Annotated in this window: 181 protein-coding genes, 11 pseudogenes and 2 other annotated features (2 of these 194 running past the window's edge); of the genes and pseudogenes, 102 read left to right on the forward strand and 90 right to left on the reverse strand. The window is 67.8% G+C overall.

What is annotated here, in order from left to right:
* The 6 genes in view from ACWPXE_RS23770 to ACWPXE_RS23795 are tightly spaced (at most 44 nt apart) and all read left to right on the forward strand, a layout consistent with a single transcriptional unit that may run on beyond the window.
* Positions 1 to 544 carry the 3' portion of an NAD-dependent epimerase/dehydratase family protein gene (locus ACWPXE_RS23770; RefSeq protein ID WP_454019797.1) on the forward strand. The gene continues 569 nt to the left of window position 1, outside the view, so the window shows 544 of its 1,113 coding nt (coding positions 570-1,113); its start codon lies off the left edge, out of view; its stop codon occupies positions 542 to 544.
* A gap of 37 nt (positions 545 to 581) precedes the next feature.
* Positions 582 to 1,889 (forward strand): TIGR04295 family B12-binding domain-containing radical SAM protein, encoded by a 1,308-nt coding sequence (locus ACWPXE_RS23775; RefSeq protein WP_454019798.1) that lies wholly within the window; start codon positions 582 to 584, stop codon positions 1,887 to 1,889.
* Positions 1,890 to 1,933: 44 nt separating this feature from the next.
* Positions 1,934 to 3,028 carry a glycosyltransferase family 4 protein gene (locus ACWPXE_RS23780; protein WP_454019799.1) on the forward strand — a complete coding sequence of 365 codons (1,095 nt, stop codon included), beginning with the start codon at positions 1,934 to 1,936 and terminating at the stop codon, positions 3,026 to 3,028.
* Positions 3,025 to 4,149 (forward strand): CgeB family protein, encoded by a 1,125-nt coding sequence (locus tag ACWPXE_RS23785; RefSeq protein WP_454019800.1) that lies wholly within the window; start codon positions 3,025 to 3,027, stop codon positions 4,147 to 4,149. The genes ACWPXE_RS23780 and ACWPXE_RS23785 overlap by 4 nt, the downstream gene beginning before the upstream one ends.
* The gene (locus ACWPXE_RS23790) at positions 4,146 to 5,240 is read left to right on the forward strand and encodes a CgeB family protein (protein ID WP_454019801.1); all 1,095 of its coding nucleotides are present in this window, start codon (positions 4,146 to 4,148) and stop codon (positions 5,238 to 5,240) included. The genes ACWPXE_RS23785 and ACWPXE_RS23790 overlap by 4 nt, the downstream gene beginning before the upstream one ends.
* Positions 5,237 to 6,334 carry a CgeB family protein gene (locus ACWPXE_RS23795; RefSeq protein ID WP_454019802.1) on the forward strand — a complete coding sequence of 366 codons (1,098 nt, stop codon included), beginning with the start codon at positions 5,237 to 5,239 and terminating at the stop codon, positions 6,332 to 6,334. The genes ACWPXE_RS23790 and ACWPXE_RS23795 overlap by 4 nt, the downstream gene beginning before the upstream one ends.
* An 18-nt stretch (positions 6,335 to 6,352) precedes the next feature.
* Here ACWPXE_RS23795 and ACWPXE_RS23800 read toward each other — a convergent pair whose 3' ends face one another.
* Entirely contained in the window at positions 6,353 to 6,955 is a 603-nt protein-coding gene (locus ACWPXE_RS23800; RefSeq protein WP_454019803.1) for a DUF1003 domain-containing protein, read from the reverse strand.
* An 827-nt stretch (positions 6,956 to 7,782) separates the two neighbouring features.
* Here ACWPXE_RS23800 and ACWPXE_RS23805 point away from each other — a divergent pair.
* Both ACWPXE_RS23805 and ACWPXE_RS23810 read left to right on the forward strand, forming a co-directional pair.
* A complete protein-coding gene (locus tag ACWPXE_RS23805) occupies positions 7,783 to 7,980 on the forward strand; it encodes a type II toxin-antitoxin system ParD family antitoxin (RefSeq protein WP_237906652.1) in 198 nt (65 codons plus the stop codon).
* 43 nt (positions 7,981 to 8,023) lie between these two features.
* Positions 8,024 to 10,735, forward strand: coding sequence for a PAS domain S-box protein (locus ACWPXE_RS23810; RefSeq protein ID WP_454019804.1), 2,712 nt, complete (start codon positions 8,024 to 8,026; stop codon positions 10,733 to 10,735).
* A gap of 191 nt (positions 10,736 to 10,926) precedes the next feature.
* Here the strand turns inward: ACWPXE_RS23810 and ACWPXE_RS23815 are convergent, their stop codons facing one another.
* Both ACWPXE_RS23815 and ACWPXE_RS23820 read right to left on the reverse strand, forming a co-directional pair.
* A complete protein-coding gene (locus ACWPXE_RS23815; RefSeq protein ID WP_454020054.1) occupies positions 10,927 to 11,598 on the reverse strand; it encodes an IS6 family transposase in 672 nt (223 codons plus the stop codon).
* A 168-nt stretch (positions 11,599 to 11,766) separates the two neighbouring features.
* Positions 11,767 to 11,946 (reverse strand): annotated as a pseudogene (locus tag ACWPXE_RS23820) (transposase); the annotation flags it as partial.
* 235 nt (positions 11,947 to 12,181) lie between these two features.
* On the opposite strand from ACWPXE_RS23820, the gene ACWPXE_RS23825 reads away from it, so the two are divergent.
* The 7 genes from ACWPXE_RS23825 to ACWPXE_RS23855 all read left to right on the forward strand — a co-directional run bounded on the left by ACWPXE_RS23825 (position 12,182) and on the right by ACWPXE_RS23855 (position 19,893).
* Entirely contained in the window at positions 12,182 to 12,874 is a 693-nt protein-coding gene (locus ACWPXE_RS23825; RefSeq protein WP_237906654.1) for a FadR/GntR family transcriptional regulator, read from the forward strand.
* 32 nt (positions 12,875 to 12,906) lie between these two features.
* Entirely contained in the window at positions 12,907 to 13,923 is a 1,017-nt protein-coding gene (locus tag ACWPXE_RS23830) for a zinc-binding alcohol dehydrogenase family protein (RefSeq protein WP_307832782.1), read from the forward strand.
* Between the two features lie 151 nt (positions 13,924 to 14,074).
* A complete protein-coding gene (locus ACWPXE_RS23835) occupies positions 14,075 to 15,049 on the forward strand; it encodes a C4-dicarboxylate TRAP transporter substrate-binding protein (RefSeq protein WP_035677013.1) in 975 nt (324 codons plus the stop codon).
* 58 nt (positions 15,050 to 15,107) lie between these two features.
* Entirely contained in the window at positions 15,108 to 15,578 is a 471-nt protein-coding gene (locus tag ACWPXE_RS23840; protein WP_454019805.1) for a TRAP transporter small permease, read from the forward strand.
* A gap of 23 nt (positions 15,579 to 15,601) precedes the next feature.
* A complete protein-coding gene (locus ACWPXE_RS23845; protein ID WP_454020055.1) occupies positions 15,602 to 16,849 on the forward strand; it encodes a TRAP transporter large permease in 1,248 nt (415 codons plus the stop codon).
* 51 nt (positions 16,850 to 16,900) lie between these two features.
* Entirely contained in the window at positions 16,901 to 18,388 is a 1,488-nt protein-coding gene (locus tag ACWPXE_RS23850; RefSeq protein WP_454019806.1) for a UxaA family hydrolase, read from the forward strand.
* Between the two features lie 35 nt (positions 18,389 to 18,423).
* Positions 18,424 to 19,893, forward strand: a complete 1,470-nt coding sequence (locus ACWPXE_RS23855) for a tagaturonate reductase (protein WP_454019807.1) — start codon at positions 18,424 to 18,426, stop codon at positions 19,891 to 19,893.
* Positions 19,894 to 20,153: 260 nt separating this feature from the next.
* On the opposite strand, the gene ACWPXE_RS23860 is transcribed toward ACWPXE_RS23855, so the two are convergent.
* Positions 20,154 to 20,591 carry a transposase gene (locus tag ACWPXE_RS23860; RefSeq protein WP_454019808.1) on the reverse strand — a complete coding sequence of 146 codons (438 nt, stop codon included), beginning with the start codon at positions 20,589 to 20,591 and terminating at the stop codon, positions 20,154 to 20,156.
* Here ACWPXE_RS23860 and ACWPXE_RS23865 point away from each other — a divergent pair.
* From ACWPXE_RS23865 to ACWPXE_RS23875, 3 genes are all read left to right on the forward strand, one after another.
* Entirely contained in the window at positions 20,499 to 21,557 is a 1,059-nt protein-coding gene (locus tag ACWPXE_RS23865; protein WP_454018128.1) for an IS630 family transposase, read from the forward strand. The two genes, ACWPXE_RS23860 and ACWPXE_RS23865, sit on opposite strands and share 93 nt — an antisense overlap.
* A 454-nt stretch (positions 21,558 to 22,011) precedes the next feature.
* Positions 22,012 to 22,644: a nucleotide-binding protein gene (locus tag ACWPXE_RS23870; protein ID WP_454019809.1), complete on the forward strand. Its 633-nt coding sequence runs from the start codon at positions 22,012 to 22,014 to the stop codon at positions 22,642 to 22,644.
* Complete coding sequence (locus tag ACWPXE_RS23875) at positions 22,641 to 23,240, forward strand: hypothetical protein (protein WP_454019810.1); 600 nt, start codon at positions 22,641 to 22,643, stop codon at positions 23,238 to 23,240. The genes ACWPXE_RS23870 and ACWPXE_RS23875 overlap by 4 nt, the downstream gene beginning before the upstream one ends.
* Before the next feature lie 498 nt (positions 23,241 to 23,738).
* Here ACWPXE_RS23875 and ACWPXE_RS23880 read toward each other — a convergent pair whose 3' ends face one another.
* The 21 genes from ACWPXE_RS23880 to ACWPXE_RS23980 all read right to left on the reverse strand — a co-directional run bounded on the left by ACWPXE_RS23880 (position 23,739) and on the right by ACWPXE_RS23980 (position 66,068).
* Positions 23,739 to 29,108, reverse strand: a complete 5,370-nt coding sequence (locus ACWPXE_RS23880; protein ID WP_454019811.1) for a beta-ketoacyl synthase N-terminal-like domain-containing protein — start codon at positions 29,106 to 29,108, stop codon at positions 23,739 to 23,741.
* Between the two features lie 8 nt (positions 29,109 to 29,116).
* The gene (locus ACWPXE_RS23885) at positions 29,117 to 34,006 is read right to left on the reverse strand and encodes an RHS repeat-associated core domain-containing protein (protein ID WP_454019812.1); all 4,890 of its coding nucleotides are present in this window, start codon (positions 34,004 to 34,006) and stop codon (positions 29,117 to 29,119) included.
* Between the two features lie 149 nt (positions 34,007 to 34,155).
* Positions 34,156 to 35,148, reverse strand: coding sequence for a hypothetical protein (locus tag ACWPXE_RS23890; RefSeq protein WP_454019813.1), 993 nt, complete (start codon positions 35,146 to 35,148; stop codon positions 34,156 to 34,158).
* Positions 35,149 to 35,165: 17 nt separating this feature from the next.
* Positions 35,166 to 35,708, reverse strand: coding sequence for a hypothetical protein (locus ACWPXE_RS23895; protein WP_454019814.1), 543 nt, complete (start codon positions 35,706 to 35,708; stop codon positions 35,166 to 35,168).
* 446 nt (positions 35,709 to 36,154) lie between these two features.
* On the reverse strand, positions 36,155 to 37,717 hold the full coding sequence (locus ACWPXE_RS23900) for an alpha/beta hydrolase-fold protein (RefSeq protein WP_454019815.1): 1,563 nt from the start codon (positions 37,715 to 37,717) through the stop codon (positions 36,155 to 36,157).
* 95 nt (positions 37,718 to 37,812) lie between these two features.
* The gene (locus ACWPXE_RS23905; RefSeq protein WP_454019816.1) at positions 37,813 to 44,979 is read right to left on the reverse strand and encodes an amino acid adenylation domain-containing protein; all 7,167 of its coding nucleotides are present in this window, start codon (positions 44,977 to 44,979) and stop codon (positions 37,813 to 37,815) included.
* 33 nt (positions 44,980 to 45,012) lie between these two features.
* Positions 45,013 to 45,219, reverse strand: coding sequence for an MbtH family protein (locus tag ACWPXE_RS23910; protein WP_454019817.1), 207 nt, complete (start codon positions 45,217 to 45,219; stop codon positions 45,013 to 45,015).
* 25 nt (positions 45,220 to 45,244) lie between these two features.
* Positions 45,245 to 46,000 (reverse strand): 2,3-dihydro-2,3-dihydroxybenzoate dehydrogenase, encoded by a 756-nt coding sequence (dhbA, locus tag ACWPXE_RS23915; RefSeq protein WP_454019818.1) that lies wholly within the window; start codon positions 45,998 to 46,000, stop codon positions 45,245 to 45,247.
* On the reverse strand, positions 45,997 to 46,872 hold the full coding sequence (locus ACWPXE_RS23920) for an isochorismatase family protein (RefSeq protein WP_454019819.1): 876 nt from the start codon (positions 46,870 to 46,872) through the stop codon (positions 45,997 to 45,999). The genes dhbA and ACWPXE_RS23920 overlap by 4 nt, the downstream gene beginning before the upstream one ends.
* A complete protein-coding gene (locus ACWPXE_RS23925; RefSeq protein ID WP_454019820.1) occupies positions 46,869 to 48,494 on the reverse strand; it encodes a (2,3-dihydroxybenzoyl)adenylate synthase in 1,626 nt (541 codons plus the stop codon). Before ACWPXE_RS23925 ends, ACWPXE_RS23920 begins: the two co-directional genes overlap by 4 nt.
* Positions 48,491 to 49,696, reverse strand: coding sequence for an isochorismate synthase (locus ACWPXE_RS23930; RefSeq protein WP_454019821.1), 1,206 nt, complete (start codon positions 49,694 to 49,696; stop codon positions 48,491 to 48,493). Before ACWPXE_RS23930 ends, ACWPXE_RS23925 begins: the two co-directional genes overlap by 4 nt.
* 230 nt (positions 49,697 to 49,926) lie before the next feature.
* Entirely contained in the window at positions 49,927 to 53,079 is a 3,153-nt protein-coding gene (locus ACWPXE_RS23935; RefSeq protein WP_454019822.1) for an efflux RND transporter permease subunit, read from the reverse strand.
* 87 nt (positions 53,080 to 53,166) lie between these two features.
* A complete protein-coding gene (locus tag ACWPXE_RS23940; protein WP_454019823.1) occupies positions 53,167 to 54,252 on the reverse strand; it encodes an efflux RND transporter periplasmic adaptor subunit in 1,086 nt (361 codons plus the stop codon).
* Positions 54,249 to 55,499: an enterobactin transporter EntS gene (gene entS / locus ACWPXE_RS23945; RefSeq protein WP_454019824.1), complete on the reverse strand. Its 1,251-nt coding sequence runs from the start codon at positions 55,497 to 55,499 to the stop codon at positions 54,249 to 54,251. Before entS ends, ACWPXE_RS23940 begins: the two co-directional genes overlap by 4 nt.
* Before the next feature lie 106 nt (positions 55,500 to 55,605).
* A complete protein-coding gene (locus ACWPXE_RS23950; RefSeq protein WP_454019825.1) occupies positions 55,606 to 57,543 on the reverse strand; it encodes a TonB-dependent receptor domain-containing protein in 1,938 nt (645 codons plus the stop codon).
* A gap of 217 nt (positions 57,544 to 57,760) precedes the next feature.
* Complete coding sequence (locus ACWPXE_RS23955; RefSeq protein WP_454019826.1) at positions 57,761 to 59,401, reverse strand: PepSY-associated TM helix domain-containing protein; 1,641 nt, start codon at positions 59,399 to 59,401, stop codon at positions 57,761 to 57,763.
* 43 nt (positions 59,402 to 59,444) lie between these two features.
* Positions 59,445 to 59,765, reverse strand: coding sequence for a hypothetical protein (locus ACWPXE_RS23960; RefSeq protein ID WP_454019827.1), 321 nt, complete (start codon positions 59,763 to 59,765; stop codon positions 59,445 to 59,447).
* A gap of 3 nt (positions 59,766 to 59,768) precedes the next feature.
* A complete protein-coding gene (locus tag ACWPXE_RS23965) occupies positions 59,769 to 60,056 on the reverse strand; it encodes a hypothetical protein (protein WP_454019828.1) in 288 nt (95 codons plus the stop codon).
* Between the two features lie 310 nt (positions 60,057 to 60,366).
* Positions 60,367 to 60,786 carry a response regulator gene (locus tag ACWPXE_RS23970; protein WP_237906676.1) on the reverse strand — a complete coding sequence of 140 codons (420 nt, stop codon included), beginning with the start codon at positions 60,784 to 60,786 and terminating at the stop codon, positions 60,367 to 60,369.
* 16 nt (positions 60,787 to 60,802) lie between these two features.
* Positions 60,803 to 64,453: an ATP-binding protein gene (locus ACWPXE_RS23975; RefSeq protein WP_454019829.1), complete on the reverse strand. Its 3,651-nt coding sequence runs from the start codon at positions 64,451 to 64,453 to the stop codon at positions 60,803 to 60,805.
* Positions 64,454 to 64,469: 16 nt separating this feature from the next.
* Complete coding sequence (locus ACWPXE_RS23980; RefSeq protein ID WP_454019830.1) at positions 64,470 to 66,068, reverse strand: ABC transporter substrate-binding protein; 1,599 nt, start codon at positions 66,066 to 66,068, stop codon at positions 64,470 to 64,472.
* A gap of 489 nt (positions 66,069 to 66,557) precedes the next feature.
* Between ACWPXE_RS23980 and ACWPXE_RS23985 the strand changes: the two genes are divergently transcribed.
* Both ACWPXE_RS23985 and ACWPXE_RS23990 read left to right on the forward strand, forming a co-directional pair.
* Positions 66,558 to 67,553, forward strand: coding sequence for an AAA family ATPase (locus ACWPXE_RS23985; RefSeq protein ID WP_454019831.1), 996 nt, complete (start codon positions 66,558 to 66,560; stop codon positions 67,551 to 67,553).
* Positions 67,543 to 68,391 carry a ParB/RepB/Spo0J family partition protein gene (locus ACWPXE_RS23990; protein ID WP_454019832.1) on the forward strand — a complete coding sequence of 283 codons (849 nt, stop codon included), beginning with the start codon at positions 67,543 to 67,545 and terminating at the stop codon, positions 68,389 to 68,391. The genes ACWPXE_RS23985 and ACWPXE_RS23990 overlap by 11 nt, the downstream gene beginning before the upstream one ends.
* Positions 68,392 to 68,473: 82 nt before the next feature.
* On the opposite strand, the gene ACWPXE_RS23995 is transcribed toward ACWPXE_RS23990, so the two are convergent.
* Entirely contained in the window at positions 68,474 to 69,772 is a 1,299-nt protein-coding gene (locus ACWPXE_RS23995; RefSeq protein WP_454019833.1) for a plasmid replication protein, read from the reverse strand.
* A 741-nt stretch (positions 69,773 to 70,513) separates the two neighbouring features.
* On the opposite strand from ACWPXE_RS23995, the gene ACWPXE_RS24000 reads away from it, so the two are divergent.
* The 4 genes from ACWPXE_RS24000 to ACWPXE_RS24015 all read left to right on the forward strand — a co-directional run bounded on the left by ACWPXE_RS24000 (position 70,514) and on the right by ACWPXE_RS24015 (position 72,832).
* Positions 70,514 to 71,323: a helix-turn-helix domain-containing protein gene (locus tag ACWPXE_RS24000; RefSeq protein ID WP_454019834.1), complete on the forward strand. Its 810-nt coding sequence runs from the start codon at positions 70,514 to 70,516 to the stop codon at positions 71,321 to 71,323.
* A gap of 11 nt (positions 71,324 to 71,334) precedes the next feature.
* A complete protein-coding gene (locus ACWPXE_RS24005) occupies positions 71,335 to 71,934 on the forward strand; it encodes a hypothetical protein (RefSeq protein WP_454019835.1) in 600 nt (199 codons plus the stop codon).
* A gap of 74 nt (positions 71,935 to 72,008) precedes the next feature.
* Positions 72,009 to 72,299 (forward strand): transposase, encoded by a 291-nt coding sequence (locus ACWPXE_RS24010; RefSeq protein WP_454019836.1) that lies wholly within the window; start codon positions 72,009 to 72,011, stop codon positions 72,297 to 72,299.
* Positions 72,299 to 72,832 (forward strand): transposase, encoded by a 534-nt coding sequence (locus tag ACWPXE_RS24015; protein ID WP_454020056.1) that lies wholly within the window; start codon positions 72,299 to 72,301, stop codon positions 72,830 to 72,832. The genes ACWPXE_RS24010 and ACWPXE_RS24015 overlap by 1 nt, the downstream gene beginning before the upstream one ends.
* Positions 72,833 to 73,121: 289 nt before the next feature.
* Here ACWPXE_RS24015 and ACWPXE_RS24020 read toward each other — a convergent pair whose 3' ends face one another.
* The gene (locus tag ACWPXE_RS24020; protein WP_454019837.1) at positions 73,122 to 73,955 is read right to left on the reverse strand and encodes a helicase-related protein; all 834 of its coding nucleotides are present in this window, start codon (positions 73,953 to 73,955) and stop codon (positions 73,122 to 73,124) included.
* Between ACWPXE_RS24020 and ACWPXE_RS24025 the strand changes: the two genes are divergently transcribed.
* Positions 73,954 to 74,181 (forward strand): hypothetical protein, encoded by a 228-nt coding sequence (locus ACWPXE_RS24025; protein ID WP_454019838.1) that lies wholly within the window; start codon positions 73,954 to 73,956, stop codon positions 74,179 to 74,181. The two genes, ACWPXE_RS24020 and ACWPXE_RS24025, sit on opposite strands and share 2 nt — an antisense overlap.
* Positions 74,174 to 74,524 carry a hypothetical protein gene (locus ACWPXE_RS24030; protein WP_454019839.1) on the forward strand — a complete coding sequence of 117 codons (351 nt, stop codon included), beginning with the start codon at positions 74,174 to 74,176 and terminating at the stop codon, positions 74,522 to 74,524. The genes ACWPXE_RS24025 and ACWPXE_RS24030 overlap by 8 nt, the downstream gene beginning before the upstream one ends.
* A gap of 195 nt (positions 74,525 to 74,719) precedes the next feature.
* Here ACWPXE_RS24030 and ACWPXE_RS24035 read toward each other — a convergent pair whose 3' ends face one another.
* Complete coding sequence (locus tag ACWPXE_RS24035) at positions 74,720 to 75,676, reverse strand: ankyrin repeat domain-containing protein (RefSeq protein ID WP_454019840.1); 957 nt, start codon at positions 75,674 to 75,676, stop codon at positions 74,720 to 74,722.
* Positions 75,677 to 76,236: 560 nt separating this feature from the next.
* On the reverse strand, positions 76,237 to 77,235 hold the full coding sequence (locus tag ACWPXE_RS24040) for a hypothetical protein (protein ID WP_454019841.1): 999 nt from the start codon (positions 77,233 to 77,235) through the stop codon (positions 76,237 to 76,239).
* Positions 77,236 to 77,678: 443 nt separating this feature from the next.
* Between ACWPXE_RS24040 and ACWPXE_RS24045 the strand changes: the two genes are divergently transcribed.
* Positions 77,679 to 77,966, forward strand: a complete 288-nt coding sequence (locus ACWPXE_RS24045; protein ID WP_454019842.1) for a hypothetical protein — start codon at positions 77,679 to 77,681, stop codon at positions 77,964 to 77,966.
* Between the two features lie 26 nt (positions 77,967 to 77,992).
* Here ACWPXE_RS24045 and ACWPXE_RS24050 read toward each other — a convergent pair whose 3' ends face one another.
* On the reverse strand, positions 77,993 to 80,485 hold the full coding sequence (locus tag ACWPXE_RS24050) for a strawberry notch C-terminal domain-containing protein (RefSeq protein ID WP_454019843.1): 2,493 nt from the start codon (positions 80,483 to 80,485) through the stop codon (positions 77,993 to 77,995).
* On the opposite strand from ACWPXE_RS24050, the gene ACWPXE_RS24055 reads away from it, so the two are divergent.
* The 6 genes from ACWPXE_RS24055 to ACWPXE_RS24080 all read left to right on the forward strand — a co-directional run bounded on the left by ACWPXE_RS24055 (position 80,414) and on the right by ACWPXE_RS24080 (position 84,751).
* Positions 80,414 to 80,935, forward strand: a complete 522-nt coding sequence (locus ACWPXE_RS24055) for a site-specific integrase (RefSeq protein ID WP_454019844.1) — start codon at positions 80,414 to 80,416, stop codon at positions 80,933 to 80,935. The genes ACWPXE_RS24050 and ACWPXE_RS24055 overlap by 72 nt on opposite strands.
* On the forward strand, positions 80,916 to 81,560 hold the full coding sequence (locus tag ACWPXE_RS24060; RefSeq protein ID WP_454019845.1) for a hypothetical protein: 645 nt from the start codon (positions 80,916 to 80,918) through the stop codon (positions 81,558 to 81,560). Before ACWPXE_RS24055 ends, ACWPXE_RS24060 begins: the two co-directional genes overlap by 20 nt.
* A 113-nt stretch (positions 81,561 to 81,673) precedes the next feature.
* On the forward strand, positions 81,674 to 81,934 hold the full coding sequence (locus ACWPXE_RS24065) for a helix-turn-helix transcriptional regulator (protein ID WP_454019846.1): 261 nt from the start codon (positions 81,674 to 81,676) through the stop codon (positions 81,932 to 81,934).
* 43 nt (positions 81,935 to 81,977) lie between these two features.
* Positions 81,978 to 82,106, forward strand: coding sequence for a hypothetical protein (locus ACWPXE_RS24070; RefSeq protein WP_454019847.1), 129 nt, complete (start codon positions 81,978 to 81,980; stop codon positions 82,104 to 82,106).
* Position 82,107: 1 nt separating this feature from the next.
* Positions 82,108 to 83,469, forward strand: coding sequence for a bifunctional DNA primase/polymerase (locus tag ACWPXE_RS24075; RefSeq protein WP_454019848.1), 1,362 nt, complete (start codon positions 82,108 to 82,110; stop codon positions 83,467 to 83,469).
* 50 nt (positions 83,470 to 83,519) lie between these two features.
* Positions 83,520 to 84,751, forward strand: a protein-coding gene (locus ACWPXE_RS24080) for an IS3 family transposase (protein ID WP_454018120.1) whose coding sequence is annotated in 2 segments (ribosomal slippage) — positions 83,520 to 83,814 and positions 83,814 to 84,751 — 1,233 coding nt in all. Because the reading frame shifts where the segments join, the coding sequence is not laid out codon by codon here.
* Positions 83,804 to 83,920 (forward strand) — a sequence feature (AL1L pseudoknot). Its footprint overlaps the gene before it by 117 nt.
* Positions 84,752 to 85,036: 285 nt before the next feature.
* Here ACWPXE_RS24080 and ACWPXE_RS24085 read toward each other — a convergent pair.
* Both ACWPXE_RS24085 and ACWPXE_RS24090 read right to left on the reverse strand, forming a co-directional pair.
* A pseudogene (locus ACWPXE_RS24085) lies at positions 85,037 to 85,471 on the reverse strand (transposase); the annotation flags it as partial.
* 156 nt (positions 85,472 to 85,627) lie between these two features.
* Positions 85,628 to 85,843: pseudogene (locus tag ACWPXE_RS24090) on the reverse strand (IS6 family transposase); the annotation flags it as partial.
* Positions 85,844 to 86,492: 649 nt separating this feature from the next.
* Between ACWPXE_RS24090 and ACWPXE_RS24095 the strand changes: the two are divergent.
* Entirely contained in the window at positions 86,493 to 87,602 is a 1,110-nt protein-coding gene (locus tag ACWPXE_RS24095) for a Fic family protein (RefSeq protein ID WP_454019849.1), read from the forward strand.
* Between the two features lie 252 nt (positions 87,603 to 87,854).
* Here ACWPXE_RS24095 and ACWPXE_RS24100 read toward each other — a convergent pair.
* The 4 genes and pseudogenes from ACWPXE_RS24100 to ACWPXE_RS24115 all read right to left on the reverse strand — a co-directional run.
* Positions 87,855 to 88,112, reverse strand: a pseudogene (locus tag ACWPXE_RS24100) (transposase); the annotation flags it as partial.
* 18 nt (positions 88,113 to 88,130) lie between these two features.
* The gene (locus tag ACWPXE_RS24105) at positions 88,131 to 88,631 is read right to left on the reverse strand and encodes a hypothetical protein (protein ID WP_454019850.1); all 501 of its coding nucleotides are present in this window, start codon (positions 88,629 to 88,631) and stop codon (positions 88,131 to 88,133) included.
* Positions 88,628 to 89,482 carry an IS5 family transposase gene (locus ACWPXE_RS24110; protein WP_454019851.1) on the reverse strand — a complete coding sequence of 285 codons (855 nt, stop codon included), beginning with the start codon at positions 89,480 to 89,482 and terminating at the stop codon, positions 88,628 to 88,630. Before ACWPXE_RS24110 ends, ACWPXE_RS24105 begins: the two co-directional genes overlap by 4 nt.
* 100 nt (positions 89,483 to 89,582) lie before the next feature.
* Positions 89,583 to 93,446 (reverse strand): PAS domain-containing protein, encoded by a 3,864-nt coding sequence (locus ACWPXE_RS24115; RefSeq protein ID WP_454019852.1) that lies wholly within the window; start codon positions 93,444 to 93,446, stop codon positions 89,583 to 89,585.
* A gap of 527 nt (positions 93,447 to 93,973) precedes the next feature.
* On the opposite strand from ACWPXE_RS24115, the gene ACWPXE_RS24120 reads away from it, so the two are divergent.
* Positions 93,974 to 95,205, forward strand: a protein-coding gene (locus tag ACWPXE_RS24120) for an IS3 family transposase (protein ID WP_454018120.1) whose coding sequence is annotated in 2 segments (ribosomal slippage) — positions 93,974 to 94,268 and positions 94,268 to 95,205 — 1,233 coding nt in all. Because the reading frame shifts where the segments join, the coding sequence is not laid out codon by codon here.
* Positions 94,258 to 94,374, forward strand: a sequence feature (AL1L pseudoknot). (Overlaps the previous gene by 117 nt.)
* A 206-nt stretch (positions 95,206 to 95,411) precedes the next feature.
* Here the strand turns inward: ACWPXE_RS24120 and ACWPXE_RS24125 are convergent.
* Positions 95,412 to 95,585: pseudogene (locus tag ACWPXE_RS24125) on the reverse strand (IS5/IS1182 family transposase); the annotation flags it as partial.
* Positions 95,586 to 95,850: 265 nt separating this feature from the next.
* On the opposite strand from ACWPXE_RS24125, the gene ACWPXE_RS24130 reads away from it, so the two are divergent.
* Together ACWPXE_RS24130 and ACWPXE_RS24135 are read left to right on the forward strand one after the other, a co-directional pair.
* On the forward strand, positions 95,851 to 96,447 hold the full coding sequence (locus ACWPXE_RS24130) for a calcium-binding protein (protein WP_454019853.1): 597 nt from the start codon (positions 95,851 to 95,853) through the stop codon (positions 96,445 to 96,447).
* Between the two features lie 246 nt (positions 96,448 to 96,693).
* On the forward strand, positions 96,694 to 97,386 hold the full coding sequence (locus ACWPXE_RS24135; RefSeq protein ID WP_454019854.1) for a trypsin-like serine peptidase: 693 nt from the start codon (positions 96,694 to 96,696) through the stop codon (positions 97,384 to 97,386).
* 19 nt (positions 97,387 to 97,405) lie between these two features.
* Here the strand turns inward: ACWPXE_RS24135 and ACWPXE_RS24140 are convergent, their stop codons facing one another.
* Both ACWPXE_RS24140 and ACWPXE_RS24145 read right to left on the reverse strand, forming a co-directional pair.
* Positions 97,406 to 101,020: a two-partner secretion domain-containing protein gene (locus tag ACWPXE_RS24140; RefSeq protein WP_454019855.1), complete on the reverse strand. Its 3,615-nt coding sequence runs from the start codon at positions 101,018 to 101,020 to the stop codon at positions 97,406 to 97,408.
* Between the two features lie 194 nt (positions 101,021 to 101,214).
* A complete protein-coding gene (locus tag ACWPXE_RS24145; protein ID WP_454019856.1) occupies positions 101,215 to 101,799 on the reverse strand; it encodes a calcium-binding protein in 585 nt (194 codons plus the stop codon).
* A gap of 274 nt (positions 101,800 to 102,073) precedes the next feature.
* Between ACWPXE_RS24145 and ACWPXE_RS24150 the strand changes: the two genes are divergently transcribed.
* The 4 genes from ACWPXE_RS24150 (at position 102,074) to ACWPXE_RS24165 (ending at position 107,724) form a co-directional block, all read left to right on the forward strand.
* Entirely contained in the window at positions 102,074 to 103,762 is a 1,689-nt protein-coding gene (locus ACWPXE_RS24150; RefSeq protein WP_454019857.1) for a type I secretion system permease/ATPase, read from the forward strand.
* Positions 103,763 to 103,791: 29 nt separating this feature from the next.
* Positions 103,792 to 105,132 (forward strand): HlyD family type I secretion periplasmic adaptor subunit, encoded by a 1,341-nt coding sequence (locus tag ACWPXE_RS24155; RefSeq protein WP_454019858.1) that lies wholly within the window; start codon positions 103,792 to 103,794, stop codon positions 105,130 to 105,132.
* Positions 105,133 to 105,292: 160 nt separating this feature from the next.
* A complete protein-coding gene (locus ACWPXE_RS24160) occupies positions 105,293 to 106,000 on the forward strand; it encodes a Crp/Fnr family transcriptional regulator (protein WP_454019859.1) in 708 nt (235 codons plus the stop codon).
* Positions 105,997 to 107,724: a ShlB/FhaC/HecB family hemolysin secretion/activation protein gene (locus ACWPXE_RS24165; protein WP_454019860.1), complete on the forward strand. Its 1,728-nt coding sequence runs from the start codon at positions 105,997 to 105,999 to the stop codon at positions 107,722 to 107,724. Before ACWPXE_RS24160 ends, ACWPXE_RS24165 begins: the two co-directional genes overlap by 4 nt.
* 37 nt (positions 107,725 to 107,761) lie before the next feature.
* Here the strand turns inward: ACWPXE_RS24165 and ACWPXE_RS24170 are convergent, their stop codons facing one another.
* The 8 genes from ACWPXE_RS24170 to ACWPXE_RS24205 all read right to left on the reverse strand — a co-directional run bounded on the left by ACWPXE_RS24170 (position 107,762) and on the right by ACWPXE_RS24205 (position 116,686).
* Positions 107,762 to 108,502, reverse strand: coding sequence for a DUF928 domain-containing protein (locus ACWPXE_RS24170; protein WP_454019861.1), 741 nt, complete (start codon positions 108,500 to 108,502; stop codon positions 107,762 to 107,764).
* A complete protein-coding gene (locus ACWPXE_RS24175; protein ID WP_454019862.1) occupies positions 108,499 to 110,526 on the reverse strand; it encodes a CHASE2 domain-containing protein in 2,028 nt (675 codons plus the stop codon). The genes ACWPXE_RS24170 and ACWPXE_RS24175 overlap by 4 nt, the downstream gene beginning before the upstream one ends.
* On the reverse strand, positions 110,523 to 112,697 hold the full coding sequence (locus ACWPXE_RS24180) for a CHAT domain-containing protein (RefSeq protein ID WP_454019863.1): 2,175 nt from the start codon (positions 112,695 to 112,697) through the stop codon (positions 110,523 to 110,525). The genes ACWPXE_RS24175 and ACWPXE_RS24180 overlap by 4 nt, the downstream gene beginning before the upstream one ends.
* A gap of 214 nt (positions 112,698 to 112,911) precedes the next feature.
* Positions 112,912 to 113,496, reverse strand: a complete 585-nt coding sequence (locus ACWPXE_RS24185; protein ID WP_454019864.1) for a calcium-binding protein — start codon at positions 113,494 to 113,496, stop codon at positions 112,912 to 112,914.
* A gap of 103 nt (positions 113,497 to 113,599) precedes the next feature.
* On the reverse strand, positions 113,600 to 114,004 hold the full coding sequence (locus ACWPXE_RS24190; RefSeq protein ID WP_454020057.1) for a DDE-type integrase/transposase/recombinase: 405 nt from the start codon (positions 114,002 to 114,004) through the stop codon (positions 113,600 to 113,602).
* Positions 114,005 to 114,128: 124 nt separating this feature from the next.
* Positions 114,129 to 115,220: an IS1595 family transposase gene (locus ACWPXE_RS24195; protein ID WP_454019550.1), complete on the reverse strand. Its 1,092-nt coding sequence runs from the start codon at positions 115,218 to 115,220 to the stop codon at positions 114,129 to 114,131.
* Positions 115,126 to 115,620, reverse strand: coding sequence for a DUF1127 domain-containing protein (locus ACWPXE_RS24200; protein ID WP_454019865.1), 495 nt, complete (start codon positions 115,618 to 115,620; stop codon positions 115,126 to 115,128). The genes ACWPXE_RS24195 and ACWPXE_RS24200 overlap by 95 nt, the downstream gene beginning before the upstream one ends.
* Positions 115,577 to 116,686 carry a class I SAM-dependent methyltransferase gene (locus ACWPXE_RS24205; RefSeq protein ID WP_454019866.1) on the reverse strand — a complete coding sequence of 370 codons (1,110 nt, stop codon included), beginning with the start codon at positions 116,684 to 116,686 and terminating at the stop codon, positions 115,577 to 115,579. Before ACWPXE_RS24205 ends, ACWPXE_RS24200 begins: the two co-directional genes overlap by 44 nt.
* Before the next feature lie 1,090 nt (positions 116,687 to 117,776).
* On the opposite strand from ACWPXE_RS24205, the gene ACWPXE_RS24210 reads away from it, so the two are divergent.
* Positions 117,777 to 118,079, forward strand: a complete 303-nt coding sequence (locus tag ACWPXE_RS24210) for a hypothetical protein (RefSeq protein WP_454019867.1) — start codon at positions 117,777 to 117,779, stop codon at positions 118,077 to 118,079.
* Between the two features lie 87 nt (positions 118,080 to 118,166).
* On the forward strand, positions 118,167 to 118,658 hold the full coding sequence (locus ACWPXE_RS24215; RefSeq protein ID WP_454019868.1) for a tetratricopeptide repeat protein: 492 nt from the start codon (positions 118,167 to 118,169) through the stop codon (positions 118,656 to 118,658).
* A 5-nt stretch (positions 118,659 to 118,663) separates the two neighbouring features.
* Here the strand turns inward: ACWPXE_RS24215 and ACWPXE_RS24220 are convergent, their stop codons facing one another.
* The 3 genes and pseudogenes from ACWPXE_RS24220 to ACWPXE_RS24230 all read right to left on the reverse strand — a co-directional run.
* Positions 118,664 to 122,560: a BTAD domain-containing putative transcriptional regulator gene (locus ACWPXE_RS24220; RefSeq protein WP_454019869.1), complete on the reverse strand. Its 3,897-nt coding sequence runs from the start codon at positions 122,558 to 122,560 to the stop codon at positions 118,664 to 118,666.
* Between the two features lie 273 nt (positions 122,561 to 122,833).
* A pseudogene (locus ACWPXE_RS24225) lies at positions 122,834 to 123,058 on the reverse strand (transposase); the annotation flags it as partial.
* A 131-nt stretch (positions 123,059 to 123,189) separates the two neighbouring features.
* Positions 123,190 to 123,531: pseudogene (locus ACWPXE_RS24230) on the reverse strand (transposase); the annotation flags it as partial.
* Positions 123,532 to 123,674: 143 nt separating this feature from the next.
* Here ACWPXE_RS24230 and ACWPXE_RS24235 point away from each other — a divergent pair.
* Positions 123,675 to 124,091 carry a plasmid pRiA4b ORF-3 family protein gene (locus tag ACWPXE_RS24235; RefSeq protein WP_454019870.1) on the forward strand — a complete coding sequence of 139 codons (417 nt, stop codon included), beginning with the start codon at positions 123,675 to 123,677 and terminating at the stop codon, positions 124,089 to 124,091.
* Between the two features lie 82 nt (positions 124,092 to 124,173).
* Here the strand turns inward: ACWPXE_RS24235 and ACWPXE_RS24240 are convergent.
* Positions 124,174 to 124,608: pseudogene (locus ACWPXE_RS24240) on the reverse strand (plasmid pRiA4b ORF-3 family protein); the annotation flags it as partial.
* A 114-nt stretch (positions 124,609 to 124,722) separates the two neighbouring features.
* Positions 124,723 to 125,781 (reverse strand): IS630 family transposase, encoded by a 1,059-nt coding sequence (locus ACWPXE_RS24245; protein ID WP_454019871.1) that lies wholly within the window; start codon positions 125,779 to 125,781, stop codon positions 124,723 to 124,725.
* A gap of 41 nt (positions 125,782 to 125,822) precedes the next feature.
* Between ACWPXE_RS24245 and ACWPXE_RS24250 the strand changes: the two are divergent.
* Positions 125,823 to 126,998: pseudogene (locus ACWPXE_RS24250) on the forward strand (ISKra4 family transposase); the annotation flags it as partial.
* A 93-nt stretch (positions 126,999 to 127,091) separates the two neighbouring features.
* Here the strand turns inward: ACWPXE_RS24250 and ACWPXE_RS24255 are convergent.
* Positions 127,092 to 127,763 carry a plasmid pRiA4b ORF-3 family protein gene (locus ACWPXE_RS24255; protein ID WP_454019872.1) on the reverse strand — a complete coding sequence of 224 codons (672 nt, stop codon included), beginning with the start codon at positions 127,761 to 127,763 and terminating at the stop codon, positions 127,092 to 127,094.
* 30 nt (positions 127,764 to 127,793) lie between these two features.
* Between ACWPXE_RS24255 and ACWPXE_RS24260 the strand changes: the two genes are divergently transcribed.
* The gene (locus ACWPXE_RS24260) at positions 127,794 to 128,387 is read left to right on the forward strand and encodes a site-specific integrase (RefSeq protein ID WP_454019873.1); all 594 of its coding nucleotides are present in this window, start codon (positions 127,794 to 127,796) and stop codon (positions 128,385 to 128,387) included.
* A gap of 88 nt (positions 128,388 to 128,475) precedes the next feature.
* Here the strand turns inward: ACWPXE_RS24260 and ACWPXE_RS24265 are convergent, their stop codons facing one another.
* Positions 128,476 to 131,337, reverse strand: coding sequence for an ATP-binding protein (locus tag ACWPXE_RS24265; RefSeq protein WP_454019874.1), 2,862 nt, complete (start codon positions 131,335 to 131,337; stop codon positions 128,476 to 128,478).
* A gap of 448 nt (positions 131,338 to 131,785) precedes the next feature.
* Between ACWPXE_RS24265 and ACWPXE_RS24270 the strand changes: the two genes are divergently transcribed.
* From ACWPXE_RS24270 to ACWPXE_RS24280, 3 genes are read left to right on the forward strand one after another with little or no spacing between them, the layout of a single operon-like run.
* Positions 131,786 to 132,262 carry a (2Fe-2S)-binding protein gene (locus tag ACWPXE_RS24270; protein WP_149162896.1) on the forward strand — a complete coding sequence of 159 codons (477 nt, stop codon included), beginning with the start codon at positions 131,786 to 131,788 and terminating at the stop codon, positions 132,260 to 132,262.
* A 7-nt stretch (positions 132,263 to 132,269) separates the two neighbouring features.
* Complete coding sequence (locus ACWPXE_RS24275) at positions 132,270 to 134,468, forward strand: molybdopterin cofactor-binding domain-containing protein (RefSeq protein WP_454020058.1); 2,199 nt, start codon at positions 132,270 to 132,272, stop codon at positions 134,466 to 134,468.
* Positions 134,469 to 134,470: 2 nt separating this feature from the next.
* Entirely contained in the window at positions 134,471 to 135,109 is a 639-nt protein-coding gene (locus ACWPXE_RS24280) for a hypothetical protein (protein WP_454019875.1), read from the forward strand.
* A 147-nt stretch (positions 135,110 to 135,256) separates the two neighbouring features.
* On the opposite strand, the gene ACWPXE_RS24285 is transcribed toward ACWPXE_RS24280, so the two are convergent.
* Positions 135,257 to 135,862 (reverse strand): FMN-dependent NADH-azoreductase, encoded by a 606-nt coding sequence (locus tag ACWPXE_RS24285; protein WP_454019876.1) that lies wholly within the window; start codon positions 135,860 to 135,862, stop codon positions 135,257 to 135,259.
* A gap of 116 nt (positions 135,863 to 135,978) precedes the next feature.
* Between ACWPXE_RS24285 and ACWPXE_RS24290 the strand changes: the two genes are divergently transcribed.
* Positions 135,979 to 136,917: a LysR family transcriptional regulator gene (locus ACWPXE_RS24290; protein ID WP_454019877.1), complete on the forward strand. Its 939-nt coding sequence runs from the start codon at positions 135,979 to 135,981 to the stop codon at positions 136,915 to 136,917.
* 36 nt (positions 136,918 to 136,953) lie between these two features.
* Here ACWPXE_RS24290 and ACWPXE_RS24295 read toward each other — a convergent pair whose 3' ends face one another.
* From ACWPXE_RS24295 to ACWPXE_RS24325, 7 genes are all read right to left on the reverse strand, one after another.
* Positions 136,954 to 137,487, reverse strand: coding sequence for a nuclear transport factor 2 family protein (locus ACWPXE_RS24295; RefSeq protein ID WP_454019878.1), 534 nt, complete (start codon positions 137,485 to 137,487; stop codon positions 136,954 to 136,956).
* A 127-nt stretch (positions 137,488 to 137,614) separates the two neighbouring features.
* On the reverse strand, positions 137,615 to 138,034 hold the full coding sequence (locus tag ACWPXE_RS24300) for a hypothetical protein (RefSeq protein WP_454019879.1): 420 nt from the start codon (positions 138,032 to 138,034) through the stop codon (positions 137,615 to 137,617).
* A 223-nt stretch (positions 138,035 to 138,257) separates the two neighbouring features.
* A complete protein-coding gene (locus ACWPXE_RS24305; protein WP_454019880.1) occupies positions 138,258 to 139,136 on the reverse strand; it encodes a LysR family transcriptional regulator in 879 nt (292 codons plus the stop codon).
* 81 nt (positions 139,137 to 139,217) lie between these two features.
* The gene (locus ACWPXE_RS24310; RefSeq protein ID WP_454019881.1) at positions 139,218 to 139,625 is read right to left on the reverse strand and encodes a PaaI family thioesterase; all 408 of its coding nucleotides are present in this window, start codon (positions 139,623 to 139,625) and stop codon (positions 139,218 to 139,220) included.
* A 22-nt stretch (positions 139,626 to 139,647) separates the two neighbouring features.
* Complete coding sequence (locus ACWPXE_RS24315) at positions 139,648 to 141,084, reverse strand: aldehyde dehydrogenase family protein (protein WP_454019882.1); 1,437 nt, start codon at positions 141,082 to 141,084, stop codon at positions 139,648 to 139,650.
* Between the two features lie 29 nt (positions 141,085 to 141,113).
* Positions 141,114 to 142,328, reverse strand: a complete 1,215-nt coding sequence (locus ACWPXE_RS24320) for a CaiB/BaiF CoA transferase family protein (RefSeq protein ID WP_454019883.1) — start codon at positions 142,326 to 142,328, stop codon at positions 141,114 to 141,116.
* Between the two features lie 46 nt (positions 142,329 to 142,374).
* Positions 142,375 to 143,265 (reverse strand): NAD(P)-dependent oxidoreductase, encoded by an 891-nt coding sequence (locus ACWPXE_RS24325; RefSeq protein WP_454019884.1) that lies wholly within the window; start codon positions 143,263 to 143,265, stop codon positions 142,375 to 142,377.
* Positions 143,266 to 143,557: 292 nt separating this feature from the next.
* On the opposite strand from ACWPXE_RS24325, the gene ACWPXE_RS24330 reads away from it, so the two are divergent.
* Positions 143,558 to 144,931, forward strand: a complete 1,374-nt coding sequence (locus ACWPXE_RS24330; RefSeq protein WP_454019885.1) for an MFS transporter — start codon at positions 143,558 to 143,560, stop codon at positions 144,929 to 144,931.
* A gap of 69 nt (positions 144,932 to 145,000) precedes the next feature.
* Here ACWPXE_RS24330 and gcvA read toward each other — a convergent pair whose 3' ends face one another.
* The gene (gene gcvA / locus ACWPXE_RS24335; protein ID WP_454019886.1) at positions 145,001 to 145,885 is read right to left on the reverse strand and encodes a transcriptional regulator GcvA; all 885 of its coding nucleotides are present in this window, start codon (positions 145,883 to 145,885) and stop codon (positions 145,001 to 145,003) included.
* Between the two features lie 261 nt (positions 145,886 to 146,146).
* On the opposite strand from gcvA, the gene ACWPXE_RS24340 reads away from it, so the two are divergent.
* The 6 genes and pseudogenes from ACWPXE_RS24340 to ACWPXE_RS24365 form a co-directional block, all read left to right on the forward strand.
* Positions 146,147 to 146,983, forward strand: coding sequence for an oxidoreductase (locus ACWPXE_RS24340; RefSeq protein WP_059399760.1), 837 nt, complete (start codon positions 146,147 to 146,149; stop codon positions 146,981 to 146,983).
* Positions 146,984 to 147,216: 233 nt separating this feature from the next.
* Positions 147,217 to 147,621, forward strand: a complete 405-nt coding sequence (locus ACWPXE_RS24345) for a Zn-ribbon domain-containing OB-fold protein (RefSeq protein ID WP_454019887.1) — start codon at positions 147,217 to 147,219, stop codon at positions 147,619 to 147,621.
* Positions 147,618 to 148,769, forward strand: a complete 1,152-nt coding sequence (locus ACWPXE_RS24350) for a thiolase family protein (protein WP_454019888.1) — start codon at positions 147,618 to 147,620, stop codon at positions 148,767 to 148,769. Before ACWPXE_RS24345 ends, ACWPXE_RS24350 begins: the two co-directional genes overlap by 4 nt.
* A gap of 3 nt (positions 148,770 to 148,772) precedes the next feature.
* Positions 148,773 to 149,525 (forward strand): SDR family oxidoreductase, encoded by a 753-nt coding sequence (locus ACWPXE_RS24355; RefSeq protein WP_454019889.1) that lies wholly within the window; start codon positions 148,773 to 148,775, stop codon positions 149,523 to 149,525.
* 14 nt (positions 149,526 to 149,539) lie between these two features.
* Positions 149,540 to 150,343, forward strand: a complete 804-nt coding sequence (locus tag ACWPXE_RS24360) for an enoyl-CoA hydratase/isomerase family protein (RefSeq protein ID WP_454019890.1) — start codon at positions 149,540 to 149,542, stop codon at positions 150,341 to 150,343.
* Positions 150,344 to 150,450: 107 nt separating this feature from the next.
* A pseudogene (locus ACWPXE_RS24365) lies at positions 150,451 to 150,792 on the forward strand (IS6 family transposase); the annotation flags it as partial.
* Between the two features lie 32 nt (positions 150,793 to 150,824).
* Here ACWPXE_RS24365 and ACWPXE_RS24370 read toward each other — a convergent pair.
* Positions 150,825 to 151,883, reverse strand: coding sequence for an IS630 family transposase (locus ACWPXE_RS24370; protein ID WP_454018128.1), 1,059 nt, complete (start codon positions 151,881 to 151,883; stop codon positions 150,825 to 150,827).
* 103 nt (positions 151,884 to 151,986) lie between these two features.
* On the opposite strand from ACWPXE_RS24370, the gene ACWPXE_RS24375 reads away from it, so the two are divergent.
* The 6 genes from ACWPXE_RS24375 (at position 151,987) to ACWPXE_RS24400 (ending at position 156,966) form a co-directional block, all read left to right on the forward strand.
* Complete coding sequence (locus tag ACWPXE_RS24375; protein WP_454019891.1) at positions 151,987 to 152,169, forward strand: hypothetical protein; 183 nt, start codon at positions 151,987 to 151,989, stop codon at positions 152,167 to 152,169.
* A 276-nt stretch (positions 152,170 to 152,445) separates the two neighbouring features.
* Positions 152,446 to 152,667, forward strand: a complete 222-nt coding sequence (locus ACWPXE_RS24380; protein ID WP_454019892.1) for a hypothetical protein — start codon at positions 152,446 to 152,448, stop codon at positions 152,665 to 152,667.
* Between the two features lie 53 nt (positions 152,668 to 152,720).
* On the forward strand, positions 152,721 to 153,338 hold the full coding sequence (locus ACWPXE_RS24385; protein ID WP_454019893.1) for a cysteine dioxygenase: 618 nt from the start codon (positions 152,721 to 152,723) through the stop codon (positions 153,336 to 153,338).
* Between the two features lie 19 nt (positions 153,339 to 153,357).
* Positions 153,358 to 154,962 (forward strand): rhodanese-like domain-containing protein, encoded by a 1,605-nt coding sequence (locus tag ACWPXE_RS24390; RefSeq protein ID WP_454019894.1) that lies wholly within the window; start codon positions 153,358 to 153,360, stop codon positions 154,960 to 154,962.
* A 23-nt stretch (positions 154,963 to 154,985) separates the two neighbouring features.
* Positions 154,986 to 156,029, forward strand: a complete 1,044-nt coding sequence (locus ACWPXE_RS24395) for an ABC transporter substrate-binding protein (protein ID WP_454019895.1) — start codon at positions 154,986 to 154,988, stop codon at positions 156,027 to 156,029.
* A 10-nt stretch (positions 156,030 to 156,039) separates the two neighbouring features.
* A complete protein-coding gene (locus tag ACWPXE_RS24400) occupies positions 156,040 to 156,966 on the forward strand; it encodes a TauD/TfdA dioxygenase family protein (RefSeq protein WP_454019896.1) in 927 nt (308 codons plus the stop codon).
* Here the strand turns inward: ACWPXE_RS24400 and ACWPXE_RS24405 are convergent.
* Entirely contained in the window at positions 156,935 to 159,265 is a 2,331-nt protein-coding gene (locus ACWPXE_RS24405; protein ID WP_454019897.1) for a tetratricopeptide repeat protein, read from the reverse strand. The genes ACWPXE_RS24400 and ACWPXE_RS24405 overlap by 32 nt on opposite strands.
* A gap of 886 nt (positions 159,266 to 160,151) precedes the next feature.
* On the opposite strand from ACWPXE_RS24405, the gene ACWPXE_RS24410 reads away from it, so the two are divergent.
* The 5 genes from ACWPXE_RS24410 (at position 160,152) to ACWPXE_RS24430 (ending at position 165,483) form a co-directional block, all read left to right on the forward strand.
* Entirely contained in the window at positions 160,152 to 161,099 is a 948-nt protein-coding gene (locus ACWPXE_RS24410; RefSeq protein WP_454019898.1) for a TauD/TfdA dioxygenase family protein, read from the forward strand.
* 100 nt (positions 161,100 to 161,199) lie between these two features.
* Positions 161,200 to 162,546: an ABC transporter substrate-binding protein gene (locus ACWPXE_RS24415; protein WP_454019899.1), complete on the forward strand. Its 1,347-nt coding sequence runs from the start codon at positions 161,200 to 161,202 to the stop codon at positions 162,544 to 162,546.
* A gap of 28 nt (positions 162,547 to 162,574) precedes the next feature.
* The gene (locus ACWPXE_RS24420; RefSeq protein WP_454019900.1) at positions 162,575 to 163,507 is read left to right on the forward strand and encodes a carbohydrate ABC transporter permease; all 933 of its coding nucleotides are present in this window, start codon (positions 162,575 to 162,577) and stop codon (positions 163,505 to 163,507) included.
* A complete protein-coding gene (locus ACWPXE_RS24425) occupies positions 163,500 to 164,387 on the forward strand; it encodes a carbohydrate ABC transporter permease (protein ID WP_454019901.1) in 888 nt (295 codons plus the stop codon). Before ACWPXE_RS24420 ends, ACWPXE_RS24425 begins: the two co-directional genes overlap by 8 nt.
* Before the next feature lie 13 nt (positions 164,388 to 164,400).
* On the forward strand, positions 164,401 to 165,483 hold the full coding sequence (locus ACWPXE_RS24430) for an ABC transporter ATP-binding protein (RefSeq protein WP_454019902.1): 1,083 nt from the start codon (positions 164,401 to 164,403) through the stop codon (positions 165,481 to 165,483).
* A gap of 42 nt (positions 165,484 to 165,525) precedes the next feature.
* Here ACWPXE_RS24430 and ACWPXE_RS24435 read toward each other — a convergent pair whose 3' ends face one another.
* The 7 genes from ACWPXE_RS24435 to ACWPXE_RS24465 form a co-directional block, all read right to left on the reverse strand.
* The gene (locus ACWPXE_RS24435) at positions 165,526 to 166,953 is read right to left on the reverse strand and encodes an aldehyde dehydrogenase family protein (RefSeq protein ID WP_454019903.1); all 1,428 of its coding nucleotides are present in this window, start codon (positions 166,951 to 166,953) and stop codon (positions 165,526 to 165,528) included.
* Between the two features lie 34 nt (positions 166,954 to 166,987).
* Positions 166,988 to 167,134, reverse strand: a complete 147-nt coding sequence (locus ACWPXE_RS24440) for a hypothetical protein (RefSeq protein ID WP_454019904.1) — start codon at positions 167,132 to 167,134, stop codon at positions 166,988 to 166,990.
* A gap of 1 nt (position 167,135) precedes the next feature.
* Positions 167,136 to 168,821: a thiamine pyrophosphate-binding protein gene (locus tag ACWPXE_RS24445; protein WP_454019905.1), complete on the reverse strand. Its 1,686-nt coding sequence runs from the start codon at positions 168,819 to 168,821 to the stop codon at positions 167,136 to 167,138.
* Between the two features lie 100 nt (positions 168,822 to 168,921).
* Entirely contained in the window at positions 168,922 to 169,113 is a 192-nt protein-coding gene (locus tag ACWPXE_RS24450; RefSeq protein ID WP_237906856.1) for a 2-hydroxymuconate tautomerase, read from the reverse strand.
* Positions 169,114 to 169,147: 34 nt separating this feature from the next.
* Positions 169,148 to 169,984 carry an IclR family transcriptional regulator gene (locus tag ACWPXE_RS24455; RefSeq protein WP_454019906.1) on the reverse strand — a complete coding sequence of 279 codons (837 nt, stop codon included), beginning with the start codon at positions 169,982 to 169,984 and terminating at the stop codon, positions 169,148 to 169,150.
* 122 nt (positions 169,985 to 170,106) lie between these two features.
* Positions 170,107 to 171,339, reverse strand: a complete 1,233-nt coding sequence (locus tag ACWPXE_RS24460) for a CaiB/BaiF CoA transferase family protein (protein WP_454019907.1) — start codon at positions 171,337 to 171,339, stop codon at positions 170,107 to 170,109.
* 64 nt (positions 171,340 to 171,403) lie between these two features.
* The gene (locus ACWPXE_RS24465; RefSeq protein WP_454019908.1) at positions 171,404 to 172,495 is read right to left on the reverse strand and encodes a mandelate racemase/muconate lactonizing enzyme family protein; all 1,092 of its coding nucleotides are present in this window, start codon (positions 172,493 to 172,495) and stop codon (positions 171,404 to 171,406) included.
* 399 nt (positions 172,496 to 172,894) lie between these two features.
* Between ACWPXE_RS24465 and ACWPXE_RS24470 the strand changes: the two genes are divergently transcribed.
* The 9 genes from ACWPXE_RS24470 to ACWPXE_RS24510 all read left to right on the forward strand — a co-directional run bounded on the left by ACWPXE_RS24470 (position 172,895) and on the right by ACWPXE_RS24510 (position 181,892).
* Positions 172,895 to 174,100 (forward strand): ABC transporter substrate-binding protein, encoded by a 1,206-nt coding sequence (locus tag ACWPXE_RS24470; protein WP_454019909.1) that lies wholly within the window; start codon positions 172,895 to 172,897, stop codon positions 174,098 to 174,100.
* Between the two features lie 91 nt (positions 174,101 to 174,191).
* A complete protein-coding gene (locus ACWPXE_RS24475) occupies positions 174,192 to 175,052 on the forward strand; it encodes a branched-chain amino acid ABC transporter permease (RefSeq protein ID WP_454019910.1) in 861 nt (286 codons plus the stop codon).
* Positions 175,049 to 176,059 (forward strand): branched-chain amino acid ABC transporter permease, encoded by a 1,011-nt coding sequence (locus ACWPXE_RS24480; RefSeq protein ID WP_454019911.1) that lies wholly within the window; start codon positions 175,049 to 175,051, stop codon positions 176,057 to 176,059. The genes ACWPXE_RS24475 and ACWPXE_RS24480 overlap by 4 nt, the downstream gene beginning before the upstream one ends.
* Positions 176,056 to 176,811, forward strand: a complete 756-nt coding sequence (locus ACWPXE_RS24485) for an ABC transporter ATP-binding protein (RefSeq protein WP_454019912.1) — start codon at positions 176,056 to 176,058, stop codon at positions 176,809 to 176,811. Before ACWPXE_RS24480 ends, ACWPXE_RS24485 begins: the two co-directional genes overlap by 4 nt.
* Position 176,812: 1 nt before the next feature.
* Entirely contained in the window at positions 176,813 to 177,556 is a 744-nt protein-coding gene (locus ACWPXE_RS24490; RefSeq protein WP_454019913.1) for an ABC transporter ATP-binding protein, read from the forward strand.
* 52 nt (positions 177,557 to 177,608) lie between these two features.
* A complete protein-coding gene (locus tag ACWPXE_RS24495; RefSeq protein WP_454019914.1) occupies positions 177,609 to 178,709 on the forward strand; it encodes a mandelate racemase/muconate lactonizing enzyme family protein in 1,101 nt (366 codons plus the stop codon).
* A 67-nt stretch (positions 178,710 to 178,776) separates the two neighbouring features.
* Positions 178,777 to 179,832 carry an acyl-CoA dehydrogenase family protein gene (locus tag ACWPXE_RS24500; protein ID WP_454019915.1) on the forward strand — a complete coding sequence of 352 codons (1,056 nt, stop codon included), beginning with the start codon at positions 178,777 to 178,779 and terminating at the stop codon, positions 179,830 to 179,832.
* Positions 179,833 to 179,897: 65 nt separating this feature from the next.
* Positions 179,898 to 181,040 (forward strand): acyl-CoA dehydrogenase family protein, encoded by a 1,143-nt coding sequence (locus ACWPXE_RS24505; RefSeq protein ID WP_454019916.1) that lies wholly within the window; start codon positions 179,898 to 179,900, stop codon positions 181,038 to 181,040.
* 51 nt (positions 181,041 to 181,091) lie between these two features.
* The gene (locus ACWPXE_RS24510; RefSeq protein ID WP_454019917.1) at positions 181,092 to 181,892 is read left to right on the forward strand and encodes a crotonase/enoyl-CoA hydratase family protein; all 801 of its coding nucleotides are present in this window, start codon (positions 181,092 to 181,094) and stop codon (positions 181,890 to 181,892) included.
* A gap of 35 nt (positions 181,893 to 181,927) precedes the next feature.
* Here ACWPXE_RS24510 and ACWPXE_RS24515 read toward each other — a convergent pair whose 3' ends face one another.
* From ACWPXE_RS24515 to ACWPXE_RS24530, 4 genes are all read right to left on the reverse strand, one after another.
* Positions 181,928 to 183,049 (reverse strand): ABC transporter permease, encoded by a 1,122-nt coding sequence (locus ACWPXE_RS24515; protein WP_454019918.1) that lies wholly within the window; start codon positions 183,047 to 183,049, stop codon positions 181,928 to 181,930.
* 3 nt (positions 183,050 to 183,052) lie between these two features.
* A complete protein-coding gene (gene rbbA, locus ACWPXE_RS24520; protein WP_454019919.1) occupies positions 183,053 to 185,803 on the reverse strand; it encodes a ribosome-associated ATPase/putative transporter RbbA in 2,751 nt (916 codons plus the stop codon).
* On the reverse strand, positions 185,800 to 186,870 hold the full coding sequence (locus ACWPXE_RS24525; RefSeq protein ID WP_454019920.1) for an HlyD family secretion protein: 1,071 nt from the start codon (positions 186,868 to 186,870) through the stop codon (positions 185,800 to 185,802). The genes rbbA and ACWPXE_RS24525 overlap by 4 nt, the downstream gene beginning before the upstream one ends.
* A gap of 132 nt (positions 186,871 to 187,002) precedes the next feature.
* The gene (locus tag ACWPXE_RS24530) at positions 187,003 to 188,181 is read right to left on the reverse strand and encodes an ROK family protein (protein ID WP_454019921.1); all 1,179 of its coding nucleotides are present in this window, start codon (positions 188,179 to 188,181) and stop codon (positions 187,003 to 187,005) included.
* Between the two features lie 189 nt (positions 188,182 to 188,370).
* Between ACWPXE_RS24530 and ACWPXE_RS24535 the strand changes: the two genes are divergently transcribed.
* From ACWPXE_RS24535 to xylB, 7 genes are read left to right on the forward strand one after another with little or no spacing between them, the layout of a single operon-like run.
* Positions 188,371 to 189,918, forward strand: coding sequence for a sugar ABC transporter ATP-binding protein (locus ACWPXE_RS24535; protein WP_454019922.1), 1,548 nt, complete (start codon positions 188,371 to 188,373; stop codon positions 189,916 to 189,918).
* The gene (locus ACWPXE_RS24540) at positions 189,896 to 190,900 is read left to right on the forward strand and encodes an ABC transporter permease (protein WP_454019923.1); all 1,005 of its coding nucleotides are present in this window, start codon (positions 189,896 to 189,898) and stop codon (positions 190,898 to 190,900) included. Before ACWPXE_RS24535 ends, ACWPXE_RS24540 begins: the two co-directional genes overlap by 23 nt.
* Before the next feature lie 27 nt (positions 190,901 to 190,927).
* Complete coding sequence (locus ACWPXE_RS24545) at positions 190,928 to 191,881, forward strand: substrate-binding domain-containing protein (protein WP_454019924.1); 954 nt, start codon at positions 190,928 to 190,930, stop codon at positions 191,879 to 191,881.
* 37 nt (positions 191,882 to 191,918) lie between these two features.
* Complete coding sequence (locus tag ACWPXE_RS24550; RefSeq protein WP_454019925.1) at positions 191,919 to 192,974, forward strand: sugar phosphate isomerase/epimerase family protein; 1,056 nt, start codon at positions 191,919 to 191,921, stop codon at positions 192,972 to 192,974.
* A 13-nt stretch (positions 192,975 to 192,987) separates the two neighbouring features.
* Positions 192,988 to 194,163: a Gfo/Idh/MocA family protein gene (locus ACWPXE_RS24555; RefSeq protein WP_454019926.1), complete on the forward strand. Its 1,176-nt coding sequence runs from the start codon at positions 192,988 to 192,990 to the stop codon at positions 194,161 to 194,163.
* 11 nt (positions 194,164 to 194,174) lie between these two features.
* On the forward strand, positions 194,175 to 195,482 hold the full coding sequence (gene xylA, locus ACWPXE_RS24560; protein WP_454019927.1) for a xylose isomerase: 1,308 nt from the start codon (positions 194,175 to 194,177) through the stop codon (positions 195,480 to 195,482).
* A gap of 27 nt (positions 195,483 to 195,509) precedes the next feature.
* On the forward strand, positions 195,510 to 196,997 hold the full coding sequence (xylB, locus tag ACWPXE_RS24565; protein ID WP_454019928.1) for a xylulokinase: 1,488 nt from the start codon (positions 195,510 to 195,512) through the stop codon (positions 196,995 to 196,997).
* Between the two features lie 58 nt (positions 196,998 to 197,055).
* Here xylB and ACWPXE_RS24570 read toward each other — a convergent pair whose 3' ends face one another.
* From ACWPXE_RS24570 to ACWPXE_RS24585, 4 genes are all read right to left on the reverse strand, one after another.
* Positions 197,056 to 197,946: a LysR family transcriptional regulator gene (locus ACWPXE_RS24570; RefSeq protein ID WP_237906879.1), complete on the reverse strand. Its 891-nt coding sequence runs from the start codon at positions 197,944 to 197,946 to the stop codon at positions 197,056 to 197,058.
* A 112-nt stretch (positions 197,947 to 198,058) separates the two neighbouring features.
* Entirely contained in the window at positions 198,059 to 198,523 is a 465-nt protein-coding gene (locus ACWPXE_RS24575) for a nuclear transport factor 2 family protein (protein WP_454019929.1), read from the reverse strand.
* Positions 198,524 to 198,575: 52 nt separating this feature from the next.
* Positions 198,576 to 200,654: a 2Fe-2S iron-sulfur cluster-binding protein gene (locus tag ACWPXE_RS24580; RefSeq protein WP_454019930.1), complete on the reverse strand. Its 2,079-nt coding sequence runs from the start codon at positions 200,652 to 200,654 to the stop codon at positions 198,576 to 198,578.
* 72 nt (positions 200,655 to 200,726) lie between these two features.
* On the reverse strand, positions 200,727 to 201,341 hold the full coding sequence (locus tag ACWPXE_RS24585) for a glutathione S-transferase family protein (protein ID WP_454019931.1): 615 nt from the start codon (positions 201,339 to 201,341) through the stop codon (positions 200,727 to 200,729).
* A 304-nt stretch (positions 201,342 to 201,645) separates the two neighbouring features.
* Between ACWPXE_RS24585 and ACWPXE_RS24590 the strand changes: the two genes are divergently transcribed.
* The 3 genes from ACWPXE_RS24590 to ACWPXE_RS24600 all read left to right on the forward strand — a co-directional run bounded on the left by ACWPXE_RS24590 (position 201,646) and on the right by ACWPXE_RS24600 (position 204,796).
* Entirely contained in the window at positions 201,646 to 202,329 is a 684-nt protein-coding gene (locus ACWPXE_RS24590) for a GntR family transcriptional regulator (RefSeq protein ID WP_454019932.1), read from the forward strand.
* Positions 202,330 to 202,423: 94 nt separating this feature from the next.
* Positions 202,424 to 203,473 carry a phosphotransferase gene (locus tag ACWPXE_RS24595; RefSeq protein WP_454019933.1) on the forward strand — a complete coding sequence of 350 codons (1,050 nt, stop codon included), beginning with the start codon at positions 202,424 to 202,426 and terminating at the stop codon, positions 203,471 to 203,473.
* 6 nt (positions 203,474 to 203,479) lie between these two features.
* Complete coding sequence (locus ACWPXE_RS24600) at positions 203,480 to 204,796, forward strand: aspartate aminotransferase family protein (protein WP_454019934.1); 1,317 nt, start codon at positions 203,480 to 203,482, stop codon at positions 204,794 to 204,796.
* Between the two features lie 12 nt (positions 204,797 to 204,808).
* Here ACWPXE_RS24600 and ACWPXE_RS24605 read toward each other — a convergent pair whose 3' ends face one another.
* The 7 genes from ACWPXE_RS24605 to ACWPXE_RS24635 all read right to left on the reverse strand — a co-directional run bounded on the left by ACWPXE_RS24605 (position 204,809) and on the right by ACWPXE_RS24635 (position 212,564).
* Complete coding sequence (locus ACWPXE_RS24605) at positions 204,809 to 205,555, reverse strand: MBL fold metallo-hydrolase (protein WP_454019935.1); 747 nt, start codon at positions 205,553 to 205,555, stop codon at positions 204,809 to 204,811.
* 5 nt (positions 205,556 to 205,560) lie between these two features.
* Positions 205,561 to 206,367 (reverse strand): ABC transporter permease, encoded by an 807-nt coding sequence (locus tag ACWPXE_RS24610; protein WP_454019936.1) that lies wholly within the window; start codon positions 206,365 to 206,367, stop codon positions 205,561 to 205,563.
* Positions 206,367 to 207,287 (reverse strand): ABC transporter permease, encoded by a 921-nt coding sequence (locus tag ACWPXE_RS24615; protein ID WP_454019937.1) that lies wholly within the window; start codon positions 207,285 to 207,287, stop codon positions 206,367 to 206,369. The genes ACWPXE_RS24610 and ACWPXE_RS24615 overlap by 1 nt, the downstream gene beginning before the upstream one ends.
* Positions 207,277 to 208,431, reverse strand: a complete 1,155-nt coding sequence (locus ACWPXE_RS24620; protein WP_454019938.1) for an extracellular solute-binding protein — start codon at positions 208,429 to 208,431, stop codon at positions 207,277 to 207,279. Before ACWPXE_RS24620 ends, ACWPXE_RS24615 begins: the two co-directional genes overlap by 11 nt.
* A 40-nt stretch (positions 208,432 to 208,471) precedes the next feature.
* A complete protein-coding gene (locus ACWPXE_RS24625) occupies positions 208,472 to 209,590 on the reverse strand; it encodes an ABC transporter ATP-binding protein (RefSeq protein ID WP_454019939.1) in 1,119 nt (372 codons plus the stop codon).
* Between the two features lie 325 nt (positions 209,591 to 209,915).
* Positions 209,916 to 210,536, reverse strand: coding sequence for a pentapeptide repeat-containing protein (locus ACWPXE_RS24630; protein WP_454019940.1), 621 nt, complete (start codon positions 210,534 to 210,536; stop codon positions 209,916 to 209,918).
* Between the two features lie 105 nt (positions 210,537 to 210,641).
* Positions 210,642 to 212,564, reverse strand: a complete 1,923-nt coding sequence (locus ACWPXE_RS24635; protein WP_454019941.1) for a methanol/ethanol family PQQ-dependent dehydrogenase — start codon at positions 212,562 to 212,564, stop codon at positions 210,642 to 210,644.
* Between the two features lie 313 nt (positions 212,565 to 212,877).
* On the opposite strand from ACWPXE_RS24635, the gene ACWPXE_RS24640 reads away from it, so the two are divergent.
* Entirely contained in the window at positions 212,878 to 214,242 is a 1,365-nt protein-coding gene (locus tag ACWPXE_RS24640) for an ATP-binding protein (RefSeq protein WP_454019942.1), read from the forward strand.
* A complete protein-coding gene (locus tag ACWPXE_RS24645; RefSeq protein WP_454019943.1) occupies positions 214,239 to 214,886 on the forward strand; it encodes a response regulator in 648 nt (215 codons plus the stop codon). Before ACWPXE_RS24640 ends, ACWPXE_RS24645 begins: the two co-directional genes overlap by 4 nt.
* Positions 214,887 to 214,907: 21 nt before the next feature.
* Here the strand turns inward: ACWPXE_RS24645 and ACWPXE_RS24650 are convergent, their stop codons facing one another.
* Positions 214,908 to 215,948, reverse strand: coding sequence for a GlxA family transcriptional regulator (locus ACWPXE_RS24650; RefSeq protein WP_454019944.1), 1,041 nt, complete (start codon positions 215,946 to 215,948; stop codon positions 214,908 to 214,910).
* Between the two features lie 119 nt (positions 215,949 to 216,067).
* Between ACWPXE_RS24650 and ACWPXE_RS24655 the strand changes: the two genes are divergently transcribed.
* The 5 genes from ACWPXE_RS24655 to ACWPXE_RS24675 all read left to right on the forward strand — a co-directional run bounded on the left by ACWPXE_RS24655 (position 216,068) and on the right by ACWPXE_RS24675 (position 220,975).
* Positions 216,068 to 217,138, forward strand: a complete 1,071-nt coding sequence (locus ACWPXE_RS24655) for an ABC transporter substrate-binding protein (RefSeq protein WP_454019945.1) — start codon at positions 216,068 to 216,070, stop codon at positions 217,136 to 217,138.
* A gap of 26 nt (positions 217,139 to 217,164) precedes the next feature.
* On the forward strand, positions 217,165 to 218,247 hold the full coding sequence (locus ACWPXE_RS24660) for an ABC transporter ATP-binding protein (protein ID WP_454019946.1): 1,083 nt from the start codon (positions 217,165 to 217,167) through the stop codon (positions 218,245 to 218,247).
* Positions 218,244 to 219,107, forward strand: coding sequence for an ABC transporter permease (locus ACWPXE_RS24665; RefSeq protein ID WP_454019947.1), 864 nt, complete (start codon positions 218,244 to 218,246; stop codon positions 219,105 to 219,107). Before ACWPXE_RS24660 ends, ACWPXE_RS24665 begins: the two co-directional genes overlap by 4 nt.
* Positions 219,104 to 219,892 (forward strand): ABC transporter permease, encoded by a 789-nt coding sequence (locus ACWPXE_RS24670; RefSeq protein WP_035681830.1) that lies wholly within the window; start codon positions 219,104 to 219,106, stop codon positions 219,890 to 219,892. The genes ACWPXE_RS24665 and ACWPXE_RS24670 overlap by 4 nt, the downstream gene beginning before the upstream one ends.
* A gap of 69 nt (positions 219,893 to 219,961) precedes the next feature.
* Entirely contained in the window at positions 219,962 to 220,975 is a 1,014-nt protein-coding gene (locus ACWPXE_RS24675) for a proline racemase family protein (RefSeq protein WP_035681829.1), read from the forward strand.
* Positions 220,976 to 221,102: 127 nt separating this feature from the next.
* Here the strand turns inward: ACWPXE_RS24675 and ACWPXE_RS24680 are convergent, their stop codons facing one another.
* Positions 221,103 to 221,804 (reverse strand): GntR family transcriptional regulator, encoded by a 702-nt coding sequence (locus tag ACWPXE_RS24680; protein ID WP_454019948.1) that lies wholly within the window; start codon positions 221,802 to 221,804, stop codon positions 221,103 to 221,105.
* Between the two features lie 160 nt (positions 221,805 to 221,964).
* Here ACWPXE_RS24680 and ACWPXE_RS24685 point away from each other — a divergent pair, with 160 nt between their 5' ends.
* The 8 genes and pseudogenes from ACWPXE_RS24685 (at position 221,965) to ACWPXE_RS24720 (ending at position 229,226) form a co-directional block, all read left to right on the forward strand.
* On the forward strand, positions 221,965 to 222,837 hold the full coding sequence (locus tag ACWPXE_RS24685; RefSeq protein WP_454019949.1) for an isocitrate lyase/PEP mutase family protein: 873 nt from the start codon (positions 221,965 to 221,967) through the stop codon (positions 222,835 to 222,837).
* A gap of 14 nt (positions 222,838 to 222,851) precedes the next feature.
* Complete coding sequence (gene leuC / locus ACWPXE_RS24690; protein WP_454019950.1) at positions 222,852 to 224,297, forward strand: 3-isopropylmalate dehydratase large subunit; 1,446 nt, start codon at positions 222,852 to 222,854, stop codon at positions 224,295 to 224,297.
* Position 224,298: 1 nt separating this feature from the next.
* The gene (gene leuD, locus ACWPXE_RS24695; protein ID WP_454019951.1) at positions 224,299 to 224,925 is read left to right on the forward strand and encodes a 3-isopropylmalate dehydratase small subunit; all 627 of its coding nucleotides are present in this window, start codon (positions 224,299 to 224,301) and stop codon (positions 224,923 to 224,925) included.
* 58 nt (positions 224,926 to 224,983) lie between these two features.
* On the forward strand, positions 224,984 to 225,952 hold the full coding sequence (locus ACWPXE_RS24700; RefSeq protein ID WP_454019952.1) for an ABC transporter substrate-binding protein: 969 nt from the start codon (positions 224,984 to 224,986) through the stop codon (positions 225,950 to 225,952).
* 39 nt (positions 225,953 to 225,991) lie between these two features.
* A pseudogene (locus ACWPXE_RS24705) lies at positions 225,992 to 226,486 on the forward strand (ABC transporter ATP-binding protein); the annotation flags it as partial.
* Positions 226,487 to 226,847: 361 nt separating this feature from the next.
* Positions 226,848 to 227,597: an ABC transporter permease gene (locus ACWPXE_RS24710; protein WP_014199177.1), complete on the forward strand. Its 750-nt coding sequence runs from the start codon at positions 226,848 to 226,850 to the stop codon at positions 227,595 to 227,597.
* A 5-nt stretch (positions 227,598 to 227,602) separates the two neighbouring features.
* Entirely contained in the window at positions 227,603 to 228,340 is a 738-nt protein-coding gene (locus tag ACWPXE_RS24715; protein ID WP_454020059.1) for an ABC transporter permease, read from the forward strand.
* 22 nt (positions 228,341 to 228,362) lie between these two features.
* Positions 228,363 to 229,226: an isocitrate lyase/PEP mutase family protein gene (locus ACWPXE_RS24720; RefSeq protein WP_454019953.1), complete on the forward strand. Its 864-nt coding sequence runs from the start codon at positions 228,363 to 228,365 to the stop codon at positions 229,224 to 229,226.
* A gap of 12 nt (positions 229,227 to 229,238) precedes the next feature.
* Here the strand turns inward: ACWPXE_RS24720 and ACWPXE_RS24725 are convergent, their stop codons facing one another.
* A protein-coding gene (locus tag ACWPXE_RS24725) for a trifunctional serine/threonine-protein kinase/ATP-binding protein/sensor histidine kinase (protein WP_454019954.1) crosses the window boundary here: on the reverse strand, positions 229,239 to 230,686 show its final stretch. Its footprint extends 4,285 nt past the window's final position; the window shows 1,448 of its 5,733 coding nt (coding positions 4,286-5,733); the start codon falls outside the window, past its right edge; it ends in the stop codon at positions 229,239 to 229,241.

The following is a 230,686-nucleotide window of genomic DNA, read 5'->3' on the forward strand; positions in this document are numbered from 1 at the left end:
GCTGACCCTGACGCTCACCGCCCAATACGGGATGGAAGGGGCGGCGTTGCGGCTGTGGAACGTCTACGGCCCCGGGCAGGCGCTGTCGAACCCCTACACCGGGGTGCTGGCGATCTTCGCCTCGCGCATCGCCAACGGTCAGCGGCCGATGATCTTCGAGGATGGCCAACAGCGGCGCGACTTCGTGCATGTCGGCGACGTGGCACGCGCTGTCCTGCTGGCGCTCGACGAGTTAGCCGCCAATGGCGAGGTCTTCAACATCGGGTCCGGCGAGGACCGCACCGTGGAGGAGGTGGCGCGGCTCCAGGCCGCCTCGATGGGCCGGCCCGACCTGACGCCGGAGATCACCGGCCAAGCCCGCGCCGGCGACATCCGCCACAACATCCCCGACCTGGGCAAGGCGCGGACGGTCCTGAACTACGAACCGCGGCAGGATTTCGCCGGTGGGCTGGCCGAACTCGCCGAATGGGTTGCCCGGCAGGAGGCGCAGGACCGCGTCGTCGAGGCCCGGAGCGAACTCGAAGCGCGGGGGCTGGTGGCATGAACCGCCGGACCGGACCGGCCTTGGTGGAGGCGACGTGATGCGTGTGGCGTTGGTCAACCCGGCCTGGACCTTCGCGCACAGCATCTATTTCGGCTGCCGCGAGCCGCATCTGCCCCTCGAACTGGGCTACGGCAAGGCGCTGCTGGAGCAGGCCGGACACGAGGTCCTGCTGCTCGACGGGCCGTTGACCGGACTGTCGAACGGCGAACTGGCGGATCGGGTGGCCGGCTTCGCACCCGGCATGACCGTGGTGACGACCGCGCCGACCTACCTGTTCTGGCGTTGTGCCCCGCCGGAGCTGCGAATCCCCCGTGATTTCCTGCTGGCACTGAATGGACGCGGCGGCCGGACCGTCGCGGTGGGGCCGCATGGATCGACCACCCCCGGTGCAGCCCTGGACAAGCTGGGCGTGGACGTTGTCGTGCGGGGCGAATGCGAGGAGATCGTGAGACGGCTTGCCGACCGGTTGGACTCCGGCCAGCCGGAGTTGGACGGCGTTCCGGCGCTGGCCTTCCGCGGCGGCGGCGGAACCGTCGTCACCGGCGGCCCGCACGCTGGCCGCTTCGTCGATCTGCCGGCGCTGTCCTGGCCCGCCGAATGGCTGAACCGCCATCACCACCATCACCACCGCTACGGCACCGAACCGCTCGGTGCGGGGGCCGAAGTCGAGGCGTCGCGCGGTTGCCCCTACACCTGTTCCTTCTGCGCCAAGATCGACTTCCGCGATCAGTACCGACGCCGCGACACCGCCGTCGTGCTGGAGGAGATCGATCGGCTGACCGCCGCCGGCGTGCGCTACGTCTATTTCATCGACGAGATCTTCCTGCCCCGCCGTGATCTGTTGGAAGCGCTGGTGGAGCGTCCGGTCGAGTTCGGCATCCAGACCCGCATCGACCTGTGGAAGCCCGATCTGCTGGATCTCCTGGGGGCCGCCGGCTGCGTGTCGATCGAGGCCGGGGTGGAAAGCCTGACCGAGGAGGGCCGCGCGGCGCTCGACAAGAACTGCCGCATGAGCACCGACGCGCTGGCCGACCGCCTGATCCACGCCCGGCGCAGCGTGCCCTTCGTCCAGGCCAACCTGATCGCCATGGCCGGCGACGACGCCGGGCTCGTCGCGCGATGGCGGGAGAGGCTGCACGGTGCCGGCGTCTGGGCCAACGATCCGGTGCCGCTCTACCCCTACCCCGCTTCGCCCGATTACCGCCGCCTGTGGGGCGAACCGGACGACCGGGCATGGGAAAGGGCGCACGAGCACTATCTGCGCCAATTCGCGCGACTGAGCGACATTCAGGAGGAGGAGCCCCTGCCCTTGCATGAGCTGGAGGCCGCATGCGGTTGCCGGTGACGCCCCCGGCAGCCCCCGCGCATCCAGCCCCCGCGCATCTGTTGATGACGGCGGACAGCGTGGGCGGAGTGTGGACCTACGCGCTCGACCTCGCGCAGGAACTGGCGGCAGGCGGCCTGCGCGTTACGCTGGCGGTGCTTGGGCCGTCACCGCAGGATGACCAGACCGCGGCGGCGCGCGCCATCCCCGGCCTGGAGCTGATCGACACCGGCCTCCCGCTGGACTGGATGGCGGAGGACCCGGCCGCGATCCGGCGCGGTGCCGAAGCGCTGGGAGCGCTCGCTCGGCGGTTGGAGGTGGATCTCGTCCACCTCAACAGCCCGGCCCTGGCAGCGGACGCCGGATTCACGGTTCCGGTCGTGGGGGTCTGCCATTCCTGTCTGGCGACGTGGTGGGTCACCCTGCGCGGCGGCGCCCTGCCGGGCGACTTTCTCTGGCGGATCGAGGTTCTGGCGCGGGGCTACCAAGCCTGCGATGCGCTGGCGGCGCCGAGCGCCGCCTTCGCGCAGGCCACCGCCGCCGCCTATGGTTTGCCGCCACCGGTCGTGGTGCGCAACGGACGCCGTCCTCCTCCAGGCGGTGGGCCGGGCGGACGGGAGCGTTTCGTCTTCACCGCCGGACGCTTGTGGGACGATGGAAAGAACATCGCAACGCTGGACGCGGCGGCGGCGCTGCTGGAGGCACCGGTGGTCGCCGCTGGCTCGTTGGAGGGTCCGGGCGGGCATCGCCGGAGCCTGTGTCACGCCACGGCGCTCGGGCGCCTGGATGCGGCGTCGGTCGCGACGTGGCTGGCGCGGGCACCGGTCTTCGCTTCCGCCGCGCTCTACGAACCGTTCGGCCTGACGGTGCTGGAAGCCGCGCAGGCCGGCTGTGCGCTGGTGCTGTCGGACATTGCGACCTTCCGCGAGCTGTGGGACGGCGCCGCACTCTTCGTGGAGCCGAAGGACAGCGCAGCCCTCGCCGCCACGATCCGCCGCCTGCTGGACGATCCGGGGGAGGCGGGGCGCCTCGGCGAGGCGGCGCGGCTCAAGGCCGGGCAATACGGCATGGAGTCGATGGCCTCCGGCATGCGCAGTCTCTACCGCAGCGTCCTGGCCCGCCACACTTCCACCCCCTCCTGCAAGGAGGCCGTCGCGTGAAGATCGTCTATTTCACCCATTCGCTGGCGTCCTGCTGGAACCACGGCAACGCCCATTTCCTGCGCGGCGTCCTGAGGGAGCTGATCATCCTCGGCCATGAGGTCCGCGTCTTCGAGCCGGAGGGCGCATGGAGCCTGCGGAACCTGCTGGCCGATCATGGCGAAGCGGGGCTGGCGCCCTACCGGACCGCCTATCCGGAACTGACCTCGCTGACCTTCACGGCCGATGCCGACGCGGCGGCGCTGTGCGACGGGGCCGATCTGGTCATTGTCCATGAATGGAACGACCCGGCTCTGGTCGCGGCGGTGGGCCGGGCGCGGGCGCAGGGCGGTCGCTTTCTCCTGCTGTTCCACGACACGCACCATCGCGCGGTCAGTGATCCGAAGGCCATCTCCGCCTTCGATCTCTCCGGCTACGACGGCGTCCTGGCCTTCGGCGAAACTCTGGCCGCCGTGTACCGGCGCTGGGGCTGGAAGGATCGGGTCTTCGTCTGGCACGAAGCCGCCGACATCCGGCTGTTCCACCCGCCGTCCGGAGCGGAGCGGCGCAGCGGAGCGGTGTGGATCGGCAATTGGGGCGATGGCGAGCGGACGAAGGAGCTGGGGAGCTTTCTGTTCGCTCCCACCCGCGCCGCGGGTCTGCCTCTGGACGTCTATGGCGTGCGCTACCCCGCCGAAGCCCTGGCGACGCTGAAGCGGCACGGCATCGCCTACAAGGGCTGGCTGCCCAACGTCCGCGCCCCCGCGACCTTCGCCCGCCATCGGCTCACCGTTCATGTGCCGCGCCGTTTCTACGTCGAATCCCTGCCAGGCATCCCGACCATCCGCGTGTTCGAGGCGCTGGCCTGCGGCATCCCATTGGTCAGCGCGCCGTGGAGCGATTGCGAAGGCCTGTTCCGACCGGGAACGGATTTCCTGGTCGCCCGCGACGGTGCCCATATGGCCGCCCATCTGCGTGCCTTGGACAGCGACGTCGACCTCCGCGCGGCGTTGGTCCGCAACGGCCTGGAAACGATCCGCGCCCGCCACAGCTGCGCCCACCGTGCCAGTGAGCTGCTCGCCATCGCCGCCGCTCTGGCTGGCACGCCCACTCCCTCTTCGATGCTGGAGCCTGTCCGATGAAGATGGCCTTCTACGGTTCGAGCCTGCTTTCCTCCTACTGGAACGGCGCCGCCACCTACTATCGCGGCATGCTGAGCGAACTCGCCAAGCGGGGTTGGAACGTCACCTTCTACGAACCGGACGCCTTCGACCGCCAGAAGCACCGAGACATCGAGCCGCCCGGCTGGGCCAGCGTCGTGGTGTACGAGGCCACTGCCGAAGCCTGCCGCACCGTGATCGCCCGCGCCGCCGAGGCCGACGTGGTGGTGAAGGCGAGCGGCGTCGGCGTGTTCGACGAGGAGTTGCTCGATGGCGTGATGGATGCCGCCAGTCCCAACGCTCTGCGTGTCTATTGGGATGTCGACGCTCCCGCCACCCTGGCCGAGCTTCGGCAGGCGCCGGACCATCCCCTGCGCCACCGGCTGCCGCGGATCGACGCCGTGCTGACCTATGGCGGCGGCCCGCCGGTGGTCGCGGCCTACGAGGCGATGGGCGCCCGCCTGTGCCGCCCCATCTACAACGCGCTGGACCCGGCGACGCACCAGCCGGCACCTCCCCAACCGCGGTTCGCCGCCGATCTCAGCTTTCTCGGCAACCGGCTGCCCGACCGCGAGGAACGGGTGGAACGCTTCTTCCTGGAGCCCGCCGCGCACAACCCGCAGGGGCGCTACATCATCGGTGGCAGTGGCTGGGAGACGAAGGGGCTGCCGGCCAACGTCACCCACATCGGCCATGTCGGCACCGCCGACCACAACACCTTCAACAGCTCGGCGCTGGCGGTTCTGAACATCGCCCGCGACAGCATGGCCGAGGTCGGCTTCTCGCCCGCCACGCGGGTGTTCGAGGCCGCCGGAGCGGCGGCCTGCCTGATCACCGACGCTTGGACGGGGGTCGAATGGTTCCTCACCCCGGACGAGGAGATCCTCGTCGCCCGCGACGGCCAGGACGTGACCGATCATCTGCGCGCCCTCACCCCGGCCCGTGCCCGCGCCATCGGCGACGCCGCGCGGCGTCGCGCCCTTGCGGAACACACCTACGCACGGCGCGGCGCGGAGGTCGACGTGTTGCTGCGCGACGCCCTGGCGGCGCTGCGGGAAAGGAGCGCGGCGTGAAGCTCGTCGTCCTGGGGCTGAGCCTGTCCTCTTCCTGGGGCAACGGCCACGCCACCACCTTCCGCGCCCTTCTCAAGGCGTTCGCCGCACGCGGCCACGACATCCTGTTCCTGGAGCGCGACGTTCCCTGGTACGCGCAGAATCGCGATCTCGCCGATCCCGGCTATTGCCGGCTGGCCTTCTACAAGGATCTCCCTGGCTTGCGACGGTGGGCCGGAACGGTCGAGGAGGCCGACGCGGTGCTCGTCGGTTCCTACGTGCCCGACGGCGTCGCCGTCGGCCGCTGGGCGCAGGAAACCGCGCAGGGGATCGTCGCCTTCTACGACATCGACACGCCGGTGACCCTGGCGAAGCTGGAACGCGGCGATGAGGAGTATCTCTCCCCTGCCCTCATTCCCGGCTATGACGTGTATTTCTCCTTCACGGGCGGACCGACGCTGGAGCGGCTGGAATCCCGCTACGGCTCTCCGGCGGCGCGCGCGCTCCATTGCTCCGTGGATGCCGACGCCTACGCGCCCCTGCCCACGCCCAAGCGCTGGGATCTGAGCTATCTCGGCACCTACAGCCCCGACCGGCAACCGACGCTGGAGCGGTTGCTGCTGGAGCCGGCCCGGCGTGCGCCATCGCTGCGCTTCGTCGTCGCCGGTCCGCAATACCCCGACGGGATCGCCTGGCCCGGAAATGTCGAACGTCGGCATCATGTTCCTCCAGCCGAGCATCCCGCCTTCTATGCGGTCAGCCGCTTCACTTTGAACGTGACGCGCGAGGACATGATCCGCGCCGGCCACAGCCCCAGCGTCCGGCTGTTCGAGGCCGCCGCCTGCGCCACTCCGATCATCTCCGACTGTTGGGACGGCCTCGACGCGCTGCTGGAGCCGAACCGGGAGATCATCCTCGCCCACACGTCCGACGACGTTCTGCACGCCCTTCACCAACTGGACGAGGACACCCGCCAAGCGATGGGCGCAAGGGCGCGGCAGCGAATCCTGAAACACCACACCGCCGCGCATCGCGCGGAAATGTTGGAACGGGAACTGGAGTGCGCGATGCGAAGGGCCGGTCACAACACCAGTGCGGCACTGCCCATTCAATGATGCGGCGCAAACAGCCCATCACGGCTCCCGGTCCGTGGGCTTCTTCGGAGACTTCTTGGCCTCGATCTGGTCGAGCACCGCTTCGGGGGCGACATCCTGCTTGATGATGTCCAGATCGGAGTCAACGTCCGTCTTCACCCCCATGTGATCGGCCATGGACGACACCAGGGCCGTCAGTTTGGTGATTTCGTGCTCCGCCAACAGGCTGATTTGCAGATCGAGATCAGCCCGCTTGCTGGCGACCTCGGACATCCGATTCTGGCTGATGAGCACGAAGGTGGACAGAAAGATGGCCTCCACGGACGCAATCATCGCCAGGACGACGAAGGAGGAATCCCAGCGCGGAACGCCGGGCACCCACCCCAGGTTGGCGATGATCCAAAAACCAAAGAATGCCAAATGCAGATAAACGAACGTCATGCTGCCGGTGAAGCGGGTGATCGCGTCGGCAATCCGCTCCTCCGCGGTCGCCTCGACCTCCTCCCGTTCCCTGCGCTGGTGCAGCGCCTGGATGTTCCGCTCGAGCACGGCGCTCAAGCCGGGGGATGGTGGCGGGTAGGTTGGTGGGCTTGCGGACGTCTCCGCGCGATCTCCGCCATGCTGGGACGGTTGTGTGTTCATGGCGTCTGCCTTGCCTAAGTGAATCCTCTTTGCTTCGTTCCTCTTCCAAGATTGGGATTGCGGTCGACCCACAGGCTGCGCTCAATGGCGCTCCCCGGTTGCTGGAGGTGGTGGAGGCTTTTGCCTGGGGCAGCTTCAGATCCCCCGGGAAAAGGGGTTGTGCAGCGGTAGGTTGCCGGTGACCGGCACCATCGACCGACGGGCCGCGGCAATAGCTTGCAGCCCAGTCGTCCAACCGGCGAATCAGAACTCGCTCACCACAACATTAGGCGGAGACTGCCTCTTTTTCTCACGAGCGACCGCTTCCACGTCCGAACTTACGCTCCCTTTTCCGGCGTCAACAGCAGGCGGGGCACTTTTCGCCCCCCCGGCGGCACGATATTTTGCGCCGCCGGGGTGGCGAAAAGTGCCCCGCCTAGTTCCTTGGGAGTGTCTTTAGCAAGAACCCGCATGTCCAGCGTTGCCGCGCCCATAGCGGCCTGATGGGCCAACCATTCCCCAGCAATCAAACAACCGACAAGGTGGCGGCGCCATTCATGCAACTTTTCAGGCTCAGTAACAGATTGACATTCAATCAAAGATCAGCATCTCGCGCTTTAGAGTTGCTTCATTACCGCTCGATGCTTACGGCCCGATGCATTTGATCCAAGCCCGATCCAGCCCAGCTTGCCTCTCAGACACGCCCGCTGCATTGTCTTCTGCATTGCCACCGCTGCTCCCCCCGTTTGAAAACTATGACTGGAGGTATCATGCCCTTCGGTCGACTTCCGGGCTCCAACTCGGTGTCGTACTCTGTGGCACCGCTTCCCTTCCGTTGCGATGGTCACATGTCCAGGCGCATCAGCCAGAGCATCTCCCTCACCCCGGAACTCGACCGCTTCGTCCAGACTCTGGTGGCGTCCGGTCGCTACCAGACGGCCAGCGAAGTGGTGCGCGACGGCTTGCGCCTGCTTCAGGAGCGTGTTGCGCTGCCGCCGGCGTCGCTTGCCCAGCCTCCTGCCACAAGCGGCGGCCATGATCCCTGACGGCATCGGTTCGGAGCTGGATTGGCCCAGTGGAGGCGGGGCCATGGGAGCGCTGATCCGGACCCATGATTGGGCTGCGACGTCCCTCGGACCGAAGGCGAACTGGCCTCTGTCCTTGCAGGTAGTCGTCGACCTGATTCTTGCCTCCCCGCTTGGCATGATTGTTCTCTGGGGACCAGACCTCATCCAGATCTACAACGATTGCTACGCCGAAATCACCGCCGGCAAACATCCCCGCGCCCTTGGCCAACCCACCCGCGAGTGTTGGCCCGAGGTTTGGGACTTCAACGGACCGATCTACGAGGCCGTGCTCCACGGTGAATCCCGCGGGTTCGACGACCAGAAGCTGATCCTCGAGCGCAACGGCGTCGCGGAGGAAACCTGGTTCGACCTCACCTACAGTCCGGTTCGCAACGATGCCGGAACCATCGCGGGCGTCCTTGTGACGGTGCATGAGGTGACCAACCGCAAGCGGACCGAACTCGCCTTGCGCGACAGCGAGAGCCGCTTCCGCGCCCTGGTGAAGGCCTCCTCCTACGCCATCTACCGCATGAACATCGACTGGACGGAACTGCGGCAGCTTGACGGGCACGGCTTCCTCACCGATACGACGGACGGCAACAAGGCGTGGCTCGAAGAGTACATCCATCCGGACGATCAGCCGCAGCTTCTCGACGCCGTACGGGAAGCCATCCGGACCAAGAGCGCCTTCGATCTGGAGCATCGGGTCCGGCAGGTCGACGGATCACTGGGATGGACGCATTCGCGAGCGGTGCCGATCCTGGATGCGGACGGCGAGGTCTGCGAGTGGTTCGGGACCGCCAGCAACATCACCTCCCGCCGGAGCACCGACGAGGCCCTGCGGCGCAGCGAGGCGCGGCTGTCCGCCCTCTTCGCCCGAGCGGCGGTCGGCCTGTCGGAACTCACGCCGGATGGCCGCTTCCTCCGCGTGAACGACGAACTCTGCCGAATCCTGGGACGTCCGCGGGAGGAGGTCGTGGGCTTGTCCGTCGCCGACGTCACCCACCCGGATGATCTTGCGGCGAGCCGCAAAGCCATTGAACAGGCCTTGCGGACGGGTGAGACCGTGGCGCTCGACAAGCGCTACCGGCGGCCCGACGGGACGCACGTCTGGGCGAACAGCGGCATCACGATCGTGCCCGGCAACGACGGGGACGAGAGCCATTTCCTGGCGGTCACGGCCGATCTGACCGTCCGGCGGGAGACCGAAGCGGCCCTGCGCGAAAGCGAGGCGCGGTTCCGTCTGATGGCGGACGCCGTGCCGCAGATCGTCTGGATCACCGACGCCGAGGGACGGGTCGAGTTCTTCAACCGCCAATGGACCGACTATACGGGTGTCGCTTACGACGCTCGGACGGCGCCAACCACGGTGTCGGACGTCATCGCCGACTTCATCCATCCGGACGATGCGGCGCTGACGACCGAGCGCTTCCAAGAGGCACAGCAGGCGGGCAGCCTTTTCCTTGCCGAGCATCGTCTCCGTTCGAAGACGGGGGAGTACCGTTGGTTCCTAGTCCGCGGCCTGCCCTACCGCGATCCGCACGGTGGCGCGATCCTCCGCTGGTTCGGCACCTCGACCGACATCCACGACCGCAAGCACGCCGAAGCCTTGCTGCAACAGGCACGTGACGCGGCCGAGGCGGCGAGCCGGGAGAAGTCGAACTTCCTCGCCTCGGTCAGCCATGATCTGCGCCAGCCGGTGCAGGCGGCCAATCTGTTTCTCGAGCTTTTGCGGCGGCAGCCGCTCGACCCGAAGGCGCACGAACTGCTGAAGCCGCTGTCGGACAGCATGACCAGCCTGACGGGCATGCTGAGCGGGCTCCTGGAGGTGGCGCGACTCGACGCCGGCCTGCTCACGGCGCAGGAGCGGGTCTTCGACCTCGACGAGTTGCTGAAGCGTCTTTACGGCGAGTTCCAAGGCCCGGCGCGCGAGGCGAAGCTGTGGTTGCATATGCCGCCGGCTGCCAGATCGGTCCGGTCCGACCCGCTGCTGGTGGAATTGGTGCTGCGCAACCTGATTTCCAACGCCATCAAATACACCGAACAGGGCGGCGTCACGGTGGAGACGCGAGTCGAAGAGAACCAGCTGGCGATCGACGTGACCGACACCGGGCGGGGCATCGCCCCGGAGGAGATGGAGCGCATCTTCGATCCCTATTACCAGATCGGAAACGCGACCCGTGAGCATGCACGCGGCTTCGGCATCGGCCTCGCCACCGTGCAGAGGGTCGCCGATCTGCTGGCGACCCGGGTGACGGTCCGCTCCGAATCCGGTAAAGGGTCCACCTTCAGCCTGACGCTTCCGTTGGCAGAAGACGAAGCGCAGGTGCCAGCCGCTGGACGAGAGGCGCTCTACGGGACGTTGCGGGGCCGGACGGCCCTGGTGGTGGACGATGAACCAATGGTGCTGAAAGCGTTGGAGGTCACCCTAGGGAGCTGGGGCGTGTCCGTGCGCACTGCCCGCACGCTGGCGCAGGCCCGGATCATGCTGAAGGAGTTTGAGGCTCCACCGGACATCCTGATCGCCGATCACTCCCTGGGTGCGGGAGAGACCGGCGTGGTCATCATCAGCGAAGCCCGCCGACGCGGCACGCCGATCACGGTTCTGGTGACCGGCGACACCTCGGCTGAACGGCTGGCCGAAGCCGGGCGGACCGGCATTCGCATGCTGCACAAGCCAATCGATCCCACCAGACTGGAGGCATTGCTCGAGGAAGGGCTGCGGGGGCGATGAGAACGCTTTTTGTGAACGGGCCGGTTCGGTCGAGCCTCTTCCCACCGTGATATCGTCGCACCGCTCATTCTTCTGTCGGTGGCTGGCATGATACCTCCTCATCATGCAATTGGAGAGGCGTTGCCACGGGAACCGAGCCGGGGTGCAGACTGAATTCGCAGCTTTACTCACGCTGCGGCGGTTGCGGCCTGTCAGTCGGCCCTGGCCTGCGCCCGGAAGGTGCGCAGGGTGTGACGGGCGACCAAGTGGCGCTGAAGGTTGAAGCCGTTGTAGACGGCGGCGTGCAGGGAGACGAAGCGCTGGGCGGACCCCGGCGATTTGAAGCGCTGGCTTTTCCGTTCGCGTCGCCGTAGTGGCTGGTGCGAGACCTCGGCGCGGTTGCTCTGGCGGCGGCCTTGCTCATGGCGCGCCGCCAAGCCAATCTCCCGGAACGCCGCCCCATAGGAGCGCAACTGGTCGGTGGTCACCTGGGTGGGCGCGAAGCCATGCTTCTTGAGGAGCTTGCGCATCAGCTTGCCGGCGGCCGCCCTGTCGCGTCGGCGCTGAACGAGCACCTTCAGCACCTCGCCCTCATCGTCGACCGCCCGCCACAGGGACATCAGCCAGCCGCCAATCCGGATGATCATCTCACCCAAGTGCCAGCGCGGGCTGGGCTTCGGCCGGAGCCGCCGCAGGTTGCCGGCGATGGCCGGGCCAAACTTCACGACCCAGCGCCGCACCGTCTCGTAGGACACGTTCACGCCGCGTCCCGCCAGCAGCTCCTCGACATCCCGGTAGCTCAGGGTGAACCGCAGATAGAGCCAGATCGCATGCCGGATGACGGCGGGCGGAAATTGATGGCGGGCATACAAGAGCAGCGACATCCGAGCAAGATAATGCCGCGAGCCGTCATCAACATCGTGGTCGGTCAGGGTCACCGCGAGGATCTGCCCGGTCACGGCAACCAGACCGGCACGCAGCTTCTTCCACGCGCGTCGGCGCTGGGGCCCTTGCTTTTCGACCAACCATTTTCCGGGAACACACAGCTTCACACCCGTGCTGTCGACCAGCAACTCCACAGCGCCGCCCGAAGATACCGGCTCCGGTGGGAGGTCCAGGGTCTGGGCGCGGCGGCTAAGGGTGGAATGGTCCGGGACGGCAAAGTCCACGCCAACCAGCTGGACGATGGAGCCGACCAAGCCTTCGGTTTGGTGCAACGGCAGCCGGAACACGGCGCGCAAGGTTCAAGGCCGTCGTGATCGCCAAGTCCGAGTAGAGGCGCTGCCCGCCGGGCGTGGACGCTATCGCGTTTTTCTCTCGGAGCGTGCGCTACGTTTTGCATCATGCGTTAACAGCGCTGTTTTCAACATTTTATGACTCTCTTTGCCGTTTCGTGCGCCGCCGCACGGTGCTATCGTTTCGCCATCAGTTGTCCAATTGTTGGACCAAACTTCAGGCGGCGCGATCATGAACGGCGTCTCAACCGTCAAGGCCATCTTCGAAGAGCTTCGCAAGGAGATTCCCGAGCGCTACCAGCCCGGCGATCTGCTTCCGAACGAACGTCTGCTGGCCGAACGGTTCGGCGTCAGCCGCAACACGATCCGCGAAGTCATCATCTTCCTCGAAGCCTACGGCTTGGTGGAGAAGACGCAGCGCGGCCCGCGCGCCAGCAAGCCGGACATCGAGGCGATGTTCCGTATTCTCGATCAATGCTTCGACCGCAGCGTCAAAACCTGTCGGGAAGTCTTGCAGTTCCGCCGGATCATCGAGATCGGCGTGCTGCCTGAAGTGGTCCGGCACATCACCGATGCGGAGATCGACGGGCTCAACCGTCTGGCCGAAGACATGGAGCACCAGTTGACGGTGCGCGAAGCGGCGGAGGTGGACTTCCGCTTCCACGCCGCCATCGTCGCCGCATCCCGCAACTCCATGTTGCAGAAGATGTATCAGGCGATGTCGCAGCCGATGATCTATTACATGGAGATCGGCAAGAGCAATGCGGTGATCGGGCCGACCACGGTCGATTATCATCGCCAGATCATCGCAGCGCTGCGCGAGCGCTCCGTCGAGAAGGCCGTCGAGGCCAGCAACGCACACTTCCAATTCAGCGAAAGCGTGTTCAACCAGGAGGCGCAGCCTTCGGCTACGCCCATGCCCTGAACACGTCCGCTTCCTAAAAAAGGACATCACCTGTGAAAGCACTGATGATCGAAGGCGTGGACGTCTGCGCGATCCACGAGGTGGCGGAGCCGACTCCCGGCCCCGGCGAGGTGCTCCTGGCCATCCGCCACGTCGCCCTGTGCGGCAGCGACCTCAGCACCTTCAAGGGGCTGAACCCGCTGGTTTCCCTGCCGCGCATCCCCGGCCACGAGATCGGCGGCGAAATCGCCGCTGTGGGCGAGGGCGTTCCGGCTGAATACACCGTGGGCCGGCGCGCCATCGTCATTCCCTACACCGCCTGCGGCACCTGCCCGTCCTGCCGCAAGGGTCGGGTCAACGCCTGCCGCAGCAACCGCACGCTGGGCGTGCAGCAGAACGGCGGTCTGGCCGAGCGCATCGTCCTGCCTTACGGCAAGCTGATCCTGAACGACACGCTGGCGCCGCGCCATCTGGCGCTGGTCGAGCCGCTGTCGGTCGGCTTCCACGCAGCGGCGCGCGGTCGCGTCGAGGCGGCCGACACCGTGCTGGTGCTGGGCTGCGGCATGATCGGCATGGGCGCCATTGCCGGCTCCGTCCATCGCGGCGCCACGGTGATCGCGGTCGACATCGGCGAGGCGAAGACCGGTCTGGCCCGCCGCTACGGCGCCGCCCACACCATCGACGCCGCCAAGGAGGATGTGGCCGCCCGCGTCATGGAGCTGACCAACGGTGACGGCGCCGACGTGGTGATCGAGGCGGTCGGCCTGCCCGCCACCTTCACCCAGGCCATCGACCTCGTGTCCTTCGCCGGCCGCGTCGTCTACATCGGCTACGCCAAGGAGCCGGTGTCCTACAAGACGCAGTTCTTCAACCTGAAGGAGCTGGACATCATGGGGTCGCGCAACGCGACCTCCGAGGATTTCCAGGCCGTCATCCGCTATCTCGAAACGCTCGACCACGCCCCCGACGACCTGATCTCCAAGGTCTTTCCCTTCGAGGAGGCCGACAAGGCCCTGCCCTACTGGGCCAAGGAGCGCGATACCACGGTCAAGGTGATGATCGAGCGCTGACCGTTCCGGCGGCGCCCGCAAGGCGCTGTCGTCATCAGAACTGCCGCGGCGGGGCGTGCCGGTCCCGTCGCCGGGTTCCGCCCTGTCGGCGGAATCTGCCTATGGGCGCCGTCCACAGACGGGCCCTCCGGCATCCACTATGGAGGAAATAATGAAGCGCTTTCTGGCGTCCGCCCTTGCCGCGTGCGTGCTGTCCATCGGTGCCGCGTCCGGCGCCATGGCCAAGACCGAAATCATGGTCGCGTACGAGAACAACCCGGGCGAGCCGCTCGACCGGGTGATGCATCACTGGGCCGACCTTCTGAAGGAGAAGAGCAAGGGTGAGGTCACCCTGAAGCTGTTCCCCAGCTCCCAGCTGGGCGCCAAGAAGGACGTGATGGAACAGGCGATGATGGGCATGAACGTCATCACCCTGTCCGACGTCGGCTTCCTGCAGGATTACGATCCGGACCTCGGCGTTCTGTTCGGCCCGTACCTGACCGACGACCCCCAGAAGCTCTTCAAGATCTACGAGAGCGACTGGTTCAAGAAGAAGGACGAGGCGCTGCGCAAGAAGGGCGTGCACATCGTCATGTCCAACTACCTGTACGGCGTGCGCCACATCCTCGCCAAGAAGCCGATCAACACGCCCGAGGACCTCAAGGGCATGAAGATCCGCGTCCCGAACAACGTGATGCAGATCAAGACGATCGAGGCGATGGGCGCCACCGCGACGCCGATGCCGCTGGGCGAGGTCTACCCGGCCCTGACCACCGGTCTGATCGACGGCGTGGAGAACCCGATCTCCGTGCTGTATGGCGCCAAGCTGCATGAGCAGGCCAAGTATCTCAGCCTCGTCGGCTACCTGACCAACACGTCGGTGTGGGTCGGCGGTGAGGCCTTCTTCAGCAAGCTGCCGGCGGACGTCGTGAAGATGGTCCACGAGACCGGCTACGAGGCCGGCCTCTACAGCCAGAAGCTGGCCGCCGAGCAGGACGCCGAGTTCATCGAGAAGATGAAGGCGTCCGGCGTCACCGTGATCCAGCCGGATCCGGCGCCGTTCCGCGAGGCCACCAAGGTCGTCTACACCCAGTTCCCCAAGTGGTCGGCCGGCCTGTACGAGCAGATCCAGAAGGACCTCAAGTAAAAATAAGCAAATCCGGGCGGGGTTGCCGCTCCGCCCGGATCGTTAGGAGGAGTATGCCATGGAGTTGATCCGGCGTCTGCCATCGGTCGTCGCGGGAGGCGCGCTGGCCGCTCTGGTGGTGATGACCATCGCGGCGGTGTTCGCGCGCTACATCTTCGACGCCCCGCTGCACTGGGGCGAGGAAATGTCCGGGCTTCTGATGATCTGGATCATCATGATCGGCGCCATCGTCGCCGAGCGTGACGGCCAGCATCTCGACATCCCGCTGTTCGTGGACCTTCTGCCCACCCGCATCCGGGCGGCGGTCGATCTGGCCGTTTCGGCCCTGTCGATCGTGGTTCTGACCTACGCCGGCTGGCTCGGCTATCTGCTCGCCCAGAGCGCCCAGTACAAGCTGACTGAAATTCTTCAGATTTCGTGGTTCTGGATCGACATCGCCGTTCCGGTCGGTGCAGTTGGCCTCGTCGCCTATCTCCTGCGCCGCTGCTTTATCGACATCATGGTGATCGCGAAGGGGAAGACGCCATGAGCTGGCCCGTCATCATTCTCATCATGCTTTGCCTGTTCGCTTTGAACATGCGGCTTTACATTGCTATTTTCGCATCCGTTCTTGTATATTTTGTGTTCTTCAGCCCGGTGCCCGACCAAATCGCGGTGCAGCGGCTGATCGGCGCCTCGCAGAATCTGTCCCTCCTGGCGATTCCCTTCTTCATCCTGCTCGGCACGCTGATGGACCACACCGGCGTGGCGAAGCGCCTGCTGCGCGTGGCCGACCTGCTGGTCGGCAAGTTCACCGGCGGCATGGCGCTGACCAACATCATGCTGAGCACGCTGCTGGGCGGCGTCAGCGCCTCCAACCTCGCCGACAGTGCCATGCTGACCCGCATGCTGGTGCCGGAGATGGAGCGCAAGGGCTACAACCGCGCCTTCGCCGCCGCCGTCACCGCGTCGGGCGCGCTGGTGACGCCGATCATCCCGCCGGGCATTGCGCTGATCATCTATGGCCTCGTCGCCGACGTCTCCATCGGCGCCATGTTCATGGCCGGCATCCTGCCCGGCATCGTGATGGCGGCCATGCTGATGGTCGCCGCCTACATCGTGTCCAAGCGCAACGGCTATCCGCCGTCCCGCGACAGCTGGCCGACCCGGTCGGAGACCACCAGCGCGCTGATCGGGGCCTGGCCGGTGCTGGTCCTGCTGGTCGCCATCATCGGCGGCATCCGCGCCAACATCTTCACCCCGACGGAAGCGGGCGCGGTGGCCGTGCTGATCGTCCTGGTGATCGGCTTCGTGATCTACCGCGAGATGCGCGTCGCCCATGTGGTGGACGCCCTGGTCGGCACCTTCAAGGCGACCTCGTCGGTGATGCTGGTCATCATGGCCTGCTCGGCGCTGGCCTGGATCCTGTCGCTGGAGCAGGCGGCGCAGCAGTTGGCGACCTACATCACGGCGCTGACCGACAACAAGTACGTCTTCCTGCTCATCCTCAACCTGCTCCTGCTGTTCCTCGGCATGCTGATCGAGGGCAACGCGATCCTCATCGTCATGGTCCCGCTGCTGATGCCGACGGTGCACCAGCTCGGCATCGACCCGATCCATTTCGGCATCGTGGTGATCGTGAACCTCGCGGTCGGCTGTCTGACGCCGCCGGTGGGCACGGTGATGCTGCTGGTCTGCAACCTCGCCAAGGTGAAGATCTCGGACTTCATGAAGCAATCCACCCTGCTCTTCGTGGCGCTGTTCGTGGCGCTGATGATCGTCACCTTCGTGCCGGAACTCTCGCTGGTCCTGGCCCGCTAAGCCCTCCTGCCGCCCTCCCGCTTCCCTCGCTTCTCCCCCAAGGGGCCTGACATGTCGAAGTACCTGAAGATCCATTCCAGCGACACCGTCGCCGTCGCCCTAGAGCCGCTGGCCCAGGGCACCGCGATCGACGGTCTGGGCGTCGTCCTGCTCGACGAGGTGCCGCAGGGCCACAAGTTCGCCGTGACGCCGCACCAGCCGGGCGACCGGGTCATCAAGTACGGCAGCGTGATCGGCCTCGCCAAGGAGGCGATCCCGGTGGGGCGGCACATCCACACCCACAACATCGGGACCGCGCTGGGCGGCCTGCAGGACTACGCCTACGCCGGACCGGCGAACGACGCGACGCCGGCCAAACGGGAGGCGCCGACCATCCAGGCCTTCGTCCGCGCCAACGGCGAGATCGGCGTGCGCAACGACCTGTGGATCATCCCGCTGGTCGGCTGCGTCAACGGCCTCGCCAAGAACGCGGCCAAGCGCTTCGAGAAGATGGGCCTGCTGCCCGAGGGCTCCCGCGTCATGGTGCTGGAGCACCCCTACGGCTGCTCCCAGCTCGGCGGCGACCTCGACAACACCCGCAACATCCTGCGCGATTTCGCCATCCACCCCAACGCCGGCGGCGTGCTGGTCATGGGGCTGGGCTGCGAGAACAACACCCGCGCCCTGTTCACCCAGGGCTTCGAGCACCCCGACCCGCGCCGCCTGCGCTACCTGACCACCCAGGAGGTGTCGGACGAGCTGGAGGCGTCGCTGGAGGCGATGACCGAACTGGCCGCGGTGATGCGCGAGGACAAGCGCGAGCCGGTCGGCGCCGACCGCCTGCGCATCGGGCTGAAGTGCGGCGGCTCGGACGGCTTCTCCGGCATCACCGCCAACCCGCTGCTGGGCGCCTTCTCCGACTGGCTGTGCGGCATCGGCGGCGCCACCGTGCTGACCGAGGTGCCGGAGATGTTCGGCGCCGAGCATCTGCTGATGGAGCGCGCCGAGAGCCGCGAGGTGTTCGAGGGCGTCGTCACCCTGATCAACGACTTCAAGCAATACTTCATCGACCACAACCAGCCGATCTACGAGAATCCGTCGCCCGGCAACAAGGCCGGCGGCATCAGCACGCTGGAGGAGAAGTCGCTGGGCTGCACCCAGAAGGCCGGCCTTTCCCCGGTGCGCGACGTCATCCGCTACGCCGAGCGCATCCGCAAGCCGGGCCTGACCCTGCTGGAGGCGCCGGGCAACGACGGCGTGGCGGTCACCGCCCTGGCCGCCGCCGGCTGCCACATCGTGCTGTTCACCACCGGCCGCGGCACGCCGCTGGGCGGCGTCGTGCCGACCATGAAGATCGCCACCAACACCGCCATGGCCGAGAAGAAGCGGCACTGGATCGACTTCAACGCCGGCCCCATCGCCGAGGCCACCGCCACGGTGGACAGCCTGCTGCCGTCCTTCATCGACAGCATCCTCGCCGTCGCCAACGGCAAAGAAGCGCGCAACGAGGAGAACGACGTCCATGACCTCGTGATCTTCAAGTCCGGCGTCACGCTCTGAACCCCACCACCACCCTTCAGACAAGGACGCCGACCATGGAGCGCCTGAACGCATCCTTTCTCAACGGCCGGCCGCGCCCGACGACGACGCGGATCGTGCAATTCGGCGAAGGCAATTTCCTGCGCGCCTTCTTCGACTGGAAGGTCGACCGCCTGAACGAGGCCACCGGTGGCGACTGGGGCGTGACCGTCGTCCGCCCGATCGCCGGCGGCTTCCCGCAGACGCTGAACGAGCAGGAGGGCGTCTACACCGTCCTGTCGCGCGGCGTCGACGAGTCCGGTGCGAAGGTCTCGCAGGCCCGGCTGATCGGCTGCGTGCGCAACGAGATCGCCGCGCACGGCGAATGGGCGTCAGTGCTGGAGCTGGCGCGCGACCCGAACGTCACGGTGGTCGTCTCCAACACCACCGACGCCGGCATCGCCTATGTCCCGTCGGTGGCCTACGCCGACGAGCCGCCGGTCTCCTTCCCCGGCAAGATGACCCGCTTCCTGCACGAGCGCTGGAAGGCCTTCGACGGCGCTGCGGAGGCCGGCCTGCAGATGCTGGCCTGCGAGTTGATCGACCACAACGGCGAGGAACTGAAGCGCATCGTCCTGCTGCACGCCCGCGACTGGGCGCTGGAGCCGGCCTTCATCGAGTGGATCGAGACGGCGAACGCCTTTTACAACACGCTGGTCGACCGCATCGTCCCCGGCTTCCCGCGCGCCGAGGCCGACGACCTGCGCCGCGAGCTGGGTTACGACGACAGCTTCATGGCGGCGGCGGAGCTGTTCCACCTCTTCGTGATCGAGCGCAAGGATGGGATGCCGGCGCTGCGCCTGCCGCTGGGCGAGCATGATGAGGGCACCATCGTCACCGCCGACGTCACCCCCTACAAGGCGCGCAAGGTCGCCATCCTCAACGGCGCCCACACCGGCCTGTGCGCCCTGGCCCTGCTGGCGGGCGTCGAGACGGTGGGCGAGGCGGTGAGCGATCCCGCCGGGGCGCGCTTCCTCGACCGGCTGCTCAACGAGGAGGTCATCCCCTTCCTCACCCTGCCGAAGCCGGAGTTGGAGGACTTCGCGGCCGCCGTGCTGCGCCGCTTCCGCAACCCCTACATCCGGCACCTGTGGTACGACATCAGCCTGAACGGCCTCGTCAAGTACCAGACCCGCAACCTGGACCGGCTGCTCGCCTACCGGGAGCGGTTCGGCCGGCCGGCGCCGCTGATGAGCCTGTCGCTGGCCGCTTGGCTGGCCTTCTACCTCGGCCGCTTCCCCGGCGCCGACACGCTGCCGCCGCGTGACTCCGCCGAAATCGTCGAGCGCGTCCGCGCGATCGGCGCCCTGGACGACGGCACCCCGGCGGGGCTGGAGGCAATGGTCGCCGCCTATCTCGGCGAGACGGCCTTCTGGGGCCGCAGCATCGACGACCGCTCGCTGCGCGCCCAGGTGATCGAGGACATCCGCTTCCTGACGGATGAGCCCTTCACCTTCGCCCGCCTCGCAACGCGCCTGGAGGTCTGACAGCAAAAGGCCCCGACCGCTAATTACGGAAGGGGCCTCCTGCTTTCAACTTCGCGGTCTGCATTGTAACGTCTTTGTTGGATACTGTTTGGTTTCGTCATATTCTGTCGTATCGAAAGCTATCCTACCCCTGACAGCCTGTTTGGATGCAAACAAGCAAGCCTCGGGAGTCCCCTGGGTTTGTAGTCCCGGCATTTGATGATGCATTGTATGACATGGTCCCCGTTTCCCGGACCTCCCGCATTATGCGTGGATCAGGATCAGGCTGCGAGGAGGACGCGACGGCGCAGCAGATCGAAGCTGCCGCGTCCGTACATGTGACGCTTGATCAGCTTCAGCTTGTTGACCTGCCCCTCCGACTGCCCGTTGCTCCAGGGCATGCTGAGGCCCGCATTGACGGCTGCCTCGTCCTGACTCACGCCGTCGGCGAAGGTTTCGATAGCCGGAATGCCGCAGGACAGCGCGTCTTTGAGCCAAGGACCCAAAACGGCGGAGCAAGCCGCGACCCTTGGCAACCTCCGAGTCCTGAGAAGTCCGGGCGATGGCCTCATACCGACGGCGTGTGAAGGCTTCCTTTGAGGCGAGCCCGATCCACCTGATTTGGCATGGGCAGCAAGGTTCACCTGGTTCATCACCTTGACGCCGATGAGTTGCATCGGCTGTACAAGGCCGCGACGGATGCGACGGAGCGGACGCATCTGCAAATCATCTGGCTGCTGACCAGTGGGCGCTCGGCCCAGTTCGTGGCCGAGGTGACGGGGTACACGCCGCGCTGGGTCAGCGTCATCGTGGGACGCTATAACGAGGCCGGGGTTGCGGGGCTGGGTGACCAGCGCCAGTTCAACCCCGGCGCCAGACCGCTGCTCGACGAAAACCAGCGACAAAGCCTGAGGACTAGCCTGGCCGATCCGCCGCCCGGCCGCGGTTTGTGGACGGGCCACTCGGTCGCCCAGTGGATCGCCGGCATGCTTGGCCGGCTCGTCTCACCCCGGCGCGGCACCGATTATCTGGGCCGGCTCGGCTTCACCCGCCAAATACCGCGCCCCCGCCATGCCGAAGCCGATCCCTTGGCCCAGGAGGTCTTCAAGGCCCGGTTCCGCCGCCGTGTGCAGGCCCTCCAGCAGGAAGACCCGGACACACCCTTGGAGGTGTGGGCGATGGATGAGCATCGCGTCGGGCTGAAGCCGGTGCTCCGCCGAGTGTGGGCGCCGCGCGGCCGCCGGCCGGTGGCGCGCGGCCACCAGCGCTTCGAGTGGATGTATCTCGCGGGCTTCGTACGGCCGAGCACCGGACAGGTGATCTGGTTTCTCGTCGATGGCCTCGATGCGCCCATGTTCGGTGCTATCCTGGACGCCTTTGCCCGCGAGGTCGGGGCCGGGCCCACCAAGCAGGTGCTCATCGTCCTCGATGGCGCGGGCTGGCATGTCGCCGGCTCGCTGGACATCCCGGAGGGCATCACGCTGGAGTTCTTACCCCCGTATTCCCCCGAATTGCAGCCCGCCGAGCATCTCTGGCCACTGACCAACGAGACGATCGCCAACACCTACTTCGAGGATCTCGATGCCCTCGATCAAGCACTCGCCGATCGCTGCTGCGGTCTCGCCGATGATCCCGACCGTATCCGCGCCGCCACATGGTTCCACTGGTGGCCGCAATTCGCATGAATTCCAAGCAATGGAAGCCTTCATGCGCCATCGGTATCAGTTGCGGCGGGTCAAGGCTCTGCGGCGCTTGCCCCCCTCCGCGCCGCCGATCCCTGAGCGCTGCCTTGCGTTGAGGCCTGGACTTTCGCGACCACCCTCCCCTCCCGACCTTCAATATCCGCTCAGTCCAGATCTATCGTTGTACTTTTGCGACCGAGCTGAGCCGCGTTGCTGCGCTGGGCCGTCTGCGTTAAAGTCGTTCACCTGCAACTGCGCAGTACGCGCTTTACGGCGGACAATTGGTCTGTCGAGTGGCTGGCCAAACCGGTTAAGGACCTCCCCTCCTTTGCCGGTTTGGAGGTCGCTGGACATCGCGCATGGCATGGCAATTTCCGCCGCCACGCTGCGACATCCAGCCTGAAGCTCGAATACGACAATGACCGGCGCCAAAGCGCCGCCAGGGATAGGAGTGGTGGTGAAGACGATCCTCGTCACGAACTGGAAAGGCGGGACCGGAAAGACCACGGTCGCAACCAACCTGCTGGCTGCAATCGCTAACTCCGGCCTGACTGTCGCTGGCTTGGATACCGATGCGCAGCCTCAGCTTGCTGAGTGGTGGGAGGCACGTCCGGAACAGGCCCCCGCCCTCTCCGTTTACATCCAGCCCTTGGCCGACCTTGAAGAGGCCCCTACCCCCCCGGAGCCTGTCGACGTTCTCGTGATCGACACGCCGCCTGGTGTCGAGGCCTATCCCGAATCCTATAGGCGATTGATCGAAGCCGCCGACCTTATCGTCGTTCCGAGCAGCGGCACCAGCAACGACCGACGCTCCACCTCAAAGGTGCTGGAGTTCCTGCACACCACAGGTAAGCCCGTTGTGGTCGTGCTTAACCGGCTGAAACCGCGCGCCCTCGACAATGCGGAGACCAAACGGGATCTGGCACGCATCGGCGCCGACCTCTGCCCGGTCGAACTGCCGGATCTCAACGAGTTCCACAGAGCCTTCGACATTGGCGTCGGTGTGGTTGAGGTGGATGGGGCAAAGGCGTCCGACGACGTCGACGCGCTTTGGGCTTATCTTCGTAAGCGGCTGGGGATTGCATCGTGAAGCTGGTCAGGAAGGGGCAACTGCTCGACCGCCGAGCCGAAACCATTGCGGGGCGACCCACTCAGCCGGCCGGCGCCACCAAATCTCTAGCCGGCGAGAGTTTTGAGGACTCGATCAATCGGCTGCTCGAAGAAAGCCGGGAGCGCTTCGTCCTGGTGGGCGACCTGCTTCTGGACTGGAAGGAATCCGTACCGCATGGCCAGTTCATGAAGGTACTGGCCGAACGGATCGATGCCGGCGCCCTTCGCCACCTGAGCTACCAGAGCGCCAACCGCTACATGACCGTGGCCGCAGCACTCCGCCAGGGGGCTGTCGCTCCTGACGAACTTCCCAAGGAGTCGGAAGCCGCATACCTCCTGACGTCGCTCAAGCCCAATGAACTTGAAGCGGCGAAGCAGGAGGGGCTTGTCAGGCCGACGGTGAAAAAGGCCGAGTTGGCGCAGTTCCGCAAACGACTACGGTCCCCTTCCCTCTCTTCCGAGCCAAAGGATCGGAAAACGATCTTGGAAGAACGCCGTGCCGAACTGCGCGAGAAGCTGAAATCCATCAAGGCCGAGTTGGTCGGGGTGGAAGCAGAGTTGAAAGCGCTGGGTTGATCGGCGCCTTCATTACCCCGCGCAGATCACTTCAGCGATAAACAGCCCGACACACCGCCTCGACCTTATCCAGGTCCAGCCCGTCGTCGGACCGGACCCCTCTTTCCATGTCGAGTCGGTACGGCCCAGTGGCGGCGATCCTCCTCAGCAACCTCGGTCACATTGTCCGGGCCGATCCCGCCGGCATGGCCGACCAGCCAGGCGCCGCCGGGATGCTGTGGCCACTCCTACGACGCCCTCCCCTTCCCGGTCGAGCGATCGAACAGCCAGTCCACCGCCGTGCTGGCTGAAAACTCCAGGTCACGAGTCTGGGCAATGCGCTGTGCGCCGACCTCGGCATTCCACCGCGCCTGCGGGATGTCGGCATGACCGAGGACCGGCTGGAAGAAATGGCCCGGCGCAGCCACACGACCGACCGCAACCGCTGGAGCCAGCGGCACAGCAGCGGTGAGGATTTCCAGGGGCTGTTCCGCGCGGCGTTCTGATCCGAACGCCCGTTCACGGACCCGTGCCGGGCGTGGGTGGATCGGCACCGCCCAGCTGCTCCGCAAGGCTCTTGAGCGGCACGGGGCCGAGGAGGGCGGCGACCCCCAGATCGACCGACCAGTCCGCGGCGATCCGCATCTGGATCTCCACCGCCATCAGCGAGTCCGCGCCGGACGAGGACAGCACGCTGTCCCCCGTCAGGTCATCCACGGAAATTCCCATGACCCGCGAGGCCAAGGCCCGCAGATAGTCCGTCGCCAGCGCGCGACGGGCGGCCGGGGAGCCGCCGGTGCGGGCGGCGTCCGCCAGGGTCGCCAAGTCGTGGCGCGGCGCGGCCGCCGCGACCGGCCCCGGCCCCCCGCCCCGGGCCAGCCAATGGCCGGGCGGCCGGCGCATGGCGAGCGCCGGCCAGTCGGCGGCCACCAGGCAGAGCTGCGGGTCCGGCAATGACCAGACCATGTCCAGAAGCTGCCGGCCCTCGGCGGGGGCGAGCGGGAAGAACCCACGGGCGCGGAAGCTGGCGGCGAGTGACGCCTCCTCTCCCATGCCGGTGGTCCAAGGCCCCCATCCCAGCGCGCGTGCGGGCACGCCCTGGCGGCACAGCCAGTCGGCCATGCCGTCGAGATAACCGTTGGCCGCGGCGTAGACCGCCTGCCCGTAGGCGGGCAGCAGGCTGGCGATGGACCCGTAGAGCAACAGGAAATCCAGGCTACCGCCGTCGCAGGCGGCGAGAAGGTTGTGGAGGCCCGACACCTTGGGTCCCAGGACACGGGCGACGTCCGCCGGACCGGTGTCCGTCAGCGCCTTGTCGGCGATCGCCCCCGCCGCATGGACGATTCCGCGCAGCGGCGGCAGGCCTTGCGCCGCCAGCGCGCCCACCACGGCCGGCGCGAACGCCGGCTCGGCGATGTCGGCGGCGATGACGGCGACCCGGATGCCACGCTGCTCCAGGCTTCGGACCCATCCGATCCGCCGACGAACATCCTCGGGGTGCCCGTCGTCCCAGGCATCGCGGGGCGGCAGAGGCCGGCGGCCGACCAGCACGACGGTACGCGCACCGTGATCGGCCAGATACCCGGTGACCAGCCCGCCGAGGGCGCCGAAGGCGCCGGTGACGAGGTAGCTGGCGTCCCGGCGCAGCACCGGCGGCCGCGCCGCGGCGCGCGCGCCGGAGGGCTCCAGTCCCGGCTCCCACCAGACGCCCGCGCCGTCCAGCCGGAACTGGCCGCCGGAGTCCGCTCCGCTCATCCGGTCATGGAGCCGCGCGCACCAGTCCGGGGGCAAGGACGCCGGAAGATCCACGAGACCGCCGAACATCTCGATCCGTTCCGCCTCCGCCACCGTGCGCCCGGCGCTCCACAGGGACCGCGCCACCGGCTCCCCCGCATCGCCGTCGGCGAACGCGGCGCGCGTCACCAGCCACAGCCGGGACGGCCGCCGCAGGCGCGCGCAGTTGTCCCGAAGCTGGCCGATCAGCCGGCCGATCCGTTCGCCGTCGCCGCGGTCCGGCGGTCCGGCGACATCGAGCGGACGGAAATCCACCACCCGGTCGCCGCCGGCCGCGTCCTCGGCGCTGCGGCATACGCGGACCTCCGCGACGCTCCGCGCGGCGAGGTGATCGGCGAACCGCTGGCCGAGGCCGCCCTCGTCGGCCAGGACGCGCCACGACAGCTTCGGCCGCTCCACGCCGGGCCGCTCCTCGCCGTTATGATCGGCGGCAGAGGCCGGAAGCGGCCGCCAGACCGCGGTCAGGACGGCATCCGCCGGGCCGCGGCCACCGGAGAACGCCGATGGCGGTTCGATCGGCGACAGCGTCACCCCGCGCAGTTCGACGATCACCCGCCCCCGCGCGTCGGTGAGCACGGCGTCGCCGACGGTTTCCCGATGGTCGCGCCGCACCAGCCGGGTCGCCGCCGCGAGCGGCAGTTCGGCGGCCGTGATCGGGTGATGCAGGCGGACGTCGGCGATGCCGCCGAGAACACGGTCCGGCTCGCGCCGGCCGTCGGTCGAGCGCGCCGCCAGTTCCACGAAGAGGAGGCTCTGCAGCAGCCCGTCGAGAAGCACCGGCGGGAAAGCGAGCCCCGCGACGGCGGCCGCGTTGATCCGGGAGACGCTCCGCGCGGCGTCAAAGCAGATCGTCTCGATGCAGCGGTAGGTTGGCCCGTAATCGTGCCCGAGCCCGACGAGGGCGTCGTAGTAGCGGTCCCCGGACCACGCGCGGGCCTCCTCCCCGCACCAGCCGTCGAACCGTTGCACGGCGTGGCCGGACGCGCAGGGCAGGGCGGTCGTCGCCACCGCGTCGGCAAGGCGCCCGCCGTCGTCCCGGTCGTCAACGCGGAGGTCGCCGCGCTCGGGGTCGAAGGTGAACCGCAGCCTCGCCTCGCCGGACCGGGCCAGCGCGCCCTTGTGGAACCGCAGGTCGGCGAAGCGAATGGACGCACCACCCGGCGCCGTCCCCCGCACGGCCACCATTGCGGCGGCCATCGCCTCGATGAGCAGGGCGGCCGGCATGCGCGCCCGCCCCAGCACCTTGTGGTCCTTCCAGTCCCAGGCGGCCTCGGGCGCGATGTCGGCTTCCCAGACCCAGTCCCGCGCCGAGCACCGGGCACCAAGGAACGGATGGTCCCCGCGGCGCAGCCGGAAGGCCCGCATGCCGGCCGCCTCGCTCCAGTAGGGCTGCTCCCGCCAGGCATAGGGGGGCAGCGTCGCGACGGCGCCGGCTGACGGCGCCGGCAGGAGCGCGGACCAGTCGGGCCGCCCCCCCAGCGTCGCCCAGCGCGCCAGGCTCTCGACGAAGGCGTCCCGGTCCCGCCGTCCCCGGTGCAGAGTGGCGACGACCGGGGCACCGATCGTCTCCGTCACCGTCGCCAGCAGCGTCGGATGCGCGCTGATCTCCTGGCACACCGCCGGCCCCGCGGCGCCGATCCCGGCCACGGCCGGGGCGAAGAGGACGGTGTCGCGAAGGTTGCGCCACCAGTAGCCGGGGAAATCACCGCCGATCACCGCCTCGTCGACGGGGCGGCCGGTCACCGTCGACCAGAGCGCGCGGTCCGGGATCCGGAAGGAGAAGGGCGCCAGTGCCGCGCGGAACTCCTCCTCAAGGCCGTCCATCGCCGCGCTGTGATAGGCGACGCCCACCGCCAGGGCGCGGTGGGGGACGCGCCGTCTCTTCAGCGTGAGGGCCAGGGCAGCCAAGGCCGCGCGCGAACCGCTGAGCGTCACCGATGACGGACCGTTCACCGCCGCCAGCGCGATGCCGGGATGCCCGGCGACGAGGGCTTCCGCCTCGCCCACCGCCGCCCGCAGGGCCAGCATTCCGCCGGTGCCGTCCAGGCGGTTCTGCAGCCGGCTGCGGTGATGGACGATGGCGACCGCGGTGGCAAGGTCGATCGCCCCGGCGGCGTGGAAGGCAGCGATCTCGCCGACGCTGTGGCCGACCGCCGCGTCGGCCCGCACGCCGCGGGATTCCAGAAGACGGGCCAGGGCGATCTGCAGGAACAGCGTCAGCGGCTGGGCCGGCACGGGCGCCAGCCCGGCTCCGTGCGCGTCCGCCGTCGCGCTGTCGGCGAGCAGGGAGATTCCCGACAGCGCGGCGTAGCGTTCGTCGCACGCGCGCAGCGTATCGCGGTAGACGGGAAAGGCATCGGCCAGATCCGCCCCCATGCCCCGCCATTGCGGGCCCATGCCGGCGAAGATCCAGACCAGCCGGTGGCCCGCGACCTCCTCCCCCTGCACCCAGTCCGGCGTTTCGGGAGCCGCGAGATAGGCCTCGCACTTCGCGCGCAGATCCGTGCGGTCCGACGCCATCAGGTGGAGGTGATGGGTGAAGGGCGACCGCCGATGCAGGGTCGCGGCCGACAGCGCCGCCACGGCCTCGTCATTTTCCGGGACGGCCTTATCGCCGTCACCCTTTCCGGCTGCGCCCCCGGCCGTGGTGTCGAGGAAGGTCCGGAGGGCTTCGACCTGCAAGGGCAGATGAGCGCGCGTCGGCCCCGACAGCCGGACGACCAGCCCGTCCGCGGCGGCGGCGGCGCTCGGCCGGGTCTTGGACTGGCTTTTTCGGGCCGGCGGGGAGGGGGAGGAGGGGGCCGTCACGATGGCGTGGGCGTTGGTTCCACCGAAGCCGAAGGCGCTCACCCCGGCGAACGGGGCGTGCTCCGGCCAGGGTTCCGGCCGCAACGGCAGCCGCAGCCCCGACCCCGCAAGGTCGAGCCCGTCCGGGTCCCGCTGCCAATGCAGGTGGGGCGGGATCCGCCGGTGCGAGAGGCTGAGGACCGTCTTGAACAGGCCGGCCATTCCCGCCGCCGCCTCCGCGTGCCCCATGTTCGCCTTGACGGACCCGATCCACAACGGGCCGGAGCGCCGGCCGCCGAACACGCCCGCCAGGGCGCCGGCCTCGGCCCGGTCGCCCGCACGCGTGCCGGTGCCGTGGGCCTCGACGTACCCGACCGCGTCGGGCGACAGCCCGCCCTGCTCCAGCGCGGCCGTCACCAGCCGTATCTGCGCCGCCGGGTCGGGCAGCGTCACCCCCGTCACCGGCCCGTTGTGGTTGACCGCGGTGCTCACCACCTCCGCCCGCCGTCGCCAGCCGCGCCGCACCGCCATGTCGAGCGAGGACAGGAGAACCATCGCGACGGACTCCGCCCGGACATAGCCGTCGGCCCGATGGTCGAAGGCGCGGCAGCGTCCGGACGGCGACAGGAGCCCGGCCCTTCCCTCGATCGCGGTGTAGTGGGGGGCCAGCTGCAGTTGGGCCGCCCCCACCAGGGCAAGCTCGCATTCGCTGCGGCGCAGGCTTTCAACCGCCAGATGCAGCGCCACCAGGGACGACGAGCAGGCCGTGTCGATGGTCATGCTCGGGCCGGTGAAGTGGAAGCAATGGGAGATCCGATTGGACAGCAGCGTCTGCATCACGCCGGTCGCGGTGTGCGGCGAAACCGGCGGGTCCTCGGGGTCGCCCAGCTGAAGGAGCTGATAATCCTGGGTGAAGCCGCCGACGAAGACGCCGACCGGCCGCTCCCGCCAGTCGGCGGCGGCGAGGCCCGCGTCCTCCCAGCACCGCCACGTCGCCTTCAGCAGAAGCCTCTGGGCCGGGTCCATCGCCTCGGCCTCGCGGGGGGCGATGCCGAAGAAGGCCGCGTCGAACCGGTCGATGCCACGCAGGAAGCCGCCCCACCGGCTGGGATGGACGAAATCGCGGCCCGCCGGCTCCCCGGAGGGAGTCGGCCGGTGGAAGGAGTTCACCCGCCAACGTTCCGGCGGCACCTCCTCGATCAGGTCGCGACCGGCGAGCAGCGCCTCCCACAGGGTGTCGGGGAAGGCGGCCCCGCCGGGAAAGAAGCCCGCCATCCCGAGGATGGCGACACGCCCGGCCGTCGTCATCGGCGCGATCATCCCTGGCGGCCGTAGTAGAGCTGGCGGCTGAAGGGTCCGCGGATCTCCTCCGCCTGCTTGCGGAACTCGGTGTTGAACGAGCCGTTCCGGGTGATCGTGTCCTCGTACCGGCCGGTGACCGGCTGGTAGGGCTGCGCCGACGCCGACGATGGCGTGCTCCCGTTGTCCAGCGGCGTTTCGCGCTGGCCGTTGCCATTGGCGCCGCCGGTGTCCGCGCCGCTGCCGGCCCCGACGATGTCGACGATGCCGAGCGCCAGCGTCGTCGCCCCCAGGCCGAAATTGGCGAACCCGGTCACCGCCAGGATGGCCGCCTTGTCGTAGCCGAGGAGTTGGCCCATTCCGGACAGCGCGCTGCGCCCAAGGAGCTGACCGCCCGACATCGGACCGATCTGAACGACGTCCCCCGCGGTCGAGCTGAACCGCACCAGCGGCGCGTAGTCGCCGGCGGCCGGCCGGGAGAAGAAACGGGCGCCACGGGTCAGGTAGGGCGAGAATTTCTGCGAGGTCAACAGCCCCTTCCAGACTCCCGCCCCCACCGACATCACCATCGCCGCCGCTCCCAGGATGGTCGAGATGATCCCCAGCGTGCGGATCGTCCCTTCCCGGTGCTGGCCGGTCCTCTCGTCGTCCACGGTCATGGCGGCGCTGGCGACGCCGAGGGTGGCGCCGGCGAGGCCGGTGATGGCGCCGGCCGCGTTGAACAGGGCGAAGGCGCCCGCCATGGAGAAGAGGGATGCACCGCCCGTCGGAACGGCCGCCGCCACGGCGACGACGGCGATGACAATCGCGGCCACCAGCGCGGCGACCGAGATGATGAGATTCCACAGGCTGCTCAACAGCCCGGAGGGATCGGCGCGGTTGATGGGGTCGCCCTTGCAGTAGGCGTAGCAGCTGAATCCGCCGCCGGAGAACGGCGCCAGCGGATCGGGGGTGAGGAACATCATCAGCTCCGGGCTGTAGGCGCGCCGCCCGTGGCCGAGGTGGTAGAGGTTGGCCATCGCGTCGAACCGCTCGCCGTTGAAGGCGATGCGCTGGCGTTCGATCAGCGGGGTCGCCGGGTTGACGCCCGGCTGACCCGATTCGCCGTAGGGCGTGTACATCCGGCCAAGAACCCGGTCGCCCGCCTCGACGGCGGCGGCGACGGAGCCGGACGGGTCGACGGCGTACAGCTCGCTTTCGGCCGGGCTCCCGCCGGACGTGCGCCGGGTCCGGCCGCGGACCGCCTCCTTGTCGCGCCGGTACCGCACCGACGCCGTTCCCTGGCTCTCCTCGGCGAGGCTGCCGCTGGCGTAATGCAGGTCGAGCGGCTGCGCGTCGGGAATCGCCTGGCGGATCAGCCGGCCTTCGGCGTCGTAGAGATAGGAGCCCGACCGCGAGCAGTCCGTCAGATGGTTGAAGTCGTCGTAGGCGAAGGTCCGCCCGGCCCCGTCATCGATCAGGTTGCCGTTGGCGTCGTATTTGAGAACCCGCTGCGCCGCCGGCAGGCTGTCGTCGATCCGTTGCAGTTGGCTCGGGATCGCGGGGTTGTAGACGCGGGTGCTGGTGTTGACCGTGCCGTCGCGGAAGCGGGTCACCACCGAGGTGATGTTGTCGAGCGCGTCGAGCCGGAAGCTCTGCTGCGCGATCTCCCGGCCCAGGCTGTCGCTGGGGAAACGGCTGCCGGAGCAGCCATAGACGAGCAGACGGGAATAGGCGTCGTAGGCGAAGGTCTCCTGGCTGAGGATCGCGTTGGCGCCGTCCCGCGTCGTCCGGTTCGCCAGGGTGCCGTTGGGGTGGTAGCCGCGCTGCACGCTCGACAGGACAGCACCGCCCAGACGGAAGGTCCGGGTCTGCTCCCGGCCGAAATCGTCGTACTCCACCGTCGTGGCGATGGTCGTCCCGTCCTGGGTCACCTGATTGCCGGCCAGCCGGCCGAAGGCGTCGTAGGTCTGCTGGATGGTGGCGGAGCCGTTGACGATCTCGCGCACGCGGCCGGCCGAATCGTAGCGGCGGACCTCGATGTCACCGGACGGGGCCTCGGTCCGGAGCAGGCGGCCGGCCGGCGAGTGGGTGTAGCGGCACACGGAGGACGCGCCGCCGAGCGTCACCGTTTCCGTCGTCGGGTAACCCTGGCCGTCATAGCCGTAGCTCCGCGTCGCGGCGGCGTTGTGGGCGCGCAGCGGCTGGCCGCTGACCGGATCGTACTGGAAATCGTTGACGGACTGCTGCTGGCGGCTGACCGCGGTCACGGCGTCGATGGCGGCGTCGTAGCGGTAGGTGAGGGTGACGTTCGCCGGCGTCACCTTGCGGGACGGCCGCGTGGCGCCGCCGTCATACGCGAAGGTCGACGCCGCCATCCCCGCCCGGCTTTCCGACAGCAGGCGTCCCAGCCCGTCGTAGGCGCGGCTGCCCAGCGTGATGCCGTTGACCGCCATCGACGCCACCAGCTCCGCGCTGGTGTGCGGAGCGTAGGTCACCGTCGTGGTGCGGGCGGCGGTGCCGTCCGCCGGTCGGGCGCGCGTAACGCTGACGCGGTCGAACGCGTCGTAGTCGTATTCGGTGACATGGCCGTCGACGTCGGTCACCCCGACGCAGCGGCCGAAGCCGTCGTAACGCCGGGTCAGCGTCTGCAGGCGGCTGCCGGAACGCCCGACCTGGGTGACGGAGGCCACCTGGTTGAAGGCGTTGTAGCTGTTGACGGTGGTGTTGAGCCCCTGGACCCCCGTGGTCAGCGTGTTCCCGACCGGGTCGCGCCGCGACAGCGAAACGCTGCCGTCGGGGTTCGTCGTCCGCGCCACTTGGTTCCAGTCGTCGTAGGCGTAGCTGGTGACCAGGGTGAGTTCCGTGCCGTCGACCTGGTCGAACACCGTGTCCGACGCCTTGCGTTCGAAGCGGTCGTAGACCGTCGCGCGCATCCGACGCTCCGTGGTTCCGCCGACGAGCTGGGCGGCGGACACCTTGCGGCCGAGGCCGTCGAACCGGCTGACGAACCGGTTGCCGCCGGCATCCGTGACCGTCACCCGGGCTTGGACGCCCTGTGCGGCATAGGAATACTCGTAATGCCGGGCCGCCGCGCTCGCCGTGCCGGGGGCCGCGGTCTCCGCCGTCACGCGGCCCATGACGTCGTAGTCGTAGCGGATCGCCACCCCGTCGGATTTGCGGACTTCGAGGGTCAGGTCGACCGCCGGGCAATAGCGGTGAACGGTGTCGCTGCGGGTTCCGTCATGGCCGATGGTGGTGCAGGTCTCCGTGACGTCCGCCGAGCCGGCCTGATAGGCGTACTGGCAGGTGGTGGTGCGACCGCCGATCGCCACGTCCTGCGTCCGGATCCGGCCGTGGAGCGTCGGCTTGGACGGATCGTCAAGGTAGGTGGCGGTGGTTGTGACGTCGGCGCTGGTCGTGCTGGTCCGCGGCAGGACGAGATAGCCGTTGCCGAAGCGGGGGAACTGCAGATATTGGAAATCGGTCTGCCGGACCGACCCGCTGCCGGCGGGGACGATGCGCTCCCGCTTGCGGAACCGCACGAACAGCCCCAGCGGGTCCGCCGGGCAGCGGCCGGACTCGCCACCGACCGGGTAATAGTCCCACTGCGTCATGATCCCCGTCGGTTCCAGCCGGCTCAGGTCGTTCCCGAACTCGTCGGTTTCTATCCTGGTCTTTTCGCTCCGCGCTCCAGACGACGCGGTGGCGTAGGTCACCGTCGTCTCCCGGACCAGCTGAAGGTTGGCGGGCTGCTCGGAAAACGGCTTTCCCGGAACGTCGTTGTAAAGCATGGCCGTCGTGGTCGTCGCCTCCCCCTGCCGGACCACGGTCGAAGTCGTGAGGTGGAACTTGTTGAACGCGGTGCGCGTGCTGGACATCACCGCGTTGCCGGCGTTGGAATCGACGACGCTCTCCTCCGACCAGTATTCGTAGGTGCCGGAGACGCGGTACAGGTTGTCGGTGCCGGCGGTGAAGCCCCCGGAATAGGGATAGCCGGTGAAGTTGGTGGTGGGACTGTAGGCGTAGCGCCGCACCGAACTCGGCTGCCCGGCCGCCGGAATGCGTTCCCAGCGCGTCACGAAGGGCAGATAGGCTCCGTTGTAATAGGAGTGTCCCCGCTCCTGGTAGGCGATCGTCTCGCTGCCCCCCATCGGGTTGTCGATACGGGTGATTCCGTAATACCCGGCGGCGAAGCGGAGATATTGGTAGACGAACACCGCCTGGGCGCCGGGATTGGCGGTGCCGCCGGTGTTGTCGTAGGGAACGGTCACCCGCTGGATCAGGTTGTTGACGACCGTGAAGGCGATTTCCGCCACCCGGCCAGCCGAAGCGACGGACCGGGCGCGGGAGGGGCCGCCGCCGCCGTAGGACAGGCTGAGGAATTCGGTTCCCGTGGTGGCGTTCCGTATCCGCGACAGCCATCCCCCGGACGTGTATTCGAAGACGAACCTCTCACCGTTGGCGAAACTCAGCCCCGTCGTCTTGTAAGGGCCGCCAGCAACCGGACGGGTCAGCGTCTCCGTCGTTCCCTCGCTGCTGAGGATAAGGAGCGTATCGGCATCGCTTCGCCTCACCTCGATGTTTCTCAGCTTCTTGTCCCGGAAACTCAGGAGGTTTCCCGGCGGAGGCAGCGGGTCGCCCTGGAACCGTTCCCCGGTAGCGAGCCGGAGTTGCGAGGTCTTCAGGTCGAACTCGCTGATTCCAAGGGACCAGCCGATCCCGTAACCGTCATTGCCCGCCTTCATCATGGAGAAGGTCAACGCGACCTCGCGCTTGGCCTCGCCGCCTTTCCCGTCTCCGCCCCCGCCTTCCGGACGCAACGTCGTCAAATGGATCCGGGCACTGTATTGCCCCGTCCGCAGATCGACCTTTCCGCTCTGATTGGACTGGAAATTGAACGCGTTGGAATAGACGTCGTTGCTCATGTCGTCCCCCTCGCTGATTGGGCGCGGATCGGGAAAGGTCGGATGCGGGGAGGTGGTTGGCGCGGTCCACCAACCACGCCCGGTCGCCGGCGTGTTTCCCGGATGCGGCGGCTGAAGGATCGCCGGGAAAGGCGTCCGCTCAGCTCGTCTCAGGCCTGCTCAAGGAGCAGGGTGTTGCCCGAATCGCTCGGATTGCTTTTGAGCACGAAGCGGCTGACGCAGCCGAGATTGTCGGTGATGCTCCAGTGCAAGAGATTGTCGTAGAGCCCGCTGGAGGTGTCGGTGCGCAGGTAGCGAACCCCCCGCATCATGTTGGCACCGACGCTGATGTTGATGTTGGTTGCCGGATCGACGTTGGACGGCAGATGCCCGATGTCGCCCAGCGTCAGCGACGTCACATCGTGGTGCATCGCCATCCCCATGAAGAAATTGCTGTCGTTCTTGGCATACGCCCACACCAGCTTGGGCGTGGCATAGCCCTGTCCGCTAAAATAGTCGGACATGATTTTGAGATTGTTCGGAAGCGTCCAGTAATAGACGTCCACGTCGACGTACTTTCCCTTCGCATATTCGTAATTGTAAGGATCGTCGCGGCGCGCGGCCAGTTCGCTGACGCGAATGGCATAAGGACGCTGCGGGCAAATGGTGATCTTGGACTCGAAGCTCACATTGCCGTCATCGTAGTGCGTCGTATAGGTCTTGCCGTTGTCGAGCGTGATGCGAGCCATGAACTGATAGTTCTGCAGCGGCGTGACCGACGTGCCGCAGCGGATGTAGCGCGTGATCGAATCCCAGGTCTGCGTCCGACTGGACGCTTCCCCATCGTTCAGCGAGCGGAGCGAGGCCGAGTAACCCTGCCCCCGCAGTCCCGAATCATATTGATTCTTGTTCGTGTCGCACGACCAGCCCGAGGGGAGGGGGGCATTGATGTCCGAGGAGTACATGCACACGGTGATGCTGTTCTTCTCGCTCTGCGACAGCGGCACGGTGGTGTAGCTTCCGGTCGAGTCATCGTAGACCTGTTTCTGCACATTGATTGCCACCGAGCACTGCTGGTTGCCATTCGCGTAGATCTGGTCCGTGTAGCCCTCGTTGGCCCCGATGACGGTGATGGTGAAATACTTGATCGAATACGTCTTCATGAAACGAATCCTTCTTATCAGAGGGCATCGGACGTGATCGAGAAACCGTACAGCGGCTCCTTGAGATCGGTGTGGGGTTCGATGCGGAATTTCCCCGACAATCCCTCCGAAATGCTGGTAACCGTCTTCAGAAGTATTTCCTTCGCCTCATGACTGAACATGAAAAAGAACTGGTTAGCAGTTGGGTAATTTCTGTAATACAAAACCACCGCATTTTGCAGAGTTTTAATGAATTCGCCGGGATTGGGGATGGACGAAAGATCCTTGACGCTGCACAGATTCTGAGTCAACGCGCCATCGGCACTGATTATGTCGATGTAGCGATGCTCCAATTTGGGAATGAACACGCCCCCGTCCCGGGTTTCGAGCAGGATGCTCTCGTAGGGCTCGTGCTGCGTCAGGAAGTACGGGATGTTGAAGCGTATCAGATAGCGGTCGTTGCCGATCTTGCAGGGAACGCACTCCACATTCCGCTGCAGGCAATGCACTCCACCGATCCACCCCGGTCCCGCCGCATTCCGGAACAGGGAGTCGACCACTCCCGATCGCAGTATGATCATCGCGCCTCTCCATCGTGTGATTGTTAGTGTTCTACGCAGTATTACAAATGTATTCGATGTCTTGACGTTTCCAAAGATGAGCATAACTTTGATAATTATCCGCGAAAAGGCGGAATCTTTCCTGCTAGGATTCTTTTTTATTTCTTCGATGTCTTTGTTGAAACTTATGAATACAACAGCATTCCCTGCGCATCGGATGCCGCAGCGCACCATTGGACTATCCACGCTTGGCGCTTCACTTTTTCGCCCGGCATGTCACGTCTCGGCCGCCAACCCGGCTTCCCACCGCTCTCCATCCACAGCCGCCTCGACGGCCGGAGAGTCGTGAACCAAACCCAATGGGGATCCAGGGAACATGTCGAGAGCGTCATGAAAGCGCCCGAGACACAGGCGCAGCTCAGGCAACTCGTGGGTTGCGCAAAATCGGCCGCACCGGAACCGTTGCTTCAGCGCCCGAACAATGCCAACAAACCGTCGCCAAGGGCGCCGCGCCATGCGAACCGGTCGTGCCCGGCGGCATAGTCGCGATAGGCGACCTTGTAGCCTTTGGCCTCCAGCACATCCCGCAGATGGCGGGAGCTTTCAAGGATGCCGATCTCACCGTCGCTTCCGGTTTCAAACAAGCCGGCACTGAGGAAGAAGCGCACCGGACGACGATCGCGCGATGCCACCAGACCAGCCATATGTTCCGGACGGTCCGCCGACGCGTCGGCCGGATGCCACCAGAAGGAGCCGGACATGGAAAGCGCGTTTCCGAACCGCTCCGGATGGGCCAGCGCCGCGGACACCGCCGCCAGTCCACCATAGCTGGACCCGGCCAGAACCGTGCGGTCGGGGCGGGAACGGATGCCCATCCGCTCTCTCAACCAGGGGAGAAGCTCGTCGGCGAGCATCGCGGCGAAAGCGGGATTGGCCGGCAGTTCGCGTTCCCGTGCTTCGGCCGTAGGGTTGGCAATGAAGACGGCGATGGTCGGCGGCAGGCGGCCATCGCCGGTCAACTGGTCGAGCATCATCGGGACCGGCGCGTGCCGGTCGAGATAGTCCGGCCCGTCGAACAACAGCAGCAGGACGGTGTCCTTCCCCTTCGGATCGACGCCGGGCGGCGCGTAGACCGCGACGTCGCGCGTGTTCCCGAGGGTGCGGCTGGTGAAGCGTTCGGCGATGAGCCGCCCCGCCGGTTCGATCCAACCGCCTTCCAGTCCGGGCTGGAGCGGGGCGCCAGGCAGTTCCACCAGGGAAACCTGATTGTAGGGGTCGGGTGCGTCCACCGGCCAGGGATGGCGGTTCAGGGGATCGGCCTGAAGCTGCGCCAGGATCGCCATCCGGCATTCGCGGCAGGTTCCGGGAAAGTCCGGCACGTCCGGCGCGATCTGGTAGGACAGGCGGGTGGAGGAGGGGACGATGAAGCTCTTGTACCAGACGTCGCTCCGACCCAGCCGTTCAAGATTTTCATGGTTGGAGGTCGGACCGCCGAGCAGGCGCACATTGCGGCGGGCGCCCCGCGCCAGGAAGGTCATCATGACCCGGTCCGTTCCCGTCGCGCCCATCATCGGCTCTACCAAGGGCGTGCCGCGCCGGGCGATGTCCTGCCAGAAGGCCTCGGTTCCGCCGCCGTTTTTCACCGTTTCCGCCAACGCGGCGATGGTTGGGCTCAGATGCCCCTGAAGGACGGGGTGCTGGTCGACCACGGCGATGCGGCGGGTCAGCGCCAGTCGATAGCTTCCGGCCCCACGCAGCGTGACCCGCAGCGCCGCGGTGCCGGGTCCAGCGACGAAACGGAAAACCTCCCGTCCCGCCGTGCCGTTCAGCAGCAGCCGGACAGGGCGTCCGTCCCGGTCGATCAGCCGCAGCTCCGCCGCGTCCGTTCCGGAATCGAGCACGCCTTCCACATAATCGCCATCGTCGAGGTCCAAGGGGTGAACGGCGCTGCGCTCCATGCCGGACACGGGAACGTCGAGGAGCAGAGGGGCGCCGTCCGGCACCCCGGTGCAGGCGTTCAGAGCCGTCATCACCATTCCTATGAGCATCAGGCGCCTCAATCGCCCTTCCTTTCCGCCGAACGCCCCACGCCCCAAGGGCAGAAGGGAAGGGGAGGTCCACACCGTCATCCACCCACCGCGGCACGGACCGGTTCCACGTCAGCCATCGCCGTGGCGATCACCCGGTCGAGCAGGGGGCCGACGATCCGCAGGGACGCCGGGGCGATGATGTCCTCGTGCGAGCAGTGGGACAGGCGATGGACGGACAGGCGCCCGACGCGGCCCGTCCAGCTTCCCTCGGGGTCGATGTCCGGCGGGATCGACTTCTCCGCCACGAACAGCGTCAATTCGCCGTCGTAAACGGGGGTGCGGGCCTTCGAGAGAACCCGGACGGCGTCCTTGTAGTTGCCGAAGATGTGACCGAACATCTCCACCTTCTCCCGCCGCAGATCCTCGTCCATCACGTCAGCCAGGGCGTCGCCGAGGAACTGTTCCTGCTCGCGTTCCGCCGCCTGATCGGCGTCGGTGCGGCCAAGACCGCTCCAGTCGTGGGCCTCCGCCGGATAGGTGTCGAGCAGGCCGAGGAAGTCCACCCGCTCCCCCATCCGCCGTAGCCGCACCGCCAGCCCATAGGCGACCGTGCCGCCCAGCGAATAGCCCAGCAGATGGTAGGGACCCTTCGGTTGCACCTCGCGCAGGATGGCGAGCTGGCGGTCGCACAGCTCGTCGAGGTCGGCGCTGAGCGCCAGCGGACCGTTGGGGCGCGGCGATTGCAGGCCGACGATGGGCCGGTCGCCGCTCACGTAACGCGACAGCACGCTGTACTGCCAGGACAGGCCGGACCCCGGATAGAGGCAGATCAGCGGCGGCCCCGCCCCGTCGCGCAGGCGGATCACCGGCGCGAAACCGAGATTCTCCGGCTCGTCCCGCCCGCCCGCTTCGGACAGCAGGGCGGCCAGCCGGGCGACGGTGGGGGCGACCATGATCTGGCTGACCGCCACCGGCTGACCCAGGTCGCGGCGGATGCGCGCCGCCAGCCGCATCGCCAGCAGCGAATGGCCGCCGATGGCAAAGAAATCGTCGTCCGCGCCGATCCGCTCCAAGTCCAGCAGTTCGGCGAAGATGGCGGCCAGACGGCTTTCCAGTCCCGGCGCCGGTGGACGGCCCGACGAGCCCGCTTCGGCGCCTATCGAGGGCAGGGGCAGGGCCTTGCGGTCCAGCTTGCCGTTCGGCGACAGGGGCAGGGCGGCCAGCGTCACATAGGCGGCAGGCAGCATGTGCGGCGGCAGCCTGTCTTGCAGGACGGCGCGGAGGGCCGCCTCGTCCAGCGCATGGTCCATCGCCGGGACCAGATAGGCGACGAGTTGCCGCCGGTCCATGCCGGGGTCGGATGCGCCACCGCCCAGCTCCGCGGCGGTCACCACCGCCTGGGCCACGCCGGGCAGGGCAGCCAGCACGCTTTCGATCTCACCCAGCTCGATGCGTTGGCCGCGGATCTTCACCTGATGGTCGGTGCGGCCCAGATACTCGACCGCGCCGTCCGGCAGCCAGCGGGCGAGGTCGCCCGTGCGGTACATGCGCCGTCCCGGATCGAAGGGATCTGCGACGAAGCGCGACGCGGTCAGGCCGGGCCGTTCGAGATAGCCGATGGCGAGTTGGTCGCCGCACAGATACAGCTCCCCCACCGCGCCCGGCGGGACCGGGCGCAGGGCGTGATCGAGGATGCGGAGCTGCGTGTTCCACACCGGCCGGCCGATGGGAACGCCGCCGTCCCCCTCGATCCAGGCGCCCGAGGCCGGGCAATAGGTGACGTCCACCGCCGCCTCGGTCGGGCCGTAGAGGTTGTGCAGCGCCGCGGCGAAGCGGTCGGTGAAGGCGCGCGACAGGCCCCGCCCCAGCGCCTCCCCGCTGCAGAAGACGCGGGTCAGGCTGGTGCAGACCGCGGCATCGGGGCCTTGGCTTTCGATCACGTTGGCGGTGAAGAGGGCCAGCATCGACGGCACGAAGTGGATCGTGGTGATGCGGTGATCCTCGATCAGCCGGACCAGAGCCGCCGGGTCGCGGTGGGCCTCGGGCGGCGCCATGACCAACCGGGCCCCGACCAGGAAGGACCAGAAGAACTCCCACACCGACACGTCGAAGCCGCAGGGCGTCTTCTGCAGGATCGCGTCGTCCGGCCCCAGGGGATACTCGTTCTGCATCCACAGGATGCGGTTGACGATGGCGCCGTGCGACACCGCCACGCCCTTGGGCCGTCCGGTGGTGCCGCTGGTGTAGATGATGTAGGCCGGGTGCTCCGGCGTCAGCCCGTCCGCGAGCACAGGCGCTTTATCCACCGCCCCGCCGCCCTCATCGACGAACAGCACCGGCACCGCGTCGCCGAACTGCGGGCGCGAGGCCGCGTCGGTCATCAGGACGCGCGGGCGAGCGTCGGACAGCATGAAGGCCAGCCGCTCCACCGGGTAGCCGAGGTCGAGCGGCAGATAGGCCGCTCCCGCCTCAATGACCGCCAGGATCGACAGGCTGAGGGACGCGGAGCGCGGCACGCCCACCGCCACCACGTCACCGGGACGCACCCCAAGGGCGCGCAGCCGCCCGGCCAGAGCGGTCACCCGCCGCCGCACCGCGCGGAAGGTCAGGCTTTCCAATTCATCGACCAGCGCGACGGCGTCCGGCGTGCGCGCCGCCTGCGCGACGAGGAGGTCGCGCAGCGTGGTCCGGGACACCGCCCGCGCGGTGGCGTTCACCGCGGCGAGGTGCCGCCGCTCCCCCTCCGTCAAGGTCGGCAAGGCGGCCACGGGCGTCTTGGGATGGCGGACCAGCGTGGTCAGCAAGCCGCAGACCCGCTCCGCCAGCGCCGTCGCGTCGGGGACCGCGCCGCGGTTCTCCACCAGCAGGGTCAGCTCCCGGCCCGGCAGGACCAGCAGGGCCAGCGGGTAATGGCTGTAGCCGCGGTTGTGGACCCTGGAGACGCGGACGCCGCCGAGGTCGAGGGACTCGCATCCGCTGTCCGGGTAGTTCTCCACGACCAGCAGCGTGTCGAACAGAGTGGCGCCCCCCGCCATCGTCTGAAGCTCCGACAGGCCCAGGCCGTCGTGTTCCATCAAGGCGATGTGGCGCTCCTGGATGGCCGGAAGCTGCTCCCACAGCGGCCGCGCCGGGTTCAGGGCGACCCGCACCGGCACAGTGTTCAGGAACAGGCCCACCTGCTCCTCGACGCCAGGAACGGCGGCGGAGCGTCCGGAGACCGGCGTGCCGAACAGCACGTCGTCACGCCCCGCCAGATTGCTCAGGACAAGCCCCCACACCGCCTGCATCAGCGCGTTCAGCGTCAGCCCCTCCGCCCGCAGCCGGGAGAGGAGGGCGTCGGTCAGCTCCGCCGGCAGGGCCAGTTCCGACTCCTCCATCGGCGCGTCGCCGCCGGACCGGGCCGGATCGAACAGGACGGTCGGGGTGGCCCCGGCCAGGGCCGCGCCCCAGGCGTCCCGGCTCGCGGACAGGTCGCGGGCCAGAAGACCGTGGACCACCGCCGGATAGCCGATGGACAGGGGCGTCAGCGCATTGGGACCCTGTCCGTAGGCGGTCAGCAGGTCGCGCAGCAGCAGCGGCGTCGACCAGCCGTCGACCACCAGATGATGCACGGCGATCAGCAACCGATGACGGTCGGGTGCGGTGCGGACGAGGATGGCCTTCACCAGACCCAGGAAACGGTCGGTCGGGTTGGCGCGCTCGGCCGCCGCGGCCTCGATGCGGACCAGTTCCGCGGCTCGGTCTTCCGGGGTCATGCCCGACAGGTCGTGCCGTTCGAAGGGCCACAACCCGGCGCCGCCGTCCGGCAGGGCGGGGATAACTAGCAGCGGTTCGCCGCGCCCGTCATGGTCGAACAGCCCGGCAAGCTGCGGGTGGCGGCGCAGCACAGCGTCGAAGGCCCGCTCCAGCCGCTCCGCGTCCAGCGGCCCGTCGAGGTCGAGCGCGGTGAAGGCGTTGTAGGCGCTGGCCTTGCCGCCGAGCTGGCTCTGGAACAGCATGCCCTTCTGCAAGGGCAGCAGCGGCACCGCCGCCGCGACCGGGCCGTGACGGACCGCCAGCGCCGCCAAATCGACGGCGGGCGTCGCCGTGGCCGTCCGGCGTTCGGGAACCAGCGCCTTCAGGGCCAGCGCCATGCGCCGTGGGTCGCGCCCGGCGAAGACGTCGCGCGGGCGCAGCTCGAACCCGTGGGTGCGCAGCGCGCTGCCCAACGCGATGGCGCTGATGCTGTCGCCGCCGAGCGCGAAGAAATCGGCATCGGCGCCGACCATCGGCAAGCGCAGAACCGTCGCCATGGCGCGGCAGAGCAGCGCCTCCGCCGGGGTGGCGGGGGCAGCGCCGCCGGCCTCCGCCGCCGGGGCGGGCAGACGGGCGCGGTCCACCTTGCCGTTGACGGTCAGCGGGAAGGCGTCCAACACCACCAGCGCCGAGGGCACCATGTAGTCGGGCAGCTGCTCGCGCAATCCATGCAGCAGATCGCGGGACGTCCGATCCGCTCCCTCCGCCAGGGTGCAGTAGGCGATCAGCCGGTGGCTTCCGTTCACCGCCTCCGCCACCACCAGCGCGCCCGACACGCCGGGCAGGCGGTGCAGGGCGGCCTCGACCTCCGGGATCTCGATGCGGTAGCCGCGGACCTTGATCTGGTGGTCGGCGCGCCCGATGAAGTCGATCTGCCCATCGCCGGTCCAGCGCACCAGATCGCCGGTCCGGTAGAGACGCCCGCCCGTGCTGAACGGATCGGCGACGAAGCGCTGGGCGGTCAGTCCCGGACGGCCCACATAGCCCGCCGCCAGACCGGCGCCGCCGATGTACAGCTCGCCCACGGCGCCGACCGGCAGCGGGCGCAGCCGGGGGTCCAGCACATGGACCCGCACATTGCCGACCGGGCGTCCGACCACCGGCCGTTCCGCCGCCGTGACGGGCGCGCGCAGCGTGTCCACGGTGTTCTCGGTCGGGCCGTAGAGGTTCACCGCCATCAGGTCGGCATGGCCGCGGAGGTCCGTCCACAGGGCGGGGGAGGCCGCCTCGCCGCCGATCAGGATCAGCGTCGGCTGGTGATGGCCCGGCTCCATCAGGCCGCAGGCCAGCATCTGCGCGCAGAAGGAGGGCGGCAGGTCCATGGCGTCGATGCGCCGGCTCCTCACTTCCTGCACCAGCGCGTGGGCGTCGCGCCGCATCACCTCGTCGAAGACGTGAAGCTCCTGGCCCAGCAGCATCCAGAAGATTTGCAGCCAGGAGGAATCGAAGGCGAAAGAATGGGTGTGCGCGGCCCTCAAGGCCCGCGCGCCGTGGTGCCGTCGGGCGGCCTCCAGCGCTGGCCCGTAGACCGTCGCCGTGTGGGACAGCAGCAGGTTCAGAAGCGCGCCGTGGGTGTTCATCACCCCTTTCGGGCGCCCGGTGGAGCCCGAGGTGAAGATGATGGTGGCGATGTGGCCCGGTGTCAGCGGCGCCTTGCGCTCCGCCGCCGCGATGGGTCCAGCGGGCAGGGCGGCGCAGGCGGCCAGCAGGTCGGCGTCGTCCAGGCACAGCGCTTCCAGCCCGGCGGGCAGCCGCCCGGCCACCGAGGCCCAGGTCAGCGCGCAGCGCGGCCCGGCGTCCTCGCACATCATCGCCAGCCGCTCGGTCGGGTAATCGAGGTCCAGCGGCAGGTGGGTGGCGCCGCTCGCCAGCACGGCCAGCATGGCGACCACCGCGTCGGCGGAGCGCGGAACCGCCACCGCCACCACGTCGCCGGGACCGACGCCGCGCGCGATCAACAACCGCGCCAGCCGCGACACCGCGCCCGACAGCTCCGCGAAGGTGATGCGGGTGTCGCCGAACACCAGCGCCGTGGCCTCCGGCGTCTCGGCGGACTGGCGGTCCAGAACCTCCACCAAGGTCGCCGGGCGCTCCGGCGCGGCGAAGACGGGACCGCTGGACCAAGCGGCGATGGCCGCGTCCTCATCGGCGTCCATCACCGGCAGGCCGTCCAGCGGAGCGCCGGTCACAGCGGCGTCGAGCAGCCGGACCAGGCGTCGGGCGTGGCGAGCCAGTTCCGCAGCGTCGTAGCGCGTACGGTCGGCGCGCAGCTCCAGCGCGATGCCGCCGCCGCGGGTCATCAGCCCGAACTCGAAGTCGTCCACCGGACCCGTCGCCAGATGGTGGGTGATCGCCTCCACACCCGCGAAGTCCAGGTCGTAATCGAACAGGCGGTAATTGACCACTGGGCCGTAGAGCGCCTTTCCCGATCCGACCTGACCCAGGTCGCGGGGGATGCGCTCCGCGTCGTAGCGCTGGTGCCGGCGCGCCTCGCGCAGCGCGGCCCGCACCCGTCCGGCGGCATCGGCCAGCGTGACGGCACCGGTCAGGTCGATGCGCACCGGCAACACGTTGACCACCGGCGCCATGGCATGGACGGCGGCGGAGCCCATGCGCCGCATGAAGGGCACGCCCACCACCGGGCGGGGATCGCCGGACAACCGGTGCAGATAGACGGCGATGCCGGCCATGGTCAGGTCGGCGACCGACACGCCACAAGTCTCCGCCAGCCCGGCGAGCGCGCGGGCCAGAGGGGCGGGCAGGGCGGCGGCGTGGGCCACCACCTCCGACGTCGCCTGCTGCTCGGTCGGCTTGGCGCCCTGGACGGAGAGGGTCAGCGGCGCCGAAAAGTCCCGGCACAGCCCGCTCCAATAGGCGCGGTCGCGGACCAGCGCGTCGGATGCGAGATAGGCCGCTTCCTCCTCCGCCACCGCGGCGACGGAGACGAAGGGGCCGGGGGCCGGCGTCCGCTCCTGCATGGACGCGCCGTACAGATCCGCGATGCGGCGGGTCAGCGCGTTGAAGCTGTAGCCGTCCAGCATAATGTGGTGGTAGCGCTGGTACCAGATCCAGCGCGGCGCGCCATCCGCCCCGGTGACGTCGAACAGGATCTGGCGGCACAGCGGGCGGTCGCCATCGGCGGGCAGATCGCCGGCCAGATCGTCGGCCATGACCGCGCGCGCCGCCGCCTCCGGGTCGGTGGCCGCGCTCAGGTCCATTCGCTCCGGTTCCGCCGCAGCCTTGCCGCCACCGAGAATCTGGACGACGCGGCCGTCCCGTTCGGCGAAGCGTGCGGTCACCGTGTCGGCCTCCGCCAGCCCGTCGCGAATGGCCCGCGACAGGCGCGCGGCGTCGATGGGACCGTTCAGCTCGATGGCGTGGGCGATGACGTAGGCGTTCTTCCGGGCCGCGACCTGATCCGCCAGCCAGATGCCCAGTTGCGTGCCCAGCAGGGGGATGATGCGCATGGCCCTGTCCTCATGAATGCTCTGAAAAAGCCGTCAGGCGGCGGCGGGGGTGAGGTCGGTCCAGGCGGCCTCGATGTGGTCGAGGCAGGCGGCGCGCCCGGCGGGGCCGAAGACAGCGGTCCAGCCCTCTGGCACCGCGGCGAAGCACGGCCACAGGCTGAATTGGCCGGCATCGTTCGCCAGCGCCAGGAAGTCGTGACGCTCGTCGTCGAAGGGGTTCACATACTGGTCGGTGGTCATCGGGTAAGTCCCTGAAATGAAGTGGCTAGCGCCCGAGCGTCGCTCCGCCGTCCACCAGCAGGTCGGCGAGCGTGATGTGGCCGGCGGCGGGGGAGGCGAGGAAGACGACCGTCTCCGCCACGTCGCGCGGCGTGGCGAGCTTGCCGAGCGGAATGCCGAGCTTGTGCTGCTCGGGATTGCCCCGGATGGTCTGCGCCGCACCGTCCGGCCCGCCCCACAGCGCGCGCTGCATGGGCGTGTCGGTGGAGCCGGGGGAAACGACGTTGCAGCGCACGCCGTAGGGCGCCAGTTCCAGCCCCACCGTCATGGTCAGGCTGGTCAGCGCGGCCTTCGACGCGCCATAGGCGGCCATGCCGATCCGCGGCACATGGGCGGCGTTGGACGACACGCTGACGATGGCGCCGCCGTTCCCGCCGCTTTTGAAGGCCGGGATCACCGCCCGCATCATGTGGAAGGGACCGGCCACGTTGACGGCGAAGCTGTCGCTCCAGTCGGCGTCGGTCGTTGCCTCCACCGGTCCCATGCGCAGGATGCCGGCGACGTTGGCCAGCGCGTCGATCCGCGTGCCCTCGGCAAACAACGCCTCGCAGGTTCCGGCGACCGCGTCGGCGTCGGCGATGTCCAGCGTCACGGCGCGGTAGGGCCGCTCCCCGCTGTCGTGCCAGCGGCGGTCGAAGGCGACGACGATGGCGCCGCGGGCGTGGAACAGGTCGGCCACGGCCCGCCCGATCCCTTGCCCGGCGCCGGTCACCCAGGCGGTCCGGCCCGCGAAGTCCGTCATGCCGCGACGCGCCCGGAAGCGGCCAGCCGGGGCTCGATCAGCGCCCACCAGCCGTTGATGCTCGGCTGCGCAGCCAATTCGGCGAAGCCGACCTCGACGCCCGCGGCCTTCCAGCGGTCCACCACCTGCATCACCGCGATGGAGTCCAGACCGAAATCCATCAGGTTGTCGTCGTCCCCCGGCACCTCGTCCAGCGAGGCGAGCAGGATGCGCCGCAGCCCGTCCTTGCTCAGCACCGCCGCGGGGGCGGCCAGCACACTGTCGGAATGGATCGTCCGCCCGGCGTTGCGCGCGACGTAGCGCAGCGCCATCATATGATCCTCGCGCGAGAAGTCGGCGATGGCGTCGGCGATCAGGAAGGGCTTGATGCCGCGCATGAAGGCGTCCAGCGCCGTCTGCATCACGCCGATGTGCGCGTAGATCCCGCAGATCAGGAGCTGGTCGCGCCCCGCCTCCGCCATCATCTCGGCCAGCGGGGCGCGGAAGAAGGCGCTGTAGCGCCATTTGGTCAGCACCCGGTCGTCGGCGTCCGGAGCCAGCGGGGCGACGATGCCCGCCAGATCCGGCTTGGCCGTCAGGCCCGGCCCCCACATATCGTTCAGCAGGCCGCGGTCGGCGTCGGTCTGCACCGGCGGCTGGGCCGTGTAGACGACCGGCACGCCCAGCGCCTTCAGATGGCGCTTCAGCCGGACGATCCGGTCGATGCAGCTGACAATGGCCGGGTTCGCCGCGCCGTAGAAGCCGACGAAATAGTCCTGCATGTCGTGGATCAGCAGGACCGCACGGGCGGGGTCGACGCTCCAGGACACCTTGTCCTGCGGCAGGTCCGCCGCGGTGGGCAGGGCGTAGGGGGCGATGGATCGGATGGTCATGATGCGGTCGTTTCCATGAGAACGTTGTCTTGGCGCGCCCGCTCGCGCAGGGTCTGCTTGTCGACCTTGCCGACGGCGGTCTTGGGCAGGTCCCGGACGAAAACGAAGCGGTCGGGCAGCTTGAAGTCGGCCAGCCCCTGGCCGCGCAGGAAGCGGCGCAGCTCCGACGGCTTGGTGCCGGGCGGGGCGATCACGAAGGCGCAGGACCGCTCGCCCATCAGCGCGTCGGGTATGGCGACGACCGCGGCGTGGCCCACCGCGGGGTGGCCGGCCAGCAGGTCTTCGACCTCCTGCGCGTCGATCTTCTCGCCGCCGCGGTTGATCTGGTCCTTGTTGCGTCCGCAGACGACGAGGTTGCCGCCCGGTGCCAGGCTGACCAGATCGCCGCTGCAATAGAAACCCTCGGCGTCGAAGACGCGGGCGTTGTGCGCCTCGGCCTTGTAATAGCCTCGGAAGGTGTAGGGGCCGCGGGTCCACAGCTCCCCCACCGCGCCGGGCGGGACCGGGTGGCCGGCGGCGTCGAGGATGCGGATCTCGTCGTCGGGGCTCATCGGGCGGCCCTGGGTGTTGACCACCGTCCAGGGATCGTCGTCGAGCCGCGTGTAGTTCACCAGCCCTTCCGCCATCCCGAAGACCTGCTGGAGACGGCAACCCAGCCGTTCCGGCACCCGCTCGGCGACGGCGGGGCTGAGCTTGGCGCCGCCCACCTGGACAACCTCCAGGCTGGACAGGTCCCCGGCGCTGCCTGCGGCTTCCAGCCAGACCGACAGCATCGGCGGGACCAGCGCCGCCCAGGTGACGCGGTGGCGCGCGATCAGCGGGAAGCAGGTCGCGGGGCCGGGGTCGCCGGCCATCACCACCGTGCCGCCGGCGTGGAACACGCCGAGCGCGCCGGGCGAGCTGAGCGTGAAGTTGTGCGGCGCCGGCAGGGCGCAGAGGAAGCAGCAGGACCCGTCCAGCCCGCAGATCTCGGCGCTGCGGCGGACGCTGTAGAGATAGTCGTCGTGGGTGCGCGGGATCAGCTTCGGCGTGCCGGTGCTTCCGCCGGACAATTGGAAGAAGGCCACGCCGGACGGATCGGCGGCAAGGGCCGGCCCGGCGGCGTCCTCCGCCAGCGCACCGCCGTCGGCCCAGGCGAAGCCGCCGATCCCGTCGTCGGACGGAGCGCCGAGCAGGAGCAGCCGCTCCGGCCCGACCGTCTGTACCATCAGAGCGACCAAAGCTTGGTCCGCCGCCGGCAGCACGGCCAGCGCCGGCTCGATCTGGCGCGCGTAGGCCGTCAGCTCATAGACGCCATGGCTGTTCAGCGCGTTGACCGGCACCACCCCGCAGCGCAGCAGGGCGAAGAAGACCAGATAAAATTCTGCGCGGTTGGGCAGGCGGACCAGCGCGGTGTCACCGGGGCGCAGGCCGCGGGCGCGGAAGGCCGCCGCCAGACGGAGCGACTGGCTCTGCAGGTCGGCGTAGCGGAACCGGCGTTCCCCACAGAGGATCGCTGTGGCCTCCGCCGCCGCGCCCCGGTGGCGGTCGATCACGTCGGTCAGCGGGTCGCCGGTCCAGTAGCCCTTGGCGCGGTAGCGCTCGACAAACTCGGCGGGCCAGGGCGTGAAAGGAATGGTCACGACGCCAGCTCCACCGGCACGTCCGCGTTGGAGGGCAGGGCGGAGCCGACGCCGAACAGGTTCAGCATGGTGGTCAGCTTCGCCGCCGTCTCCTCCCACTCCGCCGCAGGGTCGGAGTCCGCGACGATGCCGGCCCCGGCGTAGAGGCGCAGCCGCCGCCCCTGGACCAGCCCGCAGCGGATGGACAGCGCCCATTCGCCGTTGCCCCGGCTGTCCATCCATCCGACCATGCCGCCGTACCAGTTGCGGGCGTAGCCCTCCAGCCGGTCGATGGCGTCACGGGCGAGGCCGGTCGGCGTGCCGCAGATCGCCGGCGTCGGGTGCAGCGTGTGGGCGAGCCGCAGCGACGACACCGCGGGATCGGCCAGTTCGCCGGTCAGCTCGGTGGACAGGTGCAGCATGGTCGGGGTGCGGATCACGCTGGGGGCGTCCGGCACGGACAACGGGTTGCAATGGGGGGCGAGCGCCGCGCGCACCGCATCGACGACGTACCGGTGTTCCGTCCGGTCCTTCATGGAAGCGATCAGGGCGGCGGTGCGCTGGCGCTCCACCTCGGCGGACGGGCTGCGCGGGGCGGAACCGGCCAGCGGGTTGCTGACCACGGTCCGCCCGGTCTTGCGGATCAGCAGCTCCGGGCTCGCCCCCACCAGGGTCTGTCCGTAGGCGACCGGGGCCGCGAAGACGTAGGCTCCGGGATTCTGCCGCAGCAGGGCGCGCAGCAGGCGGCCCGGCGCGAAGGCCTCGCGCGCCTCCACGTCGAGTGGGCGCGACAGCACGACCTTCTTCAACGCGGTGTCGCGGAACAGTTCAATGGCTTGGGCCACAGCCGCTTCGAAGGCGCCGCGCCCCACCGTTTCCTCGACGGCGTCCAGCGCGACGGGGTCGGGTTCGGCGGCCATGCGGCCGGCGTCCTCGTAATCGCAACACTGGGGGATGAACAGGCGGGCGTGCTGGCGTCCGTCGAAGGGGACGGCGCCGACCAGGATGGGATTCTCGACACCCTGGGCCTTGCGGCGGCGGAAGGCGCGGTCCAGCGCCTCCTCCCACCGGCCATCGGCGAAGCTGCGGTCGTCGAGGGCGACGTCCAGCCGCTCATCCATGCCGTAGGCTTTCAGGACGCGGCCACGCGAGGCGAAGGCGAAATCCGGGTCGGAACGGCCGCCGAGCGGCCGCTCCCCGGCGGGCAGGGGTAGAACGTCCATGGAAACACGAGCCTCCACTGTCCATCCGCCAGCGCGGACGATGTTGACATGGTCGGAAATAGCGCGCCGTTGACGGTCCGGGCGGGCACGGGAATCGCCGCCGGCCTTCTGCCGGGACCGCGAATTGCATTCACGTATATGCAAATGATTCTCATTCGCAATATAGGGTTATGCTTCAGCAGCCGCAAGTATTTTTTGCATTACGGAATATGTTTCTCTCGCTTTCAGGCTCAACCTCCCGCTTCTGCCACCCTCCGGTCGTGTGTCCTGGCGCCCAAGCGGTCGGACAGGCGGAAGACCAGGGACAGCACGACGGGCAGGACCGTCACCGTCACCAAGCTGGAGATCAGCAGGCCGCACAGCACGACCAGCCCCAGCCCGCGGTACAGCTCCGTCCCGGCGCTGGACACCGCCACCATCGGGATCAGGCCGGCGACGGTCGTCACCGTGGTGATCAGGATGGGGCGCAGTCGGCTCTGCAAGGCGTCGGCGATGGCCTCCGCCCCGGACATGCCGTGCGTCCGTCGGTTCACGGCGGCCTGCTCGACGATCAGGATGGGGTTGTTCACCACCGTTCCGACCAGCACCAGGAAGCCCATCATCGTCAGCACGTCGAAGGGCTGGGGCGGGCCGAAGCCTCCGGGCAGGCCGGCGACGAGGTTGTAGAGCCACAACCCGACCAGCCCGCCGCCGATCCCCGTGGGCACCACCGCCATGATGATCAGCGGATAGCCCCAGTGCGAGAAGACGGCGACCAGAACCAGATAGGTGATGGCGAGCGCAAGCAGGAACCCGCCGGCCAGGGCGGAGCGCAACTCGTCCAGCGATCCGCCGGCCCCGGTGATGCGGGTGCTCATCCCGTCGGGAATCACGCCCTCGGCGCGCAGCCGGTCCACCAGATCGGTGCGCACCGCGGCGATGCCGGATTCCAGCGCCACCGACCGCGGCGGGATGATGGTCAGGGTGACCGTCCGGAACCCGTCGATCCGCGCGATGCTGGAGGAGCCCACGGTTTCCCGCAGCTCGGCGAGGCTGGACAGCGGCACCGGGGCGCCGCGGCCGGTGTGGAGCACCAGATCGGCGAAGCCCTGGCGGTCGCGGCCCAGGCCCCCGGCCACCCGCAGATAGATGTCCAGCGTCTCGTCGTTCAGCAGGTACTCGTCGGCGAAGGCGCCGTCCGAATAGGCGCGCAGCGTGTAGCCCAGCTCGGCCAGCCCGATGCCCATCTCACCCGCGCGCTCCCAGTTGGGGTGCAGTTCCAGGAAGGGCTGCGACATGGCCAGAGTGGGCGGGGAGGGATCGCTGTTGACCTGCCCGTCGGGGAACAGATCGCCCGCGCGGTCGAGCACCGTCAGCGCCGTGGCGTAGAGCGTGGTCAGGTCGCCGCCGCTCAGCTCCAGCCGGATGGCGCGGGCGCCGCCGCTGTTGCCGGAGAAGATCGACCCGCGCGCGGCGAAGCCGCGCATGCCGGGAATCGCCCGCATCCGCTTGGTGACGTTGGCGATCAGCGCGTCGGTGTCGGCGGGGTTCATCGGCTCCGTCACGAAGCGGATGAAGCCGGGCCGGATGAAGCTCAGATTGACGCGCAGCGGCGGAATGCCGGTCTCGGCGTCGGTGTCCGCGGCGCCCACCTGACGGCTCAGCAGCGGGTCGATCTGCCGCCAGACCTCCTGCATCGAGTCCATGCTGTAGCCGGGCGGGGCGGCCATGAAGCTGAAGACGGTCGCCTCCTCGCCCTCCGGCAGATATTCGGCGGGTGGCACCATGGTGAGCATGACGGCCACCATGGCCGCGGCGGAGACGGCGAGGATCGCCAGCTCCCGCCGGGCGCTGCGCAGCATCCAGCGCACCGCCACACCCAGCGTGCCCTCCTTCTGCGGAGCCTTTCCTGCCGGGGACGCCACCGACCAGCGCCCGGCGACGACGGGAACCAGGACCAGGGCGGCAAACATCGACATGACGACGGCGCCGGTGATGGCGATGGCGATGTCGGAATAGAGCTGCCCAGCCTCCGCCGTGATGAACAGCACCGGCAGGAAGACCAGGACGGTGGTGAGGGTGGAGGACAGGATCGCCGGCCACACTTCGGCGATGCCGTCCTCGGTCGCGGCGGCCTTCGACTTGCCCGTGCGCAGATGGCGGGCGATGGCGTCCAGCGCGACCACGCTGTTGTCCAGCGTCATGCCGATGGCGAAGGCGACGCCGGACAGCGAGATCACGTTGATGCTGCGCCCGGCGGCCGCCAGGACCAGCAGGGTCGCCAGCGTGCAGACCGGCATGCTCGCCGCCGCCGCCGCGGTCGCCGGGATGGAGCGCAGGAACAGCAGCAGTACCACCGCGGCCAGGACGCTGCCGGCGATCAGGTTGCTCAGCACGTTGTCGATGGACCGTTCCATGTAGCGCACGTCCTCGGACAGCAGCCGCATGGACAGGCCGCGCTCCTTCAGGGCGTGGCGGTTCAACTCGTCCACAGCGTCGGTCACCGCTTCCTTGACGGCGATGACGTTGGCGCCGGCCCGCTTGCCGATGGTGACGAGCAGGGTGGGGCGCCCGTCGGCGAAGGCGACGCTGCGCGCCTCTTGGGTCGCCATGGTCACCGATCCGACGTCGCGCAGGCGGATCGCCGTTCCGTTCTCCCGCGCGACGATCAGATCGGCCAGATCCTCCAGGTCGGCGAAGCGCCCGATGGTGCGCAGGAAGTAGCGGCGCTTGCCGAAGTCGCGGTCGCCGCCGGAGACGTCGCGGTTGCGCGCCCGCACGGCGTCGCGCACCGTCCCCACATTCAGGTTGCGGGCGGACAGTTTCATCGGGTCGAGCAGGATGTGGACTTCCTGCGCCGCTCCGCCGATCACCTCGGCCTTCGCCACGCCAGCCACACGCTCCAGCCGCGGGCGCAGGACGTTCTCGATCCAGTTGGTCTCGCGCTGGATGGATTCTGCGTCGGTGGAGCCGTCCAGCCGCTCGACGCCGAAGAACAGGAAGGGTTCCGCCGTCGCGGATTCGGCGACGATGCGCGGGCGGTCCACCGTCTCCGGATAATCGGTGACCTGCGACAGCGCGTTGTCGATGTGGATCAGCGCCTCGTCGACGGAGGTGCCGGAGGGGAATTCCAGTTCCACCTGACCGCCGCCGAACTCGGCGCCGGAGGACAGGCGGACGAGGCCGGGGATGGCGCGCAGGTATTTCTCCTGCTCGATCAGGATCTCCTGCTCGATGTCCTGCGGGGTGGCGCCGGGCCAGTTGGTTTCCACCATGATCCGGCGCGGGCTGATGTCGGGGATCATCTGCACCGGAATGCGGAAAACCGACACCGCGCCCAGCAGGCACAGGATCAGGACCGACACCAAAGCAGTCAGCGGGTTACGCAGGATCAGGCGGGTCATTGTGACTCCGGAAAAAGGTCCAAGTCCTTCAAGAGAAATCCCCTCTCCCCGGAGGGGAGAGGGTTCATCAACACGCGCTCCGACCCCTCACCCCACCATGTCCGGGACGACCGGCTGGTCGGGGCGCAGGCCCTCGTTGCCCTGGACGACCACCAGATCGTCGGGGCGAAGCTCGGGGCTGAGGATTTCCACATGGTCGCCGGAATGGCGGCCCGTGCGCACCGCCACCGGGCGGGCCACCGCCCCGTCGCCGCCGCGCTGCACCACCCAGACGCGGGCGCTGCCGTCGGGATGGCGCTGCACCGCGTCCGCCGGGACCTGAAGCGCGATCTCCGCCGTTCCGGGCGCCGGGCCGAGCGCGACGCCGACGCGCGCCGACATGCCAGGCATCAGCCGCCCTTCGGGGTTGGGAAGCGCGATGTGGATGCGGAAGCTGCGGCTGACCGGATCGGCGGCGGGCACCACCCGCTCGACCGCCGCGGCGATGCCGGCCCCCTCCGGCGCGTCGGCGACCAGAACGGTGACCGGCGTGCCGGCGGTGATGCGCCCGTGCTGGCGCTCCGGCACATCGACGACGACGCGCAGCGGGTCGGTGACGGTGAGCTGAAGCACCGAGCCGCCGGACCCCACCCACTCCCCGCGCCCGGTGCGCCGTTCGGTCACCACCCCGGCGAAGGGCGCGGTCAGCCCGTGACGCGCCACCTGCTCCCGCTGGATGGCGACGGCGGCGCGGAGCTGGCGGACCTTGGCCTCCTCGATGGCGGCCTGGGCGAGCTGCGTGCGGTAGCGGGACTGCGAGACGCTCTGCACGCCGGCCAGCACCTCGGCCTCGCGGGCCAGCCGCAGGGCGTCGCGCTGCAGGTGCTCGGCCTCGGCCAGGGAATGCTCCAGCCGTTCCAGTTCCAGCCGGGCGACAGTGTCGTCCAGCCGCAGCAGGGGTTGCCCGGCCTCCACCCGGTCACCGGCCTCGACCAGCAGGGCGTCCACCCGGCCCTCGACTTGAGCGGACAGGGCGCTGCTCTGCGGCGACACCAGAGTGCCGGGGAGGTGCTGCGTCTGGCGGACGGGGGCGGCGACCACCGCCGTCACCTTCACCCGCGTCTGGGCGGCGACGGGAAGCGCCGCGGCGAGCAGGGCAGCGGTCAGCAGGATCGGCATGGCGCGGGTCATCATCCGGTTCCCTCCAGGGCAGGGTCGCTCATTGGCGCTCCGCGCATCGTGGTGGCGGTGGCGGTCACGGCGGCGGCGAGCGCCAAGGCCCCCAGGCCCAGCGCCAGGATTCCGACGGCGGGGCTCAGCAGCGTCGCCAGCAGGCCCATGCCGATGGTGCCGGCGCTGTCGCCGAACACGTCCTGGGCGGTCCACAGGCTGTTGACGCGGCCCAGCAGATGGTCGGGCGTGTGGCCCTGCACCATGCTGTATTCCAGGAGCGAGGCGATGGAGGTGGCGTAACCGAACAGCACCAGCACGGGCAGCGCCACATAGAGGCTTCCTGCGGCCCCGATCACGGCGACGCAGGCGAAGGCGCCCATGCAGGCGCCGCCCATCACCGGACCCGGACGCTCCAGCCGCGCGGCCCAGCCGCTGAGTGCCGCGCCCAGCGTCGCCCCGATGGGAACGGCGCTGTACATCAGCCCGGTCTCGAAGGCGCCGCCGCCGAACACCTCCTCGACCAGGGCCGGGAAGAGGATGCGGATGGAGGTGGCGACCGTGGTCAGGCAGCCGAGCGCGACCACGCTCACGATCACCTTGTGGCCAAACAGGAAGGCGAAGGCTTGCGCCATGGCGCGCAGCGGATTCTCCCCGGCTTCGCCCTGCGGCATCATCCGGGGCAGGCCGAGCAGGGTCAGGACGGTCAGCCCAGTGCCCAGCGCCGTCAGCAGATAGACCCAGCCGACGCCCAGCCCGGCGATCAGCAGGCCACCCAGCGCCGGCGACAGGATGGTGGCAACGCGCATCGACAGCATGCCCAGCGCGCGGGCCTGCACCAGATTGGCGCGCCCGACGAGATGGGGCATCGCGGCCAGCAGGGCGTTGACGCCGATGGCTCCGAAGAAGCCGTCCCAGAAGGACAGGGCGTAGATCGCCGGAAGGGACGGGGAGGGCAGCGCCGCGTTGGCCGCCAGCCCGAGGAAGCCCAGGCCGCAGACGCTGCGGGCGGCCAGGATCAGGCGGCGGCGGTCCATCCGGTCGGCCAGCACGCCGCCCAGCAGCAGGCCCAGGAACATGCCGATGCCGTCGCAGGCTGCGGCCATCCCGACCTGAAGGCTCGACCCGGTGAGGGCGTAGACCTGGAGCGGCACCGCCACCGACAGCAGGCCGAGCGCCATCAGCGAGATGGTCCGGGCGATCAGCACGCGGCGGAAATCGGGGTTGGTTCTCAGAAGGCTGAGATCGACGAAAAGGTTCGACAGGGTCATGGGCGGGCCTTTCCGGCACCGGCGCCCGCGGCAACGGGACCGAGGGCGGCTTTCAGACAGCGGACGCGCCCGCCCCCGGAGCAAGCCGGGGACGGGCGGCGGCGGATCAGAAGCGGTAGTTGGCGGAGACGTAGTAGTTGCGTCCCACCTCCACCGACGTGAAGTTGACGTTCTTCTCGCTGAGGATGACGTCGGTGATATTCTTGACGCCGGCCCCGACGGTCAGCGCCTCGGTGACATCGGCGCTGACGCCCCAGTTCAGCAGGGTGTAGCCGGGCATCTTGCTGGTGCCCTGCAGCTGCGGGCCGGTGTAGCTGGTCGACACCGACGTGCTGATGTTTTCCAGCGCCTGCCACGTCAGGGAGGCGTTGATCTTGTGGCGCGGACGGTAGTCCAGCTCCGCACCGTTGCTCTGCTCGGTGTAGAGGTAGGTGTAATTGCCCGCCAGCAGCAGCTTCGGCGTCAGGCTGACGGAGCCGGTCACCTCCACGCCCGAGATGTCCACGTTGTTGATGTTGCTCCAATTGCGGGCGACGGCCACCGGATCGTAGACCGCCTGGATCATGTCCTTGACCTTGTTGTGGAACAGCACGACGCTGCCGTCCCAGCGGTCATAGCGGGTTTCCAGGCCGATCTCGTAGTTGGTGCTGGTCTCCGGTTCGAGGTCCGGGTTGCCCGACAGGAAGCAGCGGCCGCCGCAGCTGACGATCCGGTATTCGCGGCTGAGCTGGTAGGCGTCCGGCGCCTTGTAGCCCTGGCTGACGCCGGCCTTCAGCGACAGCGCGTCGGTCAGCGCATAGACGACGTTGGCGCGGCTGGTGAATTTGCCGCCGAAGATCTCGTGGTGGTCGTAGCGGGTGCCGACCGTCAGGGTCAGCCCGTCGATCAGCCCGATCTGGTCCTGGAGATAGACGGCCTTCTGCCCGATCTCCGACTTGCCGGACTGCAGGAAGGTGTTGGGGTCCTCCACCGTCTGCTTGCGGTATTCCGTGCCCGCGGTCAACCGGTTGAAGCCGAGCTGGAAGTTGGAGCGGCCGTGCAGGAAGAGGTTCTTTTCCTTCAGGTGCCGCTGCTGCGGCGCGTTGAAGGACGAGTTGTAGTCGTCGATGCGGCCGTCTTCGTAGTTTGCCTCGACCAGCGTGTCGCCCCAGCCCCAGTTGCCGCGGTGGGCGGCGCCGAAGGTGTTGCGGACGATCTCCTGCTTCTGGGAGGAGAGCCAGCGGTCGTAATAGCCGCGGGGCCGGTTGTCACGGTTCAGGCCGTAGTTGGCCTCCAGCGTCTGGTTCTCCGTCACGTCGAAGGCCAGCGTGGTCAGCAGGTTCGCCAGGTTCTTCTTTTCCAGAACCGGAACGACGCCGTTGTAGCGGGAGTCGTCGTACCAGGCCTGTCGGTTGAAGTATTCGGCGGAGACCGAGGCCGAGACCTTATCCACGATCGGGCCGGCGGCGTAGAGGCCGGTGCGGTACTGGGTGCCGCCGCGGCCCGGCTCGACGACGCGGTAATCGCCGTTGATCTCGCCCGACCACTTGTCGGTCGGCTTCTTGGTGATGATGTTGACCACACCGCCGATAGCGTCCGATCCGTAGAGCGACGACAACGGGCCGCGCACCACCTCCACCCGCTCGATGGCCGACATCGGGATCGAGTGGTAGTCGAAGTCGCCGCCGCGCCACAGCGCGTCGGAGGTGGACACCCGGCGCCCGTTCACCAGCACCAGCGAGTAGTTGGCGCCCATGCCGCGGATCACCACCTCGTCGCGGCCCGTGGCGTCGGTGCGGTCGTTCACGCCCACCGAGCGGCCCAGGACTTCCGGCAGGCCGGAGGAGGCGACGCCCTCCCTCTTCAGGTCCTCCGACGTGATGACGGTGGTGAAGGCGGGAGCGGTCAGCGTGCTTTGCGGCGTGCCGGTCGCCGTCACCGTCACCGGCCCCAGCGTCTGGACGGCAGCGGGCGACCCTTCCGAGGCGGCCTGCTGGGCCAGCGCCGGCGTTCCCCCCGCCAGCGCGGCCGCCAGCGCCGCACCCACCATGGTTGCGGATTTCACCGCAGCCACCGGACGGCCGGCCGCCGTCCCTTCTTCTGCACACGCCCCCGATGTGCGATTGGTCATACTCATATCCCCTGATTAGACAAATACGTAGTTGCTAATGCGACTCATTCTCAACTACCTCTTTCGATTGTTAGTGCATATCCCTTTTCGCTGCAAGGACTATGACTCGGCGGAGTTGTTTTTCAGGTGGCCGCCATCACTCTCCGGGGGATCACTCCGCCGGATGGGCAAGCGGTTGGACGCCCACCTCCGAGTCCGAGCGCTCGACCGGGGAGGCCCAGACGCTGTCCCGCGGGCCGCTGAGGGCGCGCCGCGCCGCTCCACGGGCCATCGCGGCGAAGACCAGCCCACCGGCCAACGCCACCAGATCGACTCCGATCAACCCATCCGACAGCCAAAGACCCGGCATGACGAGGCCGAGCAGCGAGGTCGCCGGGATGGCCGCAGTGGCCACCGCGCTGACCCACAGCAGTTCCACTCCCGCACGGGACGCCCCGCGCAGGAACGCCCAGGCGCAGGCGCCCAGAAAGACCGCGTAGTAGATGCCCCAATGCCAGGCGTGCAGGTCGTCCACCAGCCCGCTCAGCCACTTCCCGGCGGCGATGGTCAACGACAAACCGGCCACGCAGCCCAGGCAGACTCCGACCGTCCCGGCGGCCAGCAGGCGGGTGGCACGGCTCTGCTCGACCGGGCCGACGGTCGACCGGCCTTTCGCCTGCCGCTCCGTCCGCCGCCGCGATTCGATCCACAGCAGGTTGCCGGTGTAGAACAGCGCTGCCCCGGCCAGCCCGAGCAGGAAGTAGGACCAGCGCACGATGCCGCCGCCGAAGCTCCCGAAATGCAGCGCGAAGAAGGCGGAGACGGTGGCCGACCATCCGTTCTGGTGTCCCGGCATGTATTCGGTGTCGATGATCCGGCCGTCCACCGCCCCCATCAGAACGAAGCCCTCCCGCCGCACCAGATAACGCGGGTCATGGCCCCAGACGCGCACGGTGGCGGCCCCGGTGCCGGCGTCGTGATACTCCAGGCTGACCGGCTGGAAGCCGGGGGCGAGGCTGTGGACGCGCGTCAGGAACTCCTTAGTCGGCAGCATGCCCGCCGGGCTCATGTCCTTTGAAACTGTACGGAACGGGCTGCTGGCCGCCGCCACGGCGCGCATCTGCCCGCCATAGACCACACGGTCCAACGTGTCGTAGATGTGGTCGTGCAGCCCGAACACCACCGCCGACAGGGCGATGACGATGTGGAAGGGCAGGCTGATCAGCCCCAGCAGGTTGTGAGCGTCCAGCCACAGGCGCTTCACGTTCCGGGTGACGCGCAGGATCAGGAAATCCTTGACCAGCGACGGCAGCAGGATGATCACGCCCGACACCAGGGCCACGACGTAGAGCGCGCTGGCGATGCCCGTCACCGTGGTGCCGATGTCCAGATCGCCCGGAATGCCCACGGTGCGGTGCAGGAAGTCCACCAGTAGCCCAATGCCCGACGGGTTGAGCTGTTCCACCGCCACCGATCCGTCCGGCGCCAGGGTGGCGGCCCAGGGGGCGGGGTCGAAGCGTTCCTCCGTCCAGGTCAGGCGCAGCGGCGCCTCTCCGGCCAGGGCCGGCCCGACCGCCAGGGTGAAGTCCCGCACCTCCGGCCGCAAGGCACGCGTGGCGGCGACCAGGTCCTCCGCCCGGTCGAGTGTCGCCGGAGTCACCGCCACCGGCGGCGTGATCCAGCGTTCCAGCGGTTCCTTGAACATGGTGAGGGCACCGGCATAGAAGCAGACGAACAGGATCAACCCGGTCAGGATGCCGGTCCAGGTGTGGACCTGACGGTAGAGGCGCACGACGTCGGTGCGGATGGCCATGGCTCGGCTCGCGGCTGTGAGGGCGGGACGGGTGGGCGAAGGATCAGTGCAGCAGCAGCGGACTGCGCGCGGCGAGCAGCGCCGTGTGGGCCAGGATGTTGGCGCAGCCCAGCCACAGCCAGGCCTGTCGCCCGCTGCGGAACAAGAAGCAGACGCTGGCCACCCCCAGCCAGATCGGAACGACGAGCCACATGATGAATTGCAGCTTGTTCACCGCGGCCGGCCCGCCGGGGCCGATCCAGGCGAACAGTCCCGACAGGGCGATGGCCAGCGAGAATCCCAGGACCACCCCGGCCACACTCTTGCTCCGCCAGTCAGGACGGATCGGGGCGTGTGTGTTGCGGATGGAGGATGCGTCGGTCATCGCTCAGCCCTCCCGGCGTGCGGGCATGGCTCCGCGGGCGGCGGCGGCGAAGGGCAGGATGGTGAGGACCAACATCCCGACGGTGAGGCTGGTGAACAGCGCGGTCACCGGATGCATCACCACCGACCACAGCAGCCACCCTTCCAGCAGCGCGAGCGTCCCGATTACGCGGCTACGGCGACCGGCCAGTGGGCGGGTCAGCCATTGCTGGCGCGGTGCCGAAAGATAGAAGCAGGCAATTCCGACCACGGTCGCGGCCAAAGCCAGCCCGTGAAAGGCGGCTTCTGCCATCGGTGCGGTTCCAATCATGGCGCGCCAATCCGATTCGGTGGAGAAAGGCCATGTTCTGCCAATCAGGAATTGAAATTGCAAGTGATTCCTATTTGCATTAAGAATCACAGCCGCGGTCGGTGACCGGCGCTTGCTCCGCGTTCTTTCAAGAAGCCTCGGAAGCTGGCCTTGCCCATGGCTGTGGAGCGCGGATGGACGGGCGGCCGCGTGGCGTCGCTCAAGCCGAAGCGTTTCTCACCTGCCCATCGAACGTGCGGCAGAACGGCGACGCCGGCCTCAGGGCGTTTGCAATGGCAGGTTCAGGCTGGTTTCAGGTCAGCCATTGCGTCATTCCGGCGTTGCTGGACACCACCGCGTCGATGCTGTCGCGCAGCTTGGCGAGGCTGATCGGTTTCACCAGATAGCCGTTGACGTTGTGCTCCTTGGCGAAGCGCACGGTGCTGAGGTCGGCATCGCCGGTCAGGAAGATCACCGGGGTCTTGTCCACGTCCTTCACCTTGATCCCCCGCACCCCCTGGAGGAACTGCTTGCCGTTCATCGGCGCCATGTGGATGTCGCAGAAGACGATGTCCGGGCGCGTGCGCACCACCTCCATCAGCCCATCCTTGCCGTTCGAGGATTCCAGGATCGAGCGGACGCCGATCTCCTTCAGCACCTTGCGGATCAGGCCGCGGGTGAAATTGTCGTCCTCGACGATCAGGATGCTCAGCTTCGAGTAATCTACCGCCATAATGGGCTGCCCTTGTTCAAGACGTCGGTGCGGGACTGTGCGACGCCCGCATCGCGGCGGTCGCGGTGATCAACTCGTCCAGGGTGGCGTCCAGCATGCTGGCGAGAAGCGCGGCGGTCTCCGCGTCCCCGGCGTCCAGCAGGTCCTGGGTGTCGCCGGCCAGCCGGCCCAGCCGGGCCGCCCCGATCGACAGGGCCGCCCCTTTCAGCGTGTGGACCGCGTCGCGGGCCGGGCCGGCGTCTCCGGCTTCCAGCGCCGTCACGGCGGCCTGGATCAGCCCCGGCGCCATGCCCAGGAAATCGCCGAGGAAGACCATGGCGTCCGGGTCGTCACGGCCGAAATTCTGGCTCAGCTGGCCGAGGTCGAAAATCTGCGGGTCAATGTCGGCGTCCGCCCAGCTCGGCGTGGGGGACGCTTCAGCCACGGCGGCTGGCTCCGGCTTGGCAGGCGTCCGGCGGGCCGGCAGGCGCAGCGAGCGGGCTTGCGGCAGGAAGCGGTCCAGCGTTTCGGCCAGCAGCCGGGATTCGATGGGCTTCGTCAGATAGCCGTCCATCCCCGCTTCCAGACAGCGCTGCTGCGTGCCCGGCAGGGCGTCGGCGGTCAGCGCGACGATGGGCAGCCGCGTCACCGCACCGGCGCCCAACGCCTCCGTCAACTCCTGCTCACGGGCACGGATGGCGTGGGTCAGGCCGAAGCCGTCCATCTCCGGCATGTGGAAGTCGGTCAACAGCAGGCCGTAGCGCCCCGGCTGCAGCATCTCCAGGGCGCGGGCGCCGTTGTCGGCCATTTCAATGGCGTAGCCGCGCTTGTTCAGCATGCGGCGGATCACCGTCTGGTTGATCGGGTTGTCCTCCGCCACCAGGATCAGCGCCCCGGCCGCGATGGCGGTCTCGATGGGTGGCGGTTCCCAGCCGGCGGCGTCATGCTCCCGCGGCTCCGACCGCCGTTCCAGACTGGCCCGGCCCAGCGCCGCCGCGATGGCCAGCCAGACCCGCCGCCGCCGCAAAGGCAGATTGACGGCGCACAGCAGCCCGATGCGGTCGGCTTCCGACATGGTGGAGGCCAGCGCCCGCGGCACGGCCAGGATGACCGCGGGGACCGGACCGTCGGCGAAGGCTGGGGACTGCACGATGGCGCGGCAGCAGGCGATGGCGGCTTCGGATTGCACCCCGCCGTTGACCAGCACCACCAGCCGCCCCGGACCGGCCTGGGTACCGGTCACCGCCTCGAGGCCGCCGGTCAGGTCGTACCAGCCCAGCGGGGCGATGCCGGCGGCGGCCAGAATGCCCTCCAGCGCTTGGCGGCCGGCGCCATCGAAGCCGACAGCCACCACGCGGGCGTCATCCACCGCCACCGCCGGGGCCGCCGGCGTTCGGGGCTGCGGGCAGTCGGCGGACGGGGCGGCCACCGCGAAGGGCAGCTCGAACCAAAAGGTGGAGCCTTCGCCGAACACCGAGTCCACCCCGATGCCGCCCCCCATCATGGTGCACAGCTTGTGGCAGATCGTCAGGCCGAGCCCGGTGCCGCCGAAGCGGCGCGAGGTGGAACTGTCGGCCTGCTGGAAGGGCTGGAACAGCTTGGCCCGCTGCTCCTCGGTCAGGCCGATCCCGCTGTCGGTCACGGCGAAGCGCAGCACCACGCTTCCATCCGCAGGGCCATCCGTGCTGGACCGCGGCTCGGCGCTGACCGTCACGGCGACGCTGCCTTTCTCGGTGAACTTGACGGCGTTGCCCATCAGGTTGATGAGGATCTGGCGCACGCGCGTCGGATCGCCGGTCAGCCGGTCGGGAACGCCCGGCCCGACGTCGACGGAGAGCTGAAGCCCCTTTTCCTCGATGCGCCCGGCCACCAGCTCCGCCGACTCCTCGACCACCTCCAGGGGGGAGAAGGGGACGGATTCGATCTCCAGCTTGCCCGCCTCGATCTTGGAGAAGTCCAGGATGTCGTTGATGATGATGAGAAGTGCCTGGGCCGACGACCGGATGACCCCAAGCATGCCGTGCTGCTCCTCGGTCAGGTCGGTCTGATCCAGCATCTCGGCCATCGCCGTCACGCCGTTCATCGGCGTGCGGATCTCGTGGCTCATCACCGCCAGGAAGGAGGACTTCGCCCGCGTCGCCTCCTCCGCCTGGTTCTTGGCCTCGTGCAGGGCCGTTTCCCGCTGGGCGATCTCGGTGACGAAATGCTGCACCGAGCGGGCCATGGCCCCGACCTCGTCCCGACGCCCGGTGTCCACGATGGCACCGGTCAGAGGGTTCCCGGCCAGATGGACCATCTGCCTTTGCAGGCGGTCCAGCGGGCGGGTGATCGAGCGAGCGGCGTAGAAGGCCCCGGCGATCGCCAGCAGCAGGCCGGCGGTGGCCCCGAGCACAAGGGCGGACCGCAGGAAGGCCCCGATGGTTTCGGCGTTGCTGCGGAACGTGTCGTTCAGCGCGCTGGCACCCGACGCCATCTCCTTCGCGTCCGCGTCCATCCGGGCGATCATCAGGTCCTGGACGCTCAGCCCCTCGCGCACCTTGTCCAGGCTTTCCCGCCAGCCGGCCACGGCGGAGATCATGCCGCCGCGAACCAGCGGGGGCAGTGCGATCCGCTCGATCTGCTCCTCCACCGCCGTGCCGTCCGCGATCAGCGTGATGGTCGCTCCGATGTCCCGGTGGCTCACCGCGTCGGCTGTGGCGTGCGCCAGCTTCAGCACGGCGATGGTCACGCCTTGCGCCTGCTGTTCGGTCTCGTTGGCCGACACGGCGTGGGCGGTGAGTTCGGTGACCTCGTTCAGCGTGGCGGCGTAGGCCGTACCATAGACGTTCAGGATCTGGTCGATGCGCTTTTCCAGCTCCTGCGCACTGTCCCGGATGTCGCCGCCGTCCATCAACGCGCTGGACACCTGCGAGACCGCCGCGACGATGCGTTTTTGCCCCCGGCTCCCGCGCCCTTCCGCGGCGGCAGCCCGCTCCAGTGCCTCCTCCAGCGCTTCCGCGCTGTTGCTCAGGCGCAGCATCAGTACGCCGGTGTCGTGCGTACCGGAACTGCCGGGTGCGCCGCCGCCTTGAGCCTGACCGTGTTCGCGGGACAGCCGGGCCGCCTCGTGCCGCCACAGACCGGCCAGCGCGGCGTAGATGCTGCGGGCGTTGTCCAGCACGTCGCGGTGCAGGCTCAGGCGGCGGTCGGAGTCCGCCACCGTCTCGGCATAGCCGAGGTTGGCGAGGTTCTGGCGCTGGCGGGCGGCGTCGGTGATGTCGATCAACCGGGCCGCCTGCTGGTCCATGGCGCCGATCAGGGCGTCGTTCTGCTCCGTGACCGCCTTCAGCTCCTCCATCTGCGTGGCGTAACGGTCCAGAACCCGCCGCGTCTCGCTGACGGCGCTTTCCAGCGTATCGTCCTCGGTGGCGTCGGCCAGAGCGTCCAGATGGCGGCGCGCCTCGCCGGTGTGGGCGTCGAAGCGGACGGCCTGGGCCGCCCGCCGGCTGGCCGCGGTGTTCAGATAGTCGGAGCGCGCCGCCTCCGCCCCCAGCAGCTCGCGGTAGATCGTGCCGGCGGTGACCACCGAACCGTTGGCGCGGTCGGACTGCTGCAGCAGGAACCACGCGACGATGGCGATGGCCGCCGCCACCAGCACGGGCATGCCGCCAACCGCGGCGATCCGCAGGGCGATGTTGGTGCGGATCATCACCGCGCGCCGCCGTTCACTGGGCGAGATCGACGCGGTGGAACAGGTGCAGGCCGAAAGGATTCATCCGATAGCCCTTCACCTCCTCGCGCAGCACCATGAACACCATGGAATGGGCCAGCGGCAGCCACGGAGCTTGGTCTTTGAACACTTCCTGCGCCCGATGGTACAGGGCGGTGCGTTTGGCGAGGTCGGTGGTCTGCTTGGCCTCGATGATGAGGTCGTCGAAGGAGCGGTCGCACCATTTGCCCATGTTGCCGCCGCCCTTGCGGGCTCCCTCGCAGCTCAGCAGCGTGTAGAGGAAGTTGTCCGGGTCGCTGTTGTCTCCGGTCCAGCCGATCATGCCCAGCTGGTGGTCACCGTTCATCAGCCGCTTCATGTAGACCGACCAGTCGTCGGTCACCAGGGTGGCCTTGACGCCGACCTGGGCCAGATCGTTGGCCATCATTTCCGCCGCCCGCTTGCCGGCGGGCATGTAGGGCCGGGCCACCGGCATGTGCCACAGCTCGATCTCGAAGCCGTTGGCGTAGCCGGCCTCGGCCAGGAGCTGGCTCGCGCCCTTGGGGTCGTAGGGGATGTCGGTGATGGCGTCGTTGTAGCCCCAGCTCGTCGGCGGCAACGGATTCTTCGCCGTGCGCCCGGTGTCGCCGTAGAGCGCGTCGACCAGAGTTTCCTTGTCGATGGCCATGCTGAGCGCCCGGCGCACCCGCACGTCGTCCAGCGGCTTCCGTTCCACGTTGAAGGTAAGGAAGGCAACGTTGTAGCCCTCCTGCCGCAGCAGGGTCAGCGACGGGCTGTTCCGGATCTTCGGCAGGTCGGTCAGGTTGGGATAGGGCATGACATGGCATTCGCCGGCCTGCAGCCGGTTCAAGCGGACCGTGGCGTTGGGGGTGATGGCGAAGACCAGGTTGTCCAGGGGCGGGCGCCCGGCCCAGTGCCCTTCGAACGCCTTGTACTGAAGCAGGTTGTCCTTCTGGTAGGAGAGAAGCTGGAAGGCGCCGGTCCCCACCGGCTCCCGATCGAACAGCTCCGGCGTGCCGAGCTTGGCCATGGTGTCGGCGTATTCCGCCGAGGTGATGGCGGCGAAGACCATCGACAGGTTGGCCAGGAAGGGCGCCTGCGGCCGGTTGAGGGTGAAGCGCACCGTCAGGTCGTCCACCGCCTCGATCGACTTCAGAATCGATCCCATGGAGAGGTCGTTGAAGTAATTGTAGGCCCCGTTTCCGACCGAATGGTACGGATGGTCCTTGCGCCATTGCCGGAAGAAGCTGAACAGCACGTCGACGGAGGTCAGCGTGCGTGTCGGCGTGTAGCCGGGCGTATCGTGGAAGCGCACGCCGGGCCGCAGCTTGAAGGTGTAGACGGTGCCGTCCGGCGAGATGGTCCAGGATTCCGCCAGCGCGGGCACGATGCTCTTCGACTCCGCATCGAAGCGCACCAGCGTGTCGTAAGCGTGCAGGATCGCGTCGAAGCTGGTGTTGGTGCGGGCCAGCGCCGGGGCCAGATTGTCCGGGTTGCCTTCCGAACAGAAAACCAGCGTCGATGCAGCCTCGGCCTTCTGCTGCACTCCGGCGCCCGCCAGAGCTGTCGCCGCGATCAGGAATGCCCCGCCCAACCGGGCCCACCCATTCTTCAACAAACCTGCCTTCACTGCACCGCACTCCTTCAACCGATCACCTGCCCGAGCCCCCAATTGGTTTGCGGAGATTAAAGCCAACGAACGCATACTTGCAATTGATGATATCTTTCAAAAGACAATCTTTAAGTTTCTCCGGGGAAACAATGCTTCGTCGTCGAAATTTTCTATAACGATCCGAACGCATCGAGGGGGAGTGGCGAGAAGCGCACCATTTCATTGAGCGGCCGGACAGGCACCGATACGGACTGCCGCCAGAGCGGCGCGGCTCAGCCGCACGGAAGCGGACCGGTGTGAGGTTAAGTCGACTTAAGCTCGCAAAAAGTGCGCAAAGCTAGCCGGATCGCAACTTTCCATATTGAAAAACCGAAACCTCTGTGTTGAGGCAATCTTGGGAAAATCCGTTGACAATGTTGAGGGTTTGACGAAGGATGCGGCCGGACAAGCGGACGGGAGACCCCACGAACCATGGCCGGAGAAAGCCTCAAGGGGCTGCGCGAGGAGCGTGGGTGGAGCCAGACCGAACTGGCCGCTTGGCTCAACAAGAGCCTGGGCCGCAAATACGACCGGGCACAGATTTCACGCTGGGAAAGCGGATCGGAACGGACCCCCAAAGCGGTCGTGGACGCTGTCGAGACCGAGCGCAGGACCGACCGGCCGCGCCGCGCCACCGTCGTGATGTGCGGCTCCGCGAAAGGAGGCGTTTCGAAGACGACCTCAGCCCTGTGCATCGCCTATTGCCTGCTCGCCCAAGGGTCGAAGGTTCTGCTGATCGATTGCGACAGCCAGGGCAGCGCCACCGTCCATCTCGGCTACTCGCCCACCCAGATGGACCAGATGGAGGTCGAACGCCGGACCTTGTACTACGCCCTGGCGGACGACAAGCCGCTCGCCGACTACATCATCCAAACCCCGGAGCCGCGGCTTGACCTCCTTCCCGCCTTTATGAGCCTGGCGGATGCCGACGTCGAACTTGCCCTTGGCAAGCTGGCCCCCCTGCGGCAGCGCATCGGCGAAGTCCGGAACCAGTACGACTTCATCGTACTCGACACCGCCCCGAACCTGGGCGCCGTCACCGTCAGCGCGCTCGAGGCGTCGGACCTTCTGCTGGTGCCGTGCCAGACCGAGGCGTTGGCGCTCGTCGGCCTGCGAAACGTGCTGCATTCCCTGGAGAACCTGCGGCGGCGCCGCAATCCCGGACTGCGCATGCTGGGTATCCTTCCCACGCTGTTCTCCGCCCGCCTGACCCAGGACCAGGCGACGCTGGAGGATCTGCGCCGGGGCTACGGCGATCGTTACCGGATTTTCGATCCCATTCCGAGGGCAACCGTGTTCGCCCAGGCGGCGGCATCGGGCGTGATTCCTCTCGCCGCCGTCAAGAACATCCCCGGCCGCGCCGTCTTCGAGGAAATCGCCGCCGCCGCTCGCGCCGCCGCCAAGGAGAAGAAGGCCCATGTCGCGTAAGCTCGCCCGCCGCACCGACCTGACCGCATCGGCCGAGGTGACCGGACCGGCGCCGAAGGCGTTCGACCTCTCCGACGACTTCCCCTCGGTGCTCGAACTGGACATCGATCGCATCGACCGCCACACGCACCAGCCGCGCGCCGTGCAGGACGATGCCTCCCTCACCGAACTGCGGCGGTCCATCCTGCGGCACGGCCTGATGTATCCGATCCTGGTGACCCCCGGAGGCGGAGGCGGCTACGCCCTGGTCGGCGGCGGACGGCGCCTGCGGGTTTTCGAGTTGCTGGGCCGAACCACGATCTTCGCGCGGGTGCTCTCGGGAGACCCCGACGAGCTGGCGCTGGTCGACAATCTGCAGCGCAAATCACTGAACGCGGTCGAGACGGCCCGCTCGCTCGACGGCCTTCGCAGCAAGCACGGCTACACCCAGGAAAAGCTGGCCGAAGTGATCGGCAAGACTCCCGCAGCGATCTCGCGGGCGCTCGGCATCCTCACTCTGCCGCAGGACGTCCTCGACGAGTACATGACCCTCGCCGACCGCGTCCCGCAAACCACGCTGGAGGAGGTCGCCGCCGCGCCCAGCGAAGACGGGCAGCGCAAGCTGTGGAGGCTCGCCAGAAGGGGAGCGACCGCGAAGGCGATCACCGAGCAGCGTCAGGAGATGAAGCGCAAGGAGCCGGATGGCCTCTTGCTCAAGAGACGCGCGGCCGGCGCCGCGGTCCGGGGCCTCGTCCAGATGGTTGCCAAGCTTGAGGAGAACCGTGAGGGCATCGGCGCCGCCGAACGGTCCGCGCTCGAAGTGATTCAGAAGAAGCTGGCGGCGCTCCTCGCCGATTGAACGGCTCGCCGCACCGCCCGGCCTGCCTCATCGGGCGGGCAGGGGAGGGCAGGGGCAGTTCACATGTGCCCCTTGCCTGCGCTTACTTGACGATGTCCAGCAGAGGCATCTGCCCGTCGCCACCCTTCGGCAGCGCCGCGCGACGGCGACGGCGGCTTTGGTTGGCCACCTCGGGAGTGACCGGAACGAAACGCTTGGGGCGGCCGCTCTCGTCGAGATCGTCGTTGTTGACGACCAAGGTGAGTTCGCGTTCGTTGACGGCCCGCTCCGCCACAGCGCGGCGGATCTGGTCGAGGAAGGACTGGGAAGGATAAAGGTTGTACTCGACGTCGACGTACTTCCGCCCCTCCTTGATCTCCTCGATCTCGATGCGGTCGAGAGCCCCGATCTGCGTGTCGGCGAGCGCTTTGACGACGTCGTGAATCCGCAGCCGCATGTCGCGGAACCGCGACCACTCCGACATTCCGGAATCGCGGATGATATCGCGGGCGGTGATGCTGACGACCGACTGCGAGGGGTCCTGCCTCAGCGTTTCCGCGATGCGCTTGAACAGCCAGCGCGAAAACGGGTTGCGGATCTTCATCAGGGCTTCGTAGGAGATCGAGTGCCAATCGACCCGGCGGATCGCCTCGCGGAGCATCATGTTGAACTGGACAAAGGTTTCCGCGTCGCTGCTCTCGTCATCGAGGATCGAGGAATCATCGGTGTCGTCCGTCTCGCTGGGACGCTGCCGCAACCCGAGGCCGGCGAAGATCCCGGAGTCCATCATGACCTTGCGGCGGCCACGGCGCTCGATCTGGACCGTGCAGCGCCGCATGATCATCAGCGCTTCCTTGATCTCCGGAATGCTGAGAGTGTGCCGGACCGAGCGAAGCTCCTGCCAGACCTCGTAGAGCGAGAAGCGCAGGATCGCCTCGCCGTTGTCCACCGACAGGCGCGCCGGGTCCGAGGCCAGCTTGCGGATCACGTCCTCAATGATCTGTTCGCGTTCACCCGGATAGGCGTCGATCTCCTCCACCACCTGAGCCCCGCTGGCGTCACGGAGGAAACGGCCGTCCTTGCCCTTCACCCGGCGCTGGATGCGCGCCGGAACGACCGTGAGGTGGTAGATCTGATCGGCGAAGGAAAACTGACGGTGGATCATCGGCAGGCGGTCGTCCTGAGCCGCCGGGTCGCGGGGCTCCAGGCTGTGCGCCGCCTGCCCGTTGGCCTTCGATTCAGGGCTGTCGAAAATATACTTGGGAGCCAGATCGTACAGAGAAACCATGTTGACGCTGTGGCGTCGGCCCGTGGTGGCGTCGATGTGTTCGAACAGCGTGCCTTGGACGGTCTGCCCCTGCGTCTCCATACGGCGCTGCTTGACGACGATCTGCCCCGACATCTGGTGCCTCTCCGAAATCCTGAACACCAAGCCTATGTCTCTTCCACTGTCCAACGCAACGACGTCGCGCGTGGGACCATAGGTGACAGGCGCGCTTGCAGTAGGTGGCAGGCGCGCTTCCGGTAGGCAACGGGCGCACAGGCAGTAGGTCGCAGGCGCGGTTGCCGAACGACTCCCCGGCATGGGACCGAATCGGACAGTCGCTTCCTCGACACGGGGCTGGCGTCGCGCCGCACTTCGCCATTGCGCGGACCCCAAGGCCAGCCTCGGTGCAGGAGCGCCCCGGCAGGACTTTTCCAAAGGCTCCGCAGGCTGGAGATTCAGCACCGCGGCGAAGTGCGCCTGTCACCTACCGAGCAGTCCGGCCGGTGAACGCGCCTGTCACCTAGCGAATCCAACGAGTCGAAGCGCGCCTGCGCCCTATCCCAGGCCCCCGAAACGCGCCTGCATCCTATAGAATTGGACAACTCCGGAGTCTCTTCGACACACCGATAGGTCACAGGCGCGTTTCGCCGCGTCCCGAGTCGCGGTGGTTACCGCGCCTGACACCTCCATATGCGCGTCTGCCTCCTGCCGATGCCGCGCCTGCAACCTTCGCAATTGCGCCTGGCACCTACCACGAGCGCGCCCGCCACCTGTCGATAGGAGACGGGCGCGCTTTGCTGAGTCCGAAGCATCCGGGGAATCCTGCCTGCAAGAACGCCGGCCGACGCCGGTTCCACGATCTCGCGGGAGCGCCGCATGACCACCACGACCGAGAGCAACAGCCGCTGGGGCAAGATCCCCGCCTGGTGGCTGGACCATCCCGACCTCGACGCGGATGGATTCGCCGTGCTTGCGGCTCTTGCCACTTTCGCCAACGAGAACGGTGTCTGCTGGCCGTCGCAGTCGACGCTGGCAGCAAAACTGAAACGGTCGCGCCCGACCATCAACCGCATCCTGCAGCGCCTTCACGACATGGGTCTGGTCACCATCGAGCACCGCCGCGGCCGCGACGGCTCACGGTTGTCCTGCCTGTACCGGCTGCGCGTCGCCCAGTGCGAGGAGACCTTCCCCCAAGCCGCTGGCGACCAAGCCCCATTGCGCCCTGTTCCGACCAGCGACAGGGATGACTCACTGACGAACGTCCCCTGTCCAGCACCGAGTCATGAACACCATCATCCTGAACAGAATCCCGACTCGCTCGCTTCGGGCGGACGCGGACCGGTGTGTGAAGTGCCCGCGGATTGGATGCCCAACGCCGACGACCTCGCCTGGGCCGGGAACCGTTTCGGCTCGGTCGATCTCAGCCGGCATGTGGAAGGATTCGTCCTGCGCTGCCAAGCCCACGGCTACCGGTACCGCGACATCTCCGCCGCCTGGCGGGCGTGGCTTGCCCAGGACGTGGCGGCCGGCAAAGCGCCGACGGTGAGATCCGCCCCGTCCGGCGGGACGGCCGTCATGAACACCAACCATGCCCGCCAGAGCGTCGCCGAACAGCGGGTCGACGCCTGGATGACCGTTGCCGCGAGGCTCAAGGGCGTCCAGCCCGTCCCCCGTCCCCGTTTCTGAGGAAATCGTCGATGTCCATCGCCATGATGCCGCTGCCGGAACGGTCCTCTCTGCCCTTTGACCCGGCGATGGCTCCAGCCGAACGTTGCCGGCTTCTCGTTGCCGCTTTTCCGGGAGCGGTGCGCGAGCTTCTGGCCGCCGGTACCCTGGAACACCGTCCGCGCTTCGGCGAGAACGGGTTCGAGGGGCTTCAGGAAAACTGGTTACCGCCGGTGGCAGTTTCCGCCCGGCAAGTCGCCATGGCGCAGCGGGTGCTGGCAGACCTGCAGGATTCCATCCTTGCGCCGGCCGAGCCCGACCATCTTCTTGGCCGTGTGCTGGCCTTGCTGTCCCATTTCCCGGCCAAGGGACTGCCCCCCGACGTCGAGCGGCTGGTCGCCATGGACTGGGTCGAGGACCTGGGCGAGTTTCCGGCCTGGGCCATCGACGACGCGGCGCGCGCGTGGCGCCGGACGAGGAAGTGGAGGCCGAGCATCGCCGAGATGCGCGCGCTGTGCGAGGAGGCCTGCGCGAAGGAGCGCGTCGTGGCGCAACGGCTCCGGCAGATCGTCCAGGCGTTTCGGGCTTCCGATGCCGGAAACGGGCTGGCGGAGATCCGCCGGTTTCCATGAGCCGGTGCCAGGGTGTTGCACGGATGGGCGTGCTGGCATAGGCAGAGCCGCCGTTTGTGTTCAGGTTCCCTATTATGCCGCACAAGGCCAACGCCGCTCGTCGCCATCGCATTCCTCGGCCCAAACGCAAGGTGACGAACTGGGCCGAATATGATGCCGCGCCACGCCAACGTGGCAGCCTTACGGTATGGGTCAGCAACGAAGCCATCGAGGGCTGGAGGGCTGCGCCCCGGACCACTCCGGGCGGGCAGCCCAACCACTCGGACCTCACGATCACGACGGCGCTGATGCTGCGCGCCGTTTTCCATCCGGCGCTACGCCACACCGAAGGTCTCATCGGCTGTGTGGGCCGGGCGAGTGGCTGATCGAAAAGCATGGGACCAGGAAGCGGCGATCCTGGAGGAAACTGCACATCGGCATGGACGCGGCGAGTGGTCGGATCGTTGCGGCCACGCTGACCGGCCGCGAGGTGGATGACGCCGCCCAGGTCGGGCCCTTGCTCGACCAAATCACGGACCCGGTGGCCTCCTTCACTGGCGACGGCGCTTACGATCGACCGGCGGTCTACGCGACCGTGCACGAGCGGCATCCCCAAGCCGCGGTCGTAACGGCGCCTCGGGCTGACGCCGTTCTCAGCGACATGGCAGCAACTGCGCCCATTCAGCGCGACCGCCACATTCAGGCGATCGCCGTGACGGGCCGCATGGCTTGGCAGCGGGACAGCGCGTACAACCGAAGGGCTCGCGTGGAGGGCCAGATCGGGCGCTGGACGCAGGTCATCGGTGATGGACGGCGTTTCCATACCGTCAAGGCGCAGGTCACTGAGGTCGCCATCGCTGCCGAGGTCCTCAATCGCATGCGCGACCTTGGACGCCCGGAGGCCGTTCGTGTCGCCTGATCAATGGTGGGAATGGGGCGATCCCTTGCCCCCCTCGCCTCGATGCAACACGCTGACGGGCCTTCTCACCGTTGCGCCGAAGGCTGCGCTGTACGCTGCGGTTCGCGATGCGCGGGAATCGCAGGCATGGCAGTTTGCCCAGGAACTGGCCGGACAAGCCGCGAAGATGCTTCAAGCCGTTGCCCTGCGATATCCGCAGATAGGCGCCCGGTGCCCGCTTCGGTTCCCCAAGAGAAAAGGCGCGGTCCCGAAGGGCCGCGCCTGATCTGGTTGTCTTGCCCGAACGCTTTTACCAGCGTCCGGCGCGGGCCTGCGGTCTGCCCTGGCCGCCGTCGCGCTGCCACGGCCTCGCTCCGCCGCGAATGGCCGGGCGGCCCGCCGGCCGGCCGGTGCCGCCGGAGAAAGAACGTTGCGGCTCAATGCCGGGGATCGTATGGATCGCCAGCGTCGCCCCGGTGAAGCGTTCGATGCGGGACAGGGTCTCGCGGTCGGCGCGGGAGGCGAAGGACACCGCGATGCCTGAGGCACCGGCCTGGCCGGTGCGGCCGATGCGGTGGACATAATCCTCGGCCGAGCGCGGCAGGTCGAAGTTGATGACGTGGGTGATGTCGCGCACGTCGATGCCGCGGGCGGCCACGTCGGTCGCGACCAGCAGACGGACCTGGCCGGTGCGCAGCCGCTGGAGCGTGCGGTTGCGCTTGGACTGGTCCATGTCGCCGTGCAGGGCAGCGGCGGCATGGCCGGCGGTGCTCAACTCCTCCGCCAGTGCGTCGGCGTCGCGCTTGGTCGCGGCGAAGATAATCGCTTTGCCGACTTCATCCTGGCTGGCAAAGTGCATCAGCAACCGGCGCTTGTGGTCCATATCGTCGGTGTGGTGCAGGCGCTGTTCAACGTTGATCGCGGTCGCTTGGCTTTGGACGGCGACGCGTTCCGGGTTGCGCAGCAGCTTGCCGGCGAGTTGGCTCATGCGGCGGTCCAGCGTGGCCGTGAACAGCAGCGTCTGGCGGCCGGCCTTGCAGGCGTCGGCGATCCGCTCGACGTCATCAAGGAAGCCCATGTCCAGCATGCGACCTTCGCCGTCCATCGCTGCAACATCGACAAGCTGGCGGCGGAGGTGGCGCATGCCTGATGATCTATTCTCCTACGCTTCTGCCCGCGCCGACGAGGGGCGGCAACGCCACCTTCGGGCGGTGGCCGAGGGACGCTGGGCGGCGTGGACGATCCAGGAAATCGACTGGACCGTCTTTGATGACTTCATGTCCGCCGGGCTGATTGATGTCGAAGGTGGGCAGGCCTTCCTCACCCCGGCCGGCACTGCTGCTTTAGCGCGGGGAGGCTTCCATGCCTGAGCCCAGCAATGCCTTCCTCCGCGACTGCGCCTACACGGCGCCTGAGGGCGGATGGAATCTGACGTACCGGCAGACGCCGCCCGGAGAGCCGATGGTCCCAGGGTTTTTGCGATCGGGTGACCGCATCGAGGTTCGGCGCACCTGGGGAGGATTGCACATCGATCATTTTACTGTTGCGTCGGTGAATGGCCCCTACCATTACGCCGACCCTGGACCAGCCTATCCGTGCTTTTCGGTGAGCTTGTTGGACGAGCGCGGGAAGGCTGTCGGCCACATCATCGAGTGCGTGGCTGTGGGCGGCATGGTCCGGGACCTCTTCGAGGCGAATGACCTGGAAATCTAAGTGAATGAAGCCGCCCAGGATGTTTTCTAGCCTCTGCTGCTGTGAAATTAAAACAATAAAGCCAGAATACATTTAAGTAAAAATCCATTCAACAACGGCAAATTTAGTTAACAATGAATAATGAATGCTATAGTCTTGCCAATAATTCATTGTGGACGACCGTTTTACTTAATGGATATTTCATATATTAATTATTTAATTAAGAAGTTCGACTATATTATGAAAGCCTCGCGTTGTCGCTATGTCCCGCGCTGTCTGGCCATCAGCTGTCTTTAGGTCCTTTTTCGCCCCATATTTAAGCATTTCCTGAACTACCAAGAGGTTGCCAGACGCGGCAGCCAAATGAAGTGCGCTCCAGCCAGCCTTATTTACCAAGTTTGGGTCAGCGCCATTTTCAAGAAGCAGCTTTGCGAATGGAATAGGTTTATCGCGAGCCCACATCAGTGCCGTACTTTTAATTTCGGGAGTAGCGACATTTGCATTGGCACCCCATTTTTCAAGTAAAAGCTTTGACATTGAATAATTTCCTTCTTGAATGCTCCACATTAATGGAGTTTGGACCATGCGCGTGCTATTCGGATTTGTTCCTATGCTAATTAGCTCTTGAGCCAAATCAGCATTTCCGTCTTTTACAGCAGCTATTAAAAGCGGTTCAAAGAATTCTGGAGACTTGGATGACAAATCTGAAGATTTCAATCCCTTCACAGCGTCACCAAACCCCATTAAAGACAACTGGGCTACCACCTTTGGCCCAAGCTTCGACTCTGGCGGCGGAGGAGGAGGAGTCGCCCACCGATCCATTAGCTTTTCATATCTGTCGAACTTTTCAGTGTCGGATACGCTGCTAGAGAACAGTAACTCGCAAAGCATATACAGAGATGAGCTAAAAATATGGACTCTATCGGCATTTGGCATTTTATCTATAAGGTTTTTTTCAAGTTTCTTATAATTGTTTTCGAAATCAGCAGTTCCTAAAGATTTAAAGAGTATATTAGCTGATGCCTTCGTTTCGTTTTGAACTTCGGTATCAACTGGACGCACTGGCTTAATTGCTTCGCACTTTGCATTTGACGTATTTTGTGCGAAGGCAGGGCCAGTGACGAAGCAAAGAATTAGCGCGAACTTTACAGCGCTGCATACACGAATATTCATTTCCGTGCCTTATTTTTCGAGGTTCTATGAAGCATGCAGCAACTTGAGAGCAAGCGCCAAGCATCCTGAAGAGGGATGCCGTACTCCCCTTCCACGGATATCGACTGGTCAGGGGCTGATCTGCTTATGGTCGCTGGGGGCTGTCGGAAGAGTTGCGAATGGGCTTCTTTGCGGTTATCAGGGCGGTGGAATCAACCTTGGTGCGGCTGATCGAGGATGATGCGATTTGACCCCGGATCAACCCGCTTTTCCGGAGAGCCTTTTTTACCCACGGAACACCTGCCGCCTGTGCCACTCAACATTCTGTGGCCCCGGTCGAAGCGTCGGATCGACCGGAGCCAGCACCGGCGCAGCGTTCAGATCCAGGAGTGCTCGCGCTGACGGCCCACTGATCGACCGGCTCACCTCGACTTGCCCGTCCAGCGTCAAGGTCAGCACCCCGAGGTCGAGCAGCCAGTGGTGCAACACGCAGAGGGACAGCCCATTGGCAATGTCGCTCCCTCCGCCGAATGCATGCCAGCGGAGGTGCGCGGCGCCAAATTGCCCTGCGGGCGTTCCGGCTAATCTTTCTCCGAGATCGCCGTAAGCCGAGTTTCGACGGCTTTCCCGATGGCGCTCCCAATGATTCTGGAGTTGCTGTCGAAGGCAGCCTCAAAATCCTTGATTGACTGGAACCCGTCACCGGTCTCCGTCACCGACACGACGATAGTCGCCGGCTGACCCGACGGAAGCGGCATGATGGCCGACGCGTTGGCGCGGGGACGTTCATAATCCTGTCCGGCGCGAATGTTCTGGAGGGTCAGATTCCGTTGGTAATGGCGGACCCCGAGGTCACCCCCATCCGATGCCAGCGTCTCCACGCCCACCGTGATGGCCAGGGCAACTTGGCCGCCGCCCTCTTTCGGAAGGGTCGAGGCGGCAAGTTGATTGAGCCGCACATAGACAGGGATGATCTCGACCGCGGTCTTCCCGATTGGAACGAGGCCGAGCACAATCCTTGATGTCGGTCCGGCGGAGCCGTCTCCGATGGTCCGCACCAACTCCAGACACCGGACGCGCCCATCCTCGTTCCCAACGGCAAAGGAAGCGACGTTGACTTGGCCACTGTAAGGCGCTTGGAACCGCTTGATTTTCTCTGTGGCGCTGTCCTTGAGCGCGTTGGACAGCGACGAGTAAATCAGCTCCACACCGGCCATGATCAGAGGGATGGTCGTCGGCCCAAGCAACCCAAGCTCCGGGCGCGGCCGGCGGTCACGCTCCTGTAATGGGTAACACACGTCCTGAACGGCCTTCGGTTCCTTGCGCCGGTCGCTCGTCGGCCCGAGCGGCGGCGGTTCTGCGACACGTTCCCGGGTCCCCTCCGGCGGGAGTCTGATATTGGGTAGCCGCTCGTCTTTTCCGGCCTGGGTCGACAACGCCGCCACACGCACCGTGCCCCCGCCCCCGGTACCGCGTGCTTCTGGCTGTTGCAGGACGTTGAACGTCTCGCAGCCTGTCAGAAAAAGCCCGGGAACCAGGAGAACGCCAAACCTAAATACAGGGCACAGGTGCGTAAGCAATCTACCCTCCGCATCATAGGATAGGGCATTAGATTTCCGGCTCAATCTATTATCCAGCATGCATTCGAGGTACATAGGTGGAGGTGTCGAATTGCTGCATACAATGATATGTATAAAACAGAGCGAGAGAATACCTGATGCCTCGCGACACGGGACCTAAAGGAGGAGGGTGTGCGCCAAACGAACCGTTATGTATGTAGCTCTGCGCAGCCCACTGAATGCTTTGGGTCTACGGATGTACAAACGATACGATCCGTCTGGTTCAGTCCACAAGCACGTCCACATTGGGTAAGGTACTACCGAATCGAAGGAAAGCAGCTTCACGAATTTTGACGTGCGATCCAAGATTGCGGCGTTTTCGAATACTAATTATATACCTGTGAAGGTGGCTCGAGCACATGTATAATTCCAGAGCTCACTCTTAACAACATTGAGAGAAGGTCATGGCTTTGCTTTCTGTCCCAATTGTTCACATTCCTCTCTCCAATACCAATGATGGTACAGGTGCAATCCGCCGACATGTCGGGAAAAGGATGGAGGGTGGCACGTCCATGCAGATCATTGTTGAGGATGCATGGAGAAGCAGGGGTATGCTGCATTCGGGCAGTACCCGTTCAGATGATGTGAATCCGCCGGATTTCATTCCGGTCGAAATCTATTACGACCCTCAGGGTGTGGGTAACGCTTCTGAAGAAGAGGTATTGGATGCTTTGCGGAAGGCAGGCACCTGACCTGAGTAGAGCTTTGCTGCGGGGCGTCACCGCCCCGCTATTCCCCCATCCACCACGGGCCGGAACTGGATCACCTTCGCCAACACCCCCGGCCCGCCATGCGGCACAAAGAACCGGGTGGCGCCGGAGATCATCTCCTGGATCACACCGACCTTCTTCAAGTCCTGGTAATATTTCCCCCAGGACGGCCCCTTCAGTTCGATAAGGGCCTCGCCGTAGACCTTGGCCCGCACCACCCGCCAGCCGTTGGCGAGCTGGAGGTCATGACCGGCCAGCACCGTCTCGATGGCCTCCTTCGGTGACCAGGGTTTCCCGTAGTTGGCCCCCAGCTTGGCGAGCACCTGACGGATCTGCACCGCCGGCACCACGCGTCCCAGCAGGCGGGTGCCGTCATCGGTCTGGAGCCGATAGACCTTGGGCTCTCCGGTGTCGGCCAGCTTGTCCCAGATCGGGAGCAGGATGCCGGAGATGACGTGCATGGCTTCGACCTGGAAGGGTTCGCTCTGCCCGACCTCGGCAGCCCAGACAGGGCGCGCTTTTCGGCGGTCGATGAAGTCGTACGTCGCGAAACGATCATCGATGTGCTTGGCATCGACGTAGTGGGTGTGCAGAGGCCCGACGAGCCGGTACTGCGGCACCACGGAGCCGTCCTTGAGGTCGGTGCGGTTGTGCGCCTGGCGGAGTGCATAGACGCGCCCGGTCCTCCGGTTCTTCACGAACCGCAGGATGTCGGGGTGCTTCTCCATCACCTCGTCGTAGCTGATGGGGTTGTTCCGGCGCCAGACCTTGAGTTCGGTGTAGGTGGTCTCGGCGCCGGCCCGGGGGCAGGTGTAGACGACGCGCGGTGGCGACATGACCTCGATGCTGTCCGCGATGACGGTCTCCACTCCGACGTTGAGCAGGCCGGCCTCAGCCGCCGCTTCCACGGCCTGATCCAGTCGGGAGGCGAACTCATCGAAGAGGCGGTTCATCGGATCGACGCGCATCGACAGCAGACGGTTCAGGAACTGCTTCACGGTCGGCAGCTTCGCGATCAGAAGGTCGCCTTCCTCGTTCAGCAGCTTCAATCCCAACTGCCGCTGGAACTCGTCGATGTTGAGGCCGCTGACCTCCTTGCCGGAGTCCAGATCCTTGATGAGCTGGAACAGTGCCGCGGAGCCGTATTCGCCTTCGAGGTTGTCGCGCTCGCTGAACAGCCCCTGCTTCCCGGTGTTGCGCTGGCCCTTGGTGAGGGCGCCGAGTTGGCCCAGCCGCCGGGCGATCGAGGTGATGAACCGCTTGTGCCCTTTGAGGCTGGTGGTGCACAGCACGACCTCCGGCGCCGATTCCTGGTCGGAGCGGTGCGGGGGGCCCACGGCCTGGGTCGCTTCCTTCGCGCTCCAGCCGGCCTGGGCGATGTAGAGCACCCGCTGCCGGCGGTTCTTGAACTTCCGCCCGGCATGGAGATCGATGCCGGTGTTTCCGGCGTTGCTGTAGGCGACGATCGGCTTTCGGTCTTCCTGGAACGCTTGTAGGTCGGCCATCATGTGGGCCTTACCGCGTGGCTCGATCACTGGTCGCACGACGCCGCTGGCGTCCGGCCGCTTCACGATACGCCTGGTGCGTCCGGTCAGCTCGGCCACCATGTCGGGGCCGAAGCGGTCCAGAAGCTGCTCCAGCGGGCCGTTCGGGACGCGGAGGCACCCAATGCGCCCCAGCAGGTTCTCCCGCATCTCCAGGGCTTCCTGGTTTATGATCGGGGCGCCGGCCCTATCGGTGGCGGCCTGCACCCGGATGTTCCCGACCTCATCGGCATAGGGTTCGTGCTGCTTCACCGGGAAGCAGAGTTCCAGGTATTGGATCAAGCTTTCCCGCGGCGACGTGTCGAGGTTTTCCTCGGCGCCTTCACGGGCAAGGGCGCGTTCCTGGGCGGCCTCGTTGGTGTTGACGAAGTAGAGCAGCGGCGACCGCCCGGTCCGGACATCCTCCTCCATCTCCTGGAGGATCGTCGGCATCATCATGGCGGTCAGCACCTGATTGAAGAACCGCTGGTGCGTTCCCCAGAAGGCGCTCATCGTCTTGGACATCGCCTGCCCGTCGCTTGCGGTGCCAACCAGCTTGGTGGCTTGGTGGACGTTGGCCAGCACGATTTGCCACGCCTCGGCCATCTCGTCGTAGAGTGCCACCTGTTCCGGCGTCAGGTCGTGGACCAGCCGCCGGTACCGGATATCCTCGTAGGAGAGGGAGCGGGCACCGTAGCGGCCAAGGGCCTTCAGGTCGCGGGTGACGATCTCCATCGCGGCGATGCCGCCGGACTTGATCTGGTCGATGAAGGCGAGCTTGGTGGCGAAGGGGGTGCCGAAGCCCCAGAGCCCAAGGCGGTCACAGCTCGACAGGTTCTCGACCTTGAACGGGACCGTGTCCTGTCCGACATGGAGATCAAAGCCGTGTGGAAGGCGGCGGAGGAGATGGGCTACCCGTTCGGCACTCTCGTGCAGATGCTTCTCGTCACCGGCCAGCGCTGGGAGGAAGTCGCGCAAATGCGATGGGAACAAATCACGAACGATGTTTGGACGCTGCCGCGCGCACGGACGAAGGCCGACCGTGCGCATGAGGTGCCACTGTCCACCCTTGCCATGACGATCCTGTCCGGCATCCCCCGCTTTTCCGGCCCTTACGTGTTCACGACGACCGGAGGCCTGAAGCCGGTGAGCGGGTACAGCAAGGCCAAGCTCCGACTTGACGCAAAGTCCGGCGTCCAGGGCTGGCGCATCCATGATCTGCGGCGCACCTGCGGCACCGGGCTGGCTCGCCTGGGGGTTCCGCTCACAACCATCTCGCGGGTACTGAACCATGCCGAGGGCGGGGTGACGAGGATCTATGCACGCCACAGCTACCTTCCGGAGAAACGCGAGGCGCTGGAGGCGTGGGGTAGTCGCATAACCAATCTATTGCGCAATGGAGAAGACCATGAACGACCAGAGGGATGAGGAGATCATCAAACTAGCAACCAAGTACAAAATAAACAATACAAGCGAACTAAGACAAACACTGTCTTTGTGTGAAATTTTCTATGAATATGAAGCGCAAAACGAATACCGATACGATATTTACGAAATTACTGACCAAATAGATGAAATACGCATGAAACTTGTTGAGCTTCACGAATTAATACAAAGCGACCCCTTTATCCGATTCACCAGAAATGATGAACTAGACAACTTCATTTCGGGAATAGACTCGCTCATAAATATAAGAGATGATCTCATAAACAAACTAATGAAGAGGACCGTCGGTCGTCCAAAGAACACCGCTGAAGAAGTTACCGTTAGGTTGCTTGCTGAATTTTGGATTAACAGTCTTGGACGAAAATTCGTTCCGTATTTCCAACAGATCGGACCGGGGCGCTACCAGGCCAAGGCTAAGTCCGACGTTCCTGAAGCAAATCCAGCACAATTTATTGTAGATGCGGTTGATCTTGTAGCTAAACACGCCACTCTTCCGCCAGAACACGAGAGGCGAATCCCCAACATTGGCAGCCTACGAAAAACGGTTGAATCAGTGAGGAGGACATATTTTCCAGAAACTATAAAAGGGCGGACACAACGAAGCTGACTTCCAAGAATAGATTGATTAGCAGGTAAATTTCGGAACTCGCCGGTCTTGCCGTACCGCACGGAGTACCTTAACGTATAAGGCGTTATCGTCGCAGTAATCGAGGTAACGTCATGAAAGCAGTTTCAAGCGTTCGCTCAGGAGAAAGATTCCTCCTAATCAATGAAGTTCAGAAGATTGTTCTTCTGAGCAAGCCTCGCATCTATACCCTCATTGCAGAAGGCCGCTTCCCAGAGCAGGTTCACCTTTCGGCGAACCGTGTTGCTTGGATCGAGTCTGAAATCCTCGCCTGGCTGAACGCCCGCATCCAAGAGCGTCATTGCAACCGGATGATGGCCCGCGACGATGCGGCCTTAGATACCGGCGCAGCGTAAGACAACGCCCTCTCCCCGTCTATCCCGGCGGGCAATCAAGCGCATGAACGAACCGGCGATGGGCGGCACTGGCCTGCCCACGATGAGCGGCGGCGTGCCGGTGCCGCCAATCCACCGCTCCGTGTCGGGCGGAACGGTGGATCGGCAACCACCTTTGGCTGACGAGCTGTAACATGGACTCTCAAGAGAACAACCATAACCCCGAAGACACGGAACGTAAAGGCCTCACCAATCCAAAAACCAATATGGAATGGGCTCTCCTTTACGCTGATAATGGCTGGCATGTCTTTCCCATTCATTGGATCGAAAACGGCCAGTGCAGCTGCGGAAGGCCCCGTTGTAGCAGCCCTGGAAAGCATCCGCTGACGGCGAATGGCTTTAAGGACGCGACGATCGACCCGCAGAACATCAGGAACTGGTGGGGGAAATTTCCAAAAGCCAACATAGCTGTTGCCACGGAAGTGTCCGGCCTGTTCGTCGTGGACGTTGATCAGGGTCCAGGAAAAGTTGGAGACAAAAGCCTCCAGGCTCTGATGGCCCGTTATCCAAACAAATGGCCGTGCACTGCTATGGCTCGGTCAGGCGGCAGCGGCTTGCACCTCTTCTTTTCCGCTGATTACGATGCGGCGGGAACAGACACCCTGCTCAGCAGGTCTGACGCCCTGGGGCGGCACATCGATACACGAGGCCGGGCCGGTTATCTGATCCTCCCTCCATCCAGCCATAAGTCCGGCGGAGAATACGGGTGGGTTAACCGCGTCAAGCCGGTACCGGTCCCAGACTGGCTGTTGCGTTTGACGCGCGCCGGCGTGTCAAACGACGACATAGGCATGGCCGACGGTGAACGCCCGTTTCCTTACCAATGGGAAACGGACCCGGACACAGGCAAAATAGTCGATGGACGCAAGCAGTACCTTGCTTCCTTGATCTGGAACGCCCGCTTTACGCCTGATGACGAAGTGTCTGTTGAGACGGCAGTCGACCGGATCATCTCCGAATTCCAAGCCAAGGCCGACTTGTCGCGGCCCATGGGCAACGTCGCGGATCGGACGCAGATCATGAAGGATCTGCACCGGGCAATGAGAAAAGCACTAAGCTCAGAAAGGGATGGCCTCTACCCTCAAATCCGGGAGATGGATGGAAGGCTGGCATTGGTAACACTCGTCCGCGATACGGAGAAGATGGTGCCGATTACCACCTTCTTGATCAGACCTATACGGGCTATCCAAGTGCCTGAACGGGGTGAGTTCCTCGACGTGAAACTTGTCGGCGGGTCTGTTGAAGCCAATGTCCGGCTTGCCCCCGATGTCTGGCTTGGCGCCCGCAGCTTCAGACAGGCACTCAACCGTTCCGCAATGGCCTTCACCGGCAGCGACGCCGACGTTCAGCGCATTAAGCATTATCTGTCCACCCTTCCGATGGAACGCATCGCGGGTGTCGCCGTCGCGGGCATGCACGATGGAAAGTTCGTGGTAAGCGGTGGAGCACTCGGCCCCAATGGTCCGGTTCAAGACCTTGTTCTGGCTGGAGAGTGAACCGCGCCGGGTTTCCCGGAGGCTCCGTTTCTTGAGAGACTGGGGTCATCATGACGAAACCGGCATCACCCAAATACGCTCCTGAAGTCCGCGAACGCGCGGTTCGGATGGTCTTCGAGCACGAAGGCGAGCACGCCTCGCAGTGGGCGGCGATCAGCTCGATCGCGGCGAAGATTGGCTGCAACCCCGAGACACTGCGCGGCTGGGTCCGGCAGGCCGAACGCGACCAGCGCAAGCGGCCCGGTCCGACGACGGACGAACTGGAGCGGATCAAGGCGCTGGAGCGTGAGGTCCGGGAACTGCGCCAAGCGAACGAAATCCTGCGCAAGGCATCGGCGTATTTCGCCCAGGCGGAGCTCGACCGCCCGTTTCGGAAATGATCGCCTTCATCGACGCGCATCGCGCCGTCCACGGGGTCGAGCCGATCTGCAAGGTGCTGCCGATCGCCCCGTCCACCTATCACGCCCACGCCGCCCGGCGGGTCGATCCGGCCAAGGCGCCGGCCCGCTCGCAAAGAGACGCGGAGCTGGGTTTGGCTATCCGACGGGTCTGGGACGAGAACTTCCAGGTCTATGGAGTGCGCAAAGTGTGGCGGCAGCTGCGGCGGGAAGGCCTTGACGTGGCGCGCTGCACGGTGGCCCGGCTGATGAAGCGCATGGGCCTGAAGGGAGCGATCCGCGGCAAGGCGGTGCGGACCACGATCAGTGATCGCGCGTCGCCATGCCCGGCTGACCGGGTAAACCGCCAATTCCAGGCGCCACGCCCGAATGCTCTGTGGGTGGCTGATTTTACGTATGTCGCCACATGGCAGGGCTTCGTCTACGTAGCCTTCGTCATCGACACGTTTGCCCGCCGGATCGTGGGCTGGCGGGTGTCGCGCACCGCCCACGCCGGCTTCGTGCTGGACGCCCTGGAGCAGGCGCTCCATGAGCGCCGGCCGGCCAAGGGCAGCGGCCTCATCCACCACTCGGACCGCGGATCGCAATACGTGGCCATCAAGTACACTGAGCGTCTCACCGACGCCGGCATCGAGCCCTCCGTGGGCAGCGTCGGCGATTCCTACGACAACGCCTTGGCCGAGACCATCAACGGCCTCTACAAGACCGAGGTGATCCGGCGCCGTGGGCCATGGCGCACCTTGGAAGCCGTCGAGTTCGCCACCCTGGAATGGGTGGACTGGTTCAACCACCGCCGCCTGCTCGAACCCATCGGCAACATTCCTCCTGCCGAGGCCGAAGCGCGCTACTATGCTCAAACCGAGGGCGTCGCCTTGGCGGCGTGACTCAAACCGAATGGCCTCCGGGAAACCCGGCGCGGTTCAAAACCCTTATCCCGTTCGAGCCTCGTAAACGGTTCGACCAGATGCTCCCAGGCCTCGTCTGCGGACAGGAAGCCAGACAGCTGCGCGCAGAAACCCATGAACTTGTTGCACCATTCGTAGGGCCGCTGAGATGCATTCCAATACTGGATATCAAAAGGCGGGTTCACATAATCAATCAGCCATGCCACTAGATCGTCGACAAGGCGAAGGATGGCGACCCGCTGATCCTGATCCGACATGAACAGAGGCGTGGACCCGCTCGTCGATCTCCTCGCACAGGCGGCTGACCTGGCTCTTGGAGATACCGGTCATGCCCATCGCCTTGACCAAGTCATCGACGTTGCGCGTGGAGATGCCCTGCACGTACGCCTCCTGGATCACGGCGATCAGCGCCTTCTCCGCTGTGCGCCGCGGCTCCAGGAAAGCCGGGAAGTAGGAGCCGCGTCGCAGCTTGGGGATGCGCAGATCGATGGCGCCGGCGCGGGTCTCCCAGGTTCGCTCGCGGTAGACGTTGCGCTTGGTCAACCGCTCGTCCGAGCGCTCGCCGTAACCGGCGCCGGTCAACGCCTCGACCTCCAACTCCATCAGGCGCTGAGCGGCGAAGCCGACCATCTCGCGCAGGAAGTCGGCGTCGGCGCTCTTTCCAATCAGTTCGTGAAGAGCGATCCTGTCCCCGGTCATCGTGTCACTCCGTCTCGGTTGATGGTCGTCAAGCAACCTCAACTTAGCCGAAGAGCACGGTGGCCGCCCGCTCCTGGACGGCTGGCCCGCCTGCGCCAGCTATGGGGACCGCTCCGGCGGGCCAGCCTCACGTCTCAGACACCACTCGGCGGGACACGGCCGCGCAACGCGCAACCGGTCCGCGATCTCGCGGCCGAACTTCAAGGCCCATTGCCGCACCGTCTCATGGCTCACGGTGATGCCGCAGGCCGCCAGCATCTCCTCGACCATGCGCAGGCTCAAGGGGAAGCGGAAGTAGAGCCACACCGCCGTCGCGATGACCTCGGCGGGAAAGCGGTAGCCGATGTAGCGGGGGACACGGGGCGTCGTCATGGCAACCCTATACCCGCACCCCCGCCACCGTCGACTTGATGGTGCCGCTCAGTGCTTAGGGTCCGTCCTGCGACGCCGTCCATCGACCCTACAGACGAGAGATTCGACGAGCAACTGGAGCAGATAGAGACCGGAGTAAAGGCGATCCTGCGCCTCCACGAATGGGCATCCGAGAACGCCCCGTTGCTCGCCAAGCTACACGACGGACGTTGACGGGGTCGTGACGAATCCTGTGGTTCGTCGTGGTTCGTGGAAAAGGATCGTGGGATTTCTGGCCGGAATGCCGTTAAATACGACCCCGGTTTCCCGGCTGTCCAGGCATCATTTCGCCGCCACCACCAACGGTGGAGTAGGCCATGTCCGGAGCCGCCTCGACAATGCGTCGACAGTCACCGTCACATGAGCGCACCTTGCGTGCGTACGGCGGATGGAAACATTGAACACAGCAGCACCCATATCTTTTTGTTCAAGGTTTATGGGATAACCTTGAATAAGATGGCGCCGCAGCGCTTTCTGCTCAAGGTTTCGGGAGAGCCCTATGCGCCGCGAGGATTTGCATCATCACGTCAGAGAGCGCTTGGTCCGCCTACCTGAGCCGCACCAAGCGCACCACGGCGTTGTCCCCTTGCCCCCGCCCGAGGACGCCGTGATGCTGGCGCCGGTCCTGGCGCGCAGCGAGGCGGCGAACCGCGCTCTGGCACGGGTGGCCACCCTCGCCGCCGAGCTCCACGACCCGTACCTGTTCAGCCGCGTGCTGACCCGGCGGGAGGCGGTGTCCTCCAGCGGCATCGAGGGAACGCACTCAACCCTGGACGAACTCCTGTCCGTCGAAGAAACCGAGGACGCCGAAGCGACCGAGGCCGCCATTCAGGTTAAGGACTACGCCCTCGCGCTCGACGCTTTCCTGCCGCTCGCCCGGGAACAAGGCCCAGCGGTGTTCACCGTCGATCTGCTGCGGGAGCTGCACCGCACTGTCATGCGCGGCGACACGACTTATCGGGATGAGCCCGGAGAACTCCGGAAGATTGTCGCGTGGATCGGTGGAGGCGGAGACATCGCCTATTCGACGTATAACCCGCCGCCACCCGCCTTGGTGCCAAAGTGCCTAGCGCAAACCGTCGAGTACCTGCGCTGCCGGGGAATGCAGACGCAGACGCAAGGGCTGCTGACCCGCATGGCGATCGGACACGCTCACTTCGAGGCGGTGCACCCATTCCGCGACGGCAATGGTCGTGTCGGGCGCCTGCTCCTGCCGCTGATGATGGCGGCTGATGGGCACGTGCCGCTCTACCTGTCTCCTTACATCGAGGCGCACAAAGCCGGCTACTACGCTGCGCTGAAGGAGGCGCAGCAGCGCCTCCAGTGGCACGCCGTTGTCGGCTACCTCGCCGATGCCGTTGTGGGGACCGTCGAGGAGCTCATGATCACGCGCGCCGCCCTAGCGGAGCTTCGCAGGGTCTGGCTCGGTCGCCGGCGCTTCCGATCCGCATCGGCCGCCCTACGAGCGCTCGATGTGTTGCCGCACTACCCGGTCATCACCGTCAAGCGTCTGGCGACCATACTGGGCGTCACGTTCGAAGCGGCCTCCAGCGCGGTTGATCAGTTGGTTACTTGCAGGATCCTTGAGGAGCGCACGGGGCACCGCCGCAACCGCCACTTTGCTGCGGTCGAGGCCCTTCGGATCATCAACCGCCCCTTCGGCGCCGAACCGGCGCTGCCCGGCGGCCCCCTCGGAGGCGATCAGGCCGATGCTAATTGAAAATTCCCACCGTTGCACCTGAGCCAATCTATCGAACGGATCTCCGCCGTGCTCGATCAAGGCGACATTGTTATCACCGTTGGCAACGGTTGGATCATCCTCGTTGTCGACGGCGGGGCCATTCACGGGCATGTCTTCACCCGCGCCAGCACCGCCGCGGGCGCGTTTCTCGCCCAAGGCGACCGAGGCGTTGGTTCGGCGGATCGAGGAGAAATTTGGGGTCCATCCGCAAACCCGACACTGCTGGCGAAATCAGGTAGCGCCTGCAAGCCCGACGAGTTGGCCGAAGTGCGACCGCCGGGTTGGCGCGATCGGGACGCCGGCCAGCCAGTCGCCGATCCTGACCAGGTTCATGGCGGCGGCGATAGAAACGTGCTGGAGACGGGTCTTGGCGAGGCCGACGTACCGAGCCCGGCGCAGGCCGAAGCGGCGCACCCCCTGGGACAGGGCCGCCTCCACCCCGGCCCGCAGCGCGTGCACGGCCCGGAACTCCGGAGTCCGTTCGCGCTTGCGCGCGGCCTGAAGCGCTTAGAACTCCCGTCGATCGCGCAACGTCATCACCCGGCGCGACGCCGTCGGACCGGCACAGTCCGCGCGGTTCGGACACGGCTTGCAGTCAGCCTGGGAGAACTTCACTTTCACCGTTTCCCAGCCGAACTCGGTACTTGCCGTCCAACCCGAGCTTTTGACCCCTCTGGGGTACGTCACGTACTGGGCGTCCCAATCGACCTGGAAGGCGGCTGCGGCAAAACCCGTTGCCAGGCGCGCCTGCCATTGCAGGTCGGGGAGGGTCGGCCCGACCAAGTCAACGCCGAAGTCCCGTGTGGCCTCGATCAGAAGAGCGGCGTCGAGGTAACCGCCGCCATGGGCAGCCGCGCCTTCATCCGCACCACCCAGCTCTATGGCCGCCGTGGTGAGGCCATCAGCCTGGACGAGATCGAGCGAAGCGACCGCTGCAAGCGGCTGATCGATGGAGGCCCTATCGTTCCACTGCAGCGTCGTAGATTGCAGGCAACGCTGACACGTCACCCGGCGCTGGCTGGCTGGCGCGGCAAACCCTCCACGAGCGCGCGCAGGTTGTAGCCGGATGTTGCCTGCCACGCCCTGCGGCCATCAGCGGCGATGGCCTGCAGATGCCGATCCCGCTGTGTTGGTGCGCTCTGCGCGGTATCGCTCGGTACCGCCGTGGAGCGCGGCGGCACGACTACACCCGCCCCTGGGTGCCGCTTGGTCACGGCTTCGTAGACGCCGCTCTGGTCGTAAGCGCCGTCGGCGATGACGGCAACGAGGGGCTCGGCAATCCGGTCCAGCAGGGGGCCGACTTGCGAGGCGTCATCGACGTCATGATCGGTCAGTGTCGCGGCGACGATGCGCCCGGTGGCGGCGTCCAGGCCGATGTGCAGCTTGCGCCACGCGCGGCGGCGGCGCGTGCCGTGCTTCTCGATCAGCCAGTCACCGGGGCCGCACAGCTTCACACCGCTGCTGTCGACCAGCAGACGGACCGGGTCGTTGGCTGTTGTCAGCGGGGTGGGGACGGTGACGGTCTTGGCTCGGCGGCTGAGCGTGGAATGATCCGGCACCGCCAGATCGAGCCCGAGCACTTGGACGAGGGAAGCGACCAGACCCTCGGTTTGCCGCAGAGCCAAGCGGTACACCGCACGCAGCATCAACGCCGTGAGGATCGCCAGGTCGGAGTAGGTGCGCTGCCCGCCCGGTGTGGATCGGGTCTCGGCCCGCCAGCGCTCCACGGCCTCGTCGCTGAACCACACGGTCAGGCTGCCACGCGCCCGCAGCGCGGCATCATACTCTTGCCAGTTGCAAACCCTGTATCGCTGCTTGGGGATGTGATGGCGGCGAGCGGCGTTGGCTTTGAACGGCATCGGCTGGATCAGAACAGGGAAGGGTCAACGGCGCCTCCCCTACAATGCCGCCCCGCCATCCGCAATCCCCGCCTCGCTGCAACAACGTCAAGTTGCTGGGCTAAGCGGCGTCACGGAAGAGTCGCATCAATGCCTCGTGCAGTTGGCGCGGGACCACCGGCTTAATGACGATTTCCAGCCCCTGCTTGGCCACCTCGTCGCGCAATTCAGCCGCCGTCTCGCCAGTCAGGACCATTCCCGGCAGCGTGATGCCTGCCTGTTCCCGAATGAGGCGCACCGCATCCACGCCGGTCTTGTTCGCCCCCAGCCGGTAGTCGCTGACGATCACCGCCGGGGTGCGTCCATCCGTCTTGAGCCGCTCCAATGCCTGCTCCGCCGATGCCCCAGCCACGGTGTCAAATCCCCAGCCATGGAATATGTTGCACAGGCCCAGAAGCACGTCCGCCTCATCGTCAATCAGAACAACCAAGCGCCCCCCACCATGGGGGGCCACGGCGGCGAACGGTTCCGGAGCCTGCACCGCCGCCGCCTCGCCGAGCGGGACGTCGATCGTGAACACCGATCCCTGTCCCAAGGTGGAGCGGACGGTCACCGGATGCTCCAGGAGTTTGGCCAAGCGCTGCACGATCGACAGCCCCAGGCCGAGACCCTTGGTCCGGTCGCGCTCCGGGTTGCCGATCTGATGGAACTCGAGGAAGATGGCATCCAAATGGTCCGGCGCGATGCCGATGCCCGTGTCGTGCACTGTGATTCGCGCGCACCCGTCAGCGATCCGGCACTCCAGCCGGACGCTGCCGCGCTCGGTGTATTTGATCGCGTTCTCGACCAGATTGCGGATCATACGGTCGAGCAGATGGCGATCGCTGCGCACCGTCATATCGCGCAGAATGTCTGCCTGGAAATCCAGCCCTTTGTGGAGGGCCACCGGCGCAAACGAGGCGCCGATGTCGTCGAGCACCGAGGACAGCGGGAAGCTCTCGATGTCCGGCCGGATCACTTCGGCGTCCAGGCGGGAGACGTCGAGCAAGCTGTCCAACAAGCCCTTCAGGGCTTCAAGATTGCGCTCCAGCGTGGCCAGGGCGCTTTTCCCGCGCGCGGTCTGCACATGGCCGTGCAAGGTGGCGGCAAACAGGAACAGCGCCTGCAACGGCTGGCGCAGGTCGTGGCTGGCGGCGGCAAGGAACTTCGATTTCGCCACACTGGCCCGCTCGGCCGCCCACTTGGCCTCCCGCAGTTCCTCCTCCATCCGTCGGCGCTCGGTGATGTCGACGTTCAGCCCGGTGATGTGCGTCGGTTGACCGTCGGCGTCGTAGCGGATGCGCCCCATGCCAATGAGCCATCGAATCTCGCCGTCGGACAGACAGACACGAAACTCGATCTGGAAACGCTCCTGGCCGGTGGACAGCGCGTCGTGGACAATCCGGTCAACCTGTTCGCGGTCTTCGGGCACCACCGCCTCCAGCCAGACCTCGTAGCCCGCGGCGATGAGGCCTGCCGGGAGACCGAAGAGCGCTTGGTTCTCCTCGGACCAGAAGACCTCGCCGGTCGTGAGGTTCCATTCCCAGGATCCTGCCCGTGCCGCCACCAGTGCGTCTCTGAGACGCTCCTGGCTGCGGAGGACGGAGTCCTCCATTCCCTTGCGCTCGGTGATGTCAAGGCTGACGCCGGTCAGCCGCAGCGGTATGCCGTCACGATCGCGAAGAACCCGACCCACGTTCATCAACCAGCGTTCCCCCCGGCTGGGGTGGCGGATGCGATGCTCGAGGGTGTAATCGCTGTTTGACGAAGCCAACGCTGCCCGCACCGCGTGTTGCACAGAGTCGCGGTCGTCCGGGTGGACCCAGGGCAGCCACGCTTCATAAGTTGGGGTGAACAACTCCGGCGCCAAACCGTGCAGCGCGTAGACTCCCTCCGACCAAGTCAGCGCGCCGCTCCGGATGTCCCAGTCCCAAATGCCCGCATTGGCCGATGCCAAAGCGAAGTTCAAGCGCTCCTCACTTTGGCGCAGTGCTTCCTCAGCCTGTTTGCGCGCGGTGATGTCGATGTACAGGCCGCTGGCGCGAACCGGCGTGCCGTCCGGGTCGAAGACAAAACGCCCCAACACCGAAACCCAAACCATGCTGCCGTCCGGGCGCAAGACGCGGTGTTCGACGCGGTAGGTGGGGTCGGTCTCGCGGATGATCCGTGCGCGCTCGGACAGCACACGGCACAGGTCCTCGGGATGAATGAGGCCGAACCAGGTGTCCAGACTGATGCTTGTCCCATTCGGTTCCATGCCGAACAGGCGGTAGCTTTCCGCAGACCAGATGATTGTGCCGGTGCGCAGGTCGGTATCGAAGGTTCCGGCCCGTGCCGATGCGAGAGCGAAGGCCAGGCGCTCCTCGCTCCGGCGGAGCGCCTCTTCCATGATCTTGCGCTCGGAAATGTCATGGAAGATGGCGACCGCCATGACGATGTGCCCGTTTGCATCCCGGACGGGTGCGGCGCTGACGGTGAAGGTGGCAATGGCTCCGTCACCGCGGCGGTAGCGCATCTCCCCATGGACGACCGTTTCGCCATACCGCAGCGCGCGGGCCAGCGGGTACTCGTCCGCCTGATACGGCGTGCCGTCGGGGTGAACGGCGCCATACACGGCGTAGTCATCGAAGGTCTTGGCGATGTGAACCGGATGCCCGATGAGGCGTTCGGCCGCCGGGTTGTGCAGCAGAAGCCGGCCATCGGGCGCGGCGGTCGCGAACACCCCCGAGGGCAAGTGGTCGAGCACGCCCTTGAGCAGCGTCCGCTCCTTCTCAAGCTCCTGCGCCAACCGTTCGCGTTCCCCCTCGGCCATCCTGCGCGCCGTGATGTCCTGGAAAAACACAACCAGACCCTCCCGCGAGGGGAAGGCCCGTGCGACGAAATGCTGTCCGATCAGCGGTCCGGCGAATTCGACTTCGCACGCCCCACCGGCGTCGAGCACCTGACGGCAGCAGGACCAGAACTCGGTGCCGACGAACTCGGGGTATGCGTCCCAAAACACGCGCTGGGCCAGATCACCGCGCTCGCCCAGGCTTGACTTGGCGCGGCCGTTCATGAAGATCACTCGCCAGTCGCGGTCCAGCTCCATCACGGCGTCGGTTGTGCTTTCCAGGACCGCTGCCATTTTCATGGCCGCTTGGGCGGCCTGAGCGTGAGCATCGGCCTGCCTCTGAAGGATTTGCGCCCTCTCATCGTGCCGTCGTACCCATAGGGTGACGAGAAGGATGCTCAAGGCTGCAACGAGTCCGGCGACAACCGAGATGACAACCGCGTTCCGCCGCCATCCGGCGAGAAGTTTGTCCTCGGCCAAGCCGACGGTGACAACCAAAGGAAAGCCCGGAACCGCGCGGTAGCTGATGATGCGCGGGGTGCGGTCGATCATGCTGAGAAGGCGGTAGGTGCCGTGTTCCCGCGCGGGCAGATGCGCCTGGAACAAATCCATCGTCGCGTAGTCTTTGCCAACCGCGGCCTCGTTGTAAGGGGTGCCGACAAGCAGAACACCGTCGCGTCGGAACAGCGCAATGCGGTCGTGTTCTCCAAGCTCCAGTTCACGGTAAAACCGCTCGAAATAGCGGGGCTCGATTGCCGCGACGGCTACGCCACCGAAACTGCCGTCCGAGCGCGTGATGCGACGGCTCATGCTGATGAAGCTGACCCCGGCCGACCGGCTGACAAGCGGCTTGCCGATGCGCAGGCCAGGGCTGGGATCGCTGACGTGGGCGTCGAAATAGTCACGGTCCGCCACGCTGAAGGGGGGTGTTTCGGGGCTGCCGGTGCTCTGGGTGATGAAGCCGCCCGGACCGACCACCGTTAAGGCCCAAACCTGGGGCAACGCGTGCAACCGTTGGCGCAGGGTGCTCTCGAACGCCGGGTCGTGCTCACGGAGCCCTGGAGACAGCGTCAATGTGTCAATGATTCCCGTCAAGGTCAGATCGACGGCCTGCAAGCCCCGAGCCGTCTGCTCTTCCAACACCCGAGCCAGGGCGTGCGCCGACCGCTCGCCGGCTTGCAGGGTGCGGGCCCGGTCAAGCCATAGCCAAGCTCCGGTCCCCAGGGCCAGTATGATCAGCGCGACGGCGGTAAGGAGGACGGTGTGGTTCCAGAAACGGCGAAAGAAGGCACAAAATTTTATAACATTCATTGCAGGTTACCGCTATCGAGACCGCAGAGATTGCCGGCTTCTTCCCATATCAAGTACAGTGCAGTGTTGATAAAGGGCGGTCAAGCTGAACTCCGGCTGTGGTTCTCTGTGGTGCGCTTCCTAAACCGGAAATATAAAAATAGAGGGATGACCTGGGGTGCTCACATTGATGGGGCTGTTCCCTTGCCATGTCTCGGGGTGCCGATGCAAAGTAGCTGGCTGCGTGGTCTTGATCAACCCAACGGACTTTGGCACACAAATTGGCGTGATGGTGGTGTCTGAACCGCGCCAGGTTTCCCGGAGGCTCCGTTTCTTGAGAGACTGGGGTCATCATGACGAAACCGGCATCACCCAAATACGCTCCTGAAGTCCGCGAACGCGCGGTTCGGATGGTCTTCGAGCACGAAGGCGAGCACGCCTCGCAGTGGGCGGCGATCAGCTCGATCGCGGCGAAGATTGGCTGCAACCCCGAGACACTGCGCGGCTGGGTCCGGCAGGCCGAACGCGACCAGCGCAAGCGGCCCGGTCCGACGACGGACGAACTGGAGCGGATCAAGGCGCTGGAGCGTGAGGTCCGGGAACTGCGCCAAGCGAACGAAATCCTGCGCAAGGCATCGGCGTATTTCGCCCAGGCGGAGCTCGACCGCCCGTTTCGGAAATGATCGCCTTCATCGACGCGCATCGCGCCGTCCACGGGGTCGAGCCGATCTGCAAGGTGCTGCCGATCGCCCCGTCCACCTATCACGCCCACGCCGCCCGGCGGGTCGATCCGGCCAAGGCGCCGGCCCGCTCGCAAAGAGACGCGGAGCTGGGTTTGGCTATCCGACGGGTCTGGGACGAGAACTTCCAGGTCTATGGAGTGCGCAAAGTGTGGCGGCAGCTGCGGCGGGAAGGCCTTGACGTGGCGCGCTGCACGGTGGCCCGGCTGATGAAGCGCATGGGCCTGAAGGGAGCGATCCGCGGCAAGGCGGTGCGGACCACGATCAGTGATCGCGCGTCGCCATGCCCGGCTGACCGGGTAAACCGCCAATTCCAGGCGCCACGCCCGAATGCTCTGTGGGTGGCTGATTTTACGTATGTCGCCACATGGCAGGGCTTCGTCTACGTAGCCTTCGTCATCGACACGTTTGCCCGCCGGATCGTGGGCTGGCGGGTGTCGCGCACCGCCCACGCCGGCTTCGTGCTGGACGCCCTGGAGCAGGCGCTCCATGAGCGCCGGCCGGCCAAGGGCAGCGGCCTCATCCACCACTCGGACCGCGGATCGCAATACGTGGCCATCAAGTACACTGAGCGTCTCACCGACGCCGGCATCGAGCCCTCCGTGGGCAGCGTCGGCGATTCCTACGACAACGCCTTGGCCGAGACCATCAACGGCCTCTACAAGACCGAGGTGATCCGGCGCCGTGGGCCATGGCGCACCTTGGAAGCCGTCGAGTTCGCCACCCTGGAATGGGTGGACTGGTTCAACCACCGCCGCCTGCTCGAACCCATCGGCAACATTCCTCCTGCCGAGGCCGAAGCGCGCTACTATGCTCAAACCGAGGGCGTCGCCTTGGCGGCGTGACTCAAACCGAATGGCCTCCGGGAAACCCGGCGCGGTTCAGCCAGAGGTGATCAGGCGCTCCTGCGCAAGATGAGCGTCCCCAAGCTGGTCGAGACGTTCAACCCTTGAAGTCGACGACGGTCTCGATCTTCTGGGCAGGCAGAGTCCGAGCATGCAGGCTGCGCTCCCAGCCGTGTCGCTCGGCACCGCACTCAAACGTAGCGGGAAGTCTGCCGCCATGAACAGCCAAAGGCCAAGCGCAACATCAAGCCCGTCTCAATCGCGATGTCGGGGTAGGGCGCTGGCCGGCCGCGCCGACCGGACCTGAGCGTCATCGGTCCTGCGATCACCCCGAACGTCCCCCAGATTGTCCGATCACCGCGCCAGCGGAGCGCCGCATCCCCACCGCCACACCGGAGCGCCTACGCTTCCTCACCAACTGCCCATGGCTTCCATGCGTCTATGCCGAAGCACCGTGGCATCAAGCTGCTTCACAACGAGGGTTGCCGTTGAAATCAAATGAAATGCACCACTCTTCGATGACTTCAAAAGAAAGAATACAATAAAATATTTATAAGTAAAGTGAAGAGGTGAACTTATCTCGGAAGACGCATGCGCTTTAATCCTTCTCACAGGGCGACGCCCTGCCAACCCAAGGAGGATATCATGCGAATTGTTCCGAACGCGACCGAGGGCTCTGACGTTCTTCAGGGAACGTCCATCAACGATACTTTCAATGGACTTGGTGGTGGCGACCAGATTTTCGGCGGGGCCGGCGCGGACACCATCAGCGGCAATGACGGCGACGACGTGATCTTCGCCGACGTCTATGCCGGCCAAAGCGAACCCAGCCTGGGGACCGACACCGAGGGCACGTGGAACAAGCTGTTCGGCGATGCCGGGGACGACGTTCTGATCAGCGGCGCCGGTTTCGATGACCTGTGGGGCGGGGTCGGCAACGACACGCTGACCGGCGGGGCCGGTTGGGACTGGTTCGTGTTCCAGCCGGGCAGCGGCGTGGACGCCATCACCGACTTCACGCCGGGCAGCGACCAGATCATCGTCATGTCGAACATGAACGGGGCCGGCGATCCGGTGCTCAGCCAGAACGCCGACGGCACGGTGGTCGACTTCGGCGCCGGCAACGCCGTGCTGCTCCAAGGCGTCGCCCTGGCCGAGCTGCCCGCCGACGCCATCGTCACCGCCCCCTACAGCGACGTGGCGTCCTTCTACAGTACGGCAGTAAACGCCCTTCTGGGCTGATCGCAAGATCGGCCAAGTTTTCTTGGATCAGGTTTTCCAATGGTGAAACTTCGGGCCCCGTGCTATTCGCGCGGGGTCTTTTTTCGGAAGATCAAATAACTACAGATGAAAATATTCTTTCTGTTCTTGAACAGATTCAGTGATCTCTTCGACTTGGCGTACTTCGTTCCTGGGATTGAATGACGGTGTTCGGGATCGGTGCCCGGAACTTTTCATCCATCGGTTTACAGCACAGGAGTTACAGCGATGTCCCAAGTCGAAGTGACCAGCCAGACCGAGTATCCTTGGCAGAGCATTGTCTTCATCACCTCCACCTACGCGAACGGCGAGGTGCACACCGGGTCCGGCGTGATGGTCGGACCGAATGACGTCCTGACGGCATCCCACGTCGTCTACGATTCGACGACGGGCCAGAGCCCGATCGAGGTCACCGTCACCCCGGCCTTCGACCCGTCCCCCTTCACGGCGCCGTTCGGAAGCGCGAACGCCGTCTCGTGGCATTACAACGCCAACTTCGATCCGAACGGGGACGGCCTGATCGTGTCCGGCAACGGCGGCGCGGGCCTGGAAGGGGTGGAACTCGACTATGCGTTGCTGGATCTCGGCGTGGCGCTGGGCTACGAGACGGGCTGGATGGAGATCGATCCGACCTTCGTGTCCGGCAGCGTCAACCTGACCGGATTCCCGGATCTGTATGGCAACAACATGATGAACGACATGGGCTGGGTCGCGGACAACCCGTTCGACGACTTCATCGACATCAGTGGCCTGGAGGTCCATCCCGGCAATTCCGGCGGGCCGGTCTGGTACGAGGAGAACGGCGTCGGTCACGTCGTCGGCATCGTCTCCACCGGCGTTGCCGCCCATGATGTCATAGCGAGCTACGGCACGCTGCTCGACTGGATCGCCGATAATGACCGCCTGATCGCGGCCGCCTGATCGCCAACGTGTGACCCGTTCAGGGGAAGGCCTCCGGTGGGGCGAAGCCGGAACCAGGGGCCTTCCTTTCGCCCGCCCATCGGCAACCCGGCCTCGCAGCCATCTGGAACCGGAGCGGCGGTGCCGGCCTCGATGCGTCGCGGTCTTTCCGGCTCGCCGGCCCGCCGTAGGGGGAGGGAAGGGCGGCGGCGGGGTCCAGCGGCAGGCCGCCACCGTTGCCGACGATCAGGCTGCTGCTCGCCCGCCCGCCCCGGCCGGCGCAGGTGTCGCGCAGCAGGTCCCGGCTGCCCAGGAAGCTCTCCGGCAGCTTGACCAAGCTACTGGCGATGGTGTTGTCGGGCGCCGGGGTGGAAACAGTCCCCGACACGCTCTCGGCCGAAGACGCTTCGATCACCGTCGTGGGAGAGGACAACAGCTGGTCGGCCCGGATCGTGATGTTGCCGCCATTGCCTTTCTGCGCGTTGGCCTGGATTCGGCTGTCATCCAGCACCACGAAAGGCGGATCGACGACGATGTTGCCGCCGCTGCCGGTGCCGCCGGCGACTGAGGTCGTGATCGCGCTTTCGTGCAGGTCGAGCAGCCGGCCGACTTGGATGGTGATGTCGCCGCCGTTCGCCGTGGTGGTCTGGGTCCGGATGGCCGCACCGTCCAGCGCCAACTGGTCCGTCGCCGTGATCGCGACCGGTCCGCCCGTCCCCGTTCCCTCGCCTTCCGCGCTGACCGTCCCGTCCCGGCGCAGGAGAAGATCGCCTGCGCGAATGGTGACGGAGCCGCCATCGCCGGTCGAGCCCGGCTGGGCGCTGCTCAGCACTCCGGTCGCTGTCGGGACGCCCTGGCGGTCGATCAGCAATTGGCCGGCCTGCACCGTCACCGAGCCGGCATTCCCCTTCTCGAAGGTGGTGCTGCGGATCTGGCCGCCATGGGTCAGGGAAATCCACTCCGCCGTCGTCACATGGACGATGCCGCCCTGGCCGCCCGAGCCCTGTTCCGCGCTGCTTCCGATTCCGGTCAGGCGCGGCGGACCGTCGACGCCGTGGATCGACAGCGATCCGGGCTTGACCGTCACGGCTCCGGCATCGCCCTCGCCGAAGGTGTTGCTGCCGATCTCACCGCCGTTGAGGATCGCCAAGTCGCCGGTGGTGGTGACGCGGACCGTCCCGGCGTTGCCCTTGGAGCTGGGCTCAGCGTTGCTGGAGATGCCGGTGAAGACCTCATCGGGGATACCCATGATCGCCAGCGTTCCGGCATTGACCGTCACCGCCCCCGCGTTGCCGTCACCGAAGGTGTCGCTGGTGATGGAGCCCCCCTGGCTGATCGCCAGCATGCCGGCACCTACGGTCACCGTGCCAGCGTTGCCCCCCCGCACGGCGGAGCCGGTCTCCCGATTGGCGTTGCTGGAAATGCCTGTGAAGCTCTGTCCGCCGTCGCCGGTGATGGCCATTGAATCGGCCCACACGGTGACGTTGCCCGCGTTGCCGGAACTGAAGCCGTTGCTGCCGATCTCGCCACCCTGGTCGATGGTCAGCGCGCCGGCCGAGGCGACGCCGACCGTGCCGGCATTGCCGCTGGAATGGCGGTTGGCGTTGCTGGAGATGCCGGTGAAGCTTGTGCCGTGATTGCCGGTGATCGACAGCGACCCGGCGGTCACGATGACATTCCCGGCGTTTCCCGTGGTGAAGGTGTTGCTGCCGATCTCACCGCCGCTTGTGATGGTCAGCGGGCCTGTCGTCATCACGCGAACCGTGCCCGCGTCGTTGGCGGAGCCGTTGTCGGCGTTGCTCGTGATCCCCGTCAGGACAGACGTCCCGGTTCCGGTGATCGACAGCGAGCCGGCGGTCACCGTGACGTCTCCGGCGTGACCGGCACTGAATGTGTTGCTGCCGATCTCGCCTCCGTTGGCGATGGTCAGCGGGCCGGCGGTGCTGACGCGGACCGTGCCGGCGCGCCCGCCGCCGCTCGTGTTGGCCTGAATGCCGACGAACACGCCCCTGAAATCGCCGAAGACGCCTTTCACCCCGGTGATCGACAGGCGTCCGGCCTCGACCGTCACGTCGCCGGCGCGGGAACTTCCAAACGTGTTGCTGGCGATCTGCGCGTAGGGGCCGGACAGGTCGATGGCGCCGGCACGGACGGAAACCATGCCCCCGGTCCCCGTCGCGGTCTCCGTGACCTGGCTGATCAGGCCCGTGAACACGTCGCCCGCACCGCCGGTGATGGTGATCGTGCCCGCGTCGACGGTGACGGGGCTGGCATTGCCAATCCCCTCGATGCGGCTGCCAATCTGGGCGGTGTCGCTCATCCGCAGCGGTCCGGCGATCCCAAGCGTGACCGACCCGGTGTCCCCGGTCGCCCAGGGATAGCCCTCGCTGACAATCCGCGACCGCACGCCAGCCGTCGAGTCGCCCGACATGGTGAGGCTCCCGGCGTTCAGGGAAATGTCGGCGGCCTTGCTTGCCCCGTAGGTGCGGCTCAGAATCGCGCCGCCCTTGTGGATGTCCACGCTGCCAGCGGCGATCGTGATCGGGCCGGCCAAGCCGTTCGCGAAGAAGGCCGCCTGGCTGTCGATGAGCGTCGAGAAGGTCTCCCCGATGCCCTCGATGGACAGGCGGTCGGCGATGACTGTGATCGGGCCGGCACCACCCTGGCCGAAGGCAATGCTGCCGACGCGCGCTCCCGCGCGCAGCGTCACGTCTCCGGCCTGGAGGCTGATGGGCGCTCCTTGGCCGCTCCCCGTCGCGACGCTGATGAGCGCACCGCTGGCAATGTCCAGAGACCGGCTTTGGACGTCGAGGCTGCCCTTGGCGTCGGCGCCGCCGGTGTTGTTCGTCGCGACGGTCGCGTTGTCGATCGTTAGGGAGCCCCCACGAATCCGGACGCTGCCGCCACCGTTGCCGCTGGAGGCGATGGACGCGTGATCGTGCAGCCGGATTTTCCCCTGCTTGGCGGCGTTCACGGTGCCGTCGGTGAGGCGCACCTGCCCGGTCTGGGCTACGGACGCCACGGTCACGCTCCCGCCCGGCGCCTCGACGCGGCCCGTCGTCCCGCCGCGCACCTCTATATCGCCGCCGACCAAGGACAGGGCCTTTCCCGGCTTCACGGATATCCGTGCGCCATCGACCTTCAGCGCCCCCGTGGGCCGGTCGAGGAAGCCGAAGGCGGCCGGCGGGGCGGCGGTGAAGCTGCTCCCGCTCTTGTCCAGAGCGGAGAAGCGCGCGCCGTCGGCAAAGTGCACCTCGTGCGCCGTGCCGACATGCAGGCTGGCCGGTACGTCGACCACGGCGTTGGGGCCGAAGGTCATGCCGGCCGGGTTGATGAGGTGGACATCGGCCTGCCCGACCGTGGAGCGCAGCGTGCCGTCGATCGCCGACGGGCTGCCGCCGGTGACCCGGCCGATCACGTTGCGCACGTTGCCCGGCCCGGTGAAGGTCACCGTCTGACCCTGGTTGACGTTGAAGCGGTCGAAGCTGTGGAACAGATTCCCACCGGCCTGGGTGCCGAGGCTGGCGCCGATCTCCACAACGTTGCCCGACAGGCTCACGCGTGGGCCGGTGGTGCCGTCGGTGGCGATCTGAGCCAAGGCGGTTGCCGGTGACAGCAGGGCGACCAAGGGGGTGAGCAGGAGTCTCCGCCGCATGCGACGCCCTCCGCGTTCCGAGTGCCGGCCAGCTTACCCCCCAACGGCATCCGCCCGACACGGCGCAGAGGCGGATGCGTTTCGCCTTTTGTGACTGCGGAAAAGATGAGCTGACAAAGAAAGAGCTCCGCGCGGATGGCGCGGAGCCCGAGGTTTCTCATATGGCAAATCCGAAGCGGAAGGAAACGTGACGCTCAGCCCAGGAGGGCCTCCACCGCGGTGGTGTAGAAGGACGGCCCGTCGCTGTAGGGGGCGGTGACGATGGCGTCGGCGGGCAGCTCGGCCAGGGCGACGCCCTGGAGCAGCACGGCGTTGCCGGCGCCGAAGTCGACCACCGTGCCGTCGGCGTTCTGGCTGAGCACCGGATCGCCGGCCCCGTTCATGTTCGACATGACGATGATCTGGTCGCTGCCCGGGGTGAAATCGGTGATGGTGTCCACGCCGCTGCCCGGCTGAAACACGAACCAGTCCCAACCGGCCCCGCCGGTCAGCGTGTCGTTGCCGACCCCGCCCCACAGGTCGTCGAAACCGGCGCCGCTGATCAGAACGTCGTCCCCGGCGTCGCCGAACAGCTTGTTCCAGGTGCCTTCGACGTCGGCCCCGGTGCCGCCGCCGTAGCTGTCGGCATAGATCATGTCGTCGCCAGCGTTGCCGTTGATGGTGTCCGCCCCAGCTCCGCCAAAGATCTGGTCGTTGCCGCCCAGTCCCTTGAAAGTATCGTCAATGGAAGTGCCCTGCAGCGTGTCGGTGCCTTCGGTCGCGTACGCAATGATGGTCATCGCAATCTCCGTGGTGTGACTGGGCATCGCCCGGTGATTGAGATTAAAAAGCATTGGGGGCTCGGCATCAGTTCACGCCATCACCGTGCATTGCCAAATTTTGGTATTTTATTTCCTTTGCAGTCCGTTGGAATTTCTGGGGCAGCTTTGCAGGAATTGCGCGGAACACTGCGAGGTGGTGGTGGCGCTCACTCCCCCGCGCACAAGCCTGTGGCGGAATGACGGCACGCCGTGGGGATGGCTCCGGCGCACCGGAAAGGGAAAATCGCCCCTCATGTCACCGCTCGCCCCCGCCCGCCGCTGCCTGGTCGCCGCCGCGGGCTTCAGCGCCGCCATTAACGTGCTCGCGCTGACCCTGCCGCTTTATTCCATGCAGGTGTACGACCGCGTCCTGTCCAGCGGCAGCCTGGAGACGCTGCTCTATTTGACTGTGATCGCGCTGGTCGCACTCGTCTTCGTCAGCTGGCTGGAGATCCTGCGCGCCCGCCTGTTGCTGCGCGTCGCCAGCTGGGTGGAGCGGCGCTTCGCCCCGGAGTGCTTGCGCCGTGCGCTGACCACGCACGGTGGCCGGCAGGGCGCCGATCTCACCACCCTGCGCGAACTGGCGGTGCTGCGGCAGACCATGGGCAGCCCCGTCGTCGCCGCCCTAGCCGATGTCCCGTGGGTTCCGGTCTATCTGGTGGCCTTGTTCGCCCTGCACCCGTTGTTGGGGCTGGTGGCGGCCAGCGGCGCCCTGACGCTGTTCGCCATCGCCTGGACGGGCGAGATGCTGACGCGGCGCGCCGTCGCCGCCTCCGCCGAGGCCGGCACGACCGCCCAGCGCTTCGTCGAGGCCGCGGTCCGCTCGCGGGAAGAGATCCATTGCATGGGCATGTCGGCCGCCGTGGTCGAGCGCTGGGCGGAGGGAAACGACGCCGCCCTGGACCAGGGGGAGCGCGCCTGCGCCCGGCACGCCACCGCCTATTCCCTGACCCGCTGGGTCCGCTTGGTCGTGCAGGTCGCCATCATGGCGGTCGGCACCTATCTGGTGGTTGATCATGCGATCACCGGTGGCGCCCTGTTCGCCAGCGCCACCCTTCTCGGCCGTGCGCTGGCTCCGGTGGAGCAGGTGATCGGTGCATGGCGGACGCTGGCGGCGGCGCGTGCGGCGTGGCGGCGCGTGGCAGCCCATCTTGAGACACCGGCGCCGCGGCGCACCGTCCGCGGCCTTCCGCCGCCACGGGGACTGTTGTCGGTCGAAGGCATCGCCGCCAGTCCCATTCCCGGTGCCCGGTCCCTGCTGAAGAACGTCTCCTTCGCGATGGAACCGGGTACCGTGCTGGTGGTGGTCGGCTCCTCCGGAGCTGGGAAGACCACGTTGGCGCGAACGCTGGTCGGCGCGCTGCCGGCCCAGGCCGGGGTGGTGCGGCTGGACGGTGTGGACGTGGCGGGCTGGGACCGGGGCGAACTCGGGCGCCATGTCGGCTATCTGCCGCAGGACGGCGACCTGATCGACACCACCGTCCGCGCCTTCATCGCCCGCATGGAGGAGGCCCCGCTGGACCGCGTGACCGAGGCGGCGACGATTGCCGGCGTCCACGACATGATCCTGCGCCTGCCCCAGGGTTATGAAACCCGCCTCGGCAGCGGAGGCTTCCTGCCGTCCGCCGGCCAGCGCCAGCGTCTGGCGCTCGCCCGCGCCGTGTTCGGCGACCCTCGCCTCGTCGTGCTCGACGAGCCGGACGCCCATCTCGACGGCACCGGCGAGGCGGCGTTGCAGAAGGCTATCGCCGCGCTGAAGGCGCGCGGCGCCACGGTTGTCGCCACCAGCCACCGGCCGAACCTGCTGCGCGTCGCCGACTGCGTGCTCGTCCTGCGGGACGGCGCTGTGGCCCGGTTCGGTCCGCGCGACGAGGTGATCGCCGCCCTCGGCCAGCCCCGCCCCGCCCAGGCTCGGGAAGCCATCTCCTCTTCCGCCGCCTAACCCTCGTTTTCGCGACAAGGATCCCCGCCATGACCAGCATCGCCGACACCGCGAACTCCGCCAACAACTCCACCGCCGCCCCCAACCCCGGCCGCATCATCCTGGCGGGCGTCCTGTCCCTCACGGTTTTCACCGGCGTCCTTGGCGCTTGGTCCCTGACGGCACCGCTGGACAGCGCGGCCGTGGCAGCCGGACACGTGGTGGTGGAGAGCCGCCGCAAGACCGTGCAGCATCTGGAAGGCGGCATCGTGCGCGGCATCCTCGTCGCCGAGGGCGCGCGGGTGGAGGCCGGCGCGCCGCTGGTCGTCCTGGACCAGACCCAGGCGCGCAGCGCGCTGGACACGCTGCGTTCCCAGCAGGATGAACTGCTGGCCCGCGAGGCCCGCCTGCTGGCGGAGCGGGCGGGAGCCGACGAGGTGGCCTTTCCGCCGCATCTCGCCGTCCGCGCCGCCCACGACCAGGATGCCCGCATCGCCGAACTGCTCGACGGGCAGCGCCGCCTCTTCGCCGCGCGGTGGGAAAGCCTGCGGGGTCAGGTGGACATCCTGATCCAGCGAACCGCCCAGCTCGACGCCGAGGCCGACGGGCTGCGCGCCCAGGTCGCCAGCACGGAAGTCCAGCTGAGCCTGATCGCGGAGGAGATGCAGGACGCGCGCACCCTCGTCGCCAAGGGGCTGGAGCGCAAGTCGCGTCTGCTGTCGCTGGAACGCGAGGCCGCGAACCTCGGCGGCCGGCGCGGCGAATATCTCGCCTCCATCGCGCGTGCGGAGCAGCGGCGCGGCGAGACCGAGCTGCAAATCCTCGACCTGCGCAACAAGCGCGCGGAGGAACTGGCGACGGAACTGCGCGAGGTGCAGGGCAAGCTGCGCGAACTGGACGAGCGCTTGCACGCCGCCGGGGACGTGCTGGATCGGACGGTGGTGCGAGCACCGGCCACGGGCATGGTGATGAACGTGCAGGTCCACACAGCAGGTGGCGTCATCGGGGCCGGCAAGCCGATCCTGGACATCGCGCCGGACGACGACAGCTTGCTGATCGAGGCCAAGCTGCGGCCGACCGACATCGACAACGTCCACACCGGGCTATCCGCGCGGATCCGCCTGACCGCCTTCAAGCAGCGGACGACCCCCGTCCTGTCGGGCCGCGTGACCTATGTCTCCGGTGACGCGCTGACCGACCAGCGCACGGGCGATGCCTCCTACAGCGCGCACATCGTGGTGGACCGCGGCGAGTTGCAGCGGGCCGGCGGGCTGAACCTCCAGCCCGGCATGCCGGCGGAAGTGATGATCGTGACCGGCCGCCGCACCGCCGCCGACTATTTCCTGGCCCCACTGACCGACAGCTTCGCCCGCGCCTTCCGCGAGGAGTGATGCCGGGGCGGCGTCCGAACGCAGCACGGCACGCCGGTACCAAACATTTCGAAATTCGGATAACCCCGATGCTCCATTGGCACGGGCTTTCCGGGTGACGTTAAGTGGGGAGGCCGCAACCGATGGTTCGGATCTCCCTGGAGCCACATGGGAGGGATTCGTGCGTCGCTTCGATCCGGTCTTCAAACGCCAGCTTCTTCTTCAGCACGACCTGTTCCGCTGCATCAGCGGCAAGGACGTGGATGCGATCCTCGCCTTCGCGGGGGAGCGCCGGTACAAGAATGGCCAAACCATCTTCCAGAAGGGCGATCCAGGCAGCGGCATGATGGCCGTGCTGCTGGGCAACGTCCGCATCGGCACGATCTCCGAAAGTGGCAAGGAGATCGTCTTCAAGGTCGTGGAAACCGGCGGTATCTTTGGCGAGATCGCCTTGCTCGACGGGCGCCCGCGCACCGCCGACGCCACCGCCATCGGGGACTGCGTGCTTCTGGTCATCGAACGGCGCGACTTCGTGCCCTTCCTGGAAAAGAGCCCGCAGGTCGCCATCAAGATGCTGGAGGTCATGTGCGACCGCCTGCGCCAGACCAGCCTGCTGGTGGAGGATCTGGCCTTGCTCGACCTGCCGCAGCGCATAGCCCGCCTGCTGGTCCGGCTCGGCGCCAGCTATGGCCGCCGCACCCGGGACGGGCTGCGCATCGACCTGAAGCTGTCGCAGAAGGACCTCGGCAACCTGATCGCCACCAGCCGCGAGAGCATCAACAAACAGCTCCGCGCCTGGCAGGACGAGGAACTGATCGCGATGGAGAACGGCTACATCACCCTGCTGCAACCGCAGCAGATCGCCGACTACGGCCAGCCGGCGCGGTGACCCGGTGCCCGCGCATCGCCGGGGCCATGGCCCTGCTGATCGCCACGGCGTCATCGGCCCAATCTCAAATCATGCCGGCCCAACTCACACCCCCGCTGCCGGAGCGGAGCACGCGCGAACGCCCGGACCTTCCCGGCTTCGAACCCTCCGGACCGGACATCCTGCCGCCCCCCGTCCTCGACCGGCCGGACCGGGCGCCGCCGCTCTCGCAGGCGCCACACGTCTTCGTGAAGGGCTACCGCTTCGAAGGCAACACGGCGATCCCCACGGCCGAGCTGGTGGCCGCCGCCGCCCCCTTCGCCGGACGGGAGGTCGACGCCGACGAGTTGCAGGAACTTCAGCGGCGCCTGACCGAACTGCACATCGAGCGGGGCTTCATCACCTCCGGCGCCGTGCTGCCGGACCAGGACGTCACCGACGGGATCGTCACCGTCCGCATCGTGGAAGGCGTGCTTTCCGGGATCGACGTGACCGGGACCGGCAGGCTCGACCCCCGCTACGTCGAACGCCGGCTGGCGCGCGGCGTCACCACGCCGCTGGACGTCAATGCGCTGCGGGAGCGTGTGCTGCTGCTGCTCCAGGACCCGCTGATCGAGCGCATCAACGCCGAACTCGGGCCGGGCGAACGGCTGGGGGAAAGCCGCCTGGACGTGGCGGTGACGCGGGCGCGGCCCTACGCGCTGTGGCTGAACGTCGACAACGCCTCGTCCCCGACCACGGGGGAACTGCGGGGCAACGCGTTCGGCATCGTCCGCAACCTGACGGGCTGGGGGGACGCGTTGGAGATCGTCCTGGAGCAGACGCGCGGCTCCCACGACTATTGGGCGGCCTTCGAGCTTCCGGTAACCTCCGCCGGTACGACGCTGCGCTTGCGGGCGGAAAACGCCCGTGCCCGCATCGTGGAAGCCCCGCTGGACGAGCTGGATATCGAGAGCCGCGTGCGCACCTACGAGGCCGGCGTCTCCCACCCGGTGATCCTGACCGCGCGGGACCGCCTGGACATCGGCCTGACCCTGTCGCGCAACCGGGCGGAGACCTTCCTGCTGGGACGGCCCTTCACCTTTTCCGAAGGGGTGGACGACGGCCGGGCGACCCTGACGGTGCTGCGCCTGTCGCAGAACTGGCTGCGCCGCCGGCCGGAGGAGGTGATCGCGCTGCGCTCCGTCTTCAGCCTGGGCATCGACGCGCTGGGGGCCACCGTCCATCATGAGCCGGGCACGCCGGACGGTCAGTTCCTCGCCTGGCTCGGCCAGTTCCAATGGGCGAGGCGCCTGGACGAGCGGGGCAACCAGATCGTGCTGCGGGCCGACGTGCAACTCTCGAACGACACCTTGCTGCCCAACGAGCGCATCGCGATCGGCGGCTTCGACACGGTGCGCGGCTACCGCGAGAACACGCTGGTCCGCGACCAGGGGCTCGTCCTGTCGCTGGAGGGGCGGTTTCCGCTGTTCCAGGTCCCGCTGCCCCCGCTGTCGCGCGATGCCGAGGACGGGCGCGTGTCGCTCGTCCCCTTCCTGGATTATGGCCGGGGCTGGAACCACGGGGAACTGACGCCGGCCCCGCGCGCCATCGCCAGCGTGGGTCTCGGCCTGCGCTGGGACGTCTCACCCGACGTCAGCCTGCAACTGACCTACGCCCGGCCCCTGCGCGACGTGCCGGACGCGGATGGCGACTCCCTCCAGGACCACGGTGTGCAGTTCCGCGTCACCGCAAGGGTTTTCTGAGATCTCCGCCCGGCCGCCCCGGACCGGTGCGACGGCCTCACCCCCTCCTGCCCGCGCGGTCGTACGCCGCCGGCTCGCGCAATCCCACCTGCTCCAGCAGGGTGGCGCGCAGGTCCCGCAGGCCGGCGTCGCCGGGCTGGCGGGCGATGGCGCGGGACAGGACGGCCAGCGCGTCGTACCAGTATCCCTGGGCGGCCAACTGGCTCGCCGCCGTTGCCGCCGGGGCCTGGCGGTCCACCGCGGGGCTCGCTTCCGGTTGGTAGACGATCATCCCCGACGCCAGCACGTCGCCCGACCGTTGCGCCGGATCCACCTGCATCGCCACCGACCAGCGGTAGAGCCGCCCCGGCTCCAGCCGGACCTTGTGCTTCACCAGATCGACGGCGTTGATGCCGGGCGATGGGCGCTGCAGCGCCACGTCCAGCAGGGGCGGGCGTCCCGACATCTCCACCGTATCGACGACGATCTCGATCGGCCCCTTTGCAGGCGCTCCCAGGTACCAGAGCAGGGTCGGCTGCGGCGAGGCCGTCAGGCCGGCATGGTCGGGGGCAAGCACCTCCAGGCTGGGCAACCCGCCGGCCGGCCCGCGCGTGCTGCCGCCGATGCGCCCCTGCGGCGCGCCGCGCGACGGCGGGACATAGACGATGCCGCCGCTGGGCACGGCGGCCTCCTGCGCGCCGCCGCGCTCGGAGGAGGCCGCCTGGGCGGCAACCGGCAGGCCGGCGGACAGAATCGTGGTCGCGGCGAGCGTCGCCGCCAGGATCGGATGGCGCGTCATCCCGTGGCTCCCTTCTTGCGTGAACCGGTGATCGGTCCGGCCCCATCGGTCGATGATGGTCCGGATGTTAGCGGCGCCGGGGCTGGCGGCGCTGTGAGCCGCAACACGTCCGCGTCCGGCTCCCCCGAGTCAGGTACCCCCGCGCCCCCCTCGCCGAGGATGACGTGCACGCCGACCTTGCGGTCCTTGCCCTTCAGCGGCACTTCGCCGACCGCCGAGCCCCGGAAGGCGCCGCGCAGCCGCTCCCAGGTCGGATCGCCCACCAGGATCCGGCAGGGCCGCCCCGGCACGTCGGTGCCGACCGTCTTGGCGAGCGCTTCCAGGCGGGCCGCCGTGTTCACGGCGTCGCCGGTCAGCGAATATTCCATGTGCCCCGGCGCGCCGATGCTGCCGGCCACCATCGGGCCGGTGTAGATGCCGACCCGGATCCCGGCCGGCGGCAGGCCCTGCCTGGCCCAGCCTTCGTTCAGGCGGGCCAGCACGTCGGCCATGGCGAGTGCGGCGCAGACCGCATTGCCGGCGTCGCGGTCGATCTCCTGCTCCGTCTCGCGAGGGACGGGCACGCCGAAGACGGACAGGATGGCGTCGCCGACAAAGCGCAGGGGCAGGCCTCCGTGATCCTGAATGACCGGGACCATGGCGCCCATGTAGTCGTGCAGCCAGGCGTCCAGCTCCTCCGGCTCCATCTTCTCCGAAATCGGCGTGAAGTTCGCGACGTCGGAGAACAGGACGGTCGCCGTCAGCCGTTGCGGCCGGGGCCGCCCGCCGTCCATGAACAGGTGCCGGCGCTCCCACAGCTCCTTTGCGACCGGCCCCGGCACGTGGCTGGAGAACAGGCTCATCAGCGCCTCGCGGTCGGCCCGCTCCCGGCGCGACAGGAAGGCGGTGACGAGGCCGAGCGCCAGCGCCCATGCCCCCAGCGGCGCGGCCAGCGGCACCCACAGCGCCTGCGCCAGCGCCGCGAACCACAGCCCGGTCAGCAGCGCCGTCCCCCCGGCCAGCAGCAGGGCGAAGGCCAGCGGTCCGTGCATCGCCAGCGCGAGGAGGGAACCGGCCAGCCCGACGGCGACGGTCACCGCGAGTTCGGCCCAGTCCGGCAGGTTTGCCGTCGGCTTCGCCTCGCCCAGGGCCATGCGGAGAAGCTGGCCGGTGGCCTGGGCGTGCACCACGGCGCCGAAGGCGAAGCCGCTGTCCACCGGCGTCCGGAAATAGTCCTTCACGCTGTCGGCGGTGACCGCCACGAACACCAGCCGCCCGGCCAGCGCCTCGGCCGGAACCCGCCCCTCCAGCGCCTCCCGCACCGAGAAACTCCGGATCGGCCCCGGCCCCAGGGCGTAGTCGAGCAGGAACTGATAGCCGCGCGCGTCCACCCCGGCATAGCCGCCGTCCGTCGCCTCCACCGGACGCAGCGTGGTGGCACCCAGCCGCATGTGCTCCGGCTCCTCCGGGTCGGACTGCGGGACGATACCCCGGCGTCCGAGCAGGCGCAGCGCCATGACCATGGACAGCGCCGTGGCGTGCTGCCCCGACGGGTCTTCCAGGAACAGCAGGCTGCGGCGGACCACCCCGTCGGGATCGACCAGGATGTCGGAAAAGCCGATGCGGTCCGGCGTCGCCAGCACCGACGGCGCGGCGATGGCCCCGCCCGCTTCCGACGGCTGGCGGTTGACCCAGACGATGTCGGGGTTCTCCCGCAGCACCCGCTCCAGCTCGCCCTGGCCGTCGCCGATGGGCCAGTTGCGGTAGATGTCCACACCGATGGCCGCCGGCTCCGCGGCGGACAGCGCCTTCAGCAGGCCGGCCAGCTGCCCGTCGGACAACGGCCAGCCGAGCGACGCCAGATCCGCCTCTCGCGCGCCGACCAGCACGATGCGGTCGTCCATCGCCGGCCGGGCGCGCAGCTTCAGCCCGTTGTCGTAGGCCAGCAGGTCGAGCGGTTGCAGCCAGCCCAGCAGGTGCATCAGCAGCACCGCGAGCACGGCGGCCTGCCCAATCAGCAGCGACGGGACGATCCGCTCCCTCATCGCCAGTTTCCGATCAGCAGGAAGGCGGCCCAATAGCCGGGGTGCTGGTAACGCACATCCGTCAGCATGGACATCTGGGCCTGCCGCAGCGCCTCCGCCTTGCCGGGCGCGCCGGTGGCCAGCCGCCGGTAGAAGTCGGCGATCAGCTGCGACGAAGCCTGGTCGTTGATGAACCACAGCGAGGCGAGCGCGCTGCGCGCCCCAGCCTTGATCGCCACCCCAGCGAGGCCCAGCGCCGCCCGGTCGTCTCCCGCCGCCGTCTGGCAGGCGCTGAGCGTCAGCAACTCCACCGGCTCCTCCCGGTACTGGCTCAGCTTCACGAAGCGCTCGAGCTGGTCCATGCTGAGCCGCCCGTCGTAGGCCAGGATGTAGCTGTCGCTCGCCTCCGGCTCGAATTTTCCGTGCGAGGCGATGTGGACGATGGAGTAGGGCGCCGCGTTCAGCTCCCGCCCCACCCGTTCGATGACGAAGCTGCGGTTTTCCAGCACCGTCCCGCCTAGCGCGCCATGGATCGTCTTGATTTCCGACTCGACGAAGGGCAGGGCGGGGAAGCCCTGCACGCTTTCGGTCAACCCGGCCAGCAGCAGCTCGGCCTGCTGCACGGTCAGCGGCTTCGGCTCCATCAGGCTGAGGCCGGGCGTGACCGCCAGCGCGTAGCGCTCCACCAGGAAACGCTTTCCGTCGTGGAGGGCAGCCATCGGAATGCTGCGCAGCGGCCCGTCCGGCACGAGGACGAGCGTGTCGGCCTTCCGCGCCTCCAGCAGCGGCGTGAAGGGCCGGACCAGCCAGTCGTAGAGCCGCCGCGCATCGCCGAGGAAGCGGGAGCTGGTCCGCTGCTCCAGCTGCCGGCGGAAGCTGGCCGCAACCGCCCCGACCTCGGCCCCGCCGACCGGAACGGTGGCTTGGTGCAGCCCGTCGGACAGGCTCAGCAGAAGCTCTAGCCGGTCGGGCAGCAGGATGGGATAGAGCACGGCGGTGCCCGGGGCCAGCGGATCGATGGTCTGGACCTTGGCCTTCAGCGCCGCCACGCAATCGTCCTGGAAATAGTCCTCCAGCTCTGCCGCCTTCAGTTGCTCCAGGGCGTCGCGGGCGGCCACGAGGTGCCGTTGCGCCTGGGGTGTGCCCCGCAGGGCGGAGGCCTGACGGAGCCGCAGGTCGGCGGATTCCAGATAGACCGGCCCGATGGCCTCCCGGAACAGGGAGCCGTAACCGCCATAGGCGCGCAGCAGGTCGGAGCGGATGCGCCGGATGGCGGCCGTCGCGGCGTCATAGGCCATCAGGGCGTCCGCCGTCCGGCCCTGGCTGCGGTGCAGCCGCCCGGCCTGCCAGTGCCAGCGGAACAGGAGGTCCGCGGCCATCCTCTCCTGCGCCCAGAAGCTGGCCTCCCGCGTCAGGACGAGCGCATCGTCGGGGCGGCCCATCCGCTCATAGAGGGTGCCCAAATATCCAAGTGCGGCCGACAGGGTGCGCCGGTCTCCGGCCGCCCGCGCCAGCTCGGCGGCCTTCACAAAGCAATCATGGCTGCGGCGGGCGAGGGTGCCGCGGCTCTGCCGGGCCGCCGCCTGCACGTCCATCAGGGCGATGCCTTGAGCGACGAGCAGAAAGGCCTTTCCGCCGCCGTCCTCCAGCGCCGCCAGATCGCGCTCCACCTCCGTCAGCGCGGCTTCGGCCTGTGCCGGCGCACCCATGGCCGCGAGGCGGCGCGCGGCGTTGATGCCGGCCGTCGCCGCCAGCGCCGGGTCGCCGGCCCGCCGCGCCAGCATGGCGCTCTGTCGGAAGGCATCCACGGAATCCGGCGTGTCGCGCAGCCGGCCCAGTGTGTTGAGCGCCGCCGCCCGGGTGCGCTCCTGACCGGGACCGATTTCGGCCAGCAGGCGGTCGAGCGCCCGTGCCCAACCTTCCCGTGCCCGTCCGTCGAACTCGCCCGCACTTCCGACATCCGCCAGAGCGGCGTCGATGGCGGACAGGAGGCCCGGATCGCCGGACTTTTCCGCCAGGGTGCGCGCTCGCAGCAGTTCGTTGAAGGACTGCTCGAGCTTGCCCTCCGCCCGGTGCGCCTCGGCCTGCCGGGCGAGCCCATCGGCCGTCGTCGGGTCTTCGGCGCAAACCATTCCCGCCGCCAGAATGGCAAGCCCGGTCAGCAGGCATGGCAGCAGAGAGGCCCGGCCCATGGGCATCCCTCCTCTTTGTCCAATCGGCGGGCAGGAGTCCGACCGGTGGTCAGCTTACCCCCCAACCGCATCCGCCCGACACGGCGCAGATGCGGTGGATCCAGCCTTTTGTGACTGCGGAAAAGATGAGCTGACAAAGAAAGAGCTCCGCGCGGATGGCGCGGAGCCTGAGGTTTCTCATATGGCAAATCCGAAGCGGAAGGAAACGCGACGCTCAGCCCAGGAGGGCCTCCACCGCGGTGGTGTAGAAGGACGGCCCGTCGCTGTAGGGGGCGGTGACGATGGCGTCGGCGGGCAGCTCGGCCAGGGCGACGCCCTGGAGCAGCACGGCGTTGCCGGCACCGAAGTCGACCACCGTGCCGTCGGCGTTCTGGCTGAGCACCGGATCGCCGGCCCCGTTCATGTTCGACATGACGATGATCTGGTCGCTGCCCGGGGTGAAATCGGTGATGGTGTCCACGCCGCTGCCCGGCTCGAACACGAACCAATCCGCTCCGGCCCCGCCGGTCAGCGTGTCATTGCCGACCCCGCCCCACAGGTCGTCGAAACCGGCGCCGCTGATCAGAACGTCGTCCCCGGCGTCGCCGAACAGCTTGTTCCAGGTGCCTTCGACGTCGGCCCCGGTGCCGCCGCCGTAGCTGTCGGCATAGATCATGTCGTTGCCAGCGTTGCCGCTGATGGTGTCCGCCCCGCCTCCGCCAAAAACCTGGTCGTTGCCGCCAAGTGCTTTGAAAGTATCGTCAATGGAAGTGCCCTGCAGCGTGTCGGTGCCTTCGGTCGCGTTCGCAATGATGGTCATCGCAATCTCCGTGGTGTGACCGGGCATCGCCCGGTGACTGCGATTAAAATGCATTGGGAGCTCGGCATCAGTTCACGCCATCACCGCCCTTTGTGGATATTTGTTATTTTATTTCTTCTTCTGGTGATCGCGGAGCAGGAGTCGCTACACGAAAGTGGCCTTCAACTTTGCGCATGTTGAGACAGGGTATTGTCAGGTTGGCAGCAAGCGGTACAGGTTGGTCGACGTGCTCATGCCCGGCAACCTGCCATGCCGGACCGCTTGTTGCCAATCTGGCAACACCGGAAAAAAAGGGACCACAGAACGTCAGAAACCAGCAGCTTTGCCGCAGCTTGGTGAACCGCCACAGCTCGCCGGCTTTCTTCATCGTCTTGGCCGCATTCGGGTAAGCGGCATTCTTGTCAACGGTGACGACGCGCGGGCTGACGGTGTGCGCCTGCTTCAGCGCCTTGCGGGAGAAGCGCCGTGCCGCCGCGGAATCGCGCTTGGCGCTGAGCTGAAAGTCGATCGCCTGCCCGCCCGCTGCGCATCACCGTGTCACCCCAGCCGCTGAAAGGAGCCGGGTTTTATCTGATCGCCGCCCGCCGTCAAACTTGGCAACGGAACCTTCCACTTATCGTCGCACGCCATTATCAACTAAAGACAGCTACGGCGGAGCGGATGCTGATCCCGCCGTCCTTGGTCCGCCGAAGTTGGCGCCCGACAGCGTAGCGAAAGACGGCTGGAAGCTGGAGGGCTGGGGGAACACGGGACCAGAGGGTTTGGATCACCGTGCGTCCTTTGCGGGTCCGGCGCTGGGCCTGACCCGCCACCGTGCGCTGGGACCAGCGGAAACCGATCTCGCCAAAATACAGGTCGGCGTGGTCGGGGCTGATGTGATGGAAGACACCGGCGATCGTGCGCCGGACACGATCGTTGAAGCCCTCGGCCGAGTTGGCATGCACGCTGCCGCGAACATACTCGCGCTGAGAATGGCGGACTGTGTCGTGCGCACCGAATGCGCTCCCGATGGCGATGAACGCCTTCCATTCGTCGCTCATCAAGTGCGCGTCGGGATCGACAGCGGCTTCGAGCACCCGCTCGGCCTCGTCGAGCGACAGGTCGGCGACCACCGCGGCACGGGCTTCGCCCGCCGGTGTTCCCGGTTCCCGGCTGCTTGGCCGCTGGACGACCGCAAGCGCTGGAGTTTTCGTCGTGCGGGGATGGCCCTTGCGTCCTCGACCCAGTTTGGGAGGGTTGGGGTCGCGGCGCGGCTTGGCGCCGAAATGAAACTCGTCGATCTCCACCGTCCCGCCCAGCGGATGGTCGCGCAACACCAGAAGCCGCAGGACATGGCCCATCCGCCATGCCGTCGGCTGGCTGACGCCGAGTGCTTCGGCCAGACGGATGGACGAGATGCCTTTGTCCGATTGCAGGATGAACCACAGCCCCATGAGCCAGGTCCGCAACGGCAGCTTCGTTCCATGCAACGGGGTTCGCGTCGTCACGGTGAACTGGAAGCGGCAATCCGGATTGCAGCACTGATAGAGTCCGGGCCGGGACCGTCGTCCCGTGTCGCGCCCCGCCAGAGTGATCGAGCGCCGTGAGCCGCAGGCCGGACAGAGCCGTCCGTTCGGCCACACCATCGCCTCAACCAGCCGACGGCACCGCGCCTCGTCGCGGAACGCTTCGGTCATCTCCGCCACGGTCCGGATGGCCGCCAGATCCTCCAGCACCGATCCCATCGTCCCCTCCGAGCTTGATGGCTGAGAGTCGCACGTAAACACTGGAAGAGCTACGCTTTACTGTGTTTGGTTGATAATGGCGTCGTCGCATACTGAGCCCCTGCTGGGCCGAGCACATGATTTCGCACCGATCGACGCCAATGTCCTTCAGAGTCCTGTCATCGATCGCCTGGAGAGAGGCCATTGTCCGGCGCCTCCGGTGCCCTTCCCCAAGGCGCACGAGAAGAAGGTCAGCCACGCTGCGCCACGCGGCAAACCCAAAGGTGGTGCGCTCAGCGCGCGGCACCGCATGAATGGATGTGGACGACATGATTGTCTCCTGTTCTGAATAGGTGCTGGCCCGGCTTGTCGGCCGATCAGGGCTCGCGCCGGCAGACGTAGTAATCGTTCTGCAGATCATGCGGCAGCTGTTGCACCTTGACGTTCACGAAACCGCGTTCACGCAGCATCGCAATGGCCGTTTCCCGCCCCCACATCGCCCCGAACCCAGCACCGTCCTGGGCCAGCGACACGGTCATGCAATGCATGCAGGACACGGTGTAGAGCAGCGGTCCGATGGGATGGTCGATGTTGTTGTGGTGGTGGCACGAGGCGTGGATGTCCTGCATCAGGAAAGTGCCGCCGGGCCGCAACGCACGGGCGATGGCGCTCAGCACGGTTCCCGGCTCCTTTTGGTCGTGGATGGCGTCGAAGGCGGTGATCAGGTCGTAGCGCGCGACCTCGTCCAGATGCGTCAGATCGGCCTGGGCAAAGCGGATGTTGCCCGTCCCGTGCTGAATCGACTCCGCGCGCCCACGCCGGATGGCCTCCACCGACAGGTCGTAGCCGGTGAAGCGGCTGTTTGGGAATGTCCGGGCCAGCAGGTTCAGCGCCCGGCCGCTGCCGCAGCCGACATCCAGCACGTCGATGCCGGATTCCAGCCGCTCCACGATCTCCGGAGCCAGGGGCAGGATCTGGTCGATCAGCGCCCCCAACACAGTCTGCCCGCTGTCCTCGGCCATCACCTCATGGAAGCGGGCGAAGGCCTCGTACGGCACCCCGCCACCCTTGTGGAAGCACTCCACGATGCGGTCCTCGACCGAGCCGAGCAGAGGGATGTACTGCGCATAGACCGCGACGTTGCCCAACGGGCTGGACCGCGTCAGCGAGGCTGCATGCTCCATGGGCAGGGCGTAGCGGCCGGTGTCGGGGTCGAGGGCGACGAAGCCGCCCGTCACCATGGCGCCCAGCCATTCGCGAACATAGCGCTCATTGAGTCCGGCGGCTTGCGCGATCTCTCCGCTGGTGGACGGCGGCAGCAGCGCCATCTGGTCGAACAGGCCGGTGCGGTGGCCGATCGAGGTCATCAGCGCCATGGCGCCGCCGTTCAGCACGCCGATCAGCCGTTCCGCGAAGGCGTCGGCCCGGTCCTGGTCGAAGCTGTCGGTCACGGTGGCGGTGCTGTCATGAGAGGTCATGGCGGTCATCGGGGCGTTCCTTTCCGGATACGGGGAATGTCGTAGCCGCACCATGCCTCCTCGCCCGTCTGCCGCCCGTCATCAGGCGCGTGAATCGTGCGTGAATTCGCACAGCGGACCCTCACGCCATGGCCCGATTTCGTCTTTTCCCCTCGCCGCGGCGGTTTTCACGCCGCTTGCACGCTCCGCATGACGGGCGGCTGACAAGCCGGAGGCTAGCGTTGGGGCCTATCGTTCCCGCCAGAACAGCAGGGAGAACACGCCGTGGCCCGCATTCCGTACTCTTCCACGTTCCTCGCCGTCACTGTGCTCACCATGGCGTGTCCGGCGAGCGCACAAGACCATTCGATGCACCGCCCGCTGAAAACGGAAGTGAAGCCCTTTACCGAGATGGGGACCGGAGCGACCGGCCCGCTGGACGCTTCGGTGGACCTGCTCGACGGTCTCGGGACGCTCTCATGGGCCGTCACCACCGCCAGCCCGCAGGCCCAGGCCTTTTTCGACCAGGGGCTCCGCCTGTCCTACGCCTTCAACCATGGGGAGGCGGGACGCGCCTTCCGCAAGGCGCAGAGTCTCGATCCCACCTGCGCCATGTGTTTCTGGGGCGAGGCGCTGGTGCTCGGCCCCAACATCAACTGGCCGATGGAGCCGGATGCCAACGCGCCGGCCCTGGAGGCCCTGCGGCAGGCGCAGGCCCACGCCGCCCACGCCACGGACCGGAAGCGTGCTCTGATCGACGCCCTCGCCCACCGCTACGCGGAGGGTGCGCCCGCCGACCGCAAGGCGCTCGACGCGGCCTACGCCGACGCGATGGCCGAGGTCGCAAGGCGGTTTCCCGAGGATGCGCAGATCGCTGTCCTGACGGCCGAGGCGATGATGAATTTGACGCCCTGGGATTACTGGGCGGACGCCGGCCGCACGCCGAAGGGCCGCACCGCGGACATCGTCGCGACACTGGAACGGGTGCTGGCGTCCGATCCGGAGCATCCCGGCGCGATCCACTACTACATCCACATGGTCGAAGCGTCCGACCGGCCCGAGCGGGCGGAGCCCTACGCCGACCGCCTCGGCCGGCTGATGCCGGCGGCGGGGGCACATCGTGCACATGCCCTCGCACATCTACTACCGGGTCGGCCGCTACAAGGACTCGCTGGAGGCCAACCGCGGCGCGGTGGCCGCGGACGAAGCCTATCTGGCAAAGGTCAAGACCTCCGGCCTCTATCCCGGCGCCTATTATCCCCACAACATTCATTTCCTGATGGTGTCGGCGCAGATGGCCGGCGACGGACCGACCGTGGTCGCCTCCGCCGACAAGCTTGCCAGGACCGTCACCGAGGAGGCCGCGCGGACGATCCCGTGGGTCCAGCCGATCAAGGCCGCGCCCTATTTCGCGCACGCCTAGTACAGCGCGCCGGCCATCGTCCTTGCGCTGCCCGATCCCGGCGACGAGCTTCCCTACGTCAAGGCCCTGTGGTACTACGCCCGCGGGGTGGCCCAGGCGGCGGCGGGCAACGGCGCCGAGGCGGCGCGCGAGGCGGAAGCCATCGACACCATCGTCCGCACCACCGATTTCAGCGGCCTGGACGCGGCCGGCATTCCGGCGGACCGCATCGCCACGCTGTCCCGCCATGTGGTGCTGGCACGCATTGCGCAGGCGCGCGGTGACCTGGAAACTGCCCTCAAGGAATTCCGCAAGGCCGCAACCATCGAGGACACGCTGTCCTACATGGAGCCGCCCTACTGGTACTATCCGGTGCGGCAGTCTCTGGGTGCCGTCCTGCTTCAGACCGGGCAGGCGGCGGAGGCGGAACGCGCCTTCCGCGCCAGCCTGACGAAGACCCCGCACAACGGCTGGGCGCTCTATGGTCTGACCGAGGTGCTGAGGGCGCAAGGCCGCACCGCCGAAGCCGAGGAGACCGCCGAGCGCCTCGCCCGCTCATGGGCCGGCGATCGCAGCCAACTGGCGCTGAACCGGCTGTAGGCGCATCAGGCGGCCAGTGCGTCCTGCACGCGCTGGATCGGGTGGACGAAGCCAACCCGGCGGCACTCCTCCAGCGCGTCGATGAGGCTGCGCCGGGTCGCCTCGTCGCGCAGTCCCCGGCCCCAGCGGGCCAGCGCCCGGCCGCGCGCAGCGAACAGCGTGCACCAGGGCAACGGCTCGGCGGCCGCGTAGTTCTCCAAGGCTTGGGCGTAGCGCTCCGCCAAGGGCCAGTCGTGCAGATCCAGCGCCGTGTCGATGGCGTCCCGGTAGAACTGTAGATGATTGTGCCCGACGCTTCCGCAGGCCAGCAACGCCTCCCCCTCGTCCAGCCGCGCGCGCCGGGCGGCCGGATCGTCGCAGCACAGGGCCAACTCCGACAGGATCGACGGCCCCATATAGCCGAGCCCCGTTTCGCGGGCGAGGTCGAGCGCCCGGTGCAGCAGGGCGCAGGCGTCGGAACGGCGGCCGGCGAGGCGCTCCAGCTTCGCCTCGAACGCCAGATGCTCCGCTTCGAAGCGCAGCGCACCGAGTTGTTGCGTCAGTGACCGGGCGCGGACGAGATGGTCGCGGCCGGAGGCCGCTTCCCCCAATTCGAACAGGATCTCGTAAGCGACGAGATGCGACAGCATTTCGGCCCGGCGATGGCCGATGTCGTGGGCCGCACGGGCGCCGGCGCGGGCATCCTCCACTGCGCCGCGCGGGTCGTTGAGGTAGAGGCGCGTGATCGCAACCATATAGAGATTCGACACTTCGACACGCGGCAGATCATGCTCGCGGGCGAGTGCGACACAGCGCTCGAAATGCTCGCGCGCGGTCACCATGCGGCCGTGGGCGTAATGAGCGTCGCCCAGCCCGCCCAGCGCGGCGATCTCCAGCTCCGCCGCCCGGGGGTCCACCGCTCGGGCCTGCCGCGCCCAGTCGAGCGCCGCCCGATGCTCTCGCAGGCAGCCGTCCAGATCGCCGCGCGGAAAGCAGAGGTTGCCGCGCAGGTGGTGGACCCGCGCCCGTTCGCCGGTCAGTCCGGCGCGCACCGCCACCGCTTCGGCATCGGCCAGCGCCGCCATGGCGCCATCCAGGTCCTCCGTCACCCGCTTGCCGGCCGCCAAGCCGAGCAAGGCCCGGCAGCGTTCGGCATCATCGTTCGCAAGATCGCGAGCGGCGGCGAACGCCTGCACCGCCGCCGGGGCTTCGCCCAGCGCGTCGAGCAGTTCGGCCCGCAGATAGACCAGCGCGAAGCGTTCCGCACGCGTCCCGGCGAGGGCGAGCCCGCGCTCGGCGAGGCCGACCGCACGCTCGAACCGGAAATCGGCGGCGCACAGCTCCGCAGCGCGAGCATAGGCCGCGATGGCCATGGGGTCGTCCGCCCGGTCGAGGTGCTCGGCATGGCGCACCGGGTCGCGGGCGGCGTACCAATCGGCGGCGCGCCGGTGCAGGTCGCGCCGGCGCGAGCGCAGGAGCGCTCCATACACCGCCTCCTGCACCAGGGCGTGGGCGAACAGGAACGACTCCCCATCCGGGCGGATCAGCGCTTGGCCGAGCAGCGCGGCCACGCTGAAGTCAGGCTTCTCGATCAGGTGTCGCAGCGCATCAAGCGTGAATTGCGGTCCCAGGATCGAGGCCGCCTGCAAGGCCTGCCGGTCGAGCTGGGCAAGCGCGTCGGTCCGCGCCAACACAATCCCGTGGATGGTTCCGGGCACGTCTTCCCCACCGCTCTGGCTGCGCAGCAGCTGGTCGAGGAACAACGGATTGCCCTCTGCCCGCTCCACGCAACGAAGCACGCGCCGTGCCCCCGCGTTGGCGTAGGTGCTGGCGAGGGTCACGGCCTCGTCCCGGCGCAAGGGCGCAAGGTCGAGGGTCAGCACCGGAGCCCCACCGACGGCGGCACGCCATTCGGCGCCGAGCGGATCGCCCTGAACACGGGTGGAGATCACCAGCATGGCGCGGCATTCCGCAACCACCGCCGCCAGCATGGCGAGATAGGACAGGGTCTGTGCGTCGGCCCAGTGCACGTCCTCCACCACGAGAAGCAGGGGCTGTGCGGTGCTCCGGGCGCGCACCAACGCAGCGAAGGCGTCGCGACGGCCACGGTCGCGCGTGGGGTGGTCCAGCGCCTCGTACACCGCCCGGAGGTCGAGCGGCAGCGGCCGGTCCATGATCGGATAAAGGTGCAGGCGAACATCCGCCGACAACAGCCCGTCCTCGAACAGCCGGTCGAGTTCGACCGGCGGTCCAGCGAGGTTGCGCACCAGGGCCCGCAGCGCGTCCTGCCCGCGGCCAACGCCAACCTCGATCACAACGCCGCCGGCACTGCGGAACCCCGCCTCGGCGGCGATCCGCTGGAATTCGCCGACGAGGCGGCTTTTCCCGATACCGGGATCGCCGCGAAGGTGGATGGTCGTGCCGATGCCGCTCTCGCGGCACCCGTCGAGTGCCGCCCGGAACTGGCGCAGTTCCGCCTGCCGCCCGACGAAGGGATGACGGGCCGGCCCCACGCCGCCGTGCAGTCCGCGCAGACGCCAAGTGATGGCTTCCTCTCCGTCCGACACCGGCTCTACGTCCACGCGGTCGCCGAGGGCGCCGCGCATCCCGTCACACAGCAATGTTTCTCCGGAGGCGGCGCGCGCCGCCAGACGCGTGGCGTCGTGCATGGCCTTGCCGGTGACGGTCCCGCCGCGTGCGCCATCCACCACGACCAGACCGCAGGCGACGCCGGCCCGCACGCCCATCCCCTTCGCCGCACGCCCAAGTTCCGTCTGGATGTCCAGCGCCGCGCGCGCCGCGCGCCACGAATCGTCGCCGAACGCACGCCGGATTCCGAAGGCCGCCAGGGCCGTATCGCCGCCATGGCGCACCGTCTGTCCGCCATAATCCCTGGCGATCCGGTCGATGCGGTCAAACAACCCTGTGGAGAGGGTGTGCGCGTCCTCTGGATCGAGCGAGGCACCGGCCTCCTCCACACCGGTCAGGCCAATGCACAGGATGGCCGCGTACCGCAATTCGGGCTTAACGGCAGGACCGGACGCGGCGGGCTGCGGCTCCGGTGAAACGGGCTCCGGTGAAACGGTGGGTGTGCCCGGCTCCTCATTTCCGGACGGAGACATCGCGGACGGGGACGTGTCCAGCGCAGGTGGCGCAGCGGGGGCGGAGCCATCGCGGGCGCGCCGGCGGTCGAGAACCTCACGGAACACGCGTTCGGTTCCCGGTTCGGGCGGGACGCCCAGCTCGCGCTCCAGCAGGCTGCGGCAGGTCTGATACTGCTTCAGCGCCGCAGCGTAGCGTCCCTGGCGGGCATAGAGCTGCATCAGCGCCCGGTGGGCTGGCTCCTGCAACGGATCGAGCGCTAAGATGCGCAACGCCGTGCGGACACCGGCTTCCGTCGTGCCGGCCTCCAACGCAGCATCGAGCCGTCGGGTCATCGTGGAGAGCGCCAGTTCGCGCAGGCGCTGTCGTTCGGTCATCAGCCAGTCATCAAAGGTCGGCGCGCGCAACGCAACGCCATCGAAGAGGTCTCCCCGATAAAGCTCCAGAGCGAGATCCTGCGCCTCCACCGAGCCGGTAGCCATCCCCTTCGCCACCGCTTGTTCGAACGCAGCAACGTCGGTTTCGACACAGCCTGAGGCGAGCGCCACCATGTCGCCTTCGGCCAACAACAGGGGCGGGCCACCCTCTGCGGGCAGCCGGCGCAAGGCCGCGATCACCTGACGCAAGCTGCTGCGGGCCTGGATGCCCGGGCTGTCTTCCCAAAACAGGGCGGCAAGTTTGTCGCGGGATTGGGCGTGATCGGGGCGCAGGGCGAGGTGCACCAGCAGGGCCATCGCCTTTCTGGTGGTGAGCACGACCGACGAGCCCGCAGCCGTTCGCAACTCGAACCCGCCGAGGAGGGACAACCTCCAGGCGTCCATGGCGACTCCACACCGAAACGGTCCATGGCGAGGCCGACATGACACAGGCTGCCACCAAACGATGTGGGCCGCCAGACCAATTCCGCGTATCTCCTCCGTTGAGCGTAAGTGGTCAGGACTGTCATGTGTGGCCGAAGGGCGGAAGGTGCAGTGCCCATTTCGGTTCGGTTACCGCCCGAAGGCGATGTGGTGAAAGAAGATGTCCCTACAGGCGGCTAGGTTCCGCCCTTACCGGGAGTGTCGGGAATTTCGTGCTCGGTGGGGGGATGAGTATCAGGCGTTCATCGCCTTTGCGAACCGCTCGCCGAAGATGACGGCCATCTGCGCCTTGGCGGCCGTCCATTCGCGCGGCGGCATCTTCCAGTCTTTCTCGGCGCGGTTCAAGACGAGAAACAGGAGCTTCAGGGCGGCCTGGTCATTGGGGAAATGCTCCCTGGCCCGCACCGCCCGGCGCAGCTTCGAGTTCAGGGCCTCAATGGCATTGGTAACCGGTATGATGATGTCCGATGCTGCCCTTGTCCGGTTGGGGCCGCTCCGGCCCTGATGTATGGTGCGACCATCCGGGACGAGGGGCATCGGGAGCGCGTCAGGTGGGCAGGCCGATGTATTCGATGAGCCGCGAGCTCGTGTTAGTAGGCAGCGAGTTCCGCTGGGGCACGGAGGCGCCGGCGGAACTCGCTGCCGTCCACCCACATGCGGTGCGGCACGCAGGCCAACTTGCGCGCCAGGGCGACCTTGGCCCGCTTCACGCCGCGCCGCTTGGCCACCTCCAGTGCGCAGCGCTTGAGCGTGGAGAACCGGGTGGTCCGGCTCAGCAGCACGTTGGCCGCCTCGTACAGCGCGGTGCGCACCATCGCGTCCCCCACTTTGTTGACCCCGCCGGTGACGTCGGTCTCGCCCGACTGGTACTTCTTGGGCGTCAGCCCGACGTGCGCCCCCACCGCCTTGGACGAGGTGAAGCGGGAGACCATGCAGAACCCCTGGGTGGTTCGGGTAGCCGAGCAGGGCGAAGGCATGTAGGTTCGGGGACGTCTCGGCTGTGGACTCCGCCATGCCTCGCCGGTCATCAACCAAGAGTGCGTCGCCTGAACCGCCTTCCGGTTTGATCCTCCAGGTGAAGGTCCGCCTGCTGGGGATCAGCCCCATGATCTGGCGGCGGCTCCTGGTGCCGGCCTCGTACACCCTCGAAGAGCTGCACGGCGTCATCCAGGCAGCGATGGGTTGGGAGGGCATCCACCTCTACCGGTTCTGGATACGCGCCGTCCATTACGGCTCGTTCGCTCTGTGCGTCTCCTCGCCACGCGTGCCCCTCGACGCCTTCCGGTTCCGCAAGGGCGCCAAGTTCGTCTACGACTACGACATGACGGATTTCTGGCGGCACGAGGTCCGGGTCGAGGATCGGCTGGAGCCAGAGCCGGGGCGGTCCTATCCGGTCTGCATCGCCGGCGACAACGGATGCGGTCGACGACCTCCTCCAGCTCCCAGCGCGTGTCGGGGTCATCGAGCAGGCCGGTGTTCTTCTCGACCATGATCGCCTCGATCAGTCCGGACAGCGTGGCGACGTCGTCCATGGCCTCGAACCCGACGGCTTCGTGGCGCCGGTTCGCATAGCCCTCCGGTCCACCGCAGTCTCCGGGTGGGCAGGCGTTGTCGCCGGCGATGCAGACCGGATAGGACCGCCCCGGCTCTGGCTCCAGCCGATCCTCGACCCGGACCTCGTGCCGCCAGAAATCCGTCATGTCGTAGTCGTAGACGAACTTGGCGCCCTTGCGGAACCGGAAGGCGTCGAGGGGCACGCGTGGCGAGGAGACGCACAGAGCGAACGAGCCGTAATGGACGGCGCGTATCCAGAACCGGTAGAGGTGGATGCCCTCCCAACCCATCGCTGCCTGGATGACGCCGTGCAGCTCTTCGAGGGTGTACGAGGCCGGCACCAGGAGCCGCCGCCAGATCATGGGGCTGATCCCCAGCAGGCGGACCTTCACCTGGAGGATCAAACCGGAAGGCGGTTCAGGCGACGCACTCTTGGTTGATGACCGGCGAGGCATGGCGGAGTCCACAGCCGAGACGTCCCCGAACCTACATGCCTTCGCCCTGCTCGGCTACCCGAACCACCCAGGGGTTCTGCATGGTCTCGCGTGAAGGCTTCCATTGCTTGGAAATCAAGCGAATTGCGGCCACCAGTGGAACCATGTCGCGGCTCGAATGCGATCAGGATTATCGGCGAGACCGCAGCAACGATCGGCAAGCGCTTGATCAAGGGCACCGAGATCCTCGAAGTAGGTGTTGGCGATCGTTTCGTTGGTCAGTGGCCAGAGATGCTCGGCCGGCTGCAATTCGGGGGAATACGGGGGTAAGAATTCCAGCGTGATGCCCTCCGGGATGTCCAGCGTGCTGGCGACATGCCAGCCCGCGCCATCGAGAACGATGAGCACGTGCTTGGTGGGCCCAGTTCCAACCTCGCGGGCAAAGGCGTCCAAGATGGCCCCGAACATGGGCGCATCAATGCCATCGGTGAGGAACCAGACTACCTGTCCGGTACTCGGCCGCACGAAGCCCACGAGATACATCCACTCAAAGCGCTGGTGGCCGCGGGCCATGGGGCGGCAGCCGCGCGGCGCCCACACCCGGCGGAGCACCGGCTTCAGCCCGACGCGATGCTCGTCCATCGCCCACACCTCCAGAGGCGTGTCGGGATCCTCCTGCTGGAGGGCCTGCACACGGCGGCGGAACCGCGCCTTGAAGACCTCTTGGGCCAAGGGATCGGCTTCGGCATGGCGGGGGCGCGGCACTTGGCGGGTGAAGCCGAGCCGGCCCAGATAATCGGTGCCGCGCCGGGGGGAGACCAGACGCCCGAGCATGCCGGCGATCCATTGGGCGACCGAGCGGCCCGTCCACAAGCCACGGTCGGGCGGCGGATCGTCCAGGTTATCCCTCAGGCGGCGCTGTTGGCTTGCGTCGAGCAGCGGTCTGGCGCCGGGGTTGAACTGGCGCTGGTCGCCCAGCCCCGCAACCCCGGCCTCGTTATAGCGTCCCACGATGACGCTGACCCAGCGCGGCGTGTACCCCGTCACCTCGGCCACGAACTGGGCCGAGCGCCCGCTGGTCAGCAGCCAGATGATCTGCAGATGCGTCCGCTCCGTCGCATCCGTCGCGGCCTTGTACAGCCGATGCAACTCATCGGCTGCAAGGTGATGAACCAAGTGAACCTTGCTGCCCATGCCAAATCAGGTGGAGCGGGCCAGCCTCAATGGAAGCCTTCACGCGTCGTCCGTATGAGACCATCGTCTTCCGTACAGCCTTCGGTGTCGTCCGGCTGCCCAGCCCGCGTCTCGTCCACTGCCGCTGCCAAGCAGCCAACCGTCGGACCTTCTGCCCGCTGACCGCGCTGTTCACCGAGCACACCGCGCCGGAGCTGCTGTATCTGGAGAGCAAGTGGGCGTCGCTGGTGTCGTACGGGCTGACGGCCGATCTGCTGAAGGAGGTCCTGCCGGTCGGCACCACGGCCAACGCCTCGACCATCCGCAACCACCTTCACAAGGTCGCCAGGCGCTGCGATGCCGGCCTCGGGCCCGAGCAGGTCGGGTTCATCGACGGATGCCCGGCCGACTGGAAGGAGCTGCCGATCCCCGAGGGCCCGATCGTCGTTGGCCTCGATGGCGGCTATGTCCGCAACTGGGACGACAAGAAGGCCAGCTTCGAAGTCATCGTCGGCAAATCGGTGCCCGAGGACCGCGAACATCGGTACTTCGGCTGCGTGCAGACGGTGGACGACCGGCCGAAGCGCCGGATCTTCGAGGTCCTGCGCAGCCAGGGCCTGCAGATGAACCAGGATCTCGTCTTCCTGACCGATGGCGGCGATAACCTCCATGCCCTGGTGGACGGGTTCTCACCGTGCGCCGAGCATTACCTCGATTGGTTCCACATCACCATGCCGCTGACGGTGCTGGGCCAGTACGCCAAGGGTCTGGCGCATCACAACGCCGCGGAGGCCGAGGACATCCAGACCGCCCTGGAGCGCATCAAGTGGCGGCTGTGGCACGGCGACGCCCGCGAGGCGTTGACCCGGATCGAGGACTTGGCCAACGATTTGGAGGTGCTGGAGAGCGGCTATCCCAACTTGGCGCGTTTCGCCAAGGCAACGGCCGAGTTTGCCACCTACATCCGGAGCAACCGCGCCATCATCCCGAACTACGGCGGGCGCCGGCGCAATGACGAGCCGATCTCCACCGCCTTCGTGGAGTCCACGGTCAACGTCGTGGTCGACAAGCGCTTCGCCAAGAAGCAGCAGATGCAGTGGTCGAAGGTCGGCGCTCACCGGATGGTGCAGATCCGCACCCGGACCCTCGACGGCACCCTGCGCGAGACGTTTGGCGCATGGTACCCAGCGATGGCCGCCAACGACACCACGGTGCCTGCGACTGCGAATGCCGCCTGACCACCCAGGGGTTCTGCATGGTCTCCCGGGCCACCTCGTGAACCTCCCGCTCTCCATTCTCCGCGATGAACACCACCTGCACCGCCATCCGGATCATCCCGAGCACCGCTCCACCGTGAACGTTTGCCGCAGAGCGGCGTTGACCGCGGCACGCTCGAAGGCGCCGGGCAAAAAGGGCCGGCGTGCCTCCAGACGGGTCACCGCCCGTTCGAAGGCGTGACGCTCGTCGGGATCGTCGAGGGCGCAGCGATCCCCCTCCGCCACTCGCCGGAGAACGGCGGCGACGGTGTCCAGGTCCTCGGCCATCGCCCAGCCGACCGCGGCGCGCCGCTGATCGGCGAAATCCTGTGGGCCGCTGTACGAGTCCGGCGGGCTGGTCTCCCGGCCGGCCAGACACACCGGATGCGGCGACCGGGGCACGGTCGCCAGGATCGTCTCGACGCGAATGTCGACCCGCCAGCCGGCGCGGAAATCGTACTCGTAGAGAAAGCGTTCGGTGGGCCGGAAGCAGAACCGCGCCAACGGCACGGCCGCAGCGTTCTCGCCGAAGTGCAGTCCGCCGATGGCCGGGATTCCATAGCTCCGGCCATTAATGCGGAAGCGGTGCAGGTGTTCGTCCGTCGAGCCCATCAGCACCTGGATGACCCGGTGCAGATCGGCGACCGACAGGCGGTCCACCATCCGCACCCGGCGCCACACCGCCGGATGGACGTCACGCAGTTGCACCTTCAAGTGCAGTGTTTGGATTGGGGGCGAGCCGAACATCGTTCCAGCTATAGCTCAGCCGAGTCGCCGTTGCCCCCGTTTTGTGATGGGCTCCTCGGCCTGCGCAACCGCGCCATGCTGCTGATCGGCTACGGCGCCGCGCTCCGGCGCTCCGAGCTGGTGGCGCTGCGCGTCGCCGACGTCGTCCGCCATCCCGACCGCGGTGTCGAAGTGACGGTGCGCCGCTCCAAGACCGACCAGCGCGGGCGCGGCGACGCGGTGGCCATCTGGGCGGCCGCCGACCCGGACCTCTGCACCCTGCGCGCCCTCGACGCCTGGCTCGCCGCGCGCCGCGCCCTGCGCCCAGAGGACCCGCTGTTCTGCGGCGTGCTAAAGAACGGCGTGGTCACCGACAAGCCGCTCTCCGACAAGGCGGTGGCGCGGCTGGTCAAGGAGAGCGCTGTCCGGGCCGGGTTGCCCGAGCCGGCGCGCTTCTCCGGCCACTCCTTGCGCGCCGGCCTCGCCACCGCGGCGGCCGAGGAGGAGGCGCAGCTGCACGACATCATGCGCCAGACCCGCCACAAGTCCACCGAGGTGGCCCGGCGCTACCTGCGCTCGCGCGACCGCTGGCGCAACAACGTCACCGAAAAGCTCTTCCGCTCACGGGGTGGGGGCGGCTCCTGATCGGGAAATTTGGTCACCATTTCCCGGATTAGATGTGCTCTCACCGTGCGTTGCATCATTGTCGTCGGGAACAAGGACCATGTGCCGTCTACCCGGATCGAATCGCCGCGATCGAAGAACAAACCGTTACCTCGTCGTACAGAGAGCGAGCCCGGCGTAGATCCTGCGTCCCCCAGCCTTCGCCGTACCGCCCGAGCACGTTGGACAACGTCGTGGTCGCTTCGGCCGTGTCACCTTGATCGCGGAGGAACCGGGCGAAGCTCGTCGCGGCACGCAATTCCCAGGCAAGGGCGCCCTGCCGTCGGCTCTCGGCCAATGCGCGTTCAAACCAGCGCCGCGCCTCCACCGGGTTGCCATTCCGGGCTGCCAGTTCACCACGCACCCGCTTCAAATCGGCCGCGCACCACCCTTCGCCATTCCGGCGCAGGCGGCCGAAGGCCTCGCGCAGGGCCCGCTCGGCCTCAACAGGGCGGCCGGCGTCGATCAGGATCGCCGCATACTCCCCAAGTATATGCGTCAGAAGCGGTCCATGTCGGATGTGGCGCAACTCGCCCAAGACCTCAGCCAGTTGACGCAGGCCGATGTCAAGCCGGCCGTGACCGATCAGGAGGAAGCTCTCGTAGCAGCGGCCGAGAGTGTGCCAGATGGCCAACCCTGCACCCTTGGTGCGGGCCATCAAAAGGCCGGCGAAGCCATCCAACTCTTCGAGGTTGCCGTTGCGCAGAGCGATCGGGCAGGCCGCCTCCGACAGCGCATAGCTGATGCTGCCGGCATGGTCGCTGGACACCGCATCCTCGACGTTGCGCCGGCTGACGGCGCGCGCCTGTTCGGGGAAGCCCTGCAGCCACAGGATTTGCGCCTCGAAGCAGCGGGCGGCGACCGACTGGTCGAACTGGAAGGCGGCGATCTGCGCCGAACGGGGAATGGTTCCGCTGCGCGCGAGCATGCGTTCGATGCTGCCGCGCGCCGTTGCGAACCGTCCGACAAAGAAGTGTGAGACGCCAAGCATCCGATCGCCGAGGATGGCGAACAGCGGATCGTCGACACCGCTGGACAGGCGCGCATAGGTTTGGGCGATCGTCAGCGCTCCACGGGCGTCACCCTGATTGCGCCGGTCGATCCACAGCCCCCACAGCGCCTTCAGCCGTGCCTCGCGGTCGCCCAGATCCTCGGCGATGGCCAGCACAGTACTCCAGGCGGCTTGCACGCGCTCGCCGGCTCCGTCGATGTTCATCAGAGCGCCGCCCAGCGCGGCGTGAAGCCGCATCACGTTGCGCCGCCGCGTGGGATCACCCGGCGGGATGGCGTCGAGTGCGTGCCCGACGGCCTCGATGGTTTCGGCGATCAGCGACAGGTTGGTCCACAGCGGCACGGCGGCGAGGGTAAGACGCACGCCAAGCGGTTGCCCCTCCTCCGTCGACCAGCACCAGCGCAACGCCGAACGGACGTTGGCGAGCATCGCCTCCCAGCCTGTCCGTTGTGAAGCGCCGTCCGCCGGCTCCGGCGTCCAGTTCTCCAACCGCATCGTCCAATGCTCGGCATGCCGTGCCATCGCGGCATCCTGTTCGCCGTTGGCGACCAACTCCGCCCAGGCGAAGTCCCGGTTGGTGTCGAGCATGCGACAGCGGACGCCAAGCCCGTCGGGCGTCACCTCGATCAGCGATTTCGAAGCCAGCCGCTGGAGCAGACCTTTCACGAGGGCGGCGTCGGCGGCATCGAAGGAAAGGACGGCAACCGCGTCATCCCAGGCGACGGCGCCGCGGAGCACGCTGAAGCAACGAAAGACCCTCCGCTCCGCCTCGTCTAGCAGGCGATAGCTCCATTCCACCGTCGCCAACAAGGTCTGGTGGCGGGGCAGTGCCGTGCGGTAACCGCTGGTGAGCAGCGCGAAGCGATCGGAAAGCGCCTGCAGAAGACCGGCGACACCGAAATGGGGAACCAAGGCCGCAGCCAGTTCGATGGCCAGCGGCAGCCCGTCCAAGCGCCGGCAGATGTCCGCCAGGATGGGCGCCTCCGCCGCACCGAAGCGCAAACCGGCGGAGGCCGCGCCGGCGCGTTCGATGAACAGCCGCACCGCCGGGAAGGTCAGCGCGTCGGCCGGTGCCACTTGGCCGGCGACCGGCGACGGTAGGCCATGCACCGGATGAATCTGTTCCTCCGCAACACGCAGCGCCTCTCGGCTGGTGGCAAGAATGCGGACCCCCGGTGCCACCGCCAGAACCGCCTCGACGAAGCGCGCCGCCGTAGCGACGAGATGTTCGCAGGTGTCGAGCAGCAGAAAGGTGCGCCGGTCCGACAGGTAGCGCAGGATCGTCGCCGTGGGGTTCAGGCTATTGCCCGGCAGACCGAGCCGACCGGCCACGGCGGCGGCCAGCAGTTCACCGTCCGGCAGCGGCGACAGATCGACGGGAACCACCTCCTCCCCTCTGCCCGCCGCCAAGATAGCGACCCGCATTGCCACTGCCGTCTTGCCGGCGCCGCCCGGCCCGACCAGCGTGACCAGCCGATGAGCGCCGATTTGTCGTCCGACCTCGGTGACCAGCGCGTCACGGCCGATCAGCCGCGTCAGCGGAAGCGCCGGTTGGGGCGGTGACAGATCATGCTGCTCCGGCGCGATGGAGAGCGGGCGGAGCGGAGTGGTGGACACCGATGGCACGGCAAACGCATAACCGCGCCCCGTGACCGTGACGATGCAGTCCAGACAAGACGGCTCGACGCCGAGCAGCTTGCGCAGCGCGGCAATCTGGACACGCAGTGTGTTGCGCTCGACGTGGATGCCGGGCCAGACGGCGGTCATCAGTTCTTCGCTGGTCAGGGTCGTTCCCGCCCGTGTGGCCAGCAGGATCAGCAGATCCATGGCACGACTGCCGATGCGCACCACCGTATCGCCACGGTAGAGCTTGCGAGCCTGCGGCAACAGCCGATAAGGGCCGAAGACGATCTCGCCCAAGTCAACGGCGTGACTGGGAGCCTGAAAGGGGGGACCCAGCGAAATCGCGGGTACCCCCGGAACGTGCGCTTTGCGTGCCGACTGTGATCCAGCAGCCGGACATGGTTCCACGTCACACCGGCTCTCGCCGAAATCCCCCATGGTACCCCCGGCGCTCTCCGGCCGTCCCCGCCCTCCGACGGTGGTGCAAAATCATATCGTACGGGACCAAAACGGCAACTTCACCTTTGTAAAGTCAACCTCACCTTTGTGATAGCGCGCCCCCCATCGGCGCGCCTCACACATTTTCACACCATTTAAGTCGGTCTGCTCAGTTCCGGCTGCCTAAGGTTGAGACCGCAAACCGACCCGTCTCTGCCTGACCGACCGCCAGGCAGCCACCGCACCAGGACATCGCAAGCACGGCCGAACATCGCACCAACAGCGCATCGCAAGGGAGCCTCCGACCATGCCCCACACCCTTAACGTCAATGGTATGACGCACACGGTCGATGTGGATGGAGACATTCCCCTGTTATGGGTGCTGCGCGACGTTCTCGGTCTGACCGGCACAAAGTTCGGCTGCGGCATCGCCATGTGCGGCGCCTGCACCGTCCATCTCGACGGGCAGGCGGTGCGGTCCTGCGTCACCACCGTTGCGGATGCCTCCTCCTCCACCATCACCACCATCGAGGCGGTCGGTAAAACCGACGAAGGCGCGCGCGTCCAGCGTGCTTGGTTGGCCGAAGAAGTGGTTCAATGCGGCTATTGCCAGTCCGGGCAGATCATGGCGGCGGCGGCCTTGCTGGCCGTCAACCCACAGCCCAACGACGAGGACATCGATGCGGTGATGTCCGGGAACATTTGCCGTTGCGGGACCTACCCGCGCATCCGTGCCGCCATCAAGCGCGCCTCCGGCGTCATCGTCAGCGAGGAGAATCTGTGACATGGCCATGGCTAACCGGAACACACTGTCCTCGCCTCCCGCCAGCCCGCTTTCCCGCCGGGGCTTCCTCATCTCTGCCGCCTCTGTGGGGGGCGCCCTGGTGATCGGGCTGTGCCCCGCCGGGGTCGCCGCACAAAATGAAGGTGGAACAGCGGCCGAAGCGGCGACGGTTGGCAATGCTACCCTCACTCCCTTCATCCGCATTCCGCCAGCCGGGGCGATCGAGGTGATCGTGCCATCGGCCGAAATGGGGCAAGGTGTCTACGCTGCGATCGGTACGCTGATCGCCGAGGAGTTGGAGGTGCCGCTGGACCAGATCCGGGCCGTGCCGGCGCCGGCCGACCCGGCGCGCTACGCCCACCCTTTGCTTGGCGACCAGATCACCGGTGGTTCGGTCACCATCCGCGGTTTCTGGACACCCATGCGCCAGGCCGGGGCAGCGGCACGGACGATGCTGGTCGCTGCGGCGGCGCGGCAATGGGGCGTGTCCGCTGACTCCTGCAAGGCCGAAGCCGGGGTCGTGCGGCACCCCGAGAGTGGACGCAGCGCTCCCTACGGCACACTGGCCGCCGCCGCCGCGCGGGAACCGCTTCCGGAAACCGTGATGCTCAAGCCGGCCTCGGCCTTCACCCTGATCGGCAAAGCGCTGCCCCGCATCGACTCGCCGGAGAAGGTGGACGGAACCGCCCGTTTCGGGCTCGACGCCCACCCACCGGGGGTCAAGTTCGCGGCTTTGGCCATCTGCCCGACCTTTGGGGGCACGCTGAAGGCGGTGGACGACAGTGCGGCGCTCGCCGTCAAGGGGGTCCGGCAGGTGGTCCGACTGAGCGATGCCGTCGCCGTGGTCGCCGACCACACCGGAGCGGCCCGCAAGGGGCTGGCGGCGCTGCGCATCACCTGGGATGCCGGGCCGAACGGCGGCCTGACCACCGAGGAATTGGAGCGGCGCGCCGACGCCGCCATGGCGGGGGCGGCTCTGGTCGCCCATGAGGCCGGCGACGTGGCCGCGGCGGAGGCGGCACAGGCCCGCGGCCTTGACACCCTGTACCGGCTGCCCATCCTCGCCCATTCGGCGATGGAGCCGATGAACTGCACCGTGCATGTGCGCAAAGACTCCTGCGACGTCTGGGTTGGGACCCAAGTGGCCGGGCGGGCCCGCCAAGCGGCGGCGGCGGTCACTGGCCTGCCTGTGGAGAAGGTGGTGGTCCACAATCACCTGCTTGGCGGCGGCTTCGGCCGGCGCCTCGATTATGACGGTATCACCCTGGCGACCCGCGTGGCCCAGCAGGTCGACAGGCCCGTGCAGGTGGTGTGGAGCCGTGAGGAGGACATCCGTCACGACTCCTTCCGCTATCTGAACCTCAGTCGGCTGCACCTCACGCTCGGCCCCGATGGGCTGCCGGTGTCGTGGCGCCACCGCGTCGTCGGACCGGCGATCATGGCGCGCTTCTTGCCGGCCTTCTTCAAGGACGGCATCGATCTCGACATCGTTGGCGGCGCCGAGGGACCCTATGATATCCCCAACAAGCGCGTCGAGTACGTCCGCCACGAAGCGCCGGAGGGCATGTTGACCGGCAACTGGCGCGGCGTCGGCCCGACCCGCAACGCCCCAGCCATCGAATGCGGCATCGACGAGGCGGCCCATCTTGCCGGCCAGGACCCTGTGATCTATCGGCGGCGCCTGCTCACCGGAACACCGCGGTTGCGCGCGGTGCTCGACCTTGCCGCGGAGCGGGCCGGGTGGGGAACGCCGCTCGAACCGGGGCGTGGACGCGGCGTAGCGGTAATCGCTGATTTCGGAAGCTTCGCCGCCCTGGTCGCCGACGTTCAGGTGACACCGGGCGGCACCGTCCGGATCGACCGCATGGTCTGCGCCGTCGATTGTGGGCAGGTCATCAATCCGGTGATCCTCAAGCAGCAGGTGGAGAGCGGGATCGTCTACGGCCTGAGCGCGGTGCTCTATGGCCGTCTGACCGTGGCCGACGGCGCCATCGTCGAGGGCAATTTCGATGACTCGCCAGTTCTGCGCATCAACGAGTGCCCCCGGATCGACGTCCATATCGTGCCGAGCACCGAGGCACCGGGCGGCGTCGGCGAACTGGGCACGCCGCCCGTAGCCCCGGCGGTGATGAACGCGATCTTCGCGGCGACCGGACAAAGGCTCCGCAATTTGCCGATCGACAGCAGCCGGCTGAGGAGGGCATGACCATGCGACGTATTGCCCGTCTCATCCTTCCCGCCGTGACCGTGAGCGCCCTGGCCCTGGCCGCTGCCATCGGCACCGCCCGAGCGGATACCACCGATCTCGGGCGCGGCCTGAAAAGCCCCGCCGAGATCGTCCCGACCGGAGATCCCGCGTCCCGCTCGCGCGCGCTCTTCACCGAAGCGGCCAAGGTTCTCACTGATCCCCGCTGCATGAACTGCCACCCGGCCGACCGCCAGCCGACCCAGGGCGATGCGATGCGCCCGCACGCTCCGTTCATGCAGGCCGGGGAGTCCGGGTTCGGTCAGCCCGGATTGAACTGCAACTCCTGCCACCGGACGGAGAACACCACCCTGGTCGGCAGCCGCATCGGCTCCGTTCCTGGCGCCACGCCATGGCTTTTGGCGCCGGCCAGCATGGCGTGGCAGGGGCTGACCCTCGGCGGGATCTGCCAGCAGTTGAAGGACCCGGCCCGCAACGGCGGCCGCAGTCTTGCCCAGATCCACACGCACTTGGCCGAGGATCATCTCGTCGCCTGGGCTTGGCATCCCGGCGAAGGCCGCCGTCCGGCACCGGGCACGCAGGCCGCCTTCGGCGCGTTGATCGCCGCCTGGATCGAGACCGGCGCCGAGTGCCCGCCCTGATCCGGTTCGCTGCAGGGATGCCGGCTCAGTACCGCTCGAACAGACGCAGGCGGAGGGCGACCACTGTCGCGGTGGTCAGCAGTGTACCGTCGAAGCCCGCCACAGCCGCCCGCCGGTCCAACCCTTCTGGCGCCGCGTTGGCGCTTGCTATACGGTCTGCACGATCCGCGCCCGCGCGGCACCGATGGCCAGTTCGTGAGCTTCCGCCCCCAAAGCCAGCCGTTCCGCGCGGATGAATGTGACGTCGGTGATGCCCATGAACCCAAGCAAGGCTCGAAGATGCGGCTCCTGTGCGTCCATCGCCTGCGCCGGGCCTTCGCTGTACAGACCACCCCGGCTCTCGATGACGATTGCCCGCTTTTCCTTGAGCAGCCCCGCCGCGCCGCTGGCGGAATACTGGAACGTGACGCCGGCGCGCAGCACATGGTCGAACCATGATTTCAGGGTCGACGGAATGCCGAAGTTGTACATCGGAGCACCGATGATCACCGTATTGGCCGCTTTGAGTTCGGCAACGAGATTGTCCGAAAGAGCGCGGGCTTCCGCCTGATCGGCGTTGGCCGGATCACCGCCCCGCAGCGCGACGGCGGCATCAATGGTCAGGTGGGGAAGCGGATTGCGGCCAAGATCCCGGGCAATGACGTGAAGATCGGGTTCCTGCAAGCGTAGACGTGCAACGACCTCTTCGACGAGGCGGTTCGAAACGGACGCTTCGCCAAGGACGCTGCTGGTAAGGACGAGAACTGTGGACATGGATTTGGACCTCTTGAGCCATCCGACGATGGCGACCGGTCCAAGTTAGCGGTTCACCTGGCGGGCCAGAATGGCCTTAAATGCGCCCAGACTGTTGCCTGATTGGGAACACCGGCATGCCAGAGTTCGCGGACCTGAAGAGCTTCGTCGAGATCGTCGACAGTGGCGGCTTCAACCGGGCGGCGCATCGTCTGGGCATTTCAAAGTCGATCCTCAGCCGGCGGATGGCGCGGCTCGAAGCCGAACTTGGAACACGCCTTCTCAGCCGCACCACGCGTGGCATCAGCCCGACCGATGCCGGTCTCGAGTTCAAAGCGCGGTGCGAGCGGATTCTGGCGGATTTGGAGGACGCGCGTGACTCCGTCGCTCAACGAGGGGGTGGGATGATCGGGCGGTTGCGCCTTTCCGTGCCCGCGGCTTTCGTCCATCACATGGCTCCAGTCCTGGCGGACTTGGCCCGGCTCCACCCCAGGCTCGCCATGGATGTGTCCTACAGCGACCGGATTGCCGACCTGATTGGCGAGCGTTTCGATGCCGCGGTCCGCATTGGCACGCTGCGCGATTCCAGCCTCGTGGCGCGCCGAATCGCGCCGGTCCGAGCCGTGCTGGTCGCCAGCCCGGAGTATATCGGGCGACACGGCCGACCGGACGCGCCGGCTGACCTTACCACCTATGAATGTCTGATCTACAGCGGCGCGGTACAGACGGAGTGGCGGTTCCGCTCCGGTAAAAAATGGCTGTCGGTTCGCCCAGAAGGGCGCCTACGGACCGACAGCGGGGATGCCATCGTGCAGTGGGCGATTGCGGGGCTTGGGATCGCCGCCGTTCCGTTGTTCCTCGTGTCAGAGTTCATCGCGAGCGGAAGGCTCGAAGCGCTCCTTCTCGATTACGACATGCCAGAACATGGTCTCTACGTTTTGCGACCTCCCGGCCCCCATGTTTTGGGAAAGGTCCGGATATTGATCGATACGCTTGTCGCGCGCTTCGGCGGCGAACACGCCTCATGCGTCGGTTCGCCGTCTCCGCAGGAGGAACGTCCGCCACGCGGCAATTGATGCGCCTGCCGCGCGGTGGGCAGGACAACTGCTCTGCTACTGCGTCGGCGTCACGCGCTGCCAGAAATCGTTGAACGCGATGCTGTCGAAGAACGCGGTCGCTTTGATGATCCGGTCGTTCCGCAGCGTAAGGAACCACGCGTAACTGTTGCGATACGGCTGGCCATCGCGGGCCGTTCCTTCCGCATCGAAATGCACGATCACCGTGTTGCCGTCAGCATAGAGATTCCGGATTTCCGGAACGAAACGGCTGGCCATGCGGGCACCGAAGGGCCGGATCACGTTGCTGAGGAAGTCCTCTCGGCCCGTGTAGGTGCGCGCAACCAGGGATGCACCGACGATGGTCCAGTCGGCGTTCTCGTCAAGCAGGTCGTAGGGGCTTCCCGTACCGTCCCGCCATGCCTCGAAGCCTTTGGTAACCGTCGCCCGATTACGCACCTCCACGCTGTCGGGCGTCTGCTCCGCCGCAACCGCCGGAACCGAAAGGGCGCTTCCGAACGCCAGCGGCACGCACAACGCTAAGGGAGCAAGGGTCCATTTCCTTTTCCGTTGCCGCGTTTGCACGGTCACGCCTCCTTCAGAAAATGATTGATCCGAGCGTTGGCAGAGCAGCGTGCAACACGCTGAGCGCTTTGGGCCGTGAAGCGTTGTTGCGTAATGTTAAGAGGTGTTCAGTGCCGAGGTGGGAACAGGCGTTTCATCGTTGCGATGCTGTTGCCGGCTGTCGTACCTCTCCGCCCCCCGTCGGAGCGATGCCCTTACCGGTTCCTCGTGCTGCCGACAAAACTGCCGACCGCAGTTTGTCGAGGCCGAACGGCATTTCGAGAATCGGCACCTTGTCTTGCATCAGCCAATCTGACGTAAGAAAATGTGCCGCCAAGCCGATGGCGCCGATCGGGTGCCGACGCAACAGGCTTTCGATCTCGTTCAAATCGCTCACCAAGTCGATGTTGAACAGAACAACGTCGGGTGTGGCCTCGCTCAGCGCCGCGGCCAACTCGGTGCGCGTGGAAACCGCTTCGCACCCTCCCACACCCCACTGCTCAAGCATCAGGCGGAGGCCCGACGCAATGGCAGGATTGGCATCGGCAATCAAGACTCTGACTTCGCTTAGCATGGGCATTGTCATTCCGCCTGCTGAGTCGGAATTACGCCAAATCTCTTGCTGCAAGAACCCACGCAGTCGAGCCGGCGTCTGTTCCGCGATTGATACGGCACGCTGTGCCTGAAAGCGGTTGTACGCCGTTCATGCCGGAGTCATAATCCGGAGATTTGTTCTTTCCTTGATGAGCTGGATTCAGCAGTGGTGATTGTTGCGATACCCCCGTCGGACCGGGGGATCAAGCTTTGATCGCCTCGATCAGAGCGCGCATCGCCGCCGATACATGGCGCCGGTTGGGATAGTACAGGTAAAGCCAATCCTCCGGTGCGCACCAATCATCCAGACATTGGACCAATCGACCCGCCTCAATATAAGGGCGCGCGTAGCCTTCCCAGACATAGCCCAGGCACACCCCGCCCAACACAGCCTCGATCATCAGTTCGTTGTCGTCGAGCGCCAGCGGCCCGCTCGGCTCGAAGACAAAGCGCTCACCATCCTTTTCAAATTCCCAAGGATAGAAGATGCCGCTCGGGTACACATTCTGGATGCAGGTGTGCTGCCGCAGATCCTGCGGCAACTGCGGGAGGGGACGAGTTTCAAAATACTCGGGTGATCCCACGACGACGAGGCGCAGGCGCGGTCGCAGCTTTACACCGACCATGTCCTGCGAAATCGTTCCGCCCAGCCGGATTCCCGCGTCGAACCCGTCGTTGACGATGTCCACCATCCGGTCCGTCGCAATGACTTCGAGACGGAGCGCGGGATTGTTCCGAATCAGGGGGCCGATGACCTTGCCGAGGACGAATCGTCCGATGGAGTGCGGCACGTTGATGCGCACCGTTCCGAAGGGCGCATCGCGAAACTGGTTGAGGCTGTCTACGGCATCACGGATCTCCAGAAACGCCGGAGCCAGCCGCGCGTTCAGGAGATCGCCTGCGTCGGTCAACGACACGCTGCGCGTCGTGCGGTTCAGCAAGCGGACCCCGACGCGTTCCTCCAAGCTCGTCACCGCATGGCTGATCGCCGATGCGGTGACTCCGCGCTCCAGGCCGGCAAGCCGGAAATTCCGTGTCTTGGCCACGGAGACGAAGGCTGCCAGCTCGGACAGTTCGGACACGCGCATTCCCAAATCCGTTCATCAGCGTCATGACCACCCCGACTCTAGCCGAGGCAGGTGGCCGACACCACGGATCAGAGATCAACGCGGCGCCCTCCGCTTGAAGCTTCCCTGCGCCGTCGCGACGACCGAACCGTCGCCGGCATGGACCACTCCGTTTGCGAAATAGATGCGCCTTCCGCCCCCCGTGACCGTCCCGACGGCGCGCAAGCGACCACCCTCCACACGCGCCAGATAGTTCACCATCAAGGACAGCGTCACAGCTTGACCCTCGCCCACACCCTCGGCCACGCCGGTCCCGTCATGGAGGCCGGCATAGCCGCAGGCGGCATCAAGCATGGTCGCAAGAACTCCTCCTTGCAGGATGCCCTGTCGGTTGGTGTGGCGATGATCGACCACAAGGTCGAACTCGGCCATGCCCGGCTCCCACCGCGAGAGCGTGAGGCCGATCATGGTGAGGAATGCATTGTTGTGATGATCGAGATTCATGACGCCTTCCAAAATCCGCCACCTACAGCGTGATGATGACCGACTTCAGCTGGGTGTAGTGCGACAGGGCGTCGATGCCCTGCTCACGCCCATAGCCGCTGTGCTTGAAGCCGCCGCAGGGCGTCTGGACGAAGCCGCCGCTGTAGTCGTTGACGACGATGCGTCCGGCTTCGAGCCGTGCGGCAACGCGGTGGACGCGCCCGACATTCCGGCTCCAAATTCCTGCGGCCAGCCCGAAGTCGGACTCGTTCGCAATGCGCACCGCGTCGCCCTCGTCCTTGAACGGAATGACGCACACCACCGGGCCGAAGATCTCCTCGCGCGCGACGGTCATGTCATTGGTGACGCCGGTATAGACCGTGGGTTCGATGTACCACCCGCCGCCCAGGCGGGGATCGTCGGCCACGCGGCCACCGATGGCGGGCGTCAGCCCGTCGCGCGCCGCGGCCTCGAAGTAGCTCTGGATCTTCAGGAACTGCGCGTGGGTGGTGATGGGACCGGACGTCGCGCCATGCTCGGGACCGACGCGCAGTTCGGCCACGGCCGTCAGCAGCTTGTCCACGAAGCGGTCATGGATGCTCTCCTGCACCAGAAGGCGCGTGCCCGCCGCGCACCACTGCCCGCTGTTCCAGGTGAAGGCGCGCGTCGAGCCGATGGCCGCGGCATCGAGGTCGGCGTCGTCGAAGACGATGTTCGCCGACTTGCCGCCGAGTTCGAGCGTGAGCGGAAGAACGCGGTCCGCCGCGATGCGGCCGAGTTCCTGGCCGACGCGCACGCTGCCCGTGAAGGAGATCTTGCGCACCTCCGGATGGTTGGCCATCGCCGGGCCGATCACGCTGCCCTTACCCACGATCACGTTGAGCACGCCGGGCGGCAGCCCGCCTTCCTCGACCGCGATGCGGGCCAACTCGACCAGCGAACCCGACGTGTGTTCGGACGGCTTGGCGGCGACCGTGTTGCCCGTCGCCAGTGCCGGCGCGATCGCCCGTGCCGCCTGATGAAGCGGGGCGTTCCAGGGCAGGATCACGCCGATCACGCCGAACGGATCGCGGCGGGTGTAGACGTGATGTCCGGGCCCGACATTGATCACCTCGCCGTCCATCACGTTGACGATGCCGCCGTAGAACTCGAAATACTGGGCGGTCAGGTCGATGAGCTGGGCCATCTCGATGCCCGGCTTGCCGGTCTCGCGGGATTCGATGGCGCCGAGCCGCTCTTCGTTGCGGCGGATTGCGCGCGCGGTCTCGACCAGGATGCGGCCGCGTTCGGACGGTCGCGTGTCGCGCCACCCGGCCAGTGCGTCCGACGCCGCAGCGACGGCCCGGTCGAGATCCTCGGGCGTGCTGTCGGCGACCCGCTGCATCCGGGCGCCGGTGCGCGGATCGAACTTGTCGAGATAGGCCCCCTTCAGCGGTGGCGCGGAGCGTCCCGCAATGTGGCTGTCGACGGTCGCAAGCATGGCTTCTGTCCTCCCGTAATCTGGTCTTGTCATGGGGCCGTCCGCGGGTGCCGGGAGCCGATCACCTTGCGGTCGAGCAGTTCCGCGATGGCGCCGCGGGAAAATCCGAACGACGCGAGGATGTCGGCGGAATGCTCGCCGAGCGCGGGGGCGGGGGCGTGCGGCACCGCGTTGGACTCGCGACTGTTGATCGGGAAGCCGGGAACCTGGATCGTTCCCAAGGCAGGATGGCTCATCCCGGCGATCATGGCGTTGGCCGCCACCTGCGGATGCCCGACAAGGTCTGTGTAGTCGGCCACCCGTGTGCACATGACGTCCACCTTGCGCAAGACGGCCAGCCAGTGTTCGCTCGGCTGCGCTTTGAAGAGTGGCCCGAGCGTGTCGCGCATCGCCTCCCGATTGGCGACCCGCGTTGCGGAGGTTTCGAACCTCTGGTCGTGGATCAAGTCGACGCGCCCCAGCACCTCGCACAGCCGGTCCCAGCGACCGCCATTGTAGGCCGCGACCATGATCCATCCGTCAGCGGTCTCAAACGCCTCGTTGGGGGCCGAATAGGGCGCGGCGCTGCCCTGGCGCTTCGGCAGCACACCGTCCGCCAAGTAGCCGGCAATGGAGGGCTGCTGGAGTGCCAGGGCGGCGTTCAGCAGGTTGATGTCGAGCTGGCCGCCCTTGCCGTCGCGCCGGCGCTCCATCATCTTGGCCAGGATGCCGAGCGCCGCGACGTAGCCGGTGAACACGTCGACCACCGGCGCCTGGACCTTGCACGGTTCGCTCGCGGGCGTTCCGATGATGCTCATCAGGCCGCTGTCGGCCTGGATGATCCCATCGACACCAGGGCGCTCGGCGTAGGGACCGTCCTGCCCATAGGCCGAGATCGACGCGTAGACGAGACCGGGGTTGTGCGCCGAAAGCACGTCGTAGCCGAGGCCGATGCGCTGCATCACGCCGGGCCGCATGCTTTCGACCAGCACGTCCGCCGTCCGAGCAAGGGTCCGGGCGACCTCGACTCCCTGCGGGGTCTTGAGGTCGAGCGACAGCCCCAGTTTGTTGCGGTTGAAGGCGTGGTACAGCGCGCTGTCGTCCCCGATCCAGGCTGGGCCGAGTTGGCGGCCGAGTTCGCCTTGCGGCGGCTCGACCTTGATGACGCGGGCGCCCATGTCGGCCAGGAGCATCGTGCAGGTCGGACCCGCACCGATGTGCGTGAAATCGAGGACGGTCAGGCCGTCGAGAGCATGACGCATCATGGCGTGACTCCATTCATTCGGGGAACGGCGGCGGCCGCCTCTGGCGTCAGGAACGGGCGATCTCCGCTCCAGCGGCGCGCTCCAGCTCCTTCACGACGACCGTCATGTCGTCCTGTCCGCCGCCATGGGCGTGGGCCAATTCGTAGAGTTGCTTGGCGAGCGCGCAGACCGGCATCGGCGCGCCGACGGCCTCCGCCTCGGCCACGCACAGCCGCAGATCCTTGCGCATGAGTTCGAGCCGGAAGCCGAAGTCGAAACGCCGGTCGAGGACGCGGTCCGCGAGGATGCTCTCCGTGACGAAGCTGCGCGCCGTGCTGGCGTTGAGCATGTCGAGGATGGCGTCGGCGGACAGGCCGAAGCGGACCCCGAACAGGATCGCCTCGCTGGCCGCGACGAGATTGGCGCCCACGATCATGTTGTTGATCAGCTTCAGCGCCTGCCCCTGGCCGACGCCCGTGCCGACATGGACGACGTGGCGGCCGAAGCTGCGAAAGACGGGGGCGAGCGCCTCGTAGGCCCAGGTCTCGCCGGACACCATGACGGACAGCGTGCCGGCCTGCGCCCCGGACACGCCACCGGCCAGCGGTGCGTCCAGGGCCGTGATCCCACAGCCCGCGAGCCGGTCCGCGATCTCGCGGGCGGCGCTTGGCCCCGTCGTCGAGTGGTCCACGCAGATCCGGACCTTGCTCCCCTCGATCACGCCGCTGGGGCCGAGCACGACCTGCCGGACGATGTCCGGTGTCGGAAGGCAGACCAGCACCGCCTCCGCCGCATGGCCGACCGCCGCCGCCGACGGGCAGACCGTCGTGCCGAGCGCCGCCGCGGCATCGAGGGCGGCGGGGTTGGTGTCGAAGACGTGCAGGTCCTGGCCGGCCTTCGCGAGATGGCGCACCATTGGGGCGCCCATCGCGCCAAGCCCGATGAAACCGATCGCCATGCCTTCCTCCCGTCTGTTGAAGCGACCGCCGGGTCGCCTTGAATTGCCGACCACGCTGCGGCACGACGGTTCGCCGGGCAAATGAGTTTCCAGCCGCGGTCCGTTGACCTGAACTCAACGACATGGGGCGCAACGGATAAGAGAAAGCGCCCGGGTCGACAGCCTCTGTTGACCTGAGGTCAACAGCACCTTGCGAAAAGCTCGCTTATTGTTTGATGACCGAACATTCACCCTTTCCCCATCGGCGCGGCTGGTCGCCGCATCGTCAGCAACGCTTGGGGAGGAAAAGGAAATGGAACGGTTGGAGGCGGCGCGTGCGCCGAATTCCGCAGCGATCTTCGCGTCATCGGACAATCCGTTATCGGACAATCCGTCATCGGACGACGCCGTCGTCCGGCGGCTGACCGCCGCTCAGAAGAAGGCGATCATCGCCGCAACAGCGGGCACGATTGTCGAATACACGGACTGGGTGATCTATGCGATTTTCGCGTCGATCCTCGCGAACAAGTTCTTTCCGGCGGGCAACTCCTTCACCGCCCTTCTTTCGGTTTTCGCCATCTTCGCGGTCGGCTTCATCATGAGGCCGGTCGGCGGCGCGGTCCTCGGCGCCTTTGCTGACCGCCACGGCCGCAAGAAGGGCCTGACCCTGTCCATCCTGCTCATGTCGGGCGCGTCCTTCGTGATCGGCGTCTGCCCGACCTACGACCAGATTGGTCTGGCCGCCCCGATCATCCTCGTGCTGGCGCGCCTGACGCAGGGATTCTCGGCTGGCGGGGAATTCGGCTCCGCCTCCACCTTCCTGATCGAATCCGCGCCCGCGGACCGCCGGGCCTTCGCCGGGTCCTGGCAATGGTTCGCCATCAACGCGGGCACGCTGATCTCCTTCGTGCTCGCCTTCTCCTTCACGGTCATCGGGAGCGATGGGGGGCTGTCGTCCTGGGGATGGCGCGCCGCCTTCATCATCGCTGGGCTGCTGGGCCTGGTCACGTTGTGGATTCGGCTCTCCGTCGGTGAGACCGAGGTCTTCAAGAAGCGGGCGGCCACGGAGGGCGTCCAACGGCACCCGATGATCGACGTGTTCCGCAAGCATCCGCGCGACGCCCTCCGCGTCATCGGCATCGCCATGGCCGGCAATCTGCTCAACTACGTGTGGATGGTGAATTACCCGAGCCACGCGCACCTCGTCACCGGCCTGCCGATGAGCCAGACGCTCCTGGCCGGCATCGTTTCGGTCACCGTGTCGCTCGTCCTGATCCCCTTCGTCGGCATGCTTGCCGACCGGATCGGGCGGCGCCCGGTCCTGATCGCCTTCGCCTTCAGCTCCGCCCTCTACGCTTGGCCGAGCCTCGCGCTGCTCTCCCCGGCCACCAGCTTTCCCGAACTGGTGGCGATCCAGACGGTCGCCATGGTGCTCATGACCGGCTTCGCCGGGGCCGGGGCCGTCACGATGGCCGAGCAATTTCCGACCGAAGTGCGGGTCACCGGCATCGCGCTGCCCTATGCCCTGTCCGTCACGCTGTTCGGCGGAACCGCGCCCTACCTGATCACGGCCATGGGCGGCTGGGGATACGGCCACCTCGTGTGGATTTACCTCGCGGCCATCAGTGTGATCGGCGGGATCGTCTACACGCTCATGCCGGAAACCAAGGGCAAGCCGCTGCCCTGATCGGTTCTCTCCCCGAGGGGCGGCTGGCGGATGCCCGTCAGCCGCCCTTTCGCATGTCTTGGCCGACGCCTACGTCCGGGTTTGCGCCAGAAGCCACTCCCGGAACCGGCGGAAAGCCGGGTTGCGCATCCGGTTGCGGGGATAGATGAAGTAATAGGTGAACTCTCCGCGGTCGAGCGGCGGTCCGAAGGGCTGCACCAGACGGCGGGCACGCAGATCCTCGGCGAATAGCGCCTTCTGCGCGATCATGACGCCCTGGCCTTCCAGGGCCGCCTGATAGGCGAGCGTGGAACTCGCGTATTTCGGCCCGGCATAGGGATCGATGCCCTCGGCGCCCGCCGCTTCCAACCAGTAGCGCCAGTCGTCGAGCCGCACCAGCGAGTGAAGCAGCGTCTGACCCGTAAGGTCGCCGACCTTTTTCAAACCCGCGCGCCGCCGCAGGGCGGGGCTGCACAACGGGACCAGTTCGTTCGCGATGAGCCGGTCCACCTCGACGCCAGGCCAGTTGCCGTCCCCCAGCCGGATGGCGCCGTCGAGGTTTTCCCGGTCGAAATCCACCGCCTCCACGGAGGTCGTGAGGCGCACCTCGGTGGTCCTGTTGTCCGCATGGAACGACGATAGGCGTGGAATCAGCCATTTGACCGCGAAAGTCGTGTAGGCGCGGATTCGGACGACCTCGATGGTCGTCTGGCCGGTGAGCTTCCGGGTGGCCTCGCGGATGCCGTCGAAATGCAGCGTGATCGCCGCCAGATACTGCTCCCCTTCGGGCGTCAGGACGATTTCCCGCGGCTCCCGGCGGAAGAGCGGCGTGCCGAGATGGCTTTCCAGGCTCTGCACCTGACGGCTCACCGCACCCGGCGTGACGGACAGTTCATCCGCAGCCTTGCGGATGCTCCTGAGCCGGCCGGCGGCTTCGAAGGCGCGCAACGGGTTGAGTGGGGGAAGCCGATCCATGGCATTAGGATTGATCCGCTGTTGCGCTTTGGTCAACGGTAAATTCGGACCCGTTCGCGGCGCTCCACCCCCTCCATTGCTGAACGCCGTGCAACAGCCTGTGAAAAAGGCGGCGGATTGTTCGGGTCGGCGCCGGGGCGTAGCTTTTCCTCACCACGCCGGACCGGCGGGGCCAGGAGAAACGGACGGGCTTTCATCCCCGGCCGCTCCGTCACAAAGACCACCCTTCGTTCCATTGTTCCTGAGAAGAGGAGACGCTCCATGCGTGTGTGGTTCATCACGGGTGCTTCCCGCGGTTTCGGTTCGCTCATCGCTGCCGAAGCCCTCGCCGCCGGCGATGCGGTCGTCGCGACCGCCCGCAACCCGAAGGCGGTCACCGAGCGGATCGGCGATCATCCCAACCTGCTCCCCGTGGCGCTCGACGTGACGGACGAGGCTCAAGCCCAGGCCGCAGCCGCGGCGGCTGTGGAACGCTTCGGTCGGATCGACGTGCTGGTCAACAACGCCGGTTACGGCCTGCTCGGCGCGGTCGAGGAGTCGAGCGGTCCCGAAGTCGAGAAGATCTTCGCGACCAACGTCTTCGGCCTTCTCGCCGTGACCCGGGCCGTGCTGCCGCACATGCGGCGCCAGCGTTCGGGTCATGTCATCAACATCTCGTCCATCGGCGGCTACGGGGCCTTCGTCGGCTGGGGCGTCTACGGTTCCACCAAGTTTGCGGTGGAAGGCATCACCGAGGCGCTCGCCGCCGAACTCGCCCCCCTCGGCGTCAAGGCGACCGTCGTGGAGCCGGGCTTCTTCCGCACCGATTTCCTGGACGGGCAATCGCTGGCGGTGAGCGCTGAGATCGCCGACTACGCCGAGACGGTGGGAGCCATGCGCCGTTTCGCGGCGGATGCCAACCACGCCCAGCCCGGCGATCCCACCAAGTTCGCCAAGGCGATGCTCACGCTTGCTGGTGCCGAGAATCCGCCGGTGCGGCTGGCGGTGGGCAGCGACACGGTGGCCCACATCGAGCGCAAGAACGCGACGGTCGCAAGGGAACTCGATGCGTGGCGGGAGCTTTCGCTGTCGACCGACTTGCCGGCGACCGCCGGGTAACGCCTCCCGCATCGCAAGCGCATATCGTCTTCTGAACGAAGGACCGTGGCTGCCGGGTTTTCCCGGCAGCCACGGTCCTTTTCGTCGTTCCGCCCGCCTGTCGGCAACCAGCGTTCCTGTTGAGTTTCGCTCAACCATGCTTGCCGCATTGTCGTTCTGAATGCCGGGCTTTCCTCACCTATCCTCTCATCATCGCAGCGCTGCGCTGCGCATCCAAAGGAAGGGGAGGACCCATGGAAGGGCCGAACGGAGAGAACCCGCATCCGGAGCCGTCCTGGCTCGACCGGAGCAACGGCGCGCACCGGCTGGCCGCCTCACGCCACCGGGAAACGGGCCGCTGCGTGTTTCCGCGCGTGCCGGCCGCGTCGCCGGCCGCGCCGCGCTACGAGCCGGTGACCTTGTCGTCCCATGCCCGGCTCTACAGCCACACCATCATCCACCCCAACCCGAAGACCGGCCAGGCTCCGTTCGCTCTCGTCTATGCGGATTTTCCGGAAGAGGTCCGGGTTTTCGGCCGGCTGGACCTGCCGGAGGGTGTGCGCCCGTCCATCGGAGCGCGGCTGGAAGCCGTCATCGACGAGTCCGCGGACGGCAACGCCCGCTATGTGTTCGTTCCCGCAGAGGAGGCCGTTCCATGAGCCGCGACGTCTACATTGCCGGGGTCGCGATGACACCGTTCGGGCGTCATGACGCCCGATCCATGCAGGATCTGGCGCAGGCCGCCGTGCTGGGGGCGCTTGCCGACGCTGGTGCGGACCAGAATCGCATCCAGGCCTTCTACAACGCCAACGTCTATGGCGGCATGGTGCTGGGGCAGGTGCTGATGCGCGATCTCGGCATCACGGGGCCGGCGCTCTACAACGTGGAGAATGCCTGCGCCAGCGGCGCCACCGCCGTGCATCTCGCCTGTCAGGCGCTGCGCCTCGGCCTGTACGACACCGTGCTCGTCTGGGGCGTGGAACAGCTGACCCGGCTGGGTGGCGGCACCATCCCCCTCCAGCGCAACGACTACAAGACGGAGCTTTACGCGGCACAGGGCATGACGCTGCCCACGGTCTATGCCATGCGCGGCAGCCGCTATCTTCATGAGCGCCGGGAGACGCCGGAAATCCTCGCCCGCATCGCCGTGAAGAACCGCGTCCACGGCGCGCGCAACCCCTACGCCCAGCAGCGCAAGGAGGTCACGGTGGAGGAGGTGCTGAATTCCCGCCCCGTCGCGGAGCCGCTGACGCTGCTGCAATGCTGCCCGTCGCAGGTCGATGGGGCCGCCGCCCTCGTGCTGACGACGGTGAAGCCGGCATCCTCCCGGCGTCCAGTGCGTGTTCTCGGCTCCGCCGTCCAGTCCGGCCATCTCGAAGAGGGCTGCGACGACATCCTTGACGCGGAAATCACCGCCCGCACGGCGCGGCTCGCCTACGAGGAGGCTGGCGTCGGCCCGCGGGACGTCGGTGTCGTCGAGCTGCACGACGCCTTCACCATTGCCGAACTTCTCTATTACGAAGCGCTCGGCCTCTGCGAGAAGGGCGGGAGCGCCGATATGCTGCGGCGTGGGGACACCGCGCTCGGTGGCCGCGTTCCCGTCAATCCGAGCGGCGGCCTGCTCGCCAAGGGTCATCCGCTGGGCGCCACCGGCGTCGCGCAGATGGTGGAGATCGCTTGGCAGCTTCAGGGCCGTGCCGACGGGCGTCAGGTCGAAGGGGCCCGCATCGGTCTGACGCAATGCACCGGTGGCGGAATCGCCGGCGTCGACCATGCGGCGTCCTCTGTCCATATTCTGGGGGTGTAAGCCATGGAAGCGAGGGATATCGTCGTCGTCACGGGCGGAGCCCGTGGCATCGGCTTCGGCATCGCCCGCCTCATGGCGAGCAAGGGTTACGACGTCGCTCTGTTCGACCGTGACCGGGCGACACTGGACGAGGCGGCCGTCACACTGCGCGACAGCAGCGGTGCGCGGGCAGTCCCGGTCGCCGTGGACGTCACCAGCCGCATCGAGGTCGAAGAGGCCGTCGCCGCGGTCACGGCGGAGTTCGGCCGCATCGACGTGCTGGTCAACAACGCCGGCATCGTCCGTGACAAGCGGCTTTTTGCCATGGAGGAAGAGGATTGGGACGCCGTGGTGGCGACCAATCTCAAATCGCAGTTCCTCACCTGCAAGGCGGTCCTGCCCGGCATGGTCGAGCGCGGCTATGGCCGGATCATCAACATCTCCTCGCGCGCTTGGCTCGGCGGCTTCGGTCAGGCGAACTATTCGGCGGCCAAAGGCGGTGTGGTCAGCCTCACACGCAGCCTGGCGATCGAGTTCGCTGCAAAGGGTGTCACCGTAAACGCCGTCGCTCCGGGCATCGTCGACACGCCCTTGTTCCGCACGTTCAGGGAGGATGTGCAGGAGCGCTTGAAGACGAGCGTTCCCGTGCAGCGGATCGGCACACCGGAGGACATCGCCCAGGCGGTTCTGTTCTTCGCGGCGCGCACGAATTCCTACATCACTGGCCAGCTTCTCTACGTGTGCGGCGGCCGGTCGCTCTCAAGCCCCAGCGTCTGAAGGAGAGGTGCGCCATGACCATCACCAGCAACGTCGAGGATCGGATTGGCACAATCACGATCGACCGCGCCGAAAAGCTCAACGCCCTCGACCCGGAGCATCTGCGGGCGCTGCGGCGGCATCTGGCCGGCCTTTCGTCCGATCCGTCCGTGAACGTCATCGTGATCACCGGTGCGGGCGGTCGGGCCTTTTGTGTCGGCGCCGATCTCACTTCCGCTCCGGCCAGCGATGCGGGCGTCGCCGAGGCCTTTCCCCTGGATCTGGAACAGTCAGGCGAGAACGGGCTCTACATCCGCCTGTTCGACCTCTCCGGCCTGCAGATCCGTAAGCCGTTGATTGCAGCCGTCGACGGATACTGCCTTGGCGGAGGATTGGAACTGGCTCTGCAATGCGACCTCGTTGTCGCATCGGGCAAGGCATCTTTCGGTCTGCCCGAGGTGGCGGTGGCGAGCGTGCCCGGCGGAGGCGGAGCGACCAACCTGATGCGGGCCATCCCTCGCGCCGTCGCGATGCGGATGCTGCTGACCGGCGAGCGCATCGACGCGCAACGGGCGCTCGCCATCGGCCTCGTCAGCGACGTCTGGCCCGCGGAACGTTTTGCCGACGAGACCAATGCGCTCGCACGCCGTATCGCCGACAATGGCCCGCTGGCGGTTCAAATGATCAAGATGCTGGCCAGCCAAACCACGACGCTGCCAAGTCTTCAGGCGTTCCAACTGACGGAACTGGCCTGGAGCCTGCTGCGCGACACGGCTGACCGCCGCGAGGGGCGGCAGGCCTTTGCCGAAAAACGTAAGCCGATTTACATTGGCCGCTGATGGTTTGGGATGGTGCCGGAAACTTGTAATCTCTCCGGTTTCCGGTGGGCATCGTCACATAAACTGCGGGGCTGGCGAGCCGGAGGTGCGCCGGGCATGGTAGCGGGATGAGACGCGAGCCCGATCCCCACTACCGCCACCGCTTCCCAGCCGAGCTGATCGCGCACGCAGTTTGGCTGTACCACACGTTCCCGCTCAGCTTCCGCGATGTCGAACTGCTCCTGGCCGAGCGCGGTGTCGAGGTCTCCTACGAGACGGTTCGGCGCTGGTGTCGCAAGTTCGCCCAGACCTTTGCCAACCGGCTGCGCCGTCGGCGCCCACGGCCCGGCGATCGTTGGCACTTGGACGAAGTGTTCATCAGGATCAATGGAGTGCAGCACTATCTTTGGCGCGCCGTCGATCAGCACGGCTCGGTGCTCGATATCTTGGTGCAGAGCCGGCGTCATACCGATGGCGCATGAAGGCTTCCATTGCTTGGAATTCATGCGAATTGCGGCCACCAGTGGAACCATGTGGCGGCGCGGATACGGTCGGGATCATCGGCGAGACCGCAGCAGCGATCGGCGAGTGCTTGATCGAGGGCATCGAGATCCTCGAAGTAGGTGTTGGCGATCGTCTCGTTGGTCAGTGGCCAGAGATGCTCGGCGGGCTGCAATTCGGGGGAATACGGGGGTAAGAACTCCAGCGTGATGCCCTCCGGGATGTCCAGCGAGCCGGCGACATGCCAGCCCGCGCCATCGAGGACGATGAGCACCTGCTTGGTGGGCCCGGCCCCGACCTCGCGGGCAAAGGCGTCCAGGATAGCACCGAACATGGGCGCATCGAGGCCATCGACGAGAAACCAGATCACCTGTCCGGTGCTCGGCCGTACGAAGCCCGCGAGATACATCCACTCGAAGCGCTGGTGGCCGCGCGCCACCGGCCGGCGGCCGCGCGGCGCCCACACTCGGCGGAGCACCGGCTTCAGCCCGACGCGATGCTCATCCATCGCCCACACCTCCAAGGGTGTGTCCGGGTCTTCCTGCTGGAGGGCCTGCACACGGCGGCGGAACCGGGCCTTGAAGACCTCCTGGGCCAAGGGATCGGCTTCGGCATGGCGGGGGCGCGGTATTTGGCGGGTGAAGCCGAGCCGGCCCAGATAATCGGTGCCGCGCCGGGGTGAGACGAGCCGGCCAAGCATGCCGGCGATCCACTGGGCGACCGAGTGGCCCGTCCACAAACCGCGGCCGGGCGGCGGATCGGCCAGGCTAGTCCTCAGGCTTTGTCGCTGGTTTTCGTCGAGCAGCGGTCTGGCGCCGGGGTTGAACTGGCGCTGGTCACCCAGCCCCGCAACCCCGGCCTCGTTATAGCGTCCCACGATGACGCTGACCCAGCGCGGCGTGTACCCCGTCACCTCGGCCACGAACTGGGCCGAGCGCCCACTGGTCAGCAGCCAGATGATTTGCAGATGCGTCCGCTCCGTCGCATCCGTCGCGGCCTTGTACAGCCGATGCAACTCATCGGCGTCAAGGTGATGAACCAGGTGAACCTTGCTGCCCATGCCAAATCAGGTGGATCGGGCCAGCCTCAATGGAAGCCTTCACACGCCGTCGGTATTACGGCCATTCGACCTCCTCGTACGTCCAATCCAAGTTAACGTGACAATGCCATTGCCCGGCCTGTTCGTCGCGCTGTCGGGGGCCAAGGGCTTCATGACCGCTCCCGCGGCGGGGCGCCTGCTTGCCCACCTCGTCGACGGGCAGGCCGTTCCGGACTGGTTCGCCCGCCTGTCCCCGGCCCGCTTCGCCAGTGGCGAGGAGCTGGAGAAGGAGCCGGCGATTGTGTGAGGCGCCGTTGCACAGAGGAGGGGAGGGGCGTGCCGTCAGCCGGGGCAGACACCCGCCCCGTCTTCCCGCCCCATCTTCCTGAGATCGCGTTGCCCCGTTCACGTCGCTACCAGCGGAAAACCGCGCTCGGGGCAAAGCACACGCTTGACGCCGAGCTTAAAAACTATTTTCCTATATGGAATAAGAAAAATAACACCATTAACAACTGTTGTTTCTGGTGCGGCGACCGTCCGGCGACGCTCCCCCCTCCTCTCCCCTTTAAGCAGGAGACTAGGCATGAAGGCTTCGGATGACTTCCACTGGATGCTGATCGCGTCGCTCAGCCCGTCCTGCGCCTTGCCGTTGCCACTGCCGCCAGACCCTTCGGACGACGCGCCGGACCGGACGCTCACGCCGCACCGGACGCACGCGGAACAGCCGCCGCTCAGCCATTGGCTGGCCTTGGGGACCGGCGTCGTCCTGGCCGCCCTTCCGATTCTGGTGGCCGCGCTGGCCTGATCCGCAGCCACACCCGGCCTCGGCCGCACCCAATTCCCGGACGGACGACCACCATGACCGATCCCACCCTTCCCAACCTGTCCCGCCTGCGCGGCTTCATCGTCGCCTTCACCCGTCTGGTGGAGCGGCTGGGCGACGACGAGGCCGCCATCCTGGACGCGGGACGCGGTCTCCTGACCGGGCTGATCGCCGTGGACGATTGGCTGCCCGACGCCTTCGCGCAGCCCGATCCGGTCCATTACCGGCAGTACCTGCTGCATTGCGATCCCCATGAACGCTTCTCGGTCGTCAGCTTCGTCTGGGGGCCGGGGCAGCGCACGCCGATCCACGACCACACCGTCTGGGGCCTCGTCGGCGTGCTGCGCGGGGCGGAGCATTCCCAGCGTTACGAGTTGCAGGATGGCCCGCCGCTTGCCACCGCCGCCGACCTTCTGCCGGTCGGATCGGTGGAGGCGGTGTCGCCGCGCATCGGCGACGTCCACGCCATTTCCAACGCATTGTCCGACCGTCCGTCGATCAGCATCCACGTCTATGGTGGCAACATCGGCGCCATCCGGCGGTCGGTCTTCGATCCGCTGACCGGCGAGCGCAAGCCTTTCATCTCCGGCTACGCCAACAGCGCCCTGCCCAACCTGTGGGACCGCTCGAAGCCCGTTCCGCAAGCCGCATAACAGGTCCCGGAAAGCAACCATGCCCGACATCGCACCGCTCGCCACCCGCAAGCCGGCGGAGATCCGCCGCGACTGGATCGACCGCAGGGAGGTCGCCCTTCTCGACGCGCGGGAGGAGGGCCCTTATTCGCTGGCCCACCCGCTGTTCGCCGTGTCGGTGCCGCTCAGCCGGGTGGAATTGCTGGCCTACGATCTGCTGCCGCGGCGCGACGTGCCGATCACCGTCTACGACAACGGCGAGGCCTATGCCGAGCCGGCGGCGCGGCGGCTCCAGGCGCTGGGCTACCGCGACGTGACGCTGCTGGAGGGCGGGCTGGCCGGCTGGACCGCCGCCGGGTTCGAGGTCTACCGGGACGTTAACGTGCCAAGCAAGGCGTTCGGCGAGTGGGTGGAGCATCACCGCCACACCCCGTCGCTGTCCGCCGACGAAGTGAAGACGCTGATCGATAGCGGAGCCGATCTGGTCGTCCTCGACGCCCGGCGCTACGAGGAGTTCCAGACCATGGCGATCCCCGGCGGCATCAGCATGCCGGGGGCGGAGCTGGTCAAGCGCGTCCACGACATCGCGCCCGACCCGCGGACGCTGGTCATCGTCAACTGCGCCGGGCGCACCCGCTCGATCATCGGCACGCAGTCGCTGGTGAACGCCGGTATTCCCAACCGCGTGGCGGCGCTGCGCAACGGCACCATCGGCTGGACCCTGGCCGGGCTGGAGCTGGACCGCGGGCGCGACGGGCGCTTTCCGGCTGTGTCGCCGGAGGGCGACGCCAAGGGCCGCAAGGCCGCCCGCGCGGTGGCCGACCGGGCCGGCGTCGGGCGCATCGGCCCCGCCGCGCTGCACGCCTTCCGCGGCGATGAGCGGCGCACCCTGCACCGGTTCGACGTGCGCACGCCGGAGGAGTACGAGGCCGGCCATCTGCCGGGCTTTCGCCACGCGGCGGGCGGGCAACTCGTCCAGGCGACGGACGAGTATGTCGCGGTGCGCGGCGCCCGCATCGTGCTGGCCGACGACCCGGCGGGCGGCGGCGGCCCGCGCGCCGACATGACCGCCTCCTGGCTGGCGCAGCTCGGCTGGGAGGTGCATGTGCTGGAGGGTGACGTGGCGTCTCTGGGCATCGAGAGCGGCTCCGACCACCGCCGCCTGCCTCCCGTCCCTGACGCCGGGGCGGAGACGGTGGCGCCGCGCGACCTGCTGGCCCTGCTGGAGAACGGCGAGGCGGCGGTGATCGACATCGCCCGCAGCCCACGCTACCGCACCGGCCACATTCCGGGGGCGTATTTCTCGACCCGCGCGCGTCTGGGCGGGACCATCGCCCGCCTGCCGAAGGGCGTGCGCCCGGTGCTGACCTGCTGGGACGGCACGCTGACCCGCTACGCCGTCGCCGACTTCCCGCCCGGAGCGGTCCCGCTGCTGCTGGAGGGTGGCACGAAGGGCTGGGTGGCGGCCGGGCTGCCGCTCAGCACCGGGCTGGAGCGCTTGGGGTCGGAGCCGGACGACGTCTACAAGCGCCCCTACGAGGGCACCGACAACAGTGCCGCCGCCATGCAGGGCTACATCGACTGGGAGCTTGAGCTGGTGGACCAGCTGAAGCGCGACGGCGCTCACAATTTCCGCGTCATCTGACGAACTCCGCAACGGGACACGCCATGACCATTTCCACGCGCTTCTCCGCGCTGGGCCGCCGAGCGCTGCTCGGCTACGCGCTGCTGCTCGCTGTCGGCTTCACCGGCCTGACCCCGGCTCCCGCGAAGGCCGAGGCGACGGAGGTCCGCTTCGCCCGTAACCTCGGCCTCGGCTACCTGCCGCTCTACGTCATGGAGGACAAGGCGCTGGTGGAGAAACACGCCCGCGCCGCCGGGCTGGGCGCGGTGACGGTCCGCTACACCCCGCTCGGCAACCCGACGACGATCACCGAGGCCACCCTGTCCGGCAACGCCGACTTCGGGGCGGCGGGCGTGCCGGCCTTCATCATCGCCTGGGACAAAACGAAGGGGAACGCCAACCTGCGCGGGCTGGCCGCCCTGAACGCCCAGCCGGCCTATCTCAACACCAACCGGCCCGAGGTGAAGGGCCTGAGGGACTTCACCGAGACGGACCGCATCGTCGTGCCGTCGGTCCGCGCCTCCTATCAGGCCATCGTGCTCCAGATCGCCGCCGAGCAGGTCTTCGGCCCCGGCCAGCACGCGCGTCTGGACCCGCTGACCGTCTCGCTGGCCCATCCCGACGGCACCGCCGCCCTGCTGTCCGGCCGGACGGAGATCACCGCCCACTTCACCAGCCCGCCCTTCCAGGACCAGCAGCTTCGCGACCCGAAGATCCACAAGGTGCTGAGCAGCTACGACGTGCTGGGCGGGCCGGCGTCCTTCAGCGCGCTGTGGACCTCCGCCGCCTTCCACGAGGCCAACCCGCGGCTGACCAAGGCGGTGCTGGCGGCGCTGGAGGACGCGGTCGCCCTCATCAAGGCCGACCCCAGGGAGGCCGCCCGCGCCTACATCCGCATCGAAAAGTCCAAGCTGGGCGAGGAGGAGGTGGCGGCGATGATCGCCCATCCGGAGGTGTCCTACGACCTCGCTCCGCGCGGCATCGGCATCTTCACCGACTTCATGGCGCGCATCGGCTCGATCCGCAACCGGCCCGCCGACTGGCGCGACCTGTTCTTCGCCGACATCCACGACCGCACCGGAAGCTGAGGGCGTTTCCATGAGCCACCCCGCCTTCACCGCCCATCCGGTCTCCCCCACGCTGGGGGCCGAGATCCGTTGCATCGACCTGTCGCGGCCGCTGGACGGCGCCACCGCCGCCGCGCTGGCCCAGGCGCTGGACCGCCATCTGGTGCTGGTGTTCCGCGGCCAGACGCTGTCCGACGCCGACCTCGTCCGGGTGTCCGGCCATTTCGGGCCGCTCGACAAGGCGCCGATCACCGAGCATGGCCGGCTGCACGCGCCGGGCTTCGAGGAGGTCTACGTCATCTCCAACGTCACGGAGCGGGGCCGCCCCATCGGCGCGCTGGGGGCGGGGGAGTCGGTCTGGCACGCCGACATGACCTATCTGGAGATCCCGCCCTACGCCAGCAGCCTCTACGCGCTGGAGGTGCCGGAGGAGGGCGGGGACACCGGATTCATCAGCATGTTCGCCGCCTACGACGCGCTGCCGGAGAATCTGAAGCGGCGGGTCGGCGGGCTGTCGATCAAGCACGACAGCACGACCAACAGCGGCGGCTACCTGCGGCAGGGCTTTGCGCCTCCGACCGACCTCGCCACCTCGCCGGGCACCGTGCATCCGCTGGTCATCGCCCACCCGGTGACCGGGCGCAAGGCGCTGCTTTTGGGGCGCCGTCCGCACGCCTGCATCCCCGGCCTGCCGCCGGCGGAGAGCGAAGCGCTGCTCGACGCGGTGTGGGAGGCGGCGGTACGCCCGGAGCTGTCCTGGCACCACCAATGGCGGGTCGGCGATCTCGTGATGTGGGACAACCGCTGGACCATGCACCGCCGCGATCCCTTTCCCGAAGGCCAGCGCCGCCGCATGCACCGCACCCAGATCGCCATCCCCGCCCTTCCATGCCGGCAGGGCTTCGCCATGGGTGTCACGTTCGGGACTACCCCGTCAGAAAATGCTCCAGTCCGGTGATGGCCGCCCGGTCGCGATAGACGGTGGGAAGCGCGGCGGTCTGGCGCGCCGTGCGGATGCTCCGCGCCGTGGGGTCGCGCCCCAGGCGAATGGCGTCCTCGATGAAGTCGTCCGCGCTCATGGTGACGGCATCGGCCATGCCGAGGCGGTCCAGCAGGGCGGCGGCAAGCCGTCCGCGCATGAAGCGGCCACGCGCGGTCACCACCGGAAGCCTGGCCTCCACCGCCTGCAGGGCCGTGTTGAATCCGGAAAAGCCGATGCTGTCGAGATAGACGTCCATCACCCGCAACGTGGCGAGATACGCGTCATGGTCGAGTTGGTCAGCGAAGACGCAGTGTTCCCGGCTGTCGATCCCTTGCAAGGCGAAGGCCCGTTCCAGCCGGTTCTCCAAGCCGCGGCTGACGTTGTCCTGGCTGTGCCGGAAGAACAGGAACCGGCTGCCGGGGACGGCGGCGGCGATGGAAGGAAACACATGGTCGTGCTGGGGCAGGTATTTGAACAGGCTTTGGCTGCACAGGAACGCCGGAGCCCCGTCGGGCAGGCCGAACCGGCCGCGCGTGACCGACGCGAGGGGCCGCCGGGTGGGCTCCACGTGACAGCCCAGGTTGGGCAGCCGGACGAGGCGCTCGCTGTAAAAGGCGTCGCCGTCCGGCGGCTCCAGCAGGTCGCCCGACAGGTAATGGTCGAGCGTGGGAAGCCCCGTCGTGTCGGGATGTCCCCACGCCACGGCTTGCACCGGTGCGAGGCGTAGCGCCGCGAGCCGATAGGTCATGGGTTCCATGCCGACCTCGGGGAACAGCAGCGCGTCGGGCCGGTCGGCGGCGATGGTCTCCGCCCAGCGCTCCACGGCACCGAGTCCGCGCCGGAACACCGCGCAACGCGATGCGGCTAGGGCGGTGCTTGCATCCTCTTCCCCGGTGACGTGGTATCCCAGGAGGGTGAAGCGTTCCGGATCGAGCTGCGTGAGCCAGCCGGCCAGGATCGCCCGCCACACCGAATGGTCGTGGAAATAGGACGAGACGATCCCGACCCGCAGTCGCGTGCGGGCCGTCCGGAGGCGGCTGGATGCGTTGGACGCCTTTGGGATGGTCGGGGTGCGGTTTCCGAGGCGTGCCGCCATCAGACCGGCCATGATGCCGCCATGGGTCTCCTGCAAAGCCCGGTTGTCCATGCCCTGGTAAGCCAGCAGGAAGGGCAAATGCGCGCCCACGAGGTCGGAGGCGTTCCGCCGCGCCTCGGCCGGTGCGGTAGGGCCGATCAGCCGGTCGAGCGCGGCGAGGTGGCGTGCGTAGGCTTCCCGTCTGGACGCCAGTTCCGCCTCGTCGACGTAGACATGGCGAAGCTGCCCGATGCACAAGGCCAGCCGGCACCCGGCGTCATCCGGTGCGACCTCCACGCCCTGGGTCAGGAAGCCGGTGGCCGCGACGTCATCGCCTCGGCCGGCGTGGAGCACACCCAACGCGTACAGCAGTCCCGGATGGTTCGGCGCGGCGCGCAACCCGTGATCCAACACCCGCGCTCTGTCAGGAGGGCGATGTCCGGACGACGCGCTGCCGAGTCCGACATAGGCGTCGCCGTCGTCAGGCTGGCAGGCGATCGCCCGACGGAATGCCTCCGTCGCCGCTTCGGTGCGCCCGAGTTCGGCGAGCGCCGCGCCGAGATTGACCAGCATCATCGCGGAGCCGGGCGCGAGCCGCGCGGCGCGGCGAAAGGCGATGGTCGCCTGCTCCACGGCACCGACGGCGCGCAGGAGGTTGCCAAGGTTGTTGCAGGCCGCGCCATGGGTGGGGTCGAGCGCGATGAGACGGCGATAGGCCGCCGCCGCTTCCGTCGCCTCCCCCCGCGCCCGCAGCATCCGCGCGAGGGAGAAGCACAGGCCGCCATCCTCGGGCTTCAGGCTCAGGAATTGGCGGAGCACCGACACGGCCTCATCGGTCGGGAGGCCCTGGACCAGGATCGGGGCCAGTCCGGCGAGTGCATCCGGGTGGCCGGGGCGCAGCATCAGCGCCCGGCGGTGGAGCGCCGCCGCCTCGTCCGCACGGCCCAGCGCCATGGCCAGCTTGCCGAAGTTGGCGTGGAAGTCGGCGACGTCCGGAGCACTGGCGATGGCGTGGCGGATCCGCGCCATCGCCTCCAACGGGCGGCCCTCCTGCCCGTGGAGCACGCCCAACAGGTGCAGCGCGTGTGGCTGGTCCGGCTCGACGGCAAGGATACGTCCGTAAAGCTCCTTGGCTTCCGTCAATCCGCCCTGGAGATGATATTCGACCGCAAGTTCCAGCGCTTCCTGTAACGTCGCCATGGGGAACTCCCGCCCGCCTCGTCGTTGATCGGAGCAGCCTGTCCGCCACGCCGGCGGTCAGGACAGGCAGAATCCGTTCGTGCCGCCTGATGAGGTGCGAAACAGGCTGGGCTGCGCTCTCCCGCTCGCGCGCACCGGACCACGGCTTGGCCTCATTGATCCGCAGCAAGGGGCCGCGGTTGTGCTTGCGTGGCATCGTCTTAAACCACGAGGTCACAATGGCTGTCGAACGGATTCCGGCCGGTTGCGGCGGCTTTCGCACCTGCTTGGTCAGGGGGCGCGGCGGTTGAGGGCCATTGTCGGTCCGAAGACGCAAGATGCGCTGTCCACACCATTCTTCGAGCGTCCGGAGAGGACCGTGCATGGCCATCTGACGCGGCAATGGGTTGGAAGAGCCAAGCAAAACAATTTTATAGTGTTAAAATATATTTCTTACACAGAAAACCGTTCACGCTGTTGACTCATAGACTACTTATTGAGTAGGTTTATGAAGTCGGCATTAGACACCTCCGGCCGCGGCAATTTGAATCGCAGCTTGCGCCGCGTCATCAACCGCTAAAGCGCCACGATCACGGTCGTGGGTCCTCAAGGGAGTGACCGGACATGCCAATCGTCGCCGATCCGCGCGCCAACCTCCGACCTTCGGCCGTCTCCTGTCCTGCGGGCATGGGCGGTTGCCGGAACGGCTGTCGGCGCCGCTGATCGCCGCATCGTCTCCACAAACAGTCCCGGATTGTCCAAACGCCAGTGGCGGAAGGCCGCGCCTTGCCCGCTCGCTCGCCCACGGTCCGACCGGGACCACCGCCACGCGAATGCGGGGCAAGGAAAAACGGCCGGATCGCACAGACAGAAACGCGGCGGCCGGGCTATCGAAAGGGATGACACGATGACCCAGTTCGCATCCGCCGATACCGTCGGCACCTCCATCGCCCGTCTCGCCATTCGTCCCGTCGCGGGGCGCATCGGGGCGGAAATCCATGGTGTCCGGCTGTCCGGCGACCTTCCGCCGGCGGTCCTGCGGGCCATCCGGCAGGCTCTGGGCCGCCACAAGGTGCTGTTCTTCCGCGAGCAGACCCATCTGGACGAGGCCGGGCAGGAGGCGTTCGGTCGCCAGTTCGGCAACCTCGTGCCGCACCCGACGGTGCCGTCCCTGGCGGGCACCGCCAACATCCTGGATGTGGACGGCAGCCGGGGCGAGCGCGCCAGCTCCTGGCACACCGACGTGACCTTCGTTCCCGGCTATCCCGCCATTTCCATCCTGCGCAGCGTCACCGCGCCGGAGCGCGGCGGCGACACGCTGTGGGCCAACACGGCCGCCGCCTATGCCGAACTGTCGCCGCCCCTGCGCGATCTTGCGGACCGCCTGTGGGCGCTGCACTCCAACGTCTACGACTATGTCGGCGACCGTCAGAGCGCGTCGGAACAGGGGCTGCACCGCTACCAGACCGTCTTCACCTCCACCCGCTACGAGACGGAGCACCCACTCGTCCATGTCCATGCGGAAACCGGCGAGCGCTCGCTGATCCTCGGCCATTTCGTGCAGCGGATCGTCGGGTTGCCGAGCACCGACTCCCGCCTGCTGCTGGAGCTGTTCCAGAACCATGTCGTCCGCCCGGAGAATGTGGTGCGCTGGCGCTGGTCCGCTGGGGACGTCGCCGTCTGGGACAACCGGGCGACCCAGCACCGCGCCGTGGATGATTACGACGAGCAGCCGCGCATCGTCCGCCGCGTCACCGTCACCGGGGAACCGCCGGTCGCCGTGGACGGTCGGCGGAGCTTCCTGCGCTCGGTCACGCCGCCGCAGTCCGCCTCCTCGTCCATCGCCGCCGAATAACCGCTTCACCGGAACCCTCTCTCCTCAGGGGAGAGGGGATCTTCGACGCGATGGCTTTCCTTCATCCCATTCTTCGCCGCATTCGATACGGAGCATCCCCATGGCCCAGACGCATGAATTCTCCCGCCGCCGCCTTCTGGCGGGGGCCGCGGCCTTCGGCGGCGGCCTGCTGCTTCCGGGCAAGGCGCCGGCCTATGGCGGGGCCAAGCCATTCTCCAGCGTGACGCTCAACGTTTCCACCTTCAACGCGCCGTTTGCCCGAATCCTGACCAAATGGTTGCCGGAGTTCGAGGAGGCGACGGGCGCCAGGGTCGTCTACGACACGCCGGCTTTTCCGGTCTACAACCAGCGCGCGGATCTGGAGCTGTCCACGGGCGGTGCCGCCTACGACGTGCTGAACATCACCTTCATCTATTCCAGCCGTTGGATCGGGGCCGGCTGGTTCACGCCGCTCGACGACTACATCCGCGATGCGAACCGCACGCCCGCCGACTGGGACGTGGAGGATTTCCTGCCGGGCCTGCGGGCGCCGGAAAGCGACAAGGCCGGGCGGCTCTACGGCATTCCCTGGACCGTGGACACCTTCATCTCCGGGGCGTCGCGCTTCGACCTGTTCAAGAACGCCGGGCTCGGCCTGCCCGACACGACGGACGAACTGATCACTGCGCTGAAGGCCGTGCACGGGAAGGAGAAGGTGGCGGGGTTCGTCACCGACAACCATTACGGCTGGACCTTCGTGCCCTTCCTCCAGGCCTTCGGCGGCAACGTCTTCCGCAACCCGCCCGATGATCTGACACCGGTGCTCGACACGCCGGAAGTGGTTGCCGCCGCGGAATATTTCGCGCGGATTCTGAAGGAGTTCGGCCCCAACGGCGTGCTCTCCTACACGGAGGACCAGGCGCTCCAGGCGTTGCAGAACGGGCGGGCCAACTATTCGGCGATCGGGCAGACCTACCTGTCGCAGGTCGGCGGGCCGAACAGCAAGACGGCCTCGTCCGTCGCGTACAGCCCGGTGGTGCGCGGCCCCGCCGGACGCTTCCCCGGCGTCGCCACCCACGGGCTGGGCATTCCGGCGGCCTCGAAGAACAAGGACGCCGCCTGGGCCTTCATCCAATGGGCGCTGTCCAAGAGGAACACCCGCCGCGCCATCGTGGAGGAGCGCTACGCCTCGCCCACCCGCCGCTCGGACTTCGAATCCGCGGAGTTCAAGCGGATCGCCACGGTGAACGGCTACGACCTTTCGGAGATTATCGCCTCCGCCGTCGATCTGGCGGCCAGGCAGGGGCACATGAAGTACCGCACGGTGCCGGTCTATCCGCAGGTGGACCAGCAGTTGAACAAGGCCATCGCCAACATCGTCTCCGGCCAGTTGTCGCCGAAGCAGGCCATCGAGCAGGCGCAGGCCGGGTCGATCACCGACCTGCGGCGCGCGGGCGTCGCCATCTGACCGGCGGCATGCGGGGGAGGGCGCGGCCATGGCCTTTCTGAATCCGGCGCGACCGAAGGCGGAGCGGGCACCCGCCGGCTGGGAACAGACCTGTCGCCGCGCCTATCTGGCGGGGCTTCTGCCGGCGCTGGTCGTGCTGGGGGTCATCACGCTGTTGCCGGGGCTGTTCCTGCTGGGGGTCAGCCTGACCCCGCTCAGCCTCGTCAACCCCGGCACGGTGTTCGACTTCTCCGATCCGCTCGGCAATTACCGCGAACTGCTGCGGGACGCGCGGTTCCACAACTCGGTTCTGCTGCAGTTCCACCTGTCGGCGACCAGCGTCGGGCTGCAACTGGCGGTGGGGTTGGGGGTGGCTCTGCTGCTGAACGTCCGCGCGCGTTTCTTCGAGGCGATCCGCGCCGCCTTCCTGATCCCGATGGTGCTGCCGCCCATCGTGGTCGCGCTGATCTGGAAGATCCTCTACACGCCGGACGTCAGCCCGCTGCACCGGCTGCTGGAGGCGGCGGGGCTGCCCATCGACTCCCTGATCACCGATCCGACGCTGGCGATCTGGGCCATCGCGGTGGCCGAGACGTGGCAGTGGTTTCCCTTCACCATGCTGATGGTGCTGGCGACGCTGCAACTGATCCCGGATGAGCCGCTGGAGGCGGCGCGGATCGACGGGGCCAACCGCCGGCAGGTGTTCCGCCACATCATCCTGGCCTATCTGCGCCCGGCGCTGGTCGTCTGCGGCCTGTTCCGGCTGATCGACAGCCTGAAGGCCTTTCCGCTGATCTACGTCCTGACCAACGGCGGGCCGGGCACCGCGACGGAGGTCACCAACTATTACGGCTTCATCGAGGCGTTCAACTTCTCCTATTGGGGCTACGCCAGCGCCATTGCCGTCCTGATGCTGGGCGGCGTCTTCGCGGTGAGCTGGCTGGTGGGCCGCCTGGGATGGAACGAGGTGCACCATGACTGACGCGACGCGGGCCGCCGCGCCTTCCCATCCCCCCCGGATCGCGGCATGGCCCGGACGGGTGCGGCCGCTGCGCTGGCGGCGACACCGCATCGGCCTGCACGCGGCGGCGCTGGCGCTGCTGCTGCTGGTTCTGTTCCCCTTCGCCTGGATGGTCCAGATGGCGTTGCGCCCCGCCGACGCGGTGCTGGGCGACGCGGTCCTCTTCCTGCCGACGCTGGAAAATTTTGCGGCGCTCTGGCAGGGGCATTTCCCGAAATCCTTCCTGAACAGCGTGCTGGTCAGCAGCCTGTCCACCGCGGCGTCCCTGGCCTTGGGCGTGCCGGCGGCCTATGTGCTGACCCGCTGGCGTTTCCGGGCGCGGCGGCGGGTGGCGTTGTGGATTCTGGCCACGCGCATGGCCCCGCCCATCGCCCTGACGATCCCCTTCTTCCTGGCCTACCGCTGGGTGGGCTTGCAGGATTCCGTGGTCGGGCTGGCGCTGATCTACATGACCTTCAACATCTCCATCGTCGTCTGGTTCATGCAGACCTTCTTCGCGGCCATTCCCCGGTCGCTGGAGGAGGCTGCCTGGATCGACGGCTGCGGGGTGTGGCAGGCGTTCCGGCGGGTCACGCTGCCGCTGGCGGCGCCCGGTCTGGCGGCGACGGCGGTGTTCTGCTTCATCTTCTCCTGGAACGACTTCTTCTTCGCGCTGATCCTGACGCGCACCAACGCCGTCACCGCCCCGGTCGCCATCACCAATTTCCTCCAGTACGAGGGGTGGGAGTGGGGCAAGATCGCCGCCGCCGGCACGCTGGTGATGCTGCCGGTTCTGGCCTTCACGCTGCTGGTCCGCAAATACCTCGTCCGCGGGCTGACCGCGGGCGGCCTGAAGGATTGAGGAGGGAAACGCCATGGCGTCCGTGATCATCCGGGACCTCCGCAAATCCTACGGCGGCACGCCGGTCCTCCACGGCGTGTCGGTCGACATCGCCGACGGGGAGTTCGTGGCGCTGGTCGGGCCGAGCGGCTGCGGCAAGTCCACGCTGCTGCGCATGATCGCCGGGCTGGAGGAGGCCGGGGAGGGCGAGATCCGCATCGGCGGACGCCTCGTCAACGACGTGCCGCCGAAGGACCGGGACATCGCAATGGTGTTCCAGAACTACGCGCTCTATCCCCACATGACGGTGGCGCAGAATCTCGGCTTCGCGCTGACCCTGAAGGGCGTGGACCGGAGAGAGATTGCGGCGCGGGTGGCGCGCGCAGCGGAGGTGCTTGGCCTGTCGGCCCTGCTCGACCGCCGGCCCGGCCAACTGTCGGGCGGGCAGCGGCAGCGCGTCGCCATGGGCCGGGCCATCGTGCGCGATCCCCGGCTGTTCCTGTTCGACGAGCCGCTGTCCAACCTGGACGCCAAGCTGCGCGTGCAGATGCGGGCGGAGATCAAGGCCCTGCACCAGCGCCTGCGGACCAGCGCCATCTACGTCACCCATGACCAGATCGAGGCGATGACCATGGCCGACCGCATCGTCGTGATGCGCGACGGACGGGTGGAGCAGGCGGGGCCGCCGCTGGACCTGTACGACCGCCCGGCCAACCGCTTCGTCGCCGGTTTCATCGGGTCACCGGCCATGAATTTCCTTACGGGGCGGATCGCGGTGAACGGCCGCACCTCCTTCCGGCTGGACGGCGGGCCGGACCTGCCGCTGTCCGCGGTTCCGCCGGAGGCGGACGGACGCCCGGCGGTGCTGGGTCTGCGCCCGGAGCACGCCCTCATCGACCCGGAGCAGGGCGTCCCGCTTCACGTCGCGGTGGTCGAGCCGACCGGTTCCGAAACGCAGGTGGTGGGGCGGCTTGCCGGGCAACCCTTCGTCGGGGTGTTCCGTGAGCGCGTGGCCGCGCGTCCCGGCGACGTCCTGCCGTTGCGCCTGCCGGCCGCCGCCGCCCACCTGTTCGACGCCGGCGAAGGGCGGCGGCTGGTGTGGGGTGGGGCTTCATGACGCCCACCGTTCCGCACATGGCCCGCCCTCACAGGGCCGCCCTCACATGGCCCGCACGTAGGCCGTCTTTACGGAGGTGTAGAACTCCACGGCGTAGCGGCCCTGTTCGCGCGGGCCATAGCTGGAACCCTTGCGCCCGCCGAACGGCACATGGAAATCCAGCCCGGCGGTCGGCAGGTTGACCATGACCAGTCCGGCCGCCGAGTGGGCGCGGAAATGGGTGGCGTGCTTCAGCGACGTGGTGCAGATGCCCGATGAAAGACCGAAGGGCGTATCGTTGGCGACGGCCAGGGCCTCGTCGTAATTCTTGACGCGGACAACGCTGGCGACCGGCCCGAAGACCTCCTCGCGGTTGATGCGCATGGCGTTGGTCGTCTCGGTGAGCAGGCACGGCGAGAGGTAGAAGCCGGGCGTGTCCCGCTCCAGCACCCGACCGCCCCAATGCCGTTGTGCTCCTTCCCCCTCGGCGGTGGCGATGTGGGAGAGATCCTGCTCCAGTTGCCGTTCGTCCACCACTGGACCGATGTGCGTCTCGGGGCTCAGCGCGTGCCCCACCACCAGCCGTTCCAGCCGCTCCGTCACCGCCGCGACGAAACGATCATGGATGCCCTCGGTGACGACGAGGCGCGACGACGCCGTGCAGCGCTGTCCGGTCTGGAGGAAGGCGCCGTTCACCGCCGCCTCCACGGCGATGTCCAGATCGGCGTCGTCCAGCACGATCAGGGGATTCTTGCCGCCCATTTCGAGCTGGCATTTGATCATGCGGCCGACCGCCCGTTGCGCCACTCGGGTTCCCGTCGGGACGGAGCCGGTGAAGGTGATGGCGTCCACGCCGTCGACCAGGGCATCCCCGATCACCGAACCCGGCCCCATCACCAGATTGAACACGCCGGCCGGTACGCCGGCGCGCGCGATGATGTCGGCCAGCGCCCATGCCGATCCCGGAACAAGCTCGGCGGGCTTGAACAGGACGCAGTTGCCGTAGGCGAGCGCCGGGGCGATCTTCCAGGCCGGAATGGCCATGGGGAAGTTCCACGGCGTGATGATGCCGATCACCCCGACCGGCTCGCGCATGATGTCGACCTCGACCCCCGGACGCACGGAGGCGACCTTCTCGCCGGGGATGCGCAGGGCCTCGCCGGCGAAGAACTTGAAGACCTGGGCGGCGCGGACCACCTCGGCGATGCCGTCCGTCCGGATCTTGCCTTCTTCCCGCGACAGCAGGGTGCCCAGTTCCTCCCTGCGCGCCAGCAGTTCGCCGCCGACCGCGTCGAGCGCATCGGCGCGTTGCAGTGAGGTGCTGTGCGCCCAGGCCGGAAAGGCCGCCCGTGCCGCCTGCGCGGCCTCCGCAACCATCTCACGGCTGGCGACCGCGTAACGGTCGATGACGTCGCCGGTGTCGGACGGGTTGATGTTGGCGAGGGCGTCGTCTCCGGCCACCCACCGCCCGGCGATGAAATTGTGCCTCATGCGCGTTGTCTCCGTTCGCTTGCGGACCGGCCGGTCACGCCTCGTCCCGCTCGGCCGTGGCCTCCGGGTCGGCGGCATCGGACATCAGGTGCAGGGCGGGCACCGTCCCCATGTCGTCCACGAGCGTCCTGCGCTCCGGAGCGAGGTCGGCGAGGGCGAGGCAGTCGTCGAAGGTCAGCATCTCAGGCGCTCCGTGTCCGCATTGCCTGCTCGCGCAGGCTGGTCACCGTGTGAGTCGGGCTGATCGCGTCGGGATCGATGACCAGTTCCAGCAGGGCGAGGCGTCCCGCCGCCATGGCGCGTTCGAAGGCCGGCATGAAGTCGCCGGTTTCGGTGATCCGTTCGGCATGGGCGCCGAAGCTCTGCGCCAGCGTGACGAAGTCGGGATTCGTCAGGTCGGTGCCGCTGACCCGGCCGGGATACTCGCGTTCCTGGTGCATGCGGATGGTGCCGAACATGCCGTTGTTGACCAGCAGAACGACGATCGCCGCCCCGTACTGCGCGGCGGTAGCCAACTCCTGCACGCTCATCATGAAACAGCCGTCCCCGGCGAACGCCACCACCGGCCGTTCAGGGTGCAGCAGCTTGGCCGCGATCGCCGCCGGGATGCCGTAGCCCATCGAACCGGAGGTCGGGGCGAGCATGGTGCGGAAGCGCCGGTAACGGTGGAAGCGGTTCGGCCAGATGGCGAAGTTTCCGGCGCCGTTGGCGACGATGGTGTCCGGCGGAAGGCTGTCGCGCAGCCATTCCATGATCGCGCCCATCTGGAGCGGCCCCGGAATGGACGGGGGCGCCGTCCAGGCCAGATAGGCGTCATGGATGGCCCGAGTCCGTTCCGGGGCCCGGCGCCGCTCCGGCGGCGCCAGAGCGGCCAGGGCCCTGGCCGTCGCGCGCATCCCGGCGTTGATGGCCAGGGCCGGCTGGTAGACGCGGCCCAACTCCTCCGCCCCGGCATGGACGTGCACCAATGTCTGGCGCGGGAGCGGGATGTCGAGCAGCGTGTAGCCGCCGGTCGTTGCTTCGCCCAGGCGCGGCCCGACGACCAGCAGAAGGTCGGCGCCCTGGACGGTCCGGGCCAGGGCCGGATTCACGCCGAGGCCGAGATCGCCGGCGTAGTTCGGGTGGGTGTTGTCGAACAGATCCTGGCTGCGGAAGGAGACGCCGACCGGCAGGTCCCAGGCCTCCGCGAAACGCCGGATGTCGTCGCACGCCTCCGCCGTCCATCCGCCTCCGCCGATCATCAGGAACGGCCGCTCGGCGCCGCGCAGCAGGCGTTCGAGTTCAGCCAGGTCCTCCGGCCGCAAGCCGGGCTCGACGGGGCGGTAGGGCTTCGCCGGGCGGACCGCCGCCGTTTCGACCAGCATGTCCTCGGGAAGGGCGAGCACCACCGGTCCCGGCCGGCCGGATGTGGCCGTGGCGAAGGCGCGGCTGACCATCTCCGGCACGCGGCCCGCCTCGTCGATCTGGGCCACCCATTTGCTGAGCGGGCCGAACATGCGGCGGTAGTCGATCTCCTGGAAGGCCTCGCGCTCCTGCGCGCTCCGCTCGATCTGGCCGATGAAGAGGATCATCGGTGAGGAGTCCTGGTGCGCGATGTGGACGCCGTGGCTGGCGTTGGTCGCGCCCGGCCCGCGGGTGACGAAGCAGATACCCGGCCGTCCGGTGCATTTGCCATAGGCCTCGGCCATCATCGCCGCCCCGCCCTCGTGCCGGCAGATGGTCACGGCGATCTCCGGGGCGTCGACCAGCGCGTCCAGCACGGCCAGATAGCTTTCCCCCGGAACGCAGAACACACGGTCAACCCCGTGCAGACGCAGCATGTCGACAAGAAGGCGTCCACCGGTCGCCGAGCCGGGTCCGTTGCTCATGGTTTCTTCCTTTTTCAGTGCGCCCGACCGGCGGGCGCACGCCTCCCTTCGCTTCGGCAAGGAGCCGAAGCGGCGCATCAGTGTCGCAAGGCGTTTGGGCTTAGGAGGAGGGGCCGGTTTTGGCTTCGCCGGCGACCGCGAAGTGCTGCGGCTCGACTTCGTTCAGGATGATGCGGACACTCTCCCGCGGCGCACCCAGGGTGCGGTGGATGGCGTCCGTGACCTCGCGGTACATCGCGGCCTTCTTGTCCTGCGGCCGGCCTTTGATCAGGGTGATGTTGACGATGGGCATGTCTCTTCTCCCTCGGGGATTTCCTGGGTTCTTCTTACTTTCCGACCACATGCGCGACGGAGCGGAGGCTGCTGAGCTGGTAGGGCATCAGCTTCGCCACGCGGACCAGCTCCAGGCCGATGTCGGCGACCCTCGCCTCGTCCATGTCGCGCGAATGGCCGGTCACCACCAGACAGCCGACATGCCCGTTGTTCCAGGTGGGGATGTTGGCCGCGATGGCGGTCAGGCCGAGATGGTGTTCGTCATGGGCCACCACATAGCCCCGCTCGGCGGAGGTGGCGAGGTCCCGCTCCAGATCGGCCTGCTTGGTGATGGTCTGCGCTGTGAAGGCCTTGTACGGCTCCGGCCCGAGGACGGCGGCGCGCTGCTCCGCATCGAGGCTGAGCAGCAGGGCCTTGCCGGACCCGGACCCGTGCAGGGGGCCGTGCAGCCAGGTGTTGTAGTAGGGGGAGAGCGACCCCGGAGCCTGGGCGATGTCGGTCACCATCCGCTCGGTGCTGAGATAGAGCACGAGGACGACGGTTTCGCGCAGCGTGCGCGCCAGCTCGATCAGGATGGAGTGGGATTCGCGCCGAAGCTGGTTGATGGGGTGCATCAGCGGCAGCGGCAGCAAAGCCTTGGGCGAGGGGGCGTAGCGCTTGGAATCGGCCAGACGGACGACGTAGCCGCTGTCCTCCAGCGTGCGCAGGAGGCGCAGGGTCGTGCTCTGGTCCAGGCGGGTCAGAGTCGCGATCTCGCCCAGCAGCAGCGGCTGCGGCGCGTCCACGATGGCGTCGAGGATCGCCAGCCCGCGGGCCAGCGTGCCGGCCGGCCCTTCGCGCTCGCCGTCGCTGTTGGCCTTCGTCCGTTCCTCGTCCGCGCTCTTCACCATGGCTCTGCCCTGCGTCGTTGTCCGGCCGGGGGACTGGGTGGTTTTCCGGCCCAGCCGTCGGACCTGTGCCCTATCGGAAGATGTGTCAAGACTTTTGCGCGTCATGGCTTTCCAGGGACCCCTCAGGACCGCGCGGCGGCTGTGGCCGCAACCGGGTCCGGCCGCTCCGGATCGAGCCAGCGCCGGGCGACCTCCGCGCCGCCCTCGTCCAGCGCCGGCGGTGGGGTGGGGCAGGGAAGGCCGTCACCGAACTTTACGGGATAGCGGACGACGCGAATCGGGCCGCCGCGTTCCGTCTCGAATCCATGGATCAGATCGCGCCCCGCGACCTGATCGGACGCCAGCGCCTGGGCGACCGAGCGCACGGCGCCGGCGGGCAGGCTGCGGGCTTCCAGACGCTCCATCCAATGGGCGCGGGGGTGTTCGCGGAAGCGCGCGGCGAGCCGCTGGCTCAGCCCGGTCCGGTTGGCGACCCGTGCGGCGTTGGTGCGGAAGGCCGGATCGTCGCGCAGGACCGGGTCGTCGAGCACGCCGTCGCACAGGGTGCGGAACTGCCGGTCGTTGCCGATGGCGAGGACGAACGGCCCGTCGGACGCCTCGAACACCTCGTAGGGCACGACGTTCGGGTGCGCGTTCCCGTAGCGTTTGGGCTCCGCTCCCGTGGCGAGCGCTCCGGCGGCCACGTTGGCCAGCGCTGCCAATTGGCAGTCGAACAGGGCGACGTCGAGGAACTGGCCGCGGCCGGTGGTCTGGCGGCCCAGCAGCGCGGCCAGGATCGCCTGCGACGCGTAGAGGCCGGAGAAGAGGTCCGACACGGCGACGCCGACCTTGGTCGGCGGCCCGTCGGGGAAGCCGGTCACCGACATCAGGCCGGTTTCGCCCTGGATGACGAAATCGTAGCCGGCGCGCGCCGCTTCCGGTCCCGTGCGCCCGTAGCCGGAGATGGAGCAGTAGATCAGGCGCGGGTTGACCGCCTTCAGGTCGTCGTATCCCAGCCCGAACCGGTCGAGCGTGCCGAGCTTGAAGTTCTCGATCACGACGTCGGCCTGGCGGGCGAGATCGCGGATGAGGCGCTGGCCCTCCGCGCTCTTCAGGTCCACGGCCAGGCTGCGCTTCGACCGGTTGGCGCAGGTGTAGTAGGCGGCGAAGTCGCCCATGTAGGGGGGGCCCCAACTCCGCGTCTCGTCGCCGTCGCCGGGGCTTTCGATCTTCAGGACCTGCGCGCCGAGGTCGGCCAGGCACTGGGTGCACCAGGGGCCGGCCAGGACGCGGGAGAGATCAAGGACCCGGATGCCTTGAAGAGGCCCCAGGGAGCGCGGCGCATCCGCCGCCGCTCCGCCATCGAACGCTGTCATGTCATCGATCCATCGTGATCTGTGGCCCGGCCATCGCCTGGGCCGTGGCCGTCCAGGGGGCGCCTCAGAGGGGCGCGCGCATCCCGTCGAGGCCGTCCCAATCGAAGGTGAAGCCGACGCCCGGGCGGTCGGGCGCCAGGATCGTGCCGTCCGCCTCGATGGGCATGGGCTCGCGGAACAGCGGCCCGAACCACGGCATATGCTCGGCATGGATGGCGCCGGCCGAGGACGCCACGAGATGCAGGCTGTGCTCCGTGAAGATGTGCGGGGAGAAGGGCACGTCGTGGGCCGCCATCAGCCCGATCGCCTTGCGGAATTCGGTGTAGCCGCCCATCCGCTGCAGGTCCGGCATCAGGATGTCGGCGGCGCGGGCGTGGATCTGCCGCTTCAGGCCGTAGCGCGTGTACTCCGTCTCGCCGCTGGCGATCGGGGTGTCCAGCGCCGCCGCCAGGGCCGCGCTCCCCTCGTCGTTCCAGGTCGGGACCGGCTCCTCGAACCACACCAGCTCGAACCCTTCCAGCGCGCGGCCCAGCCGCAGGGCGTGGGCGGGGGGGAGCCCCTGGTTGGCGTCCACCATCAGGGCGATGTCCGGGCCGATGACGTCGCGCACCGCCTCGATCCGGGCGATGTCGTCCTGCCAGCGCTTGGAGCCGAGGCGCAACTTCATCGCCCTGAAGCCCTGCTCGACGAAGGCCCGCGCCTCCGCCCGGAGTTCGTCCAGCCCGGAGGACAGCCAGAGTCCGCCGCTGGCATAGACCGGAACGCGCTCGCGATGGGCGCCGAACAGCCGGTAGAGCGGCTGGTTGGCCACCTTCCCGATGATGTCCCAGCAGGCGACGTCGATGGGCGTCATGGCGTGCAGCGCGAGCCCGGCCTGTCCGCAGAAGTTCAGATGGCGGAACAGGTCGGCCCACAGCGCTTCCACCTGGAACGGATCGCGGCCGATCACTTTCGGCTTCAGGCTGGCGGTCAACTGGGCGATGGCGCGCAGGCGGTCCATGCCGAAGCAGAAGCCATAGCCCTCGCCGACCACCCCCTCATCGGTCCGCACGGTCACGAGGAGGCATGACACCGTGCTGATTTCGTGGATCGCCGTGCGCAACGGCCGTTCCAGGCGCAGGTCCACCGCCGCCAATTCGATGTCGGAAATGCGCAAGCCCTACCTCCCTGCTGTCACGCCCCATCGGTGCGACGAGGGCGCCGACCGTTTGCGATGGCGATTGTTCTTGTTCCTCATGGTTGTCTGACGCCGCTTTCATTGCAAGAACTTTTTCATTTTTGGCTGATTTGGCGTCAGTTTTTTTGGTGGCTGGTGAGCGTGCGCATCGTGACGTCTGATGGTTGGGCCGTGCCGTAATGCGATCTGGAAGGCCGGACTCCCAGCAGCGCGTTGCGTCTCCGGCGAACTGTCTCTTCATGCCCGCGTGGCGAGTCGGGTGCCTGAATGAGCGCATTCATCGACATAATTTTAGCGCCGGATGAAAAACATCTTGCGAAATAATGTTCGTTTCGATGATGATCAGCGAAAAGCACGATACACAAAACGGGAGGAACCATGAGCACGCACCGGAATCCCATCCGTATCCATCTTGGCCGTTCGGGGCTGGGCGCCGGCCTCGCCTTGGCGCTCGGCCTGCTTGCCGGCACAGCCAGCGCCGACTCCTCGCCGATCAAGATCGGCTGGCTGTCCTCGTTGACCGGTCCGCTGTCGTCGGCGGCCATCGCCGAGAACCAGGGCGTCCAGTTCGCCGTCAACGAGATCAACAAGGCCGGCGGGATCAACGGCCGGAAGATCGAGCTGATCACCCGCGACACCGCGGGCGACCCGACCAAGGCGGTGAATTTCGCACAGCAGCTCGTGCTCAGCGAGAAGGTCGACTTCGTCATCGGTCCGGTGAACTCCGGCGAATCGCTGGCGACCGTCCCGATCCTCGCCCGCGCCGGCGTGCCCAACATCATCATCGGCACGGTCGACGAGCTGACCGACCCGCAGAAGTACCCGCGCGCCTTCCGTGCCATCGCCACCAACGAGCAGTGGATCAGCAGCGCCAACACCTACGCCATCAAGACCCTGAAGCGGAGCAAGGTGGCGATCATCGGCGACACCACCGGTTACGGCACGTCGAGCGCCAAGAAGGCGGAGGCCCTGCTGGCGGACGCCGGGATCAAGCCGGTCTACAGCGTGCTGATCGACGCCAACAAGACGGACCTGACCGACGAGATGACCAAGGCGCGCGCCGCCGGTGCCGACGTGGTCATGCCCTGGTCGGCGGCCACCGGTCTGCTGGCGCGGGTCCTGAACGCGCGGGGCAACATGCAGTGGGACGTTCCCGTCGTCGGCCATCCGGCCATCATGGGCCTGCCGATCAAGGATCTGCTGAACAAGCCCGACTATTGGGAAAAGACCTACGCCGCCGGCTACGCCAGCACGACCTACGGCCCGGACGGCAAGCTGCCCGAGGCGACGAGCGCCCTGATGGAGAAGATGCGACCGGAGTTCGGCGGCACCATCAACTTCACCTTCTGGTGGGTCACGCTGGGCTACGACACCGTCAAGATCATCGAGCACGCCGTGAAGACCGCGGGCTCGACGGACAAGGCCGCGGTGCAGAAGGCGCTGGAGAACACCCAGGGGCTGAAGGGCAGCTACGCCGTCTACAGCTGGGGACCGAACCAGCGCAACGGATTCCCGGATGCCAGCATCGTGATCAACCGCGCCAATACCTTCAAGGACGGCAGCTTCGAGGCCGCCCCGCACTGATCCGGCGGCAGGGCTCTGGCAGCAGGGCCATGGCGCGACCCACCGTCGCGCCATCACGGATATCCACGGCAATTCACAAACGGATGGCAGGATGCTTACCGTTCTTGTGTCGGGGCTGGCGATCGGCGCGCTCTACGCGGCGACCGGCCTCGCCTACAACATCATGTTCTCGACCTCGAAGGTCCTGAGCGTGACGACCGGCCACATCTGCATGCTGGGCGGTGTCTTCGGTGCCTATTTCATGCTCGATTTCGGGCTTCCGGCGCCGGTGGCGCTGGTCGGCGCGGTGCTGGTCGGGGCGGGCTTCGGCCTGCTGACCGAGGTCATCGCGATCCGCCGCGTTTTGGCCCGCTCCGACGAGCATCTGTGGCTGCTCAGCACGCTGGCGCTGGCGACCATGGTGCAGCAGGCGGTCGGCCTGTGGTGGGGCACCGAGCCGCGCCCCTTCCCGCGCCTGTTCGACCAGGACTTCACAGCGGGCGTCCTTGACCAGAAATACTGGCTGCCCATCGCCGCGGTGGTCGCGATGGCGCTCGGCCTCGAATTCTTCTACCGGCGGACGATGTACGGCAAGGTGTTCCAGGCCGTGTCGGAGGATGCCTTTGCCGCCCGCGCCCGCGGCATCGCCACCGACCGCACCCGCGCCCTGTCCTTCGCCATCGCCGGCGCACTCGGCGGCTTGGCCGGCTTCGCGGCAGGCCAGCTGACCTTCGCCTTCTTCGCGCTGGGCCTCACCCTGACCCTGTACGGCTTCATCGCCCTGGCGGTGGGCGGGTTGGGCAGCAACGTCGGCGCCCTGGTCGGCGGCGTCGCGCTCGGCCTGTTCCAGACGGTGGCCACCTACCTGTTCGGCGGCGAGTACCAGCAGACCATCGCGGTCGGCCTGCTGATGGTCGTGCTTCTCGTCAAACCCGAAGGTCTCTTCGGCTCCAAGAAGGTGCGCCCGGTATGACGGCATCCCCCCTTCCGCGTGTCGGCGCGCTCGCCATCGGCGTCATTGCGGCGGCAACCCTGCCCCTGTGGGTCGGCGACTTCTACCAGCTCCACCTCGCCGCGCTGATCGGCGTCTACTGGGTGCTGATCGCCGGGCTCAACCTTGTCGTCGGCTACACCGGCCAGCTGTCCATCGGCCATGTCGGGCTGCTGTCCATCGGCTCCTACACCTTCGCCATCGTGGTCGGGCGCTACGGGGTCGATCCGCTGCTGACGCTGGCGCTGGCCGGCGCGCTGGGCGGGCTGTGCGGCTTCCTGCTGAGCCTGCCGTCGCTGCGCCTTCCCGGCTTCTACTTCGCCATGGCGACCATGGCCTTCGCGCTGATCATGGCGGAGCTGTCGCTGGCCCAGGGCGACCTGACGGGCGGCGGCGCCGGCCTGCCGGTCCCGGCCTTCAACGCACCCTTCGACACGCCGCCGGGCTTCTACTGGCTGGTCCTGCTGGTCGCCGGGCTGATCACCTGGATGACCTGGAACGTCGCCCGGCTGATGTGGGGCCGGGGGCTGATCGCGCTGCGCGACAGCGAGGTCGCCGCCGCCGCCGTGGGCGTGCCGGTCTTCCGGCTGAAGCTGACGGTCTTCACCTTCAGCGGGGTCACCGCGGGGATCGGCGGCGCGCTGTTCGCCTCCTTGCAGAGCTACATCACCCCGGACACCTTCATCTTCGAACTCGGCCTGTTCTTCTTCGTCTGCATCATCATCGGCGGGCGCGGCAGCATCCTCGGCCCCTTCGTCGGCACGGTGGTCCTGACCGCCCTGCCGGAGATGGTGGCGCCGCTCGCCAAGCTGGGGAACTTCTTCTACGGGCTTCTGCTGCTGGCCGTGGTGCTGGTGGTGCCGGAGGGCATCGGCCACCTCATCAAGACGGTGATCGCCCGCTTCCAGAAAAAGCAGCCGGACTCCCAGGGCGTGCAGCCCGACATCGGGCGCCTGGTCACGGCCATCCAACGGGGGCACGCATCATGAGCACGCTGGTTGCCGACAATGTGAGCAAACGCTTCGGCGGCGTGACGGCGCTCAGCAACGTCTCGCTGGAACTGCGGGAGGGCGAGATCCATGGCCTGATCGGCCCGAACGGCAGCGGAAAGACGACCCTGCTCAACCTGCTGAGCGGCTTCTACCAGACCGACGAGGGCGACGTCCGGCTGGACGGCGAATCGCTCGCCCGTTCGCCGGTGCAGCGGCGCCCCCGCGTCGGGGTGGCCCGCACCTTCCAGAAGCCCCGCCTGCTGGGGAGCCTCAGCGTGCTGGACAACGCCATGCTGGGCGGCTGGTGCGACACGCGGGCGGGCTTCCTGGAGACCGCCCTGGCGCTGCCGCGGGCGCGGCGGGAGGAACGGGACTTGCGCGAACGGGCGGAGGAGCTGCTGCACGGCGTCGGCCTCGGCTACGCCATCCACCGCCGGGCGAGCCTGCTCGACCACGCCGAACAGCGGTTTCTGGAGATCGCGCGCGGCCTCGTCATGCGCGCCCGCTTCATCCTGCTCGACGAGCCGGCGGGCGGCCTGACCGAGACCGAGATCGAGCATCTCGCCGACATCCTCGCCGCGCTGCGCGACGCCGGGGTCGGCGTCCTGCTCGTGGAGCACCACACCGACTTCGTGTTCAGCGTCTGCGACCGTGTCACCACGCTGAACCTCGGGCGCATGATCAAGCACGCCACCCCGGCGGAAGTGCGCAGCGACCCCGAAGTCATCCGCGTCTATCTGGGAGCGTGAGATGCACATGGGCTCAGTCAACCGACCCAACCCGATCCTGCTCGACGTGGTCGACCTGCACGTCGCCTACGGCAAGGCCGAGGTCGTGCACGGCGCCTCCTTCCGCGTCCATCGCGGGGAGTTTGTCGTCCTGCTCGGCCGCAACGGCGCCGGGAAAAGCACGATGCTGCACGCGATCTCCGGCCTGATCCCCAAGAAGGGCGGGCGCGTCACCCTGGCCGGGGCGGAGATCGGGGCCGCCGCGCCGCGTGACATCGTGCGGTCCGGGGTCGTCCAGGTGCTGGAGGGGCACCGCGTGTTCGGCGGCCTGTCGGTGGAGGACAATCTCCTGCTCGGCACCTACGCGAAGGCGTCGCGCGGCGACCGCACCAAGCTCGACCGCATCTACGCCCTGTTCCCGGAGCTGGCCGAGCGCCGCCACCAGCAGGCGTCGCGCCTCAGCGGCGGGCAGCAGCAGATCCTGGCGGTGGGGCAGGGGGTGATCGGCGATCCGACGCTGCTGATCCTGGACGAGCCGTCCGGCGGTCTGGCGCCCATCGTCATCGACCGCATCCTCGACGTCGCGAGCGAACTCTGCAAGGCCGGCATGGCGATCCTGCTGGTCGAGCAGCTCGTCGAGAAGGCGCTGCGCCACGCCGACTACTGCTACCTCACGGAAACCGGGCGGATCGTCGGCTCCGGCACGCCGGCCGAGGTGCAGAGCAGCGACCTGTTGCAGCGCGTCTATCTGGGCGGCGCGCATTAGGCCGGGACGTGGTCCCCGTGCGCGGCAGTCCCCTTCCCATCGCGAGACGATCATGAACATCACGTCCATCGAGGCGATTCCGATCGCCATCCCCTACCAGCACAATGGCCCGGCCACCGGCTTCGGCGGCGCGGTGTGGACCACGGCCAACTACCTCATCGTCCGCGTCGAGACGGACGAGGGGCTGACCGGCTATGGCGAAGCCTTCGGCTACAACGTCATTCCCGTCACCAAGCTGTTCATCGAGCGCAATCTGGCGCCGCTCGTCGTCGGGCGCGACGCGACGGACATCGCCGGGCTGATGGAGGACCTGAAGAAGACGCTGCACATCTTCGGGCGCGGCGGCACGGTCCAGTACGCGCTGAGCGGGCTGGACATCGCCCTGTGGGACCTGGCCGGCAAGCGCGCCGGTGTGCCGGTGTGGAAGCTGGCTGGCGGCCATGCGCGCGGCGAGATCCCGGTCTATGCCAGCCTGATGCGGCTGAGCGAACCGGACCTCGTTGCCGCCTCCTGCGCCCAGGTGCTCGACCGCGGCTACCGTGAGATCAAGCTGCACGAGAAGACCGTGGAGACGGTCGCCGCCGCCCGCCGCACCGTCGGCGACGGGGTGGAGCTGATGCTGGACGTGAATTGCGCCTGGAGCCCCGGCGCGGCGATCGAGATGGCGCAGAAGCTGGCCCCGCACCGGCTGAAATGGCTGGAGGAGCCGGTCTGGCCACCGGAGGACCTGGATGGGCTGGTGCGGACGCGCCGCGCCGCCGCGGTCCCCATCGCGACCGGCGAGAACACGCCGAACGCCTGGGCCTTCAAGGCTCTGGCGGCCTGCGAGGGGATCGACTTCCTGCAACCCAGCGTCACCAAGGTCGGCGGCATCACGGAATTCCTGCGGGTCGGCGCCCTGGCCGAGCTGAACGGGCGGACGCTCGCCCCGCACTCGCCCTATTCCGGGCCGGGCTTCCTGGCGACCCTGCACATGGCGGCGGTCTTCGCCGGAATGGGGGCGATCGAGCGGCTCTACATCGATCTGGAGGCGCCGGTGTTCGGCGCGATCGGCCTGCCGCGGCCCGACGGCACCATCGCCATTCCCGACGGTCCCGGCCTTGGCGCCGATCCCGACCCGGAGGTCCTGCGCCGCTACCGGCTCGACCTGTGAGGTCGGCACGGCGCAAGCGGGCAGACGAGGGACCGCCCTCGGGAACCGGACATGGGGAGACACAGCGGTGAGTGATACCAGCCAGATCCTGGTCGACACGGCGACCAGACTGTTTGAGGAAACCTTTACCCCCCGGCAGCTCGCCCTGGCGGAAACCGGGCGGTGGCTCGGGACGGAGTGGCAGGCGGTCGAGGACATGGGATTGCCGCTGGCCCTGGTGCCGGAAGATGCCGGCGGCTTTGGCCTGCCGTTGGAGGAGGCGCTGAACCTGATCCGCCTCGCGGGGGCCTTCGCGGTGCCCTTGCCGCTGGCCGAAACTATGCTGGCGAACCGCATCCTGGCCAGTGCCGGGCTGAATCTTCCCGGCGGGCCGGTGACGCTGGCGCCGGTCCGACCAGACGACCGGTTGACCCTGGAGCGGCGGAGCGGCGGGTGGCTGCTCTCCGGGACGGCGCAGCGGGTGCCCTGGGGCCGCGCCGCCGCGATCATGGTCCTGGCCGAGCATGACGGGCAGACCTTGGTCGCCCTGGTCCCGGCGGGACAGGCGGAGGTCACGCCCGACGTCAATCTGGCGAACGAGCCCCGCGACACCCTGCGTTTCGCAATGGTGCTGCCGGCCGAGCGCGTTGCACCGTCGCCCGGCGTCGCGGCGGCGGACCTGCGCCGGCTGGGCGCCGCCCTGCGCAGCCTCGCCATGGCCGGGGCGCTGGGCCGCATCCTGGAGATGACCACCGCCTACGCCAACGAGCGCAGCCAATTCGGGCGGCCCATCGGCAAGTTCCAGGCGATCCAGCAGCATCTGGCGGTGCTCGCCGGGCAGGCCGCCGCCGCCCGCGCCGCCGGGGACATCGCGGCGGAGGCGGTGGCGCAGGGCGCCCCGGCGCTGCCCATCGCGGCGGCGAAGGTCCGGTGCGGCGAGGCCGCCGGGATCGCCGCGGCCATCGCCCATCAGGTCCACGGCGCCATGGGGTTCACCCACGAGCACAGCCTGCATTTCCTCACCAAGCGCCTGTGGTCCTGGCGCGATGAATTCGGCGGCGAGGGGGAGTGGAGCCGTCTGATCGGGCGAGAGGTGGCGCGGGCGGGGGCCGACGGTCTCTGGCCGCTCGTCACCGCCGCCTGATGACCATTCCCTGATCCCCTGGCCCTGATCCCAGGGCCCCGCCGCGCCGCCGAGGAAGCGAAGCCATGGATTTGATCGATTTTCCGCCCCCTCCCGCCCAAGACGTCGAGGCGTTGCGCGCCGAGGTGCGCGCCTTCCTGGCGGAGGAACTGGCGACCCGCCGTCCGCAGGATCGCGCCCGCTCCTGGAGCGGCTTCGACGCCGATTTCAGCCGCAAGGTCGGCGCGCGCGGCTGGATCGGCATGACCTGGCCCAAGCGCTACGGCGGGCACGAGCGCAGCGCCCTGGAGCGTTACGTCGTGCTGGAGGAGATGCTGGCCGCCGGTGCGCCGGTTGCCGCCCACTGGTTTGCTGACCGCCAGAGCGGTCCGCTGCTGCTGAAGGTCGGCAGCGAGGAGCAGCGGCGGACCCTTCTGCCCCGCATGGCCGCCGGGGAATGCTGTTTCTGCATCGGGATGAGCGAGCCGGATTCCGGCTCAGACCTCGCTGCGGTCCGGACGCGCGCCGTGCCGGTGGAGGGAGGCTTCGTCGTCAACGGCACCAAGCTGTGGACCACCTACGCCCACCACGCCCACTTCATGATCCTGTTCTGCCGCACCGGCGGCGCGGAGGAACGGCATGGCGGCACCAGCCAGTTCCTGGTCGACCTGAAGACGCCCGGCATCACCATTCGCCCGATTGCCGATCTGGCCGGGGAGCATCACTTCAACGAGGTGGTCTTCGAGGACGTCTTTCTGCCGTCCTCGGCCCTGCTCGGCCAGCTCGGAGACGGTTGGAACCAAGTGGTCGGCGAACTGGCCTTCGAGCGCAGCGGGCCGGAGCGGTTTCTGTCCTCCTTCACGCTGCTGGTCGAACTGGTCCGCGCGCTCGGCCCCGACCCGTCGGAGCAGGCGGCGGTGGCGGCGGGCCGCCTGACCGCCCACCTGCTCGTGCTGCGGCGCCTGTCGCGCTCGGTCGCCGGCATGCTGCAGAACGGCGAGAACCCGGCGTTGCAGGCCGCGCTGGTCAAGGATCTGGGCGCGATCTTCGAACAGGAGATCCCCGACATCGCCCGCCAACTGGTCGATGCGGAGCCGTCGCAGTGGTCCACGCGGGACTTCTCCGCGGTGCTGGCCCACACGATCCTGAACGTGCCCTCCTTCTCCCTGCGCGGCGGCACCCGCGAAATCCTGCGCGGCATCATCGCGCGCGGCCTGGGCCTGCGCTGAGCGGCGCGGCCGGACAAGACACATAATCGGACAAGACGAAAGGAACGCGCCGTGTCGACCCTCGTGCTCGAAGACAACGACGATGGAATCGTCACGCTCACCCTCAATCTTCCGGAGCAGCGCAACCCGATCTCCGATCCGGAGATGATCGACGCCCTGGTGGAGACGTTCAGCCGTCTCGATGCGGAGATGGGGACGCGCGTCATCATCCTCACCGGCGCCGGCGGGGCTTTCTCATCCGGCGGGAACCTGAAGAAGATGGGGGCAAGTGGCGGCCTGAACGACACGGTCGCCGCGCAGACGCGGCGCAACTACAAGCTGGGCATCCAGCGCATCCCGCTGCTTCTCGAAGCCATGGAGGTTCCGGTGATCGCGGCGGTGAACGGTCCGGCGATCGGGGCCGGCTGCGATCTCGCCTGCATGTGCGACCTCCGCATCGCCGGTGAGAGCGCGCGCTTCGCCGAGAGCTTCGTCAAGGTCGGCATCGTGCCCGGTGACGGCGGAGCGTGGCTGCTGCCGCGTGTCGTCGGCTTCTCCAAGGCGTGTGAAATGGCGTTGACCGGCGATGTCATCGACGCCGCCGAGGCGCTCGCCTGCGGTCTCGTCTCGCGAGTCGTTCCTGACGCGGACCTGCTGCCGCAGGCAAGGGCGCTGGCCGCGCGCATCGCCGTCAACCCGCCGCATGTGGTGCGCATGACCAAGCGTCTGCTGCGCGAAGGCCAGACGGTCAAGCTCGACACGCTGCTGGAGATGTCGGCGGCCATGCAGGCGCTGGCCCATGCGACCGAGGATCACAAGGAAGCGATCGCGGCTCTGCTGGGCAAGCGGCCTCCCCGCTTCATCGGCGCGTAAGCCGTTGGGGCCGGCGGCGGCTCATGATACCGGGCTCATGACATCTGGTTGATGGCCTTGCGGAAGCGCGCCAGCGACAGGCTGAACAGGGCCGCGCCGATCCCGATGAGCGCGAGGAACTGCGGCCAGACCACGTCGAGGCCGGCGCCGCGGTACAGGATGGCCTGGGCCAGCGTGACGAAGTGCGTCGTCGGCGCGGCGAGCATCACGTCCTGAACGAGGGCGGGCATGCTTTCGCGTGGCGTCATGCCTCCCGACAGCATCTGCAGCGGCACCATCACCAGGATCAGCAGCATGCCGAACTGCGGCATGCTGCGGGCCACCGTCCCCAGGAAGATGCCCATCGACGTGGTGGCGAACAGGTGCAGGGCGGCGCCGGCCAGGAACAGGGCGACGGAGCCGCCGATGGGAACCGCCAGCAGTCCCTGGACGACGAAGACCAGCGAGACGGCGCAGGCGACGAGCACGACCAGGGCCATCGACCAGATCTTGCCGACCATGATCTCGACGGGCGTGACCGGCATCACGAGCAGATGCTCGATGGTGCCGTGCTCGCGCTCCCGGATCAGGGCGGCGCCGGTCAGGATGATCGACAGCATCGTGACCTGGTTGATGACCTCGATCACCGACCCGAACCAGCCCTTGTTCATCTCGGGATTGAAGCGGACCCGCAGGGCGAGATCGACCGGAAGGGCCGGTTCCCCGCGGTAGCGTTGCACGAAGGCGTTGACCTCCCCGCTGACGATCTGCTGGACGTAGCCGCTCCCGGAAAAGGCCTGGGTCATCCGGGTCGCATCGACGTTGAGCTGGATCGCCGGCTGGCGCCCGGCGAGGACGTCCCGCTGGAAGTCCGGCGGAATGTCGAGCGCGAAGGTGTCGAGCCCGGCGTCCATGCGGGCGTCCATCTCGGCGGGGGTGATCAGGACCGGCGGCAGGAAGAAGGGCGGGTAGAAGGCGCCGACGATGCGGGCCGACAGGGGCGAGCGGTCCTCGTCGACGATGGCGATCGCCGCCTTGTTGAGCGTCTCCGGTATGGCGGTCGCCGCCGTGTAGATCGCCAGCGTGAAGGAATAGACGATGAGGACCAGAAGCATCGGGTCGCGGGCGAGGCTGCGCAGTTCCTTGATGCCGAGGTTCAGGACGTTGGATGCCTGCATCGCTCAGGTCTCCTGCTTCTTCAGCAGCAGCGCGCTCGCGCCGATCAGGACCGGCACGGCGATCAGCAGCGCGACGAAGGCGGCGTGCAGATCGCCGAAGCCCAGGGCCTTCGAGAAGACGCCCCGCGCGATGGTCAGAAAATGGGTGGTCGGATAGACCTCCCCGATGACGGCGGCGGCCCCCCCCAGGGACGAGACCGGATCGATCATGCCGGAATACTGGGTGGCCGGAATCAGCGTCGCGATGGCGGTGCCGAAGACGGCGGCGATCTGGCTGCGCATGAAGCTGGACATCAGGAGACCCATGGCGGTCGCCGAAAAGCTGTAAAGCAGGGCGCCGGTGGCGAGGGCCAGCGCGTTCCCGGTCAGCGGCACGCCGAAGGCGGTGACCGCCAGCGCCACCATCAGAAGGACGTTGAGCATCGCCAGCCCGACATAAGGCAGTTGCTTGCCGAGCAGGAACTCCAGCTTGGTGACCGGCGTGACGTAGAGGTTGATGATCGAGCCGAGTTCCTTCTCGCGCACGACGCTGAGCGCGGCCAGCATCGCCGGGATCAGCAGCAGCAGGATCGGGATGACCGCCGGGACGATGGCCTTCAGGCTCTCGACGTCCGGGTTGTAGCGAAAACGGGTCTCGATGGTGGCGAGGCTGGGCGTCTGGTTCCGCGAGGCCAGCCATTGGCTGTGCATGCCCTGCACGTATCCGTTGACCGTCTCGGCCCGCGTCGGCATGGCGCCGTCGATCCACGCCCCGATCTGGACCGGACGCCCGCGGGCGACGTCGCGGCCGAAGCCCGGCGGGATTTCCAGCGCCAGGGAGAGGTCGCCTGCCCGCATGCGCCGGTCGAGATCCTCGTAGTCGATGATCGGCGCCTGTTCGACGAAGTAGCGGGAACCCGCGAGGTTGAGCGTGTAGTCGCGGCTCGTCGTCGTCTGATCGCGGTCCAGGACCGCGAAGGAGAGGTCCTCGACATCCATGTTGATGCCGTAGCCCATGATGACCATCAGCAGAAGGCTGCCGACCAGGGCGAGCGTCGCCCGGATGGGATCGCGCCGCAGTTCCAGCGCCTCCAGACGCGAGTAGCTGAGCATGCGCCGCGGGTTGAAGAAGCGGCCTTCCGCGCGTTCGCCGGGAGGGTTGGCGGCGGGCGGGGGGACCTGTCGGCGATCGTCGGGCGCCGCCGCGTCGCCTCCCTGACGCTCCGCCACGGCCTCCTCCAGATAGCCGATGAAGGCCTCCTCAAGCGTCGCGGCGCTCCGCTTATCGACAAGCGCCGCCGGCGTGTCGCTGACCAGAACGCGACCGGCGTGCATCAGCGAGATACGGTCGCAGCGTTCGGCCTCGTTCATGAAATGGGTCGAGATGAAGATCGTCACCCGGTCCCGGCGCGCCAGTCCGATCATGATCTCCCAGAATGCGTCGCGCGCGATCGGGTCGACGCCCGACGTCGGCTCGTCCAGGATCAGCAGGGCGGGCTCATGGACCATCGCGACGGCGAGGGACAGGCGCTGGCGCTGGCCGAGCGGCAGCCGGTCCGGCAACGCCTCCATCGCGTCGGCGAGGCCGAAGCGCTCCGCCACCGCCGCGACCCGGTGGGGAAGGACGCTCTCGGGCACCTGGAACAGGCGGGCGTGCAATTCCAGGTTCTGCCGGATCGTCAGTTCCGAATAGAGCGAGAAGGCCTGGGACATGTAGCCGACGCGCCGCCGGGTCCCGATGTTGCGGGCGTCCACCGGCTGCCCGAACAGCCGGGCCTCGCCCTCGCTCGGCTGGAGCAGGCCGGTCAGCATCTTCATCGTCGTCGTCTTGCCGCAGCCGTTGGAGCCGAGAAAGCCGAAGATCTCGCCGCGCGGGATGCGGAAGCTGACGTGATCGACCGCCACGAAGTCGCCGAAGCGCATGGTCAGGCCCTTCGCCTCGATGGCGATGTCGCTCCCGTCCCCTGTGCGCGGCAAGATCGCGACGGACTTGTGCCCGCGGCGCTTCTCCTCGGGCATCAGCGCGACGAAGGCCTCCTCCAGCGTCGCGGTCCCGGTGCGCTCCAGCACCTCCCGCGGGCTGCCGGTGGCCAGCACGCGCCCCTCGTCCATGGCGACGAGCCAGTCGAAGCGCGCCGCCTCCTCCATGTAGGCGGTGGCCACCACCACGCTCATGCCGGGACGGTCCGCCCGGATGCGGTCGATCAGCTCCCAGAACTGCCGGCGCGAGAGCGGGTCGACGCCTGTGGTCGGCTCGTCGAGGATCAGCAGGTCCGGATCGTGGATCAGCGCGCAGCACAGGCCGAGCTTCTGCTTCATGCCGCCGGACAGCTTGCCGGCCGGCCGGTCGAGGAACGGCGCCAGACCGGTGCTTTGCGTCAGGTCGGCGATGCGCCTCCGGCGCTCGGCGCGGCCCTGGCCGAACAGCCGTCCGAAGAAATCGAGATTCTCGGCGATCGACAGCGTCGGGTAGAGGTTCTTGCCAAGGCCCTGCGGCATGTAGGCGATGCGGGGGCACACGGCGCGGCGGTGGCGAGCCTGGGCCATGCTGCCGTCCAGCACCTCGACCGTTCCCTCCTGCAAGGCGCGCGCCCCCGACATCAGCGACAGGAGGCTCGACTTGCCGACGCCGTCGGGGCCGATCAGACCGGTGACACGCCCCGCCGGGACGTCCAGGCTGACCCCGTCGATGGCCCGGACCTTTCCGTACACCAGACGGACGTCCCGCAGACGCGCGACGGGTGATGCGGCGGAGCGGTCGGCGGCACCGCTCATGGCACGAGGTTTTGCAGGTTGGCCGGCCATTCTGTGTCAGGATCGATCCGCACATAGGCCACCCCCGGCAGGCCGGTCTTCACGTCACGGATGTACTTCTTCAGCAACGGAGGAGGGATCTGGGCCTTGATCCGGAACATCAGCTTCTGGCGTTCGTTGGCCGTCTCCACGGTCTTCGGGGTGAATTGGGCGACGTCGGCCACGAAGGTGGCCTTGGCGGGGATGACGTATTGCGGGAAGGCGTCGAGGGCGATCCGCACCTCGGTCCCGATCCTCACCCGCCCGGCGGCCTCCGTCGGCAGGAAGAAGGTCATGTAGACGTCGCTGAGATCGACCATGTTCAGCACCCGGCCGCCGGCGCCGAGCACCTCGCCCGGCTGCGCCACCCGGAACTGCACCCGGCCGTCGCGCGGCGAGCGGAGGGTGCTGTCCCGGATGTCTGCCTGGATGCGTTCGATGGTGGCCGCGGCGGCGTCGACCGCCGCATGGGCGTTTACGACCTGGGCCTCGGCGGTGGCGATGGCGGCGTCGGCGGCGGCGACCTGGGCCTTGGCCGCGCTGACGGCGGCGTTCGCGCTTTCGAAGCGGGCGCGGTCGGTGTCGAGAACCTGCCGCGACGTCGTGCCCCGCGCCTCCAGCTCCTCGGATCGGGCGAGCTGCTTCTGGGCGACGTCCCGCTCGGCCTCGCGCTGGGCCACCAGGGACTGCGCCGCCTGCCGTTCGGCCTGTCGCTGGAGCACCTGATGGCGAGCGGTCTCGACACCGATGACCGCCTGCTGCTTCTGCGCCTCGGCCTGCTTGGCCTGGGCCTGGAGAACGTCGGTGTCCATCCGGGCGAGCACCTGCCCGGCGGTGACGAAGTCGCCCTCATCGACCAGGATGTCCTCGACCCGGCCGGCGGTTTTCGTGGCGATGTCGATTTCGACCGCCTCGATCCGGCCGTTGCCGCTGGCCAGACCGGCGGGCAGTCCTTTGGGCTGCACAAACAGCCACACCCCATACAGGATCACGACGACGGACAGCGCGGCTGCGGCTTTGAGCAGCCACCGGCTTGGCTTCCTCATCATCCACCAATCCATTCGCTTGCAGGCAACGCCTTCAAGGCGATCCAGCCTATCAGACCGTCGGCGCGGCGCCACCGGCTTTCTCAGCTTGAGGTGGAATGCTTTTTTGCCGCACCGGCGCGATCGCGCATGGTCTTACAGGATGGGTCCCGGCACCGAGAGGAAGCCATCCATGGCCAGCGCGATCCCCCCCATCGGCACGGCGTCCGGGCCGAGCGGCGAAACGAGAAGCCGCAGGTCGCGGCGCAGCGGTTCCAGCGCGTGCTCGTCGAGGGCGGCGTTCAGCGTCGGAAGAATGAACTCCGCGACGATCGACAGGTTGCCACCCAGCACCACCAGACCCGGATTCGTCAGGTTGACCAGATGCGACAGCGCGAACCCGAGGTGTGAACCTGCCTCTTCCAACAGGGTCCGCACCACCGGATCGCTGTCGCGCGCCGCGGCGGCGGCGGCCCAGAGGTCGGGCAGGGCACGGCCCCGCTCGCCGGCCTGGGCGAGGATCGAGGTTTCGGAGACGTAGGTTTCCAGGCAGCCCCGCTTGCCGCAGCCGCAGGGGCGGCCGCTCGGCACGACGGTCAAATGCCCGATCTCCCCGGCGAAGCCCTGCGCGCCGCGGTAGAGCCGCCCGCCGAGGAACAGCCCGCCGCCGACGCCCGAATGGCCGGTCAGATAGACGAAGTCCTCCACCCCCCGGCAGGCGCCGAACAGCCGCTCGGCCATGGCGGCGGCCTTGGTGTCGTTGTCGACATGGACCGGCGCGCCGAGCGCCTCCTCCAGCAGCGGGCGGATCGGCGTGTCGCGCCAGCCCAGGTTGGGCGCCAGAACGAGCCGGCCCTCGCGGTCCATCAGCGCCGGAATGCCGATGCCGATGCCGCGCAAGGGCGGCGTCGCGGCTCCGCCGTCCGGACGGCTCGCCGCGACGACCGCGTCGATCCCCTCGTGCAGGTGGCGCAGCGCCGTGGTGAGGTCGGTGCTGCCGGGGATCTGCGACTGCTCCACCACCGTGCCGGCCAGCGTGGTGGAGACGATGCGGATCGTTCCCGGCTCCAGCCGGGCGCCCACCAGCAGCCCGGCCGACGGCGCGATGCCGAGCGCAGTTTCCGGCCGGCCGATGCGGCGCGCTCGGGGCGCCTCGCTCCGCTCGACCAGCCCGTCCTCGATCATCTGCGCCACGATGGCCGAGGTCGTCGCCTTGTCCAGGCCGGTCAGCCGGCTGAGGTCGCGCTGCGCGCAGCTCGGATTCTCCCGCAGCGCGTGGAAGACGCGGACCATGTTGAGGCGGCGGATCGCGGCCGAGTTGACCCTTGGCAGCATGCGGATTCCTGTCTCGCGCGTCTGGCGGCAATCGTTGGGCGCCGGGCGGGGCATACACCGAAAAGGTGGGGAATGTCGCCCCGACATGGCTTGACGCGGGCTGATTCGAATCATACGCTACCATTTGTTAGACCGTCTATCTAATTCGCGGCCACACGAGAAGCCGCAATCCAGGGAGGGGGCGACCCCATGGCCGAGCCGCTTTTGGCAGCGTTCGGCGTCACGAAGAGCTTTGGGCCCGTCGAGGTCCTCCACGGGGTGGATTTCACCGTCCAGCGCGGTGAGGTGCACGCCCTGGTCGGCGAGAACGGGGCCGGCAAATCGACGCTGATGAAGATCCTGTCCGGCTTTCACCAGCCGACCTCGGGCGCCGTGCGCGTGGATGGGCGCCCGGTGAGCTTCTCCGGCATCGGCGCCGCCGAAGCGGCGGGCGTCGTGCTGATCCACCAGGAATTCAACCTCGCCGAACATCTGACGGTCGAGGAGAACATCTTTCTCGGGCGCGAGCTTCGGCGCGGCCCGTTCCTCGACAAGCGCGCCATGCGCGAGCGGTCCCGCGCCGTCCTGGCGGAGCTGGAATGCCCGGTGGACCCGCGCGCGCGGGTGCGGGACCTCGCCGTGTCGGAGCGGCAGATGGTCGAGATCGCCAAGGCGATGTCGCGCGAGGTCCGCGTCCTCATCATGGACGAGCCCACGGCGGTGCTGACCGGCACCGAGTCCGCCGTGCTGTTCGGGTTGATCCGCCGGCTGCGCGACCAGGGGGTGGGGATCGTCTACACCTCCCACAAGCTGGACGAGGTGCGGGCCATCACCGACCGGGTGACCGTGCTGCGCGACGGCCATCACATCGCCACCCGCCCGACCACCGAATTGACGGAGGATGGCATCGCCCAACTCATGGTCGGGCGGGCGATCAGCGACCTGTTCCCGGCAAAGACGCCGCCGGCGCCGGACGCGCCCGTGGTGCTGGAGGCTCGGGGGATCGACGTTCCCGGCTGGGTGCGGGGCGCCGGCTTCGACCTGCGCCGCGGCGAGATCCTGGGCTTCGCCGGGCTGATCGGCGCCGGGCGGACGGAGCTGGCCGAGGGGCTGCTCGGCCTGCGCCGCCGCACCGCCGGCACGCTGTCCCGCAACGGGGAGCCGCTGCGCGTCCGCCGCCTGGAGGACGCGGTGGCGGCCGGCATCGCCTACCTGACCGAGGACCGCAAGGGCAAGGGCCTGCTGCTCGCCAAGGGATTGCAGCCGAACCTGACGCTGCTGGCGCTCGACCGCTACGGCCGGGTCTTCGTGGACGAGCGGCGGGAGGCCGCGGCGCTGGAGCGCGCGGTGGGGGAGTTCGACATCCGCGTCCGGACGCTGGACGTGCCGGTCGGCAGCCTCAGCGGCGGCAACCAGCAGAAGCTGCTGCTCGCCAAGACCATGCAGGTCGATCCGGAGATCCTGATCGTCGACGAGCCGACGCGCGGCATCGACATCGGGACCAAGCAGCAGATTTACCAGTTCCTGCATGACTTCGCCCGCCGGGGCGGGTCGGTGATCCTCATCTCCTCGGAAATGCCCGAGATCATCGGGCTGTCGCACCGGGTGGTGGTCATGCGCTCCGGCGTGGTGACCGGCATCCTGGAGGGTGACGAGGTCGAGGAGGGCGAGATCGTCCGCTACGCCACCGGCCTGAAGGGCCGCGCATCACCCAGCACAGCACAAGGAGACGCGCATGACGCCGTCGGTCATGCCTGAGGCCGCGCGGAAGCCCTCCTCCGGCTTCGATCTGAAACTCTACGGGCCGTTCCTGGCGCTGGCCGCGCTGATCGTGCTGGGCACCATCGTTAACCCGGTGTTCCTCAGCCCGGGCAACATCGGCAACGTGCTGACCCGCACCGCCTTCATCGGCATCATCGCGGTCGGGGCCACCTTCGTCATCACCGCCGGCGGGATCGACCTGTCGGTCGGCTCGCTGGCCGCCTTCGCGTCGGGCGTCATGATCGTGGTGATGAACGCGCTGGTCGGCTCCATGGGGGCCGGGCTGCCGGTCATCCTGGTCGGCGTCCTGGTGGCGCTGGGGCTCGGGCTGGCGGCGGGGCTGGTCAACGGGCTTCTGGTGACCAAGGGCCGGATGGAGGCGTTCATCGTCACGCTGGGGACCATGGGCATCTTCCGATCCCTGGTCACCTACATCGCCGACGGCGGCACGCTGTCGCTGAACTCCGAGATCCGCACGATCTACCGGCCCGTCTATTACGGCGGGGTCTTCGGCATCTCCTACCCGATCCTGGCCTTCGCGGTGGTCGCGCTGATCGGCGCGCTGATCATGTACCGCACGCGCTTCGGCCGCTACTGCGCCGCCATTGGCTCCAGCGAGGACGTGGCGCGCTATTCGGCGATCAACGTGGACCGGGTCAAGCTGCTGGCCTTCGTGCTGCAGGGCATCTGCGTCGCCATCGCGGTGGTGATCTACGTGCCGCGGCTGGGCTCGGCCTCGGCCACCACGGGCCTGCTGTGGGAGCTGGAAGCCATTGCCGCCGTCATCATCGGCGGCACCATGCTGAAGGGCGGTTACGGCCGCATCTGGGGAACGGTGGTGGGCGCCGTCATGCTCACGCTGATCGACAACATCCTCAACCTGACCGGCGCCATCAGCGTGTACCTGAACGGCACCATCCAGGGAGTGATCATCATCGTCGCGGTGCTCCTGCAACGGGGGACCGTGGCGCGTCGCTGAAAAAACACGAAGAGGGAGGAATCGACCATGACGTTCCGTTTCGGTCTGGCCGCGGCGCTGGCCGCGGGCCTGATGGTGGCGCCGGTCGCCGGCTGGGCGCAGCAGAAGATCAAGATGGGCGTGTCCATTCCCGCCGCGACGCACGGCTGGGCCGGCGGCCTCAACTGGCACGCCCAGCAGGCCGAGAAGCGGCTGGAGAAGCAATACCCGAACCTCGACGTGGTGATCGTCACCGCCCGCGACGTCGGCCGTCAGGCCAACGACCTGGAGGATCTGGTCTCGGTGCAGCGGATCGACGCGCTGGTCATCCTGCCCTTCGAATCCGCGCCGATGACCGACCCCGTGCGCGCCGTCAAGCAGGCCGGCAAGTTCGTCACGGTCGTGGACCGCGGCCTGACCGACCCGTCCATCCAGGACCTCTACGTCGCCGGCAACAACCCGCAGATGGGCGAGGTCTCCGCCCGGTTCATGAAGGAGAGGATGGGCGGCAAGGGCGACATCGTGGTGCTGCGCGGCATCCCGACCGTGATCGACAACCAGCGCGTCGACGCCTTCATGAAGGAGATTGAGGGCACCCAGATCAAGGTGCTGGGCATGCAGTACGCCAACTGGAACCGCGATGACGGCTTCAAGGTGATGCAGGACTTCCTGTCCCGCTTCCCGAAGATCGACGCGGTGTGGGCGCAGGACGACGACATCGCGCTGGGCGTCATCGAGGCCGTCAAGCAGGCCGGCCGCGAGAAGGAGATGTTCATCCTCGGCGGCGCCGGCATGAAGGACATGATCAAGCGCGTCATGGACAAGGACGTGCTGGTTCCCGCCGACGTCCTCTACCCGCCCGCGATGATCGCCGAGGCCATGGAGATCACCGCCAAGCATCTGGTGGAGAAGGCGCCGATCCAGAAGGAATACATCATCGAGGCGACGCTGGTGACCCCGGAGAACGCCGCGAAATACTACTACCCGGACTCGCCGTTCTGATGTTCCGGCCCGAAGACGACCCGAAGGGAGGGGCATCATGAAGACGATCAAGGGGCCGGCGATCTTCCTCGCGCAGTTCGCCGGGGACGCGGCGCCGTTCGACAGCCTTCCGGCCATCGGCGCCTGGGCCGCCGGGCTGGGCTTCAAGGGCGTGCAGATCCCGTCCTGGGACGGCCGCCTGTTCGACCTCGCCCGGGCCGCGGAGAGCAAGGGCTACTGCGACGAGGTGAAGGGCGTGCTGGCCGAGGCCGGCGTGCAGATCACCGAACTGTCCACCCATCTCCAGGGGCAGCTCGTCGCCGTGCACCCGGCCTATGACGAGGCGTTCGACGGCTTCGCCGCACCGGAGGTGCGCGGCAACCCGAAGGCCCGCCAGGAATGGGCGGTCAACCAGCTGCTGATGGCCGCCAAGGCCTCGGCCAATTTGGGGCTGACGGCGCACGTCACCTTCTCCGGCGCGCTGGCCTGGCCCTACGTCTACCCCTGGCCGCAGCGCCCGGCGGGGCTGATCGAAACCGCCTTCGACGAGTTGGCGCGGCGCTGGCGGCCGATCCTCGACGCCTTCGACGCGGCGGGGGTGGACCTCTGCTACGAGATCCATCCCGGCGAGGACCTGTTCGACGGCGCCACCTTCGAGATGTTCCTGGAGCGCGTCGGCAACCACCCGCGCTGCAACATCCTCTACGACCCCAGCCACTTCGTGCTGCAGCAGCTCGACTATCTCGGCTACATCGACGTCTATCACGAGCGGATCAAGATGTTCCACGTCAAGGACGCGGAGTTCAACCCGTCCCCGCGCCAGGGCGTCTATTCCGGCTACCAGCCCTGGATCGGCCGGGCTGGGCGCTTCCGCTCGCTGGGCGACGGGCAGGTCGATTTCGGCGGCATCTTCTCCAAGCTGACCCAGTACGGCTTCGACGGCTGGGCGGTGCTGGAGTGGGAATGCGCCATGAAGCACCCCGAGCAGGGGGCCGCCGAAGGCGCACAGTTCATCGACGCGCACATCATCCGGGTGACCGAGCGGGCCTTCGACGATTTCGCCGGGGCCGGCACCGACGAGGCGGCCAACCGGCGCATGCTTGGCATCGGCTGAGCGGGAGGGAACCATGACCATCGAAGGGAAGACGGCCTCCGGGCCGAACCGCCGGCTGCGCCTGGGCATGGTCGGCGGCGGGCGGGGCGCCTTCATCGGGGCGGTGCACCGCATCGCCGCCCGCCTCGACGACCGGTACGAGCTGCGAGCCGGGGCGCTCTCCTCCGATCCGGAGCGCTGCCAAGCCAGCGGCGCCGACCTGTTCCTGCCGCCGGAGCGCTGCTACGCCAGCTTCGCGGAGATGGCACGGGCCGAGGCGGCGCGCGACGACGGCATCGACGTGGTCAGCATCGTCACGCCCAACCACCTGCACCACGACGCCGCCAAGGCGTTCCTGGAGGCGGGCATCCACGTCATCTGCGACAAGCCGCTGACCACCACGGTGGAGGACGCGGAGGATCTGGCGGCGGCGGTGGAGCGCAGTGGCCTCGTCTTCGCGCTGACCCACAACTACACCGGCTACCCGATGGTGCGGCAGGCCCGCGCCATGGTGGCGGCCGGCGATCTTGGCGCCCTCCGCGTCGTGCAGGTCGAATACCCGCAGGACTGGCTGAGCACCCGGCTGGAGGAGAGCGGGCAGAAGCAGGCGGAGTGGCGGACCGACCCGGCGCGCAGCGGCATCGCCGGCTGCGTCGGTGACATCGGCACCCACGCCTTCCAGCTGGCGGAGTTCGTCACCGGCCTGCGCTGCACGCGGGTCGCCGCCGATCTGACCGCCTTCGTGGAGGGGCGCCGGCTCGACGACAACGCGCACATGATGCTGCGCTTCGGCAACGGGGCGCGCGGCATGCTGTGGGCCAGCCAGGTGGCGCCCGGCCACGAGAACGGGCTGCGCCTGCGCGTCTACGGCGACAAGGGCGGGCTGGAGTGGTTCCAGGAGCAGCCGAACCACCTGCGCTTCAGCCCGCTCGGCGAGCCGCCGCGCACCATCACCCGCGGCGGCCCCGGATCGGATGGGGCGGCGGCGCACGCCACACGCATCCCCTCGGGCCATCCCGAAGGCTATCTGGAAGGCTTCGCCCAGATCTACCGCGACACCGCCGACCTGATCGTCGCCCGCATGGGCGGTGCCGCCGCCGGTGAACAGGCGGCCCTCGTCCCCACCGTCCGGGACGGCGTGCGCGGCGTGCGCTTCATCCACGCCGCCGTGGAATCGAGCCGCCGGGACGCCGCCTGGGTCGAGCTTTGAAAGGATTTGCCATGACCGAAGCCTATTTCACCGGCGTCGAGCGCATCCGCTACGATGGGCCGGACAGCGACACCCCGCTCGCCTACCGCTGGTACGACCCCGACCGCATGGTCCTGGGCAAGCGCATGGCCGATCACCTACGCGTCGCTGTCTGCTATTGGCACAGCTTCTGCTGGCCCGGCTCCGACCCCTTCGGCGGCGGCACGCTGGACCGCCCTTGGATGGGCAGCGGCGATCCGGTGGCACTGGCCGAGGCGAAGATGGACGTGGCGTTCGAGCTGTTCGAAAAGCTCGGCGTGCCCTTCTTCACCTTCCACGACCGCGACGTGGCGCCCGAGATGGGATCGCTGCGGGAGACCCAGGCGACCTTCGCCCGCCTGACCGAGCGGCTGCAGGGCTGCATCGAGCGCAGCGGCGTCAAACTGCTGTGGGGCACCGCCAACCTGTTCTCGCACCCCCGCTACATGGCCGGCGCGGCCACCAATCCCGACCCCGAGGTCTTCGCCTGCGCGGCGGCCCAGGTGCGCGACGCGCTGGAGGCGACGCACCGGCTGGGCGGCGTCAATTACGTGCTGTGGGGCGGGCGCGAGGGCTACGACACGCTGCTCAACACCGACATGGCGCGCGAGCTGGACCAGCTCGGCCGCTTCCTGACGAAGGTGGTCGAGCACAAGCACAAGATCGGCTTCACCGGCACCATCCTGATCGAGCCCAAGCCCATGGAGCCGACCAAGCACCAGTACGACCACGACGTGGCGACGGTCTATGGCTTCCTGAAGCGCTACGGGCTGGAGACGGAGATCGCCGTCAACATCGAGGTCAACCACGCCACGCTGGCCGGCCACAGCTTCGAGCATGAAGTGGCGACGGCGCTGGCGCTGGGCGTCTTCGGCTCCATCGACATGAACCGGGGCGACCCGCAGAACGGTTGGGACACCGACCAGTTCCCCAACGACCATGTGGAACTGGCGCTGCCCATGGCGCGCATCCTGGAGGCGGGAGGCCTCACCACCGGCGGCTTCAACTTCGACGCCAAGATCCGGCGCCAGAGCGTCGCGCCGGACGACCTCCTGCATGCCCATGTCGGCGGCATCGACACGCTGGCCCGCGCGCTGCTGGCCGGGGCGCGGCTCGTCGAGGACGGCCGGCTGCGAGACTTGCGCGCGGAGCGCTACGCGGGCTGGAGCGGCGATCTCGGCCAAAAGCTGCTCGGCGGGCTGGATCTGGCCGGCGCGGCGGACGCCGGCCTCGGCCTCGACCCCCGGCCGCGCTCGGGCCGGCAGGAGATGCTGGAGAATTTGGTGAACCGCATCGTCTGAGGCCGCCGGCTGATTGGGAGAGGGTCCATGTATCTCGGCATCGACCTGGGAACGTCCGGCGTCAAGGCGGTGCTGTTCGACGCGGCGCAACGCCTCGTCGGCCAGTCCACCGCGCCGCTGGAGGTCAGCCGCCCGCACCCGCTGTGGTCGGAGCAGGACCCGGAAGACTGGTGGGCCGCCACCGGACGCGCCGTTGCCGGCCTGCGCGCCGCCCATCCCGACGCGATGGCGGCGGTGCGGGGGATCGGGCTGTCGGGGCAGATGCACGGGGCGACTTTGCTCGACCGGCAGGACCGCGTGCTGCGCCCGGCCATCCTGTGGAACGACGGGCGCAGCGGTGCGGAATGCGCGGAGCTGGAGCGCCGCGCCCCCAACCTGCGCGCCATCGCCGGCAACCGCGCCATGCCCGGCTTCACCGCGCCCAAGCTGCTGTGGGTCGCGGCGCACGAGCCGGAGTTGTTCAAGGCGGTCGCCAAGGTGCTGCTGCCCAAGGACTGGCTGCGCCTGCGCATGACCGGCGACCACGCCTCCGACCTGTCGGACTCCGCCGGCACGCTGTGGCTGGACGTCGGCCGGCGCGCGTGGTCGGACGACTTGCTGGCCGCCACGGGGCTCGGCGAGGCGCACATGCCGAGGCTGTACGAAGGGCTTCAGCCCACCGGCACATTGAGGGCGGAGGTCGCCGCCGACTGGGGCGTTCCCCCTGGAACCGTGGTGGCGGCCGGGGCCGGGGACAACGCCGCCGGCGCCGTGGGGGTCGGGGTGGTGGCGCCGGGCAGCGCCTTCCTGTCGCTGGGCACCTCGGGCGTGCTGTTCGTCAGCGGCGACCGCTTCGCGCCCAACCCCGAGCGCGGGGTGCACGCCTTCTGCCACGCCCTGCCCGGCCGCTGGCACCAGATGTCGGTGATGCTGAGCGCGGCGAGCTGCCTGTCCTTCGCCGCCCGTCTGACCGGCGTCGCGGACGAGGCGGCGCTGCTGCGCGAGGCCGAATCACACGGCGGCGACCCTGGCGGCGACCCCGGCGCGCTGGTCTTCCTGCCCTACCTGTCGGGGGAGCGCACGCCGCACAACGATCCGCACGCCAAGGGCGTCTTCTTCGGCCTGACCCACGACACCGAACGCGGGGCGCTCGCCCGCGCGGTGCTGGAGGGCGTGGCCTTCGCCTTCGCCGACGGGCTGGACGCCCTGGAGGAGGCCGGCGGGCGCGTCGAGCGCTTCCTGGTGATCGGCGGCGGCGCCCGCAGCGCCCTGTGGGGCCGCATCCTGGCCAGCGCGCTCGGCCGGCCGCTCGACTACCCGGCGGGGGGAGAGGTCGGCCCAGCCTTCGGGGCGGCCCGTCTGGCGCGCCTCGCGGTGACGGGCGAGGAGCCGGAATCCGTGTGCCAGCCCTTGGAGATCCGCCAGACCGTGGAACCCGATCCGGCCCTGGCCACCGCCCTGGGACCGCGCCGCCGCCTGTTCCGCCGGCTCTACGGCGATCTGAAAGCGGCCTTCCACGAGGCCGACGGGGCGTGACCCACGCACATGCGGGTGTCTTCCCGCCGATTTTCAAAGGGCGAGCCTTCTCCGGGGCTTAATTGAGGAAGCGGTTTTCGCGCAGGCGGGCCACGGCGAGGTCCACGAAGGCCCTTACCTTGGCCGGCGCGTGGCGCCCCTCGGGATGGAGGACATGGATGGGCAGGGGCGGCTCCTCATGGTCGGCGAGCACGATCCGAAGCTCGCCGGCGAGGAGCGCCGGGCCGATCTGGTAATGAAGAACCCGGGTGAGGCCCCAGCCCGCCTTGGCGGTCGCGATCACCGCCTCGTTGGTGTTGCATTGCAGAACCGGGTCGATGGTCACCCGCTGGTCCCGGGCGAACCGCCACTCCGGCGATGCCCAGGCGCCGGTCGATACGGCGATGCGATGGTGCTTGAGGTCGACCGGTGTTCTTGGGACGCCGTGGCGCTGGAAATAGGCCGGGGCGCCGCAGACCACGCGCCGGACCATGCCGACCCGGATTGCCGTGAAGCCGGAATCCGGCAGGTGGCCGATGCGCACGGCGACATCGATGCCTTCCTCCACGATGTTCACCGGGCGGTCGACGAAGAAGGTCTGCGCGCGCATGCCGGGGTAGCGATCCAGATACTCGGTCACGATCGGCAGCACATGCATCGGCCCGAACAGAGCGGAGGCGGTGACCGCGAGCGTCCCGGTCGGTGTGGCGTAGACGCCGCCCGCGGCGGCCTCCGCCTCCGTGATGTCCGACAGGATGCGGCGGCAATCCTCGAGGTAGCGCGCGCCGGCTTCGGTCACCTTGACCGAGCGGGTGGTGCGCACGAACAGGCGGGCGCCGATGAGATCCTCAAGGGCCGCCACGGCGCGCGTCACCGCGGGCGCGCTCAGATGCAGGTGGCGGGCGGTTTCGGCAAAGCTCTCCGTTTCCGCGACCTTCACGAAGATCCGCATCGCCTGCAACCGGTCCATGCGTGCCCCCGTTTCGCCGTGTCCCCGTCACAGTCTGTGGCCGAAGAGGCTCCGGATAGCAACCTCCGCCTGCGCCGCCGGGTCAGAAGCCGCCTCTTTAGAAGCCGCCGGGTCAGAAGCCGAAATGACTGAGGCCCGGATGGTCGTCCGGACGGCGGCCCAGCGGCCAGCGGAACTTGCGGTCGGCTTCGGCGATGGGGTGCTCGTTGATGCTGGCGTGGCGGACACGCATCAGCCCATCCTCAGCGAACTCCCAATTCTCGTTGCCGTAGGCGCGGAACCACTGGCCGCTGTCGTCGTGGTATTCGTAGGCGTAGCGCACGGCGATGCGATTGCCGCCGAACGCCCACAGCTCCTTGATCAGCCGGTAGTCCAGCTCGCGGTTCCACTTGCGGGTCAGGAATGCCTCAACCTCGGCGCAGCCGTTGGCGAACTCCGCGCGGTTCCGCCAGCGCGTGTCGGTGGTGTAGGCCAGCGCGACCTTGGCGGGATCGCGGCTGTTCCAGCCGTCTTCCGCCAGACGGACCTTCTCGATGGCGGTTTCCTGGGTGAAGGGAGGCAGGGGAGGACGGGACATGGCGAACTCCTTTGGTTTGCGGGGGAAAGGACGGGCAGCGGGTAGCGATTGGTCAGAGCGCGAGTTGCAGGCGGTCGTCCGCGCCCGTCTCCGCTTCGGCGGGGACGGCGCAGCACAGCAGCACCTCGTCCGTGGCGACCGCCGCGCTCGGCTCCTTGAGGTAGGTCACCGCACCCTTGAGCAACTTGGTGCGGCAGGTCCCGCAGGTGCCTTCGCGGCAACTGAAGGCGGGATCGAGGCCGCGCGCTTCGGCCAGTTCGAGCAGCGTGCCGGAGCCGGGTGTCCAGCGCGCCTCCTTGAGCGCGTTCATGAAGGCGACCGGAACCGGCTTGGTCGCGGGCGGCCGGCGCGCCGGTGCGGCGGCGGTTTCCATGGTCTGACCCGTCCGCTTCAGGGACGACGGCCCGAACGCTTCGGTGTGAATCCGGCTGTCAGCGATGTTGAGGCCGCGCAGGCCGTCGTAGAGCGCCTGGGTGAAGGCGGGCGGCCCGCAGACGTAGAAGTCGTAATCGTTGAAGCCGAGGATGCGTGTCAGCAGCGTCATGTCGATGCGGCCCACGGCGTCGTAATCAACGCCCGGTGCGGCCTCACCGGGATCGCTGAGGACGCGGACAAGCCGGACGGCGCCGTTCGCCGCCGTGACAAGGTCGGCGATTTCCCGGTCGAACGGACGCTCCGCTTTGGAGCGCGCGGCGTGGACCAGGATCGTCGGGCGGATGCGTTGCGTGCGCAGCCCCTCATAGACCACGTGTCGCAGCATGGCGAGCAGCGGCGTGATACCGACCCCGCCGGCCAGCAGCACCGCCGGCCGTGCCGCGCGGGCGTCGATGGTGAAGCCGCCCGCCGGCCCGCGCGCCTCGATGACGTCGCCGACCCGGACATGGTCGTGCAGATGCCGCGACACCAGGCCTTCGCGCTTGACGCTGATGCGGTAGATCCCGTCCGACGGGGCGACGGACAACGTGTAGGTCCGGACGACCGGTTTGTCGGCGCCCGCCGGGGTGACGCGGATGGGCAGATGCTGGCCGGCCAGATGCGGCGGCAGCCCCGCGCCGTCGGTCGGCCGCAGATGAAAGGAGCGGATGGTGGCGCTTTCCTCCACGATGTCCGTCACCGTCATCGGCCGCCAGCGCGTCGCCGTTTCCTCCGCGCGCAGCCGGTCGGCGGCTTGGCCCCAGTCGCCCGTCATCAGGGAGCTGGGTGACCAGCCGTCCGCCCGCAGCGTCCAGCGCAGGGCCAGGGCGCCGCGCCGGCGGATGACCTTGCGCGGCTGGAAGGTCCACAGCCGCTCGGCGCCCTGGAAGGCGGCGATCTCCGGCGAGTCCAGGATCACCGCGGCGTCGCCGGTCATCTGCAACAGGTCGCCGCTGGCGAAATCGACGAAGAGCAGCCCCGCCTTCCCGTTGAGCAGGATGTTGCCGAGCGTGGCGAAGAACAGGTTGCCGTCAAAGTCGGGAATGGTGAGCGTGCCGTCCCCGGCCACGCGGACGAAGCCGGCCTTGCCGCCACGATGCGACACGTCGACTTGGCGATGGTCGCCGCGGTTGGCGTAGGAGGCGACGAAGAAGGCGTCCGCCGCTTCGATCGCCGCCCGCGCCGCCGGGTCGAGGGCCGTCAGCTCCTCGATGGCACCGGCGAAGGGCTGGGCGGGGTCGCGGGTCAGCGTGGCGTCGCGCAGCTGGATGTAGCGGGGGCAGTTGCCGAAACTCTGGTCGACCGCGACGCGGAAGCCCTCGGGCGTCGTCGTGGCGACGCCGTTCATGCGGTTGCGCCGCCGTGTGTTCATCTCGATGCCGAGGAGGCCGACCGGCGCGCCGTCGGTCATGCCGGCCGCCGCGGGATCGCCGGCGCTTGGGCGCGCGGCGATGTCGAGGGCGGTCGGCGACGGTGAGGACAGGAAGCCGGGCCGCCCTTCGAGGATGCCGGCCCACGCGTCTCCATCAGGGTCGGCGCTGCCGATCACGATGAAGGGGAGCTGGGCGTAGAAGTCGCGGTGCTGGTCGGGCATGAAGTCGCGGATGACCCGCTGTCCCACCATCGCCATCCGTTCGGCGACGTCGGCGCCAACTTTCTTCTGCAGGAACGTCTCGCCCTCGTGCCAGATCGGCAGCGTCTTCGCGGTCTCGCCCATATTCCGTCTCCTCGGTACCCGTCTCCTCATTGAAAGAAGCGGGCGCGCCGGATCGCGCGCCCAGGCGGCGCGTCAGGCGGCAGTGAGTCCGGCCGGCGTCTGGGCGAAGGGGACGAAGCCCGGCAGCGCCTCGACCCGGCGGAGGAAGGCGTTGACGGCCGGATAGCCCGACAGATCGACGTTGCCCTCCGGGGCGCGGGCGACATAGCTGTAGATGGCGACGTCGGCGATCGTCGGCTGGACGCCGACCAGCCAGTCGCGGCCGGACAGGTGGCTGTCGAGCCGCTTCAGCAGGGTGTGGGCGCGGCCGATGACCTCGTCGGGGTTGAAGCCCGCACCGAACACCGTGACCAGCCGCGCCGCCGCCGGGCCATAGGCGACCTCGCCAGCCGCGACCGACAGCCAGCGCTGGACGGCCGCCGCGGTCCGCGCGTCCTCGGGCAGCCAGTCGCTGCGGCCGGCCTTCTTCGCCAGATAGACCAGGATGGCGTTCGAGTCCGACACGACCACATCGTCGTCCTCCAGCACCGGCACTTGGCCGAACGGATTCAGCGCCAGGAATTCGGGGGTCTTGTGCGCACCCGCCTTCAGGTCGACCTCGACCAGCCCGTGCGGCAGTCCGAGCAGGGAGACGAACAGGCGGGCGCGGTGCGCATGACCCGACAGCGGGTGATGATAGAGCTTCATGGCTGACTCCTGCGATGCTGGCCGGGACCATCCCGATCCGCACACAGAGAGTGCGCCCGTCAGCCGATCATCGGAATGACCCGGTTTGACAGTTCATCATTACAGCCAGCGCAATAATGCCGGTTGGGGTGGGGTGTTTGGGGTGAGTGCGTTAGACGTTACCTCTCCCCAGAGGGGAGAGGGCTACAAAGGCCAATTGCAACAGTTCCGCATGATCGCTCAGACCGGCTTGACCTTCGGTCGCTTCCACGGCATTATGATGCATCATACATCGGATGGTCGGCAACGACGGGAAGGGCGGAGGATGAGCGGGTTCGATCTGACCCTTCTCGAACACGACAATCTTGGCGGCACGATTTACCAGAAATTGTGCGAGGCCCTGATGAAGGGCGCCTTCAAGCCGAACGACCGCCTCAAGATCCGCGATCTGGCCGACCGGCTGGGGACGAGCGTCACGCCGGTGCGCGACGCCATCCTGCGGCTGGTGCAGGATCAGGCCCTGGTGCTGCGCTCGCCGCGCGACATCCGCGTCCCGATGCTGACACGGGCCACCTACCTGGAGATCCGCGACATCCGCGTCAATCTGGAAGGGCTGGCCGCCGCGCGGGCTGCCGAACAGGCCACGCCCGCGCAGATCGCGGCTTTGGACGCCCTGCTCAAGCGCAACGAGGAGGCGATGGCCGCCGGCAACACCGCGCGGGCCACCGAACTCAACCAGATCTTCCATTTCACGGTGTCGGAGATCGCGGACATGCCGGTGCTCGGCGACATTCTGCGGCGGCTCTGGCTGCAGATGGGGCCGTTGATCGCCGACGTCTACGGCGGCGCCGGGCGCACGATGATCGATCATCACTACCCGCTGATGGACGCCATCCGCGGCCACGACGGTCCCGCCGCCGCCAGCGCCATTCAGGCCGACATCCTGCTGGCCAGCGGCCCGATCCTGGAGAGGATCGACGGCGTGCATCCCGAGGCGCTCGCCGTCTGATTCCCCGCCGATGCCATCCGCTTCCTCAGCCGATCCACCCGCAATTATGATGCATCAAACATTGACCGCTTCGAACCATGAGGAGACACCGGCGATGACACCGGCCCCGACCCAGGGTGACGTTTTGACCACCGCCGCGCCGGCAATCTCCACGGAGGAGGCCGGCGCCATCCTGCAACGGTGGTTCGGCGTGGCCGGCACCGTCCGCGAACTGAGCAGCGAGCGCGACCGCAACTTCCACATATCCACGCCAGACGGGCAGGGCTATGTGCTGAAGTTCACCAACCCGGCGGAGCCGCAACCCGTCACCGGCTTCCAGACCGGGGCCATGCAGCATGTGGCCGACCGCGACCCGACCTTGCCGGTGCCGCGGGTCGTGCCGACGCTGGACGGGGAGGCCCAGGCGATCGTCCACATCGACGGCAGCGCCATGGTGCTGCGGCTGCTGACCTATCTCGAAGGAACGCCGCTCCACGCCGCGCCGCCCTCGCCGGGTCTGATGCGGGCGTTGGGAACGACGCTGGCCCGGCTGGATCGGGCGCTGGCCGATTACGAGCATCCCGGCTCGGAGCGCGACCTGCTGTGGGACATCACCCGCACCGCCAGCGTCGCCGACCGGCTGCACTATGTGGCGGACGACCGGCGCCGTGGGATGGTCGAGCGCTTCGTCGCCCGCTTCACCGACGAGATCGCCCCCCGGCTGCCCACCCTGCGCCATCAGGTGATCCACAACGACCTCAACCCCCACAACGCGGTGGTCGATCTGGTCGGGCATGAGACGGTCACCGGGATCATCGATTTCGGCGACGCGCTGCGGGCGCCGCTGGTCAACGATCTGGCGACGGCGCTCGCCTACCACGTCACCAGCGGCGAGACTCCCTTCGGCTCCGTGGTCGAGATGACCCGCGCCTACAACGCCGTGCTGCCGCTGACGGCGGACGAGGTGGACCTGCTGCCCGATCTGGTGGCGGGCCGCCTCGCCCTGACCGTCGGCATCACCGGCTGGCGAGCGGCCGAGTACCCCGCCAACGCCGCCTACATCCTGCGCAACGCCGAACGTGCCTTCGCCGGCCTGGACCGGCTGACCGGCGACGAGGCCGCCACCGCACGCCGCCTGCTCCATCTCGCCTGCCAGAAAGTGTGAACCGCCATGACCATGATCAACGCCTACGCGCCCGACTCCGCCGGGACCCTGCCGGAGCGCGAGCGCGCCCTGATCGCCCGTCGCGAGAAGCTGCTCGGCCCGGCCTACCGGCTGTTCTACGCCGACCCGATCCATGTCGTGCGCGGGGAGGGCTCGTCCCTCTATGACGCCGAAGGCAACCGCTATCTGGACGCCTACAACAACGTCGCCTCGGTCGGGCATTCGCGGCCGGAGGTGGTGGAGGCGATGGCCAAGCAGGCGGCCGTGCTGAACACCCACACGCGCTACCTGACCGACGGCATCCTCGACTTCGCCGAAGCCTTCCTGGCGGAGTTTCCGGCGGCGCTGTCGCATCTGATGCTGACCTGCACCGGCAGCGAGGCCAACGATCTGGCCCTGCGCGTCGCCTGCGTCCACACCGGCGGCACCGGCGTCGTCATCGCGCACAACGCCTACCACGGCGTGACCTCGGCGCTGGCCGAGATGTCGCCCTCGCTGGGCGCCGCGGTGAAGCTGGGCGACCATGTCCGCGTGGTGCCGGCGCCCGACGGCTATCGCATGCCGGAGGCCGAGGTCGGCGCCGCCTTCGCGCGCTCCGTCGAGGAGGCCATCGCCGACCTGCGGGAGAAGGGGATCGCCCCGGCGGCGCTGCTGGTCGACACCATCTTCTCCAGCAGCGGCGTCTTCACCGACCCGGCCGGCTTCCTAGCCCCGGCGGTCGAGGCGATGCGCAAGGCCGGCGGTATCTTCATCGCCGACGAGGTGCAGCCCGGCTTCGGGCGGCTCGGCACGCACATGTGGGGCTTCGCGCGTCATGGGCTGGTGCCCGACATCGTGACAGTCGGCAAGCCGATGGGCAACGGCCACCCGGTGGCCGGCGCGGTGTTCCGGCCGGAGGTGATCGAGGCGTTCGGCAAGAGCCAGCGCTATTTCAACACCTTCGGCGGCAACCCGGTGTCCTGCGCGGTGGCCCTGGCGGTGCTGCGCGTGATCAAGGCGGACCGCCTGCAGGAGAACGCCCTGACCGTCGGCACGCAGATGATCGACGGCCTGCGCGCACTCGCCGCCAAGCACGAGCTGATCGGCGACGTGCGCGGAAGCGGGCTGTTCATCGGCGTCGAGATGGTGCGCGACCGCAAGCTCAAGACCCCGGCGTCGGAGGAGACGGCCCGCGTCGTGAACGGGATGCGCCAGCGCCGGGTGCTGATCAGCGCGACCGGCCAGGAGGGGCACATCCTGAAGATCCGCCCGCCGCTGGTCTTCTCATCCGAGGACGCGAAGCTGTTCCTCGCCACGCTCGATGAGGTGCTGGCGGCGCTGTAAAGGCGCCGTCCCTCAGCCGAGCCGTATCCGTTCGCCGGGGAGGGCCAGCCCCATCCGGTCATCGCCCGCACAGCTTGCGGCCAGCGCCTCGCGCTGGTCGCGGCGCACGTGGTAGAGGCGCACCGCGCCGATTCCCAGGCGCTCCGGCAGGCCGGCCAGCGCCTCATGGGCGGCGTGGAAGGGCTGGGTGGGGTCGGCCTGCACGGTGAAGCATTCTTGGAACAGCAGGTCGGCGCCCCGGTAGAGGTCTTCGGCCTCCTGTGTCGGGCGGCCGTCGCCGGAATAGGCGAAGCTCCGCCCGCCGGCCTCCAGCCGGATCGCGTGGTTGGGGACAGCGTGAAGGGTCGGCGCGCTGCGCAGGACGAAGGGGCCGATCCGCCCCGCCGTCCCCTCGCCCGGCGTCTCGCGCCAGATCAGGGGGAACTGCCGCGACCGCTGCGGATCGATGCCGCCGGCCTCGAACAGGCTGGTGAGCTGGTGACGGCCCTCGGCGGTGGTCACGATCTCCAGCGGCTTGCGGCGCCCGTCGTCGGTCCAGCGGATCAGCACCGGCACCAGACCGAAGCAATGGTCGGGGTGGTGATGCGTGAAATAGATCGCGTCCACCGCGTCCGGTTCGGGCAGCGTCCGCCACAGCGAGGGCGGCACCGAATGGCCGCAGTCGATCAGCAGGCGGAAGCCCTCCGCCGTCACGGCGACGGAGGAATTGCAGAAGTCGGGGTCGCCGGCCTCGCCGACACCCAGCACGAAAATGTCCATGGGGTTCAATGTCCAACCTTGGCCAGCACGTCGGCTTTGAGGAAGCGCTCGATCACCAGCATGAACCCGACCGAGGGGACCAGCAGGATCAGCGCCGTGATCGCGGCGATCTGGTAGTTGCCGCCCATGCCCGCGTTGAACATGAGGAGCGGCAGGGTGGTGACGTCGGGCACGCCGACGAAATAGGTCCCGGTGAACTCGTCCAGCGATTCCAGGAACACGAAGATCGAGGAGGCCAGCACGCCGGGTGCGGCCAGCGGCAGCGTCACGTCGCGGAAGGTCCGAAGGGGCGAGGCGCCCATGTCGCGCGCCGCCTCCTCCAGCGAGCGGTCCACCGCGGAGAAGGCGGCCGCGGTGATCCACACCGAGAAGACCAGCCCGTGCACGGTGTGCACCAGGACCACCCCGGCGATGGTGCCGTTCAGCCCGACCGCATAGAAGATGCGCGCCACGTTGATGTAGACGGCGACGCTGGGGAAGGCCTGCGGCAGCAGGAAAGCCAGCAGGATCGCCCCCCGCCAGGGCAGGCGCAGCCGGGCCAGCGCGTAGCCCGCCGGGACCGACACCGCCAGACAGGCGGCCACCGTGAACAGCGCGATGGTGACGCTGGTCGCCAGCGACGCCATGGCGTTGGAGCGCGGGGCGAAGACCCGCTCCCAGAAGGAGAAGCCGTATTGCAGGGGCAGGGCGTGCGGGAAATACCATTTCTCCGCCACCGCCCAAAGGCCGAGGTTGGTCAGCGGTCCGAACACCGCGAAGGCGAGCAGCCCGAGCAGGAGGCCGCGGGGAAGCCAGCCGAAAGAACGCAGCATCACCGCCCGCCTCCCTGGCGCACGCCGTGGCGCAGGTAGATCCAGCCGACCAAGCCGGCCATGGCGTAGGAGACGAAGCCCAGCGCGTTCGCCACGCCGTAATCGCCGTGGGCGTTGATGCGGTAGGCCATGTCGACGGTGATCATGGTCGGGCTGTTGGGGTTGATCATCATGGGAACGGACATCACCGACAGCATGGTCACGAAGCTGAGGATGAGCCCGACGACCAGCGTCGGACGGACCTGCGGAACGACGATCTCGGCGAGGATGCGCAGCCGCCCGGCGCCGAGGTCGCGCGCCGCCTCGATGGTCGAGCGGTCGAGCGAGGCCATGGCGCCCGCCACCATCAGCGCCACGAAGGGCGTCTGCTTCCACACGAAGGTAACGACGACCCCGCGCCAGTCGAGCAGGCTCGCCGCCTGCAACGGCTCGATGATCCCGGCGCCGACCAGCGCGTTGTTCATCAGCCCGTTCTTGGCGAGGAAGGAGCGCATCATCTGGCTCGCCACGATGAAGGGGATGAACAGCGGCCAGCGGTAGAGCCAGCGCAGCAGCGTCACCGCCACCCGATTGCCGCCCAGCGTCAGATAGCCGCCGATGGCGATGGCGAGCAGCGCGACGAGCAGCGACGACAGAAGGACGATGGCGAGCGTGAACAGGATGTCCATCCGGTACAGCTCGAACGCCTTGGCGAAATTCGCCAGGGTCCAGGCGCCGGTCCGGTCCTGAAAGGCGCTGACCGCCGAATAGCCTAGGGGATAGAGGAAGAACAGCGCCACCATCGCCAGGGCGGGCGCCACGAGGATCAGGCCCCAGGCGGCGCCTCCGCCGAAGATGGCGCTGAGCGGGGTGCTGGCGCCGGACCGCCCTCCGCCGTCGCGGGGAGCGGCCTCGGACCGGAGGACGGCGTCAGTTGGCAACGGTCCGCTCATACGCTTCCATGATGTCGGAGAAGTAGCCGGTCAGCGGGAAGGGCTTGCCCTTGGCGGCCAGTTCGTCCGGCTTCACGTCGGTGAACAGGCGGGCCCAGGTCTGCTCGTCCAGCTTGGCCTGGACATGCTGGGCGTCGATGCCGGGGTACCAGTTGAAGCGCTTCACGATGCCCTCGGCCTGCACCTCGGGGCTGGTCGCCATCTCGATGAACTTGCGGGCGGCCTCCGGGTTGGCGGCCTTGGCCGGCACCGCGTAGTACATGGGCTGGCCGGGCATGCCGGGGCCGATGAGCTGGAGCTTCAGGTTCGGGCCGAGCCGCCCGTCCGCCTGCCACGTGTAGAACATGTCCACCCACACCGGACCCATGGCGATCTCGCCGCGGTTCAGCATGTCGAGCGTGCCGGCGTTGCCCGGCGTCAGCGTGACGTTGCGGTTGAAGTCCTTCAGGCCCGACAGCGCCTTCTCGATGGCCGGCTTCAGGCCGGCGTCGTAGGCGCCCTGTTCCAGCCGGGCCGCGTCGTCCATGTGGGCCGAGACCCAGCCGGTGACGAAGCCGACGCCGGACATGCCGCCCTTGATGCCGTTGTAGCCGAAGGCCTTGGGGTTAGCCTTCACCCACTCCGCCAGCTCGGCGTAGGTCCTGGGCGGGGTCTTCAGCAGGTCGGGGTTGTAGGCCAGCGCGATCTGGCTGTGGAACATCGGCAGCACATAACCGGCGACGTCGGCGCCCAGCGCGTTGCGCGCGGTGTCGCGGGTGGCGAGCTTGGCCGTCGCCGTCTGGTCGGCGTAGCGGCTCAGCAGCTTCTCGACGGCCATCTGGCCGGCCATCTTCTGGTGGAGGACGGCGACGTCGATGTCCCAGGCGGCGGTGCCGGCCTTGTCCTGGGCGCTCAGCTTCTCGTAGATCTTCTGCGAACCGGCGTCGCCGGGGCCGGTGCCCGCGGCGCGCACGGTGACGCCGGGATTCTGCTTCTCGAACTTCGGCCCGAGATAGTCGTTCACGTAATCGACCATGTTCTGGTCGCCGGCTGTGACGACGTTCAGGACCGTGTCGGCCTTCAGCGGCGCGGCCATCAGGCCGGCGGCGAGCGCCAGACCGGCGGCGCCCGCAAACAGGGTGTTCAGCTTCATCGGATGGACCTCTTTCCCGGATTTGCAGAAGCCGTCGGCGTCAGGCCGCGTCCCGGAGGGGATAGCAGTGCAGGGCCGAAGGCGGGATGACGATGCCGACGGCGTCGCCGACCGCGCGGCGCTCCCCGTCATCGACAAGGAACGCCGTTCCGCCGACCGCCACGCCGTAGCGCCAGCGGCCGCCGGGGTAGGCGGTCTGGGTGATGCGCCCGCGCAGGACCAGCGCGCCCTCGGGCGTCTCGCCGGACGCGGCCAGCCGGGCCGCCTCGCTGCGGAAATGGGCGGTGATGGGGCCACCAGCGTCAGCGGCAAGGTCGGTGTCGGCGGCGAGATGCAGGCCGCCGTCGCCGACCTCCTGCCCCACCGGCAGGTGGGCGGCGTCGTGGTCCGCCCCGGCGGCGATGGACAGCGTTCCGCCGTCCCGCTCCGCCCGCAAGGCCACGACGTTGTCGGCACCCATGAAGCTGGCGACGAAGGGACTGGCGGGGCGGTGGTAGACCTCTTCCGGCGACCCGGCCTGGGCGATGGAGCCCGCGTTCATGATGACGATCCGGTCGGCCATCACCATGGCCTCCTCCCGGTCGTGGGTGACGTGCAGGGCGGTGATGCCGAGCCGCTGCTGGAGCGCGCGGATCTCGTGGCGCAGTTCCAACCGGATGCGGGCGTCGAGGTTGGACAGCGGCTCGTCGAGAAGAAGGATGTCGGGGCTGATCGCCAGCGCGCGGCCCAGCGCCACGCGCTGGCGCTGCCCGCCGGACAGTTGGGTGACGTTGCGCCCGGCCATCCCGTCGAGCTTGAGGAGGCGCAGCATCTCCGCCACCCGCTCCTCGATCCGCGGGCGCGGTGTGCGGCGCAGCTTCAGGCCGTAGCCGATGTTCTGCGCCGCCGTCATGTGCGGCCAGAGCGCATAGGACTGGAACACCATCGCGGTGTCCCGCCGTTCCGGCGGGGTGGCGGTCACGTCGCGCCCGGCGATGGCGATCCGCCCGCCGGTCACCGGCACGAAGCCCGACACGGCGCGCAACAGGGTCGTCTTGCCGCAGCCGGAGGAGCCGAGCAGGGCCACGAACTCGCCGCGGGCGACCTGCAGGCTGACCCCGTTCAGCACCTGGGTGCCGCCATAGGCGACGGTCAAAGTCTCGATGGTCAGGTCGGCCATGTCACCGGGTTTCCCTCATCCCCACCGGCTTTGCATGCGTATGCAAAGCCGCAACGCCACCCGTGTAGGCGCGTTGCGTGAAGCGGGAATGATGGAATCGTGACAGTTTGATAAAAGCCGCCGCTCAAAAGCGAATGTCTGTTCGCTTTTGAATCACATCGCCTCACTCGCCGGCTCTCAGCGGATGCCAGTGGCATCCGCCTGCCGCCAGCGGGAACTCTGCTCCCGCGAGAGGCGGGCTTCGGCCACATGTGCGGCCGGAACCGCCGTCGCGGTTCAAAGCGGATTGCCATCCGCTTTGGTGAAATCGGCGGCGGCTTTGCCGTCACCAGTCGGTGGGGCAGGAGCGGCAGTCGGTCATCAGCGCGTCCTGGAAGATGGCGAAGCGGATCTTCGCGCCTTCCAGGTTGGCCTGCGACAGGTTGGTCAGGGACAGCTTGGCCTCCTGGAGGTTGGCGCCCTCCAGGTTGGCGCTGGTGAGGTCGGCCTTGTCGGCGCGCAGCGCCTCCAGATTGGCGGCGGTCAGGTCGGCCTGCCGCAGGTCGGCGCCGTTGGCGCGGGCGAACTCCAGGTTGGCGCCGCGCAGGCGGGCGCCGGACAGGCGCGTGCCCTGAAGGAAAGCGGTGCGCAGATCGGCGCCGTCGAGGATGGCCCCGCTGAGGTCGGCCCCGCGCAGATCGGCGTGGCGCAGGTCGGCGCGCATCAGGTTGGCGCCACGCAGGTCGGCGCCGGCCAGCGACAGGCTGCGCAGGTTGCGGTGGCGCAGGTCGATGCCTGGGCAGACCGCCTTGGCCGTCAGGACACAGCCGGCGACCTCGGTGACGCGCTCCTCCTCGCCACCGCCGAGGCTGGCGGTTTCGACCTCGGCCGCCAGCGGAGCGGTGAGCGGGCCGGACAGGGACAGCAGGGCGCACAGGGCGAAGGCGGGCCGGAAGAAGCGGTTCATGGGGGAGAACTCCCGTCGCTGCGGTGCAGGAAAGCCGGGGCAGGGAGGAGGACGGGGACAGGTGAGCCCGCCTCCCCGCCCCGGCGGGCGGTCACTTGTTGGCGGTCACTTGGCGCTGGAGACCTTCACGTCGGCCAGCTTGAACACCCAGAAGGAGCCGCCCTGGGTCACGCGCGTGGTCAGGTCGGCGAGATCGCCGCCCCACAGCGGCACAGCGCCGCCGTAACCGGTGGTGATGCCGACATACTGCACCCCGTCCAGCTCCCAGGTGACCGGGGAGGAGATGATGCCGGAGCCGGTCTGGAACTTCCAAAGCTCCGCCCCGGACCTGGCGTCGAACGCCTTGACGTAGCCGTCGCCGGTGCCGGTGAAGACCAGCCCGCCGGCGGTCGCCAGCGTGCCGGACCAGAGCGGCAACTCCTCCTTGTGCTCCCAGGCGACCTTGCCGGTCGTCGGGTCGATCGCGCGCAGGACGCCGACATGATCCTCGAACATCTTGTGGATGCGGAAGCCCATGCCGAGATAGGCGGAGCCGGGGTTGTAGCCGACATGCTCCGTCCAGTAGTCCTCCTTCCAGTGGTTGGCGGCGATATAGAACAGGCCGGTGTCCTCGCTGTAGGACATCGGGTTCCAGTTCTTGCCGCCGAGGAAGGGCGGGGAGACCTCGACCGACTTGCCGCGCTTCTCGCCCTCGGCGGGGGGCGGCGGGCGCTGGCCCTCCACCTCGATGGGGCGGCCGGTCTTCAGGTCGATGCCCTTGGCCCAGGTGATGCCGTCCACGAAGGGAAAGGCCGCCAGCACGCTGTTCGGCTTGTTCGCCTCGCCGCCCGCCGTCGCCAGCTTCGTCCGGTCGGTGACGTAGAAGAAGCCGTTGCGGTCGGCGTGGGCGGTCGCCTTCACCGTCTTGCCGGACGCGTCCTTGTAGTCGAACAGCACCAGCTCGTTGTTGCCGGAGAAGTCCCAGGTGTCGTTGGGGGTGTGCTGGTAGAAGCCCTTCAGCTCGCCCGTGGTCGGATCGACGTAGGCCTGCCCGGAGGTGTAGAGGCTGTCGCCGGGCCAGCGCGCCCAGCCGTTCCACGGCGCCGGGTTGCCGGTGCCGATGACGATGGTGTTGGTCTCCACGTCGAAGGTGGCGCTCTGCCAGGGCGCGCCGCCGCCGTGGTTCCACGCCTCGACGAGTTGCCCGTCCTTGTCGCGCGGCCAGGACGGTGCCCTGGCGTTGCCGGTGGGGGTGCTGTCCTTGCCGTCGAGCCGGCCCATGTGGCCCTCGACCAGCGGACGCATCCAGATCTCGTCGCCGGTGTCGGGATCGCGGGCGAACAGGCGGCCGACCACGCCGAACTCGTCGCCGGACGAGCCGTGGATCAGCAGCATGCGCCCGGTCTTCTGGTCCTTCACGACGGTCGGCGCGCCGGTCATGGTGTAGCCGACCTTGTGATCGGCGAACTTCTTGCGCCAGGCAACCTTGCCGGTGTCCTTGTTCAGCGCGACGATGGAGGCGTCGAGCGTGCCGAAAAACACCTTGTCGCCGTAGATCGCCGCCCCGCGGTTGACCACGTCGCAGCAGGGCCGGATGTCGTCGGGCAGGCGGTGGGCGTAGGTCCACAGCCGCTTGCCGGTGCGCGCGTCGAGCGCGAACATCCGCGAGTAGGAGGCGGTGACGTAGATCACCCCGTCATGCACCAGCGCCTGCGTCTCCTGTCCGCGCTGCTTCTCGTCGCCGAAGGAGAAGGACCAGGCGGGGACCAGCCGCGACACACTGGTGGTGTCGATCTGCTTCAGCGGGCTGAAGCGTTTGCCCTCCACCCCCATGCCGTACATCAGCACGTCGCCGGCTGACTTGGCGTCGTTGGCGATGTCGTCCCAGGTGACGTCGGCGGCCTGGGCGCTTCCCCAGGCCGCCGGAGCGGCGGAGGCGAGGAACCCAGCCACCACCGCGGTGATGATTCGGCGCCGAACCCGTCCGGCCCCGGTGTCTGTCTTGGTTTTCGGCTTGGTTCTCGGAGTGGTGTCCAAGGATAAAGTCATGCGTTTCCCCCGTGAAAGGCCGTTTTTTCCGGGGTGGATCGTCCGCCCGATCCGCCCCGGTTCCGGCACCGCGTCTTGCGCCCCCAATGTTCGTCTTGGCGGTTCTTCGGTTCCATTGGACGATACGGGGACGACATTCTTGCAACGCGCGTATGACGGTGTCCCGAAGGGGGCGGGAAAAAATCCTGCCGCTGTGGCAAAAGGCCCGTCCGCCCGCCGCTTCTCGTTCGAAGGACGCATAGCGCGGAGAGCGGTTGCTTGGTTAACATTCCGTCGATGGTCCTATGGGGCGTGTCGGAAGGATCAGACGGCGATGTCGTTGCGAATGCGCATGCTGGCCCTGATCGGGCTGTTCCTGGCGCTGCTGGCGGTGGCCGGCGCGGCTGTGATGATCGCCAACGCGCGCGACGCTGTTCGCGCGGAAATGGCCTCCGCCCTCGATCTCGGCATCGCCATCGGGCGGGCGGAAGCCGGGCGGGGGGCCATTCCTGATGCCGTCGTGGCGCTCGACCGTCTGGGCCTGCGCCACCTGCGCTTCATCGCGGGTGAGGCGGCTTCCGACTCCCTGGGCGAGGGGGATGCCGGCCATGGGGCCGTTCCCGGCTGGTTCGCAGCGCTGATCGACGTGGCGCCGCAGGCCCATGCGCTGACCGGTGCCGATGGGCGCGTCCTGTTGACCGTGGTCGCCCAACCGCAGGACGAGGTGGCCGAGGTCTGGGAGGACATGCGGGACCTCGCCCTGGCGATGCTGGTGGCGGGGCTGCTGCTGCTGGGCGCCGCCTGGATGGCGGTGGGCCGGGCGCTCGCCCCGCTCGCCCGCGTCGAGGCGGCGGTGCGGCGCCTGCGCGAAGGTGTTTACGAACCCGGACCGCGGGGCGGCCTCGCAGGCGGCGGCGTGCCGGAACTGGTCCGGCTGGGCACCGGCATCGCCGCCCTGGCCGAGGAGCTGGCCGCGGCGGGGCGGGAGAACCGCAGGCTCGGCCAGAGGCTGATCGAGGCGCAGGATCGCGAGCGCCGGGACATCGCCCGCGAAATCCACGACGAGCTGGGTGCGGCGCTGTTCGCCATCAAGGTGGACGCCGGGCGCATCCTGCGCCTGAGCGAGGAGCCGAAGCCGGAAGCCACCATCAGCGAGCGGGTGGAGATCGCCGGACGCGCCCGCGCTGTGCTGTCCATGGCCGCGGACGTGCACCGGATGAGCCGGCGCATCCTGGTCCGCCTGCGCCCGGCCCTGCTCGACCAGTTGCCGTTGGGCGAGGCGCTGTCCGGGCTGATCGACGAGTGGGCGCGGCGGGAGCCGCAGGTGCGCTGGTCGCTGGACGTGGCCGAGGACGGAACGCCGGACGGCATCGACGGGCTGGACGAGGTGCTGCGCCTGACGGTCTTCCGGCTGGCGCAGGAATCGCTGGTCAACGCCCTCCGCCACGCCCGGCCGACCAACGTGTCGGTGACGGTGCTGCGCCGGAGCGACCGGGTGGAGGTCGTGGTGACCGATGATGGGCCGGGGTTTAGGGAGGGGCCGGGCGCAGCGGAGCGTGGCGGATTGGGCATCTCCGGCATGGCGGAGCGGGTGAGGGCGCTGGGCGGCGAACTGTCCATCGGTTCGAACGGCGGACAGGGGACCCGCGTGGCCGCCTGCCTCCCCTGCGTCCCGGCCGGGCTGGAGGGCGTGGCATGACCTTGACCATCCTCCTGGTGGACGATCACCCGGTGGTGCGCGCCGGTTGCCAGAGCCTACTCGCCGAAGCCGGGCTCGGCCGTGTCGTCGAGGCCGCCGACGTGGCGGTGGCGGTGGCGCTGTGGCGTTCGGAAAGGCCCGACGTGGTCATCCTCGACCTCAACCTGCCGGGCGGCATCGGAGGGAGGGACGGCGGCGGGATGGAGGTGTTGCGGGCGATCCGGGCGGAGAACCCGGCGGTGCCGGTGCTGATCTTCAGCATGCACGAGGATCCCGCCATCGCCGCGCGGGCGCTGAAGGCGGGCGCGAAGGGCTATGTCACCAAGAACGACGCGCCCGAGACGCTGGTGACGGCTGTGCGCTGCGTGCTGGCGGGCCGGGTCCATCTCGACCACGCGCTGGCGCGCGAGTTGGCGCTGATGGCGCTGGCCCCAAGCGACGACCCGCTGGCGGTGCTGACCCAGCGCGAGCGGGAAATCCTGGCGTTGGTGGGGCGCGGCCTGACCGCGGCGGCCATCGCCGAGGTGCTGGGCATCAGCCAAAAGACCGTCGCCAACGCCTGCACGCAGATCAAGGACAAGCTGGGCGCCGACAGCGCGCGCGCCCTGATCCGCATCGCCATCGACCACGGGCTGGCGGCTTGAGCGTCCACGTGGGTGGACCCGTCACGGCGGCGGAGCTTCCTCGCCGCGCTTGCCCTTGCGCGCTCGGCTGGGCATCTCGCCGAACTGGGTCTTGAAATCGCGCGAGAAATGGGCGGCGTCGGCGAAGCCGCAGTCGAAGGCGATCTCGGTGATCGTCCGGCGCGTGTGCTCCAGCAGCCATCGGCCGTAATCCAGCCGCAGCCGGCGTTGGAAGGCCGACGGCGAGATGCCCAGCGCGGCCTGGAAGGACCGTTCGAGCTGCCGGGCGCTGACCCCGACGTAGCGGGCGATGGCCTCGACGGAGGGTGGGGAGTCCAGCCGCTGCTCGATGAAATGCGTCGCCTGTCGGACACGGGCGTCGGTCACGCCGTCGAGGTTCGCGTAGAAATGCGCCTGCGGCAGCGCGCCGGGGCGGATGTCCTGGAGCATCATGTGGCGGACGGCCTGCCGCGCCTTCTGCCCGCCGCAGTGCCGCCCGACGAGGTAGAGGCCGAGGTCGATGGCCGCCGTCGATCCGGCGCAGGTGATCAGGTCCCCCTCGTCGATGAAGAGATGGTCCACCGAGGCGTTGGCGGCCGGAAAGCGCTCGCGGAAGGTGTCCAGCACGTTCCAATGGACGCAGACGCGGCGCGTGCCGACGAGGCCGGCGCGTGCGATGGCGAAGGTGCCCGTGCAGATGCCGAGAAGCCGCACCCGCTGCGCCGCCACCGCGCGCAGATAGGCAGTCACCGCCCCCGGCACCTCGTTCCGGTAATCGTTGCCGCCGCACACCGCCACGTAATCGAAGGGCGCCGGGGCGAGCAAATCGCTGTTGGGCGTCACCAGCACGCCGCAGCTCGACTGGCGCGGCTGCCCGCCGACGCTCATCACCGTCCAGCTCGCGTCGATCTGCCGGCTGCGCCCTCCGGGGTCGGCGGCGAGCCGGAGCGCGTCGATCAACCCGGAGAAGGCGGTCAGCGTGAACTGATCGAGCAGCACGAAGCCGATGCGCAACCGGGGATCGGCGGGGGACGGGGCGTCGCGGTCGGGGGCGTCCGGCATGTCGGGTCTGGGCGTCGGCATGTCGGAAATATTCAAGGATTCGGCAGCATTCTTCTATCGGAAAATACGTTGGAACAATTAGCTTTCGAACGAACCACGGCTCTGACGCCCGCTGGACCGACACCACGAAGGAACCGGTCATGACCCATACGCGCGCCGCCACCCGCAACGCTTCCCGCCTCGCCGCCCTGTCCGCCGTCCTGGCGGCTGGAGTCTCCCTCTACGCCCTGCCGGCCGCGGCCCAGGGCGAGATCCGCGTCGCCTGGTACGGCGGCAACTGGGGCGAAGCCTTCCGCACCTGCGTCGCGGAGCCCTTCACCAAGGCGACCGGCGTCCGCGTCGTGCCGGAGATCGGCACCTCGACCGTGACCTTTGCCAAGCTGCAGCAGCAGAAGGACGCGCCGACGCTCGACGTCGCCTACATGGACGGTGGCATCAGCGAGATGGCGCAGGCGGCGGGCGTGCTGGACGCCATCGACCCGACGGGCGTGCCGAACCTGGCGAAGGCGTTGCCGGAGGCGATCTACAAGGCGGACGGGTCGGTCTTCGCCGTGGGGTCCGGCTACTACTCGCTGGGCCTGACCTACAACACCAAGGAGATCAAGACCCCGCCGACCTCGTGGAACGACCTGTGGAAGCCGGAATTCGCGGACACGGTGACCATCCCGTCGCCGGCCAACTCCTCCGGCGTGCCCTTCGTCATGTTCCTGAACCGCATGTGGGGCAACCCGCCGGGCGACCTGTCCAAGACCTTCGAAAAGCTGAAGACGCTGAAGACCGCGCTCTACTTCGACAGCTCGGGGGCGGCGAGCAACGCCTACCAGAGCGGCGAGGCGATCATCGGCGCGCATTTCAACGTCGGCGCCTGGGATCTGGCCGACAAGGGCCTGCCCATCGGCTTCGCCGTGCCGAAGGAGGGCGTGTGGGCCACCGACGCCCGCCTGCATCTGGTCAAGAACGCGCCGCACAAGGCCGACGCCCAGCGCTTCATCGACACCGCACTGACCCCGGAAGCGTCGGCCTGTCTGGCGGAGAAACTCTATCTCGGCCCGGCGGTGCAGAACGTGTCGGTGTCGCCGGACGTCGAGCGCAAGCTGCCCTGGGGTGTCGGCGGGTCGGTCAAGAACCTCCAGCTCTTCAACTGGGCAGACATCAACCGGGACCGCGCGGCGATCACCGACGCCTGGAACCGCGAACTCGCCCGCCAGTGAACCGCAGCCAGCCGGGGAGCCCCATCATGTCCGACGCCCTGCTCTCCATCCGCTCCATCGACAAGCATTTCGGCGCCTACCACGCGCTGAGGGACGTGTCGCTGGATGTGGCCCACGGCGAGTTCGTCGCCCTGCTGGGGCCGAGCGGCTGCGGCAAGACGACCCTGCTGCGCTGCATCGCCGGCTTCCTCTCCCCCGATTCCGGCACCATCCGGATCGGCGGGGAGGACGTGACGCGGCTGCCGCCGCACCGGCGCCCGCTGAACACGGTGTTCCAGCACTACGCCCTGTTCCCGCATCTGAGCATCCTCGACAACGTGGCCTACGGGCCGCGCCGTCACGGGGTGGCGCGGGGTGAGGCGCTGGAGCGCGCCCGCGAGGCGCTGGAGCTGGTCGGGCTGGACTCCGCGGCGGGGCGCTTCCCGCGGGAGCTGTCGGGCGGCCAGCAGCAGCGCGTCGCCCTGGCACGGGCCTTCGTCAACCGCCCGAAGCTCCTCCTGCTCGACGAGCCGCTGAGCGCGCTCGACCTGAAGCTGCGCAAGCGGATGCAGATCGAGCTGAAGCATCTCCAGGAGAAGCTCGGCATCGCCTTCGTGTTCGTGACCCACGATCAGGAGGAGGCGATGAGCATGGCGAACCGCATCGTCGTCATGAACCGCGGCGTGATCGAGCAGGTCGGTGACGGTCGGGCCATCTACACCCGTCCGGCCAGCCGCTTCGTCGCCGACTTCATCGGCGAGGCCAACCTGCTGCCGGGAACGGCGGAGGGCGACGCCGGGGTGCGGCTGGCGGTGGGGTCGGCGCTGCTGCCCCATCTCGGCGCCGACACGCGGCAGCGCTACACCGCGGTGCTGCGGCCCGAGCATGTCGAGTTGCTGAAGGAGCCGGAGGCGCCGGGCCTGATCACCGATCAGGGCTTCGTCGAGGACGTCATCGACACCGGCGGGCAGACCGTCGTGACGGTGCGCGTCGGCGAGCATCTTCTGGCTAGCCGCCGGCTGGGCATGGCGGGGGAGGGGCTGAATCCGGGGGCGCCGGTCTTCGTCGGCTTCCGTCCGGGGCACGTCCACATCATCGCCGAGCCGGCCACCCACCGGTCCGGACCATGAGCACGACCATGAGCGCCGCCATGAACCGAGCCTTGCCCCTGCTGGCGGCCCCGGTCGCCTTCTTCGCCGCCTTCTTCGCCGTTCCGATGATCGTGGTCGTGTCGTCCAGCCTGATGGCGGGCGGCGTGCCGTCGCTGGGCAACTACGCGCGGGTGCTGTTCGACCAGTATCACTGGGACGTGCTGGCGGCGACCTTCCGCATCGCCGGGCTGACCACGGTGGCCTGCGCGCTGCTCGGCTACCCGCTGGCCTATTATCTGGTGCGGGTGGTCAAGTCACCGGCGCTGCGGCGGACCTGCGTCATCCTGCTGGTCCTGCCGCTGTTCACCAGCAACATCGTCCGCTCCTTCGGCTGGATGGTGCTGCTGGGTCGCAACGGCCTCGTCAACGACGCGCTGGTCGGGGTCGGCATCCTGGACCGCCCGATGCGCTTCCTTGGCACCGAGCTGGGCATCGTGATCGGGCTGGTCTACATCCTGCTGCCCTTCATCGTGCTGGCCGTCGGCAACGCGCTGGCCGCGGTGGACCCAGCGCTGGAGGACGCCTCCTCCGACCTCGGCGCCACGCCCTTCGACACCTTCCGGACGGTCACCTTCCCGCTCTGCCTGCCGGGGCTGATGTCGGGGATCGTCATGGTCTTCACTCTGGCGGTCAGCGCCTACGTCACGCCGGCCCTGTTGAGCGGCGGCAAGATCACGGTCTTCCCCATGCTGATCTTCCAGCAGTACAGCACGGTCTTCGACGTGAACTACGGCGGCGCGCTCAGCATGACGCTGCTGGTCATGACGCTGGTCCTGGTCGGTCTGGCCGGCTGGATCGGCAACACCGGGGCCAGCGCAACGGGGAGGAAAGCCCAATGATCGCACGGCTTCTTCTGCGGGTGGTGTCCTGGTCCGTCATGGCCTACCTGATCCTGCCGCTTCTGGTCATCGTCGGTTCCTCCTTCACGGCCACCAGCTACCTCGCCTTCCCGCCGCAGGGGCTGACGCTCGACTGGTACGGGCGGATGCTCGGCGACACCTCCTATCTGGCGGCCTTCGGCACCAGCACCCTGCTGGCCCTGGTCGCCACGGCGGCGGCCCTGCTCCTCGGCGTCCCGGCGGCGCTGGCCATCGCCCGCTGCGAGTTTCCGGGCAAGAAGTTCCTGTTGTCGCTGCTGATGTCGCCGCTGGTCCTGCCGCACGTCGTGCTGGGCGCCGCCCTGCTGCAATACTGCGCGGCGCTGGGCCTGATGCGCAGCTTCACGGCGCTGCTGGTCGGGCACATCGTCATCATCATGCCCTTCGTCCTGCGCTCCGTCCTGCCGCAGCTGACGCCGGAGCAGCGGGCGCTGGAGGAGGCCTCCGCCGACCTGGGCGCCCGCCCGATGGAGACCTTCTTCCTCGTCACGCTGCCGCAGATCCGCAGCGGCCTGGCGAGCGGCGCGATCTTCGCCTTCATCTCCTCCTGGATCAACGTCGAGCTGAGCATCTTCAACACCACGGCGGAGATGACGACCATCCCGGTCAAGCTCTTCAACTACGTCCAGTACACGATCGATCCGGTCATCGCCGCGGTGTCCTCCATCACCATCGGCGTGGCGGCCCTGGCGATCATCATCCTCGACCTCACCGTCGGGCTGCACCTTCTGTCGGACCGGCGCTGACCGGTCCCGACACCCCCCGCTTCATCCCCCCGATCCAACACTGAATCCGATCCACGAAAGGGTCCTTCCATGCGCATGCAAGACGCATTCGATGTCCTGTACACCCACACCGAGGGCGAGCCGCTCTGCATCATCCACAGCGGCATCCCCTATCCGGCCGGTTCCAGCATCCTGGAGAAGCGCCAGTTCCTGGAGACCCATTACGACTGGCTGCGCGAAGCCCTGATGCGCGAGCCGCGCGGCCACAAGGACATGTTCGGCGTCTTCCTGACCCCGCCGTCCGGCCCGGACTACGACGCCGGCCTGATCTACATCGACGGCACCCAGTATTCGCACATGTGCGGCCACGGCACGATCGCCGTCGCCATGGCGATGGTCGCCAACGGCCTTGTCCGCCGCGGCGAGAACGGGCGCACCACGATCCGCTTCGAGACCACCGCCGGCCTCGTCGTCGCCGAGGTGGCGCATGAGGGCGACCGGGTGCTGTGGACCAAGTTCGAGAACGTCCCGGCCTATGTCGCCGCGCAGGACGTCGAGTTCGAGCTGCCGGAGATCGGCCCGCTGAAGGCCGACATCGTGTGGGGCGGCAACTACTTCGGCATCATCGACCTGACCGGCACCTCGCTGCGCATCGGGGCGGAGAACGGCACCGCCCTGTCGCATTACGGCATCCTGGCGCGCGAGCAGCTCCGCCAGAAGGTGGCGATCCAGCACCCGGCGTCGGCGCACATCAACAACTTCAACTTCGTGACCTTCTGGCACGAGCCGACCATCGAGGGCGCCTTCTACAAGAACGTCCACGTCTTCAGCGCCGGCCAGCTCGACCGCTCGCCGGGCGGCACCGGCACCAGCGCGATGATGGCGATGTTCGAGGCGCGCGGGAAGATGGCGATCGGCGACACCATCCGCTCCGAGGGCCTGCTCGGCACCGGCACCTTCGAGGGCAGCCTGCTCGGCGAGACCCGCCTGAACGGCGTGCGCGCCGTGCGCCCGACCGTCAAGGGCACGGCCAGCATCCTCGGCACCGCTCGCTGGGTCATCGACCGCAACGATCCGGTCGGCGCCGGCTTCCTGGTCGCCTGACCGGTCCTCCTCAGTCGCGTCCTGGACTTCGTCCCGGCGTCCTCATCAGGGCGCCGGGACCTTTGTGCTGCGCCGATGGGCGATCCGCTCGCCCGGATCGGCGTGCTGTCGTTGTATACAATGACGCTCACTCCGTTTTCGGGACCGTGAAGACGGCCCGTCCGGCGCGCACATGCGCGCGCATCACCGACGAGGCCCACTCCCCATCGCGAGCGGCCAGGGCTTCGACGATCTCGCGGTGGTGGTTCATGCTGCGGGCGAGATCGCGCCGGCTGTAGCGGGCGAAGGTCCGCAGCACCAGCGGCATCTCCACCACCTGCCGGATCATCTGGCCCAGGCGCCGATCCCCGGCGATGTCGATCAGCAAGCCGTGGAAGCGGTCGTTCAGCGGCGTGATGCGCGAGAAATCCACCGCGTCGCCGTCTCCCACCACTGCCTCCATCGCGTCGCACAGCGCGCCCAGTTCGGCGAGATGCCGCGGCTCCGCGCGGCTGGCGGCGAGTCCGGCCACTTGGCTTTCCAGCGTCGCGCGCAGTCCGAAGATCTCGTCGAGGTCCTGGATCGTCCAGGCGTTCACCTTGGCGCCGAGGTTGGGGACGAGTTGCAGCAGCCCGTCGGCGGACAGCCGGCGCAGCGCCTCGCGCACGGGGGTGCGGCTGACCCCCGTCAGTTCGGCCAGCTCCTGTTCGCGCAGATGGGCGCCCGGCGGCCAGCGGCTGGCCAGGATGCCCTCCCGGATGAAGCGGTAGGCACGGTCGGCGGCGCGGTTGGAGCCGCCACTGAAGCCGTTGTCCCATTGGGGCGCCAGTGCCCCGGCGCTGTCCGACATGCTGACCTCCCTTGCGCTTCTGTCCGGCGCCTGGACTTTTCGGGTTGCGTTGTATACAATGACGCATTATGTTCGTTGACACAACAAATTAAACGCCCGTTTCCGGTGCGCTCTGTTGGAAGCCACTGGCTGAAGCGGCGACAAGGGAGGGATACAACCGGTGACGACACCCGCACAACGCCTGAAAACGTTGCTGGAGGCTCCCGGCCTTCGCCTGATGCCCTGCTGTTTCGACGCGCTGTCGGCGCGGCTGATCGAGCAGGCCGGTTTCCGCGTAAGCCTGATGAGCGGCTTCGCCGTCTCGGCCACCCGGCTGGGGATGCCCGACACCGGGCTGATCTCTTTCGCCGAGATGCTGGACCAGCTCCGCAACGTCTGTCAGGCGGCCCCCGGCCTGCTGGTGATCGGCGACGGCGACACCGGCTATGGCAACGCCATGAACGTGCAGCGCACCGTGCGCGACTACGCCCGCGCCGGGGCCGCCGCCGTCCTGATCGAGGATCAGGTCAACCCCAAGCGCTGCGGCCACACCAAAGGCAAGCAGGTCGTCGGGCGGGCCGAGGCGCGCATGAAGATCCGCGCCGCCGTCGATGCCGCCCGGTCGGGGTCCGACGACATCCTGATCCTGGCGCGGACGGACGCGCGTGCCGTGCACGGCTTCGACGCGGCGCTGGAGCGCTGTCAGGATTTCGTGGAGGAGGGCGCCGACATCATCTTCATGGAGGCTCCGCATAACGAGACGGAAATGGCCGTCTTCTGCGCCGGCATCGACCGGCCGGCGATGGCCAACATGGTGCGCGGCGGCCAGACGCCGATTCTGCCGCCGCGCGAGTTGGAGGCGCTCGGCTTCAAGCTCGCCGCCTATCCGCTGACCCTGATGTCGGCGGCCATCGACGCCATGCGCGCCGCCCTGGCCGCGGTGGCGGACGGGCAGGAAAGCCGGGTGCCCCAGGCCGATTTCGAGGCGCTGAAGGACCTTGTCGGCTTCCCCGACTACTACGAGCGCGAACAGGCCTACCGGGCCGCCGAGTGAGGGGAGGCAACGCCATGAACACGCCGGGTTCCATCATCGACAAGATCTGGGACCAGCACGTCGTCGCCGATCTGGGCGACGGGCGGGTGCTGCTCCACATCGACCGCCACATGCTGCACGAGGTCACCAGCCCGCAGGCCTACGCGGGGCTGGCCGCCGCCGGGCGCCGGCTGCGCCGCCCCGACCTGACCTTTGCGACGGCGGACCACATCGTCTCCACCGAGAACGGCCGCACCGACGACACGGTGCCGGGCGGGCCGGAGATGATCCGCGCCCTGCGTGCCAACGCGGAGGCCACCGGCGTTGCGCTGTTCGATCTGGGCGACGTGCGCCAGGGCATCGTGCATGTGATCGCGCCGGAGCTGGGGATCGCCCTGCCGGGCGCCACCCTGGTCTGCGGCGACAGCCACACCAGCACGGTGGGCGCGCTGGGTGCCATGGCCTGGGGCATCGGCACGTCGGAGGTCGAGCATGTCATGGCGACGCAGACGGCCATCCTGCGCCGCCCGCCGACCATGCGCATCACCTTCAGCGGCACCCGCCCGGCGGGCGTGTCGGCCAAGGACATGGTGCTGAAGCTGATCGCCACCATCGGCACCGCGGGAGCGACGGGCTACGGCGTCGAGTACGCCGGTCCGGCCATCCGCGCGCTCTCCATGGAAGAGCGGATGACCGTCTGCAACATGTCGGTGGAGCTGGGCGCGCGCTTCGGCCTGATCGCCCCGGACGAGGTGACCTTCGCCTATCTCCAGGGGCGCCCCTTCGCCCCGGCGGGCGCGCTGTGGGAGCAGGCGGTGGGTGCGTGGCGCGCCCTGGCGAGCGATCCCGACGCGCGTTTCGACGCCGAGATCGAGCTGGACGTCTCCAGCCTCACGCCGCAGGTGTCCTGGGGCACCAGCCCGCAGGACAGCATTGGCATCGGCGAGACCGTGCCCGATCCGGAGCGCGAGGCCGACCCCAAGCGCCGGCAGGCGATGCGCCGGGCGCTGGACTACATCGGGCTGGAGCCGGGGACGCCGATCCGCGACCTGCCGGTGGACATGGTCTTCATCGGCTCCTGCACCAACAGCCGCATCGAGGATTTGCGGGCCGCCGCCGCCGTGTTGAAGGGCCGTCGTATCGCCGCCGGCCTGCGCGCGCTGGTCGTGCCGGGCTCGGGCCAGGTGCGCCGGCAGGCCGAGGCGGAGGGGCTGGACCGCGTGTTCACCGCTGCCGGCTTCGAATGGCGGGAGCCGGGCTGTTCCATGTGCGCCGGGATGAACGCCGACCGGGTGCCGCCGGGCAAGCGCTGCGTCGCCACCTCCAACCGCAACTTCGAAGGTCGCCAGGGGCCGGGGGCGCGCACCCATCTTGCCAGCCCGGCCACCGCGGCGGCGGCGGCCGTGGCCGGCCGCATCGTCGATGTCCGCAGCCTGGAAGCCCACAGCCTGGAAGCCCACAGCCTGGAAGGAAGCGCCTGACATGCCGGAACCTGTCAATCGCATCACCGGGATTGCCGCGCCGCTGCCGCGGGCCAACGTCGACACCGATGCGATCATCCCCAAGGCGCATCTGCTGACCATCCACCGCAGCGGGCTGGGCGCCGGCCTCTTCTCCGAATGGCGGTTCGACGACGACGGTCGGGAACGGCCGGACTTCGTCCTGAACCAGGCACCCTGGCGGGAGGCCAAGATCCTGCTGGCCGGCGAGAATTTCGGCTGCGGCTCGTCGCGCGAGCACGCGGTGTGGAGCCTGATGGACTTTGGCATCCGCTGCGTGATTGCGCCCAGCTTCGCCAGCATCTTCCACGAGAATTGCCAGAAGAACGGTCTGGCCGCGGTGACTCTGGACGAGGCGGCGCTCGCCCATCTCGTCGCTTGTGCGCAGGCAACGCCGGCCGCCGCCATGACGGTGGACATCGAGGCCAGCTGCGTCACCGCGCCGGATGGGCGGGAGTTCCCCTTCACGATGGAGGCGGCACGGCGGCAGGCGCTTCTGGAGGGGCTCGACGAGATCGGGGCCAGCCTGCGCCACGACGCTGCCATGGCGGCGTTCGAGGCGCGCGACCGGGCGCAGCGCCCCTGGATTCACGCCCTGCCCACCGCCTGACGGGTCCGGGTCAACGCGCATGGCCGGAAAGGCCAGCGGCACATTGGGAGGAACAGCGATGTCGTTCATGACCACGATGAAGCGCAAGGCGGTCCTGGGGGCGGCGGCCATGGGAGTGGCGCTCGCCACCCTGGTTCCGGCGGTCCCGGCGCAGGCCGAGGAGATCACCGTCACCCACTGGGGTGTGCTGATGTACGGCGCTCCCTACGCCGTCGCCATGGAGAAGGGCTATTACAAGGAGCAGGGGCTGGACATCACCGGCGTCCTGACCTCCAAGGGCGGCGGCACGACCATGCGCAACGTAATGGCGGCGCCGATGCCCTACGGCGAGGTCGCCCTGTCGGCGGCGGTGGCGGCGATCAACCAGGGTCTGGACGTGAAGATCATCCACACCGGCGTCCGCACCGCGGGCGAGATCCTGTGGGTGACCAAGCCGGACTCCCCGGTGAAGACCGCCAAGGATCTGGACGGCAAGAAGGTCGCCTTCACCAGCCCGAAGTCGGTCACCGACATGCTGCTGACCATGGTGAAGGACAAGCACGGCATCACGGTGGACGGCGTGTCGGCGGGCGGCGTCGGCGGCGGCCTGACCATGCTGGAGCAGGGCGGGGTGGCCGCCGCGCCGGTGATGGACCCGATCTGGGCGCGCGTGCAGAACAAGTACCGCATGGTCTTCGCGGTCGAGACCGAGCTGCCGACCATGGTACAGACCGTGGGCGTCACCACGTCGGAGTTCGCCGCGAAGAACGGCGACAAGCTGAAAAAGCTGATCGAGGCGCGGCGCAAGGGGGTGGACTTCGTCTACGCCAACCCCGAAGAGACCGCCAAGATCATGACCAAATACTACGACATCGACGAGGCGATCGCGCTGCAGGCGCTCAAGAATCTGGCGACCATCAAATATTGGAGCGCCGGCGACTTCGAGTATGACGGGATGAACAACCTGATCAAGGGGCTGCAGATCATCGGCGAGGTCAAGGGCGAGGTCGACTGGTCGAAGCACGCCGACGCCTCGTTCCTGAAATAACCAGCCTGACGCATCACGATGACCGGGAGGAAGCCCCCGATGAAAGCCAACGTTGCCGCCAAGCGCGACCTGCACGAGGAGGCGGGGGCTTTCCCCGCCCCGGCCGTCCACGCCGAGCTGAAGGGGGTCAGCCGCATCTACGGCGTTCCCGGCCACGGAGGGGTGCACGCGCTGGGACCCGTCGACCTGACCTTACGGCAGGGGGAGTTCTTCTCCGTCGTCGGACCGTCGGGCTGCGGCAAGTCCACGCTGCTCGACGTGCTGTCCGGCCTGTCCGTGCCGACCGAGGGAACGGTGACCTTCGAAGGCAAGCCGGTGGCCGGCAAGGTCCCGGACGGCGTCGGGGTGGTGTTCCAGGAGGACGCCACCTTCCCCTGGCTGACCGTGTGGGACAACATCGCCTTCGGCCTGCGTCGGGCGGGCGTCGATCCGGCGGAGATCGAACGGCGGGTCAACTACGCCGTCGGCTTCGTCGGGCTGAAGGACTTCGCCAAGGCCTATCCGGTGCAGCTGTCCGGCGGCATGCGCCAGCGTGTCTGCATCGCCCGCACGCTGGTGATGCGTCCGCGCCTGATCCTGCTGGACGAGCCGTTCGGCGCGCTCGATGCCCAGACCCGCCTGATCATGGGCGACGAACTGCTGAAGCTGTGGCGCGAAACCGGTGCCACGGTGATGCTGATCACCCACGCGCTGGACGAGGCGGCCATGCTGTCGGACCGCATCGGCGTCATGTCGTCACGGCCCGGACGGATCATCGAGGAGATCGAGACGGGCTGGTCGCGCGAGCGTGATTCCCGCATCGCCAGCGAGGACGGCTTCGGCCAGATCACCGCCCGTCTGTGGCGCCTGCTGCGCGAGGAGAGCCTGAAGGCGGCGGGCCTCGCCGGGGTGGGTCATGAGCTGGGCGGGCTGGCTCCGGCTGATCGTGGTGACCGGCGCCGTCCTGCTGCTGGAGGTTCTGTGCCGGGCCGGCGTCATCGCCAAGACGGTCCTGCCGGCGCCCAGCGTCATGGCCGGCGACCTCTACCGCCTTCTCGCCTCGGGGGCGGCCAGCGCCGACATTGGCGAGACGCTGGGCAACGTCGCCATGGCGGTGATCGCCTCGATCCTGCTCGGCTTCGTCGCCGGTGTGGCGATCCACGCGATGCCGCGGGTACGCCGGGCCCTCGATCCCTTCCTGGCGACCTATTACGCGGTGCCCTTCTTCGTCTTCTACCCGGTGCTGATCGTGATCTTCGGGCTGGGGGCGGCGCCCATCGTGGTGATCGGCACGCTGTTCGGCGTGGTGGCGATGCTGATCAACACGCTGAACGGGCTGGACCGGATTCCGCGCGTCCTGCTGAAGACCGCGCGCGTCCACGGCATGGACCCGGTGCGCACGGCGCTGATGGTCAAGCTGCCCAGCGCGGCGCCCTTCCTGTTCACCGGGGCCAAGCTGGCCATCGCCTACTGCTTCATCGGCGTCATCGCGGCGGAGTTCATCATGTCCTCCTCGGGCATCGGCTACAGCATCGCCTATGCCTTCAACAACTTCGACAATGCGCGGATGTACGCGCTGATGCTGTTCATCATCGTCCTGGTGACGGTGCTCAACGCGGTGCTCTTCACCTGGGAGCGCCGGATCATGCAGCGGCGGAGGCGCTGACGGCCATGCACAGAAAGACCGATACGCTTCTCGTCATCGTCGCGCTGGTGGCCCTGTGGCAGGTCCTGCACTGGATCGTCGGCAGCGTCGCCCTGACCTCGCCCGCCGACACGCTGGCCCGCGCCGTCGAGCTTCTGGGCTCCGCCACCTTCTGGCCGCACGTCGCGGAGACCGGGGTGGCGCTGCTCTATTCGCTGCTGCTGGCGGTGTTCGGCGGGCTGACCATCGGCATCGCGCTGGGCATCAACCGGCTGGCCGGCGAGGTGGCGGAGCCGATCCTGGTGTCGCTCTATTCGCTGCCCAAGATCACGCTCTATCCGGTGATCCTGCTGGCCTTCGGGCTGGGCCTGTCGGCCAAAGTGGCCTTCGGGACGATCCACGGCATCGTCCCGGTGATCATCTTCACGATGAACGCGGTCCGCACCATCCCGCCGGTGATGCTGCGCAGCGCGCGGGTGATGCGCCTGTCGCCGCCCCAGCTCGTCTCCACCATCATCCTGCCCGCCGCCCTGCCGGAACTGGTGTCCGGCCTGCGGGTGGGCTTCTCGCTGACCCTGCTGGGCGTGCTGATCGGCGAGATGTTCGCCTCGCAGCGCGGCCTCGGCTACCTCGTCATGAACGCCATCGGCGGGCACGACGTGCGCACCATGATGGCCGTGGTACTGATCCTTGCCACCACCGCCGTGCTCATCAGCGCCGGCCTGCTGCACATCGACCGGCGCATGCACCGGCGGGCCTCGTAAGACTTCCGGAGATTCCACAGACATGACCATTTCCCTCAAACAGCGCCTGTCGCAGCCGGGCCTGATCTCGGCCCCCGGCGTGTTCGACATGATCTCGGCCAAGGTGGCGGACGGCATGGGGTTCGACGCGCTGTACATGACCGGCTACGGCACCGTCGCCAGCCATCTCGGCCTGCCGGACGCCGGGCTCGCCACCTACAGCGACATGGTCGGCCGGGTGCGGGCCATCGCGCGCGGCACATCGACGCCGCTGATCGCCGACGGCGACACCGGCTATGGCGGCCTGCTCAACGTCGATTTCACCATCCGCGGCTATGAGGAGGCCGGGGCCGCCGCCATCCAGCTCGAAGACCAGGAATTCCCGAAGAAGTGCGGCCACACGCCGGGCCGCCGGGTCATCCCCATGGCCGACATGGTGCGCAAGATCCGCGTCGCCTGCGAGGCGCGCTCGTCGAGCGACTTCCTGATCATCGCCCGCACCGACGCCCGCACGACGCTCGGCCTCGACGAGGCGCTGCGCCGCGCCGACGCCTACGCCGAGGCCGGTGCCGACATCATCTTCGTGGAAAGCCCGGAGAGCGAGGCGGAGATGGAGCGGATCTGCCGGACCATCGGCAAGCCGCTGATCGCCAACATGGTGGAGGGCGGGCGCACGCCGGTGATGACCGGGGCGCGGCTGGAGGATCTCGGCTACCGCATCGCCATCTTCCCGGCCACCGGCTTCCTGGCGATGGCCGCGGCGCTGCGCAGCGCCTACGGCGAAATCCTCGCCAAGGGGTCGAGCGCCGAGTATCGGGGAGAGCTTTATCCCTTCCCCGACTTCACCCGCCTGATGGGCTTTGAGCGCGTCTGGGAATTCGAGAAGCGCCATCCCGAGACGGAGTAACCGTCCGCCGTCTCAGCCCTGCGGCGTTTTTCCGGGGGCACGGCAGGGGAACTCGACGGTGAATCGCGTTCCCTCGCCGGGCCGGCTGTCCAGGTGGATGGTGCCGCCGAGCTGGCCGGTGATCAGGTTGAAGACGATGTGCAGGCCGAGCCCGGTCGAGCCGGTGCCCCGCCGGGTCGTGAAGAAGGGCTCGAAGACCTTGCCGTGGTTCTCCGCCGGGATGCCGCAGCCGTCGTCCTGATAGACCAGCCGCACCCCGTCGTTCTCCAGCGTCTGCGCCGTGATGGCGATCCGACCCTTCTCGCCCTCCCGGTAGGCGTGGTTGACCGAGTTGGTGATGAGATTCGTCACGATCTGCGCGATCACGCCGGGATAGCTGTCCAGCTCGATGCCCTTGGGGCACTCCAGACTCACCTCGTGGCCCGGGCGGTGCCAGGTCGGGCGCAGGCTGACCAGAACCTCCTCCAGATAGCCGCGCAGGTCGAAGCGGCGGCGGTCGCTGCGCGTCTGGTCCGAGGCGACCTGCTTGAAGCTCTGCACCAGATCGGCGGCGCGGGTGGCGTTGCTGATCATCAGCGTGGCGGCGTCGCGCGCGGCCTGCATGAAGTCCTGGAAGTCGGCCCGGCGCATCTTGCCGGTGTCGGACAGCGTTTCGAGCGCGCTGATCTTCTCGCCGAGATAGGAGGCGCTGGTCATCACGATGCCGATGGGCGTGTTGATCTCATGCGCCACCCCGGCGACGAGCTGCCCGAGAGAGGCCATCTTCTCTGCCTGGACGAGCTGCTGCTGGGCGGCCTTGAGCTGGGCGTGGGCGGCGTGAAGCTGCTCGTGGGCGTCGCGCAGCTCGCTTTCGCGGCTGCGGTCCACCGTCACGTCGACGTAGACCTGGACCATGCCGCCGTCCGGCATGGGATTGCTGCGGACCTGGATGACCCGGCCGTCGGCAAACTCGATCTCGCTGGGACTGCTCATCCGGGGCGAGGGCACCAGCGCCGTCAGAAGCTGGCCGGAGGCGTTCACCGCGGCGCTCAGCTCGCGGTACGGAAGGCCGACCCGGCGCAGCGTGTCCGGCAGTTGGAAGAGGGCCATGGCGCGCTCGTTCCAGACGCGCAGCCGTTCCTCGGCGTCGAAGGCCGCCAAGCCGTCGTACATGCTGGCCAGGGTGGCGCGCAGCAGCTGCGACTGTTCGGCAACCTCGCGGGTCCGCTCGGCGACCTGGGCTTCCAGCGTGCGGTTCAGCCGCTCCAGCCCGTCGTAGAGGCGGGCGTTCTCGATGGAGATGGCGATCTGCACGGACAGGAGGTCGAGCAGCTCCAGCCGTTCCGGGCTGAAGATGTCGGCGGCGAGGTTGTTCTCCAGATAGAGGATACCGACCATCTGGTTGCGGTTGCGCAAGGGCAGGCACAGCACGGAGCGCGGCTGCGCCATCCGCGTGTAGGGATCGTACTGGAAATCGCCGT

The organism is Azospirillum sp. Marseille-Q6669 (assembly GCF_965111635.1).

Bases quoted from the DNA above. Each gene is read 5' to 3' on its own strand.
- ACWPXE_RS24425 (WP_454019901.1), top strand. From the start codon at position 163,500: ATGACTGACGCGACGCGGGCCGCCGCGCCTTCCCATCCCCCCCGGATC.
- ACWPXE_RS24375 (WP_454019891.1), top strand. From the start codon at position 151,987: ATGCCATTGCCCGGCCTGTTCGTCGCGCTGTCGGGGGCCAAGGGCTTC.
- ACWPXE_RS24095 (WP_454019849.1), top strand. From the start codon at position 86,493: ATGCTGGCGCCGGTCCTGGCGCGCAGCGAGGCGGCGAACCGCGCTCTG.
- ACWPXE_RS24000 (WP_454019834.1), top strand. From the start codon at position 70,514: ATGACCACCACGACCGAGAGCAACAGCCGCTGGGGCAAGATCCCCGCC.
- ACWPXE_RS24660 (WP_454019946.1), top strand. From the start codon at position 217,165: ATGTCCGACGCCCTGCTCTCCATCCGCTCCATCGACAAGCATTTCGGC.
- ACWPXE_RS23825 (WP_237906654.1), top strand. From the start codon at position 12,182: ATGAACGGCGTCTCAACCGTCAAGGCCATCTTCGAAGAGCTTCGCAAG.
- ACWPXE_RS23860 (WP_454019808.1), bottom strand. From the start codon at position 20,591: ATGCGTCCGCTCCGTCGCATCCGTCGCGGCCTTGTACAGCCGATGCAA.
- ACWPXE_RS24180 (WP_454019863.1), bottom strand. From the start codon at position 112,697: ATGGGCCGGGCCTCTCTGCTGCCATGCCTGCTGACCGGGCTTGCCATT.
- dhbA (WP_454019818.1), bottom strand. From the start codon at position 46,000: ATGACGGACTTCGCGGGCCGGACCGCCTGGGTGACCGGCGCCGGGCAA.
- ACWPXE_RS23975 (WP_454019829.1), bottom strand. From the start codon at position 64,453: ATGATCCGCACCAACATCGCCCTGCGGATCGCCGCGGTTGGCGGCATG.
- ACWPXE_RS24415 (WP_454019899.1), top strand. From the start codon at position 161,200: ATGGCCCAGACGCATGAATTCTCCCGCCGCCGCCTTCTGGCGGGGGCC.
- ACWPXE_RS23955 (WP_454019826.1), bottom strand. From the start codon at position 59,401: ATGGCCATCCGCACCGACGTCGTGCGCCTCTACCGTCAGGTCCACACC.
- ACWPXE_RS24585 (WP_454019931.1), bottom strand. From the start codon at position 201,341: ATGAAGCTCTATCATCACCCGCTGTCGGGTCATGCGCACCGCGCCCGC.
- ACWPXE_RS24675 (WP_035681829.1), top strand. From the start codon at position 219,962: ATGCGCATGCAAGACGCATTCGATGTCCTGTACACCCACACCGAGGGC.
- ACWPXE_RS24325 (WP_454019884.1), bottom strand. From the start codon at position 143,265: ATGGCGATCGGTTTCATCGGGCTTGGCGCGATGGGCGCCCCAATGGTG.
- ACWPXE_RS24290 (WP_454019877.1), top strand. From the start codon at position 135,979: ATGCCAGAGTTCGCGGACCTGAAGAGCTTCGTCGAGATCGTCGACAGT.
- ACWPXE_RS24640 (WP_454019942.1), top strand. From the start codon at position 212,878: ATGTCGTTGCGAATGCGCATGCTGGCCCTGATCGGGCTGTTCCTGGCG.
- ACWPXE_RS24385 (WP_454019893.1), top strand. From the start codon at position 152,721: ATGACCGATCCCACCCTTCCCAACCTGTCCCGCCTGCGCGGCTTCATC.
- ACWPXE_RS24605 (WP_454019935.1), bottom strand. From the start codon at position 205,555: ATGGACATTTTCGTGCTGGGTGTCGGCGAGGCCGGCGACCCCGACTTC.
- ACWPXE_RS24430 (WP_454019902.1), top strand. From the start codon at position 164,401: ATGGCGTCCGTGATCATCCGGGACCTCCGCAAATCCTACGGCGGCACG.
- ACWPXE_RS24195 (WP_454019550.1), bottom strand. From the start codon at position 115,220: ATGGGATCGGTGCTGGAGGATCTGGCGGCCATCCGGACCGTGGCGGAG.
- ACWPXE_RS24075 (WP_454019848.1), top strand. From the start codon at position 82,108: ATGGACTCTCAAGAGAACAACCATAACCCCGAAGACACGGAACGTAAA.
- ACWPXE_RS24505 (WP_454019916.1), top strand. From the start codon at position 179,898: ATGGATTTGATCGATTTTCCGCCCCCTCCCGCCCAAGACGTCGAGGCG.
- ACWPXE_RS24360 (WP_454019890.1), top strand. From the start codon at position 149,540: ATGACCATCACCAGCAACGTCGAGGATCGGATTGGCACAATCACGATC.
- ACWPXE_RS24400 (WP_454019896.1), top strand. From the start codon at position 156,040: ATGAGCCACCCCGCCTTCACCGCCCATCCGGTCTCCCCCACGCTGGGG.
- ACWPXE_RS24460 (WP_454019907.1), bottom strand. From the start codon at position 171,339: ATGACAGCGTTCGATGGCGGAGCGGCGGCGGATGCGCCGCGCTCCCTG.
- ACWPXE_RS24020 (WP_454019837.1), bottom strand. From the start codon at position 73,955: ATGCGCCACCTCCGCCGCCAGCTTGTCGATGTTGCAGCGATGGACGGC.
- ACWPXE_RS24255 (WP_454019872.1), bottom strand. From the start codon at position 127,763: ATGTTCGGCTCGCCCCCAATCCAAACACTGCACTTGAAGGTGCAACTG.
- ACWPXE_RS24345 (WP_454019887.1), top strand. From the start codon at position 147,217: ATGGAAGGGCCGAACGGAGAGAACCCGCATCCGGAGCCGTCCTGGCTC.
- ACWPXE_RS24010 (WP_454019836.1), top strand. From the start codon at position 72,009: ATGCCGCACAAGGCCAACGCCGCTCGTCGCCATCGCATTCCTCGGCCC.
- ACWPXE_RS23985 (WP_454019831.1), top strand. From the start codon at position 66,558: ATGGCCGGAGAAAGCCTCAAGGGGCTGCGCGAGGAGCGTGGGTGGAGC.
- ACWPXE_RS24680 (WP_454019948.1), bottom strand. From the start codon at position 221,804: ATGTCGGACAGCGCCGGGGCACTGGCGCCCCAATGGGACAACGGCTTC.
- ACWPXE_RS24140 (WP_454019855.1), bottom strand. From the start codon at position 101,020: ATGCGGCGGAGACTCCTGCTCACCCCCTTGGTCGCCCTGCTGTCACCG.
- ACWPXE_RS24485 (WP_454019912.1), top strand. From the start codon at position 176,056: ATGAGCACGCTGGTTGCCGACAATGTGAGCAAACGCTTCGGCGGCGTG.
- ACWPXE_RS23780 (WP_454019799.1), top strand. From the start codon at position 1,934: ATGACGGCGGACAGCGTGGGCGGAGTGTGGACCTACGCGCTCGACCTC.
- ACWPXE_RS24515 (WP_454019918.1), bottom strand. From the start codon at position 183,049: ATGCAGGCATCCAACGTCCTGAACCTCGGCATCAAGGAACTGCGCAGC.
- leuD (WP_454019951.1), top strand. From the start codon at position 224,299: ATGCCGGAACCTGTCAATCGCATCACCGGGATTGCCGCGCCGCTGCCG.
- xylA (WP_454019927.1), top strand. From the start codon at position 194,175: ATGACCGAAGCCTATTTCACCGGCGTCGAGCGCATCCGCTACGATGGG.
- ACWPXE_RS24570 (WP_237906879.1), bottom strand. From the start codon at position 197,946: ATGGACCGGTTGCAGGCGATGCGGATCTTCGTGAAGGTCGCGGAAACG.
- ACWPXE_RS24245 (WP_454019871.1), bottom strand. From the start codon at position 125,781: ATGGGCAGCAAGGTTCACTTGGTTCATCACCTTGCAGCCGATGAGTTG.
- ACWPXE_RS24590 (WP_454019932.1), top strand. From the start codon at position 201,646: ATGAGCGGGTTCGATCTGACCCTTCTCGAACACGACAATCTTGGCGGC.
- ACWPXE_RS24710 (WP_014199177.1), top strand. From the start codon at position 226,848: ATGAGCTGGGCGGGCTGGCTCCGGCTGATCGTGGTGACCGGCGCCGTC.
- ACWPXE_RS23810 (WP_454019804.1), top strand. From the start codon at position 8,024: ATGGGAGCGCTGATCCGGACCCATGATTGGGCTGCGACGTCCCTCGGA.
- ACWPXE_RS24445 (WP_454019905.1), bottom strand. From the start codon at position 168,821: ATGAGCAACGGACCCGGCTCGGCGACCGGTGGACGCCTTCTTGTCGAC.
- ACWPXE_RS24320 (WP_454019883.1), bottom strand. From the start codon at position 142,328: ATGATGCGTCATGCTCTCGACGGCCTGACCGTCCTCGATTTCACGCAC.
- ACWPXE_RS24670 (WP_035681830.1), top strand. From the start codon at position 219,104: ATGATCGCACGGCTTCTTCTGCGGGTGGTGTCCTGGTCCGTCATGGCC.
- ACWPXE_RS24045 (WP_454019842.1), top strand. From the start codon at position 77,679: ATGGCTTTGCTTTCTGTCCCAATTGTTCACATTCCTCTCTCCAATACC.
- ACWPXE_RS23920 (WP_454019819.1), bottom strand. From the start codon at position 46,872: ATGACCATCCGATCCATCGCCCCCTACGCCCTGCCCACCGCGGCGGAC.
- ACWPXE_RS24630 (WP_454019940.1), bottom strand. From the start codon at position 210,536: ATGAACCGCTTCTTCCGGCCCGCCTTCGCCCTGTGCGCCCTGCTGTCC.
- ACWPXE_RS24545 (WP_454019924.1), top strand. From the start codon at position 190,928: ATGACGTTCCGTTTCGGTCTGGCCGCGGCGCTGGCCGCGGGCCTGATG.
- ACWPXE_RS23835 (WP_035677013.1), top strand. From the start codon at position 14,075: ATGAAGCGCTTTCTGGCGTCCGCCCTTGCCGCGTGCGTGCTGTCCATC.
- ACWPXE_RS24600 (WP_454019934.1), top strand. From the start codon at position 203,480: ATGACCATGATCAACGCCTACGCGCCCGACTCCGCCGGGACCCTGCCG.
- ACWPXE_RS23800 (WP_454019803.1), bottom strand. From the start codon at position 6,955: ATGAACACACAACCGTCCCAGCATGGCGGAGATCGCGCGGAGACGTCC.
- ACWPXE_RS24145 (WP_454019856.1), bottom strand. From the start codon at position 101,799: ATGACCATCATTGCGTACGCGACCGAAGGCACCGACACGCTGCAGGGC.
- ACWPXE_RS24410 (WP_454019898.1), top strand. From the start codon at position 160,152: ATGACCCAGTTCGCATCCGCCGATACCGTCGGCACCTCCATCGCCCGT.
- ACWPXE_RS23935 (WP_454019822.1), bottom strand. From the start codon at position 53,079: ATGACCCGCCTGATCCTGCGTAACCCGCTGACTGCTTTGGTGTCGGTC.
- ACWPXE_RS23775 (WP_454019798.1), top strand. From the start codon at position 582: ATGCGTGTGGCGTTGGTCAACCCGGCCTGGACCTTCGCGCACAGCATC.
- ACWPXE_RS24715 (WP_454020059.1), top strand. From the start codon at position 227,603: ATGCACAGAAAGACCGATACGCTTCTCGTCATCGTCGCGCTGGTGGCC.
- ACWPXE_RS24610 (WP_454019936.1), bottom strand. From the start codon at position 206,367: ATGCTGCGTTCTTTCGGCTGGCTTCCCCGCGGCCTCCTGCTCGGGCTG.
- ACWPXE_RS24575 (WP_454019929.1), bottom strand. From the start codon at position 198,523: ATGTCCCGTCCTCCCCTGCCTCCCTTCACCCAGGAAACCGCCATCGAG.
- ACWPXE_RS24525 (WP_454019920.1), bottom strand. From the start codon at position 186,870: ATGATGAGGAAGCCAAGCCGGTGGCTGCTCAAAGCCGCAGCCGCGCTG.
- ACWPXE_RS24065 (WP_454019846.1), top strand. From the start codon at position 81,674: ATGAAAGCAGTTTCAAGCGTTCGCTCAGGAGAAAGATTCCTCCTAATC.
- ACWPXE_RS24475 (WP_454019910.1), top strand. From the start codon at position 174,192: ATGCTTACCGTTCTTGTGTCGGGGCTGGCGATCGGCGCGCTCTACGCG.
- ACWPXE_RS24530 (WP_454019921.1), bottom strand. From the start codon at position 188,181: ATGCTGCCAAGGGTCAACTCGGCCGCGATCCGCCGCCTCAACATGGTC.
- ACWPXE_RS23905 (WP_454019816.1), bottom strand. From the start codon at position 44,979: ATGCGCATCATCCCCCTGCTGGGCACGCAACTGGGCATCTGGCTGGCG.
- ACWPXE_RS23900 (WP_454019815.1), bottom strand. From the start codon at position 37,717: ATGACGGCTCTGAACGCCTGCACCGGGGTGCCGGACGGCGCCCCTCTG.
- ACWPXE_RS24395 (WP_454019895.1), top strand. From the start codon at position 154,986: ATGACCATTTCCACGCGCTTCTCCGCGCTGGGCCGCCGAGCGCTGCTC.
- ACWPXE_RS24030 (WP_454019839.1), top strand. From the start codon at position 74,174: ATGCCTGAGCCCAGCAATGCCTTCCTCCGCGACTGCGCCTACACGGCG.
- ACWPXE_RS24655 (WP_454019945.1), top strand. From the start codon at position 216,068: ATGACCCATACGCGCGCCGCCACCCGCAACGCTTCCCGCCTCGCCGCC.
- ACWPXE_RS23815 (WP_454020054.1), bottom strand. From the start codon at position 11,598: ATGTCGCTGCTCTTGTATGCCCGCCATCAATTTCCGCCCGCCGTCATC.
- ACWPXE_RS24340 (WP_059399760.1), top strand. From the start codon at position 146,147: ATGCGTGTGTGGTTCATCACGGGTGCTTCCCGCGGTTTCGGTTCGCTC.
- ACWPXE_RS24135 (WP_454019854.1), top strand. From the start codon at position 96,694: ATGTCCCAAGTCGAAGTGACCAGCCAGACCGAGTATCCTTGGCAGAGC.
- ACWPXE_RS24550 (WP_454019925.1), top strand. From the start codon at position 191,919: ATGAAGACGATCAAGGGGCCGGCGATCTTCCTCGCGCAGTTCGCCGGG.
- ACWPXE_RS23930 (WP_454019821.1), bottom strand. From the start codon at position 49,696: ATGGACGTTCTACCCCTGCCCGCCGGGGAGCGGCCGCTCGGCGGCCGT.
- ACWPXE_RS24355 (WP_454019889.1), top strand. From the start codon at position 148,773: ATGGAAGCGAGGGATATCGTCGTCGTCACGGGCGGAGCCCGTGGCATC.
- ACWPXE_RS24495 (WP_454019914.1), top strand. From the start codon at position 177,609: ATGAACATCACGTCCATCGAGGCGATTCCGATCGCCATCCCCTACCAG.
- ACWPXE_RS24055 (WP_454019844.1), top strand. From the start codon at position 80,414: ATGGGCTACCCGTTCGGCACTCTCGTGCAGATGCTTCTCGTCACCGGC.
- ACWPXE_RS24440 (WP_454019904.1), bottom strand. From the start codon at position 167,134: ATGCTGACCTTCGACGACTGCCTCGCCCTCGCCGACCTCGCTCCGGAG.
- ACWPXE_RS24625 (WP_454019939.1), bottom strand. From the start codon at position 209,590: ATGGCCGACCTGACCATCGAGACTTTGACCGTCGCCTATGGCGGCACC.
- ACWPXE_RS24310 (WP_454019881.1), bottom strand. From the start codon at position 139,625: ATGAATCTCGATCATCACAACAATGCATTCCTCACCATGATCGGCCTC.
- ACWPXE_RS24205 (WP_454019866.1), bottom strand. From the start codon at position 116,686: ATGACCGCCATGACCTCTCATGACAGCACCGCCACCGTGACCGACAGC.
- ACWPXE_RS24370 (WP_454018128.1), bottom strand. From the start codon at position 151,883: ATGGGCAGCAAGGTTCACCTGGTTCATCACCTTGACGCCGATGAGTTG.
- ACWPXE_RS24110 (WP_454019851.1), bottom strand. From the start codon at position 89,482: ATGCCGTTCAAAGCCAACGCCGCTCGCCGCCATCACATCCCCAAGCAG.
- ACWPXE_RS24480 (WP_454019911.1), top strand. From the start codon at position 175,049: ATGACGGCATCCCCCCTTCCGCGTGTCGGCGCGCTCGCCATCGGCGTC.
- ACWPXE_RS24200 (WP_454019865.1), bottom strand. From the start codon at position 115,620: ATGATCTGCAGAACGATTACTACGTCTGCCGGCGCGAGCCCTGATCGG.
- ACWPXE_RS24540 (WP_454019923.1), top strand. From the start codon at position 189,896: ATGACGCCGTCGGTCATGCCTGAGGCCGCGCGGAAGCCCTCCTCCGGC.
- ACWPXE_RS23790 (WP_454019801.1), top strand. From the start codon at position 4,146: ATGAAGATGGCCTTCTACGGTTCGAGCCTGCTTTCCTCCTACTGGAAC.
- ACWPXE_RS24220 (WP_454019869.1), bottom strand. From the start codon at position 122,560: ATGGACGCCTGGAGGTTGTCCCTCCTCGGCGGGTTCGAGTTGCGAACG.
- ACWPXE_RS24130 (WP_454019853.1), top strand. From the start codon at position 95,851: ATGCGAATTGTTCCGAACGCGACCGAGGGCTCTGACGTTCTTCAGGGA.
- ACWPXE_RS24620 (WP_454019938.1), bottom strand. From the start codon at position 208,431: ATGAAGCTGAACACCCTGTTTGCGGGCGCCGCCGGTCTGGCGCTCGCC.
- ACWPXE_RS24005 (WP_454019835.1), top strand. From the start codon at position 71,335: ATGTCCATCGCCATGATGCCGCTGCCGGAACGGTCCTCTCTGCCCTTT.
- ACWPXE_RS24405 (WP_454019897.1), bottom strand. From the start codon at position 159,265: ATGGCGACGTTACAGGAAGCGCTGGAACTTGCGGTCGAATATCATCTC.
- ACWPXE_RS23940 (WP_454019823.1), bottom strand. From the start codon at position 54,252: ATGATGACCCGCGCCATGCCGATCCTGCTGACCGCTGCCCTGCTCGCC.
- ACWPXE_RS23880 (WP_454019811.1), bottom strand. From the start codon at position 29,108: ATGACGACGGCCGGGCGTGTCGCCATCCTCGGGATGGCGGGCTTCTTT.
- rbbA (WP_454019919.1), bottom strand. From the start codon at position 185,803: ATGAGCGGTGCCGCCGACCGCTCCGCCGCATCACCCGTCGCGCGTCTG.
- ACWPXE_RS23850 (WP_454019806.1), top strand. From the start codon at position 16,901: ATGTCGAAGTACCTGAAGATCCATTCCAGCGACACCGTCGCCGTCGCC.
- ACWPXE_RS23970 (WP_237906676.1), bottom strand. From the start codon at position 60,786: ATGGCGGTAGATTACTCGAAGCTGAGCATCCTGATCGTCGAGGACGAC.
- xylB (WP_454019928.1), top strand. From the start codon at position 195,510: ATGTATCTCGGCATCGACCTGGGAACGTCCGGCGTCAAGGCGGTGCTG.
- ACWPXE_RS24455 (WP_454019906.1), bottom strand. From the start codon at position 169,984: ATGGTGAAGAGCGCGGACGAGGAACGGACGAAGGCCAACAGCGACGGC.
- ACWPXE_RS24470 (WP_454019909.1), top strand. From the start codon at position 172,895: ATGAGCACGCACCGGAATCCCATCCGTATCCATCTTGGCCGTTCGGGG.
- ACWPXE_RS24650 (WP_454019944.1), bottom strand. From the start codon at position 215,948: ATGCCGACGCCCAGACCCGACATGCCGGACGCCCCCGACCGCGACGCC.
- ACWPXE_RS24275 (WP_454020058.1), top strand. From the start codon at position 132,270: ATGGCTAACCGGAACACACTGTCCTCGCCTCCCGCCAGCCCGCTTTCC.
- ACWPXE_RS24450 (WP_237906856.1), bottom strand. From the start codon at position 169,113: ATGCCCATCGTCAACATCACCCTGATCAAAGGCCGGCCGCAGGACAAG.
- ACWPXE_RS23840 (WP_454019805.1), top strand. From the start codon at position 15,108: ATGGAGTTGATCCGGCGTCTGCCATCGGTCGTCGCGGGAGGCGCGCTG.
- ACWPXE_RS24060 (WP_454019845.1), top strand. From the start codon at position 80,916: ATGAACGACCAGAGGGATGAGGAGATCATCAAACTAGCAACCAAGTAC.
- ACWPXE_RS23990 (WP_454019832.1), top strand. From the start codon at position 67,543: ATGTCGCGTAAGCTCGCCCGCCGCACCGACCTGACCGCATCGGCCGAG.
- ACWPXE_RS24270 (WP_149162896.1), top strand. From the start codon at position 131,786: ATGCCCCACACCCTTAACGTCAATGGTATGACGCACACGGTCGATGTG.
- ACWPXE_RS23865 (WP_454018128.1), top strand. From the start codon at position 20,499: ATGGGCAGCAAGGTTCACCTGGTTCATCACCTTGACGCCGATGAGTTG.
- ACWPXE_RS24330 (WP_454019885.1), top strand. From the start codon at position 143,558: ATGGAACGGTTGGAGGCGGCGCGTGCGCCGAATTCCGCAGCGATCTTC.
- ACWPXE_RS24595 (WP_454019933.1), top strand. From the start codon at position 202,424: ATGACACCGGCCCCGACCCAGGGTGACGTTTTGACCACCGCCGCGCCG.
- ACWPXE_RS23885 (WP_454019812.1), bottom strand. From the start codon at position 34,006: ATGAGCAACGACGTCTATTCCAACGCGTTCAATTTCCAGTCCAATCAG.
- ACWPXE_RS23910 (WP_454019817.1), bottom strand. From the start codon at position 45,219: ATGACCACCGACCAGTATGTGAACCCCTTCGACGACGAGCGTCACGAC.
- ACWPXE_RS23845 (WP_454020055.1), top strand. From the start codon at position 15,602: ATGCTTTGCCTGTTCGCTTTGAACATGCGGCTTTACATTGCTATTTTC.
- ACWPXE_RS23855 (WP_454019807.1), top strand. From the start codon at position 18,424: ATGGAGCGCCTGAACGCATCCTTTCTCAACGGCCGGCCGCGCCCGACG.
- ACWPXE_RS23890 (WP_454019813.1), bottom strand. From the start codon at position 35,148: ATGAAGACGTATTCGATCAAGTATTTCACCATCACCGTCATCGGGGCC.
- ACWPXE_RS24285 (WP_454019876.1), bottom strand. From the start codon at position 135,862: ATGTCCACAGTTCTCGTCCTTACCAGCAGCGTCCTTGGCGAAGCGTCC.
- ACWPXE_RS24720 (WP_454019953.1), top strand. From the start codon at position 228,363: ATGACCATTTCCCTCAAACAGCGCCTGTCGCAGCCGGGCCTGATCTCG.
- ACWPXE_RS24665 (WP_454019947.1), top strand. From the start codon at position 218,244: ATGAGCACGACCATGAGCGCCGCCATGAACCGAGCCTTGCCCCTGCTG.
- ACWPXE_RS24420 (WP_454019900.1), top strand. From the start codon at position 162,575: ATGGCCTTTCTGAATCCGGCGCGACCGAAGGCGGAGCGGGCACCCGCC.
- ACWPXE_RS24435 (WP_454019903.1), bottom strand. From the start codon at position 166,953: ATGAGGCACAATTTCATCGCCGGGCGGTGGGTGGCCGGAGACGACGCC.
- ACWPXE_RS24300 (WP_454019879.1), bottom strand. From the start codon at position 138,034: ATGCTAAGCGAAGTCAGAGTCTTGATTGCCGATGCCAATCCTGCCATT.
- ACWPXE_RS23995 (WP_454019833.1), bottom strand. From the start codon at position 69,772: ATGTCGGGGCAGATCGTCGTCAAGCAGCGCCGTATGGAGACGCAGGGG.
- ACWPXE_RS23965 (WP_454019828.1), bottom strand. From the start codon at position 60,056: ATGGCAGAAGCCGCCTTTCACGGGCTGGCTTTGGCCGCGACCGTGGTC.
- ACWPXE_RS24535 (WP_454019922.1), top strand. From the start codon at position 188,371: ATGGCCGAGCCGCTTTTGGCAGCGTTCGGCGTCACGAAGAGCTTTGGG.
- ACWPXE_RS23960 (WP_454019827.1), bottom strand. From the start codon at position 59,765: ATGACCGACGCATCCTCCATCCGCAACACACACGCCCCGATCCGTCCT.
- ACWPXE_RS24155 (WP_454019858.1), top strand. From the start codon at position 103,792: ATGACCAGCATCGCCGACACCGCGAACTCCGCCAACAACTCCACCGCC.
- ACWPXE_RS24070 (WP_454019847.1), top strand. From the start codon at position 81,978: ATGAACGAACCGGCGATGGGCGGCACTGGCCTGCCCACGATGAGCGGC.
- ACWPXE_RS24025 (WP_454019838.1), top strand. From the start codon at position 73,954: ATGCCTGATGATCTATTCTCCTACGCTTCTGCCCGCGCCGACGAGGGG.
- ACWPXE_RS23895 (WP_454019814.1), bottom strand. From the start codon at position 35,708: ATGATCATACTGCGATCGGGAGTGGTCGACTCCCTGTTCCGGAATGCG.
- ACWPXE_RS24350 (WP_454019888.1), top strand. From the start codon at position 147,618: ATGAGCCGCGACGTCTACATTGCCGGGGTCGCGATGACACCGTTCGGG.
- ACWPXE_RS24490 (WP_454019913.1), top strand. From the start codon at position 176,813: ATGCACATGGGCTCAGTCAACCGACCCAACCCGATCCTGCTCGACGTG.
- ACWPXE_RS24580 (WP_454019930.1), bottom strand. From the start codon at position 200,654: ATGGGCGAGACCGCGAAGACGCTGCCGATCTGGCACGAGGGCGAGACG.
- ACWPXE_RS24150 (WP_454019857.1), top strand. From the start codon at position 102,074: ATGTCACCGCTCGCCCCCGCCCGCCGCTGCCTGGTCGCCGCCGCGGGC.
- ACWPXE_RS24700 (WP_454019952.1), top strand. From the start codon at position 224,984: ATGTCGTTCATGACCACGATGAAGCGCAAGGCGGTCCTGGGGGCGGCG.
- ACWPXE_RS24555 (WP_454019926.1), top strand. From the start codon at position 192,988: ATGACCATCGAAGGGAAGACGGCCTCCGGGCCGAACCGCCGGCTGCGC.
- ACWPXE_RS24635 (WP_454019941.1), bottom strand. From the start codon at position 212,564: ATGACTTTATCCTTGGACACCACTCCGAGAACCAAGCCGAAAACCAAG.
- ACWPXE_RS24380 (WP_454019892.1), top strand. From the start codon at position 152,446: ATGAAGGCTTCGGATGACTTCCACTGGATGCTGATCGCGTCGCTCAGC.
- ACWPXE_RS24645 (WP_454019943.1), top strand. From the start codon at position 214,239: ATGACCTTGACCATCCTCCTGGTGGACGATCACCCGGTGGTGCGCGCC.
- entS (WP_454019824.1), bottom strand. From the start codon at position 55,499: ATGACCCTGTCGAACCTTTTCGTCGATCTCAGCCTTCTGAGAACCAAC.
- ACWPXE_RS24280 (WP_454019875.1), top strand. From the start codon at position 134,471: ATGCGACGTATTGCCCGTCTCATCCTTCCCGCCGTGACCGTGAGCGCC.
- ACWPXE_RS24035 (WP_454019840.1), bottom strand. From the start codon at position 75,676: ATGAATATTCGTGTATGCAGCGCTGTAAAGTTCGCGCTAATTCTTTGC.
- leuC (WP_454019950.1), top strand. From the start codon at position 222,852: ATGAACACGCCGGGTTCCATCATCGACAAGATCTGGGACCAGCACGTC.
- ACWPXE_RS24175 (WP_454019862.1), bottom strand. From the start codon at position 110,526: ATGAGGGAGCGGATCGTCCCGTCGCTGCTGATTGGGCAGGCCGCCGTG.
- ACWPXE_RS23805 (WP_237906652.1), top strand. From the start codon at position 7,783: ATGTCCAGGCGCATCAGCCAGAGCATCTCCCTCACCCCGGAACTCGAC.
- ACWPXE_RS24390 (WP_454019894.1), top strand. From the start codon at position 153,358: ATGCCCGACATCGCACCGCTCGCCACCCGCAAGCCGGCGGAGATCCGC.
- ACWPXE_RS24315 (WP_454019882.1), bottom strand. From the start codon at position 141,084: ATGCTTGCGACCGTCGACAGCCACATTGCGGGACGCTCCGCGCCACCG.
- ACWPXE_RS24185 (WP_454019864.1), bottom strand. From the start codon at position 113,496: ATGACCATCATTGCGAACGCGACCGAAGGCACCGACACGCTGCAGGGC.
- ACWPXE_RS24170 (WP_454019861.1), bottom strand. From the start codon at position 108,502: ATGACGCGCCATCCGATCCTGGCGGCGACGCTCGCCGCGACCACGATT.
- gcvA (WP_454019886.1), bottom strand. From the start codon at position 145,885: ATGGATCGGCTTCCCCCACTCAACCCGTTGCGCGCCTTCGAAGCCGCC.